This window comes from Citrobacter sp. CF971 (assembly GCF_006385635.1).
Taxonomy (GTDB): domain Bacteria; phylum Pseudomonadota; class Gammaproteobacteria; order Enterobacterales; family Enterobacteriaceae; genus Citrobacter; species Citrobacter freundii.
In genome coordinates this window covers 3167122-3395415 of the sequence record NZ_CP041051.1, presented here as the reverse complement: position 1 = coordinate 3395415, position 228294 = coordinate 3167122, and the positions used below count along the sequence as shown (strand labels likewise).

General features: G+C 52.1%; 217 protein-coding genes, 2 tRNA genes and 9 pseudogenes (2 of these 228 cut by a window edge). 125 read left to right on the top strand and 103 right to left on the bottom strand.

What is annotated here, in order from left to right; all coding sequences use genetic code 11:
* From E6P06_RS20020 to E6P06_RS19945, 17 genes are all read right to left on the bottom strand, one after another.
* Positions 1–253, bottom strand: partial view of a DUF5420 family protein gene (locus E6P06_RS20020; protein ID WP_139935631.1) — the beginning only. Its footprint begins 365 nt before the window's first position; the window shows 253 of its 618 coding nt (coding positions 1–253); its start codon is at positions 251–253; its stop codon lies beyond the left edge, outside the window.
* A 9-nt stretch (positions 254–262) separates the two neighbouring features.
* Positions 263–502: a DUF4222 domain-containing protein gene (locus E6P06_RS20015; protein WP_139935630.1), complete on the bottom strand. Its 240-nt coding sequence runs from the start codon at positions 500–502 to the stop codon at positions 263–265.
* The gene (locus tag E6P06_RS20010) at positions 465–827 is read right to left on the bottom strand and encodes a hypothetical protein (RefSeq protein WP_139935629.1); all 363 of its coding nucleotides are present in this window, start codon (positions 825–827) and stop codon (positions 465–467) included. Before E6P06_RS20010 ends, E6P06_RS20015 begins: the two co-directional genes overlap by 38 nt.
* A complete protein-coding gene (locus tag E6P06_RS20005) occupies positions 827–1048 on the bottom strand; it encodes a TraR/DksA family transcriptional regulator (RefSeq protein ID WP_139935628.1) in 222 nt (73 codons plus the stop codon). Before E6P06_RS20005 ends, E6P06_RS20010 begins: the two co-directional genes overlap by 1 nt.
* Complete coding sequence (locus E6P06_RS20000) at positions 1045–1317, bottom strand: DUF5405 family protein (RefSeq protein WP_071701032.1); 273 nt, start codon at positions 1315–1317, stop codon at positions 1045–1047. Before E6P06_RS20000 ends, E6P06_RS20005 begins: the two co-directional genes overlap by 4 nt.
* Before the next feature lie 97 nt (positions 1318–1414).
* Positions 1415–1867 (bottom strand): hypothetical protein, encoded by a 453-nt coding sequence (locus E6P06_RS28065; protein WP_246862912.1) that lies wholly within the window; start codon positions 1865–1867, stop codon positions 1415–1417.
* A gap of 2 nt (positions 1868–1869) precedes the next feature.
* Positions 1870–2550, bottom strand: a complete 681-nt coding sequence (locus tag E6P06_RS19990) for a lambda exonuclease family protein (RefSeq protein WP_139935627.1) — start codon at positions 2548–2550, stop codon at positions 1870–1872.
* Positions 2547–3392: a phage recombination protein Bet gene (bet, locus tag E6P06_RS19985; protein ID WP_139935626.1), complete on the bottom strand. Its 846-nt coding sequence runs from the start codon at positions 3390–3392 to the stop codon at positions 2547–2549. Before bet ends, E6P06_RS19990 begins: the two co-directional genes overlap by 4 nt.
* 18 nt (positions 3393–3410) lie before the next feature.
* Positions 3411–3695, bottom strand: a complete 285-nt coding sequence (gene gamL, locus E6P06_RS19980) for a host nuclease inhibitor GamL (protein WP_139935625.1) — start codon at positions 3693–3695, stop codon at positions 3411–3413.
* 7 nt (positions 3696–3702) lie between these two features.
* Entirely contained in the window at positions 3703–4671 is a 969-nt protein-coding gene (locus E6P06_RS19975; protein ID WP_139935624.1) for a hypothetical protein, read from the bottom strand.
* A 94-nt stretch (positions 4672–4765) separates the two neighbouring features.
* On the bottom strand, positions 4766–5602 hold the full coding sequence (locus E6P06_RS19970) for a hypothetical protein (RefSeq protein ID WP_139935623.1): 837 nt from the start codon (positions 5600–5602) through the stop codon (positions 4766–4768).
* A gap of 9 nt (positions 5603–5611) precedes the next feature.
* Positions 5612–5818: a hypothetical protein gene (locus tag E6P06_RS19965; protein ID WP_003833696.1), complete on the bottom strand. Its 207-nt coding sequence runs from the start codon at positions 5816–5818 to the stop codon at positions 5612–5614.
* A complete protein-coding gene (locus E6P06_RS27675) occupies positions 5815–5973 on the bottom strand; it encodes a hypothetical protein (protein WP_003833690.1) in 159 nt (52 codons plus the stop codon). The genes E6P06_RS19965 and E6P06_RS27675 overlap by 4 nt, the downstream gene beginning before the upstream one ends.
* A 141-nt stretch (positions 5974–6114) precedes the next feature.
* Positions 6115–6345 (bottom strand): hypothetical protein, encoded by a 231-nt coding sequence (locus E6P06_RS19960; RefSeq protein WP_139815595.1) that lies wholly within the window; start codon positions 6343–6345, stop codon positions 6115–6117.
* Between the two features lie 43 nt (positions 6346–6388).
* Positions 6389–6652, bottom strand: coding sequence for a hypothetical protein (locus E6P06_RS19955; protein ID WP_139935622.1), 264 nt, complete (start codon positions 6650–6652; stop codon positions 6389–6391).
* Positions 6653–6692: 40 nt separating this feature from the next.
* Entirely contained in the window at positions 6693–7430 is a 738-nt protein-coding gene (locus tag E6P06_RS19950) for a keratin (protein ID WP_139935621.1), read from the bottom strand.
* Between the two features lie 2 nt (positions 7431–7432).
* Positions 7433–7798: an antitermination protein gene (locus E6P06_RS19945; RefSeq protein WP_139935620.1), complete on the bottom strand. Its 366-nt coding sequence runs from the start codon at positions 7796–7798 to the stop codon at positions 7433–7435.
* 353 nt (positions 7799–8151) lie between these two features.
* On the opposite strand from E6P06_RS19945, the gene E6P06_RS19940 reads away from it, so the two are divergent.
* Positions 8152–8358: a hypothetical protein gene (locus E6P06_RS19940; protein ID WP_210420671.1), complete on the top strand. Its 207-nt coding sequence runs from the start codon at positions 8152–8154 to the stop codon at positions 8356–8358.
* Between the two features lie 153 nt (positions 8359–8511).
* Here E6P06_RS19940 and E6P06_RS19935 read toward each other — a convergent pair whose 3' ends face one another.
* The 3 genes from E6P06_RS19935 to E6P06_RS19925 are packed head-to-tail and all read right to left on the bottom strand — an operon-like array spanning position 8512 to position 10044.
* On the bottom strand, positions 8512–9024 hold the full coding sequence (locus tag E6P06_RS19935) for a hypothetical protein (RefSeq protein WP_106931050.1): 513 nt from the start codon (positions 9022–9024) through the stop codon (positions 8512–8514).
* Complete coding sequence (locus tag E6P06_RS19930) at positions 9021–9275, bottom strand: hypothetical protein (RefSeq protein WP_106931048.1); 255 nt, start codon at positions 9273–9275, stop codon at positions 9021–9023. The genes E6P06_RS19935 and E6P06_RS19930 overlap by 4 nt, the downstream gene beginning before the upstream one ends.
* Before the next feature lie 55 nt (positions 9276–9330).
* Positions 9331–10044 (bottom strand): LexA family transcriptional regulator, encoded by a 714-nt coding sequence (locus E6P06_RS19925; protein ID WP_139935618.1) that lies wholly within the window; start codon positions 10042–10044, stop codon positions 9331–9333.
* 100 nt (positions 10045–10144) lie between these two features.
* On the opposite strand from E6P06_RS19925, the pseudogene E6P06_RS28060 reads away from it, so the two are divergent.
* The 15 genes and pseudogenes from E6P06_RS28060 to E6P06_RS19855 form a co-directional block, all read left to right on the top strand.
* Positions 10145–10204: pseudogene (locus E6P06_RS28060) on the top strand (hypothetical protein); the annotation flags it as partial.
* A 14-nt stretch (positions 10205–10218) separates the two neighbouring features.
* Positions 10219–10794 (top strand): annotated as a pseudogene (locus tag E6P06_RS19920) (replication protein P); the annotation flags it as partial.
* Position 10795: 1 nt separating this feature from the next.
* Complete coding sequence (locus E6P06_RS19915) at positions 10796–11200, top strand: hypothetical protein (protein WP_139935616.1); 405 nt, start codon at positions 10796–10798, stop codon at positions 11198–11200.
* A gap of 565 nt (positions 11201–11765) precedes the next feature.
* A pseudogene (locus tag E6P06_RS28055) lies at positions 11766–11880 on the top strand (hypothetical protein); the annotation flags it as partial.
* A 228-nt stretch (positions 11881–12108) separates the two neighbouring features.
* A complete protein-coding gene (locus E6P06_RS19900; RefSeq protein ID WP_139935613.1) occupies positions 12109–12327 on the top strand; it encodes a DUF4014 family protein in 219 nt (72 codons plus the stop codon).
* A 171-nt stretch (positions 12328–12498) separates the two neighbouring features.
* Positions 12499–12870, top strand: a pseudogene (locus E6P06_RS28050) (DUF550 domain-containing protein); the annotation flags it as partial.
* Positions 12871–13720: 850 nt separating this feature from the next.
* The gene (locus tag E6P06_RS19890) at positions 13721–14158 is read left to right on the top strand and encodes a recombination protein NinB (protein WP_032180568.1); all 438 of its coding nucleotides are present in this window, start codon (positions 13721–13723) and stop codon (positions 14156–14158) included.
* Entirely contained in the window at positions 14158–14328 is a 171-nt protein-coding gene (locus E6P06_RS19885) for a NinE family protein (protein ID WP_054626103.1), read from the top strand. The genes E6P06_RS19890 and E6P06_RS19885 overlap by 1 nt, the downstream gene beginning before the upstream one ends.
* On the top strand, positions 14321–14611 hold the full coding sequence (locus tag E6P06_RS19880; RefSeq protein WP_139935612.1) for a DUF1364 domain-containing protein: 291 nt from the start codon (positions 14321–14323) through the stop codon (positions 14609–14611). The genes E6P06_RS19885 and E6P06_RS19880 overlap by 8 nt, the downstream gene beginning before the upstream one ends.
* Positions 14608–14967 carry a RusA family crossover junction endodeoxyribonuclease gene (locus E6P06_RS19875; protein WP_139935611.1) on the top strand — a complete coding sequence of 120 codons (360 nt, stop codon included), beginning with the start codon at positions 14608–14610 and terminating at the stop codon, positions 14965–14967. The genes E6P06_RS19880 and E6P06_RS19875 overlap by 4 nt, the downstream gene beginning before the upstream one ends.
* The gene (locus tag E6P06_RS19870; protein ID WP_116291301.1) at positions 14964–15080 is read left to right on the top strand and encodes a hypothetical protein; all 117 of its coding nucleotides are present in this window, start codon (positions 14964–14966) and stop codon (positions 15078–15080) included. Before E6P06_RS19875 ends, E6P06_RS19870 begins: the two co-directional genes overlap by 4 nt.
* Positions 15077–15427 (top strand): annotated as a pseudogene (locus E6P06_RS28290) (bacteriophage antitermination protein Q); the annotation flags it as partial. The gene E6P06_RS19870 and the pseudogene E6P06_RS28290, both read left to right, overlap by 4 nt.
* Positions 15425–15811 (top strand): annotated as a pseudogene (locus E6P06_RS28285) (DUF2612 domain-containing protein); the annotation flags it as partial. The pseudogenes E6P06_RS28290 and E6P06_RS28285, both read left to right, overlap by 3 nt.
* Complete coding sequence (locus E6P06_RS28040) at positions 15811–16638, top strand: phage tail protein (protein ID WP_246862888.1); 828 nt, start codon at positions 15811–15813, stop codon at positions 16636–16638. The pseudogene E6P06_RS28285 and the gene E6P06_RS28040, both read left to right, overlap by 1 nt.
* 2 nt (positions 16639–16640) lie before the next feature.
* Complete coding sequence (locus tag E6P06_RS19855) at positions 16641–17054, top strand: tail fiber assembly protein (RefSeq protein ID WP_139935609.1); 414 nt, start codon at positions 16641–16643, stop codon at positions 17052–17054.
* Positions 17055–17856: 802 nt separating this feature from the next.
* Here the strand turns inward: E6P06_RS19855 and E6P06_RS19845 are convergent.
* From E6P06_RS19845 to E6P06_RS19835, 3 genes are all read right to left on the bottom strand, one after another.
* On the bottom strand, positions 17857–19014 hold the full coding sequence (locus E6P06_RS19845; protein ID WP_139935608.1) for a tyrosine-type recombinase/integrase: 1158 nt from the start codon (positions 19012–19014) through the stop codon (positions 17857–17859).
* Between the two features lie 160 nt (positions 19015–19174).
* Positions 19175–19249 (bottom strand) — tRNA-Arg (locus tag E6P06_RS19840).
* A 75-nt stretch (positions 19250–19324) separates the two neighbouring features.
* On the bottom strand, positions 19325–20266 hold the full coding sequence (locus E6P06_RS19835; protein ID WP_003839292.1) for a formate/nitrite transporter family protein: 942 nt from the start codon (positions 20264–20266) through the stop codon (positions 19325–19327).
* Positions 20267–20554: 288 nt separating this feature from the next.
* Here E6P06_RS19835 and mlaA point away from each other — a divergent pair, with 288 nt between their 5' ends.
* Positions 20555–21310 (top strand): phospholipid-binding lipoprotein MlaA, encoded by a 756-nt coding sequence (mlaA, locus tag E6P06_RS19830; RefSeq protein WP_003028190.1) that lies wholly within the window; start codon positions 20555–20557, stop codon positions 21308–21310.
* 59 nt (positions 21311–21369) lie between these two features.
* Here the strand turns inward: mlaA and fadL are convergent, their stop codons facing one another.
* Positions 21370–22650, bottom strand: coding sequence for a long-chain fatty acid transporter FadL (fadL, locus tag E6P06_RS19825; protein ID WP_139935607.1), 1281 nt, complete (start codon positions 22648–22650; stop codon positions 21370–21372).
* 371 nt (positions 22651–23021) lie between these two features.
* Here fadL and E6P06_RS19820 point away from each other — a divergent pair, with 371 nt between their 5' ends.
* From E6P06_RS19820 to sixA, 4 genes are all read left to right on the top strand, one after another.
* On the top strand, positions 23022–23306 hold the full coding sequence (locus E6P06_RS19820) for a YfcZ/YiiS family protein (protein WP_003834838.1): 285 nt from the start codon (positions 23022–23024) through the stop codon (positions 23304–23306).
* A gap of 177 nt (positions 23307–23483) precedes the next feature.
* Positions 23484–24794: an acetyl-CoA C-acyltransferase FadI gene (fadI, locus tag E6P06_RS19815; protein WP_016150715.1), complete on the top strand. Its 1311-nt coding sequence runs from the start codon at positions 23484–23486 to the stop codon at positions 24792–24794.
* Positions 24794–26941: a fatty acid oxidation complex subunit alpha FadJ gene (gene fadJ / locus E6P06_RS19810; RefSeq protein WP_139935606.1), complete on the top strand. Its 2148-nt coding sequence runs from the start codon at positions 24794–24796 to the stop codon at positions 26939–26941. The genes fadI and fadJ overlap by 1 nt, the downstream gene beginning before the upstream one ends.
* A gap of 208 nt (positions 26942–27149) precedes the next feature.
* The gene (gene sixA, locus E6P06_RS19805; RefSeq protein WP_003028179.1) at positions 27150–27635 is read left to right on the top strand and encodes a phosphohistidine phosphatase SixA; all 486 of its coding nucleotides are present in this window, start codon (positions 27150–27152) and stop codon (positions 27633–27635) included.
* A gap of 80 nt (positions 27636–27715) precedes the next feature.
* Here the strand turns inward: sixA and smrB are convergent, their stop codons facing one another.
* The gene (smrB, locus tag E6P06_RS19800) at positions 27716–28267 is read right to left on the bottom strand and encodes an endonuclease SmrB (protein ID WP_003839296.1); all 552 of its coding nucleotides are present in this window, start codon (positions 28265–28267) and stop codon (positions 27716–27718) included.
* A gap of 166 nt (positions 28268–28433) precedes the next feature.
* On the opposite strand from smrB, the gene prmB reads away from it, so the two are divergent.
* Genes prmB through E6P06_RS19770 form a run of 6 tightly spaced genes read left to right on the top strand, consistent with a single transcriptional unit; the run spans position 28434 to position 32984 of the window.
* Positions 28434–29366 carry a 50S ribosomal protein L3 N(5)-glutamine methyltransferase gene (gene prmB, locus E6P06_RS19795; RefSeq protein ID WP_003028173.1) on the top strand — a complete coding sequence of 311 codons (933 nt, stop codon included), beginning with the start codon at positions 28434–28436 and terminating at the stop codon, positions 29364–29366.
* Between the two features lie 39 nt (positions 29367–29405).
* The gene (gene aroC / locus E6P06_RS19790) at positions 29406–30491 is read left to right on the top strand and encodes a chorismate synthase (RefSeq protein ID WP_060854751.1); all 1086 of its coding nucleotides are present in this window, start codon (positions 29406–29408) and stop codon (positions 30489–30491) included.
* Positions 30492–30494: 3 nt separating this feature from the next.
* Positions 30495–31319: a penicillin-insensitive murein endopeptidase gene (gene mepA / locus E6P06_RS19785; protein ID WP_139935605.1), complete on the top strand. Its 825-nt coding sequence runs from the start codon at positions 30495–30497 to the stop codon at positions 31317–31319.
* Entirely contained in the window at positions 31319–32128 is an 810-nt protein-coding gene (locus E6P06_RS19780; protein WP_003028167.1) for a sulfite exporter TauE/SafE family protein, read from the top strand. The genes mepA and E6P06_RS19780 overlap by 1 nt, the downstream gene beginning before the upstream one ends.
* Positions 32128–32676, top strand: a complete 549-nt coding sequence (locus E6P06_RS19775) for an elongation factor P hydroxylase (RefSeq protein WP_003834819.1) — start codon at positions 32128–32130, stop codon at positions 32674–32676. Before E6P06_RS19780 ends, E6P06_RS19775 begins: the two co-directional genes overlap by 1 nt.
* A gap of 32 nt (positions 32677–32708) precedes the next feature.
* Positions 32709–32984 (top strand): YfcL family protein, encoded by a 276-nt coding sequence (locus E6P06_RS19770; RefSeq protein ID WP_003028163.1) that lies wholly within the window; start codon positions 32709–32711, stop codon positions 32982–32984.
* Positions 32985–33098: 114 nt separating this feature from the next.
* On the opposite strand, the gene mnmC is transcribed toward E6P06_RS19770, so the two are convergent.
* The gene (mnmC, locus tag E6P06_RS19765; protein WP_168199051.1) at positions 33099–35099 is read right to left on the bottom strand and encodes a bifunctional tRNA (5-methylaminomethyl-2-thiouridine)(34)-methyltransferase MnmD/FAD-dependent 5-carboxymethylaminomethyl-2-thiouridine(34) oxidoreductase MnmC; all 2001 of its coding nucleotides are present in this window, start codon (positions 35097–35099) and stop codon (positions 33099–33101) included.
* Between the two features lie 159 nt (positions 35100–35258).
* On the opposite strand from mnmC, the gene fabB reads away from it, so the two are divergent.
* Together fabB and E6P06_RS19755 are read left to right on the top strand one after the other, a co-directional pair.
* Positions 35259–36473, top strand: a complete 1215-nt coding sequence (fabB, locus tag E6P06_RS19760) for a beta-ketoacyl-ACP synthase I (RefSeq protein WP_003834815.1) — start codon at positions 35259–35261, stop codon at positions 36471–36473.
* A gap of 213 nt (positions 36474–36686) precedes the next feature.
* The gene (locus tag E6P06_RS19755; protein ID WP_003028149.1) at positions 36687–37865 is read left to right on the top strand and encodes an MFS transporter; all 1179 of its coding nucleotides are present in this window, start codon (positions 36687–36689) and stop codon (positions 37863–37865) included.
* Here the strand turns inward: E6P06_RS19755 and flk are convergent.
* Positions 37862–38863: a flagella biosynthesis regulator Flk gene (gene flk, locus E6P06_RS19750; RefSeq protein ID WP_003845068.1), complete on the bottom strand. Its 1002-nt coding sequence runs from the start codon at positions 38861–38863 to the stop codon at positions 37862–37864. The genes E6P06_RS19755 and flk overlap by 4 nt on opposite strands.
* 108 nt (positions 38864–38971) lie before the next feature.
* On the opposite strand from flk, the gene pdxB reads away from it, so the two are divergent.
* From pdxB to hisP, 15 genes are all read left to right on the top strand, one after another.
* The gene (gene pdxB / locus E6P06_RS19745) at positions 38972–40108 is read left to right on the top strand and encodes a 4-phosphoerythronate dehydrogenase PdxB (RefSeq protein ID WP_048217302.1); all 1137 of its coding nucleotides are present in this window, start codon (positions 38972–38974) and stop codon (positions 40106–40108) included.
* Between the two features lie 68 nt (positions 40109–40176).
* On the top strand, positions 40177–41190 hold the full coding sequence (locus tag E6P06_RS19740; protein WP_003028144.1) for an aspartate-semialdehyde dehydrogenase: 1014 nt from the start codon (positions 40177–40179) through the stop codon (positions 41188–41190).
* Positions 41190–42002, top strand: coding sequence for a tRNA pseudouridine(38-40) synthase TruA (gene truA, locus E6P06_RS19735; protein WP_003028142.1), 813 nt, complete (start codon positions 41190–41192; stop codon positions 42000–42002). Before E6P06_RS19740 ends, truA begins: the two co-directional genes overlap by 1 nt.
* A gap of 24 nt (positions 42003–42026) precedes the next feature.
* Positions 42027–42686, top strand: coding sequence for a DedA family protein (locus E6P06_RS19730; protein WP_003028140.1), 660 nt, complete (start codon positions 42027–42029; stop codon positions 42684–42686).
* A gap of 149 nt (positions 42687–42835) precedes the next feature.
* On the top strand, positions 42836–43750 hold the full coding sequence (gene accD / locus E6P06_RS19725; RefSeq protein ID WP_003839317.1) for an acetyl-CoA carboxylase, carboxyltransferase subunit beta: 915 nt from the start codon (positions 42836–42838) through the stop codon (positions 43748–43750).
* Positions 43751–43942: 192 nt separating this feature from the next.
* A complete protein-coding gene (gene folC, locus E6P06_RS19720) occupies positions 43943–45211 on the top strand; it encodes a bifunctional tetrahydrofolate synthase/dihydrofolate synthase (protein ID WP_139935603.1) in 1269 nt (422 codons plus the stop codon).
* Positions 45201–45863: a cell division protein DedD gene (dedD, locus tag E6P06_RS19715; RefSeq protein ID WP_139935602.1), complete on the top strand. Its 663-nt coding sequence runs from the start codon at positions 45201–45203 to the stop codon at positions 45861–45863. Before folC ends, dedD begins: the two co-directional genes overlap by 11 nt.
* Positions 45864–46083: 220 nt before the next feature.
* A complete protein-coding gene (gene cvpA, locus E6P06_RS19710; protein WP_003028129.1) occupies positions 46084–46572 on the top strand; it encodes a colicin V production protein in 489 nt (162 codons plus the stop codon).
* A gap of 33 nt (positions 46573–46605) precedes the next feature.
* Complete coding sequence (purF, locus tag E6P06_RS19705) at positions 46606–48123, top strand: amidophosphoribosyltransferase (protein WP_003028127.1); 1518 nt, start codon at positions 46606–46608, stop codon at positions 48121–48123.
* Between the two features lie 96 nt (positions 48124–48219).
* Complete coding sequence (locus E6P06_RS19700; RefSeq protein ID WP_003028125.1) at positions 48220–48789, top strand: UbiX family flavin prenyltransferase; 570 nt, start codon at positions 48220–48222, stop codon at positions 48787–48789.
* 287 nt (positions 48790–49076) lie between these two features.
* Positions 49077–49859, top strand: coding sequence for a lysine/arginine/ornithine ABC transporter substrate-binding protein ArgT (gene argT / locus E6P06_RS19695; RefSeq protein WP_139935601.1), 783 nt, complete (start codon positions 49077–49079; stop codon positions 49857–49859).
* A gap of 247 nt (positions 49860–50106) precedes the next feature.
* Complete coding sequence (hisJ, locus tag E6P06_RS19690) at positions 50107–50889, top strand: histidine ABC transporter substrate-binding protein HisJ (protein WP_003028120.1); 783 nt, start codon at positions 50107–50109, stop codon at positions 50887–50889.
* A gap of 186 nt (positions 50890–51075) precedes the next feature.
* Positions 51076–51762 carry a histidine ABC transporter permease HisQ gene (locus E6P06_RS19680; RefSeq protein WP_003028118.1) on the top strand — a complete coding sequence of 229 codons (687 nt, stop codon included), beginning with the start codon at positions 51076–51078 and terminating at the stop codon, positions 51760–51762.
* The gene (hisM, locus tag E6P06_RS19675) at positions 51759–52466 is read left to right on the top strand and encodes a histidine ABC transporter permease HisM (protein ID WP_003839329.1); all 708 of its coding nucleotides are present in this window, start codon (positions 51759–51761) and stop codon (positions 52464–52466) included. The genes E6P06_RS19680 and hisM overlap by 4 nt, the downstream gene beginning before the upstream one ends.
* A gap of 13 nt (positions 52467–52479) precedes the next feature.
* Positions 52480–53253 (top strand): histidine ABC transporter ATP-binding protein HisP, encoded by a 774-nt coding sequence (gene hisP / locus E6P06_RS19670; RefSeq protein ID WP_003839331.1) that lies wholly within the window; start codon positions 52480–52482, stop codon positions 53251–53253.
* Positions 53254–53286: 33 nt separating this feature from the next.
* On the opposite strand, the gene E6P06_RS19665 is transcribed toward hisP, so the two are convergent.
* The 4 genes from E6P06_RS19665 to yfcG form a co-directional block, all read right to left on the bottom strand.
* Positions 53287–53802, bottom strand: coding sequence for a GNAT family N-acetyltransferase (locus tag E6P06_RS19665; protein ID WP_071524476.1), 516 nt, complete (start codon positions 53800–53802; stop codon positions 53287–53289).
* A gap of 71 nt (positions 53803–53873) precedes the next feature.
* Positions 53874–54767 carry a TIGR01777 family oxidoreductase gene (locus E6P06_RS19660; RefSeq protein ID WP_003028110.1) on the bottom strand — a complete coding sequence of 298 codons (894 nt, stop codon included), beginning with the start codon at positions 54765–54767 and terminating at the stop codon, positions 53874–53876.
* Between the two features lie 20 nt (positions 54768–54787).
* Positions 54788–55150 carry a dihydroneopterin triphosphate 2'-epimerase gene (gene folX / locus E6P06_RS19655; protein WP_003028107.1) on the bottom strand — a complete coding sequence of 121 codons (363 nt, stop codon included), beginning with the start codon at positions 55148–55150 and terminating at the stop codon, positions 54788–54790.
* Between the two features lie 54 nt (positions 55151–55204).
* Positions 55205–55840, bottom strand: a complete 636-nt coding sequence (gene yfcG / locus E6P06_RS19650) for a GSH-dependent disulfide bond oxidoreductase (RefSeq protein WP_003845076.1) — start codon at positions 55838–55840, stop codon at positions 55205–55207.
* Between the two features lie 134 nt (positions 55841–55974).
* Here yfcG and yfcF point away from each other — a divergent pair, with 134 nt between their 5' ends.
* Genes yfcF through yfcD form a run of 3 tightly spaced genes read left to right on the top strand, consistent with a single transcriptional unit; the run spans position 55975 to position 57837 of the window.
* A complete protein-coding gene (yfcF, locus tag E6P06_RS19645) occupies positions 55975–56619 on the top strand; it encodes a glutathione transferase (RefSeq protein WP_003839339.1) in 645 nt (214 codons plus the stop codon).
* Between the two features lie 55 nt (positions 56620–56674).
* Entirely contained in the window at positions 56675–57226 is a 552-nt protein-coding gene (gene yfcE / locus E6P06_RS19640) for a phosphodiesterase (RefSeq protein ID WP_139935600.1), read from the top strand.
* A gap of 56 nt (positions 57227–57282) precedes the next feature.
* Positions 57283–57837 (top strand): NUDIX hydrolase YfcD, encoded by a 555-nt coding sequence (gene yfcD, locus E6P06_RS19635; RefSeq protein ID WP_003839343.1) that lies wholly within the window; start codon positions 57283–57285, stop codon positions 57835–57837.
* A gap of 56 nt (positions 57838–57893) precedes the next feature.
* Here the strand turns inward: yfcD and yfcC are convergent, their stop codons facing one another.
* The 3 genes from yfcC to ackA all read right to left on the bottom strand — a co-directional run bounded on the left by yfcC (position 57894) and on the right by ackA (position 63037).
* On the bottom strand, positions 57894–59414 hold the full coding sequence (gene yfcC / locus E6P06_RS19630; RefSeq protein ID WP_016150704.1) for a putative basic amino acid antiporter YfcC: 1521 nt from the start codon (positions 59412–59414) through the stop codon (positions 57894–57896).
* 199 nt (positions 59415–59613) lie between these two features.
* Positions 59614–61758 (bottom strand): phosphate acetyltransferase, encoded by a 2145-nt coding sequence (pta, locus tag E6P06_RS19625; protein WP_139935599.1) that lies wholly within the window; start codon positions 61756–61758, stop codon positions 59614–59616.
* A gap of 76 nt (positions 61759–61834) precedes the next feature.
* The gene (gene ackA / locus E6P06_RS19620) at positions 61835–63037 is read right to left on the bottom strand and encodes an acetate kinase (protein ID WP_003028092.1); all 1203 of its coding nucleotides are present in this window, start codon (positions 63035–63037) and stop codon (positions 61835–61837) included.
* Between the two features lie 339 nt (positions 63038–63376).
* Here ackA and yfbV point away from each other — a divergent pair, with 339 nt between their 5' ends.
* From yfbV to E6P06_RS19600, 4 genes are all read left to right on the top strand, one after another.
* On the top strand, positions 63377–63832 hold the full coding sequence (yfbV, locus tag E6P06_RS19615; protein WP_003028087.1) for a terminus macrodomain insulation protein YfbV: 456 nt from the start codon (positions 63377–63379) through the stop codon (positions 63830–63832).
* 83 nt (positions 63833–63915) lie between these two features.
* Entirely contained in the window at positions 63916–64410 is a 495-nt protein-coding gene (locus tag E6P06_RS19610; RefSeq protein WP_003028086.1) for a YfbU family protein, read from the top strand.
* A complete protein-coding gene (locus tag E6P06_RS19605; protein WP_085951580.1) occupies positions 64403–65080 on the top strand; it encodes a sugar phosphatase in 678 nt (225 codons plus the stop codon). The genes E6P06_RS19610 and E6P06_RS19605 overlap by 8 nt, the downstream gene beginning before the upstream one ends.
* 77 nt (positions 65081–65157) lie before the next feature.
* Positions 65158–66990, top strand: coding sequence for an SLC13 family permease (locus tag E6P06_RS19600; RefSeq protein WP_003845084.1), 1833 nt, complete (start codon positions 65158–65160; stop codon positions 66988–66990).
* A 101-nt stretch (positions 66991–67091) separates the two neighbouring features.
* Here the strand turns inward: E6P06_RS19600 and yfbR are convergent, their stop codons facing one another.
* From yfbR to E6P06_RS19585, 4 genes are all read right to left on the bottom strand, one after another.
* Positions 67092–67691, bottom strand: a complete 600-nt coding sequence (gene yfbR, locus E6P06_RS19595) for a 5'-deoxynucleotidase (protein WP_003028083.1) — start codon at positions 67689–67691, stop codon at positions 67092–67094.
* A gap of 83 nt (positions 67692–67774) precedes the next feature.
* Entirely contained in the window at positions 67775–68992 is a 1218-nt protein-coding gene (alaA, locus tag E6P06_RS19590) for an alanine transaminase AlaA (RefSeq protein ID WP_003028082.1), read from the bottom strand.
* Between the two features lie 819 nt (positions 68993–69811).
* Positions 69812–69994, bottom strand: a complete 183-nt coding sequence (locus tag E6P06_RS28280) for a hypothetical protein (RefSeq protein ID WP_353622354.1) — start codon at positions 69992–69994, stop codon at positions 69812–69814.
* A complete protein-coding gene (locus tag E6P06_RS19585) occupies positions 69976–70956 on the bottom strand; it encodes an IS5-like element ISKpn26 family transposase (protein ID WP_000019445.1) in 981 nt (326 codons plus the stop codon). Before E6P06_RS19585 ends, E6P06_RS28280 begins: the two co-directional genes overlap by 19 nt.
* A 580-nt stretch (positions 70957–71536) precedes the next feature.
* On the opposite strand from E6P06_RS19585, the gene nuoA reads away from it, so the two are divergent.
* The 13 genes from nuoA (at position 71537) to nuoN (ending at position 86601) form a co-directional block, all read left to right on the top strand.
* Positions 71537–71980, top strand: coding sequence for an NADH-quinone oxidoreductase subunit NuoA (gene nuoA, locus E6P06_RS19580; RefSeq protein ID WP_003028077.1), 444 nt, complete (start codon positions 71537–71539; stop codon positions 71978–71980).
* Between the two features lie 15 nt (positions 71981–71995).
* Entirely contained in the window at positions 71996–72658 is a 663-nt protein-coding gene (gene nuoB, locus E6P06_RS19575) for an NADH-quinone oxidoreductase subunit NuoB (RefSeq protein ID WP_003028075.1), read from the top strand.
* Between the two features lie 85 nt (positions 72659–72743).
* Entirely contained in the window at positions 72744–74546 is a 1803-nt protein-coding gene (gene nuoC / locus E6P06_RS19570) for an NADH-quinone oxidoreductase subunit C/D (protein WP_003028072.1), read from the top strand.
* Positions 74547–74548: 2 nt separating this feature from the next.
* The gene (gene nuoE, locus E6P06_RS19565) at positions 74549–75049 is read left to right on the top strand and encodes an NADH-quinone oxidoreductase subunit NuoE (protein WP_003028069.1); all 501 of its coding nucleotides are present in this window, start codon (positions 74549–74551) and stop codon (positions 75047–75049) included.
* Positions 75046–76383 carry an NADH-quinone oxidoreductase subunit NuoF gene (gene nuoF, locus E6P06_RS19560; protein WP_003839356.1) on the top strand — a complete coding sequence of 446 codons (1338 nt, stop codon included), beginning with the start codon at positions 75046–75048 and terminating at the stop codon, positions 76381–76383. The genes nuoE and nuoF overlap by 4 nt, the downstream gene beginning before the upstream one ends.
* 80 nt (positions 76384–76463) lie before the next feature.
* Positions 76464–79190 carry an NADH-quinone oxidoreductase subunit NuoG gene (nuoG, locus tag E6P06_RS19555; protein ID WP_139935598.1) on the top strand — a complete coding sequence of 909 codons (2727 nt, stop codon included), beginning with the start codon at positions 76464–76466 and terminating at the stop codon, positions 79188–79190.
* Complete coding sequence (nuoH, locus tag E6P06_RS19550) at positions 79187–80164, top strand: NADH-quinone oxidoreductase subunit NuoH (protein WP_003028063.1); 978 nt, start codon at positions 79187–79189, stop codon at positions 80162–80164. Before nuoG ends, nuoH begins: the two co-directional genes overlap by 4 nt.
* 14 nt (positions 80165–80178) lie before the next feature.
* Positions 80179–80721 (top strand): NADH-quinone oxidoreductase subunit NuoI, encoded by a 543-nt coding sequence (gene nuoI, locus E6P06_RS19545; RefSeq protein WP_003028062.1) that lies wholly within the window; start codon positions 80179–80181, stop codon positions 80719–80721.
* Positions 80722–80732: 11 nt separating this feature from the next.
* Complete coding sequence (gene nuoJ / locus E6P06_RS19540) at positions 80733–81287, top strand: NADH-quinone oxidoreductase subunit J (protein ID WP_003028059.1); 555 nt, start codon at positions 80733–80735, stop codon at positions 81285–81287.
* Positions 81284–81586 (top strand): NADH-quinone oxidoreductase subunit NuoK, encoded by a 303-nt coding sequence (gene nuoK, locus E6P06_RS19535; protein WP_000612644.1) that lies wholly within the window; start codon positions 81284–81286, stop codon positions 81584–81586. The genes nuoJ and nuoK overlap by 4 nt, the downstream gene beginning before the upstream one ends.
* The gene (gene nuoL, locus E6P06_RS19530) at positions 81583–83424 is read left to right on the top strand and encodes an NADH-quinone oxidoreductase subunit L (protein WP_003027695.1); all 1842 of its coding nucleotides are present in this window, start codon (positions 81583–81585) and stop codon (positions 83422–83424) included. The genes nuoK and nuoL overlap by 4 nt, the downstream gene beginning before the upstream one ends.
* Positions 83425–83607: 183 nt before the next feature.
* Positions 83608–85137 carry an NADH-quinone oxidoreductase subunit M gene (nuoM, locus tag E6P06_RS19525; protein WP_003027692.1) on the top strand — a complete coding sequence of 510 codons (1530 nt, stop codon included), beginning with the start codon at positions 83608–83610 and terminating at the stop codon, positions 85135–85137.
* 6 nt (positions 85138–85143) lie between these two features.
* Positions 85144–86601, top strand: coding sequence for an NADH-quinone oxidoreductase subunit NuoN (gene nuoN / locus E6P06_RS19520; protein WP_139935597.1), 1458 nt, complete (start codon positions 85144–85146; stop codon positions 86599–86601).
* Between the two features lie 59 nt (positions 86602–86660).
* On the opposite strand, the gene E6P06_RS19515 is transcribed toward nuoN, so the two are convergent.
* Together E6P06_RS19515 and rbn are read right to left on the bottom strand one after the other, a co-directional pair.
* On the bottom strand, positions 86661–87665 hold the full coding sequence (locus tag E6P06_RS19515; RefSeq protein ID WP_003839364.1) for a chemotaxis protein: 1005 nt from the start codon (positions 87663–87665) through the stop codon (positions 86661–86663).
* A 64-nt stretch (positions 87666–87729) separates the two neighbouring features.
* Entirely contained in the window at positions 87730–88647 is a 918-nt protein-coding gene (gene rbn, locus E6P06_RS19510) for a ribonuclease BN (RefSeq protein ID WP_032949697.1), read from the bottom strand.
* 67 nt (positions 88648–88714) lie between these two features.
* Here rbn and E6P06_RS19505 point away from each other — a divergent pair, with 67 nt between their 5' ends.
* The 9 genes from E6P06_RS19505 to pmrD all read left to right on the top strand — a co-directional run bounded on the left by E6P06_RS19505 (position 88715) and on the right by pmrD (position 97072).
* Entirely contained in the window at positions 88715–89176 is a 462-nt protein-coding gene (locus E6P06_RS19505) for a GNAT family N-acetyltransferase (RefSeq protein WP_003845092.1), read from the top strand.
* A gap of 63 nt (positions 89177–89239) precedes the next feature.
* On the top strand, positions 89240–89545 hold the full coding sequence (elaB, locus tag E6P06_RS19500; RefSeq protein ID WP_003027683.1) for a stress response protein ElaB: 306 nt from the start codon (positions 89240–89242) through the stop codon (positions 89543–89545).
* A 104-nt stretch (positions 89546–89649) separates the two neighbouring features.
* Positions 89650–90948: an isochorismate synthase MenF gene (menF, locus tag E6P06_RS19495; protein WP_139935596.1), complete on the top strand. Its 1299-nt coding sequence runs from the start codon at positions 89650–89652 to the stop codon at positions 90946–90948.
* 84 nt (positions 90949–91032) lie between these two features.
* The gene (gene menD, locus E6P06_RS19490; protein WP_139935595.1) at positions 91033–92703 is read left to right on the top strand and encodes a 2-succinyl-5-enolpyruvyl-6-hydroxy-3-cyclohexene-1-carboxylic-acid synthase; all 1671 of its coding nucleotides are present in this window, start codon (positions 91033–91035) and stop codon (positions 92701–92703) included.
* On the top strand, positions 92700–93458 hold the full coding sequence (gene menH / locus E6P06_RS19485; protein WP_016150696.1) for a 2-succinyl-6-hydroxy-2,4-cyclohexadiene-1-carboxylate synthase: 759 nt from the start codon (positions 92700–92702) through the stop codon (positions 93456–93458). Before menD ends, menH begins: the two co-directional genes overlap by 4 nt.
* A gap of 14 nt (positions 93459–93472) precedes the next feature.
* Positions 93473–94330 carry a 1,4-dihydroxy-2-naphthoyl-CoA synthase gene (gene menB, locus E6P06_RS19480; protein ID WP_003027671.1) on the top strand — a complete coding sequence of 286 codons (858 nt, stop codon included), beginning with the start codon at positions 93473–93475 and terminating at the stop codon, positions 94328–94330.
* On the top strand, positions 94330–95292 hold the full coding sequence (menC, locus tag E6P06_RS19475) for an o-succinylbenzoate synthase (protein ID WP_139935594.1): 963 nt from the start codon (positions 94330–94332) through the stop codon (positions 95290–95292). The genes menB and menC overlap by 1 nt, the downstream gene beginning before the upstream one ends.
* Complete coding sequence (gene menE, locus E6P06_RS19470; protein WP_139935593.1) at positions 95289–96713, top strand: o-succinylbenzoate--CoA ligase; 1425 nt, start codon at positions 95289–95291, stop codon at positions 96711–96713. Before menC ends, menE begins: the two co-directional genes overlap by 4 nt.
* 95 nt (positions 96714–96808) lie before the next feature.
* Positions 96809–97072, top strand: a complete 264-nt coding sequence (gene pmrD / locus E6P06_RS19465) for a signal transduction protein PmrD (protein ID WP_048218323.1) — start codon at positions 96809–96811, stop codon at positions 97070–97072.
* 2 nt (positions 97073–97074) lie between these two features.
* Here the strand turns inward: pmrD and arnF are convergent, their stop codons facing one another.
* The 8 genes from arnF to nudI all read right to left on the bottom strand — a co-directional run bounded on the left by arnF (position 97075) and on the right by nudI (position 105160).
* Positions 97075–97461: a 4-amino-4-deoxy-L-arabinose-phosphoundecaprenol flippase subunit ArnF gene (gene arnF / locus E6P06_RS19460; protein WP_003027663.1), complete on the bottom strand. Its 387-nt coding sequence runs from the start codon at positions 97459–97461 to the stop codon at positions 97075–97077.
* Positions 97461–97796, bottom strand: a complete 336-nt coding sequence (gene arnE / locus E6P06_RS19455) for a 4-amino-4-deoxy-L-arabinose-phosphoundecaprenol flippase subunit ArnE (protein WP_003027661.1) — start codon at positions 97794–97796, stop codon at positions 97461–97463. The genes arnF and arnE overlap by 1 nt, the downstream gene beginning before the upstream one ends.
* Positions 97793–99451 carry a lipid IV(A) 4-amino-4-deoxy-L-arabinosyltransferase gene (arnT, locus tag E6P06_RS19450; RefSeq protein WP_139935592.1) on the bottom strand — a complete coding sequence of 553 codons (1659 nt, stop codon included), beginning with the start codon at positions 99449–99451 and terminating at the stop codon, positions 97793–97795. The genes arnE and arnT overlap by 4 nt, the downstream gene beginning before the upstream one ends.
* Positions 99448–100350 carry a 4-deoxy-4-formamido-L-arabinose-phosphoundecaprenol deformylase gene (gene arnD / locus E6P06_RS19445; RefSeq protein ID WP_003027653.1) on the bottom strand — a complete coding sequence of 301 codons (903 nt, stop codon included), beginning with the start codon at positions 100348–100350 and terminating at the stop codon, positions 99448–99450. Before arnD ends, arnT begins: the two co-directional genes overlap by 4 nt.
* On the bottom strand, positions 100347–102329 hold the full coding sequence (gene arnA, locus E6P06_RS19440) for a bifunctional UDP-4-amino-4-deoxy-L-arabinose formyltransferase/UDP-glucuronic acid oxidase ArnA (RefSeq protein WP_139935591.1): 1983 nt from the start codon (positions 102327–102329) through the stop codon (positions 100347–100349). Before arnA ends, arnD begins: the two co-directional genes overlap by 4 nt.
* On the bottom strand, positions 102326–103309 hold the full coding sequence (gene arnC / locus E6P06_RS19435; RefSeq protein WP_003027648.1) for an undecaprenyl-phosphate 4-deoxy-4-formamido-L-arabinose transferase: 984 nt from the start codon (positions 103307–103309) through the stop codon (positions 102326–102328). The genes arnA and arnC overlap by 4 nt, the downstream gene beginning before the upstream one ends.
* 2 nt (positions 103310–103311) lie before the next feature.
* Positions 103312–104451, bottom strand: a complete 1140-nt coding sequence (gene arnB / locus E6P06_RS19430) for a UDP-4-amino-4-deoxy-L-arabinose aminotransferase (RefSeq protein ID WP_057101397.1) — start codon at positions 104449–104451, stop codon at positions 103312–103314.
* 283 nt (positions 104452–104734) lie between these two features.
* On the bottom strand, positions 104735–105160 hold the full coding sequence (nudI, locus tag E6P06_RS19425; protein ID WP_003027643.1) for a nucleoside triphosphatase NudI: 426 nt from the start codon (positions 105158–105160) through the stop codon (positions 104735–104737).
* A gap of 317 nt (positions 105161–105477) precedes the next feature.
* Here nudI and E6P06_RS19420 point away from each other — a divergent pair, with 317 nt between their 5' ends.
* Both E6P06_RS19420 and E6P06_RS19415 read left to right on the top strand, forming a co-directional pair.
* Complete coding sequence (locus E6P06_RS19420; RefSeq protein WP_003027640.1) at positions 105478–106020, top strand: YfaZ family protein; 543 nt, start codon at positions 105478–105480, stop codon at positions 106018–106020.
* A 79-nt stretch (positions 106021–106099) separates the two neighbouring features.
* Positions 106100–107296 carry a nicotinamide mononucleotide deamidase-related protein YfaY gene (locus E6P06_RS19415; protein WP_044714030.1) on the top strand — a complete coding sequence of 399 codons (1197 nt, stop codon included), beginning with the start codon at positions 106100–106102 and terminating at the stop codon, positions 107294–107296.
* A 38-nt stretch (positions 107297–107334) separates the two neighbouring features.
* Here the strand turns inward: E6P06_RS19415 and E6P06_RS19410 are convergent, their stop codons facing one another.
* The 4 genes from E6P06_RS19410 to glpA all read right to left on the bottom strand — a co-directional run bounded on the left by E6P06_RS19410 (position 107335) and on the right by glpA (position 111919).
* Complete coding sequence (locus tag E6P06_RS19410; RefSeq protein ID WP_072211985.1) at positions 107335–107535, bottom strand: hypothetical protein; 201 nt, start codon at positions 107533–107535, stop codon at positions 107335–107337.
* Positions 107536–107854: 319 nt separating this feature from the next.
* A complete protein-coding gene (gene glpC, locus E6P06_RS19405; protein ID WP_003027620.1) occupies positions 107855–109045 on the bottom strand; it encodes an anaerobic glycerol-3-phosphate dehydrogenase subunit GlpC in 1191 nt (396 codons plus the stop codon).
* A complete protein-coding gene (glpB, locus tag E6P06_RS19400; RefSeq protein ID WP_003839405.1) occupies positions 109042–110301 on the bottom strand; it encodes a glycerol-3-phosphate dehydrogenase subunit GlpB in 1260 nt (419 codons plus the stop codon). The genes glpC and glpB overlap by 4 nt, the downstream gene beginning before the upstream one ends.
* Entirely contained in the window at positions 110291–111919 is a 1629-nt protein-coding gene (glpA, locus tag E6P06_RS19395; protein WP_139935590.1) for an anaerobic glycerol-3-phosphate dehydrogenase subunit A, read from the bottom strand. Before glpA ends, glpB begins: the two co-directional genes overlap by 11 nt.
* A gap of 270 nt (positions 111920–112189) precedes the next feature.
* Here glpA and glpT point away from each other — a divergent pair, with 270 nt between their 5' ends.
* Together glpT and glpQ are read left to right on the top strand one after the other, a co-directional pair.
* A complete protein-coding gene (gene glpT / locus E6P06_RS19390; protein ID WP_044701171.1) occupies positions 112190–113548 on the top strand; it encodes a glycerol-3-phosphate transporter in 1359 nt (452 codons plus the stop codon).
* 3 nt (positions 113549–113551) lie between these two features.
* Positions 113552–114619 carry a glycerophosphodiester phosphodiesterase gene (glpQ, locus tag E6P06_RS19385; protein WP_003839410.1) on the top strand — a complete coding sequence of 356 codons (1068 nt, stop codon included), beginning with the start codon at positions 113552–113554 and terminating at the stop codon, positions 114617–114619.
* Between the two features lie 62 nt (positions 114620–114681).
* Here glpQ and E6P06_RS28275 read toward each other — a convergent pair.
* The 5 genes and pseudogenes from E6P06_RS28275 to ubiG form a co-directional block, all read right to left on the bottom strand.
* Positions 114682–114771 (bottom strand): annotated as a pseudogene (locus E6P06_RS28275) (hypothetical protein); the annotation flags it as partial.
* 21 nt (positions 114772–114792) lie between these two features.
* Positions 114793–115047, bottom strand: coding sequence for a ferredoxin-like diferric-tyrosyl radical cofactor maintenance protein YfaE (gene yfaE / locus E6P06_RS19380; protein ID WP_003027609.1), 255 nt, complete (start codon positions 115045–115047; stop codon positions 114793–114795).
* On the bottom strand, positions 115047–116177 hold the full coding sequence (nrdB, locus tag E6P06_RS19375) for a class Ia ribonucleoside-diphosphate reductase subunit beta (RefSeq protein ID WP_003027605.1): 1131 nt from the start codon (positions 116175–116177) through the stop codon (positions 115047–115049). The genes yfaE and nrdB overlap by 1 nt, the downstream gene beginning before the upstream one ends.
* A gap of 110 nt (positions 116178–116287) precedes the next feature.
* Complete coding sequence (gene nrdA / locus E6P06_RS19370) at positions 116288–118573, bottom strand: class 1a ribonucleoside-diphosphate reductase subunit alpha (RefSeq protein WP_003027604.1); 2286 nt, start codon at positions 118571–118573, stop codon at positions 116288–116290.
* 488 nt (positions 118574–119061) lie between these two features.
* Entirely contained in the window at positions 119062–119790 is a 729-nt protein-coding gene (gene ubiG / locus E6P06_RS19365) for a bifunctional 2-polyprenyl-6-hydroxyphenol methylase/3-demethylubiquinol 3-O-methyltransferase UbiG (protein WP_003027601.1), read from the bottom strand.
* Between the two features lie 158 nt (positions 119791–119948).
* On the opposite strand from ubiG, the gene gyrA reads away from it, so the two are divergent.
* Entirely contained in the window at positions 119949–122585 is a 2637-nt protein-coding gene (gene gyrA, locus E6P06_RS19360; protein ID WP_003027598.1) for a DNA topoisomerase (ATP-hydrolyzing) subunit A, read from the top strand.
* 42 nt (positions 122586–122627) lie between these two features.
* Here the strand turns inward: gyrA and E6P06_RS19355 are convergent, their stop codons facing one another.
* The 6 genes from E6P06_RS19355 to atoS all read right to left on the bottom strand — a co-directional run bounded on the left by E6P06_RS19355 (position 122628) and on the right by atoS (position 129893).
* On the bottom strand, positions 122628–123812 hold the full coding sequence (locus E6P06_RS19355; RefSeq protein ID WP_087878880.1) for an acetyl-CoA C-acetyltransferase: 1185 nt from the start codon (positions 123810–123812) through the stop codon (positions 122628–122630).
* 30 nt (positions 123813–123842) lie between these two features.
* A complete protein-coding gene (locus tag E6P06_RS19350; RefSeq protein WP_003845126.1) occupies positions 123843–125165 on the bottom strand; it encodes a TIGR00366 family protein in 1323 nt (440 codons plus the stop codon).
* On the bottom strand, positions 125162–125812 hold the full coding sequence (locus E6P06_RS19345; protein WP_003845127.1) for a 3-oxoacid CoA-transferase subunit B: 651 nt from the start codon (positions 125810–125812) through the stop codon (positions 125162–125164). Before E6P06_RS19345 ends, E6P06_RS19350 begins: the two co-directional genes overlap by 4 nt.
* A 2-nt stretch (positions 125813–125814) precedes the next feature.
* Positions 125815–126474, bottom strand: coding sequence for an acetate CoA-transferase subunit alpha (gene atoD / locus E6P06_RS19340; RefSeq protein WP_003845129.1), 660 nt, complete (start codon positions 126472–126474; stop codon positions 125815–125817).
* Positions 126475–126672: 198 nt separating this feature from the next.
* The gene (gene atoC, locus E6P06_RS19335; protein ID WP_003845131.1) at positions 126673–128058 is read right to left on the bottom strand and encodes an acetoacetate metabolism transcriptional regulator AtoC; all 1386 of its coding nucleotides are present in this window, start codon (positions 128056–128058) and stop codon (positions 126673–126675) included.
* Positions 128055–129893, bottom strand: a complete 1839-nt coding sequence (atoS, locus tag E6P06_RS19330) for a two-component system sensor histidine kinase AtoS (RefSeq protein ID WP_086529973.1) — start codon at positions 129891–129893, stop codon at positions 128055–128057. Before atoS ends, atoC begins: the two co-directional genes overlap by 4 nt.
* Positions 129894–130061: 168 nt before the next feature.
* Here atoS and rcsC point away from each other — a divergent pair, with 168 nt between their 5' ends.
* On the top strand, positions 130062–132908 hold the full coding sequence (rcsC, locus tag E6P06_RS19325) for a two-component system sensor histidine kinase RcsC (RefSeq protein ID WP_003027595.1): 2847 nt from the start codon (positions 130062–130064) through the stop codon (positions 132906–132908).
* Between the two features lie 112 nt (positions 132909–133020).
* Here rcsC and rcsB read toward each other — a convergent pair whose 3' ends face one another.
* Both rcsB and rcsD read right to left on the bottom strand, forming a co-directional pair.
* On the bottom strand, positions 133021–133671 hold the full coding sequence (gene rcsB, locus E6P06_RS19320) for a response regulator transcription factor RcsB (protein ID WP_003027592.1): 651 nt from the start codon (positions 133669–133671) through the stop codon (positions 133021–133023).
* Positions 133672–133687: 16 nt separating this feature from the next.
* A complete protein-coding gene (gene rcsD, locus E6P06_RS19315; RefSeq protein WP_003845134.1) occupies positions 133688–136357 on the bottom strand; it encodes a phosphotransferase RcsD in 2670 nt (889 codons plus the stop codon).
* Between the two features lie 738 nt (positions 136358–137095).
* Here rcsD and E6P06_RS19310 point away from each other — a divergent pair.
* From E6P06_RS19310 to mgtE, 6 genes are all read left to right on the top strand, one after another.
* The gene (locus E6P06_RS19310; protein ID WP_139935589.1) at positions 137096–138196 is read left to right on the top strand and encodes a porin OmpC; all 1101 of its coding nucleotides are present in this window, start codon (positions 137096–137098) and stop codon (positions 138194–138196) included.
* Positions 138197–138311: 115 nt separating this feature from the next.
* Positions 138312–139364 carry an FAD:protein FMN transferase ApbE gene (apbE, locus tag E6P06_RS19300; RefSeq protein ID WP_139935588.1) on the top strand — a complete coding sequence of 351 codons (1053 nt, stop codon included), beginning with the start codon at positions 138312–138314 and terminating at the stop codon, positions 139362–139364.
* Positions 139365–139443: 79 nt separating this feature from the next.
* Positions 139444–140508 (top strand): bifunctional DNA-binding transcriptional regulator/O6-methylguanine-DNA methyltransferase Ada, encoded by a 1065-nt coding sequence (gene ada, locus E6P06_RS19295; protein WP_139935587.1) that lies wholly within the window; start codon positions 139444–139446, stop codon positions 140506–140508.
* Positions 140508–141158 carry a DNA oxidative demethylase AlkB gene (gene alkB / locus E6P06_RS19290; RefSeq protein ID WP_003027582.1) on the top strand — a complete coding sequence of 217 codons (651 nt, stop codon included), beginning with the start codon at positions 140508–140510 and terminating at the stop codon, positions 141156–141158. Before ada ends, alkB begins: the two co-directional genes overlap by 1 nt.
* Positions 141159–141233: 75 nt before the next feature.
* On the top strand, positions 141234–142877 hold the full coding sequence (locus E6P06_RS19285) for a multidrug ABC transporter permease/ATP-binding protein (RefSeq protein WP_071685214.1): 1644 nt from the start codon (positions 141234–141236) through the stop codon (positions 142875–142877).
* A gap of 105 nt (positions 142878–142982) precedes the next feature.
* The gene (gene mgtE, locus E6P06_RS19280) at positions 142983–144419 is read left to right on the top strand and encodes a magnesium transporter (protein ID WP_003027576.1); all 1437 of its coding nucleotides are present in this window, start codon (positions 142983–142985) and stop codon (positions 144417–144419) included.
* Here mgtE and E6P06_RS19275 read toward each other — a convergent pair.
* A complete protein-coding gene (locus E6P06_RS19275) occupies positions 144382–145629 on the bottom strand; it encodes a SulP family inorganic anion transporter (protein ID WP_139935586.1) in 1248 nt (415 codons plus the stop codon). The genes mgtE and E6P06_RS19275 overlap by 38 nt on opposite strands.
* Positions 145630–145907: 278 nt before the next feature.
* Between E6P06_RS19275 and mqo the strand changes: the two genes are divergently transcribed.
* Positions 145908–147569: a malate dehydrogenase (quinone) gene (gene mqo, locus E6P06_RS19270; protein ID WP_016150680.1), complete on the top strand. Its 1662-nt coding sequence runs from the start codon at positions 145908–145910 to the stop codon at positions 147567–147569.
* Between the two features lie 92 nt (positions 147570–147661).
* Here the strand turns inward: mqo and eco are convergent, their stop codons facing one another.
* Entirely contained in the window at positions 147662–148159 is a 498-nt protein-coding gene (gene eco / locus E6P06_RS19265; protein WP_044711545.1) for a serine protease inhibitor ecotin, read from the bottom strand.
* On the opposite strand from eco, the pseudogene E6P06_RS28270 reads away from it, so the two are divergent.
* The 5 genes and pseudogenes from E6P06_RS28270 to E6P06_RS28025 form a co-directional block, all read left to right on the top strand.
* Positions 148138–148197, top strand: a pseudogene (locus E6P06_RS28270) (hypothetical protein); the annotation flags it as partial. The gene eco and the pseudogene E6P06_RS28270 sit on opposite strands and share 22 nt — an antisense overlap.
* A gap of 252 nt (positions 148198–148449) precedes the next feature.
* A pseudogene (locus E6P06_RS19260) lies at positions 148450–148566 on the top strand (heme ABC transporter permease); the annotation flags it as partial.
* Positions 148563–148793 carry a heme exporter protein CcmD gene (gene ccmD, locus E6P06_RS28030; RefSeq protein ID WP_246862887.1) on the top strand — a complete coding sequence of 77 codons (231 nt, stop codon included), beginning with the start codon at positions 148563–148565 and terminating at the stop codon, positions 148791–148793. The pseudogene E6P06_RS19260 and the gene ccmD, both read left to right, overlap by 4 nt.
* A complete protein-coding gene (locus E6P06_RS19250) occupies positions 148756–149535 on the top strand; it encodes a DUF6453 family protein (RefSeq protein WP_246862886.1) in 780 nt (259 codons plus the stop codon). Before ccmD ends, E6P06_RS19250 begins: the two co-directional genes overlap by 38 nt.
* A 168-nt stretch (positions 149536–149703) precedes the next feature.
* A complete protein-coding gene (locus E6P06_RS28025) occupies positions 149704–151044 on the top strand; it encodes a phage tail protein (protein ID WP_371419192.1) in 1341 nt (446 codons plus the stop codon).
* A 134-nt stretch (positions 151045–151178) separates the two neighbouring features.
* Here E6P06_RS28025 and E6P06_RS19240 read toward each other — a convergent pair whose 3' ends face one another.
* A complete protein-coding gene (locus tag E6P06_RS19240) occupies positions 151179–151421 on the bottom strand; it encodes a DinI family protein (protein WP_003840850.1) in 243 nt (80 codons plus the stop codon).
* Positions 151422–151442: 21 nt separating this feature from the next.
* On the opposite strand from E6P06_RS19240, the gene E6P06_RS19235 reads away from it, so the two are divergent.
* Positions 151443–151889, top strand: coding sequence for a S24 family peptidase (locus tag E6P06_RS19235; RefSeq protein ID WP_231504641.1), 447 nt, complete (start codon positions 151443–151445; stop codon positions 151887–151889).
* 130 nt (positions 151890–152019) lie between these two features.
* Here E6P06_RS19235 and E6P06_RS19230 read toward each other — a convergent pair.
* From E6P06_RS19230 to E6P06_RS19220, 3 genes are all read right to left on the bottom strand, one after another.
* A tRNA-Pro gene (locus E6P06_RS19230) sits at positions 152020–152096 on the bottom strand.
* A 74-nt stretch (positions 152097–152170) separates the two neighbouring features.
* Positions 152171–153931: an LPS biosynthesis-modulating metalloenzyme YejM gene (gene yejM, locus E6P06_RS19225; RefSeq protein WP_121540256.1), complete on the bottom strand. Its 1761-nt coding sequence runs from the start codon at positions 153929–153931 to the stop codon at positions 152171–152173.
* A 31-nt stretch (positions 153932–153962) separates the two neighbouring features.
* Positions 153963–154190 carry a YejL family protein gene (locus E6P06_RS19220; RefSeq protein ID WP_003027506.1) on the bottom strand — a complete coding sequence of 76 codons (228 nt, stop codon included), beginning with the start codon at positions 154188–154190 and terminating at the stop codon, positions 153963–153965.
* A 134-nt stretch (positions 154191–154324) separates the two neighbouring features.
* Between E6P06_RS19220 and yejK the strand changes: the two genes are divergently transcribed.
* Complete coding sequence (gene yejK / locus E6P06_RS19215; protein WP_003027504.1) at positions 154325–155332, top strand: nucleoid-associated protein YejK; 1008 nt, start codon at positions 154325–154327, stop codon at positions 155330–155332.
* 120 nt (positions 155333–155452) lie between these two features.
* Here the strand turns inward: yejK and rplY are convergent, their stop codons facing one another.
* Both rplY and E6P06_RS19205 read right to left on the bottom strand, forming a co-directional pair.
* Positions 155453–155737, bottom strand: a complete 285-nt coding sequence (gene rplY / locus E6P06_RS19210) for a 50S ribosomal protein L25 (RefSeq protein WP_003027502.1) — start codon at positions 155735–155737, stop codon at positions 155453–155455.
* A gap of 124 nt (positions 155738–155861) precedes the next feature.
* Complete coding sequence (locus E6P06_RS19205) at positions 155862–157622, bottom strand: DEAD/DEAH box helicase (protein WP_139935585.1); 1761 nt, start codon at positions 157620–157622, stop codon at positions 155862–155864.
* A gap of 150 nt (positions 157623–157772) precedes the next feature.
* Here E6P06_RS19205 and rsuA point away from each other — a divergent pair, with 150 nt between their 5' ends.
* From rsuA to E6P06_RS19185, 3 genes are all read left to right on the top strand, one after another.
* Positions 157773–158480 carry a 16S rRNA pseudouridine(516) synthase RsuA gene (rsuA, locus tag E6P06_RS19200; RefSeq protein ID WP_003027496.1) on the top strand — a complete coding sequence of 236 codons (708 nt, stop codon included), beginning with the start codon at positions 157773–157775 and terminating at the stop codon, positions 158478–158480.
* Between the two features lie 15 nt (positions 158481–158495).
* Positions 158496–159686 (top strand): Bcr/CflA family multidrug efflux MFS transporter, encoded by a 1191-nt coding sequence (locus E6P06_RS19195; protein WP_003027494.1) that lies wholly within the window; start codon positions 158496–158498, stop codon positions 159684–159686.
* Positions 159687–160019: 333 nt separating this feature from the next.
* A complete protein-coding gene (locus E6P06_RS19185) occupies positions 160020–160364 on the top strand; it encodes a YejG family protein (protein WP_085951589.1) in 345 nt (114 codons plus the stop codon).
* 3 nt (positions 160365–160367) lie between these two features.
* Here E6P06_RS19185 and yejF read toward each other — a convergent pair whose 3' ends face one another.
* From yejF to E6P06_RS19140, 9 genes are all read right to left on the bottom strand, one after another.
* Positions 160368–161957 (bottom strand): microcin C ABC transporter ATP-binding protein YejF, encoded by a 1590-nt coding sequence (yejF, locus tag E6P06_RS19180; RefSeq protein WP_115490068.1) that lies wholly within the window; start codon positions 161955–161957, stop codon positions 160368–160370.
* A gap of 1 nt (position 161958) precedes the next feature.
* On the bottom strand, positions 161959–162984 hold the full coding sequence (locus tag E6P06_RS19175; protein ID WP_071687867.1) for an ABC transporter permease: 1026 nt from the start codon (positions 162982–162984) through the stop codon (positions 161959–161961).
* On the bottom strand, positions 162984–164078 hold the full coding sequence (locus E6P06_RS19170) for a microcin C ABC transporter permease YejB (RefSeq protein ID WP_003834575.1): 1095 nt from the start codon (positions 164076–164078) through the stop codon (positions 162984–162986). The genes E6P06_RS19175 and E6P06_RS19170 overlap by 1 nt, the downstream gene beginning before the upstream one ends.
* On the bottom strand, positions 164079–165893 hold the full coding sequence (locus E6P06_RS19165) for an extracellular solute-binding protein (protein WP_139935584.1): 1815 nt from the start codon (positions 165891–165893) through the stop codon (positions 164079–164081).
* A gap of 99 nt (positions 165894–165992) precedes the next feature.
* Positions 165993–167552 (bottom strand): cyclic di-GMP phosphodiesterase, encoded by a 1560-nt coding sequence (locus E6P06_RS19160; RefSeq protein ID WP_139935583.1) that lies wholly within the window; start codon positions 167550–167552, stop codon positions 165993–165995.
* A gap of 172 nt (positions 167553–167724) precedes the next feature.
* On the bottom strand, positions 167725–168294 hold the full coding sequence (gene mepS / locus E6P06_RS19155; RefSeq protein WP_003027474.1) for a bifunctional murein DD-endopeptidase/murein LD-carboxypeptidase: 570 nt from the start codon (positions 168292–168294) through the stop codon (positions 167725–167727).
* 413 nt (positions 168295–168707) lie between these two features.
* Positions 168708–169421 carry a phosphatase PAP2 family protein gene (locus E6P06_RS19150; RefSeq protein WP_139935582.1) on the bottom strand — a complete coding sequence of 238 codons (714 nt, stop codon included), beginning with the start codon at positions 169419–169421 and terminating at the stop codon, positions 168708–168710.
* 34 nt (positions 169422–169455) lie between these two features.
* Entirely contained in the window at positions 169456–170442 is a 987-nt protein-coding gene (locus tag E6P06_RS19145) for a GTP-binding protein (protein ID WP_016150669.1), read from the bottom strand.
* Between the two features lie 119 nt (positions 170443–170561).
* Entirely contained in the window at positions 170562–172028 is a 1467-nt protein-coding gene (locus E6P06_RS19140; protein WP_139935581.1) for a mannitol dehydrogenase family protein, read from the bottom strand.
* Positions 172029–172230: 202 nt separating this feature from the next.
* On the opposite strand from E6P06_RS19140, the gene uxuA reads away from it, so the two are divergent.
* Complete coding sequence (gene uxuA, locus E6P06_RS19135) at positions 172231–173421, top strand: mannonate dehydratase (protein WP_071685223.1); 1191 nt, start codon at positions 172231–172233, stop codon at positions 173419–173421.
* 45 nt (positions 173422–173466) lie between these two features.
* On the opposite strand, the gene E6P06_RS19130 is transcribed toward uxuA, so the two are convergent.
* On the bottom strand, positions 173467–174939 hold the full coding sequence (locus tag E6P06_RS19130; protein ID WP_003845160.1) for a PLP-dependent aminotransferase family protein: 1473 nt from the start codon (positions 174937–174939) through the stop codon (positions 173467–173469).
* 164 nt (positions 174940–175103) lie between these two features.
* On the opposite strand from E6P06_RS19130, the gene torC reads away from it, so the two are divergent.
* From torC to torD, 3 genes are read left to right on the top strand one after another with little or no spacing between them, the layout of a single operon-like run.
* A complete protein-coding gene (torC, locus tag E6P06_RS19125) occupies positions 175104–176237 on the top strand; it encodes a pentaheme c-type cytochrome TorC (RefSeq protein WP_071685224.1) in 1134 nt (377 codons plus the stop codon).
* 9 nt (positions 176238–176246) lie between these two features.
* On the top strand, positions 176247–178745 hold the full coding sequence (torA, locus tag E6P06_RS19120) for a trimethylamine-N-oxide reductase TorA (RefSeq protein WP_139935580.1): 2499 nt from the start codon (positions 176247–176249) through the stop codon (positions 178743–178745).
* The gene (torD, locus tag E6P06_RS19115) at positions 178735–179367 is read left to right on the top strand and encodes a molecular chaperone TorD (protein ID WP_139935579.1); all 633 of its coding nucleotides are present in this window, start codon (positions 178735–178737) and stop codon (positions 179365–179367) included. Before torA ends, torD begins: the two co-directional genes overlap by 11 nt.
* 732 nt (positions 179368–180099) lie before the next feature.
* Here the strand turns inward: torD and yeiP are convergent.
* Entirely contained in the window at positions 180100–180672 is a 573-nt protein-coding gene (gene yeiP, locus E6P06_RS19095; protein WP_003027452.1) for an elongation factor P-like protein YeiP, read from the bottom strand.
* A gap of 157 nt (positions 180673–180829) precedes the next feature.
* On the opposite strand from yeiP, the gene E6P06_RS19090 reads away from it, so the two are divergent.
* Positions 180830–181084, top strand: coding sequence for a YkgJ family cysteine cluster protein (locus E6P06_RS19090; RefSeq protein WP_003027451.1), 255 nt, complete (start codon positions 180830–180832; stop codon positions 181082–181084).
* Here the strand turns inward: E6P06_RS19090 and setB are convergent.
* Positions 181081–182262 (bottom strand): sugar efflux transporter SetB, encoded by a 1182-nt coding sequence (gene setB / locus E6P06_RS19085; protein ID WP_139935578.1) that lies wholly within the window; start codon positions 182260–182262, stop codon positions 181081–181083. The genes E6P06_RS19090 and setB overlap by 4 nt on opposite strands.
* Before the next feature lie 368 nt (positions 182263–182630).
* Here setB and fruB point away from each other — a divergent pair, with 368 nt between their 5' ends.
* Genes fruB through fruA form a run of 3 tightly spaced genes read left to right on the top strand, consistent with a single transcriptional unit; the run spans position 182631 to position 186404 of the window.
* Positions 182631–183761, top strand: coding sequence for a fused PTS fructose transporter subunit IIA/HPr protein (gene fruB, locus E6P06_RS19075; protein WP_044711441.1), 1131 nt, complete (start codon positions 182631–182633; stop codon positions 183759–183761).
* The gene (gene fruK, locus E6P06_RS19070) at positions 183761–184699 is read left to right on the top strand and encodes a 1-phosphofructokinase (protein ID WP_003027446.1); all 939 of its coding nucleotides are present in this window, start codon (positions 183761–183763) and stop codon (positions 184697–184699) included. The genes fruB and fruK overlap by 1 nt, the downstream gene beginning before the upstream one ends.
* A 16-nt stretch (positions 184700–184715) precedes the next feature.
* Positions 184716–186404, top strand: a complete 1689-nt coding sequence (fruA, locus tag E6P06_RS19065) for a PTS fructose transporter subunit IIBC (RefSeq protein ID WP_003840084.1) — start codon at positions 184716–184718, stop codon at positions 186402–186404.
* Positions 186405–186489: 85 nt separating this feature from the next.
* Here fruA and E6P06_RS19060 read toward each other — a convergent pair whose 3' ends face one another.
* Both E6P06_RS19060 and E6P06_RS19055 read right to left on the bottom strand, forming a co-directional pair.
* On the bottom strand, positions 186490–187788 hold the full coding sequence (locus tag E6P06_RS19060; RefSeq protein WP_003845167.1) for an anaerobic C4-dicarboxylate transporter: 1299 nt from the start codon (positions 187786–187788) through the stop codon (positions 186490–186492).
* A 75-nt stretch (positions 187789–187863) separates the two neighbouring features.
* Entirely contained in the window at positions 187864–188583 is a 720-nt protein-coding gene (locus tag E6P06_RS19055) for an aspartate/glutamate racemase family protein (RefSeq protein ID WP_003027440.1), read from the bottom strand.
* A gap of 349 nt (positions 188584–188932) precedes the next feature.
* On the opposite strand from E6P06_RS19055, the gene hypT reads away from it, so the two are divergent.
* The 4 genes from hypT to E6P06_RS19035 all read left to right on the top strand — a co-directional run bounded on the left by hypT (position 188933) and on the right by E6P06_RS19035 (position 193358).
* Positions 188933–189844, top strand: coding sequence for a hypochlorite stress DNA-binding transcriptional regulator HypT (hypT, locus tag E6P06_RS19050; RefSeq protein WP_003027438.1), 912 nt, complete (start codon positions 188933–188935; stop codon positions 189842–189844).
* 302 nt (positions 189845–190146) lie between these two features.
* Entirely contained in the window at positions 190147–191088 is a 942-nt protein-coding gene (locus tag E6P06_RS19045; protein ID WP_044711433.1) for a pseudouridine kinase, read from the top strand.
* A complete protein-coding gene (locus E6P06_RS19040; protein WP_003840093.1) occupies positions 191076–192011 on the top strand; it encodes a pseudouridine-5'-phosphate glycosidase in 936 nt (311 codons plus the stop codon). Before E6P06_RS19045 ends, E6P06_RS19040 begins: the two co-directional genes overlap by 13 nt.
* A 96-nt stretch (positions 192012–192107) precedes the next feature.
* Positions 192108–193358 carry a NupC/NupG family nucleoside CNT transporter gene (locus E6P06_RS19035; protein ID WP_139935577.1) on the top strand — a complete coding sequence of 417 codons (1251 nt, stop codon included), beginning with the start codon at positions 192108–192110 and terminating at the stop codon, positions 193356–193358.
* 46 nt (positions 193359–193404) lie between these two features.
* On the opposite strand, the gene E6P06_RS19030 is transcribed toward E6P06_RS19035, so the two are convergent.
* The 3 genes from E6P06_RS19030 to E6P06_RS19020 form a co-directional block, all read right to left on the bottom strand.
* Positions 193405–194493 (bottom strand): sugar kinase, encoded by a 1089-nt coding sequence (locus E6P06_RS19030; RefSeq protein ID WP_003027430.1) that lies wholly within the window; start codon positions 194491–194493, stop codon positions 193405–193407.
* 2 nt (positions 194494–194495) lie between these two features.
* On the bottom strand, positions 194496–195353 hold the full coding sequence (nfo, locus tag E6P06_RS19025) for a deoxyribonuclease IV (RefSeq protein WP_003027428.1): 858 nt from the start codon (positions 195351–195353) through the stop codon (positions 194496–194498).
* 71 nt (positions 195354–195424) lie between these two features.
* Complete coding sequence (locus E6P06_RS19020) at positions 195425–196474, bottom strand: YeiH family protein (protein WP_139935576.1); 1050 nt, start codon at positions 196472–196474, stop codon at positions 195425–195427.
* A gap of 178 nt (positions 196475–196652) precedes the next feature.
* Here E6P06_RS19020 and yieE point away from each other — a divergent pair, with 178 nt between their 5' ends.
* Both yieE and lysP read left to right on the top strand, forming a co-directional pair.
* Positions 196653–197534: a DNA-binding transcriptional regulator YeiE gene (gene yieE / locus E6P06_RS19015; RefSeq protein ID WP_003027421.1), complete on the top strand. Its 882-nt coding sequence runs from the start codon at positions 196653–196655 to the stop codon at positions 197532–197534.
* A gap of 195 nt (positions 197535–197729) precedes the next feature.
* A complete protein-coding gene (gene lysP / locus E6P06_RS19010) occupies positions 197730–199199 on the top strand; it encodes a lysine-specific permease (protein ID WP_003027419.1) in 1470 nt (489 codons plus the stop codon).
* A gap of 64 nt (positions 199200–199263) precedes the next feature.
* On the opposite strand, the gene E6P06_RS19005 is transcribed toward lysP, so the two are convergent.
* The 3 genes from E6P06_RS19005 to serB all read right to left on the bottom strand — a co-directional run bounded on the left by E6P06_RS19005 (position 199264) and on the right by serB (position 203824).
* Complete coding sequence (locus E6P06_RS19005) at positions 199264–201249, bottom strand: ligand-gated channel protein (RefSeq protein WP_003027416.1); 1986 nt, start codon at positions 201247–201249, stop codon at positions 199264–199266.
* 333 nt (positions 201250–201582) lie between these two features.
* Positions 201583–202905: an MFS transporter gene (locus E6P06_RS19000; protein ID WP_003840104.1), complete on the bottom strand. Its 1323-nt coding sequence runs from the start codon at positions 202903–202905 to the stop codon at positions 201583–201585.
* Between the two features lie 31 nt (positions 202906–202936).
* Positions 202937–203824 (bottom strand): phosphoserine phosphatase SerB, encoded by an 888-nt coding sequence (gene serB, locus E6P06_RS18995; RefSeq protein WP_139935575.1) that lies wholly within the window; start codon positions 203822–203824, stop codon positions 202937–202939.
* Between the two features lie 216 nt (positions 203825–204040).
* Between serB and E6P06_RS18990 the strand changes: the two genes are divergently transcribed.
* Complete coding sequence (locus tag E6P06_RS18990; RefSeq protein ID WP_071681415.1) at positions 204041–205411, top strand: L-serine ammonia-lyase; 1371 nt, start codon at positions 204041–204043, stop codon at positions 205409–205411.
* Positions 205401–205790, top strand: coding sequence for a helix-turn-helix domain-containing protein (locus tag E6P06_RS18985; RefSeq protein ID WP_003840109.1), 390 nt, complete (start codon positions 205401–205403; stop codon positions 205788–205790). Before E6P06_RS18990 ends, E6P06_RS18985 begins: the two co-directional genes overlap by 11 nt.
* Here E6P06_RS18985 and fghA read toward each other — a convergent pair whose 3' ends face one another.
* The gene (gene fghA / locus E6P06_RS18980; protein ID WP_139935574.1) at positions 205791–206627 is read right to left on the bottom strand and encodes an S-formylglutathione hydrolase; all 837 of its coding nucleotides are present in this window, start codon (positions 206625–206627) and stop codon (positions 205791–205793) included. It abuts the gene before it with no gap.
* A 322-nt stretch (positions 206628–206949) separates the two neighbouring features.
* Here fghA and folE point away from each other — a divergent pair, with 322 nt between their 5' ends.
* The 6 genes from folE (at position 206950) to mglC (ending at position 213869) form a co-directional block, all read left to right on the top strand.
* Entirely contained in the window at positions 206950–207618 is a 669-nt protein-coding gene (folE, locus tag E6P06_RS18975; protein WP_003027410.1) for a GTP cyclohydrolase I FolE, read from the top strand.
* Between the two features lie 14 nt (positions 207619–207632).
* Positions 207633–208790, top strand: coding sequence for a DUF418 domain-containing protein YeiB (gene yeiB, locus E6P06_RS18970; protein ID WP_032936667.1), 1158 nt, complete (start codon positions 207633–207635; stop codon positions 208788–208790).
* A 144-nt stretch (positions 208791–208934) separates the two neighbouring features.
* Entirely contained in the window at positions 208935–209960 is a 1026-nt protein-coding gene (gene galS / locus E6P06_RS18965) for an HTH-type transcriptional regulator GalS (RefSeq protein ID WP_003027402.1), read from the top strand.
* A 292-nt stretch (positions 209961–210252) separates the two neighbouring features.
* A complete protein-coding gene (gene mglB / locus E6P06_RS18960) occupies positions 210253–211251 on the top strand; it encodes a galactose/glucose ABC transporter substrate-binding protein MglB (protein ID WP_003027399.1) in 999 nt (332 codons plus the stop codon).
* A gap of 71 nt (positions 211252–211322) precedes the next feature.
* Positions 211323–212843 (top strand): galactose/methyl galactoside ABC transporter ATP-binding protein MglA, encoded by a 1521-nt coding sequence (gene mglA, locus E6P06_RS18955; protein WP_003027396.1) that lies wholly within the window; start codon positions 211323–211325, stop codon positions 212841–212843.
* A gap of 15 nt (positions 212844–212858) precedes the next feature.
* Positions 212859–213869, top strand: a complete 1011-nt coding sequence (mglC, locus tag E6P06_RS18950) for a galactose/methyl galactoside ABC transporter permease MglC (RefSeq protein WP_003027393.1) — start codon at positions 212859–212861, stop codon at positions 213867–213869.
* A gap of 57 nt (positions 213870–213926) precedes the next feature.
* Here mglC and preA read toward each other — a convergent pair whose 3' ends face one another.
* The 8 genes from preA to E6P06_RS18910 form a co-directional block, all read right to left on the bottom strand.
* Positions 213927–215162, bottom strand: coding sequence for an NAD-dependent dihydropyrimidine dehydrogenase subunit PreA (gene preA, locus E6P06_RS18945; RefSeq protein ID WP_057063021.1), 1236 nt, complete (start codon positions 215160–215162; stop codon positions 213927–213929).
* The gene (locus tag E6P06_RS18940) at positions 215156–216397 is read right to left on the bottom strand and encodes an NAD(P)-dependent oxidoreductase (RefSeq protein ID WP_139935573.1); all 1242 of its coding nucleotides are present in this window, start codon (positions 216395–216397) and stop codon (positions 215156–215158) included. Before E6P06_RS18940 ends, preA begins: the two co-directional genes overlap by 7 nt.
* Before the next feature lie 233 nt (positions 216398–216630).
* The gene (locus tag E6P06_RS18935; protein WP_003027385.1) at positions 216631–216870 is read right to left on the bottom strand and encodes a DUF2542 family protein; all 240 of its coding nucleotides are present in this window, start codon (positions 216868–216870) and stop codon (positions 216631–216633) included.
* 2 nt (positions 216871–216872) lie between these two features.
* Positions 216873–217592, bottom strand: a complete 720-nt coding sequence (sanA, locus tag E6P06_RS18930; RefSeq protein WP_003027383.1) for an outer membrane permeability protein SanA — start codon at positions 217590–217592, stop codon at positions 216873–216875.
* A gap of 134 nt (positions 217593–217726) precedes the next feature.
* A complete protein-coding gene (gene cdd / locus E6P06_RS18925) occupies positions 217727–218611 on the bottom strand; it encodes a cytidine deaminase (protein WP_003027381.1) in 885 nt (294 codons plus the stop codon).
* 148 nt (positions 218612–218759) lie between these two features.
* The gene (locus E6P06_RS18920) at positions 218760–219455 is read right to left on the bottom strand and encodes a CidB/LrgB family autolysis modulator (RefSeq protein WP_003027380.1); all 696 of its coding nucleotides are present in this window, start codon (positions 219453–219455) and stop codon (positions 218760–218762) included.
* Positions 219452–219850 (bottom strand): CidA/LrgA family protein, encoded by a 399-nt coding sequence (locus E6P06_RS18915; protein WP_003027379.1) that lies wholly within the window; start codon positions 219848–219850, stop codon positions 219452–219454. Before E6P06_RS18915 ends, E6P06_RS18920 begins: the two co-directional genes overlap by 4 nt.
* 131 nt (positions 219851–219981) lie before the next feature.
* The gene (locus E6P06_RS18910; RefSeq protein ID WP_003840122.1) at positions 219982–220890 is read right to left on the bottom strand and encodes a LysR substrate-binding domain-containing protein; all 909 of its coding nucleotides are present in this window, start codon (positions 220888–220890) and stop codon (positions 219982–219984) included.
* Between the two features lie 126 nt (positions 220891–221016).
* Here E6P06_RS18910 and E6P06_RS18905 point away from each other — a divergent pair, with 126 nt between their 5' ends.
* The 6 genes from E6P06_RS18905 (at position 221017) to dusC (ending at position 227002) form a co-directional block, all read left to right on the top strand.
* Positions 221017–222375, top strand: a complete 1359-nt coding sequence (locus tag E6P06_RS18905; RefSeq protein WP_003845195.1) for an aromatic acid/H+ symport family MFS transporter — start codon at positions 221017–221019, stop codon at positions 222373–222375.
* An 11-nt stretch (positions 222376–222386) separates the two neighbouring features.
* Positions 222387–223424, top strand: a complete 1038-nt coding sequence (gtdA, locus tag E6P06_RS18900; protein ID WP_139935572.1) for a gentisate 1,2-dioxygenase — start codon at positions 222387–222389, stop codon at positions 223422–223424.
* Positions 223425–223439: 15 nt separating this feature from the next.
* Complete coding sequence (locus E6P06_RS18895) at positions 223440–224141, top strand: fumarylacetoacetate hydrolase family protein (RefSeq protein WP_003845199.1); 702 nt, start codon at positions 223440–223442, stop codon at positions 224139–224141.
* Positions 224142–224149: 8 nt separating this feature from the next.
* Positions 224150–224794: a maleylacetoacetate isomerase gene (gene maiA / locus E6P06_RS18890; RefSeq protein WP_003840131.1), complete on the top strand. Its 645-nt coding sequence runs from the start codon at positions 224150–224152 to the stop codon at positions 224792–224794.
* A gap of 14 nt (positions 224795–224808) precedes the next feature.
* On the top strand, positions 224809–226002 hold the full coding sequence (locus tag E6P06_RS18885; RefSeq protein ID WP_139935571.1) for a 3-hydroxybenzoate 6-monooxygenase: 1194 nt from the start codon (positions 224809–224811) through the stop codon (positions 226000–226002).
* A 61-nt stretch (positions 226003–226063) separates the two neighbouring features.
* The gene (gene dusC, locus E6P06_RS18880) at positions 226064–227002 is read left to right on the top strand and encodes a tRNA dihydrouridine(16) synthase DusC (protein ID WP_139935570.1); all 939 of its coding nucleotides are present in this window, start codon (positions 226064–226066) and stop codon (positions 227000–227002) included.
* Between the two features lie 222 nt (positions 227003–227224).
* Here dusC and E6P06_RS18870 read toward each other — a convergent pair whose 3' ends face one another.
* Positions 227225–227959: a bifunctional 2-polyprenyl-6-hydroxyphenol methylase/3-demethylubiquinol 3-O-methyltransferase UbiG gene (locus tag E6P06_RS18870; RefSeq protein WP_139935569.1), complete on the bottom strand. Its 735-nt coding sequence runs from the start codon at positions 227957–227959 to the stop codon at positions 227225–227227.
* 169 nt (positions 227960–228128) lie between these two features.
* Here E6P06_RS18870 and mdtQ point away from each other — a divergent pair, with 169 nt between their 5' ends.
* A protein-coding gene (gene mdtQ, locus E6P06_RS18865; RefSeq protein ID WP_139935568.1) for a multidrug resistance outer membrane protein MdtQ crosses the window boundary here: on the top strand, positions 228129–228294 show its beginning. 1274 nt of this gene lie beyond the right edge of the window; the window shows 166 of its 1440 coding nt (coding positions 1–166); its start codon is at positions 228129–228131; its stop codon lies beyond the right edge, outside the window.

Below are 228294 nucleotides of genomic sequence, written 5' to 3'. Positions count from 1 at the left end.
CAAACATCTCTTCACGCTTAATGGTCATAGGGCAGGGGAATTGATAACCCTTCTCCCACACAAAACCACTCAGCAAACCGCCTCCTCCACCCCATCCGGTGGAGGTTGTCCACGCAATAGCGCCAACCTTGCCAGCCGCTTCAGGCAAAATAGCGTTACGCTGCTCTCTGATTTCGTCATACCCTGCAATGAGCGACTTCACTTCATCGCCCTCAACCACGTAGTAATCATAAAATTTGCTTTGGTCTGACATAATCTCTCCTCATGCCGACCGCATAGCGCGGAGGCGTTTTAAGTGTTCTGCTGTTTCAAGTTCGGCGCGTATCTGTGCCGCCTCGTGTGGGTCGAGGTGTTCGAAATCGTTATTAAAGCGGTCGATTGAAGCAGTGTTGATCCGGCCCTGTCGCCAGTAGCGGACCACTTCTGATGTGGTGGAATGAATAATTACGGGCCAGTTATGTTGGTCAGCGTAAATTTGACCCCGTTGAATTAGCTGGAACATTGAGTGACTCCTGCAAAAGGAGGTAGACGATTGCCACAGCGCGAAGTGGGTTGCGATGGATAACACTAATTCCAGATTCGTGGGATGCCTGCCATACCGTCTTGCCTGATGGCGTAAGCCCGATCCGGTGTTTCTTCATTACCGGGAAAAGCTCTTCAGCACGACGCAGCGGGAAATAACCGGTATTCTGTACTGTGTTGAACCAGTTCCATGACAGATTAGCGCCGGTAGTTTCATGCGGGTGAATAGTGGCGCTGTATTTTGGCTTGAGGAAATATGCCAGCCTGACGCTAACCTCCCCATCACTCAGCTTGCTGTAATCCATTACATCCTCCCAATCTTCTTACGCAATTCCATATTGCTCTGGCACTCAACGCACATCGTGCATCCCGGATACGCTTTCCGGCGCGCATCAAGTAACTTGTCGCCGCACTCAACACAGTGCGTTGCTGATACTGCTGAGTGATTGAGTCTGTGAGCCTGAATAGCATGGTCGCGCATCATCTCTTCGAGAGCGCTGGCCTGATCGATTAGTTCGGCTGTCATAGTCCAACAGCCTTACCCAGCCTCTCGCTGAGTTGATAGATGTGGTCGCGTAATTCAGTGAGTGTCTGCGCTTCGGATTCCAGAATCTCTTTGTGCATCAGTTCACGTACCAGATGCTCAAACTTGCTGTAGTAACCAAGGCGAGAAAGCACTTCCTGACCGGCATTTTTACCTTCCTTGGAAATCTTTTTCTCGTTAAGAATCAGGTCATGCGCAGACCCGGTGACGACGTACTTATCGCCAAGTTCAATTCGTAATTTTTCGCTCATAATCAGTGCTCCATGAACTGTCGGTTAATTCGGTTGAAGGTGAACGCGAGAAAATAAAAAGGCCGCATTAGCGACCTTGTGATTCGTTTGGTTAGCGTCATTCATCCTCCGTGTTATGCTTATCCCATCCATTCCGCTCAATATTCACAGACAGCCTCTTATCTCCGACCTCTTCGATACTCCGACCGGTAATCTCTGCTACTTCTGCGTTGGTGTAGCGCATGAGAATCGCTAACTCTTCCGTTGACCATTCACGCATAGTTAATCCTCTGGAGCGGGACAGTGCGTTACGCTTGCTTCTGACTGAGTAAATGGAGCGACCGGTTGCCGTGGCTATCTCTTCCTCTGAGAACCGACCAAAGAGATGAAGCTCTGCGGCAGTCCATGGTCTGCCGGTCATCTTGCTGATGAGTGGTGCGCCGATACGTGATGCCTGGCGAGTGACTGCCGATTCGGAACGCTCGAGTTTTTCTGCGATAACATGAACCGGCATTGTTCTGCCAACTTCATGCAGGAACAGATTTTCCCACGGTTGCCAAAGTTCGCTCATCGCTACCTCCATTGCTCACCGAAAGTGAAGCCGATCTCCGCCAGCGCCTCGTCCATCTTCTCGATGAACTCCGGGACCATTTCGTTGAAATCTGTCATGTACTGCGGATCCCGATCAACGATGACGTGGTGAATGCCCTCTCGCTTCATGCGCGGGTCATAGTTTGCGAAATACCAGGCATCTTTACCTGTCACCCACATGCTGTACTGCACCTGGGCCATATACGCAGACTTGATGGCTTCGAAACCGCCAAGGCGGAATTTCATGAAGTCGCGGGAGGTGAAAGGGCATTTAAGCTCAAGGCCGAACCCGTTACTGCACAGGCCGTCAGGGGAGCACGCGGTGCGCATGCTCTCGTCACGGAACAGGATCGGAGACTCCGTGACTTTCACGTCGGTGGTGAACTCGAAGAGAGTGCGGGCGTCTTCCTCATACTGCTTCCCCCAGGCCAGCGCCTTGGCGTTAACCTCTGGCGCTACGCCGGTGCATACCTCGGCGAGCAGCGTGTGGAAGTAGGACATTTTCATGTCTGTCCATTTGCTGCCAGATCGAGGCTTGGAAATGACGTTGTGAGCGTCAGAGGCAGTAATAACTCCGAGCCTTAATTTGGCCCATGCTTCATCACCTTGCTCTACGGTGGACACATCTATGCCGGTCCGGGCCAGGATAATTTCTGGTGTCATGCTGCCGCCTTAGCCCTTTTCTGAAGGAAGCCAAACCCTTTCTGCGCCTCTTCTTCAGTGAGTTCTGACGCCTCAAGAATTTGCCGTTTGAAGATGTCGCTGCACAGTGGGAGGAAGTCTTTCTCCCAGTCTTTATCCAGGGCTGTTAAGAGATCAGTGATCGCCTGAAGCGTTTCTTCGCTTGCTCCTGGTGGAAGTGCTTCTGTGGTGTTGCGCGGCGTGACGTCACGGATATCAACGTCCAGTGATTTGCCTTCCATTTCTTCGGCGGTAGGCTGCTGTCCAATCTCAGGCCATGCCTTACGTAATGCCTGGGCTTCTGCGCATTTCGCCAACTGTCCGTATGGGCGCTTTTTCCACATCGCGTTCGGCGCCGTGGTGTCGCGGCCGCCGGTGGCGTAGTTTTCAATCCAGTATTCTTTGGCGCTGAACTCGACTATCTCGCCGCTGGGCATGCGCTTGTAGACGGTGTATTTGCACCACTGAGGGAAAGTAACCTCGACACCAGAAAGCGTCTGCGTCGTGTCTGGCCCGAACTCAGGTTCGCGGGCTCCGGCATAATCGCCAGAACGGTCTGCCTGAATGCGGTAAAGCCCGATGCCCGGCATGACGACGTCGCGCCATTCACTTTTACCTGTTCTCGAGTCTTTGACGCTCATCGGCACGAGGTGGACAGGCTTCAGCAACGGATCCAGTTGGCGGGCTCGGCAGTAATCGAGCGCCATCATTACCGATTCGTCTTTGGCGCCAGGATAGATACTGTTCTTCAGCGCGCTCCAGGTAGCGACGTCGATGCCTTTTTCCTGCAGCGCGCTCGCCGTGATTGTTAATTCGTTTGCCATCGTTAATCCCCTCAAAAATTAAAACGGGCAGCCGGTACGGTGTTCCCAGTCGTATTCCGCCTGGGCGTAAGCAACTGCCGAAATGAAATCGTTGTAGGCCTTGCCAGCGTCATCGCTGCGCAGTCCTTCATATGGGCTGGAGTCAATCGGGACCGTGAAGTGGAAGAGGCCGGACGGCTCTTTCGGCATCATGTCGATAATTTGCTGCGCCCGGTCGTCGATCCACTTATCTTTCTCGTCGGTGAGTTGCTGCTCAGCCCAGCGCCGATCTTCGATGCGGTCGTAAGTGAGGTATGCGTTCATGTTTGCCTCAATATTTGATGTGCGCGTCCTGCACTTTGCCGCCAGCGATCGCCAGCACTGCTTTCTGTGCGTATTCTTCTGGGATGCCCTGAGCAATTAGATCTGCGTAGACACGACGATTGACGGTGCGGCGGTGCTCTTTGTCTGCGGCTCGGCGCGCTTCTTCTTCAGCTTTGCGCTGCTCTTCGACCAAACGGGCGGCTTCTGCCTCTTCCTGGCGGCGGCGCTCGGCGGCAACGGCTTCTTCTTTTTCGCGGCGCGCACGCTCTTCGGTTTCCTTCTTCTCGCGTTCCGCACGCTGTTCCGCTTCAATGCGCTGGCGTTCCGCCAGTTCAGCACGGGCTTTCTCTTCGGCTTCACGGCGCGCTGCGGCTTCAATCTCCGCTTTGTGCTTCGCTTCGGCATCTCGCCGGGCCTGTTCTGCCGCTTCACGTTTAATCCGCTCATCTCGTTCACGTTGAGCCTGTTCCGCCTGGCGGCGCTGCTCTTCGCGGTCACGGTCAAACTTGTCATTCATCAGCAGACCCATTTCGTGGTCTGCTTCGATCTGCGCGGCACGCTGGCGGTCTAACTCTTCGTTCATCACCAGCGCTTCGGCGTGCAGCGCGTTCATGGCTTCTTCTGCCTTAATGCGTTCCTGCTCGGCTTCCCATTCGGTGAGTGGGCGGCGCACCTCATCTTTCAGTGCATCGAGGCGCTCACGCACAATGCGGCGGCTTTCGTCGATCTGCTTCGGCAGGGCTTTAAGCTCAGCAACCAGATCCTTTCCCGCGTTGTCGATGTAGGTTTTTGACCGTGCCACCTTATGCGCCATGGATGCGATAGCGTCGCGGCCTTTACGGGTCGATACATCCGGTACCAGGCTGCGAGCTTCTTTCTCGATTTTTTCAATGATGGGATCGAGCTGCTCGTTATTGGTGAATACAGCCATTGCGCTCGATTTTTCGATAACGACTAAATCCGTTACTTCACTCATGGTCTCTCCTGAAATTTGGTTGTGCGCTTCCCGTCTGCGATAGCCTGACGAGTAGGGGGAATGGGGTGGGGTTACTTTCCTATGGCGGATTTGGCTAGCTAATTGCTTCGTTAAGCATTTTCTCTATGGCCTGCTTGCCATCATTTATTTGAGCAACCTGCTTATCGAAATTCTCTTGGTAATGGGCGAGATTCTTTTCAGATGCAGAGAAGAGTCGGTCTTTGATTTTCTGTAATTCATCCCTGTTAAAAACAATACCCATCTTGCAGCACTTTTTGACATCATCAATGCTCAAGCCGTTTCCATTAAGCCTGTCCAGAGCAATGCGTTTAACACACTGCCTGGCTTCTTCAATGGTCTTATAGAACTCAACCGTATCGCTACCACCACTGCCATCTGGATAACGATTCACTCGTAAAGCGATATCTCCGTTAGTGCTTCCTAAAAGAGATAAGCACTTGATGCCTTCAAAGTTTTTACGTCCGTAATAGTTGTCAATTGAGGACATGAAATCTTCAAATCTTTCTATAGAAGGGACGCTGTAATCTCGACGAATGGCAAATTTAACCTGCCCGGTCATTACATCTGCAAAATGTTCCAAGTCAGTCTCATTGATATGATCAGAGAACGCCTTGACCTGCTTAACCATCTCTTTCCAGAAACTTAAAGTATTCTGGAGGTTGCTAATTTCATTGTTTATTCTTTCAATTTTCAACTTAGCATCAGCCAGGGCTTTCTCTTGCTTTACTTTTTCACGAGAGGACCATGTTTCAACTGGCTGGTCATGCAGGCTCTTCACTACAAAACGCTCGCCACCAGGGATTTCGTCTCCCTGTTGCGTGACAAACACTTCCTGAACAATCGTTTCCTGATTGTTCAATGCACCAACAACAACGACCTTGCGCCCATCTGATAAAAATTTAGTTTCCATGATTTTTCCTTAATGACTTAATCCGCCACCAACACCATTGAGATAAACCTCAACCAGAAGGTCACGAGTAAATGTGCGTTCGATACCGCGATGGAGGTACAGCTTCCCGCGCTTATGTGCTGATGCTGTCCATGTCGCATCTTTGTGCTTAACCAGCATTCCTGGCTGAACAGCACCGCGGTTAACTTCCTGCGTTCCGTAATGATGTAGGCTCATGATTTACCCTCCACCTGCTGCAATAACCAGGCTAAATTCATCTGCCAGCGGTTCATTGTGATTTTCTCGCGAGGTTTATCGACTGATGAGAGTTGCCACTCGTTGTCGTTGAGTTTTGATGCGTGGTACTGCTTGCCGTTGTGGGTGACTTGCATAATCATCTCCGCGCTTAAGCCGCGCCGCTGAACGTTAAAAGACCTCTGCGCTAACAGGCGGTGGATAGCCGCCGGTTGTCATAAATGGGCTGACTCGAAAATCTGCCTATGTATGGCCGATAAAAAACCCGCCGGAGCGGGTTAGTCGTTTGTCACTATGTAGCCAGATTTTTCAAGCCAATCAATAACATCTGACTCTCCAATTGCCTCCAATAAATCAGACGCTGAGTATTCAGTAACGATTTCTTCAGCCTTAATTGCGTCGGCAATTTCAATATAATCGACATCAATTTCCATGTGTCGATTCCAGCCATCGCCATTTGGCTGTATTGAATTGATTTGCTTAACTCTAAACGTTGCACTAACTGCCATCGCCTTACCCTCTGTTTGTATCGTGAGCTAATAAAAAGGCCGCCTAAGCGACCAGTCCATCAATTACCTTTTCAACAACTCCAACCGCATCAATCAACTTCACAAGCCTCTCGTGCATCTCGTTTCTTTTCGATTTGAGTGCTTCAATTAGAAACTCCTGATCGGCGGCGCCTCTCAATTGGGTATGGTTAGCTGCAACAACAATCAAGTTAAATCCATGCAGCCCATGCGCTCCCAATAAGTTGTCTATGTCTCTTATGTTTGATTCCAAGTTTTCAATTTCTTGGAGTAATTTTTTAATATCCATTGCCTCACCTCATAAGTTAATTAACGCGCCGTAACCTGAATTATTGAGCGCTCAATTCTTTAAGTTTCTGTATTGCTTTATTCATTTCATCCATGCAGTCGATAAATTCATCTAGTTTGCGTTGCATTTTTCCGGCTGCTTGGCATATTTCCAATTTCACCGGCTGAAGTTTTTTGTTAAAGAAATCAGTTTCATTGCGCTTTTTCTCAGCTTCTTCAGCGGCCCTTAATAATTCTTCTGCTTGTTTGCGAAGTGATTCTGGAGAAATGCTAATAGCTTCACTGGTCATTACTGACTCCTTTAATTCCTGATTGGCGTTAAAAATTGGCTCAGCGTGATTGCTGTGATTTTCTTCTGGCCGGGAAAGCGTTGATTTTTTAGTGCAATCCTTGCAATAAGACTGCAACCCATCAAACTTACTGTTATTAACGTAAAACTCACTTAATGCCTTGATTCTATGACATTTTGAGCACGTTTTGTGGTTGGCCTTTTTTATTATTTCTATACCCTCGAAGCTTTTTGGGTAACCATATTTTTTATGCTTTAAGAGAGTGGTTGCATAAGCATTGCTTTCTCTTTTTATCTTTATTACAAAGACACTTTCTCTGGCTTCCAGAAAGTCAATTAGCTTTTTCCTCTCCGCCTTGGATAGCTCTCTAAAACAGTCAATCTTTCTGGTGATATCGGCTACGATTATTCCTTCAGGCATTTTTTCTACCAGGCTCTTAACTTCTGATAGTGGACTCCATAATTTATTGGGCAGTGCTGATGGCGTCATATTTACCTCGCGGTGACAGTTCCTTTAGTTTTGCGATAACCAGCTGCATAAATCGCCACATGCGGCAGGCACATCCCGCTATCCAGTAGCTTATTTCCGAACTCGTTGCTGTAGACGATCGCTGCACGCTCAAGCTGGCGCTTGTATTCCTGGCGCTGCCACACTGCATCCTGTGCAACAAACTTAATCGGGGTCGCATCTTCAATGCTTGCTGGCGTGTGGTGCTGGCCTTTAGCCTGAACCTGAGCGCGACTAAGGGTAGGGCGATGCATGTTCTCGGCGCTTACGGCAACTGCGCTCTGCACTGCTGCGCGACGCTCACGGCGACGACCTGCTGCTGACCCATTGAATGCTGTTCTGCGTGTCATGGTGACCTCCTGATGAACTTTGGTGATGTGGTCGGTAACCAGCCGCACAAGTCAGGGCTTCTTCACGTTTACCCGTTCTCGCTTGCCACATCCCAAAGTTCACTTTGGTTATCAGGCTTTTCAGCCTCGTAGATTCATCACTGAATCGTTGTAGGTTCACCGTCCTGGTGATGTTGCGTCCTGTTGATGGGTATAATAATCACCGCAAGTGGTATTTAAGTCAACACCGCAAGAGATAAAATATCACCGCTAATGGTTAAGTTCTTGTTGTTTGAGTATATTTATTTTTTCACTGGCGGTGTTATGCTCACAAAAACACCAAAGAGGGCATGGTTATGGGCTTGGGAATGGATATGGAACGTGATGAGTTACTAGAAGACCGCGCAGCTTTCATCGCTGGCGAGATTGGTGGTGCGGTTGTTGAGTTGATTATCGGCGGGGTGGTAATTAGTCATGATTCGATTGTGGATAGCCTGGAGGCCAAGAGGAGGGCGGTGGGTAATGTGATTCACAAGGGATTGCTGAGGGATGCTGCGGAGTTCGTGAGGAAAGGACAGTAATTTATGGGGATTCAAATTATGGGTAAATAGACCACGACAATATCGCGTTACTATATAAATCAATAAGTTATATAATATTATAGGAGGTTATCTGTGGAGATCGGCATCCAATAAAAACCCGGCTAGGTGGCGCCGGGTTTTATGACATTTAGATTAATGTGCGTGCCTGAACTTATGTTTCAAAGCAAGGATTTTCATAGCAATTCCAGTTACGAGCAAAGTATGGTTTGGAATCTTTGATGCCTTATTGAGCATGGTTCCTATAACCAAAGATATCGCAAGTGTGATCCCAACCGACGAGAGAACAAAGACTGAAATAATTGGGTTTCTCGCCATGTACATTTGCATCAATACACTGAAGAAATCATCAAACTCTTTACTATTCTCTGTCTTTAGTTGCTCTGGATTAAACTTATTGGATGCCAAGGCAAAGATAATGAAAAACGGGGTTACCATGGCAAACAAAGGCAACGCGAACCAACTTCTAAACAGTCGATAGTTGAGATACATTTTTGTTTTCTCTTTTTCTGGTATGTTCTCGTCATCAAGAAAACCTTCCAACATTTCAACTGCCCGCTGCTGATGCTTTAAAGCACTTTTTCGACATAGGATCCAGTAGGCTAAAACTCCAATACAGATAGCTACTGCATATAGCCAGTTTGTCATTTTTTGCCCTCCTTTTTTCTTTTCCGTTTGTCGTTCGAATCTTTCGCTCTTCGATCTAACTCATTTTCACTTGATCTGAGTTTACCCCAAGTATAGATGAAGTAAATAGCGATAGTAGGTAAAGACAATATCATCACACACCCTAAAATCGGGTGTCTGTCATCAATTCTCTCCCAAAAATTACCGAAGGAATCAATGGATTTAGAGATAATATCATCACCAATTTCGAACTTAAAAATAGAAAATCCCATTGAAAACCTTCAAAAACAGTTTGTTATTGTTTTTTCCATTAGATGTCTTGAGGACTCACCCAAACGTCTCATCAGGCCACTGTGACGCAACAACCTTACCAACAACCCGGCAGTGCTCATTGCATGGCATCATAGGGAACTGAGGGTTCAATGGCTGGAGAAATATCTGCCCGCTGTCCTTGATCAGTTTCTTGAACGTGAATTCATCACCACCTAATCTGGCGATACAGAAATCACCAGGGTCAACCGGTTCCTCTGGATCAACAAGAATCAGCATTCCTTCAGGGAAGCTAGGCTTTGAACCAGCTGGAGCCGTCATTGAGTGACCATCAACCTCAAGCCAGAATGCACTGTCGCTGGCTTTCTTCGTTGTGCTTACCCATCTCTCGGCGTCACGTTCAGTGAAAGTACGAAACTCAGGTGAGAACATACCTGCCTGGACGTGCGAGAACACTGGGTAGTCATAATCATTACTTACAACCAATTCAGTGGATACGGACTTGTACATCTCTTCTATTTCTCTTGCGAGAGAAGGGCTGAACTCACCTACATTCACCTGTAAAACTCTAGCAAGCGCTGCTGCGTTACTGGCATTCAGCGCATTGACACCATTAAGAAGTGCGGCAATAGCCGACTGCCCGACACTCAATGCATCGGCAATGGATTCCTGTGAGAGCTTCAGTGCAGACTTTTTACTCTCATAAATCGCCTTCAGACGTTTAGCATCTTCAAGCTGATCTGTTGTTAATGGTTTCTTTTTTATGCTCATAGTAGAAATTTAACACCGTAGGGGATAATTTACTAACACCGCATGTGTTGACATAATTACCTCCTGCGGTGATAATCAATTCATGCACTAAGGAGGTCGTATGGATCAGCGCATAAAACTTAATGAATACGCACAACGATTCGGTCAAACCAAAGCTGCTCAAGACCTTGGGGTTTATTCAACAAGCTATTCAGCGAGCTTAGAGCAGCGTTCCCGGCAAGCATGGCTAACTTTCGCAGCCAGGAGGATGTGAACGAGTTCCGCCGCCAGTGGTTGCTGGCATTTCAGGAGAACGGAATCCACTCACTGGAGCAGGTTGATGCCGGTATGCGCGTAGCACGTCGTCAGGAGCGACCCTTCCTGCCATCGCCAGGTCAGTTCGTTGCATGGTGCAAACAGAGCGGTGGGGTACTGAATATCACGGTGGAAAATGTGATCGCCGAATACTGGGACTGGCGCAACCGATCTTTCGAGTTCACATCCAGTGAGCAATTCCCATGGTCTCAGCCGGTCATGTATCACGTCTGCGTAGAGCTTCGCCACCGCAGCACCGAACGCCAGTTAACGCATAGCGAGCTTGGACGTGAAGCCAGTGACTTGCTGGACATGTGGGAAAGGCGAGTTATCGATGGCAAGCCGATCCCCCCTGTTCGTAGAGCTATTGCGGCGCCATCTGCAGATCTCGGCCCAACTCCAGCTCAGCTTCTGCTGGCTAAATACAAGCGCAACAAAGCTAACGGGGCGGTGTGAGATGGATAGCGTAAAGCAACGCATTCTTGATTACGTATCAGCTAACCAGCCAGCCAAGGTTGATCTGATTTACAAAGAGCTTGGCATCTGCCGTAACCGGTACTACGAAGAGGCCAAGCAACTCCGGTTCATGGGCAAGCTGCGCAGCGTACCGGGGATCGGTGTATTCCCCGGCGAAGATGCTTATCAGCACTGGCTGAAAAGTGGTGGCTACGAAGAAATCAGACGACGTGCTGTCGATGCAAATCTGAGTAGCCAGGAAGCGAAGGGGATGAAAATGCCGCGTAACAGCGACGACCCAAAGATGTTCGCACCATACGACCCGGCAAAGAATGGAGTCGTGGCTGAATTCATGCAGAGTGATGCGAGAAAGCGGCTGATGATGGTTTATGGGAGGCGAGTATGACCTGCATTCGAATACCTAACGGAATTATCTTCACGTATCCAACCTACCGTTTGCGACTTGAGGACGGAACCTGCGTTTTCATGTCATGGCATGACTACTGCGGACCAGAGTTTTATCGAGACAAAAATGAACGTCGCTGGATTGATGAATGGTGGGAAAACCCACTCATTGTAAAGGCGCTAGATTGGTTTACCGGCAGAGGAAATCGCGCATGAATGAAGCCTACATAGCAGAGCTATCTGCAAGCGTGGCCGTGATAGTCGGCCTTTTTTATGCAATACGCAAAAACATCGATTAACAGGCTCGCATCGCGGGCCTTTTTTATGAGGGTAGAATTATGACCGTATACGAAATGGAAGGTTTTCTCCGTGGCAAATGTCTGCCCGGAGACATGAAAGTCAACGAGAGTAATGCGCAGTATCTGGTGCGTAAATTTAGTGAATTCGAATCAAATCTATCCGAGTCCAAACGCGAGTTCCGGGCAGCAGACGCGACTATTCACAATCTGGAACTGAAGCTCACAGACATTGCAGTACAGCTCGCTAACGCCGAGAGCAAGTGCAGGGAGCTGGCGGCGGCAGAGAACAACCTCATTGATAGCGAATGTCATGTTGCTGAACTGGAGGACGCGCTACGTGATAAACAGGCATTAATTGAAGCTGCAGAGAAGCGCATAGCAGAGCATAACTTTGAAAATCGGTTACTGGCTAATGCTGATCGCGATATCAAAGCATTGCGACAGCGCATAGCAGAACTGGAGGCGGGGACGGTGGCAGTAAAGCAATTCGGTGACTTCCAGATTGTCCACTATGGCGGTTCTGAGGATTACGCGAAAGGTTATATCGACTGCCAGAACAACTACAACAAGGCGCTTGCCGCCGCTGGCATTGGCGTGAAGGGGTAGTGAGATGACAAAAATATTCAGGAAGAATTACCCACGTCAAAGTCGGGTTAAAGAGGCTCTATTTTTCCTTCTATTTCTTATTTTAATGATTCCGATATCACCGATAGTCCTCATCTGGTTAGCAGGAGAACAGGCAGAAAAAATAGCTGAGTGGTATAGCTCCATCGTATGGGGGCCATTTAACAAACTGCACAACAAATTAAATCCGTACAGTGAGGACTAACCCATGACAACTAACAACCACCCGGCGCACGGTCCTGTATCACTCGATCGCTTGCACCAGATACGCGAAATACTCAGCAAAGCAGCAGCACAAAGCGACGGCGGTAATCTCGGCTACGCAATGGCTGATGCTGTGAAGGCTATCGATTGGGTTCTGGAGTCGATAGCCAGTGAACAGGTCCGCTGTGAACATGCAGCATGGTCACAGGCTACTTTCGGCGGTGTCGGTCCAGTTGGTCCGCTGAAGCACCTTTCCAAAGAAGCTCTCGAGGCTGCTGCTGAACCCGGCGACCTTAGCGAATGGGCTGACATGCAGTTCCTGTTATGGGATGCACAGCGTCGTGCCGGTATCAGTGACGAGCAGATTACCCAGGCGATGGTAGAAAAACTGGCGGTGAACAAACAGCGCGAATGGCCTGAGCCGAAAGATGGTGAGCCGCGTCTGCACATCAAAGAGCAACCAGCGCCGGTAGTACCGGAATATCCCGAAACATTGCCATGCCCCGTATTACTGGAGCCGGGAATGCGCTTCGGGAAAGGTGTTAAAACCAGACTAGTACTGGAGGCTATTCAACGCAGGGCTGAGCATTACGCTGAACTGGAAGCTATGACGCCGGAACAGCGAGCCGAACATGATGCAGGTATCGAAGCAATTAAAGCGATGTTGCCGAAGCCAGCCCAGCCGGATATTGAAATGCTGGCCTCTGCACTGACTAACGCTCCGTTAGCACCGTCAGATAGCCAGGGCAGGCAGAGAGCGCCGGTAGTGCCGAACTCAGAAAATTGGCTTATGCCATGCCCGTTTTGTGGAGGCAAAGCGCATCAACTCACCATTGAGCAAGATGACGATCCGCACTTTGGTGGTGATGTTATTACCTGTACTGAGTGCTGGGCTTCATCACATGTTGAATTTGGGTTCAAAGAAAATTTGAAATCAGCATGGAATAGCCGCACCGCCATGCTTCAGGCTGGCAACTCTCCGGTGATTCAGGATGGTTGGCAGTTGGTTCCAAAAGAGCCAACGGAGGCTATGAATAAAGCAGGATGGGCAGCAATGAACGAACATGATGCAATTAACCCTACGTATAGAGCCATGCTCGCAGCAGCACCGCAGCAGGAGGTGAAATCAGCGCTTGAACATGGGATGCGGCGTTACGCTGGAGCTATGCAAAAACTGTCAGAAGGTGATGACTAACGCAACGTCAAGCAACATTACCCACTCTCAAAATTAATGTTATAATTATGTCGCAGTCGGATTGAGCACCCGGCTGTGACCTCTGCATCTGATTGGGAAATTAGATGCGAAACACAAAGAGTACCTCATACCACCTGTCACAGATGCAGCAATGCACCTGCGATTTTCTGCATTCTGCGTTACCTCTCGGAGGTGGCGTATGAAACAGCCTGTTTTCTACCTCCGCGACGAACGCGTTCGCGATAACCTCATCGACTACATCAGGAAGCTGCCCGTTAACGACGCTCTGCCGCTCGTGGTGAAGTTTTCTGAGGCTGACCGCACTCTCGCCCAAAACGACCTCTTCCACGCTCTCTGTGGCGATACAGCGAAGCAATTGCAATGGGCTGGCAAGTCGCGCGACCTCGCTTCATGGAAAGTCCTGTATGTCTCAGGCCATGCCATTGCCACCGGTAAGCCTGGTGAAGTGGTGCCGGGTCTGGAAGGGGAGTTCTGCGCCATCCGGGAAAGCACTGCGAAGATGGGCATCCGTCGCATGACCAGTCTCATCGAATACAGCCAGGCATTTGCTGTGCAAAACGGCGTGCAACTCCGTGAAGTTCGCTACTCAGGTGATTACTTCGGGAGGGTTGCGTAATGGCTAGCCCTCTCGCTCGCATCATCACCAACGAAATCTACCGGGTCCGGACACGCACTAAGCGCAAGCCTGAACTCAAGCCATCCGAAATCCCATCACTGCTCGGCTACACCGCACGACTGACCCAGGTGAAATGGGATCGCCTGAAAGCGCGGAGGTCACATGGCTAATTTATGCAAAGCGGCACGCGGCCGCGAATGTCAGGTGCGGATCCCCGGCGTATGCAACGGCAATCCTGAAACCTCAGTACTGGCTCACATACGTCTTGCTGGTCTATGCGGGACCGGAATCAAGCCGCCTGACCTGATCGCCACCATCGCATGCAGCAGTTGCCACGACGAGATTGATCGCCGCACCCGTCTGGTCGATGCGGAATTTGCAAAGGAGTGCGCGCTGGAAGGCATGGCTCGCACGCAGGTCATCTGGCTTAAAGAGGGGCTCGTGAAGATATGAATATTTACGATATCACGCCTGTAAGCAAACCCCGCATGACTCAACGTGACCGGTGGGTAAAACGTCCGGCAACAGCGGCATATTGGGCTTTCAAAGCCGAAGTACGCCTGCTCGGGATCTGTCTGCCTGAATCCGGCTATCACGTCACCTTCATCATCCCCATGCCAAAAAGCTGGAGCCAGAAGAAGCGCGCGCAACTGAACGGCCAGGCTCATCAGCAGAAACCGGATAAGGACAACCTGGAAAAGGCGCTGCTTGATGCCATTTTCGACGACGACAGCCGCGTCTGGGATGGACGGGTGACAAAACTTTGGGGAGAGAAGGGGCAGATCATCATCGGGGAGTGCGCGCCGTGACCAGAGATGAGATAACCCGATATCAGGCCGAAAGCGTGAAGCGCGCCAACCTGCCGCCAGTAGCAAAGCACAGCCAGACCAAAACCAATCAGCCACAGAAGGAAGCCGCATGAACAGTCAGCAACTGGAATACGTACGTCAGCAGCTCATTGTGGCGACCGCAGATCTGAGCGGGGCGACGAAAGGGCAGCTGGTAGCTTTCGCCGAGAACGCGCAATTCACCGCTACGGCGCGCAGCCGGGGCCGGAAGAAAGTCACTGACCCGGTCACTGGTCGGAAAGTTAACCCTGACGGCCCGGCGATGAGCGGAAGTCAGTCCCGCGCCAAAGGCTCATCCATCGCGCTGGTTGGGCCGGTGGAGTTCGTGACCGCATCCTGGCGCCGCGCCGTGCTGTCGCTTGAAGACCACCAGAAAGCGTGGCTGCTGTGGAACTACAGCGAGAATATCCGCTTCGAGTATACGACGCTGAGTGATGAGACGTACCGCATCATTCTGAAAGCGAAAATCGCTATCAACAACTGGGACGGCCGGAACGATTCTCTGCCTCCCATCCTTGACGCTGCTACCGCAGGCTCAGGCCTGAGGATGCAGATCGTCGACAACCAGGACATGACGATTTCGGTCTGGGTTTTCCCTGAAACTGATATTTCTGATGTGTCTCTCGAACTGATCGCCGCTATCAAACAGGGCTATCTCACCGTTAAATCAGCTGGCGTATGGGCCGGTGATGTTGAAACGCCTTCGGTAGAAACACCGTCAGAAGGCTCTAAATTCTTTGGGTTTGATATGGATAACGAATACATCGGCGGGTTCGATGTTGGAGCATGGGGGACAATACTCTAATGGCAATAAACAACTTTAAACCTTTCGCGCTTGATCCGAACGCTAACGTCACCTCACAAGCTGACTGGGAAGCACTTCCGGCTCTGCTTTCAGGGTTTACGGCAGGTAAAGCATCCAGCGCACAGGTCAACAAAGCTATTCGGCAAGCCAGCTTTATCGCGGCAGCGTTGGCGCAGTACACCGCCAACAAAAGCGGGCTGGATGTGCTTGATGATGGAGACCTGAACGGGTTTATATCCAAAATGGGGACCGCTTTCGGGAAAGATTTCCAGGCGCTTGATGCCACGCTGTCGGCATTAGCTGGGCTCGCAACAGGTGCAAATAAACTCCCATATTTCACTGGAAATGATACAGCAGCGCAGACTGATTTAACTTCTGTTGGCCGTGACATTATTGGGAAAAATACTATTGCTGACATTCTCACATACCTTGGTTTGGGAGAGGCGGCTAAACAAGGGGTGGCAACGGCATCCCAGATGCAGGCGGGAACGGCAACAGATTTGCTGCCATCGGTTTCAGCTGTAATGAGTTTGTTTAGCAAGCGTTCGTTCGCTATTAACGATTACATTCGAATTCCTGATGTTCCTGGAGGTTGGATCGTACAGTGGGGTTTTTACACTCCTACTGGCGGTACGCAGACAATTAATCTACCCGTCGCATTTCCTAATATGAATTTAGGTACCATCGCAGAGGTTGTAGGCAGTTCAACAACTTACGGCTTTACGACAACTGAACCTAATGGTCTGGGCGCTTTCAATCTTCACACTCGAAACTCGACAGGTAGCGTTGTCGCAGCTCCGTGCTTCTGTATTTCTATAGGTAATTAAAAATGTATTTCAGCAAAACCAGAAACGGGTTTATCCCGCAAGAATGGATCGATGACGGCACCTACGAAAAAATCCCCGCCGACGCGATCGAATTAACCGATGTGGAAATTGCAACTTTCTACAAAATCACCCCGCCTGCGGGAAAAGAGCTGAGTATTTTGGCTGGTAGGCTTGCATGGGTTGAGCTGGCAAAGGAAGAACTGACAGCAATGATGGAGTCACAAAGACAACTGCTAATCAACAATGCCAATGCATTGATGAATGGCAAGCAGTGGCCTGGCAAGGCGGCTATCGGGCGGCTTAAGGGGGACGAACTGACGCAGTACAATGAGTGGCTGGATTATCTTGATGCGCTGGAGGCGGTTGATACCTCCAGCAATGGTGATGTTAACTGGCCTGCTTCTCCTGAGCTGTAGGCCAACCTGGTGTTATTCGAGAGCGCTTTCTGGCTCTTCGACTAAAGGCGCGTCAATCCACGAAGGCATACCATCAGGCCCTACAGCGCGAATTTTTCTCTCTGGCTACGGGCCTGTAAACTCCCTGAATAAAGCCTCTCCGACTTTTACCCCGTCCTTCGGCCACGATCCAGATGCAACGTATGAAGCCCTCAGGGCTAGCGGGTAAAACATATTTTCGGTAGGGCTAAAAATGTATTCGTTCATCTATTAATACCCCTTAGCTTCCCAGTACATGGTTCTTCCACCCGAAAGCGAACTATATGTGTCAACAACCAGGTCAAACCCTGTGGTTGTCGGGTTTAAAAAATATGCTGACAGCAGGTCTGGGGATATAACTGCTGATGTTATGACTGGTGTAACCCCAATGCACGCAACAGGGAATGGGATTGGCAGATTTACATGGACTGTTGTGCCTGTACCCGCCGGAGTGGTTGCGTAACCATATTGCACAATCACCCCGCTCGGCTGTTTGTACCATCCTGATATGGGCGTAAGGGAGGATGCGAAAGCGGACATGTCAGGCAGATGTCCCACACCCGTTCCGACAGCTCGTTTAGCCGCCTCTCCCAAACCAACCTTTGATGGAATGGGCGCGTGCAGTCATATTGGTTGTATTAGCTCTGCCCCATGTTTTTTCACATTCCCGACGGCATGCGTCACGGTGTGCCATATAAATTTATCAGCCGATAGAATTTGCTTGAGAGACAAAAACGGGACACACAAAGCTTTGCATCGGTTTGCAAGGCTTTGCGCTGCTCTACTACAACACCTTCTCATCAATCCAGTCTGCCCACCACTTCATCATCTCCCGGCGCTTATCCATGTACTGAGCGTGATTGTATATCCCACGTATAGAACCGCTGTTAGCATGCGCCAGTTGCTTCTCAATGGCGTCAGCTGGCCACTCATGCTCGTTCATTATTGTGCTGAACTGGTGCCGGAATCCATGACCGCTTGCCAGTCCTTCATACCCTATCTGGCGAATAACCAGCAGTACGGCATTTTCACTGATCGGCTTTGTTTTATCATTGCGTCCGGCGAACACAAATCTTGATATGGGGTGCGTTACGGGCTTCAATGTTTCAAGCAGAGAGGCAACCTGATCTGACATTGGGACAAGGTGAGGGCGTCGCCCCTTCATCACCTCTTCGGCGATCGTAATCGTCCTGGTTTCGAAATCGACGTTCGACCATTGCATAGACCTGAGTTCTTTAGTCCTGAGCACGGTGTACTGCAATACCTGCGTCGCAATCTTCGATACGATGCTGCCAGAGAATCCAGCCAGCGCCTTATTGAATTCCGGTATCTGGTCTGCAGGAAGGAAGGGGTAGTTCTTTTTCCGGTATCCCTTCATGGCATCAGCAAGGTCAGGAGCCGGGTTATATTTCGCTCTCCCGGTAACTATCGCGTACCTGAATACTTCCCCGCACCTCCTCCGCGCCTTATTGGCCCGCTCCATTGCTCCACGGTCTTCGAACCTGCGGATTACTTCCAGTATCTGCATTGGTTCTATCTCGTTAATCTCCATCCCGCCAATCAACGGCAGAATGTCATCCTGGAACATGCGTGACAGTTCGGTGCTGTATACCTCTGACCATACCTGTTTTTTGTGCTCATACCATTCCTGGTATATAGAGCCGAACGAGTTGTCTTTGACTGATAGCTTTTTAGCCTTTACCGGATCTACACCGACAGACACATCCTTTTTGGCAAGCCACGCTTTGTCTCTGGCTTCCTGCAATGACATGAGTGGATATTTGCCTACCGTCATCACCTTCTCTTTACCATCTAGCTTGTAACGCAATTGCCAGACTTTCTTTCCGGTAACCGGCACATAAAGGTACAGCCCGTTGCTGTCGAGCAGCCGGTACGGTTTATCTTTCGGCTTTGCCGCGTCGATCTGCTTGATGGTGAGCATGGGTAAAATTCCGGTGGGTAAAATTATTTACTCGTTTTTTACCCGCCGAAGCATGCGGCTGTCAACGTTCTATTGCGAACTATGACGAACTGGTATTTTATTGAGAGCTTGCTGTGTAAGGGATTTTGCGAACTACTGCGGAGGGTGGCGAACTGTGAAATGGTGTCCCCTGCAGGAATCGAACCTGCAACTAGCCCTTAGGAGGGGCTCGTTATATCCATTTAACTAAGGGGACGAAGCGGCACGAGTATAGCGTTTTTTACTCACAACGGTAAGTCTCAGGCCGCCCGACTGCTCAAACAGTCACCATTCAGGCCTGTTTTTTCTGGTTTTTCTGCGTTTGCTCATCACGCTTTGCTTGTAACCGGGCTTCTTCCTTGCGTTTGTTGCTCATATCATTGCGGATCTGCGCATGGCTCATCAGCGCGAAAATAAACGTTCCGCCACAGATATTCCCGGCGAGCGTTGGTAGCGCAAAGGGCCAGAAAAAATCACTCCAGTGCAGCGTGCCATTAAAGACCAGATAGAGAATTTCCACCGAGCCAACGACGATATGCGTGGTATCGCCTAACGCAATCAGCCAGGTCATCAGAATAATGACCACAATTTTTGCCGCTCCGGCGGCGGGGAACATCCACACCATCGTGGCAATTAACCAGCCAGAAATGATGGCGTTGGAAAACATCTCCACAGGAGAGTTTTTCATCACATCCATGCCAATTTTGACGAAAGCATCGCGGGTCTCTTCATCAAAAATCGGCATATGTTCAAACGCCCATGCTGCAACCCCGGTGCCAATAATATTACCCAGCAGTACCACGCTCCACAGGCGCATCAACAGGCCAAAATTGCCGAGGGTAGGGTTTTGCATCACCGGCAGTACGGCGGTGACGGTATTTTCGGTAAAGAGTTGTTGGCGGGCCATAATGACAATAATAAAGCCGAAGGTATAACCGAGGTTCTCGAGTAAAAATCCCCCTGGCACACCTTCCAGCTGTACGTGAAAAATCCCTTTAGCCAGTAGCGAGGCACCCATCGACAGTCCTGCTGCGATGGCTGACCACAGCAGGGCCATTGCGTCGCGCTCCATCTCTTTCTCCCCATCCTGGCGAATATGCTCATGGATCGCCATGGCGCGGGAGGGGAGTCTGTCCTCATCAAGCTCTATCTTTTTCCCTGTTAGTTTTTCATCGCTTTCCACTTCGAGTTCGTCGCTGTGTCGATCAATCTTATCTTTCTTGATGTCATTCATGGCCGAATCCTGAATAAGCACGTATTGCTAAAGCGTAGCGGCTTTTTTCTGAAAATCAGCGGGAGAAAGTCTGAGATAGCAAAAATGGTAACGTTTGTTTTTATCGGGTTAGTTAGAATAGAACCGCCGCGGAGTGCGTATTACCAGGCTATGATCAAATCAGTAAGACAGGGTATATAGACATCATTTGACGTGCTGTTACAATCGCTCACATCTAAACAGGCGGATACGTCATCGTTCCGTCATGGATGGCAATCAGCGATAGCCATAAAACACAGGGAGATACTTATGAAGCTTCGCCTGTCGGCGCTTGCGCTGGGAACCACACTTTTGGTGGGGTGTGCGAGCTCCGGTACTGAACAGCAGGGGCGTTCGGACCCATTTGAAGGGTTCAACCGTACCATGTACAACTTCAACTTTAACGTGTTGGATCCCTATGTTGTTCGACCGGTAGCAGTGGCCTGGCGTGATTATGTTCCGCAGCCGGCGCGTAATGGTTTAAGCAACTTTACGGGGAACCTTGAAGAACCGGCCGTCATGGTCAACTATTTCCTGCAAGGCGATCCTTATCAGGGGATGGTGCACTTTACCCGTTTCTTCCTGAATACCCTGTTAGGTATGGGCGGCTTCATCGATGTGGCAGGTATGGCTAATCCGAAGTTGCAACGCGTTGAACCACACCGCTTTGGCAGTACGTTAGGCCACTATGACGTGGGTTACGGGCCGTATATGCAGCTTCCGTTCTACGGTAGTTTCACACTGCGTGATGACGGCGGCGATATGGTCGATACCCTGTATCCGGTACTGTCCTGGTTGACCTGGCCGTTGTCGATAGGCAAATGGACGGTTGAAGGGATTGAAACTCGCGCGCAATTGCTCGACTCTGACGGTCTGCTGCGTCAGTCTTCCGATCCTTACATTATGGTGCGTGAAGCTTACTTCCAGCGTCATGACTTTATTGCGAACGGTGGGAAACTGAAACCAGAAGAAAACCCGAACGCGAAAGACATTCAGGACGATTTAAAAGAGATCGATTCTGAGTAAGGAATTGGGCAAATAAAAAGGTGAGCTAAAAAGCTCACCTTTTTTACGTCTGAAGAAAATCAGAATGCGTAGTTGAAGTTTGTACCAAACAGCCAGGCTTTACCTTCAGAATCGAAAGTATACGGGCCTTCTTTAACGGTCACTTTCTGGCCGTGCATATAAGAAACGCCGACGTCAATGGATGCGTCATCATTGAATGCGTAAGTCGTACCCGCACTCAGCCACAGACGATCCTGGTCCGGAATGGAGATGGAACGCTTGCTTGCTGGAACCGGGCTATCGTCATAAGCAATACCGGTACGGAACGTCCAGCTTTTATCCATATAGTAAGTTGTACCCAATGCAATGCGGTAAGAATCTTTGAAGCCTTCTTCTTTATAGAACAGTGTCTGTCCATTGAAACCTGTGGCTTTCAGCTCCTGGAACTGACTCCAGCTGGTATAGGCCATGCTGTAGTGGATAGCCCACTGTGGTGCAATACGGTTATAACCTGACAATTCCCACATTTCAGGCAGGTTAAGTGTCAGAGAACCCGGGACGGTGGCATTGGTCGTTCCCCATGGGAATGTAGTGCCAGCGCCAGGTATGGCGTTCGCCTGGGTACGGATGCCACTCTTATAATCGCCATCAAAATCAATTTTAACTTCAGAACGGTACGTTAAACCATAACGGTTATTTTTATCCAGTTCGTACAAAATCCCGGCGTTCCAGCCGTAGCCCCATTCGTCCCCTTTCAGGCTGGCAATTTTGTTGCTGACCTTCGGTAATGCAGCCGTTTGCTCACCAGAATAACGTTCAATTTTTGCATCAGCATAAACGGCGTTAAAACCGAGACCGAAGCTCCAGCTATCATTCAGACGGTAGGCACCGCTCAGGTTAAGGTTGACCGTTTTAAGGTCGGTCTTACCGCCGTATTCACCAACGATGTAGCTGTCGTTAAATTCGGTAGCCAGACCATAGTTTGAGGTAACGGAAGCACCCCAACCAAACTGTTCGTTGATAGGCATCACGAAGTGAGCATTGGGAACCCACGCCGTAGGCGCGATGTTGTCCGCATCAGTGCTGCGTCCGGTGTATGGCGATTTACCGGAAATATTAACGTCTGGATCGATATACACCGCACCTGCTGAGAAAGTAGGGCGATCGAACATCATAATCAGTGCCGGGTTACGACTGGCGTTTCCTGCATCATCCGCAATTGCGCCTTCACCCGAATATGCCCGGCCAAGGCCAGAGGAAGAAAATTCGTTTAACTGAAAGCCTGCAGACCAGGCCTGTGTGGAGATAATTGCCACTGCGACTGCGAGAGCAGACTTTGTAAACAGGGTTTTCTGGCTCATGACCATAACCTCATAGATTTATTTTTATACAAACAATGTTACATACCGTAACAGGAGCGCGAAGTGTAGGGTCTGAGGTACGACTTAGAAATCAGACCAGTGGCGTGAGTATAGGTCGGACCAGCTGGAATGTTGCAAGTATGTTTATAAATATTTTCAAATTTGATCAGAGAAACGCGATCCAGCTGGCAAAATTGCGGAGGTGCGCACTCACCTGTTTGGGCGATTTTTGTTTTAGATCATTTTTAAGTGTGATTTCGGTCACTTATCGCATTTCGTACAATTAACGACTGGAGAGGCGAATAATGGGAGCGTAAAATATCCCCATCGTTTATCTGGCACCTCAGGTGCGAATACAGAGGAAATCTACAATGAGTAAATGCAGTGCTGATGAAACCCCGGTTTGCTGCTGTATGGATGTTGGCACCATCATGGACAACTCCGATTGCACCGCGTCCTACAGCCGTGTGTTCGCGAATCGCGCAGAGGCAGAAGAAACACTGGCCGCTCTGACTGAAAAGGCACGTGGCGTGGAATCTGAGCCTTGCCAAATCACTTCGACCTTTACTGAAGAGTCAGAAGGTGTGCGTCTGGATATCGACTTTGTTTTTGCCTGTGAAGCTGAAACGCTGATTTTCCAGCTGGGCCTGCGTTAATCCCCCTCTGCAAAAGCCCTTGCTATCTGATAGCAAGGGCTTTTTCGTAACTGTCAGTGATTATTCACTGTGTCTTAGCTCCCACTTTCTTTTCTCCCCGCTTGGCTAAATGTAAAAAATTGGTTAAGACTATGATCAGGTCAGACCACTTATTTTATTTTTTTACAGGGGAGTGTTATGAGTCAGGCTTTACCGCTGGTTACCCGCCAGGGCGACCGTATTGCCATTGTAAGTGGATTACGTACGCCATTTGCTCGTCAGGCTACCGCGTTTCATGGCATTCCCGCCGTTGATTTAGGAAAGATGGTCGTCGGTGAGCTGCTGGCGCGCAGCGAAATTCCTGCCGATGTGATCGAGCAACTGGTTTTTGGCCAGGTGGTGCAAATGCCTGAAGCACCAAATATTGCTCGTGAAATTGTGCTGGGAACCGGTATGAATGTACATACCGATGCATACAGCGTGAGCAGGGCCTGCGCGACCAGTTTCCAGGCGGTGGCGAATGTCGCGGAAAGCCTGATGGCGGGGTCTATTCGTGCTGGAATTGCGGGTGGTGCGGACTCCTCGTCAGTCTTGCCTATTGGCGTTAGTAAAAAGCTGGCGCGGGTGCTGGTGGATGTCAATAAGGCCCGGACAACCGGTCAACGCCTTAAACTCTTTTCCCGATTGCGCTTACGTGACCTGATGCCTGTGCCGCCGGCCGTCGCCGAGTATTCCACCGGTTTGCGTATGGGGGATACGGCTGAGCAAATGGCCAAAACCTATGGTATTACCCGAGAGCAGCAGGATGCTCTGGCGCACCGCTCTCATCAGCGTGCCGCTCAGGCATGGGCTGAAGGAAAGCTGGCAGATGAGGTAATGACTACCTACGCGCCACCGTTTAAAGATCCTTTTTCAGAAGATAACAACATTCGCGGTAACTCTACGCTGGCCGATTACGCCAAACTACGTCCGGCGTTTGACCGCAAGCACGGCACCGTCACCGCGGCAAACAGTACCCCGCTAACGGACGGCGCTGCCGCCGTGATCATGATGACGGAGTCGCGTGCGAAAGAGTTGGGGCTGGTGCCGCTGGGGTACTTGCGTAGTTTTGCTTTTACCGCCATCGATGTCTGGCAGGACATGCTGCTGGGACCGGCGTGGTCAACACCGCTTGCCCTGGAGAGAGCCGGTCTGACGATGGCAGATTTAACCCTGATCGATATGCATGAAGCCTTTGCCGCGCAAACGCTGGCGAATCTTCAGCTGTTGGGTAGCGAACGTTTTGCCCGCGACGTGCTGGGCAGGAGGCATGCCACTGGCGAGGTTGATGACAGTAAATTTAACGTGCTGGGCGGATCGATTGCCTATGGACACCCCTTTGCTGCCACCGGTGCGCGCATGATCACTCAAACCCTCCATGAGCTGCGTCGTCGTGGCGGCGGTTTTGGTTTAGTGACAGCCTGTGCAGCTGGTGGTCTGGGTGCGGCAATGGTTCTGGAGGCGGAATAATGGAAATGACATCGGCTTTTACACTAAACGTACGTCTGGATAACGTTGCTGTTGTCACCATTGATGTGCCCGGAGAGAAAATGAACACCCTGAAAGCAGAGTTTGCTTCTCAGGTGCGGGCCATTCTGAAACAAATCCGCGATAACAAAGCATTGCGTGGTGTGGTGTTTATTTCGGCTAAACCCGATAACTTCATTGCCGGGGCGGATATCAACATGATTGGTAGCTGTCGCAGCGCGCAGGAAGCCGAAACTCTGGCCCGTCAGGGGCAGCAGATGATGGCGGAAATTAATGCTTTACCGATCCCGGTTATCGCTGCGATTCATGGTGCATGCCTCGGCGGTGGCCTGGAGATGGCGCTGGCGTGCCACAACCGTATTTGTACCGATGATGCTAAAACCGTACTGGGTTTACCGGAAGTACAACTTGGCTTGTTGCCCGGCTCCGGTGGTACGCAGCGGCTACCGCGCCTGATTGGCGTCAGTACCGCACTGGATATGATCCTCACCGGAAAACAATTACGCGCAAAACAGGCGCTGAAAGTTGGTTTAGTGGATGAAGTTGTACCGCATTCCATTTTGCTGGAAGCGGCCGTTGAACTGGCTAAAAAGGACAGTTCTGCGCAACGAACACTGCCCGTAAGAGAGCGAGTGTTGGCGGGGCCGCTGGGGCGGGCGCTGTTGTTCCGCATGGCCAGTAAAAAGACGGCGCAAAAAACGCAAGGTAACTACCCTGCAACAGAACGTATCCTTGAGGTCATCGAAACCGGGCTAGCGCAAGGCAGCAGTAGTGGTTACGACGCAGAGGCCCGTGCGTTTGGTGAGCTGGCGATGACATCCCAGTCTCAGGCGCTACGGCACATCTTTTTTGCCAACACCGACGTGAAAAAGGATCCGGGAAGCGATGCGAAGCCCGGTCCGCTGGACAGCGTTGGCATTTTGGGCGGCGGTCTGATGGGGGGCGGTATTGCTTATGTGACGGCCTGTAAAGGCGGCTTGCCTGTGCGCATCAAAGATATAAACGCTAAGGGAATCAACCATGCGCTGAAGTATAGCTGGGATCAGCTTGAAACGAAGGTTCGCCGCCGTCATATCAAAGCCTGCGAACGCGATAAACAACTGGCGCTGATTTCGGGATCGATCGACTACCGTGGCTTTGCGCATCGCGATTTGATTATTGAAGCCGTGTTTGAAGATCTGTCGCTAAAACAACGGATGGTGGCAGAAGTTGAGCAAAATTGCGCACCTCATACCGTTTTTGCTTCTAACACCTCATCTTTGCCCATTGGCGATATTGCTGCGAATGCTACCAGGCCTGAACAAGTGATTGGTTTACACTTTTTTAGTCCGGTGGAAAAAATGCCGTTGGTCGAAGTGATCCCACATGCCACGACCTCGGAGCAGACGATTGCAACTACCGTTAAGTTAGCGAAAAAACAGGGCAAAACGCCGATAGTGGTCAGAGATAAGGCCGGCTTTTACGTTAACCGCATTTTAGCGCCTTACATTAACGAAGCGATTCGTATGTTGACCGAGGGCGAGCGGGTCGAAACCATAGACGCCGCGCTGGTTAAGTTTGGTTTTCCAGTTGGGCCAATCCAACTTTTGGATGAGGTCGGAATTGATACGGGCACTAAAATTATACCAGTGCTTGAGGCTGCATATGGAGAACGTTTTAGCGCGCCTGCAAATGTTGTTGCTTCAATTTTGAATGACGATCGCAAAGGTAGAAAAAATGGTCGGGGTTTCTATCTTTATGGTGTGAAAGGGCGTAAAAGCAAAAAACAGGTCGACCCTGCAATTTATACGCTTATTGGCGTTCAGGGTCAGGGCCGACTTACCGCTGCACAGGTAGCAGAGCGGTGCGTCATGTTAATGCTCAATGAAGCTGCTCGTTGTTTCGACGAGAAGATAGTCCGTAGCGCACGTGATGGCGACATCGGCGCTGTATTTGGTATTGGTTTTCCGCCATTCCTCGGCGGCCCGTTCCGGTATATGGATTCACTCGGCGCGGGAGAAGTGGTTGCGACTCTGCAACGCCTGACCACGCAATACGGCTCGCGGTTTGCGCCGTGTGAACAGTTATTGCAGATGGCGGCACACAGTGAAAGATTCTGGAATATTGGGGAAACTGACCTGAATTCATGAGGTCAAAGGTAGGATGAATCCGCACTGAATGTATGGCTCGCGCTCAAAATGTAAACAGAGATTGACTATACTTACGCCGTTGAGGTAAAAAACAGCGTTTCATTCGGTGAATGGATAAGGCACAATGCCGGCCACCATATCGTTATCATAGCCAATAGGGGCTGTGAATAAAGGTATTGGTGATTCTGGTTAACAAAAGCGGTGCAATATGCAAGTTTTTATCATGCGTCACGGCGACGCGGCCCTCGATGCCGCCAGTGATTCGGTTCGTCCCTTAACCTCCTGTGGTTGTGACGAATCTCGCCTGATGGCGAACTGGCTGAAAGGTCAAAAAGTGGATATCGAACGTGTTCTGGTGAGCCCGTTCCTACGAGCCGAACAAACGCTGGATGTGGTGGGGGAATGTATGAATCTGCCAACCGGTGTGGATGTTTTGCCGGAGTTGACTCCCTGCGGCGATGTCGGTCTGGTCAGTGCCTATTTACAGGCTCTGGCCAATGAAGGTATCGCCACGGCACTGGTTATCTCTCACTTGCCTTTAGTGGGGTATCTGGTGTCTGAGCTTTGCCCAGGTGAAACACCGCCGATGTTTACCACATCAGCGATTGCCAGCGTAACGCTTGATGAGAGCGGGAAGGGGACTTTTAACTGGCAGATGAGCCCGTGTAACCTGAAAATGGCAAAAGCGATTTAAAAAGGTTGGTATCGGATAAGGTGCAGCCGTCATCCGAAAATGCAAAGAGCCGCAAACGCGGCTCTTTCTGTTTTTCTGCATCACGGAAGTTCGGGCGGTAGCCACTCTTCTACTTCAATTAGCACCAGCAGCGCGGCGTCGCCACCGTACTCTTTCGGTGCCTGATGAAAAGCCATCACGTGCGGATGCTGGGCCAGCCAAAGCGGCGTTTGCTGTTTCAAAATATGTTTTCCGTGGCCATGCATCACGCAGGCGCAAAATACATGCTCACGACGACAGGCGGCAATCAGCGCGCCTAACTCTTGTTTGGCCTGCTGCTGGGTCAGCCCATGCAGATCGAGAAACAGCTCCGGAGAGTAATCGCCACGGCGCATTTTCTTCAGTTCAAAATGGCTGACGTCGGCACGCAAGTATCTTACCGGGCCGTCCGTATTCAGCAGCGGCTGAAACTCATCCGAGAAATAGTGGCTGGCATCAGCCTGCTCCTGTAGCAGTCTTTTAACCGGAACCTCGGCAATTTTTTTACGTGGAGGTCGGTGAACAATGGTGTCCTGTTTAATTTTACGCGTGCCGGTCATCAGCTGGCGAAACAGCGTCTGATCCTCCTCGCTGAGCGATGTTTTCTTTTTCATTCGAGAGTCTCAACTTTTATTTTCCATTAGTTTAACCCGACTCGGCGGGCATCCGATCGCTTAAAACGCAATTTTCGCGCTCAGGCCCTGTGTGAATGCTGATTTATCGCCGTCTTCGTGGCAAACTAGCCGCCGAAATTAATACGAGCATGCCCTGGAGGAATACGTGGATAAAATTTTCGTCGATGAAGCAGTGAGTGAACTGCATACCATTCAGGACATGTTGCGTTGGGCGGTCAGCCGTTTTAGCGCGGCGAACATCTGGTATGGCCATGGCACGGATAACCCATGGGACGAGGCCGTACAACTGGTGCTGCCGTCACTTTATTTGCCGTTGGATATTCCGGAAGACATGCGTACCGCGCGTCTGACCTCGAGTGAGCGTCATCGTATTGTTGAACGCGTGATTCGCCGCGTCAACGAGCGCATTCCGGTTGCTTATCTGACCAACAAAGCCTGGTTTTGCGGGCATGAGTTTTATGTTGATGAACGCGTGCTGGTTCCGCGTTCACCGATTGGCGAGCTTATCAATAACCGCTTTGCGGGTCTTATTAATGAGCAGCCGCAGCATATCCTCGATATGTGTACCGGCAGCGGTTGTATTGCCATTGCCTGCGCGTATGCCTTCCCGGAAGCCGAAGTTGATGCGGTGGATATCTCCACTGACGCACTGGCGGTGACCGAACACAATATTGAAGAACACGGCCTGATCCATCACGTCACGCCGATCCGTTCCGATCTGTTCCGCGATCTGCTGAAAGTCCAGTATGACCTGATTGTGACCAACCCGCCGTATGTCGATGCGGAAGATATGTCCGATCTGCCAAACGAATATCGTCACGAACCTGAGCTGGGTCTGGCGTCCGGCAGTGATGGGCTGAAACTTACCCGCCGCATTCTGGGGAACGCCCCAGACTACCTGTCAGATAACGGTATTCTGATTTGTGAAGTCGGAAACAGCATGGTACATCTGATAGAGCAATATCCGGATGTACCGTTCACCTGGCTGGAGTTCGACAACGGCGGTGACGGCGTATTCATGCTGACCAAAGAGCAGTTAGTTGCTGCTCGTGAGCACTTCAGCATTTATAAAGACTAATTACACGCGCACATACACAACACTCATAACGGAGCCGTGATGGCAGGAAACACAATTGGGCAACTCTTTCGCGTAACCACTTTCGGCGAATCACACGGGCTGGCGCTCGGTTGTATTGTCGATGGTGTTCCGCCGGGCATTTCTCTGACAGAAGCTGACCTGCAGCACGATCTCGACAGACGGCGTCCAGGCACATCGCGCTACACTACGCAGCGTCGTGAGCCGGATCAGGTGAAAATCCTCTCCGGGGTGTTCGAGGGCGTTACCACTGGCACCAGCATTGGCCTGCTGATCGAAAATACCGATCAGCGTTCACAGGATTACGGCGCGATTAAGGACGTTTTTCGTCCAGGACACGCCGACTATACCTATGAGCAGAAATATGGCCTGCGCGACTACCGTGGTGGCGGACGTTCATCCGCACGTGAAACAGCGATGCGCGTGGCGGCCGGAGCGATTGCCAAAAAATATCTGGCGGAAAAGTTCGGCGTTGAGATTCGCGGTTGCCTGACGCAGATGGGTGATATTCCGCTGGAGATAAAAGACTGGTCCCAGGTGGAACTTAACCCGTTCTTTTGTCCGGACCCGGATAAACTCGAAGCGCTGGACGAACTGATGCGCGGGCTGAAGAAAGAGGGCGACTCCATCGGGGCGAAGGTGACCGTTGTTGCAAGCGGTGTGCCTGCGGGTCTTGGCGAACCTGTATTCGACCGCCTGGATGCCGACATCGCCCATGCGCTGATGAGCATTAACGCCGTTAAGGGCGTTGAGATTGGCGACGGATTTGACGTTGTTGCGCTGCGTGGCAGCCAGAACCGAGATGAAATCACCAAAGAAGGTTTCCAGAGTAACCATGCGGGCGGCATTCTGGGTGGGATCAGCAGCGGGCAACATATCATTGCTCATATGGCGCTGAAACCGACGTCCAGTATTACCGTTCCAGGGCGCACCATTAACCGCTTTGGTGAAGAAGTCGAAATGATCACTAAAGGTCGTCACGATCCGTGCGTTGGGATCCGCGCCGTACCGATCGCCGAGGCGATGCTGGCGATCGTATTGATGGATCACCTGCTGCGTCAGCGGGCGCAAAATGCGGACGTGAAGACCGATATTCCACGCTGGTAAGAGATGAAAAAAACGGCACTTGCGGCGCTGGCTCTGTTTGCCAGTACCGCCTGTCTGGCGGCGACGCCCTGGCAGAAAATTACCCATCCGGTTGCGGGCAGCGCGCAGTCTATCGGCGCGTTTTCCAATGGCTGTATTGTTGGCGCAGATACGCTGCCTGTACAGTCAGAACATTATCAGGTGATGCGCACCGATCAGCGTCGTTACTTTGGCCATCCGGATCTGGTGAGGTTTATCCAGCGTCTGAGTAATCAAGCTAATAGTCAGGGGCTGGGCACGGTGTTAATCGGTGATATGGGTATGCCGGCCGGTGGGCGATTCAATGGCGGTCACGCCAGCCACCAGACGGGACTGGATGTGGATATTTTCCTGCAACTGCCGAAAACGCGCTGGACCCAGTCGCAACTGCTGCGGCCGCAGGCGTTAGATCTGGTCTCACAGGACGGCAAACGTGTTGTGCCATCACTGTGGAAACCGGAGATTTTTAGCCTGGTAAGGCTGGCTGCAAAAGATAATGAAGTAACGCGTATTTTCGTGAATCCGGCGATTAAGCAACAACTTTGTCTGGATGCAGGGACCGACAGGGACTGGTTGCGTAAAGTGCGGCCATGGTTCCAGCATCGTGCGCATATGCACGTGCGGTTACGTTGCCCTGCCGACAGCCTTGAGTGTGAAGATCAACCGTTACCGCCACCGGGTGACGGCTGTGGCGCAGAGCTGCAAAGCTGGTTCGAACCTCCAAAACCTGGAACCACCAAGCCTGAGAAGAAGACACCGCCGCCGTTGCCGCCTTCCTGCCAGGTGCTACTGGACGAGCATGTACTCTAATGGATCATTTTGCCTCTCTGTTTATGGTGTCGCCACTGCTGCTAGGTGTGCTGTTTTTTGTGGCGATGCTGGCAGGTTTTATTGATTCTCTGGCCGGAGGCGGTGGTCTACTCACCATCCCGGCATTGATGGCGGCCGGGATGCCACCTGCGCAAGCGCTGGCGACCAATAAGTTGCAGGCCTGTGGGGGATCTATCTCTTCCTCCCTCTATTTTATTCGTCGTGGCGTGGTTAATCTGGCGGATCAGAAGCTCAATATCTTCATGACGTTTGTCGGATCAATGAGCGGGGCGCTATTGGTTCAGCACGTGCAGTCAGATGTTCTGCGCCAGATCCTGCCGGTTCTGGTTATATGTATTGGCCTTTACTTTCTGTTGATGCCGAAAGTGGGGGAAGAGGACCGACAGCGTCGATTGCACGGTTTACCTTTCGCGCTGGTGGCGGGAGGCTGCGTCGGTTTTTACGATGGCTTTTTTGGTCCGGCGGCAGGGTCGTTCTACGCGCTGGCCTTTGTCATGCTGTGCGGATACAACCTGGCGAAATCGACGGCCCACGCCAAAGTATTAAATGCCACATCGAATATCGGTGGGTTGTTGTTGTTTGCCCTCGGCGGCAAAGTGATTTGGGCGACAGGTTTTGTGATGCTCATTGGCCAGTTTATTGGCGCACGGATGGGCTCTCGACTGGTGCTCAGCAAAGGACAAAAACTCATTCGGCCAATGATCGTTATTGTCTCCGCCGTGATGAGCGCCAAGCTACTTTATGATAATCATGGACAGGAGATTCTCCACTGGCTGGGGATGAACTAATGAATAATACGCATCACTACGAACAGTTAATTGAGATTTTTAACGGCTGCTTTGCCGATGAATTTAATACCCGTCTGATTAAAGGCGACGACGAACCGATCTATCTTCCTGCGGATGCGGAATTACCGTATCACCGTATCGTTTTTGCGCATGGTTATTACGCCAGTGCGTTACACGAAATTTCACACTGGTGCATCGCCGGTAAAGCCCGTCGTGAGCTGGTCGATTTTGGTTACTGGTACTGCCCGGACGGACGCGACGCGAAGACACAATGCCAGTTTGAAGATGTGGAAGTGAAGCCGCAGGCGTTTGACTGGTTGTTTTGCATGGCGGCGGGGTACCCGTTTAACGTCAGTTGCGACAACCTCGAAGGGGACTTTGAACCAGACCGCGTGGTATTCCAGCGCCGTGTTCATGCTCAGGTAATGGAGTACCTGGAAAAGGGGATCCCTGAACGTCCGGCGCGTTTTATTAACGCGTTACAGAATTATTATCACACGCCTGAACTTACGGCGGAACAATTCCCGTGGCCCGAAGCGCTCAACTGAAGCTGCTGCCACGTTTACAATGAGGAAAGAAGATGATCGCGGAGTTTGAATCACGCATTCTGGCATTAATCGACGATATGGTAGAGCACGCCAGCGATGATGAGTTGTTTGCCAGTGGCTATTTGCGTGGACACCTGACGCTGGCTGTGGCTGAGTTGGATGCTGGCGAGGACCATTCCGCTGAGGCATTGTACGCCAATGTGACCAGCAGCCTGGAAAAAGCCATCAGCGCAGGCGAACTCTCGCCGCGTGACCAGGCGTTAGTGAAAGAGATGTGGGACACTTTATTTCAAAAGGCAACGCAATAATAATTGCAGTGGATTGTGCCGGATGGCGACGCGAAGGCGTCTTATCCGGCCTACGTGGACGGGGATTGTTGGCCTGATAAGCGTAGCGCCATCAGGCAATGATGAGATGGTATCTTATTTCACCGCTTTACCCTTCAATAACTTCCTTACCCACAGACGATTCGGATTCAGCGCAGCCAGCGTGCTGGCATCCATAGGGATAGGTTCATCGCTCATTTGCGATGCCAGAATTTCTGCACACAGCGGGGCAGTACACAGCCCGCGCGAGCCCAGCGCACCCAACATAAATAAATCGGAATAAACCGGGGCGTTTATGGCTTGCTCTCTGTCTTCGGCAAGAGTGGCATACTGGCTGAGCGTGGCGTCATAATCCGCGACGTTGCCGACCATCGGCATGTGATCGCGCGTGGCGCAGCGCACTCCACAACGTGCGGCATTGCCACTAACGTCTACTTCTTTTGCCCACGCGGCATTCGGGAAACAATCTATTAAGCGCTGACGGTTTTGCTGCTGATCGTCAGCACGATACACCGTTTCTTCACTTCCGCGATGATAGCTGGCACCAATGCAGTGCTGCTGGTTTTGCGGGTTGTGCGGCGTGAGGTAGCCGTCATAGCACAGCACCTGACGCAGCGCTGAAAGCGAAGGCGTAGTAGGAATGTGACTCACCTGACCGCCTACAGAGTACACCGGTAGCGACTGCGTCTGTTCAACGCTGTTAATGCGATGCCCGTTAGCCAGAACTACCGCAGCGTGAGTGGCGGTTGCTCCACTGGCAAACGCCAATTTCCAGTTTTCTGTCTGTCGAGACAGTGAGGCCAGCGTATGTTGATACCGGGTGCGTAATCCCAGCGTTGCGGCATAGTCGAATACGGCGGCGGTTAACTGTGCCGGACACAGCCATCCTCCGGCGGGGTACTGAATCCCGCCGCATCCGGTTTTTACGCCGGTCGTTTGTAAAACCTGCTCTGCGTCAACCCCGACGGCGAGCGCATCGGGCAATTCAAGGGACAACATTTGGTCGATTTTTTGCTGGCTTTTCTCATCCCACGCCAGTTGCGTCACGCCGCACCAGTCATGCGCGAACTCAACGGGGAGGGCGTCATACAGCCGGCGGGCGAAGGTAAACGCGGTGGGGAAAAAGAGATTAATGGCCGCGTCATGTTTGCTCAGTAGCGGATAAAGAGCGCCCTGGCGATTGCCGGATGCATCCCCGGCTGGGTTATCGTCGGCGCAATAGAGCGTGACCTGCCAGCCGCGGCGCAGTAACGCCAACGACAGCAATGCGCTGGCAATCCCCCCGCCAATAATGGCGGCTTCGCGTTTATCTGTTCCGGTACGTGCAAACCAGGGTGCCGAGGAGGGGAGCGCCAGCGTCTTATCCATGACGCCACAAAGCATTTCGCGTTTGCGACCAAAGCCTTTGCACTTTTGCATCGTAAATCCGGCTTCCTGCAACCCCCGTCGCACAAAGCCTGCTGAGGTGAAGGTCGCCAGCGTGCCGCCGGGGCGAGCCAGACGGGCCATTGCGTTAAACAGCGTTGGCGTCCACATATCCGGATTTTTTGCCGGCGCGAAACCGTCCAGAAACCAGGCATCCACTTTTTGATTCAGGGAGTCATCCAGCTTGCTGGTCAGTTCGTTAATATCGCCAAACCACAGATCCAGCGTGACGCGTCCTTCATCAAGGAGCAGGCGATGGCATCCCGCCAGCGGCAGCGGCCATTGCTCTTGCAGCGCCGTGGCCCACGGGGCAAGTTCTGGCCAGTGCTGATGGGCTAAGGTCAGATCTTCACGCGTCAGCGGAAATTTTTCAAAACTGATGAAATGTAATCTTTCCAGGGTAGCGTCAGGGTGGGTATCGCGGAATTCGGCAAACGCCTGCCAGAGTGTCAGGAAGTTAAGTCCGGTGCCAAACCCACTTTCTGCTACTACGAAGAGGGGACGTGAATGTGCAGGGAATCGCTGGGCGAGATGATTCCCGCCGAGAAAGACGTAACGTGTCTCTTCCAGCCCGTTATCATTAGAAAAATAGACATCGTCAAAATCTCGGGAAACAGGTGTACCCTCAGCGTTGAATTCAAGGTTGGCAGGTTGTATAGCGTATTGTTTCACGTAAGTTACTCGTCTGGCAGGCTGTGCCCCGATCTTAGCGATGAGTGCCTGGCTGCGCAAATTTCCACATTAAATGGCTGATCGGACTTGTTCGGCGTACAAGTGTACGCTATTGTGCCACTCGAAACTTTAAAATAGTGCGACTTACAGAGGTATTGAATGAAACGTGCAGTGATTACTGGCTTGGGCATCGTTTCCAGCATCGGTAATAACCAGCAGGAAGTCCTGGCATCTCTGCGTGAAGGACGTTCAGGGATCACTTTCTCTCAGGAGCTGAAGGACTCCGGCATGCGTAGCCACGTTTGGGGCAACGTAAAACTGGATACCACTGGCCTCATTGACCGCAAAGTAGTGCGCTTCATGAGCGACGCATCCATCTATGCATTCCTTTCTATGGAACAGGCAGTGGCTGATGCCGGCCTTGCAGCAGAAGATTACCAGAACAACCCGCGCGTTGGCCTGATTGCAGGTTCCGGCGGCGGCTCCCCGCGTTTTCAGGTGTTCGGTGCTGACGCAATGCGTAGCCCGCGTGGCCTGAAAGCGGTTGGCCCGTATGTGGTCACCAAAGCGATGGCGTCCGGCGTTTCTGCCTGCCTCGCAACGCCGTTCAAAATCCACGGCGTAAACTACTCTATCAGCTCTGCCTGTGCGACATCTGCGCACTGTATCGGCAACGCAGTAGAACAAATTCAGCTGGGCAAACAAGACATCGTTTTCGCTGGCGGCGGCGAAGAGCTGTGCTGGGAAATGGCGTGTGAATTCGACGCCATGGGCGCGCTGTCTACCAAATATAACGACGATCCATCCAAAGCTTCCCGTACCTATGACGCACACCGTGACGGTTTCGTTATTGCTGGCGGCGGCGGTATGGTCGTGGTCGAAGAGCTGGAACACGCTCTGGCACGTGGCGCGCACATCTATGCGGAAATCGTCGGTTACGGCGCAACGTCCGATGGCGCAGACATGGTTGCTCCGTCTGGCGAAGGCGCAGTACGTTGCATGCAGATGGCGATGCACGGCGTAGACACGCCGATCGACTACCTGAACTCCCACGGTACCTCTACTCCGGTAGGCGACGTGAAAGAGCTGGGTGCGATTCGTGAAGTGTTTGGCGACAACAGCCCGGCAATCTCCGCAACCAAAGCGATGACCGGTCACTCACTGGGCGCGGCTGGCGTTCAGGAAGCTATCTACTCTCTGCTGATGCTGGAACACGGTTTTATCGCGCCAAGTATCAACATTGAAGAGCTGGACGAGCAGGCGGCAGGTCTGAACATCGTGACCAAACCGACCGAGCAGGCGCTGACCACCGTAATGTCCAACAGCTTCGGTTTTGGCGGCACCAACGCCACGCTGGTTATGCGTAAGCTGTAAGCGTAAGACTGAAAGATTATGCAAGAGGGGAGCCTGATGGCTCCCTTTTTTATATCGTTGACAACCGCTCTGGTTTACAGGCAGACTCCAGCTTCAACATTATCCTCTTGATAATGCGTAAGCGTTTAACGTTATCCAACGCACCTTAATCCTGATAGTCAGGTAGAGGGGGCGTGGGCATTCCTCGCCTTACTCTGCATTTTGGAGTAACGCATGACAGCTGTAACCCAACAAGAAAAAACACCTTCGGCGAACTTTTCGCTGTTTCGCATCGCTTTTGCGGTTTTCCTGACCTATATGACGGTCGGTTTACCTTTGCCCGTCATTCCTCTGTTTGTGCACCAGGAACTGGGCTATGGCAATACCATGGTCGGCATCGCCGTCGGCGTACAGTTTCTGGCGACGGTATTAACACGCGGCTACGCCGGGCGGTTAGCCGATCAATATGGTGCCAAACGCTCGGCGCTGCAGGGGATGTTTGCCTGTGGGCTGGCGGGTGCGGCGTGGCTGTTAGCCGCGCTATTGCCCGTTTCTGTTCCCGTAAAATTTGCGTTGCTAATCGTCGGTCGTTTGATCCTCGGTTTTGGCGAAAGCCAACTGCTCACCGGAACGCTGACCTGGGGGCTGGGGCTGGTCGGCCCAACACGCTCCGGTAAGGTGATGTCATGGAACGGAATGGCGATTTACGGCGCGCTGGCCGCCGGTGCACCGTTGGGACTTCTGATCCACAGCCACTTTGGCTTCGCGGCGCTGGCGGGAACCACGATGGTATTACCGCTGCTGGCATGGGTATTCAACGGCACCGTGCGTAAAGTGCCTGCACATGCAGGAGAACGCCCTTCGTTATGGAGCGTGGTAGGGCTTATCTGGAAACCGGGCCTGGGCCTGGCGCTGCAGGGCGTTGGCTTTGCGGTGATCGGTACATTTATTTCACTCTATTTTGTCAGCAACGGCTGGACGATGGCGGGGTTCACCCTGACCGCGTTTGGCGGGGCGTTTGTGCTGATGCGCATTCTGTTTGGCTGGATGCCGGACCGGTTCGGCGGCGTGAAGGTTGCCGTTGTCTCTTTGCTGGTGGAAACCGCAGGACTGATTCTGCTGTGGCAGGCCCCAACAGCCTGGGTTGCACTGCTTGGAGCGGCATTAACCGGGGCCGGGTGTTCGCTTATCTTCCCGGCCTTGGGCGTCGAGGTGGTGAAGCGAGTACCCGCGCAGGTTCGCGGTACGGCGCTTGGCGGTTACGCCGCATTTCAGGATATCTCCTACGGCATAAGCGGGCCGGTCGCCGGGGTGCTGGCCACCGCGTACGGTTATCCCTCAGTGTTCCTTGCCGGGGCGATATCCGCCGTGGTGGGGATTATTGTAACGTTGCTTACGCTGCGTAAAGGTTAAGCGACCAGCCAGAAAATGGCTAACGCAATCATCAATGCAACAAACAACAGTCCCGGTCGTGCCGACAGAGATTTAACCGTTTCAATCATCGGCGCGAACGGGCTGTAAATGGGCTGCAGATGACGCGGATCGCTGAGCTCGCGTTCTCGTTCCACGCGACGCAGGAAAATTTGATTGAGCAAGTCCTGCACCTGCACCGTGGTCAGAATCGATTGTGGTTGGATCTGATACGTCTGCTGCGCGTACTCTTTTATTGCTGTCAGCTCATTCGGCTCTAATGGCAACTTCAGCGCAGCCTGGAGCGTTTGTAGCGTCGGGGCGCTTTGCAGGCTGAGCGTCTGGCGCGCCTGCAGCCAGGTGACCAGGTGCGTAAACTGTTTGGCAGGGATCAGCTCACCGCTTTTTACGCCAGACAACTCCAGCATCGACTGCCAGATCATCTTCCCGGATTCTCCCGTGGCCGCCGCCAGTTTAGTAACTAACTGGTTCAGCGTATTGTGCTCTGCGGGGAGCAACGGGCGATCGGTTGCCGGGCGCTGCTGCGGCTGTGGTATCGACAGCTGCCCTTGTTGCAGCAGCGTGAGCACGTTTTTCAACTGCTCAGGCGTGAGCTGGCTGAGCGCCGTTTGCCCATACTGCTGACGGATAAAATCACTCACCGCCTGGCGATTATTTCCCTGGCTCAGTAATTCAGTGAGCTGCGAAAGCACCTGACGATTAACATGATTTTGCTGAGCAACTCCCAGCCGTTGGTTAAGGTTTTGCTCAGCGGCTGGAAAGTGACGTGACTGCAGCGGAGTATCACTTTTGACGCCCAGATCGTGCTTCATTCCGGCCCACACCTCAGCACTTTGCTGCTGGGTGAGTGAAATCAAACGGGTAATTAGTCGTTCCAACACAGTACGTTGTTGCGTGGATAACGGTTGTTCACCCGCAGCGGAAGGGGCATTTTGGCCTTCGCCGGGAGGGCGTGCGGGCGTACCTGAAATGGGCTGCATCATCTCTGTTCCTTAAATCTGTGCTGACCAGGTCTCGCAGTATGCCTGGCGGCGAGATTATGGCACACTTGCCCGGTTAACTCTCGTTCTCAAACAGGTGCGAAAGACGTGAAAATCCTCGTTGATGAAAATATGCCCTATGCCCGCGAACTGTTCAGTCGTTTGGGGGAGGTCAAAGCGGTTCCCGGTCGTCCGATTCCCGTTGCTGAACTGGATGATGCGGATGCTTTAATGGTGCGCTCGGTGACGAAAGTAAATGAATCACTGCTTGGAGGAAAACCGGTTAAATTTGTCGGTACGGCAACCGCTGGTACAGACCATGTGGATGACGCCTGGCTTGCGCAGGCTGGGATCGGTTTTTCCGCCGCGCCCGGTTGTAACGCGATAGCGGTCGTAGAATATGTTTTTTCAGCGTTGCTGATGCTGGCGGAGCGTGACGGGTTTTCGTTACGCGATCGTACCGTAGGCATTGTGGGTGTGGGCAACGTGGGTGGGCGTTTGCAGGCGCGTCTGGAAGCGCTGGGGATCCGCACGCTGCTGTGCGATCCACCGCGAGCCGATCGCGGTGACGAGGGCGATTTCCGCTCGCTGGACGAACTGGTAGAGCAAGCCGATGTGCTGACTTTCCATACGCCACTGTTTAAAGACGGACCCTACAAAACGCTGCACATGGCGGATGATGCGCTGATTAGCCGACTGAAGCCGGGCACTATTCTGATCAATGCCTGCCGTGGGCCGGTCATCGACAATACAGCATTGCTGAACCGGTTGAATGCCGGTCAGTCGCTGAGCGTTGTGCTGGATGTCTGGGAAGGAGAGCCGGATCTCAATGTGGCGTTGCTGGAAAAAGCCGATATCGGCACGGCGCACATTGCCGGGTATACCCTCGAAGGAAAAGCGCGTGGCACCACGCAGGTCTTTGAGGCCTATAGTAAGTTTATTGGTCACGAGCAGCACGTTGCGCTCAGTACCCTGTTACCCGCGCCGGAATTTGGTCGTATCACCCTGCATGGCCCGTTAGATCAGCCAACGCTGAAAAGGCTGGTGCATTTAGTGTATGATGTGCGCCGCGATGATGCGCCGCTGCGTAAAGTCGCTGGAATTCCGGGTGAGTTTGATAAACTGCGTAAAAATTACCTTGAGCGTCGTGAGTGGTCGTCTTTATATGTGATGTGTGACGACGCAACGGCTGCTGCCTTATTGTGTAAGCTGGGTTTTAACGCTGTTCATCATCCGGCACATTAATGTCTTCTTAATGCTCCCTGTCGAATAATGCGACAGGGACGCTTACGTATTTCTTGGAGTAAATCACCATGTCTGAAGGCTGGAATATTGCCATTCTGGGCGCAACGGGCGCCGTAGGCGAAGCCCTGCTCGATACGCTGGCTGAACGCCAGTTCCCGGTCGGTGAAATTTATGCGCTGGCGCGTAATGAAAGCGCCGGTGAGCATCTGCGTTTTAACGGTAAATCGGTCATAGTGCAGGACGTTGCAGACTTTGACTGGACGCAGGCACAGTTGGCATTTTTTGTTGCGGGCACTGAAGCCACCGCCGCATGGGTAGAAGAAGCAACAAATGCGGGTTGCCTGGTGATTGACAGCAGCGGTCTGTTCGCGCTTGAGCCAGACGTTCCGCTGGTGGTTCCGGACGTTAACCCGTTCGTGCTGGCGGATTACCGTAACCGCAATGTGATTGCGGTACCAAACAGCCTGACAAGCCAGTTGCTGTCTGCGCTGAAACCATTGATTGATGACGGCGGGCTGTCACGGATTACGGTGACCAATATTATTTCAGCTTCCGCTCACGGCAAAAAAGCCGTTGACGCACTGGCCGGACAAAGCGCGAAATTGCTTAACGGCATCCCGATTGACGAAGATGATTTCTTTGGTCGTCAGCTGGCGTTCAATATGCTGCCGCTGCTGCCCGATCGCGAAGGCAGCGTGCGTGAAGAGCGTCGTATTGTTGATGAAGTGCGCAAAATTATGCAGGATGACGGCCTGCTGATCTCCGCCAGCATCGTGCAGTCCCCGGTGTTTTATGGCCATGCGCAGATGGTGAATTTTGAAGCCCTGCGCCCGTTGGCGGCGGAAGAAGCACGTGATGCGTTTTCACGCGGCGAAGATGTGGTGTTGTCGGAAGAGACCGACTTCCCTACCCAGGTTGGCGACGCGTCAGGTACTCCGCACCTTTCTATTGGCTGCGTGCATAACGATTACGGTATGCCGGAGCAAGTTCAGTTCTGGTCTGTGGCAGACAACGTACGCTTTGGCGGCGCGTTAATGGCGGTGAAAATTGCGGAAAAACTGGTGCAGGAGTACCTGTACTAATGTCTGACCAGCAACAGCCGTCAACCCATAAAATTGCGCTGGGCATTGAGTATGACGGCAGCAAATATTATGGCTGGCAGCGCCAGAACGAAGTGCGTAGCGTTCAGGAAAAACTGGAAAAAGCGCTTTCTCAGGTGGCGAACGAACGCATTAATGTTTTTTGTGCAGGTCGCACGGATGCGGGCGTTCATGGCACTGGGCAGGTCGTGCATTTTGAAACCACTGCCCAGCGTAAAGATGCGGCCTGGACACTGGGGGTAAATGCGAATTTACCTGGTGACATCGCCGTGCGCTGGGTGAAAGCTGTACCTGATGATTTTCATGCCAGATTTAGCGCTACGGCTCGCCGTTATCGCTACATCATCTACAATCATCGGTTGCGCCCTGCGGTTTTGGGTAAAGGGGTAACCCATTATTATGAACCGCTGGACGCTGAGCGTATGCATCGTGCAGCCCAGTGTCTGATTGGCGAAAATGATTTTACCTCGTTCCGTGCGGTACAGTGCCAGTCGCGCACACCGTGGCGTAACGTGATGCACATTAACGTTGAACGTTTCGGTGCATATGTGGTGGTGGATATTAAAGCGAATGCCTTTGTACATCATATGGTCAGGAATATTGTCGGCAGCCTGATGGAAGTTGGCGCCAACAACCAGCCGGAGAGCTGGATAGCAGAACTGTTAGCGGCAAAGGACAGAACGCTGGCAGCGGCAACGGCGAAAGCGGAAGGACTGTATCTGGTTGCAGTAGATTACCCGGATCGGTTCGACCTGCCAAAACCGCCTATGGGCCCGCTATTTCTGGCGGACTAATTTGAGTCGTATAAAGGCATAACTATGGACCTGATTTACTTTCTTATTGATTTTATCCTGCACATTGATGTGCACCTGGCGGAGCTGGTCGCGGAATACGGTATCTGGGTATACGCGATTCTGTTTCTGATCCTGTTCTGCGAAACCGGGCTGGTGGTGACGCCGTTCCTGCCGGGAGACTCGCTGCTGTTTGTTGCTGGTGCGCTTTCTGCGCTGCCGACCAATGATCTCAATGTTCATCTGATGGTGGCGCTGATGATTGTGGCGGCGATTGTGGGCGATGCAGTGAACTACACGATTGGCCGATTGTTCGGGGAAAAACTTTTCAGTAACCCGAACTCCAAAATTTTCCGTCGCAGCTACCTGGATAAAACCCATGCGTTCTACGAGCGTCATGGCGGTAAGACGATTATCCTGGCGCGTTTCGTGCCTATCGTGCGCACATTTGCGCCGTTTGTTGCCGGTATGGGACATATGTCCTACCGTCACTTTGCGATGTATAACGTCGTAGGTGCATTGCTGTGGGTATTGTTGTTCACCTACGCAGGCTACCTGTTCGGCGATCTGCCGATTGTCCAGGAAAACCTGAAATTACTGATTGTGGCGATTATCGTCCTTTCCGTATTGCCGGGGGTGATTGAAGTAATTCGCCATAAACGTGCTGCGTCACGGGCTGCAAAATAGAAAGTAACTCAGCGGTTCGACCACTTTTTTATCCAAAGTTTCGGGCTGTTATGTTTTAATGTGCAACATTCATGGTCTGTTAGGGGCAAAAATGGCATTATGCGCCCCTTATAACAAAGCTGACTAGGGTTCAGGCAGAAAGGTCACCAATGAGCTGGATTGAACGAATTAAAAGCAACATTACTCCCACCCGCAAGGCAAGCATTCCTGAAGGGGTGTGGACCAAGTGTGATAGCTGCGGTCAGGTTTTATACCGTGCTGAGCTGGAACGTAATCTTGAGGTCTGTCCGAAGTGTGACCATCATATGCGCATGTCGGCGCGCAATCGCCTGCATAGCCTGTTAGATGAAGGTTCTCTTGTGGAACTGGGTAGCGAGCTTGAGCCGAAAGACGTGCTGAAGTTTCGTGACTCCAAAAAATACAAAGACAGACTGGCTTCTGCGCAGAAAGAAACCGGCGAGAAAGATGCGCTGGTGGTGATGAAAGGCACGCTGCATGGTATGCCGGTCGTTGCTGCGGCATTCGAGTTCGCGTTTATGGGCGGCTCCATGGGCTCTGTGGTCGGTGCGCGTTTTGTCCGTGCCGTTGAGCAGGCACTGGAAGACAACTGTCCGCTGATCTGCTTCTCCGCTTCTGGCGGGGCGCGTATGCAGGAAGCGCTGATGTCTCTGATGCAGATGGCAAAAACCTCTGCTGCGCTGGCGAAAATGCAGGAACGCGGTTTACCGTATATTTCTGTACTGACCGACCCAACAATGGGTGGTGTTTCCGCAAGCTTCGCGATGCTGGGCGATCTCAACATTGCAGAACCGAAAGCACTGATCGGCTTCGCGGGTCCGCGTGTTATCGAGCAAACCGTACGTGAGAAACTGCCGCCGGGATTCCAGCGCAGCGAGTTCCTGATTGAAAAAGGCGCTATCGATATGATCGTCCGCCGTCCAGAAATGCGCCTGAAACTGGCAAGCATCCTGGCGAAGCTGATGAATCTTCCTGCGCCGAATCCGGATGAGCCGCGTGAAGGCGAGGTGGTATCTCCGGTACCCGATCAGGAATCAGAAGCCTGATAACTTACTCTATGGATTTCGAGTTGCAGGAAGACGGCAAGAGAGTGAACCCCGATGAGCTTGCACGGGCAAGTGATTCGGGTGAGCGAGAGCAGCCAACACACCTGCAGCTTGAAAGACGACGAGTAAAAAAGGGCAGGGCCAACTGGCGCTGCCTTTTGCTTTAATCTACGTAATAAAATTACAGGCATCATGGACAATAAACGTATTCCTCAAGCCGCGTCGCCCCTGGCGTCGTGGCTTTCTTATCTGGAAAACCTGCACAGTAAAACCATCGATCTTGGCCTTGAACGCGTAAGCCAGGTAGCGCGCAAACTGGGTGTATTGAAACCCGCGCCATTTGTGTTTACGGTGGCAGGAACCAACGGAAAAGGCACGACCTGTCGTACGCTGGAATCTGTGCTGGCTGCGGCAGGATATAAAGTTGGGGTATATAGTTCGCCTCATCTGGTGCGCTACACGGAACGCGTACGCGTGCAGGGGGGGGAACTGCCGGAATCAGCCCATACCGCCTCGTTTGCTGAGATTGAAGACGCTCGTGGTGATATTTCCCTGACTTACTTTGAATACGGTACGTTATCGGCACTCTGGCTGTTTAAACAGGCCCAACTGGATGTTGTTATTCTGGAAGTGGGATTAGGCGGCCGCCTTGACGCCACCAATATCGTCGATGCCGATGTCGCTGTAGTCACCAGTATTGCGCTTGATCATACTGACTGGCTGGGCCCGGATCGCGAAAGTATTGGTCGTGAGAAGGCGGGCATTTTCCGTGCAGAGAAACCGGCTATCGTCGGCGAGCCTGAAATGCCTTACACCATCGCGGATGTCGCGCAAGAGTGCGGGGCGATTTTGCAACGCTGCGGAGTGGACTGGCGCTATGCGGTCACTGAGAACGACTGGTCGTTTACGGATGCTTATGGAACGTTGGCGCATTTGCCGTTGCCGCAGGTGCCACAACCTAATGCTGCTACCGCGCTGGCCGCGCTGCGCGCAAGCGGGCTGAACGTTAGCGAGCAGGCGATTCGTGACGGCATCGAACGCGCGATTTTACCGGGGCGCTTCCAGATTGTGAGCGAGTCGCCGCGAGTGATTTTCGATGTTGCCCATAACCCGCATGCGGCAGAGTATCTGACCGGACGTCTGAAAAAGTTAGTGAAAAGCGGGCGTGTACTTGCGGTTATCGGTATGCTACATGATAAAGATATTGCCGGTACGTTAGCCTGGTTAAAAAGCGTGGTTGACATCTGGTACTGTGCGCCCCTGGAAGGGCCGCGTGGCGCAACGGCAGAACAACTGCTGGAGCACCTGGGCAAAGGCAACGCTTATGACAGCGTGGCGCAGGCATGGTCTGCAGCACTTGCTGAGGCGAAGCCAGAAGATACCGTGTTGGTGTGTGGATCCTTTCACACTGTCGCACATGTCATGGAAGTAATAGACGTGGGGAGAAGCGGTGGCGAGTAAGTTTCAGAATCGATTAGTCGGCACAATTGTGCTAGTCGCGCTCGGGGTAATTGTGCTTCCCGGGCTGCTTGACGGGCAGAAAAAGCATTATCAGGATGAATTTGCAGCGATCCCACTGGTGCCTAAACCCGGTGATCGCGATGAACCAGACATGATGCCTGCAGCAACGCAGGCGCTGCCGACTCAGCCGCCGGAAGGGGCGGCAGAAGAGGTGCGTGCGGGTGATGCTGCCGCGCCATCGTTGGATCCGTCACGTTTGACGACGGCAAACAGCGTGGAATTAGATCCTGTCCCTGCGCCTGTGGAACCACCGAAACCTAAACCGAAACCGCAGCCTGTTGCCGTTGCTCCGACGCCGGCACCGACGCCTGCGCCGAAACCGGTCGCTGAAGAAGCGCCAGCCCCAACCGGCAAAGCGTACGTTGTACAGCTCGGTGCACTGAAAAATGCGGATAAGGTCAATGAGATCGTGGGTAAACTTCGTGGCGCGGGCTTCCGGGTATATACTTCCCCGTCAACGCCGGTGCAGGGTAAAATAACCCGCATTCTCGTCGGGCCGGACGCCTCCAAAGATAAGCTAAAGAACTCGCTGGGCGAGCTGCAGAAGATCTCTGGTCTGAGTGGCGTCGTGATGGGGTACACCCCTAATTAAGGGATTGCGCTGTTTACGGCGCAGCTCTGATTCAGGCCAGATACGGTGTTTTCACCGCTATCCGGTAGTGCCCGAAGAGGCATAAAACGGTATGGCGTTGAAGATTTTTTCAGCGCCATTTTTATTTACGCGTGGAAAGGAAATCCCTACGCAAACGTTTTCTTTTTCTGTTAGAATGCGCCCCGAACAGGACGACAGGGCGTAAAATCGTGGGACACATATGGTCTGGATTGATTACGCCATTATCGCGGTGATTGGTTTTTCCTGTCTGGTTAGCCTGATCCGTGGCTTTGTTCGTGAAGCATTATCGTTGGTGACTTGGGGTTGTGCTTTCTTTGTCGCCAGCCATTACTACACTTACCTGTCTGTCTGGTTTACGGGCTTTGAAGACGAACTGGTTCGAAATGGGATTGCTATCGCGATACTGTTCATCGCGACACTTATCGTCGGCGCTATCGTTAACTTTGTGATAGGCCAACTGGTAGAGAAAACAGGACTGTCGGGTACCGACAGGGTGTTGGGGATCTGCTTCGGTGCTTTGCGTGGAGCGTTGATCGTTGCCGCCATACTGTTCTTTCTCGATACCTTTACCGGTCTGTCGAAAAGTGAAGACTGGGGTAAGTCGCAGCTGATTCCGCAGTTCAGTTTCATCATCAGATGGTTCTTTGACTATCTGCAAAGCTCGTCAAGTTTCTTGCCCAAAGTATAAACTTTGGGTCGTTGCTGAACGAGGAAAAGACGTATGTGCGGTATTGTCGGTATCGCCGGTGTTATGCCGGTAAACCAGTCGATTTATGACGCGTTAACGGTGCTCCAGCATCGTGGTCAGGATGCTGCGGGCATCATCACCATTGATGCCAACAACTGCTTCCGCTTGCGTAAAGCAAACGGAATGGTGAGCGATATTTTTGAAGCGCGCCATATGCAGCGTTTGCAGGGCAATATGGGCATCGGTCATGTGCGTTACCCAACGGCTGGCAGCTCCAGCGCCTCCGAAGCTCAACCTTTTTACGTCAACTCACCGTATGGCATCACTCTTGCCCACAATGGCAACCTGACCAACGCGCATGAGTTGCGTAAAAAGCTGTTTGAAGAAAAGCGCCGCCACATCAATACCACTTCAGATTCTGAAATTCTGCTGAATATTTTCGCCAGCGAGCTGGATAACTTCCGCCATTACCCGCTGGAGGCCGACAATATTTTTGCTGCCATTGCGGCTACCAACCGCCAGATTCGCGGCGCCTATGCCTGCGTGGCGATGATTATCGGTCACGGTATGGTTGCCTTCCGCGACCCTAACGGTATCCGTCCACTGGTAATGGGCAAACGCGATATTGGCGATGGCCGTACCGAGTACATGGTGGCGTCTGAGAGCGTAGCGCTGGACACGTTGGGCTTTGAATTCCTGCGCGACGTAGCTCCTGGCGAAGCGGTGTATATCACCGAAAAAGGCCAGCTGTTTACCCGTCAGTGTGCTGATAACCCGGTGAGCAATCCGTGTCTGTTTGAATACGTATACTTCGCTCGTCCTGACTCCTTTATCGACAAGATTTCCGTCTACAGCGCCCGTGTGAATATGGGGACTAAGCTTGGCGAAAAAATTGCCCGTGAGTGGGAAGATCTGGACATCGACGTAGTAATCCCAATCCCGGAAACCTCCTGCGATATCGCGCTGGAAATTGCCCGCATTCTCGGTAAGCCGTACCGTCAGGGGTTTGTGAAAAACCGCTATGTGGGACGCACCTTTATCATGCCGGGCCAGCAGCTGCGCCGTAAATCAGTGCGCCGTAAGCTGAACGCTAACCGTGCGGAATTCCGTGATAAAAACGTGCTGCTGGTGGATGACTCCATCGTGCGCGGCACCACTTCAGAACAGATTATCGAGATGGCGCGTGAAGCCGGAGCGAAGAAGGTGTATCTGGCCTCTGCCGCCCCGGAAATTCGCTTCCCGAACGTTTATGGCATCGATATGCCTACGGCGACGGAGCTGATTGCGCATGGTCGTGAAGTGGACGAGATTCGCCAGATAATCGGCGCAGATGGTCTGATCTTCCAGGACCTGAACGATCTGATTGAAGCTGTCCGTGCTGAGAATCCGGATATTCAGCAGTTTGAATGTTCAGTGTTTAACGGTGTGTACGTCACCAAAGACGTCGACCAGCAATATCTCGATTTCCTCGACTCCCTGCGTAATGATGATGCTAAAGCGGTATTGCGTCAGAACGAAGCGGAAAACCTTGAAATGCACAACGAAGGTTAATGTTTGCTCGCAAGCAAGGGCGCAACCTGCACCCTTGCTTGCAACTCACCGTAATTTCCTGCAAAGTCGGCCCTGAGCAAGTAAGGGCTATTACACATGAAACGACTCATCATTGGTATTTCTGGCGCAAGCGGGGCAATTTACGGCGTGCGCCTGCTGCAGGTTTTGCGTGACGTTACCGATGTGGAAACCCATCTGGTGATGAGTGCCGCTGCCCGGCAGACGCTGGCACTGGAAACGGACCTCTCTGTGCGCGACGTGCAGGCGCTGGCAAATGTGAATCATGATACGCGCGATATCGCCGCCAGTATCTCCTCCGGCTCTTTTCAGACCGCCGGCATGGTTATCCTGCCGTGTTCAATCAAAACCCTTTCCGGCATTGTCCACAGTTACACCGATGGGTTGCTTACCCGTGCGGCAGATGTGGTGTTGAAAGAACGTCGTCCGCTGGTGCTGTGTGTACGCGAAACGCCGCTGCATCTGGGGCATCTGCGCCTCATGACCCAGGCGGCAGAAATTGGCGCAGTGATTATGCCACCAGTCCCGGCGTTCTATCATCGTCCACAAACGCTCGATGATGTGATTAATCAAACGGTTAATCGCGTGCTTGACCAGTTTGATATTACCCTTCCGCAGGACCTGTTCACCCGCTGGCAAGGGGCGTAAGCCGTTCCATCAGCGTGCAAAGAAATATCCGTTGCCCTGTTTCAGGGCAATTTTGTAACCGCGATCATATCCTCAACATTTAATTCGTTAAAACTCAACGAAACGCTGCGGTTCGACCGTCAGACCTGCTATCTTCAAAATCAGGACATTATTGCAACGTTTTATTAACATATTTAACGTCGAATATCCTCATCGACGCGAAAATGGCATAAGACCTGCATGAAAAAGTCTGCAAACACACAACACAACGTAAAACATAATAAAATTACGCCACTTGAGGGTTATGTATGAAGAAGACGGTTCTTGCTTTGTCTTTGCTGGTAGGACTCTCCGCCACCGCGGCCAGCTACGCAGCACTTCCGCAGACGGTTCGTATTGGTACAGATACAACGTACGCACCTTTTTCCTCTAAAGATGCCAAAGGCGACTTTCTCGGCTTTGATATCGATCTGGGAAATGAGATGTGTAAGCGCATGCAGATCAAATGTACCTGGGTTGCCAGCGACTTTGATGCGCTGATCCCGTCGCTGAAAGCGAAAAAAATTGATGCCATTATCTCCTCGCTTTCTATCACCGAGAAGCGTCAGCAAGAGATTGCATTCTCAGACAAACTTTACGCAGCAGACTCACGGCTGATCGCCGCGAAAGGTTCCCCAATTAAACCGACTCTGGACTCCCTCAAGGGTAAACACGTTGGCGTGCTGCAAGGCTCTACTCAGGAAGCCTATGCCAATGACAACTGGCGTAGCAAAGGCGTGGATGTGGTGGCCTATGCGAACCAGGATCTTATCTATTCTGACCTGACGGCGGGTCGTCTCGACGCAGCACTGCAGGATGAAGTCGCGGCCAGCGAAGGCTTCCTGAAGCAACCTGCCGGTAAGGACTACGACTTTGCAGGTCCTTCGGTGAAAGATAAAAAATACTTTGGCGACGGAACCGGGATTGGTTTGCGCAAAGATGACACCGAGCTGAAAGCCGCTTTTGATAAAGCGCTGGGTGAACTGCGCAAAGACGGCACCTACGACAAAATGGCGAGCAAATATTTTAATTTTAATGTCTACGGCGATTAATACAGCGGCGTGGGGAATTGACTGCACCATTGCGGGTAACCATTACGGTGCATAATACATTCAGTGCACTGTTTTGGTGCTTTTATCGCTGACTTAATAAGCATGAGTGCATACTTAAGCGCTTTTCATGCAAATAAATACCGACGGCAGGGTAGAATACTTTGCCTTGTCGGCCTGATTAATGGCACGATAACTGCACCTGGTCCTGTAAAGATCCCCTATAAAAGACAGTCTGTTGAGGATAGTTATGAAAAAACTGGTGTTGTCTCTTTCTCTGGTTCTGGCTTTCTCCAGTGCTACCGCAGCATTTGCAGCCATTCCGCAAAAAATTCGTATCGGCACCGATCCTACTTATGCGCCGTTCGAATCGAAAAATGCACAGGGTGAATTAGTCGGTTTTGATATCGATCTGGCTAAAGAGCTGTGCAAACGTATTAATACGCAATGTACTTTCGTGGAAAACCCGCTGGACGCGCTGATCCCTTCGCTAAAAGCGAAGAAAATCGATGCCATCATGTCCTCGCTTTCCATTACTGAAAAACGTCAGCAGGAAATCGCTTTTACTGACAAGCTTTATGCAGCCGACTCGCGTCTGGTTGTCGCTAAAGATTCAGCTATTCAGCCGACCATTGAGTCGCTGAAAGGTAAACGTGTTGGTGTGCTGCAGGGCACCACCCAGGAAACGTTCGGCAACGAACACTGGGCGCCAAAAGGTATTGAGATTGTCTCTTATCAGGGGCAGGACAATATCTATTCTGACCTGACTGCCGGGCGTATTGACGCCGCGTTTCAGGATGAAGTCGCGGCCAGCGAAGGCTTCCTGAAACAGCCAGTCGGTAAAGATTACAAATTTGGCGGTCCGTCTGTGAAAGACGAGAAGTTGTTCGGCGTGGGTACCGGTATGGGGCTGCGCAAAGACGATAACGAGCTGCGCGAAGCGCTGAACAAAGCCTTTGCCGAAATGCGAGCTGACGGTACTTACGAGAAGCTGGCGAAAAAGTACTTCGATTTTGATGTTTACGGCGGTTAATTACCGCAGGTGCTGATAAAGCCCGTAGATTTTTGACGCGTTGAATTTATGCCTGATGGCGCTGCGCTTATCAGGCCTACGGTGATTTTGTAGGCCGGATAAGGCAAAGCCGCCATCCGGCATTTAACGGTTAGTCTGAAATCAAAAGAGGCTTACTACTCCACCACACACGACAGGACAGGCAGCATGTTGTATGGCTTTTCAGGTGTTATTTTACAGGGCGCAATTGTTACGCTGGAGCTGGCACTCAGCTCGGTGGTACTGGCGGTTCTGATAGGTCTTGTCGGCGCAGCAGCAAAGCTGTCGCAAAGCCGGGCAATGGGGCTTATTTTCGAAGGGTACACAACGCTAATCCGCGGTGTGCCCGATCTGGTCTTAATGCTGCTCATCTTCTACGGATTACAAATCGCGCTGAATACCATTACCGATGCCATCGGTATCGGCCAGATTGATATCGATCCGATGGTTGCGGGCATTATCACCCTTGGATTTATCTACGGCGCCTACTTTACCGAAACTTTTCGCGGTGCGTTTATGGCTGTACCAAAAGGCCATATTGAAGCCGCGACGGCGTTTGGCTTTACCAGCTCACAAATATTTCGTCGCATTATGTTCCCGGCGATGATGCGTTATGCCTTACCGGGAATCGGTAATAACTGGCAGGTTATTCTTAAGGCCACGGCACTGGTGTCGCTGCTCGGCCTGGAAGACGTGGTGAAAGCGACCCAGCTTGCCGGGAAGAGTACCTGGGAGCCGTTCTATTTTGCCGTCGTGTGCGGGGTCATCTATCTGGTGTTTACCACTGTTTCTAATGGTGTGCTGCTGTACCTTGAGCGCCGCTATTCCGTGGGTGTGAAGAGGGCTGACCTGTGATCGAGATTATTCAGGAATACTGGAAGTCCCTGCTGTGGACCGACGGATATCGCTACACTGGCGTCGCTATCACCCTGTGGCTTTTGATTTCTTCAGTAGTGATGGGCGGAATACTTGCGCTCTTTTTGGCTATTGGCCGCGTTTCCAGTAATAAATTTATTCAGTTCCCTATCTGGCTGTTCACCTATATTTTTCGTGGCACGCCGCTGTACGTTCAGCTACTGGTGTTTTATTCCGGGATGTATACGCTGGAGATAGTCAAAGGCACGGACTTCCTCAACGCGTTTTTCCGCAGCGGGCTGAATTGCACCGTGCTGGCGCTGACGCTGAATACCTGCGCCTATACCACTGAGATTTTCGCCGGGGCTATCCGTTCCGTGCCTCACGGTGAGATTGAGGCTGCTCGCGCATACGGTTTCTCGTCATTCAAACTGTATCGATGCATTATTTTACCTTCCGCGCTGCGTATTGCGCTGCCGGCTTACAGCAATGAAGTCATTTTAATGCTGCACTCCACGGCGCTGGCGTTTACCGCAACGGTACCTGACCTGTTGAAAATCGCCCGCGATATCAACTCGGCAACGTATCAGCCGTTTACCGCCTTCGGTATTGCCGCTGTACTGTATTTGATTATTTCGTATTTCCTGATCAGTCTGTTCCGTAAAGCGGAAAAACGCTGGTTGCAGCATGTATCCTCTAAATGATTCGAGTAACACGATGTCTGAAAATAAATTAAACGTTATCGATTTACATAAGCACTACGGCGAACATGAAGTGCTGAAAGGGGTGTCGCTGCAGGCCAACGCGGGTGATGTTATCAGTATTATTGGCTCGTCAGGTTCCGGTAAAAGTACCTTCCTGCGCTGCATTAACTTTCTTGAGAAACCAAGCGCCGGGTCGATTATAGTCAGTGGTCAGAACATTGGTCTGGTGCGCGACAAAGACGGTCAGCTCAAGGTTGCGGACAAAAATCAGCTGCGCCTGCTGCGCACGCGTCTAACAATGGTCTTTCAGCACTTTAATCTGTGGAGCCACATGACGGTGCTGGAAAACGTCATGGAAGCGCCGATCCAGGTGTTGGGGCTGAGCAAACAGGAAGCCCGCGACCGCGCGGTGAAGTATCTGGCTAAAGTGGGCATTGATGAGCGCGCGCAGGGCAAATATCCGGTGCATCTGTCCGGTGGTCAGCAGCAGCGTGTTTCCATTGCCCGTGCGCTGGCGATGGAGCCGGAAGTGTTGCTGTTTGATGAACCCACGTCGGCACTAGATCCTGAACTGGTGGGTGAAGTGCTGCGCATTATGCAACAGCTGGCCGAAGAGGGGAAAACCATGGTGGTGGTGACTCACGAAATGGGGTTTGCCCGTCATGTTTCCACGCACGTGATTTTCCTGCATCAGGGGAAAATTGAGGAAGAGGGCGACCCGGAGCAGGTATTCGGTAATCCGCAAAGTCCACGTTTGCAGCAGTTCCTCAAAGGTTCGTTGAAGTAAATCACCTGCCCGGAGGCGTTACGTTTTCCGGGCTTACAATTTTAGCGCGTCGCGCTCCAGCCGAAACACCCAGTCGTCGTAGGCGATGCCATCAATCTCATACGCCTTTTCCAGTACCTGCGTACGCACAAACCCTGTTTTTTCCAGAATACGAACAGAACCCTTATTCTCCGCGAGTGCGTAAGCGTTTATCGCCGTGACGGCCGTGCGCTCGAAAGCGTACTGGCACACTGCCGTCACGGCTTCGCTGGCAATCCCTTTCCCCTGAGCTTCTGGCAAAATGGCGTAGCCGAGGTCGGCCTCGTGTGGGTATAAGTGGCTGATTTGCAGGCCAATATCACCGAGAGGCGTTGATTTGTTATGCTCGCGGATGACAAAAGTATGCTGTGCAGCCAGACGTCTGGCGAATAACAGACGCGTGTCTTTCGCTGGGGCAATATCACCCATATAGCGCATGACTTCCGGGCATTCACGTAATCTCTGGAAAAATGACCAGTCAGAAAATTTAAATAAGGACAGGGTAAGTCGGGGAGTCGAAATTATCGCCATAACGTCGCCATTGCGGAAATCTGGCCTATAACCTTACCACCACAACAGCGACCGTGAATAGAGCTACGGGATTATCGGATCACATCCGCCAACGCTTCTTCTAAATCGTACCAGCGAAATGCAAAACCGGACGCTTCCAGGCGTTTGGGCAATGCTCGCTGCCCGCCGAGGACCAGCACCGAAGACTCGCCCATCAGCAGCCGCATAGCGGTGGCGGGAATGCGCAGAATGGCAGGGCGGTTTAGAGCGTGTCCCAGAGCGTGGGCAAACTGCTCATTGTGCACCGGGTATGGCGAAACCATATTGAAGGGACCGCGTAGATCATTATTCAGCAGCCAGATAATTCCGTTGACCATATCATCAACATGGATCCAGGCCATATACTGTCGTCCGTTACCGATTGGGCCGCCTAAGCCAAGACGAAACGGCGGGACCATTTTCGCCAGAATACCGCCAGCAGAGGCTAGTACCACGCCGGTACGCAGCATACACACGCGGGTTTTGTCGCTTTGCGCAGTGCTGGCAATTTGCTCCCAGCGGGCACATAGCTTATGGGTAAATTCGTTATGCGGTGGCTCTTCTTCCGTAACCACAACTTCGCCCAAATCGCCGTAGTAACCGGTAGCGGAACCGGAGATTAACACTGAGGGCGGCGTCTCGCTGGCATTGATTAAATCGACCAGTTTCTGCGTAATGCCCCAACGGCTCTGGCACAGGCGTTCCTTTTGCTGTGCGCTCCAGCGTTTATCGGCAATAGGTTCTCCGGCAAGGTTAATCACGGCATCAATGTCATTGAGATGTTGCCGCTCTTCCAGTCCTTTCCATAACGTGACCCGAGAGTCGAGAATCTGACGAGCCTTATCAGGGGTACGTGTCACTACAATTATCTGATGCCCCAGTTCCAGCAGGCAGGGGATCAGATGACGTCCAATCAGGCCAGTACCGCCGGTAATCAGAATCTGCATGTCGCCTCCCGGGTTACGTTTTAGCGCTGCCAGCTCAGTGTCATAGAAACTGAGTCGGCGTAACGCAATGCGTGAAGTTTATCTATCTCCACTTCAGCATAAGTGACCCAGTGATGTTCGCGTGCGATATCGAGCACATCTTGAGTTAATTTTTCTAACAATGAGAAGCGGTTACCCTCCACGTGGGCAATGATGCTCTTGGTGATTGTGCGATAATTCAGCGCGTCGTTGATATCTTCGCTGGTACGGGCTTTGTCTGCCGGATAGTGAATGGCAATGTTGATGACGATATCCTGGCGGTTAAGGATCTCCTCTTCTTTGATGCCGATAAAAGTGCGCAGACGAAGGTTTTTTATACGAATAATAGCGTCAGGTTGTGACATTGCAGGTTTCCTCCATGTATGAACCTTTGCATGATACACGAGAACCGAATTGCGTCATCGCTTCTCGCTTTGTGCGTGCTGCATGGCGCGTTCAGTCGCGGGACGTGTACGAATGCGTTCATGCCAGTTATTGACCGCCGGGTAGTTGTCGAGGTCGATGCGCTGACGCTGATGGGCGTGGATCCACGGCCAGCTTGCAATGTCGGCAATGCTGTAGTGATCGCCTCCCAGCCAGGGTGACGATTCCAGACGTTTATTCATCACGTTGTACAGGCGCTGGGTTTCAACCTGGTATCTTTCAATGGCGTAAGGGATCGTTTGCGGAGCGTAATGACTGAAATGATGATTCTGCCCCAGCATAGGACCCAGACCGCTGACCTGCCAGAACAGCCATTGCAGCGTGGTGTGGCGTTCGCGTAATTCACCGCTGAGCAGCTTACCGCTCTTTTCCGCCAGATAGAGTAAAATTTCTCCGGACTCAAACAAGCTGATGGGCCTTCCGCCGTCCACCGGGGCATGATCGATAATGGCCGGGATTTTATTGTTCGGCGAGATCTGCAGAAAATCGGGGTGAAACTGGCTACCTTTGCTGATATCGACATGAATCAGACGGTATTGCAGCTGCGCCTCTTCAAGAAACAACGTGATTTTGTGACCGTTTGGCGATGGCGTGTAATAGAGATCGATCATTTTCAGCATCCGTTTTGTCATGAACCGGGTCATAACAAGTATAGAGCCTGTTGGCGTGCTTGAGTTTTCATCAAGTGACAGCGAGAGAAAGACTCTATATTTTGAAGGCAAGCTAATACACTTCAGAGGACATTATGAGCAAACCTGCAATTACGCTGTGGTCAGATGCCAATTTTTTCTCCCCTTACGTGCTGTCTGTTTATGTCGCTCTGCAAGAGAAAGGGCTGCCTTTTACGCTGAAAACTGTTGATCTCAACAGTGGCGAACATTTGCAACCTTCATGGCAAGGTTACGCCTTGACGCGCCGCGTGCCGGTTCTTGAGATCGATGGTTTTGAACTGAGCGAATCATCAGCGATTACGGAATTCCTGGAAGAGAGCTTCGCGCCGCCACAGTGGGAGCGTATCTATCCGCACGATGTGCAAAAACGCGCGCGGGCGCGCCAGGTTCAGGCGTGGATCCGCAGCGATTTAATGCCTATCCGTGAAGAACGCTCAACGGATGTCGTTTTTGCTGGCGTGAAGAAAGGACCGTTAAGCGAAGCGGGAAAAGCCAGTGCGGAAAAATTGTTCGCTACTGCCGGCAGTTTACTGAGCCACGGTAAGCAGAATTTATTTGGCGAATGGTGTATCGCTGACTGTGATTTAGCGCTAATGCTTAATCGCCTGGTCCTGAATGGCGATGAGGTTCCGGAAGCGCTTGCGGAATACGCCACCTTCCAGTGGCAGCGCGCTTCAGTACAGCGTTTTATCGCGCTTTCAGCGAAGCGTTCCTGCTGAAAAACGGGCCGTAATCCAGTATCATTACAAGGTACTTTTCAGCGAGGAGTGAGTGATGAAACTGATGTTCGCATCGGACATTCATGGTTCGTTGCCAGCCACGGAACGCGTACTCGAACGGTTTGCTGCAAGCGGTGCGCAATGGCTGGTGATATTGGGTGATGTTTTAAACCACGGGCCGCGTAATGCGCTTCCAGAAGGCTATGCACCTGCGCAGGTTGCAGAACGGCTGAATGAACAGGCATCGCGAATTATTGCGGTGCGTGGTAATTGCGACAGCGAAGTGGATCAGATGCTCCTGCATTTTCCGATGACTGCGCCGTGGCAGCAAATTCTGACAGAAAACCAGCGACTCTTTTTGACGCACGGACATCTTTTTGGCCCGCAAAATATGCCGGCGCTCAATGCGGGCGATATTCTGGTTTATGGGCATACTCATCTGCCGGTTGCTGAGCGGCGCGAGGATATCTATCATTTCAATCCCGGCTCGGTAAGCATCCCTAAAGGGGGCTTTGCGGCAAGTTACGGGATTCTGGATGATAATGTTCTCAGCGTAATGGCACTCAATGATCAAAGTGTTATTGCACAGGTCGAGATTAATCCGTAATTTACCCCACAAACATAAACGCGCCGTAAGAGCGCCAGAAAAAAGAAGGTTTCCTGATGGTGGAACAGCGTCGTTTGGCAAGTACTGAATGGGTGGATATTGTGAATGAAGACAACGAGGTCATTGCACAGTCCAGCCGGGAACAAATGCGGGCGCAACGCTTACGCCATCGTGCAACGTATATCGTTGTGCATGATGGTATGGGCAAAATTCTGGTTCAACGTCGCACTGAGACAAAAGATTTTTTGCCCGGTATGCTGGATGCCACCGCAGGCGGTGTTGTTCAGGCTGACGAGCAGATGCTGGAATCAGCGCGCCGTGAAGCAGAAGAGGAACTGGGGATTGCGGGCGTGCCGTTTGCCGAGCATGGTCAGTTTTACTTTGAAGACCAGAACTGTCGCGTATGGGGCGGGCTGTTTAGCTGTGTTTCCCACGGACCGTTCGCGCTGCAGGAAGAAGAAATTAGCGAAGTTTGCTGGCTGACGCCGGAAGAAATTACCGCGCGCTGCGACGAATTTACACCGGACTCCCTGAAAGCCCTGGCGCTGTGGATGACCCGCAACGCCAAGAATGAAGGGGCGAAAGCCGAAAAGCAGGAAGAAGCTGAGTAACCTCTGTTCATCCGGCCTACTGCGTCGAGAAATCGAGTAGGCCGGACGTGCGCTTTTTAATGGTAACCCATTATCTGCGCACCAATCACCACCACGCTGGACATAATAAACAGCAGCCCCAACAGCGTAGCACCTACCTTCAGCCAGTTACGAAAATCCACCCGACAAACACCTAACGTAGCCATCAGAGATGCCGACGTCGGATAGATAATATGGCTGAATCCGTCGCCAAACTGGAAGGCCAGCACGGTAACCTGACGGTTGACGCCAACCAGATCGCCCAGCGGCGCTAAAAGCGGCATGGTCAATGCTGCCTGACCGGAGCCGGAGGTGACGAAGAAATTAAACACCGCCTGGAACAACAGCATAAACCACGCCGCTATGGCGTTATCCAGCCCGCTAATGCCGTTGGCAATACTGTGCAGCAGAGTGTTTAACACGCTGGCTTCACCCGCCTCTCCATTACCGACCAGCAGTAAAATGCCCTTGGCAAAACCAACCAGCAGGGCAGGGGCAATCATCATTCGTGCTCCCTCAGTGAATGAGGAGGCCATGATGTTGACCGTCATGCCGTTGAGCCGAAACACGACGCCGATAATGCCAATCACCAGGCCCATCGTGAAGAACTGACTGGCGATCTCAGGAATAAACCATGCGTGGACGATAACGCCCCAAATGACCCACACGATCACGCCCGTCAGCACCATCAGTACCAGCCAGTCACCGAGCGTGAAGCGTCGTTCCACGACCTCGTCCTGCTGCTCGCGAAAGAAGCGATCGGATTCATGTACCCGGGACAAAAGCGGATTCTTTTTGATGCGTGCCGCATAGGCCAGCGTGAAGGTTAGTCCTATTAGCGTAGCGACCACCCAGACCACGATGCGCAGACCGGAACCAGAGAGCACTGGCACCCCCGCAATACCTTGCGCGACCACCACGCAAAATGGGTTCATCCATGAGCTGGCGAAACCAATCTGAGTCGCGATATAGGTAACCAGAACGGTGGTGATACTGTCGTAACCTAGCCGGACCATCAGCGGCGCGATGATAATGGCAAAGGCAACCGCCTCTTCCCCCATGCCAAACACCGCGCCGCCTAAGGAGAAGAGAATAAACAGCACTGGGATAAAGAGGACCTCGTTGCCCCGCGTATGGCGGATGAGCGCCAGGATGCCGTTATCAATGGTGCCGGTACGCATAACGATGCCAAATGCGCCGCCAATGACCAGCATAAACATAATGATGCCGACCGCAGTGCCGAATTTCGAGCCGGAGGTTAAGCCTTCGAACGGAAAATTCATCAGGCCTGGGCGCTCATCTCCGGTGGTAAAGAACTTAACCGGGTGATACTGCTCTTCACCAGCTTCATTGGTCAGAATACGAAAGGAATGGGGGTCAACCACCTTACGGGTTTTGGTTTGTCCATCAACCTGATATTGCACTTCCTGGCTGTCGAACATCCCGACGGGAACAACCCATGTCGCCAGACTGGTTAAAATGGCGACGAAAAAAATAATCACCAGCGTGTCGGGCATCGCCCATTTTTTGGCTGGCTGTGATTCTGTTACTGCTGACATGAAAGACTATCCCTGTTGCAATGCAAAAGAGGGTAAGTATGCGAACAGAAGAATAGTTATTCATTGATGCAGCGCATTCAGGCAAATATTTCAGATTATGCCAAAGGGGAAACAGACATAAAAAAACCGGAAATATCAGCTATTTCCGGTTTGATAAGTAGATATGTTGCCGGATAAGAGATCCGGCACACTCGGCAGATTACTGCTGCTGCTGGGAAGACTGGATCGCGGTCAGTGCGATGGTATAGACGATATCGTCTACCAGCGCGCCACGAGACAGGTCGTTCACCGGCTTGCGCATACCCTGCAGCATCGGCCCGATGGAGATCAGGTCGGCAGAACGCTGTACCGCTTTGTAGGTGGTGTTACCGGTGTTCAGATCCGGGAAGATGAACACGGTAGCGCGACCTGCAACCGGAGAGTTCGGCGCTTTGGATTTCGCAACGTCAGCCATAACGGCGGCGTCGTACTGCAGCGGGCCGTCGATCATCAGGTCAGGACGTTTTTCCTGCGCCAGACGAGTCGCTTCACGAACTTTCTCTACGTCGCTACCTGCACCAGAGGTACCGGTGGAGTAGGAGAGCATCGCAACGCGCGGTTCGATACCGAAGGCGATCGCGGATTCAGCGGACTGAATAGCGATTTCTGCCAGCTGTTCTGCGGTTGGATCCGGGTTGATCGCGCAGTCGCCGTAAACGTAAACCTGATCCGGCAGCAGCATGAAGAACACAGAAGACACCAGGGAACTACCCGGTGCAGTTTTGATCAGCTGCAGCGGTGGACGAATGGTGTTCGCAGTAGTGTGAACGGCACCGGAAACCAGACCGTCAACGTCGTCCTGTTCCAGCATCAGGGTACCGAGAACCACGTTGTCTTCCAGCTGTTCGCGGGCAACGGTTTCGGTCATGCCTTTGTTCTTACGCAGTTCGACCAGACGAGCAACGTAGCTTTCGCGAACCACATCTGGATCAACGATTTCTACGCCAGCGCCAAGTTCAACGCCCTGAGAGGCCGCAACGCGGGTGATCTCATCCGGGTTACCCAGCAGTACGCAGGTTGCGATACCACGTTCAGCACAGATGGCTGCCGCTTTAACGGTACGCGGTTCGTCGCCTTCCGGCAGAACAACGCGTTTGCCCGCTTTACGTGCCAGCTCGGTCAATTGATAACGGAACGCTGGTGGAGACAGACGACGGCTGCGCTCAGACGTTGCGGTCAGAGATTCAATCCAGTCAGCGTTGATGAAGTTAGCAACGTATTCCTGAACTTTTTCGATACGCTCGTGATCGTCAACCGGAACTTCCAGGTTGAAGCTCTGCAGGCTCAGAGAGGTCTGCCAGGTGTTGGTGTTTACCATGAATACCGGCAGGCCGGTTTCGAATGCACGTTCGCACAGTTTGGTAATGCGCGCGTCCATTTCGTAGCCACCGGTCAGCAGCAGGGCGCCAATTTCTACGCCGTTCATCGCTGCCAGGCATGCAGCAACCAGCACGTCCGGACGGTCAGCGGAAGTCACCAGCAGGGAACCTGCGCGGAAGTGTTCCAGCATGTGCGGAATGCTGCGTGCGCAGAAAGTCACAGACTTCACGCGACGGGTATTGATATCGCCTTCGTTTACGATGGTGGCGTTCAGGTGACGCGCCATATCGATTGCACGGGTAGCGATCAGATCGAAGCTCCATGGCACTGCGCCCAGAACCGGCATCGGGCTGGATTCTTGCAGTTTAGCCGGATCAACTTTGATCACTTTCGCTTTGGAAGAGTCATCGAAAATCTCGGACAGATCCGGGCGAGTACGGCCCTGCTCATCAACCGGTGCGTTCAGTTTGTTAACGATTACGCCGGTGATGTTGGTGTTTTTCGCGCCACCGAAGCTGCTGCGAGTCAGTTCAATACGCTCGTTCAGTTGTTCCGGGGTATCGGTGCCCTGAGACATAACGAAGACGATTTCTGCATTCAGCGTTTTCGCGATTTCGTAGTTCAGAGACTGCGCGAACTGATGTTTACGGGTTGGGACCAGGCCTTCAACCAGGACAACTTCAGCGTCTTTAGTGTTCGCGTGGTAGTTCGCGATGATCTCTTCCATCAGCACGTCTTTCTGATTGCTGGACAGCAGAGATTCAACGTGGCTCATCTTCAGCGGCTCAGCGGCTGGCAGAGAAGAGTTAGCACGGACGATGCTGGTAGTCTGGTCTGGCGCATCGCCACCGGCACGCGGTTGAGCGATCGGCTTGAAGACGCTCAGACGAACGCCTTTGCGTTCCATTGCGCGGATCACGCCAAGGCTGACGCTGGTCAGACCGACGCTGGTTCCGGTAGGGATCAGCATAATAATACGGGACACGGTTTATCCTCTTTCGTTACCGCCCGTTTCAGGCGGGTTACAAAACAGCACCGCCAGCTAGGCTGGCGGTGTGAAATCAGGCGGTCAGACGGCTCGCGTCTTGCGCGATAACCAGTTCTTCGTTGGTTGGGATAACCACCGCAGGACGGGTACCTTCTTTGTTGATGAAACCAGATTTGCCGAAACGTGCGGCCAGGTTACGTTCGTGGTCTACTTCAAAGCCCAGAACGCCCAGTTTGCCCAGAGACAGTTCACGAACCATCGCGGCGTTTTCACCGATACCACCGGTGAAGACAACGGCATCCAGACGACCATCCATCAGCGCAGTGTAAGAACCGATGTATTTCGCCAGACGGTGGCAGTAAACGTCCATTGCACGTTTAGCGTCTTCTTTAGTCGCGTAGTTATCTTCAACATAGCGGCAGTCGCTGGTGACTTCGGTCAGACCCAGCAGGCCGGACTCTTTGGTCAGCATTTTGTTGATCTGGTCAACGCTCATGCCCAGGGTGTCGTGCAGGTGGAAGATGATCGCCGGGTCGATGTCACCGGAACGCGTACCCATCACCAGACCTTCCAGTGGGGTCAGACCCATGGAGGTATCAACACATTTACCGTTACGGATAGCAGATACAGAACCGCCGTTGCCCAGGTGGCAAGTGATGATGTTCAGCTCATCAACCGGTTTGTTCAGCACTTTAGCCGCTTCCTGAGTAACGAAGAAGTGGCTGGTACCGTGCGCGCCGTAACGACGAACGCCATGTTCTTTGTACAGGCTGTACGGCAGGGCGTAGAGGTAAGATTCTTCCGGCATAGTCTGATGGAACGCGGTGTCGAATACGGCCACGTTTTTGTCTTTCAGATTCGGGAAGGATTTCAGCGCTTCAGCGATACCGATCAGGTGTGCAGGGTTGTGCAGCGGTGCAAAAGAGGCTGCATCTTTGATACCCTGAATAACGGAATCGTCGATAACTACAGAGCCGGTGTATTTTTCGCCGCCGTGAACAACACGGTGACCAATCGCAGTCAGCTGAGCAGACAGTTCTGGTTTTTGTGCCAGAATAGTATTAACGATAAAATTCAGCGCTTCACTGTGAGCGGCGCCTGCACCTAAAGCCGCTTCTTGTTTACCGCCATCCATTTTCCATTTGATACGTGCTTCTGGGAGATGGAAACATTCGGCTAAACCAGAAAGGTATTCTTCACCGTTTACTGCATCGATGATGGCAAATTTCAGTGAGGAGCTACCGCAGTTCAGAACCAGTACTAACTTACTCGACATGGAAGTACCTATTTATGATACGTGGCTAAAAAAACGTCAGGGAGTCATAGAGCGTAGCGCATGATGACACCGACGTTTATGATTAACATCATGCGCCATGGTCTTTTTGGGCACGATGGAATAAATACCTTTGAGTCTATGTCATTTTGCGTATTTTTCAGCCAATGGCATACTATGTGTCAATTTGACGACTCAATGATTTTGGACTAAAGGCCTTACAGGCCGGCACAGGATACCTGAATGTGGGTATCAAAGACAAAATGTTTTGAACGATGTCCCTTGTAGTTGTTGTTTTGCACAAATTTTTTAATTTTTATATGTGAAGTTGAGGTAACCGCCATGTCGACACCGGATAATCGTTCCGTCAATTTTTTTAGCTTGTTTCGCAGGGGGCAGCATTACGCGAAGACGTGGCCAATGGAAAAGCGCCTCGCGCCCGTGTTTGTAGAGAACCGCGTGATCCGTATGACACGTTACGCAATCCGTTTTATGCCGCCTATCGCCGTCTTCACCTTATGCTGGCAAATTGCGCTAGGGGGACAGTTGGGACCGGCCGTGGCGACCGCGCTGTTTGCGCTCAGCCTGCCGATGCAAGGCATGTGGTGGCTGGGTAAACGTTCCGTAACGCCGCTGCCGCCTTCAATACTCAACTGGTTCTACGAAGTTCGGGGTAAATTGCAAGAAGCCGGGCAGGCGCTCTCTCCGGTAGAAGGAAAGCCGGATTACCAGGCGCTGGCTGACACGCTTAAGCGCGCCTTCAAACAACTGGATAAAACTTTCCTTGATGATTTGTAATTGACCCCTGATTACGCATATAAAAGAAGGCACAAGATGCCTTCTTTTTTTTCATCGCAGTAGTAGTGATACAGGAGTCCCAAATGGAAATGACCAACGCTCAACGTCTGATTTTGTCGAATCAGTACAAAATGATGACTATGCTCGACCCAACTAACGCCGAGCGTTATCGTCGTTTGCAGACGATTATTGAACGCGGTTACGGCTTGCAGATGCGTGAGCTGGATCGTGAGTTTGGTGAACTGACGGAAGAAACCTGCCGTACGATTATCGATATTATGGAGATGTATCACGCATTACATGTGTCCTGGACTAATCTTAAGGATGCACAGGCTATTGATGAGCGCCGCGTGACTTTCCTCGGTTTTGACGCCGCAACGGAAGCCCGTTTCCTCGGATACGTTCGCTTTATGGTGAATGTGGAAGGTCGCTATACCCACTTTGATGCGGGTACGCATGGCTTCAACGCCCAGACCCCGATGTGGGAAAAATATCAGCGTATGTTGAACGTCTGGCACTCTTGCCCGCGCCAGTATCACCTGAGCGCGAATGAAATTAACCAAATCATTAATGCCTGAGGGGGCGAGCGTGCAGTGCAAAGGTTTTCTGTTTGATCTGGATGGAACGCTGGTCGATTCCTTACCCGCAGTAGAACGTGCGTGGTGCAACTGGGCCGATCGTTTTGGCCTCGATCACGCCGAGGTGCTCGGCTTTATTCATGGCAAGCAGGCCATTACCTCCCTGCGACACTTTATGGTGGGCAAATCTGAGGCAGAGATCGCCGCGGAGTTTACCCGTCTGGAGCAGATCGAAGCGACGGAAACCGCCGGGATCACTGCGCTGCCTGGGGCTGTTGATTTACTCAACCATCTCAATAAAGCGGGTATTCCATGGGCGATTGTGACCTCCGGCTCTATGCCGGTCGCACGGGCGCGCCATCGTGTTGCTGGGCTTCCTGCTCCTGAAGTGTTTGTCACCGCCGAGCGGGTAAAAAGAGGGAAACCAGAGCCAGACGCGTATCTGTTAGGCGCTCAGCTTCTGGGCCTGGCACCGCAGGAATGTGCCGTGGTGGAAGATGCCCCCGCCGGGGTGCTTTCAGGACTGGCAGCTGGGTGTCATGTCATCGCGGTCAACGCGCCAGCGGATACGCCGCGTCTGAACGAGGTTGATTTTTCGCTGACCAGTCTGGAACATATTTCTGTGACCAAACAACCCAACGGAAATGTGGTCGTTATAAGAAATACCTGATCATGATTTAGCCCCAGATTGTTGGGGCTTTTTTATGGCAGAATCAGTCCATCCCTCTCATTTAACAAGGATATGTTGTGAACGGTGAATTGATATGGGTTCTCTCATTGCTGGCGATTGCCGTCGTCTTGTTTGCAACTGGCAGAGTGCGTATGGACGCGATCGCTTTGCTGGTCATTATTGCCTTTGTTCTGAGTGGAACATTGAGCATCACAGAGGCTTTTTCCGGGTTCAGCGATCCTAACGTTATTTTGATAGCGGCTTTATTCATTATCGGTGACGGTCTCGTGCGTACCGGTGTGGCGACAGTAATGGGCGCCTGGCTGGTGAAGGTCGCCGGTAGCAGTGAAGTTAAAATGCTGGTGTTGCTGATGATAACCGTAGCTGGACTCGGTGCATTCATGAGTTCGACCGGTGTGGTCGCCATCTTTATTCCGGTTGTCTTAAGTGTTTCCATGCGCATGGAAATTTCTCCTTCACGCCTGATGATGCCGCTAAGTTTTGCCGGCTTGATAAGCGGCATGATGACGCTGGTGGCAACGCCGCCAAACCTGGTCGTCAACAGTGAACTGTTACGTGAAGGACTTAATGGTTTTAGCTTTTTTAGCGTAACCCCACTGGGATTGGTGGTGTTGGTACTTGGCATAATTTATATGCTGGTGATGCGTTTTATGCTGAAGGGTGAAGACTCCGGGCAGCCGGGCGACGGCTGGAAGCGCCGGACTTTTCGCGATCTGATTAAAGAATATCGCCTGACCGGGCGCGCGCGTCGCCTGGCGATTCGCCCGGGTTCTCCTATGATAGGCCAGCGTCTGGACGACCTGAAACTGCGTGAGCGCTACGGGGCAAACGTGATTGGCGTGGAGCGCTGGCGTCGCTTTCGTCGCGTGATCGTTGACGTAAACGGGGTTTCTGAGTTTCGTGCTCGTGACGTATTGTTGATTGATATGTCTGCGGCCGATGTCGACCTGCGTGAATTTTGCGCTGAGCAACTGTTGGAACCGATGGTGCTGCGTGGAGAATACTTCTCCGAGCAGGCGCTTGATGTGGGCATGGCCGAAATCTCTCTGATCCCTGAGTCGGAATTGATCGGCAAAACGGTACGGGAAATCGCTTTTCGTACGCGTTACGGGCTGAATGTCGTTGGGCTGAAGCGCGATGGTACGGCGCTGGCCGGGGCGGTGGTTGATGAGCCGCTGTTGATGGGCGATATCATTTTAGTGGTGGGCAACTGGAAGCTGATCACGCTGCTTGGACAAAAAGGGCGCGATTTTGTGGTGCTAAATATGCCTGTGGAAGTCAGTGAAGCTTCTCCGGCGCACAGCCAGGCGCCGCATGCGATTTTCTGTCTGGTACTGATGGTCGCGTTAATGCTCACCGATGAAATCCCTAATACGGTTGCCGCGATTATCGCATGTTTGCTGATGGGAAAATTCCGCTGCATCGATGCCGAAAGCGCCTACAAAGCCATTCACTGGCCAAGCATTATTTTGATTGTCGGGATGATGCCTTTTGCGCTGGCGTTACAGAAAACGGGCGGCGTCGATCTGGTGGTGAAAGGGCTAATGGACGTTGGTGGTGGGTATGGCCCGTATATGATGCTGGGCTGCCTGTTCGTGCTGTGCGCGACCATTGGGTTATTTATCTCTAACACCGCAACGGCGGTACTGATGGCGCCGATTGCGCTGGCGGCGGCAAAGTCGATGGGCGTTTCGCCGTATCCGTTTGCGATGGTGATTGCGATGGCGGCTTCCGCAGCCTTTATGACGCCAGTGTCTTCACCGGTAAACACACTGGTGCTCGGGCCGGGTAACTACACCTTTAGCGACTTCGTGAAGATTGGCGTACCGTTTACGGTGATTGTCATGGCAGTGTGCGTGGTGATGATCCCGATGCTGTTCCCGTTTTGACCGCCGCAGTAAACGCCTGATGGCGCTGCGCTTATCAGGCCTACGGATATCACGTTACCTGTAGGCCGGATAAGGCGTTAGCCGCCATCCGGCAAAATCGTTTAAAGCGGTGAATCCTGGCTGATTTCATCTAATGAAAGGTGAAAGCTTGGGACAAACACGTCCATAAAGTAGTCCATCTCTTCGCTGCGTCGTGACTCCAGCGTTTTTTCCAGACGTGTTTTCGCCAGCAGAAATTCGTTGTTACCGGCGGAGAGTTCTTCCAGGCACTTCAGATACGCGCACAGGGCATCGGCCTGTTTAACAATCGATCTTTCTTCTTCACTCAAGGCATGTTCATCAATGAGCGGTGCAAAAATATCGCGCAACTCATCGGGAACCATATCGACCAGTTTTTGCTGGGCAATTTTCTCTATCGCTTTATATTCCTGAGCAATCTGCGAGTTGAAATATTTCACTGGGGTAGGGAGATCGCCGGTTAACACCTCTGACGCATCGTGATACATCGCCAGCAGGGCAATACGCTCAGCATTTACCTGACCACCAAATTTACGGTTTTTGATCGCGGCCAGCGCATGAGCAACCATGGCAACCTGCAGACTGTGTTCGGACACGTTTTCGGTGCGCACGTTGCGCATCAGCGGCCAGCGGTTAATGAGTTTCAGACGGGAGAGGTGGGCAAAAAAGTGGCTCTGCTTCATAACGACCCTTACTCAGTGACTTCAGTAACGGTATTTTGCGCAGAGAGTGCTACCGGATGCAAACCCGGTAGCACTTTGCGTGGTTACAGCTGGCGATACCCTGACAGGAAACGCTCAAATTTACTCAACGACATTTCGATATCATCAATTCGCGGCAGCGTAACGATGCGGAAATGATCCGGCCACGGCCAGTTGAATGCTGTCCCCTGGACCAGCAGTACTTTTTCCTGCAACAGGAAGTCGAGCACCATCTTCTGGTCGTCATGAATATTGAAGCGCTTGGCGTCAATTTTCGGGAACATATACAGTGCACCGCGCGGTTTTACGCAAGAGACGCCAGGGATATCATTGAGCAGTTCCCAGGCGCGGTTACGTTGCTCATACAGACGTCCGCCAGGCATGATGAATTCGCTGATGCTCTGATATCCACCCAGCGCGGTCTGAATGGCATGTTGTGCCGGGACATTCGCACACAGGCGCATAGAAGCCAGCATCTCAAGGCCTTCGATATACCCTTTGGCATGTTTCTTCGGTCCGTTCAGTACCATCCAGCCCTGACGGAAACCGGCAACACGATAGGTTTTTGACAGGCCGTTAAAGGTAATAGTCAGCAGATCCGGGGCCATTGCCGCAATCGAGTGGTGCTCGGCGTCATCGTAGAGAATTTTGTCGTAAATCTCATCTGCAAAGATGATGAGGTTGTTCTGACGAGCAATCTCAACAATCTCCATCAGCAGCTCTTTAGAATAAACAGCGCCGGTTGGGTTGTTGGGGTTGATGATGACGATCCCACGCGTACGCGGCGTAATTTTGGCGCGGATATCATCCAGGTCCGGGAACCAGTCTGACGATTCATCACACAGGTAGTGCACGGCATTACCACCAGAGAGCGAAACCGCCGCCGTCCACAGTGGATAATCAGGTGCAGGAACCAGCATTTCGTCCCCACTGTTCAGCAATGCCTGCATGGCCTGCACAATCAATTCGGATACGCCGTTACCGATATAGATATCTTCTACGGTTACATCGCGCATCCCGCGGGCCTGGTAATGCTGCATGATTGCTTTGCGGGCTGAATAAAGGCCTTTGGAATCGCAATATCCTTGCGCAGTTGGCAAATTGCGGATCACATCCACTAAAATTTCATCTGGTGCTTCAAACCCGAAAGGCGCAGGGTTGCCGATGTTCAGTTTCAGAACTTTGTTGCCTTCTTCTTCCAGGCGCTTTGCTTCCTTCAGAACCGGGCCGCGAATGTCATAACAGACGTTTTCTAATTTGCTGGATTTTTCAATGGGGGACATGAACGTTGACCTTTTTAGCTGTGAATGCCACTCCCTGCCGTGGAAGTCAGCCCAGCACAATGTACTCCCACGACGGTGAGTTTTGAAGGGTCTTTAGTAGAAGATTTTGGAAAGCAGGAGGATGATAATTAACTTTTAATAACTAAATTATACAATTATTACAGTGTAATAATCTGGATTGTTGTGTTTTTTTATGATTTATGTTTTGCTTTGTTGGTATTGGTATGGTGATTTGTCTGGTCGAAAAAAGTTAGCCCTATAAAACAAAATGCAGCCGATATCTGTGCGATACGGCGCGATTCGAAAATACTGAGGTTTCATCCACGAATTCTGTTATCGGTCTGATCCCTACGTGATGCGGTGTGAATCCATTGTTAAGCATAATTAATGAATTGAGAGATTCTTAATTAATTATTATTTATTATTTAAACGACATCGAATTGATTGGGCTAATAATACGAAAACCGTTGTACTGACATAACACCAATTCGCCCGGAATTATTCGCAATAACACTTATAAATATAGTGGTTTTAGGTTAAGATAACTCCTATGAAATGGTGTGTAGTACGAGTTTTACGATAATTCAAATGTTTGTTGGTTGTTCATAACATACTGAAAAGTTAGTTTTTAATGTGTAAATTATTGTTCGTTAACTATTTTTTAAATTTACAAAATTTACATGTTTTCCATTAGTCAGAATCATCCGGCAGCTAAAAATACGGCTCTTTCTCGTTGCTATATTCCGATGAATATCACGGGTTTTAAAATAGCTCAGAAAGAGCATTGTTTCGTTTGTTAAACCAAATACATCCTTATTTTCACTTGGTTACACTAAGGAAGGTGCGAATAAGCAGGTCATTTCTTCCCAAGCTGACTCGCTGATTAAAATTTCGCGGATCTGGGCCGATTTTTTTCCCGCAAACACATCGAATCAGCCTATTTAGGCTATTTTTTCCACCATTTCTGGCGTTATTTCCGGTTTTTACTGAGATCTCTCCCACTGACGTATCATTTGGTCCACCCGAAACAGGTTGGCCAGGGTGAATAACATCGCCAGTTGGTTATCGTTTTTCAGCAGCCCCTTGTATCTGGCTTTCACGAAGCCGAACTGCCGCTTGATGATGCGAAACGGGTGCTCCACCCTGGCACGGATGCTGGCTTTCATGTATTCGATGTTGATGGCCGTTTTGTTCTTGCGCGGATGCTGCTTCAAGGTTTTTACCTTGCCGGGACGCTCGGCGATCAGCCAGTCCACATCCACCTCGGCCAGCTCCTCGCGCTGTGGCGCTCCTTGGTAGCCGGCATCGGCTGAGACAAATTGCTCCTCTCCATGAAGCAGATTACCCAGCTGATTGAGGTCATGCTCGTTGGCCGCGGTGGTGACCAGGCTGTGGGTCAGGCCACTCTTGGCATCGACACCAATGTGGGCCTTCATGCCAAAGTGCCACTGATTGCCTTTCTTGGTCTGATGCATCTCCGGATCGCGTTGCTGCTCTTTGTTCTTGGTAGAGCTGGGTGCCTCAATGATGGTGGCATCCACCAAAGTGCCTTGGGTCATCATGACGCCTGCTTCGGCCAGCCAGCGATTGATGGTCTTGAACAATTGACGGGCCAGTTGATGCTGCTCGAGCAGGTGGCGGAAATTCATGATGGTGGTGCGATCCGGCAGGGCGCTATCCAGGGATAATCGGGCAAACAGGCGCATGGAGGCGATTTCGTACAGGGCATCTTCCATGGCACCGTCGCTCAGGTTGTACCAATGCTGCATGCAGTGAATACGCAGCATGGTCTCCAGCGGATAGGGCCGTCGGCCATTGCCCGCCTTGGGATAAAACGGCTCGATGACAGCGGTCATATTCTGCCATGGCAGAATCTGCTCCATGCGGGAGAGGAAAATCTCTTTTCGGGTCTGACGGCGCTTAGTGCTGAATTCACTATCGGCGAAGGTGAGTTGATGGCTCATGATGTCCCTCTGGGATGCGCTCCGGATGAATATGATGATCTCATATCAGGAACTTGTTCGCACCTTCCCTAAAACTTAACAAAATCAGCAGGTAAAAAAACAGACTGACAATAGGGTGAAAAATAATCAGCCGCGTTGCTAAATGTTTCCATGTTAAAAAACTAGAGAAATTGTTGCTGTTTTTTATGGTGAATTAACAAAAGCGTGTCACAGATCAAGAAAATACTCCCATTTAGGGGGAGGCATCTGGGTGAATTCCTGTCAAAATAGACGTGTATTATCTTTTTTACTTCACTACGGACACGATTCAACAACATTAAAAATGACCGATGATGCAATCGAAATGGGTCTAAAGAGCACTTTATGTTAATGAAGTTGGAGTAGTGTAAAATAATGTGAGGAAACTTTTGTTAAAGTTGACAAAAGGTTATAGAAAGGAGTAAAAAACCCCATCAATTAGCTGTATAAAATGATTTTTCACAGTGATTGTAAGGTTTTTTTTATTCCTCCCCATGAATCGATGTGGCGTTCATCTGCCGAAAAGAGCAGAGAATTTGGCGCTACTTTTGATGAGTAAGCAATGAGTATGTCAACATCCACTGAAATCATCGCTCATCACTGGGCATTCGCTATCTTTCTTATCGTTGCCATTGGCCTGTGCTGCCTGATGCTCGTCGGCGGCTGGTTTTTAGGGGGTCGCGCACGCGCGAGATCTAAAAACGTGCCGTTTGAATCAGGTATCGACTCGGTCGGCACCGCCCGCCTGCGCCTGTCTGCCAAGTTTTATCTGGTAGCCATGTTCTTCGTTATCTTCGACGTTGAAGCGCTGTATCTGTTCGCATGGTCAACTTCTATCCGTGAAAGCGGTTGGATTGGCTTTGTGGAAGCTGCAATTTTTATTTTTGTGTTACTGGCAGGTCTGGTTTATCTGGTGCGTATTGGCGCGCTGGACTGGACGCCCGCGCGTTCACGCCGCGAGCGTATGAACCCGGAAACGAACAGTATCGCTAATCGTCAACGCTAACCGCGAGGCATTAAGATGGATTATACGCTCACCCGCATAGATCCTAACGGTGAGAACGACCGTTACCCCCTGCAAAAACAGGAGATCGTAACCGACCCCCTGGAACAAGAAGTTAACAAAAACGTGTTCATGGGCAAACTGCATGACATGGTTAACTGGGGCCGTAAAAACTCAATTTGGCCATATAACTTTGGCCTTTCCTGCTGCTACGTTGAGATGGTGACCTCGTTTACCGCCGTGCACGATGTGGCCCGTTTTGGTGCGGAAGTACTGCGTGCATCGCCGCGTCAGGCTGATCTGATGGTCGTAGCCGGAACCTGCTTTACCAAAATGGCGCCAGTTATTCAGCGCCTCTACGATCAGATGCTGGAACCGAAATGGGTTATTTCCATGGGCGCATGCGCCAACTCCGGCGGGATGTACGACATCTATTCTGTGGTGCAGGGCGTTGATAAATTTATTCCGGTCGATGTGTACATCCCGGGATGTCCGCCGCGCCCAGAAGCGTATATGCAGGCTCTGATGCTGCTGCAAGATTCCATTGGCAAAGAACGCCGTCCGCTCTCCTGGGTGGTTGGCGATCAGGGCGTTTATCGCGCCAATATGCAGTCAGAACGCGAGCGTAAACGCGGCGAACGTATTGCTGTAACGAATCTTCGTACACCAGACGAGATTTAATTTGCGCCTGTCGGCAGCAGCACTTCCTTCGCTTATCACTACATAAATAGCGCGAAGCACTGCCGACCACCACGGACCATTTGCAATGGTGAACAATATGACCGACTTAACCGCGCAAGACGCCGCATGGCAAACACGGGATCACCTTGATGACCCGGTCATTGGCGAACTGCGCAACCGTTTTGGGCCGGATGCCTTTACCGTTCAGGCGACTCGCACCGGGGTACCCGTTGTTTGGGTCAAGCGTGAACAATTACTGGAAGTTGGCGATTTCTTAAAGAGACTGCCGAAACCTTACGTCATGCTGTTTGACTTACACGGCATGGACGAACGTCTGCGTACGCACCGCGAAGGGTTACCCGCCGCGGATTTTTCCGTTTTCTATCACCTGATCTCCATTGAACGCAATCGCGATATCATGCTCAAGGTGGCTTTGTCTGAAAACGATCTGCGCGTACCGACTTTCACCAAACTGTTCCCGAACGCCAACTGGTATGAGCGTGAAACATGGGAAATGTTTGGCATCGATATCGAAGGTCACCCGCACCTGACGCGTCTGCTGATGCCGCATACCTGGGAAGGCCATCCGCTGCGTAAAGACTACCCGGCGCGTGCAACCGAATTCGATCCGTTTGAGCTTACTAAAGCCAAACAGGATCTGGAAATGGAAGCGCTGACCTTCAAACCTGAAGATTGGGGCATGAAGCGTAGCACCGAAAATGAGGACTTCATGTTCCTCAACCTCGGTCCTAACCACCCGTCTTCCCACGGTGCGTTCCGTATTGTGCTGCAGCTTGATGGCGAAGAAATCGTCGACTGCGTACCTGACATCGGCTACCACCACCGTGGCGCTGAAAAGATGGGCGAACGTCAGTCCTGGCACAGCTACATTCCGTACACCGACCGTATCGAGTACCTCGGCGGCTGCGTTAACGAAATGCCTTACGTACTGGCGGTTGAGAAACTGGCAGGCATCACCACGCCGGATCGCGTCAACGTGATTCGCGTCATGCTGTCTGAACTATTCCGTATCAACAGTCATCTGCTGTACATCTCCACGTTCATTCAGGACGTCGGCGCGATGACCCCGGTATTCTTCGCCTTTACCGACCGTCAGAAAATCTACGACGTCGTGGAAGCGATCACCGGTTTCCGTATGCACCCGGCCTGGTTCCGTATCGGCGGTGTGGCACACGATCTGCCGCGCGGTTGGGACAAACTGCTGCGTGATTTCCTCGACTGGATGCCAAAACGTCTGGATTCTTACGAGAAAGCCGCGCTGCGTAACACTATCCTGAAAGGCCGTTCGCAGGGTGTTGCCGCTTACGGTAAGAAAGAAGCGCTGGACTGGGGTTGTACCGGTGCTGCGCTGCGTGCGACCGGTATTGATTTCGACGTGCGTAAAGCGCGTCCGTACTCTGGCTATGAAAACTTTGACTTTGAGGTCCCGGTTGGCGGCGGTGTGTCCGACTGCTATACCCGCGTGATGCTGAAAGTTGAAGAGCTGCGCCAGAGTCTGCGCATCCTTGAGCAGTGCCTCAATAACATGCCGGAAGGCCCGTTCAAAGCGGATCACCCGCTGACGACGCCGCCACCGAAAGAGCGCACGCTGCAACATATCGAAACCCTTATCACCCACTTCCTGCAGGTTTCGTGGGGTCCGGTTATGCCGGCAAACGAGTCCTTCCAGATGGTGGAAGCGACCAAGGGTATCAACAGTTACTACCTGACCAGCGATGGCAGCACCATGAGTTACCGTACCCGTATCCGTACCCCGAGCTATGCGCACCTGCAGCAGATCCCGGTAGCGGTACGTGGCAGCCTGGTGTCCGACCTGATCGTCCATCTGGGTAGTATCGATTTTGTTATGTCAGATGTGGACCGCTAATTATGCACGAGAATCAACAACCACAAACCGAGGCTTTTGAGCTGAGTGCGGCTGAGCGTGAAGCGATTGAGCACGAGAAGCACCACTACGAAGACCCGCGTGCGGCGTCCATTGAAGCGCTGAAAATCGTTCAGAAACAGCGTGGCTGGGTGCCGGATGGGGCGATCTATGCGATCGCTGATGTGCTGGGTATTCCGGCAAGCGACGTAGAAGGTGTTGCTACGTTTTATAGCCAGATCTTCCGCCAGCCGGTAGGTCGCCACGTGATCCGCTATTGCGACAGCGTGGTGTGCCATATCAACGGCTACCAGGGGATCCAGGCCGCGCTTGAGAAAAAACTCAACATCAAGCCGGGGCAGACGACTTTTGATGGTCGCTTTACGCTGCTGCCGACCTGTTGCCTGGGGAACTGCGACAAAGGGCCAAACATGATGATCGATGAGGATACTCATGCTCATCTGACCCCGGAAGGCATTCCTGAACTGCTGGAGCGGTATAAATGAAAGACATTATCCGTACTCCCGAAACCCATCCGCTGACCTGGCGTCTGCGTGATGACAAACAGCCGGTCTGGCTGGATGAATACCGTAGCAAGAACGGCTACGAAGGTGCGCGTAAGGCCCTGACCGGGCTGTCACCGGATGAAATCGTTAATCAGGTAAAAGACGCTGGCCTGAAAGGGCGCGGCGGCGCGGGCTTTTCCACCGGTCTGAAGTGGAGTCTGATGCCGAAAGACGAATCCATGAACATCCGTTACCTGCTGTGTAACGCCGATGAAATGGAGCCGGGCACCTATAAAGACCGTCTGCTGATGGAACAGCTGCCGCACCTGCTGGTGGAAGGCATGCTGATTTCCGCGTTTGCGCTGAAAGCGTACCGTGGTTACATCTTCCTGCGCGGTGAATATATCGAAGCAGCCGTGCATCTGCGTCGCGCTATCGCCGAAGCGACCGAAGCCGGTCTGCTAGGCAAAAACATTATGGGCACCGGTTTCGACTTCGAACTGTTTGTCCACACTGGGGCAGGGCGTTACATCTGCGGTGAAGAAACCGCGCTGATCAACTCCCTCGAAGGTCGCCGTGCTAACCCACGCTCCAAGCCGCCGTTCCCGGCAAGCTCTGGCGCATGGGGTAAGCCGACCTGCGTAAACAACGTCGAAACCCTGTGTAACGTACCGGCTATCCTCGCGAACGGCGTGGAGTGGTACCAGAACATTTCGAAGAGCAAAGACGCGGGCACCAAGCTGATGGGCTTCTCCGGTCGTGTGAAGAACCCTGGCCTGTGGGAACTGCCTTTCGGTACTACCGCGCGTGAGATCCTCGAAGATTACGCGGGCGGCATGCGCGATGGCCTGAAGTTCAAAGCCTGGCAACCTGGTGGCGCGGGGACTGACTTCCTGACCGAAGCACACCTCGATCTGCCGATGGAATTCGAAAGCATTGGTAAAGCAGGTAGCCGTCTGGGCACCGCGCTGGCAATGGCTGTCGATCACGAGATTGGCATGGTTCCTCTGGTGCGTAACCTCGAAGAGTTCTTTGCCCGCGAGTCCTGTGGCTGGTGTACGCCGTGCCGTGATGGTCTGCCGTGGAGTGTGAAAATTCTGCGCGCGCTTGAGCGTGGCGAAGGCCAGCCTGGGGATATCGAAACACTTGAGCAACTGTGTCGTTTCCTCGGCCCGGGTAAAACCTTCTGTGCACACGCACCGGGTGCAGTGGAACCGCTGCAGAGCGCCATTAAATATTTCCGCGAAGAATTCGAAGCTGGCATCAAGCAGACCTTCAGCAATACCCACGCTATTGGTGGTATTCAGCCGAACCTGCTGAAAGAGCGCTGGTGATCACAGGGTTAGCCCTGTGTCGCGATAAGAAATTCGATTAACGCTCGGTTACGACCGAGCCAACTGGAAGCATGCTGACTATGGCTACGATTCATGTAGACGGCAAAGAATATGAGGTCAACGGAGCGGACAACCTGCTGGAAGCTTGTCTGTCTCTTGGCCTTGATATTCCGTACTTTTGCTGGCACCCGGCGCTGGGAAGCGTCGGTGCTTGCCGCCAGTGTGCGGTGAAGCAATATCAGAACGCGGAAGACACGCGTGGTCGCCTGGTGATGTCTTGTATGACACCGGCCACCGAAGGCACCTTTATTTCTATTGATGACGAAGAAGCGAAGCAGTTCCGCGAAAGCGTCGTGGAGTGGTTGATGACTAACCACCCGCACGACTGTCCGGTCTGTGAAGAGGGCGGCAACTGCCACCTGCAGGATATGACCGTCATGACCGGTCACAGCTTCCGTCGCTACCGCTTCACGAAGCGTACTCACCGTAACCAGGACCTGGGGCCGTTCATCTCTCACGAAATGAACCGCTGCATCGCCTGCTATCGCTGTGTACGTTACTACAAAGATTACGCCGATGGTGCGGATCTGGGCGTGTATGGCGCACATGACAACGTCTACTTCGGTCGTCCGGAAGACGGTACGCTCGAAAGCGAATTCTCTGGCAACCTGGTCGAAATTTGTCCAACCGGCGTCTTCACCGATAAAACGCACTCCGAGCGTTATAACCGTAAATGGGACATGCAGTTTGCGCCGAGCATCTGCCAGCAGTGTTCCATCGGCTGTAACACCAGCCCGGGCGAGCGCTACGGTGAACTGCGTCGTATCGAAAACCGTTATAACGGTACCGTTAACCACTACTTCCTCTGCGACCGTGGTCGTTTCGGCTATGGTTACGTGAACCTGAAAGACCGTCCGCGTCAGCCGGTACAGCGTCGTGGCGATGACCTGATCACGCTGAACGCCGAGCAGGCGATGCAGGGCGCGGCAGATATTCTGCGTCAGTCGAAGAAAGTGATTGGTATCGGCTCCCCGCGCGCCAGCGTTGAAAGTAACTTCGCGCTGCGTGAACTGGTCGGTGCGGATAACTTCTATACCGGTATCGCTCAGGGCGAACTGGATCGTCTGCAACTGGCGTTGAGCGTACTGCGTGACGGCGGGATTCATACTCCGGCACTGCGCGAAATCGAATCTTATGATGCGGTTCTGGTGCTGGGCGAAGATGTCACCCAGACCGGCGCACGCGTTGCGCTGGCGGTGCGTCAGGCGGTGAAAGGTAAAGCGCGTGAAATGGCGGCGGCACAGAAAGTGGCTGACTGGCAGATCGCAGCAATCCTTAATATCGGCCAGCGTGCTAAGCATCCGCTATTCGTTACCAACGTCGATAACACCCGTCTGGACGATATCGCCGCTTGGACCTATCGTGCACCGGTTGAAGATCAGGCGCGTTTAGGTTTCGCTATCGCCCACGCGCTGGATAACAACGCGCCGGCGGTTGACGGTATCGACCGTGACCTGCAGAACAAAATTGACGTTATCGTTCAGGCACTAGCCGGGGCGAAGAAACCACTGATTATTTCCGGCACCAACGCCGGTAGCGCCGAAGTGATTCAGGCGGCTGCCAACGTGGCGAAGGCGCTGAAAGGCCGTGGCGCAGACGTTGGCATCACCATGATTGCTCGCTCGGTTAACAGCATGGGCCTCGGCATGATTGGCGGTGGTTCCCTTGACGATGCGCTGACCGAGCTGGAAACAGGCCGCGCTGACGCCGTTGTGGTGCTGGAAAATGACCTGCATCGCCATGCTTCAGCCGCTCGCGTTGATGCCGCGCTGGCGAAAGCGCCGCTGGTACTGGTCGTTGACCATCAGCGTACGGCAATTATGGAAAACGCCCATCTGGTGCTTTCCGCTGCAAGCTTCGCCGAAAGCGATGGTACGGTGATTAACAACGAAGGCCGCGCCCAGCGTTTCTTCCAGGTCTATGATCCATCCTACTACGACAGCAACACCGTAATGCTGGAAAGCTGGCGCTGGCTGCACTCGCTGCACAGCACCGTGCAGAGCCGTGAAGTGGACTGGACGCAGCTCGACCACGTTATCGACGCGGTTGTTGAGAAGTTGCCGCAGCTGGCGGGCATTAAAGATGCCGCGCCGGACGCAAGCTTCCGTATCCGTGGACAGAAGCTGGCGCGTGAACCGCACCGCTACAGTGGGCGTACCGCAATGCGCGCCAACATCAGCGTACACGAACCGCGTCAACCGCAGGACAAAGACACCATGTTCGCTTTCTCTATGGAAGGGAACAACCAGCCGTCTGCACCGCGTTCACAAATTCCGTTTGCCTGGGCTCCGGGCTGGAACTCCCCACAGGCGTGGAACAAGTTCCAGGATGAAGTGGGCGGTAAACTGCGTCATGGCGATCCGGGCGTGCGCCTGATCGAAGCTTCTGCGGATGGTATGGATTACTTCACTACCGTTCCGGCGAGCTTCCATGCTCAGGATGGTCAGTGGCGTGTCGCGCCGTACTACCATCTGTTTGGCAGTGACGAAATGTCCCAGCGTGCGCCGGTCTTCCAGACCCGTATGCCGCAGCCGTACATCAAACTCAACCCGGCTGATGCCGCGAAGTTGGGTGTTAATGCCGGTACGCGCGTTTCTTTCAGCTACGATGGCAACACGGTTACGCTGCCGGTTGAAATCTCTGAAGGATTAACGGCAGGGCAGGTTGGTTTACCGATGGGCATGCCTGGCATCGCGCCGGTTCTGGCAGGTGCGCGTCTTGAGGATCTGCAGGAGGCACAACAATGAGTTGGATTACACCCGATCTGATTGAGATCCTGCTGAGCATTCTCAAAGCGGTGGTGATCCTGCTGGTGGTGGTCACCTGCGGGGCATTCATGAGCTTTGGCGAACGTCGTCTGCTGGGTCTGTTCCAGAACCGTTACGGACCGAACCGTGTTGGCTGGGGCGGTTCGCTCCAGCTGGTTGCGGACATGATCAAGATGTTCTTTAAAGAAGACTGGATCCCGAAATTCTCGGATCGCGTCATCTTTACCCTGGCACCGATGATCGCCTTCACCTCGCTGCTGCTGGCTTTCGCCATCGTGCCGGTGAGTCCGAACTGGGTGGTTGCTGACCTGAACATCGGGATCCTGTTCTTCCTGATGATGGCGGGCCTCGCGGTATACGCGGTGCTGTTCGCCGGCTGGTCCAGTAACAACAAATACTCCCTGCTCGGTGCGATGCGTGCGTCTGCGCAGACCCTAAGCTACGAAGTGTTCCTCGGACTTTCCCTGATGGGCGTGGTGGCGCAGGCCGGTTCATTTAACATGACTGACATCGTCAACAACCAGGCTGATATCTGGAACGTTATTCCGCAGTTCTTTGGTTTTGTCACCTTTGCCATCGCGGGCGTGGCGGTGTGTCACCGTCACCCGTTTGACCAGCCAGAAGCCGAGCAGGAACTGGCCGACGGTTACCACATTGAATATTCCGGTATGAAATTCGGTCTGTTCTTCGTGGGTGAATACATCGGTATCGTCACCATTTCTGCACTGATGGTTACCCTGTTCTTCGGTGGCTGGCATGGCCCGTTCTTACCGCCATTCGTCTGGTTCGCGCTGAAAACCGCGTTCTTCATGATGATGTTCATTTTGATTCGTGCGTCGTTACCGCGTCCTCGTTATGACCAGGTAATGTCCTTCGGCTGGAAAGTCTGTCTGCCGCTGACGCTCGTCAACTTGCTGGTAACGGCGGCTGTCATTCTCTGGCAGGCGCAATAAGGGACACAAAGACCATGACCTTAAAAGAATTGTTCGTAGGTTTCGGCACCCAGGTACGCAGTATCTGGATGATCGGCCTGCATGCGTTCGCGAAACGCGAAACGCAGATGTACCCGGAAGAGCCGGTCTATCTACCGCCCCGTTTTCGTGGTCGTATCGTTCTGACTCGTGATCCAGACGGTGAAGAGCGCTGCGTTGCCTGTAACCTGTGTGCGGTAGCGTGTCCGGTAGGCTGTATCTCTTTGCAAAAAGCAGAGACCAAAGATGGCCGCTGGTATCCGGAGTTTTTCCGCATTAACTTCTCACGCTGCATTTTCTGCGGCCTGTGCGAAGAAGCCTGTCCGACAACGGCTATTCAGCTGACTCCAGATTTCGAGCTGGGTGAGTACAAGCGCCAGGACCTGGTTTACGAGAAAGAGGATCTGCTGATCTCCGGTCCGGGCAAATACCCGGAATATAACTTCTACCGGATGGCAGGTATGGCAATCGACGGCAAAGATAAGGGCGAAGCAGAGAACGAAGCCAAGCCTATCGACGTCAAGAGCCTGTTACCGTAAGGAGAGGGGCAATGGAGTTCGCTTTTTATATCTGTGGCCTGATAGCCATTCTCGCAACCTTGCGGGTGATCACCCACACCAATCCGGTACACGCACTGCTGTATCTGATTATTTCGCTGCTGGCGATTTCCGGGGTGTTCTTCTCGTTAGGCGCTTACTTCGCTGGTGCGCTGGAAATTATCGTCTACGCGGGCGCTATCATGGTGCTGTTCGTATTCGTGGTAATGATGCTCAACCTCGGTGGTTCTGAAATTGAACAGGAACGCCAGTGGCTGAAACCTCAGGTGTGGATTGGTCCGGCGATTCTGTCGGCCATCATGCTGGTGGTCATTGTTTACGCCATTCTGGGCGTAAACGATCAGGGCATCGACGGGACGCCAATTAGCGCGAAAGCAGTCGGTATTTCCCTGTTCGGACCGTATGTACTGGCGGTCGAACTGGCTTCGATGCTGCTGCTGGCGGGCCTGGTTGTGGCCTTCCACGTGGGGCGCGAAGAGCGTTCAGGTGAAGTGCTGAGCAATCGCACTGATGACCGCGCGAAAAGAAAAACGGAGGAGCACGCATGATCCCCTTACAACATGGACTGATCCTCGCTGCGATTTTATTCGTCCTGGGTTTGACCGGTCTGGTTATCCGCCGCAATCTGCTGTTTATGCTGATCGGGCTGGAAATCATGATTAACGCCTCCGCGCTGGCCTTTGTGGTCGCCGGAAGCTACTGGGGCCAGACCGATGGTCAGGTGATGTACATTCTCGCCATCAGCCTTGCGGCTGCGGAAGCGAGCATTGGACTTGCGCTGTTGCTGCAACTTCATCGCCGTCGCCAGAACCTGAACATCGATTCAGTAAGTGAGATGCGTGGATGAACATGCTTGCCTTAACCATTATTCTGCCATTTATTGGCTTTGTATTACTGGCGTTTTCCCGTGGTCGTTGGTCAGAAAATCTGTCCGCTACCGTGGGTGTCGGGTCGATTGGTCTGGCCGCGCTGGTGACTGCGTTTGTTGGCGTTGATTTCTTTGCCAATGGCCAGCAGGCTTATAGCCAGCCGCTGTGGACCTGGATGTCAGTCGGCGACTTCAACATCGGTTTTAACCTGGTGCTGGATGGCCTGTCGCTGACTATGCTCTCCGTGGTGACCGGCGTTGGTTTCCTGATCCACATGTTCGCCTCCTGGTATATGCGCGGAGAAGAGGGCTATTCTCGTTTCTTCGCCTACACCAACCTGTTTATCGCCAGCATGGTGGTTCTGGTGCTGGCGGATAACCTGCTGCTGATGTACCTCGGCTGGGAAGGCGTGGGCCTGTGCTCCTATCTGCTGATTGGTTTCTACTATACCGATCCGAAGAATGGCGCTGCGGCAATGAAAGCCTTCGTGGTAACCCGTGTTGGTGACGTATTCCTGGCGTTCGCGCTGTTCATCCTCTACAACGAGCTGGGCACGCTGAACTTCCGCGAAATGGTGGAACTGGCGCCTGCGCACTTTGCAGATGGTAACAACATGCTGATGTGGGCAACCCTGATGCTGCTGGGCGGTGCGGTCGGTAAATCTGCGCAGTTGCCGTTGCAAACATGGCTTGCTGATGCGATGGCCGGCCCGACGCCTGTCTCTGCGCTTATCCACGCTGCGACGATGGTTACCGCCGGTGTCTACCTGATTGCACGTACGCACGGCCTGTTCCTGATGACCCCAGAAATCCTGCACCTGGTGGGGATTATCGGTGCCATCACTCTGGTGCTGGCGGGTTTTGCTGCGCTGGTACAGACCGACATCAAACGCGTTCTTGCGTACTCCACCATGAGCCAGATTGGTTATATGTTCCTGGCTCTCGGTGTACAGGCGTGGGATGCGGCGATTTTCCACCTGATGACGCACGCCTTCTTTAAAGCGCTGCTGTTCCTGGCATCCGGCTCGGTTATCCTGGCTTGCCACCACGAACAGAACATCTTCAAGATGGGCGGACTGCGTAAGTCAATTCCGCTGGTGTATCTCTGCTTCCTGATCGGTGGCGCGGCGCTGTCGGCTCTGCCGCTGATTACCGCTGGCTTCTTCAGTAAGGATGAGATTCTGGCCGGTGCAATGGCGAATGGTCATATTAATCTGATGGTTGCAGGTCTGGTCGGTGCGTTCATGACCTCTCTGTACACCTTCCGTATGATTTTCATCGTGTTCCACGGTAAAGAACAAATTCACGCTCATGCAGGGAAGGGGATTACCCATCATCTGCCGCTGATTGTGCTGATGATCCTGTCCACCTTCGTTGGCGCGCTGATTGTGCCGCCGCTGCAGGGTGTACTGCCTGCGACGACCGAGCTTGAGCATGGTCGCGTTATGACGCTGGAAATTACCTCCGGTATCGTAGCGATTGCGGGCATCCTGATCGCAGCATGGCTGTGGCTGGGTAAACGCCAGCTTGTGACATCGATTGCCAACAGTGCGCCGGGCCGCCTGCTGGGTACCTGGTGGTATAACGCCTGGGGCTTCGACTGGCTGTACGACAAAGTGTTCGTCAAGCCGTTCCTGGGTGTTGCCTGGTTGCTGAAACGCGATCCGCTCAACTCAATGATGAACATTCCGGCGATCCTTTCCCGCTTTGCAGGTAAAGGCCTGCTGTTGAGCGAGAACGGTTATCTGCGCTGGTATGTCGCATCAATGAGCATCGGCGCCGTCGTTGTGCTGGCACTGTTGATGGTACTGCGTTGAGTTTGAGGATTGTGGGGTTGATGTCGGATGGCGCTCGCGCTTATCCGACCTACGGGAATCTGTAGGCCCGGTAAGCGTTCGCGCCACCGGGCAAAAAAAGCCGCAATCCGAAGTGAATTTTCTGTTTGAGAATTCGTTGAAAATCAGGTCCTGATGGGACTTTAACAAGGAATAAAGATCGCCATGTTACTACCCTGGCTAATATTAATTCCCTTTATCGGTGGCTTCCTGTGCTGGCAGACCGAACGCTTTGGCGTGAAGGTGCCGCGCTGGATCGCGCTGATTACCATGGGATTGACGCTGGCGCTTGGCCTGCAACTGTGGTTGCAGGGCGGCTATTCACTGACGCAATCCGCTGGCATTCCGCAGTGGCAGTCTGAGTTTGTCCTGCCGTGGATCCCACGTTTTGGCATCTCTATTCATCTGGCTATCGACGGTCTGTCGCTGCTGATGGTAGTGCTGACCGGTCTGCTCGGTGTTCTGGCGGTACTTTGCTCCTGGAATGAAATCGAAAAATACCAGGGCTTCTTCCATCTGAACCTGATGTGGATCTTAGGCGGCGTGATCGGCGTGTTCCTTGCCATCGACATGTTCCTGTTCTTCTTCTTCTGGGAAATGATGCTGGTGCCGATGTACTTCCTGATCGCGTTGTGGGGGCATAAAGCCTCTGACGGTAAAACGCGTATCACGGCGGCGACCAAGTTCTTCATTTATACCCAGGCGAGTGGTCTGGTGATGTTGATTGCCATCCTGGCGCTGGTGTTTGTGCACTATAAAGCGACCGGTGTGTGGACCTTCAACTATGAAGAGTTGCTGAATACCCCGATGTCCCACGGTGTGGAATATCTGCTGATGCTGGGCTTCTTCATCGCCTTCGCGGTGAAAATGCCGGTGGTTCCGCTGCACGGCTGGTTGCCGGATGCACACTCCCAGGCGCCGACCGCAGGTTCCGTTGACCTGGCGGGGATTTTGCTGAAAACCGCAGCCTACGGTCTGCTGCGCTTCTCCCTGCCGCTGTTCCCGAACGCGTCGGCGGAGTTTGCACCTATCGCAATGTGGCTGGGCGTTATCGGTATCTTCTACGGCGCGTGGATGGCCTTTAATCAGTACGATATCAAACGCCTGATCGCTTACACCTCCGTATCGCACATGGGCTTCGTACTGATTGCTATCTACACCGGCAGCCAGCTGGCTTACCAGGGTGCGGTTATTCAGATGATCGCGCACGGTCTGTCCGCAGCCGGTCTGTTCATTCTGTGTGGTCAGCTGTACGAACGTCTGCACACGCGTGATATGCGTATGATGGGCGGCCTGTGGGGCAAAATGAAATGGTTGCCTGCGCTGTCAATGTTCTTCGCCGTGTGTACGCTGGGTATGCCGGGTACAGGTAACTTCGTTGGCGAATTTATGATTCTGTTCGGCAGCTACCAGGTGGTTCCGGTCATTACCGTGATCTCGACCTTTGGTCTGGTGTTTGCCTCTGTTTACTCGCTGGCGATGTTGCATCGCGCTTACTTCGGTAAAGCGAAGAGCCAGATTGCCAGTGTTGAACTGCCAGGGATGTCGCTGCGTGAGCTGTTTATCATCCTGTTGCTGGTCGTGCTTCTGGTACTGCTTGGCTTCTATCCGCAGCCGATTCTGGATACCTCGCATTCTGCGATGAGCAACATCCAGCAGTGGTTTGTTAATTCCGTTACTACTACAAGGCCGTAAATCGCCATGACAATAACTCCACAACACCTGATTGCGCTGCTACCGCTGCTGATCGTCGGCTTGACGGTGGTGGTTGTGATGCTCTCCATTGCGTGGCGACGCAATCACTTCCTCAATGCCACGTTATCGGTCATTGGGCTTAACGCCGCGCTGGTTTCGCTCTGGTTTGTTGGCCAGGCGGGCGCCATGGACGTCACCCCGCTGATGCGGGTTGACGGTTTCGCCATGCTCTACACCGGACTGGTGCTGCTGGCCAGTCTTGCCACCTGTACCTTTGCTTACCCGTGGCTGGAAGGCTACGACGACAACCGGGAAGAGTTCTACCTGTTGGTACTGATTGCCGCACTCGGCGGTATTCTGCTGGCTAACGCTAACCATCTGGCGGCGCTGTTCCTTGGTATTGAGCTGATCTCTCTGCCGCTGTTTGGTCTGGTTGGCTATGCGTTCCGTCAGAAACGTTCGCTGGAAGCCAGTATCAAATACACCATTCTGTCTGCCGCAGCGTCTTCCTTCCTGCTGTTCGGTATGGCGCTGGTGTACGCGCAGTCTGGCAATCTGTCGTTTGTTGCGCTCGGTAAGAGCCTCGGCGACGGCATGCTGCACGAACCGCTGCTGCTGGCGGGCTTCGGTCTGATGATTGTTGGCCTCGGCTTTAAACTTTCGCTGGTTCCGTTCCACCTGTGGACGCCAGACGTTTACCAGGGCGCTCCGGCTCCGGTTTCCACCTTCCTGGCGATGGCGAGCAAAATCGCTATCTTCGGCGTGGTGATGCGTCTGTTCCTGTACGCACCGGTAGGGGATAGTGAAGCGGTACGTATTGTACTGGGCGTGATTGCCTTTGCTTCCATCATCTTCGGTAACCTGATGGCGCTGAGCCAGACCAATATTAAACGTCTGCTCGGTTACTCTTCGATCTCTCATCTCGGCTACCTGCTGGTGGCGCTGATTGCTCTGCAGAGCGGCGAGATGTCGATGGAAGCGGTTGGCGTTTACCTGGCCGGTTACCTGTTCAGCAGCCTCGGCGCGTTCGGTGTGGTCAGCCTGATGTCCAGCCCGTACCGTGGCCCGGATGCGGACTCCCTGTTCTCCTACCGTGGTCTGTTCTGGCATCGTCCGATCCTCGCGGCAGTGATGACGGTAATGATGCTGTCTCTGGCCGGTATCCCGATGACGCTGGGCTTTATCGGTAAGTTCTACGTACTGGCAGTCGGTGTGCAGGCTAACCTGTGGTGGCTGGTTGCCGCTGTGGTGGTCGGTTCGGCGATTGGTTTGTACTACTACCTGCGTGTTGCCGTGAGCCTGTACCTGAGCGCACCGCAACAGCTGAACCGCGATGCGCCGTCTAACTGGCAGTACAGCGCGGGCGGTATCGTGGTGCTGATTTCTGCCCTGCTGGTACTGGTGCTGGGTATTTACCCGCAACCGCTGATCAGCATTGTGCAGTTAGCGACTCCGCTGATGTAAGGCTACATGCAGTAACGAAAAAACCCGCCTCGGCGGGTTTTTTTATGCGTGAAATACGGTCAGTTCAATAGCTGACGGCTCACCAGCGGACCGCTGATGCCTTTTGCTGTGCGATCCATCACTTCCTGGATCACTGAAGAAAGCTCATTGACTTCGAATTTGGCCACGTAGCCATCCGCTTTTACTCGGCGAACATGATCTTCGTTCGCACTACCGGAAAGCGAAGAGTGGATAACGACCGGGATCTTCTTCAGGCGTTCGTCGGTTTTTATTTTGCGGGTAAGCGTAAAACCGTCCATCTCCGGCATTTCGAGATCGGTGAGTACCAGGGCGATCTTCTCGCTAATAGGCTTGCCCTCCGCCAGTGCTTCTGCGGAAAGCTGCTGTATTTTTTCCCACGCATCCTGGCCCGTTACATGCATCAGATGCGGGATTTCCATGGCGTTAAGCCCTTTTTCCAGCATTGCGCGGGCCACTTTTGAATCATCTGCCACAATCGCCACCGCACCCGGCGTGATGTTGAATTTATTGGTTTTCAGATCGGTTGCGCGCAGGTCGTGGTTCGCCGGTACGATGTCATACAAGATCTGCTCAACGTCGAGCACCAGCGCCAGGTTGTTGGTTTCTTTGTTGTCGTCCAGGCAAGCGATACTGGTGATATAGCGACCATTGACGGCTTTCTCGGCGGTATGCACCTGTTGCCAGTCCAGGCGCATAATGTTTTCCACTGACTCCACCGCAAACGCCTGGACGCTGCGGGCATATTCTGTGATCAACAGGATGTTGAGTCCGGTCTCTGGTTTACAGCCCGCGACGGCGGGCAGGTCAATCACCGGGATCACCTGATCGCGAATATTAACCATACCCAGCAGCGGGGCTTTCATACCAGCCGGACGTGTAAAGGTCGGCATCGGCACGATTTCACGCAGCTTGAATACGTTGATGCCAAATAGCTCTGATTTCTGCTCCTCAACAGATTTGCCGAGGCGAAATAGCAGCAGTTCAAAACGGTTAGACAGGGTTAGGTTTGTCCTGTCATCAATATCTTTCTGGAAATTGTTCATCCTGTCCTCAGTGTGAAAGCCAGCCTTTCCACTGTTATCGGCACTGAGGCGGAAAAATAAAGCGTTAAACGCTGAAAATGGCGAAATCGTGAGCCAGTTCCGTGTCTGGAAAAATCGCTTTGCACTCTTCAAGCAAACGCTGACAGCCTTTTTCATCATAGCGTGAGCTAACGTGGGTCATGATCAGGCGTCCCACTCCGGCATCCAGCGCCAGCTGTGCGGCTTGTCGGGTTGAGCTGTGCCCGCGACTGTTCGCTTTCTCCTCCATTGAGGCATCCAGCGTGGTTTCGTGTACCATGACATCTACACCTCGAGCCAGTTCAATGGCGGACGCGCAGGGTCCTGTGTCACCGAAAATAGCGACTGATTTTCCCCTGGTGGCCGGGGCGAGGAAGTCGGCGCCGTGGATCGTACGTCCATCCTCCAGCACGATAGTTTTCCCGGCTTTCAAATCCTGAAACCACGGGCCCGCTTTAACACCTGCCGCCTTCAGGGCGTTAGCGTCAAGCGCACCGGGTTTGTCATGCTCTTGAATGCGAAAACCGTAGCACTCCAGCGGATGCGCCAGCGGGTACGCCGTGACTTTACGCAGGCCGTCATCGACAATCTCACCTGCGGTGATTTCCACAATTTCCATCGGATAATCGGTCCAGGAGCCGCTCAGACGTAATGCGGTTTCGGTAAACTCTCGCAACCCTTTTGGCCCGTAAAGCGTCAGAGGCTGGACATTGCCGGCCATTGAGCGACTGCACAGTAGTCCCGGTAAACCAAACAGGTGATCGCCGTGCAGATGGCTGATAAAAATACGATCGAGTTTTCCTGGATTGAAAGGGGTGGTCAGCATCTGATGCTGCGTCCCTTCACCGCAATCAAAAAGCCACAGCCCCGCCTGAGTCGGGTGTTGCAGATTCAGTAAAATTGCCGTTACATTGCGTGAGCGAGTGGGGACTCCCGCTGACGTGCCTAAAAATAGTAATTCCATCTTCGCGTTACACTTTTCGCCATCAATAAGGCAGGGTGTTCAGGTTATCACAACATAGGGGCAGACAATGATTCACTGGCAAGATCTCCACCATGCAAAGCTGAGTACCCAACAACTGTACGCACTACTTCAGTTGCGATGCGCGGTGTTTGTAGTTGAGCAACAGTGTCCGTACCTGGATGTGGATGGCGATGACCTGGTTGGAGAGAATCGCCATATTCTGGGCTGGCATAACGATGAGCTGGTGGCGTATGCGAGGATTCTGAAAAGCGATGACGAGCTGGAGCCGGTGGTGATTGGTCGGGTGATTGTAAGCGAAGCGCTGCGTGGTGAAAAACTGGGGCAACAGCTGATGGCCCAGACGCTGGCATCCTGCGCGCAACACTGGCCACACAAGGCGTTATATCTGGGCGCGCAGGCGCATCTGCAATCGTTCTATGCGCGCTTTGGCTTTGTTCCGGTAACGGATATCTATGACGAAGACGGTATTCCACACGTCGGAATGGCGCGGGAAGCACATCAGGCGTAAACAGGCACAAACAGTCCAGGTTGTCTATAGTTAGCGAGTACGTCAATTGAAAGGGAGAATATAATGTCTTTTCATTCTTATGAATCACGTATCGATGATGATCTGGAATTATTGAGTGAAACGCTGGAAGAGGTGCTGCGTTCTTCTGGCGACCCAGCAGATCAAAAATACCTTGAGTTAAAAGCGCGGGCAGAGCGGGCGTTAGAAGAGGTGAGAAATCGCGTCAGCCATGCTTCTGATAGCTACTATTACCGTGCGAAAAAAGCTGTTTGTCGGGCGGATGACTATGTGCACGAAAAACCCTGGCGCGGGATCGGTGTTGGCGCCACAGTCGGTTTAGTGATGGGATTATTGTTAGCACGGCGATAAATTCCGTTCTGTCATCGCATTTGTACGTACTCCCTAACTGGGGGTACTGCTTTTTCTGCTCAGTACCCCGTATAATGTGAGGTTTTTAACAGGGAGAGGTCCGCGTGCATTCAATCACTACTGCGCTGGAAAGTCTGATGCGTCATTTGTCGCAAGAGTTACCAGCCGCACCTGGAATTCGTATTTACGACATACCTTTCCCACTGAATGATGCGTTTGACGCTTTAGGATGGCTGGCTAGCCAACCCGTCTGGCCCCAGTTTTACTGGCAGCAGCGTAACGGCGACGAAGAGGCCGCCGTATTAGGGGCCGTCGCCGCATTTTCCTCGCTGGAATCGGCCCAGCAATTTTTACACCAGCATGATAATCATCCCGACCTGCGCATCTGGGGCCTGAATGCCTTTGAGCCACAGCGTGGCAATTTGCTGCTGCCGCGGCTGGAGTGGCGACGTTGCGCCGGAGTGGCGAGCTTACGCTTACATCTCTATAGCGACGTATCGTTACGTGACGACGCCGCGCAGGCGGTGGCGTTTATCTCATCGCTCGCCAATGTTAAGCCGCTACCCGCGTTGCGTCTCAGTTTGACGGGAGAACAGAACTGGCCAGATAAAGCGGGCTGGACAAATCTGATAAAACTCGCCACGCAAACGATCAATAGGGAAGAACTCGATAAGGTTGTGCTGGCACGGGCGACCGACTTACAGTTTTCTCAGTCGGTTAATGCCGCGGCCGTGATGGCTTCCAGCCGTCGCTTAAACCTGAACTGCTACCATTTCTTTATGGCATTCTCTGCCGACTCCGCTTTTCTTGGCTCTTCCCCTGAGCGTCTGTATCGGCGGCGAGACACGGCGCTGCGCACCGAGGCGCTGGCCGGAACCGTTGCTAACCACCCTGAGGATCATCGCGCCTGGCAGTTGGGTGAATGGCTAATGAAAGATGATAAAAACCAGCGTGAGAATATGCTGGTGGTTGAAGATATTTGCCAGCGCCTGCAAGGCTGTACGCAAACTCTTGATGTGCTGCCGCCACAGGTGCTGAGACTGCGTAAAGTGCAGCACCTGCGCCGTTGCATCTGGACGGAACTGAATCAGGCCGACGATACGCTTTGCCTGATGCAACTCCAGCCCACGGCGGCTGTCGCCGGTATTCCGCGAGAGCTGGCACGTGAATTCATCCAACAAAATGAACCCTTTGAACGTGAGTGGTATGCCGGTTCTGCGGGTTATCTTTCACGGCGCCAAAGTGAGTTTTGCGTGTCACTACGTTCGGCGAAAATTAGCGCAAACGTGGTGCGCCTGTATGCCGGAGCAGGGATCGTACGTGGTTCAGATCCTGAGCAGGAATGGCAAGAAATAGACAACAAAGCGGCGGGTTTACGTACTTTATTACAGATGGAAGCCTAATGAGTCACACATTACCGACTCATATCAAAAATCCATTTATTCGATTCTTTATACTGTGTCGCAATATTGATACCGGACAATCTCATGTCAGTAAGCGCATTTAACCGACGCTGGGCGGCGGTCATTCTGGAAGCACTCACTCGCCACGGCGTCAGGCATGTCTGCATTGCCCCTGGCTCTCGTTCTACACCGTTGACGCTGGCGGCAGCGGAAAACCCCGCATTCATCCACCACACCCATTTTGACGAGCGTGGTCTTGGGCATCTGGCCTTAGGTCTTGCAAAAGTTAGCCGTCAGCCTGTCGCCGTGATTGTGACGTCCGGTACCGCGGTGGCGAATTTATATCCCGCGTTGATTGAAGCGGGCCTGACCGGTGAAAAACTAATTTTACTTACGGCAGACCGACCGCCAGAGCTTATCGACTGTGGCGCGAACCAGGCGATTCGTCAGGCCGGAATGTTTGCCTCGCATCCATCGCAAACGCTCTCTTTACCGCGTCCGACTCAGGACATTCCGGCAAGCTGGCTGGTGTCCACTATTGATAATGCGTTAGCAACCCTGCATAGCGGGGCGGTTCATATCAATTGCCCGTTTGCGGAACCGCTGTATGGCGATATGGACGAAACGGGGATTGCCTGGCAGCAGCGCCTCGGCGACTGGTGGCAGGACGATAAACCCTGGCTGCGAGAAGCGCGTCGGCTGGAAAGCGACAAACAGCGCGACTGGTTTTTCTGGCGACAAAAACGCGGCGTAGTCATTGCGGGCCGCATGAGCGCTGAAGAAGGTAAGAAAGTTGCGCAGTGGGCGCAGACGTTAGGCTGGCCGCTGATTGGTGATGTTCTGTCGCAAACCGGACAACCGCTGCCGTGCGCCGACCTGTGGCTGGGAAATGCGAAAGCGGTAGCTGAGTTACAGCAGGCGCAGATTGTGGTGCAGCTTGGCAGCAGCCTGACCGGAAAACGACTCCTGCAATGGCAGGCTAACTGCGATCCGCAGGAATACTGGATTGTCGATAATATCGAAGGCCGCCTCGATCCGGCTCACCATCGTGGCCGCAGGCTGGTGGCGAAAGTTGGCGACTGGCTGGAGCTGCATCCGGCGGAGAAACGTCAGCCCTGGTACGTGGAAATCCCTCGTCTGGCGCAACTGGCCTGGCAGGCGGTAGAAGCCCGTCGTGAGGCGTTTGGTGAAGCGCAATTAGCCCACCGTATTCGCGAATACTTGCCGGAGCAGGGGCAGCTGTTCGTGGGTAACAGTCTGGTGGTACGCCTGATTGATGCGCTGTCGCAGCTTCCGGCTGGTTACCCGGTCTATAGCAACCGTGGCGCGAGCGGTATTGACGGCCTGCTGTCAACGGCTGCAGGTGTACAGCGTGCCAGCGCGAAATCGACGCTGGCGATTGTTGGCGATTTATCTGCATTGTATGACCTGAATGCGCTGGCGTTATTGCGCCAGGTTTCTGCACCGTTTGTCCTGATAGTGGTCAACAATAACGGCGGACAGATTTTTTCTCTGCTGCCGACGCCAGCCAGCGAACGCGAACGGTTCTATCTGATGCCGCAGAACGTACATTTCGAGCATGCTGCCGCCATGTTTAACCTTAAATACCAGCGCCCGGAAAACTGGGAGCAGCTGGAGAGCGCGTTGACTAACGCCTGGCGTACTCCTGCGGCCACGGTGATTGAGCTGGTGGTGAATGAAACTGACGGGGCGCAAACCTTGCAGCAACTGCTGGCGAAGGTAAGTCATCTATGATCCTGCATGCGCAGGCGAAAGAGGGCCAGACGGGATTTCCCTGGCTGGTTTTCCTGCACGGTTTCTCTGGCGATTGTCGGGAATGGCAGACGGTCGGCGAAGCGTTTCAGGATTATTCGCGGCTATACATCGATCTGCCGGGACACGGTGGCTCTGCTGACATCAGCGTGAGCGGATTCGATGACGTAAACGTTTTGCTGCGTAACACTCTGCTTAGTTACAACATACACAACTACTGGCTGGTGGGATACTCTCTTGGTGGCAGAGTCGCGATGATGGCGGCCTGTCAGGAGATGCCTGGGCTTTGTGGTCTGGTGGTTGAAGGTGGACATCCAGGCTTGCAAGGCGAAGAGGCGCGCGTTCAGCGTCGTCTCTCGGATGGCCGCTGGGCTGCGCGTTTTCGCGCAGAGCCGCTACGTGAGGTGTTTAATGACTGGTATCTACAGCCCGTTTTTTCCTCGCTGAACACGGCACAAAGAGAGGCGCTGGTCGCTCTGCGTAGCCAGAATAATGGGCAAACGCTGGCGGCAATGCTGGAGGCCACCTCGCTTGCCGTACAACCTGATTTACGTGCGCAACTCACGACGCGCACATTTCCGTTTTATTATTTATGTGGTGAACGTGACGATAAATTCCGCGCTCTGGCGGCGGAAATATCAGTACCAAACCATGTGATTCGTAATGCCGGACACAACGCGCATCGGGACAACCCCGCGGGTGTAGTGGACTGTCTGGCTCAGATTCTGCGTCGCTGACTATAGGACATTTTATGATCTATCCTGATGAAACAATGCTTTACGCACCGGTAGAATGGCACGATTGCTCTGAAGGCTATACCGACATTCTTTACGAGAAATCCACCGACGGTATCGCAAAAATCACCATTAATCGTCCGCAGGTACGCAATGCCTTCCGTCCGGTCACCGTGAAAGAGATGATCCAGGCGCTGGCGGATGCTCGCTATGATGACAACATCGGCGTGATTATTCTGACCGGTGCGGGCGATAAAGCGTTCTGTGCAGGCGGCGATCAGAAGGTACGTGGCGACTACGGCGGATACCAGGATGACTCCGGTGTGCATCACCTGAACGTACTGGACTTCCAGCGTCAGATTCGTACCTGTCCGAAACCGGTAGTAGCGATGGTTGCAGGTTTCTCCATTGGCGGCGGTCATGTGCTGCACATGATGTGTGACCTGACCATTGCGGCTGAAAACGCCATCTTCGGTCAGACCGGTCCAAAAGTCGGTTCCTTCGACGGCGGTTGGGGCGCTTCCTATATGGCGCGCATCGTCGGTCAGAAAAAAGCGCGTGAAATCTGGTTCCTGTGCCGTCAGTACGATGCGAAACAGGCGCTGGATATGGGGCTGGTCAACACCGTGGTTCCGCTGGCGGATCTGGAAAAAGAGACAGTACGCTGGTGTCGCGAAATGCTGCAAAACAGCCCAATGGCGCTGCGCTGCCTGAAAGCTGCACTGAACGCCGACTGTGATGGTCAGGCAGGTCTGCAGGAGCTGGCAGGTAACGCCACTATGCTGTTCTACATGACGGAAGAAGGTCAGGAAGGCCGTAACGCCTTTAACCAGAAACGTCAGCCTGATTTCAGCAAATTCAAACGGAATCCGTAATGCGTAGCGCGCAGGTATACCGCTGGCAGATCCCCATGGACGCGGGGGTGATTCTGCGCGACAGGCGGTTAAAAACGCGTGACGGGTTATACGTATGTCTTCGTGACGGTGAGCGTGAAGGGTGGGGAGAAATCTCCCCGCTGCCGGGCTTCAGTCAGGAAAGCTGGGAAGAAGCGCAAACCGAGTTGCTGGCTTGGGTGAAAGGCTGGCTGCAAGGGGATGCCTCCTTACCGCAACTGCCTTCAGTCGCCTTTGGCGTAAGCTGTGCGCTGGCCGAACTGGCTGGCGTATTGCCACAGGACGCAGACTATCGTGCTGCACCGCTGTGTACGGGCGATCCTGACGATCTGGTACTGCAACTGGCGGACATGCCGGGCGAAAAAGTGGCGAAGATTAAGGTCGGTCTGTATGAAGCGGTTCGCGACGGCATGGTAGCCAATCTGTTACTTGAGGCGATCCCGGAGCTGCATTTGCGACTTGACGCCAACCGGGCCTGGACGCCGTTGAAAGCTCAGCAGTTCGCGAAATACGTTAATCCGGAGCATCGCGGACGCATTGCCTTCCTCGAAGAACCGTGCAAAACCCGTGATGATTCTCGTGCCTTCGCGCGTGAAACCGGCATTGCCATCGCCTGGGATGAAAGTCTGCGTGAAGCGGATTTCACCTTCGAAGCCGAAGAGGGCGTCAAGGCTGTGGTTATCAAACCTACGCTGACCGGCAGTCTCGATAAAGTCCGTGAACAGGTGGCAGCGGCGCATGCGCTTGGTCTTACTGCCGTTATCAGTTCGTCAATCGAGTCGAGTCTGGGCTTAACCCAGCTGGCGCGAATTGCCGCCTGGTTGACGCCGCAAACCATCCCGGGTCTGGATACCCTGAGCCTGATGCAGTGCCAGCAGGTACGCACCTGGCCGGGTAGCGCGTTGCCGTGTATCGACGTTGATGCGCTGGAACGTCTGCTATGACCCAGCAGGAAATGCCCGATAGCGTGAGCTTATCGGGCCTGATACAACCCAGTGACTGGCCGTGGCGTCACTGGCGACAGGTTCGTGCGAAGGCGCCAGCCTTACGCCTCAACGATGAGGCATTAAGCTGGAGCGAGCTCTGCGCGCGCATCGACCATCTGGCCAGCGGTTTTGCCGCTCAGGGCGTGGAAGAAGGCGATGGCGTCCTGCTTCGCGCCTGGAATCATCCGCGCGCTTTGCTGGCCTGGCTCGCGCTGCTGCAGTGTGGGGCGCGGGTTTTACCTGTGAACCCACAGTTGCCTCATTCGCTGCTTGATGCGCTGGTCCCGGACTTAACGCTACGTTTTGCGCTGGATCTGGAGGCTGCTATCGCACTCCCGGAACTCAGTCCGTTACAGATGCAGTCGTTGCCAGGCGATCACGCCGCTGCATGGTTGCCCGAGCGTTTGAGCACGATGACGTTAACCTCAGGTTCTACCGGATTACCAAAGGCGGCGGTGCATACCTGTCAGGCGCATCTGGCAAGCGCGCAGGGCGTACTGTCATTAATGCCGTTTGGTGCTGAGGATGACTGGCTGCTCTCACTGCCGCTGTTTCATGTTTCCGGGCAAGGCATTTTGTGGCGATGGTTGTTCGCCGGGGCGCGAATGACCGTGCGCGACAAACAGCCGCTGGATCAAATGCTGGCTGGATGCACTCACGCTTCACTGGTGCCCACGCAACTGTGGCGCTTACTTGTTAATAACACACCAGTCACGCTAAAAGCGGTGCTGCTGGGCGGTGCGGCAATTCCTGTTGAGTTGACGGAACAGGCGCGTGAACAGGGGATTCGTTGCTGGTGCGGTTACGGATTGACGGAGTTTGCTTCTACGGTTTGTGCGAAAGAGGCAGATGGCCTGGCGGATGTGGGCTCTGCTTTACCGGGGCGGGAAGTCAGGATCGTTAATGACGAAGTTTGGCTACGAGCCGCCAGCATGGCGCAAGGTTACTGGCGTAACGGACAGCTTATGCCTTTAGTGAACGCGGAAGGCTGGTTTGCAACCCGCGATCGCGGCGTGTTGAAGGACGGCAAGTTAACCATTGTCGGTCGTATGGACAATCTGTTCTTTAGCGGCGGGGAAGGCATACAGCCGGAAGAGGTGGAACGCGTGATTGCCGCACATCCACATGTTCTGCAGGCCTTTATTGTGCCGATAGAAGACAAAGAATTTGGCCATCGCCCGGTGGCGGTCGTTGAGTATGACGCTAATGCTGGAGAAACTAATCTGGCAGAGTGGGTAAAAGATAAGCTGGCCCGCTTTCAGCAACCGGTATGTTGGTTGACATTGCCACCCGAGCTTAAAGCCGGAGGGATAAAAATCTCGCGTCGTGCGTTGTCGGATTGGGTAAGTGCTTCATCATTAACATTAAGAAAGCATTAATTACATTTCTCATTTTTGTCATTCCGCAGCTATTGTCCTTTTGTTTATCTGCTAAAGTGTAACCTATTGTGAAATTTATTAACAAAAGGTGCGCTATGGAATGGCATGTGAAGAAGTCTTGCTGTCACAAGAAAGCAGGGAGGCTCTATATCGTCCTTTGCGATAGTGGTGGTTCGCTTAAGATGCTCGCTGAGGCGCAATCTTTCGAGCGGGTTAAACCTGGCGATCTTCTTTCACCGCTGAAAGATGCGCAGTACTGTGTTAATCGCGATGCATCCCGCGTGATTAAAATAATCGATGCCAGACAGTACATATGTGACGAATGGGAGCGCCTGTTACGACTGTCGGCAGATAAATGAGCTCAGCGCCGGTGCTTGTCTGCAGGCAGAAAAATCGTCATTAAACCCGCCATGATGCACAGTACCCCAACCAGCGCCTTTACTGAAAATGTTCCCTGCCAGCCGGGCAGAATCATTGATGCAACCCAAACCAGCACATAGCTCAGGCTGAGCAGGGCATAAGCTTTGCTCAGCGCGAGCTGGTGCAGGGCTTTATGCCAGCATATAACCGACAGCAAATAGCCTGCCAGCCCGGCAGATAAAGCAAACGCTCCAATACTGAGAGAGAATACGGCGGAGATGAACGCCAGCGGCTGCATCATTGGCGGCAGATTATCCATTGCGAAGCCGAGGCTCAACTGGGCTGCGGAGGTGATAATAACGCTACATAATCCCCAAAAGATGCCCATTACACTGCGCTCCCAAGAATAAAGATGCCGGTAATGATCAGCCCAACTCCCAGCCAGTGGCGTGTAGTGACGGGTTCGCGCCAGATTTTCCACGCGGCCAGCGTCACCCATACAAAGTTAAGACTCAGCATGGGGTAGGCGATGCCGACAGGAATGTTCTGCAGTACCGCCAGCCATAGCAGCATGGCCAGACCGAGGCTTGCCAGAGCAAGCCCAATCCATTGCGTGACGTGGCGTTTTCGCGCACGAACGGACACCGGTCGGGTCGCCTGCTTCTGGCATAGCTGGCCGCAGACGCTGAGCAGGCTGGCGAGAACTAAGGCTATCCAGATCATTTTGGCCGATACTGAATCAGGACCAGTCGCCCCTGATTATCAATGTAATCAGCGGGAGGGATAGCGAGTTGATTAATATCTTCATCCTTATCAATCGTGAGCACGAGCGTAATATTTCCTTGCTGACGATGTTGCGCTAACCAGTCGGCAAAGTCTTCCCGACTAACAAAACGCCCCTGAGCATCCGGGTAGTTGAGGCCATATTTTAACTCGCCCGTTTGGCCGTACATCATGATGTCGTCACGTTTCAGGCTCCAGGCCAGCCCTGCGGCAACGCCAACGTTGTCGGCGAGAATGTAACGGCTCGACTCCAGCGACTCTTTAGTCATCTCGACAAAAAACTGCGGCTGTTTAGACTCCATCACCCGGTCAGGGACTGAGAAACCAAACAACAGCGCGAGTCCCAGCGGACACAGCGCGGCGAATTTCCAGTTCTTCTCGCGGTTATTTAGCGTATACCAGCCGAACAGTGCCCAGGTGATAAAAATGCCCCACGCGCAAAACACCTTATACGTTTCGATATGCGACCAGACCGGCGTCTTTAACGGACCCAATGTGGAAACAATAAATGTGGCGACAATGCCGGTCACGCCGAACAGCACGTTGATCCAGCCATTCACACGCAGTGCGGCGGAGCCTTTTTCCGCGGCCTGTAGGCCGAAACGCGCCGTTAATATCGCCAGCGGGGCGAAGCAAGAAAGAATATAGGTCGGCAGTTTTCCTTTGGCGATGCTGAAAAACAGGATTGGCATGACAATCCAGCTTAACAGGTACAGCGCGCTGCGCGGAACATCCCGCTCACGCCAGCCCGTACGCAGCGCGCCGGGGAGCAGCCCGAGCCATGGTAATGCGCCAGCCACGAATACCGGAATGTAGTACCAGATGGGAGCCTTGTGTTGGGCATCATCCTGTGCGAAGCGTTGAATATGTTCAACCCAGAAGAAGTAATGCCAGAAATCCGGCTCACGCCGGGCAATCGCTATTCCCCACGGCAGCACAATCACGACGCAGCCGATAACCGCCAGCAGACCGTAGAGCATGAGATCTTTCCAGCGCTTTTGCGCGAAAACCCACGGCAGTACGCTGAGCACAGGAACGGCAAGCGCCAGGAAGCCCTTGGTCATCACGCCCATGCCGCAGGTTAACCCTAACAGCAAAAAAGCGATGATTTTGCGCGTTCTGGTGGTGGCCTGCATGCCTTCCCAAAAACAGCACATGCCCGCCATCAGCCAAAGCGCAATTATGGGATCAAGTACCGCGTAGGTGCCGATGCTGTAAACCGAGAAAAACGTTAAAAAGATAGCAGAAGAGAGTACGGCGGTACGCTTATCCTGCCATAACCGCATGGCAAGCCAGGCTACCAGTAGCGCCGTCAGCAAGGTGGCAAATATAGCCCCCGCTCTGACGCCAAAATTATTAGCGCCAAATAGCCATTGCCCGATGCTGTTTAACCAGTATCCGGCAATCGGTTTTTCGAAGTAACGGAGTCCTAAAAAGTGCGGCACGATCCAGTCGCCGGACGTCAGCATTTCCCGACTGATTTCGGCATAGCGCGTTTCATCAGGCTGCCAGAGCAGGCGACTGTTGATAGGGAGAATAAAATACAGCGCAATAAACGCGATACAGGCCAGAGTGTAGCGGGCAGCAGGTTTCATTGTGTCGCACTCACCGGTTGTTGGCAGCCGAGCCATCCCTCTCTGCCCGGTATTTTTCCCCGCACGATCTGCCCTGTTGGCAGCGTGCTGATATCGTCTGGTAACAGCTCGCCAAGCGGGCAAAATGTCATCCCCATGTCCGCGGCGCGAGTAAGCAGCTCGTCAAAATTCTGATGAAAGGCGATGCCTTCAACTTCCGCATGAATGGTGTACACCGGTGTTCCTCTGCTCATCTGGATGTGGGAGAGAATATAAGCGTTGAAGTCCACCGCCTGGACCTCCTGACCAACCACTTCATCCCATGTTGGTAACGTGACGGGAATTTGCGGCGTACCTGTTTTCCCGGACGCCAGTACAGGACGAAATAAAGACGTTCCCCGACAGTCGCTGTTATAGCGTAAATGGAACGTTTCTTTTGCCTCGACGACGCGGTTGTCGGCACGCCATCCGGCAACCGCAGAACAGGTAACCGGTTGTCCGATGATGGCTTCAAGGGCGGTAATGCCTCGTGAAATATCATCAATCAGCTGTTTATCATTCCAGTTTCCGCTTCGCGCTTGCCAGGCATGGTGATCCCAGGCATGCAAACCGGTTTCATGAATCAGGGCGGTTTGCGCAATGATCGCCGCATTGGCCTGGCCAATCTCTTTTCCCGGCCACGCGGTTCCCGCGAGCAATATATCCCATCCGTAGAGCGATGCTGCGTTTGAGCGCAGCATTTTCCACAGAAATTGTGGCTTCACAAGACGCCAGAGATGGCGCCCCATGTTGTCAGGTCCAACGCTAAAGAAAAAACTTGCCCGAACGTTATGCCGGTTCAATGTCTCCAACAGTCGGGGCACACCTTCGCGCGTCCCCCGGAAAGTATCGACATCAATGCGCAAGCCTACTTTGGTCATGATGTGTGTTCCGTGATATCCACACTGCGTAAGAAGAAGTCCAGCGTCTCTTCTACCGTTTCCTGCATCTCAATGGTGGGCTTCCAGTTCAGGCAGCGTTTTGCATTACGAATGTTGGGCTTACGATGCTCAACGTCCTGATAACCTTTACCATAGTAGCTACTGCTTTCGACGTCACGGAAACCGGCAAACGGCGGGAAGTGGTTGCGTAATGGGTGTTTTTCAAAGCAGGTAAGCAGCATTTCTGCCAGTTCCTGAATACTGGCCTCATTCTCCGGATTACCGATGTTGATAATTTCGCCATCGCAGCGTCCGCCTTCGTTTTCAATGATGCGGTACAGGGCTTCGATACCATCGCGAATATCAGTAAAGCAGCGTTTTTGCTTACCGCCTTCAATCAGCTTAATCGGTGAACCTTCCACCAGATTGAGGATCAATTGAGTAATGGCGCGTGAGCTGCCGATACGCGCGGCGTTAAGGCTGTCCAGACGCGGTCCCATCCAGTTAAACGGACGGAACAGGGTGAAGCGCAATCCCTCTTTTTCGCCGTATGCCCAAATTACGCGGTCCAGCAACTGCTTGGAAACGGAGTAGATCCAGCGTGGTTTATTGACCGGACCGACGATCAGGTTCGAGCTGTCTTCATCAAAAACTTTGTCGGTACACATGCCGTAGACTTCGGAGGTTGACGGGAAAATGATGCGCTTACGGTATTTCACGCAGTAGCGAATGATTTTCAGGTTCTCTTCAAAATCGAGCTCAAACACGCGCAGCGGGTTGCGGGTATATTCGATTGGCGTGGCGATCGCTACCAGCGGCAGCACGACGTCGCATTTTTTCACATGATATTCAATCCATTCGGAGTGAATGCTGATATCGCCTTCGACGAAATGGAATCGTGGATGCTGCAGAAAACGACTAATGGCGTCGCTGCCAATGTCGAGTCCATACACTTCGTAATTGTCTTCTTGCAACAGGCGTTCGGTCAGATGGTTACCAATGAAGCCATTGACGCCAAGGATCAGCACGCGAGTACGACGTTTAGCGGTAGTAACTGACTGGCTGTTCAGGCGAGAACCTGGTACCAGGCCCAGAACCTGCGCGAGCTGTGACCCCTGCATGGCAATACCATCGCCAGCTTGCCCGGTAATAATCTCCAGTGCGCCATCAGCGCAGGCGATCAGCAAAGGAGAAACGGAGATGACGGTTCCTGGCTGGGCTGCGCGGTCATTTTTGCAAACACGTGACGACCAGACGGTGAATTTTTGCGTACCAACATAGCTAAATGCGCCCGGCCATGGATCGCTGACGGCGCGTACCTGGTTATGCAACTCTGCGGCTGGTTTGTTCCAGTCGAGGAAGCTATCTTCCGGCGTGCGGCGACCAAAACAGGTCGCCTCTGCTTCCTGTTGGAGGTGTTCTGCATAATCTCCCGTTTTAATCGCGGGCAGCGCCTCTTCCAGTAACTGACGCGCTGCCTGGCACAATTTATGGTGCAGCGTTAACGCCACATCATCGGGCGAAATAGCAACCCGCTGCTGGGCAACAATGGCACCGGCATCCGCGCGTTTGACCATCCGGTGAAGCGTGACGCCGGTTTCGGTTTCACCATTGACCAGTACCCAGTTCAGCGGCGCGCGGCCACGGTATTTCGGCAGCAGCGAGCCGTGCAGATTAAATGCACCCTTAGGGGCAAGGCTGAGGATCTCATCACTCAGTAAATGGCGATAGTAGAACGAGAAGATAACATCAGGTGCCAGTTGGCTAATGCGCTCAATCCACAGGGGATGATTAACCTCGTCCGGGGCGTAAACCGGAATACCGGCGCTGGCCGCGAGGCGGGAAACAGATCCAAAAAACGCTTTTTCACCCGGATTGTCGGTGTGCGTAAAAATGGCAGCGATTTCATAACCTGCATCCAACAAGGCCTGGACACCCTGACATCCCATATCGTGATAGGCAAATACGACGGCTTTCATGCGCGGTTTTCCTCGGTTGACTGCGTGGTTTGTGGGCGGATAACGTGTTGAACAAAATAGCGGGGGCGGGCGCGGACATCGTTATAGATGCGACCGATATATTCGCCGAGTAACCCCATGCCAATAAACTGTGCGCCGATAAAGGTAAACAGGACGGCAAACAGCATGAATACCCCTTCCGCGGCCCACTGTGGGCCGAGCGTCAGGCGCAGAACAACAAGCAAGACTGATAAGGTAAAGCCCGTGGCGGCGATCACGCTGCCCAACAGACTCAGCATGCGAAGCGGTGTTGTGGTAAGGCAAGTCACCAGGTCATACATCAGGTTGATCAGACGCATGAAGCTGTATTTGGAATCACCAAATTCGCGCTCTGCATGATGTACCGGGATCTCCGTCGCGCGACGGGCAAAAATGTTGGCCAGAATCGGGATAAAGGTGCTGCGCTCCTGGCAATGCAGCATGGCATCGACGATGTGACGGCGATAGGCGCGTAGCATGCAACCGTAGTCACCCATCGCTTTTCCGGTGGTGCGCTGAATCAGATGGTTGATCATGCGTGAGGCGGTCTTACGAAATACGCTGTCCTGCCGGTTCTGGCGCACCGTGCCCACCACATCAAACCCCTCATCTGCTGTGGCGACCAACCGAGGGATCTCCTCCGGCGGGTTCTGCAAATCGGCATCCAGTGTGATGATCAAGTCGCCAGTGACATGGCTGAAACCGGCCATAATCGCCGAGTGTTGTCCGTAATTGCGATTCAGCAAAATAGAAACAATATGGCTGTTTGGTGCCTGGGAGGCGTTCATCATCAACTGAGCGGAATTGTCACTGCTACCGTCGTCGATCAGCAGAATTTCATAGTCTTTACCCAATTTCTCGCAGGCGGCGCTGGTGCGTCTGATTAACTCTGGCAGGCTTTCCTGTTCATTAAAAACGGGAATGACCACCGAGACTTTTTTGATTGGTGCTGCTTCAAACATGATTATTGTCCTGCAATCTCGCGAAGTGCCGTAATGACCCGCTGGGTATCCGCTTCGGTCATGTCTGGGAATAACGGCAGCGAGCAGATGCGCGCGCTGTTCCATTCAGTATTTGGGAGCGAAAGGGTAGTGAAGCGTTCGCGATAATATTTTTGCGTATGGGCTGCACGAAAATGCAGACCGGTGCCGATATCTTTAGTCTTCAGCGCTTCCATCAGGGCATCTCTGCTCAGCCCGCAGCGGGTTTCGTCAACACGAATGATGAATAAGTGCCAGGCATGAACGTGCGGCCACCGGGGCAGGTCCAGCGGTTGAAATGGCGTATCAGCCAACGCCTGCTGATATTGCTGGGCAATTTGCGCCCGGCGTGAATTCAGTTGCTCCAGCTTATTCAGCTGTACCAACGCAATAGCGGCATTGATATCCGTCAGGTTGTATTTGTATCCTGGCGCAAGCACTTCGGCCTGCGGTGCCCGGCCATAGGTTTGTCGATCAAAAGCATCAACGCCCAGACCGTGAAACTTCAGGCTGCGAAGCCGCTGGGCAAGCTGGCTGTCGTCGGTAACAATCAGTCCACCTTCTGCGCAGGTGATATTTTTGATGGCGTGAAACGAGAAGATTGCCGTACCGCGCGCTCCGACATGACGGCCCTTATACAATGTCCCTACGGCATGGGCGGCATCTTCTATTACCGGGATGCCATAACGCTCGCCAATGGCATAAATCGCGTCAAGATCGACGGGGGCGCCTGCGTAATGTACTGGAACAATGGCTTTAGTTCGTGGGGTAATAGCGGCTTCAATTTGCTCAGGTGTGACCATAAGTGTATCGCGGTCGACGTCGACCATGACTGGCGTCGCACCCAGCAGGACAATCATGTTGAGGGTGGAAACCCACGTCATTGACGGCGTAATGACCTCATCGCCTGCACCTATGCCCAACGCCATCAGTGTGATGTGCATACCCGCCGTGGCAGAGCAGACGGCGACGGCGTGTTGATTTCCTGTGAGCTGGCAGAAGGCTTCTTCCAACTGTTGGTTCTTCGGGCCAGTGGTTATCCATCCAGAGTCCAGCACCGCTTTTACAGCGGCAAGCTCTTCAGCACCCATTGCCGGGCGAGAGAAAGGCAAAAAGTCAGACATCATTATTCCTTCAAGCCATTTAACGCTACCGAAGTTTTATTTTTGGGACTAAACAGGGGCGTCGTTAATTATTTCATCAGGCTACAAAGGTTAATGGCCGAAGGTTAATTTATCCTTAAGGTTTAAGGTTTGGGAGATAATAACAAAGACAGTGGGGAGTGATTTATTTGTTTGAATATAAAGAGTTTTTAGTCATTATGGCGGTATTGTTCTCTGTTGCTGAATGCTTAGAGCAATACCGCTAATGTGATCATTGTTTATATTACGTTTAAACTCGGGGGACTTACAGTAACCCTTTCAAGGTTAACGTTTTACGTGTGGCGATATTTAAGTCGTAGGTGCCGAGATCTTCCGCTTTAACCCAGGCGAACGCCTGGAACTCTTCGTTAATGTTCACTTCACGATTAGCTGCCACACAATCGAAGATGAGATAAATCATATAAATCTCTTCCTGGCTGCCATCCGCGTACGTTTTAGTACGAATATCGTCACTGAATGTCCATGGCGTAATTTCTGATAACACCAGCTGCTCGCCCAGCTCCTCTCTCACTTCCCGACGCAAAGCTTCTTCGATGCGCTCACCCGGCTCAACGCCACCGCCAGACAGCGCCCACTGACCGGGAAACACGCCGCGGTCGTCAGCCATTTTGCAGAGTAAATAGCAGCCATCGTTTTGAATTAATGGGCAAACAATTGTTCTTTGGCGCATAGGTCAAGTCCTTGCAGGGGCGGGTATTAAGAATTCCATCATCCACCTATCTTACCTTTTGCTGGCTGGAGAAAAAACGCTTCATCGACGATTAAGTCCGTACGGGCGAGGAAAAATTGATTGTTGTTGAAAATGGCGTTCAGGGATGCGAACGATAGATTACATACAAAAATTTAACCTTATCTAATCTCATTAAGTAGTATTTAGTTACAATATGGTCTTGCATCGCTTTTTTAGCTCATTGATTCCTCGTCATCTGACAGTACAATTCACCGGTTTTGGGGCTATGTTTTGATTCTTGCAGGAAAGGATAGAAAATGAAAAAAAGTTTACTGTTGGGTTTTGCCGGAATGCTGTTTGTTTCTGCTTCGGCAAACGCGATTAGCATCAACGGTCAGGCTGGCGAAGACTACACCAACCTTGGATTCGGTATGGGTACTGAGACCACCGGTCTGGCCGTCAGCGGCAACTGGATGCATAATGATGACGACGGCGATGTTGCTGGGCTGGGCCTGGGGCTGAATATCCCGCTGGGTCCACTGTTGGCGACCGTTGGTGGTAAAGGTGTATATACCAATCCAAACGATGGCGATGAAGGTTATGCTGCGGCTGTCGGTGGTGGTTTACAGTGGCCGATCGGCGACAGCATTCGTCTGTTTGGTGAGTACTATTACTCGCCTGATTCGCTTTCCAGCGGTATCGACAGCTATGAAGAAGCAAATGCTGGTGCACGTTTGACTATTATGCGTCCGCTGAGCATCGAAGCCGGTTATCGTTACCTGAACCTGGCAGGTAAAGACGGTAACCGTGATAACGCAATTGCTGATGGCCCGTACGTTGGGGTTAACGCCAGCTTCTAACATTTCTGGCGCGGCGTTCAGTCGCGCCTTCCCCCCTCCATGCGTTATAGTGTTTTCATCATAAAAGCAGGAGAACACGATGTTAAACGTGGAGATGCTATCCACCGGGGATGAAGTGTTGCACGGACAAATCGTCGACACCAATGCCGCCTGGCTGGCCGATTTTTTCTTTAATCAGGGTTTACCGCTAACACGCCGCAACACGGTAGGTGACAATCTTAACGATTTAGTCGCCGTTTTGCGTGAGCGTAGCGAACACGCCGATATACTGATCGTTAATGGCGGTTTGGGGCCAACCAGCGATGATTTGAGCGCGCTGGCAGCGGCAACGGCAAAAGGCGAAGGGCTGGTGCTGCATGAAGCATGGCTGACCGAGATGGAGCGATATTTCCGCGATCGTGGCCGCGTGATGGCGCCGAGCAACCGCAAACAGGCTGAACTTCCCGCCAGCGCGGAGTTTATCAATAATCCGGTGGGTACCGCGTGCGGGTTCGCCCTGAAGCTTAACCGCTGCCTGATGTTCTTTACACCGGGTGTACCGTCAGAATTCAAAGTCATGGTTGAGCATGAGATTCTGCCGCGTTTGCGTGAGCGTTTCTCTTTGGCTCAGCCCCCGTTATGCCTGCGATTAACCACCTTTGGCCGTTCTGAAAGCGAGCTGGCACAAAGCCTGGATCCGCTGACTTTGCCACCGGGTGTAACAATGGGATATCGCTCCTCAATGCCGATTATTGAGCTGAAGCTGACCGGGCCGGATTCACAACGGGAAGCGATGCTGGCGCTGTGGCCTGAGGTGAAAAAGGTTGCCGGGCAAAACATGATTTTTGAAGGTACGGAAGGTTTGCCTGCGCAAATCGCCCGCACGTTACAGGAACGACAATACAGCCTGACGCTGAGCGAACAATTTACCGGTGGTCTGGTCGCGTTGCAGCTTTCTCGCGCTAATGCTCCGTTGTTGGCGAGTGAAGTTGTTCCGCCTCAGGAAGAAACGCTGGCGCAAACGGCGCATTGGGTAACCGAGCGACGTAGCAAACATTATGCCGGGCTGGCTTTGGCGATATCAGCTTTCGAAAACGAACATATTAACTTTGCGCTGGCCACCCCCAATGGGACATATGGTTTGCGCGTTCGGCTGAACGCTAATCGCTACAGCTTGTCGATTCGTCAGGAAGTGTGCGCAATGATGGCGCTAAATATGCTGCGCCGTTGGCTTAACAATCAGGATCTTGCCAGCGAGCACGGCTGGATCGAAGTGGTTGAGTCGCTCACGATTTAATTATTAACAGGGAAGGTTACAAACCTTCCCAATCTGACTCATTCTGTGACATCGTCAGGTAATAGCCCAGTAATTAACCTAACCAAATCACGATCAATTCCATTTTCCAGCATCATGCGCGCGATACGTAAGGCTTCTTCTTGCGTTCCTTTTTGCACCCCTTGCTCTAACCCTTGTTGTAGCCCTTGTTGTAGCCCATTGTGGTGACCTTCTTGTTTTAGCCTCTCTGCGATTGTCATCAACCTCTCCTTATGATGGGGGGAACGTTCGGCAACTTCATGGATAAATTCGCTGACGTGAGAAACGTCACCGTACCGTAGCAGGTAATTAAATAGCGTTTGTAGCTGGCTGTCATTAGCGGTGCTTGTAACTAATGGTGCTTGTAACTGATAGAGTAGATGGCGTGACGGTATCCACTTTTAATATGCGCTGCATGCGGGAAATGGGGTCTTTGCGTGGATAAATCAGAGATAAATATGTCCGACTGCAACGTATTCAATTAAGCGGAACGGGCTACGCAAAAAAATGCCCGGTAGCAAATACCACCGGGCAACAGGTTTAACCCAACGCTTTGGCAAGCAGGGTGATGGGATGTTCGCAACGCTTACTGGTAGACATCTCAATCTGCCATTTACAGGTTTCGCAGTCGGTGACGACGATATCAGCGCCGCTTTCTTCAATTTGGCGGAATAACGGTGCGCCAATAGACTGTGAAGTCGGATAGTTTTCCTTTTTAAAGCCGTAAGTCCCGGCAATCCCACAACACTGAGAATCCAGCACTGTCAGCTCCAGCCCCGGAATTTGTCGCAGTAGTTCCAGCGTGTAAAGCGTCCAGCCCATTTTCTCCATATGACATGGCGTGTGATAGACCACCTTCAGTGGCAGCGTTTTCAGCGGCAGCGTTTTACCTTCATCCAGCTTGCGCCACAGCCAGCGGGTTGCCAGTTCAATGTGTTCTCGCAGGCCTGAGTTGTCGACATCCAGCACTTCCGGATATTCATCACGTAGCGCAAAGGTACAGGTTGATGAGGTGGCGATCACCGGAATGCCTTTGCCATCAATCGCTTCCCGGAGTGAGGCCACGTTGCTGACCGCCTGTTTACGCGCTTTATCTGTAAATCCGTTAGCAATCAGCGGTACGCCACAGCATTTCTCTTTACTCAGCAGTTGCACGCCGGTTCCCATCGCATTCAACACCTTGATCAGGTCTTTGCCAAGCTGGGGATGGTTGTAATTCACAAAACAGCCGTGGAAAAAGGCGACCTGATCCTGATACTGCGCCTGCTGTGCGGCAATGCTGCGATACCAGCGGCGGAAGGTGCCAAAGGAGTACTTCGGCAGCGTACGGCGATGATCGATTTTTAGCGCGTAATCCAGCAACTGACGTACCGGTTTTAGTGAGGTGGCGGTATTCACTATTGGGGCGAAGGGGGTGGAAACGCTCCCCATTAAATCGGTATGGCTTAAGACGAAGTTACGCAGCGATGGGCGCGTCGTGTCGTATTTGGCGCGCGCGCGCTGGATGATATCGCCGATTTTCACGTCTGACGGACAGGCCACTTCGCAGCGCTTACAGTTGATGCAGTATTTCAGCGCATCGTCATATAGTGCGCCATCTTTCAGGCGCAGACGTTCACCGTCCGGGCCGGCCTGCTTAGGGCCCGGGTAGCTCGGGTTGACGCGGCTTACCGGGCAGGCGGTGGTGCACACCGTACATTTGATACAACTTTCAAAACGTGTGTCGCTCATTGCTGTCCTCCTGCACGTTTCGCAATATGATGTGCGGCATGTAAGGCGCTGACTGCGCACACGCCGCCTCCGCAACCCTGGGCGATAGGGTCGAATCCGCCGAGGACGGAACCGATGGCGTACATGTTCTCTATCGTTTTTCCCGCCAGTGATGGGCGCAATGTGGCATCGGTTGTGACGCCAAACAGTTGCCACGGTTGTGGATCGAAAACGTCACGCTGATACCACTCGGCGCGGGTAGCTGTTTGCTGTACATCCAGTCCCAGGATTGGTTCGTGGATTGCCTCACGCGTGGCGACCAGCCCGCTGCTGAAAAAACTGCCGCTGGCGAGCACGGCGAAACGTGGCCGCAAGGGGATATCGGCATGATTTCGGGTCCAGATTTCGCTGACCACGCCGTCCTGACAGGTGATTTTCTTCACTTCATCACCCGGCATCCACACACCGCCCTGGCGCACAAACTGGCGCTGCAATTTGTTGTGTAAACGCATGCCCAGTACCGAAGGAGGTAGGGTCGGTAACAGTGTCAGCGAGCAGGGGAGGCGCTCGTTAAGCCACTGCCAGAGCCGCTCATCTGCCAGACCAAAGCAGGCCGGCATGATTATCATGTCGCAGGTTTTTGCCATTGGCAGCAATGCGTCATAGAGCAGCGACCATTTATCTTCGTTATCCAGCAGGCGCGCAATATTAACGGCGCGAAACTCGGTTGGGTTATCACGCAGGACATCCAGTTCCGGCAGTTCGATTTCTGCCGTCTCGACGCTGAGATTACGTTGGCGTAATGACGCCGCGGCGAGATGCGCCTGAAAATCCAGTAACCCGCTAATCCCTACAACGCATATACGCTGCGCGGACAGCGGCCAGACCGGCACTTCCGGGGAACTTAACCAGGTTGAGCGCAGGGTGCCCAGCGGGGTAACACGTTGATGTGCCTGATGCACGTTGCCTTGCAAATGCGTTCCGCATTCTTCCAGTAAATTTTGCGCCTGCTGGGCCAGTTCCAGAACGTTCTGCGTTCCGATGGTGCTATACGGATGTGCGGGTGCCTGAGTGTGCAGCGCATTCAAACCCGCTTCTATATCCGTCACCGGTTGACCATCGGGTAAGCTGCTGAGCAAATCCAGTGAGCCGGAGGAAAAATGCAGGGCGCTTTGGCCGCGGGTAACAATCGTGCAGCGCAGTCCGCTTTTTTGCAGTTGCAGGCCGCATAGCAGTCCAGCGAGGCCGCCGCCGATAATGACGGTATCAAATTTCATCCTGGTGCTCCTTTTCCAGACCACACAACCCTTGATAAACCCAGCGAGTGAATTCGCTTTCGCGCAGTGCATCTCCCCAGGCGATAGGCTGCACACCTTTCCAGCGTTCGTTGAGGAAGTCGGAAAGCTGAGTAATGGATTGTGCTGCGGTAGTGACATTAAAACGTTGCAGCAAACCTGCAGCGCGACAGGCACACAATTCGCCCTGGCAGGTCCCCATTCCGACGCGGGTACGGCGACGTAAATCGAGCAGACTGTTGACGGTTAGATTCTCGACGGCGTATTGCACTTCGCCTGCGGTGACCGCTTCGCATTCACAGACCAGGCTGCGATGTTGACGGCCTTCGCTCAGCCACGCTGGGGTACGATCCCCATGGCGATAGACTGCCGAACCGCGTAGCGGCGCAGGTAACGAAATAATGCGTTTAAGCGTATGCTCGGTAGATTCCTGTGAGCCAGGCAACGCGGTGTCTGCGGTTGTGCAAGGCTGGGTATTGCCCAGCTTACGGCAAACAGCATCGGTGGCCCATTCCGCCATCAGGCGGTAAGTCATCAGTTTGCCGCCGGTAATGGTGATAAACCCTTCCAGTCCGTCACGCTCTGCGTGATCGAACAGTACAATCCCACGGCTGACGTTACGACCGGTGGGATCGTCGTCGCTGGCCACCAGCGGACGCACGCCGGAGTAGGCGCGTAAAATGCGTGTTTTCGCCATAATCGGCGCCAGTTTCTCGCCTTCACGCAGCAGAATGTCGACTTCTTCTGCGGTGACGCGGTTGCTGTCGATATCATCGTAATCAATGTGCTGCGAGGTGGTACCGATCAATGAGATGGTATCGCCTGGCACCAGAATATCGGCGTCAGACGGTTTACGGCAGCGGTTGATGACATGTTGGTTAATGCGATGATCCATAATCAGCAACGAACCTTTGGCCGGGAACATACGGATGCTCAGATCGGCATATTCCGCAATGCGTTGACCCCAGATCCCGGCGGCGTTAACGACAACCGGTGCATGCAGGGACTGCATTTCGCCCGTCAGATGATTGCGCACATTAACGCCGCAAACCGTCGCGCCTTCGCGAATCAGCCCTGTCACTTCATGCGCCGTTAAGATAACCGCGCCATGCTCACGCGCATCCAGCATGTTGGCGGCGGTTAAGCGGAAAGGATCAACCGTGCCGTCCGGCACTTTTACCGCACCAATCAGCTGTGGATTCACGGAAGGTTCGATAATACGTGCCTGCTGAGGGTCAATCGCTTCTGCGCGAATCCCTGCTTCTTCACAGGCGCGAATAAAGGTCGCCTGAAAGGAGAGCTCATCCTCCGGCAGGGTAATAAACAGACCGTCCGTTGGCTCAACGCAATGGCGGGCGATACGTTTCAGAATTTGGTTTTCGCTGATGCACTCACGGGCAGATTCAGCATCGGTGACGGCGTAGCGTGCACCGCTGTGCAGCAGGCCGTGGTTGCGCCCGGTCGCACCTGTGGCGATATCGTGGCGTTCCACTAAGATGACGCGCAACCCGCGCAGCGCACAATCGCGTGCGATCCCTGCACCTGTTGCTCCTCCACCAATGATAATCACGTCACTTGTTTGCGAGTCGCGAGTTTTCATTGTTTTTCCTCACAGTTCGTTTTTTATCATTTAGCCACATAAAAAACATGGATTGTTTGATTTCGCGCATAATCGCTCATTATTCGAAAATGAAACGTGATTTCGTGCGCCTTTATGAACATTTGTCATAAATCTGTAACAATATGTGCTGCGTTTCACATTTTTGTTATGTATCTTTCCTTAACATCGCGGCCACACTGGGAGCGGTAGGGTAGTAATGACGAACTGCAGTGTTTACTTCGAATGAAAGACGGCCACGGAGGCTACACTATGTTGAGCATTTTTAAACCAGCGTCACACACGGCGCGTTTGCCTGCAGCGGAGATCGACCCGACATATCGTCGATTACGTTGGCAGATTTTTCTGGGGATTTTCTTTGGTTATGCCGCGTACTATCTGGTACGTAAGAACTTTGCCCTTGCGATGCCGTATCTGGTTGAGCAGGGGTTCTCGCGTGGCGATCTGGGTTTTGCGTTGTCCGGTATCTCCATTGCTTACGGATTTTCGAAATTCATCATGGGGTCCGTTTCGGATCGCTCGAATCCGCGCGTTTTCCTGCCAGCGGGTCTGATACTGGCTGCGGCAGTGATGTTGTTTATGGGCTTTGTGCCGTGGGCGACATCGAGCATCGCGGTAATGTTTGTGCTGCTGTTCCTCTGCGGATGGTTCCAGGGGATGGGCTGGCCGCCGTGTGGTCGTACCATGGTGCACTGGTGGTCGCAGAAAGAGCGTGGCGGCATCGTTTCCGTTTGGAACTGTGCGCATAACGTGGGTGGCGGTCTGCCTCCTCTGTTGTTCCTGCTGGGTATGGCCTGGTTCAATGACTGGAAAGCGGCGCTGTACATGCCTGCTTTCGGTGCGATCGTTGTCGCGCTGTTTGCTTTTGCTTTGATGCGTGATACGCCGCAGTCCTGTGGTCTGCCGCCAATCGAAGAGTACAAGAACGATTATCCGGACGATTACAACGAGAAAGCGGAAGAAGAGCTGACTGCGAAGCAGATCTTCATGCAGTACGTACTGCCGAACAAACTGTTGTGGTACATCGCTATCGCCAACGTGTTTGTTTATCTGCTGCGCTACGGCATCCTGGACTGGTCGCCGACTTACCTGAAAGAAGTGAAGCATTTTGCACTGGATAAATCATCCTGGGCCTACTTCCTGTATGAATATGCGGGTATTCCGGGCACGCTGCTGTGTGGCTGGATGTCGGATAAAGTCTTCCGTGGAAACCGTGGCGCGACCGGCGTGTTCTTTATGACGCTGGTGACGATTGCGACCATCGTTTACTGGATGAACCCGGCAGGCAACCCGAACGTAGATATGGCTTGTATGATTATCATCGGCTTCCTGATCTACGGCCCGGTCATGTTGATTGGTCTGCATGCGCTGGAACTGGCACCGAAAAAAGCGGCAGGTACGGCGGCTGGCTTTACTGGTCTGTTCGGTTATCTCGGCGGTTCTGTGGCTGCGAGCGCCATTGTCGGCTACACCGTTGACTTCTTCGGTTGGGACGGCGGCTTTATGGTGATGATTGGCGGTAGTGTGCTGGCGGTTATTCTGCTGGTAGTCGTCATGATTGGCGAAAAACGCCATCACGAAGAGATCCAGCTCAAGCGTAACGGGGGCTAATAGATGAAAACCACATTGAAAAGTCTCAGCGTGGCGCTGATGCTGGCAGGTATGGTTGTGAGCAGCGCGGCGGTTGCCGCAGATAAAGTCGTGATTGCGCACCGTGGCGCCAGCGGTTATCTACCGGAGCATACGTTACCTGCGAAAGCGATGGCCTATGCTCAGGGAGCGGATTACCTGGAACAGGATTTGGTGATGACTAAGGACGACCATCTGGTCGTCCTGCATGACCACTATCTTGACCGCGTCACCGATGTTGCCGAGCGTTTCCCAGATCGCGCGCGTAAAGATGGGCGTTACTACGCTATCGACTTTACGCTGGATGAGATCAAGTCGCTGAAGTTTACTGAAGGCTTTGATATCGAAAATGGCAAAAAGGTCCAGACCTACCCGGGGCGTTTCCCGATGGGTAAATCTGATTTCCGTGTGCACACTTTCGAAGAAGAAATTGAGTTCGTTCAGGGATTAAATCATTCAACCGGTAAAAACATCGGCATTTACCCGGAAATGAAAGCGCCGTGGTTCCATCATCAGGAAGGGAAGGACATTGCGGCTAAAACGCTGGAAGTACTGAAAAAGTACGGGTACACCGACAAGAACGATAAGGTCTATCTGCAGTGTTTTGATGTCGCAGAGTTAAAGCGCATTAAGAATGAACTGGAACCGAAGATGGGGATGGATCTCAATCTGGTACAGTTGATTGCGTACACTGACTGGAATGAAACTCAGGAGAAAAAGCCAGACGGCAGTTGGGTTAATTACAACTACGACTGGATGTTTAAACCGGGTGCCATGAAGCAGGTTGCGCAGTATGCGGACGGCATTGGGCCGGACTACCACATGCTGATTGATGAGAAGTCGAAGAAGGGCAATATCTCGTTAACTGGCATGGTGCAGGACGCACATCAGAATAAGATGGTGGTGCATCCGTATACCGTTCGCGCCGATCAACTGCCGGATTACACCACTGACGTAAACCAGCTGTATGACATTCTTTATAACAAAGCGGGTGTTGACGGGCTGTTCACCGATTTCCCCGACAAAGCAGTGAAATTCCTGAATAAAGAGTAATGGCATAAGGCCTGTGATGCACCTCCGGTCACAGGCCTTATTGGACGAAACGTGATTAACTGCTAGATAAGGCCGTCTGCTGTTAACGTTTTCCTACATGCCTGCAGGAGAAATAAAGGGCTGCCGTTCATCGGCGGCTCTTTTACCAGTAACAATTTTTATCCCGCCTTGCGTTACAGCTCTATTTCAATATCGCCTTTTGCCCGGCAACAGCAGGGCAATATTTCACCCGGTTGAATGAAGGCCAGAGGTTCGGCAATCCAGTCAACCTGTCCCGCCACCAGGCGGGTACGACAGGAGCCGCAGTAGCCTTCACGACACTGATATTCGACTTCAACATCGTGCGACTCGAGTGCGGCAAGTAGGGAAGGATGTTCATCCTGGCACAGCAGTTGTGTGCCAGAGATGCGCAAAGTCACGCGGCCCATCAGAGCTGGAAGTTACTCAGGTCGTCGGTATCAACTTCCGAATCGATCTGGCCGACCAGGTAAGAGCTGACTTCCACTTCCTGCGGTGCGACCTGGACGTTATCAGACACCAGCCAGGTATTGATCCAAGGGATCGGGTTAGAGCGTGTCTGGAATGGCAGATCGAGTCCGACAGCCTGCATACGGATGTTGGTGATGTACTCAACGTACTGGCACAGAATGTCTTTATTCAGGCCAATCATTGAGCCATCACGGAACAGATAATCCGCCCACTCTTTTTCCTGCAGCGCGGCCTGTACGAACAGGTCGTAGCATTCTTGTTTGCACTCTTCGGCAATTTCCGCCATCTCCGGATCGTCTACACCGCTGCGCAGAAGGTTCAGCATATGCTGAGTACCGGTCAGATGCAGGGCTTCGTCGCGGGCGATCAGACGAATAATTTTCGCGTTGCCTTCCATTAGTTCACGTTCGGCGAATGCGAAGGAGCAGGCGAAGCTGACATAAAAGCGGATCGCTTCCAGCGCGTTGACGCTCATCAGGCACAGATACAGCTTCTTCTTCAGCTCACGCAGGTTTACGACAACCGTTTTGCCATTAACGGTATGCGTACCTTCACCGAGCAAATGCCAGTAGCTGGTCATCTCGATCAGTTCGTCGTAGTAGCTGGAAATACCTTCTGCGCGTTTCTGGATTTGCTCATTAGTGACGATATCGTCAAACACCACCGCCGGATCGTTAACGATATTGCGAATAATATGGGTGTAGGAGCGGGAATGGATAGTTTCAGAAAACGCCCACGTTTCCACCCAGGTTTCCAGTTCAGGGATCGAGATTAACGGCAGCAGCGCGACGTTTGGACTACGTCCCTGAATGGAGTCCAGCAGCGTCTGATACTTCAGGTTGCTGATGAAGATATGTTTTTCATGTTCCGGCAATGCCTGGAAATCGATACGATCGCGAGAAACATCGACCTCTTCCGGACGCCAGAAGAAAGAGAGCTGCTTTTCGATCAGTTTTTCAAAGATGTCATATTTTTGCTGATCGTAGCGGGCGACGTTCACCGGCTGGCCGAAGAACATCGGTTCCAGAAGCTGATCATTTTTCGTCTGTGAAAAAGTGGTGTATGCCATTGATGTGAATCCTGTCTGGAATGTACTGCCGGATGCGCTTTGCTTATCCGGCCTACAATACCGCGAATTAATTTGTAGGCCGGGTAAGCGCTACGCCACCCGGCAAAAGATTAAATCTTACATGCGCCGCTTTCGCAGCCATCGTCCTGAATGGACGGTACCAGATCGTCCTGAGAGTCTTCCGCACCGTCACGGGTGTTCTGATAATACAGCGTTTTGACACCAAATTTGTAGGCGGTGAGCAGGTCTTTCAGCAACTGCTGCATCGGTACTTTTCCGGACGGGAAGCGCGACGGATCGTAGTTGGTGTTGGCAGAAATCGACTGATCGATAAATTTCTGCATGATACCTACCAGCTGCAGGTAGCCGTCGTTGTTCGGCATTTCCCACAGCAGTTCGTATGCGTCGTGCAGGTGTTCGTAGTCCGGCACGACCTGACGCAGAATTCCATCTTTCGATGCTTTGATGCTCACGTAACCGCGTGGTGGTTCAATACCGTTGGTGGCGTTGGAGATCTGCGAAGAGGTCTCGGACGGCATCAGAGCGGAGAGCGTGGAGTTACGCAGACCGTGAGTTTTAATTGATTCGCGCAGGCTTTCCCAGTTGTAATGCAGGGATTCGCTGACGATAGCATCCAGGTCTTTTTTATAGGTATCGATCGGCAGAATGCCTTTCGCATAGGTGGTTTCGTTAAACCACGGGCATGCGCCTTGCTCTTTCGCCAGCTCGTTAGACGCTTTCAGCAGGTAATACTGAATCGCTTCAAAGGTTTTGTGAGTCAGGTTATTGGCGCTGCCGTCAGAGTAACGTTTACCGTTTTTCGCTAGCCAGTAGGCATAGTTGATAACGCCAATACCCAGCGTACGACGACCCATCGCACCGCGTTTGGCGGCCGGAATCGGATAATCCTGGTAATCGAGCAGCGCATCCAACGCACGTACCGCCAGTACGGCCAGCTCTTCCAGTTCATCCAGACTTTCGATAGCGCCCAGGTTAAATGCGGACAGCGTACACAGCGCAATTTCGCCGTTTTCATCGTTAACGTCGGTCAGCGGTTTGGTCGGCAGGGCGATTTCCAGGCACAGGTTGGACTGGCGTACCGGCGCGACAACCGGATCAAACGGGCTATGGGTGTTGCAGTGGTCAACGTTCTGAATATAGATACGACCAGTAGAGGCACGTTCCTGCATCATCAGTGAGAACAGCTCAACCGCTTTCACGCGCTGTTTGCGGATGCTGTCGTCGTTTTCATATTGGGTGTACAGACGTTCGAACTCATCCTGATCGGCGAAGAACGCGTCATACAGACCCGGGACGTCGGACGGGCTAAACAGGGTGATGTCGCCGCCTTTCAGCAAACGGGTGTACATCAGTTTGTTGATCTGTACGCCGTAGTCCATGTGACGAACGCGGTTGCCTTCGACGCCACGGTTGTTTTTCAGGACCAGCAGGCTTTCAACTTCCAGGTGCCACATTGGGTAGAACAGCGTGGCTGCACCGCCGCGTACGCCACCCTGAGAGCAGGATTTCACCGCAGTCTGGAAATGCTTGTAGAACGGAATACAGCCGGTGTGGAACGCTTCACCGCCGCGAATCGGGCTACCCAGCGCACGGATGCGACCGGCGTTAATGCCTATACCGGCACGCTGAGAAACGTATTTCACAATCGCGCTGGAGGTTGCGTTGATGGAGTCAAGGCTGTCGCCGCACTCGATCAGAACGCAGGAGCTGAACTGACGCGTTGGGGTACGCACGCCGGACATAATCGGCGTCGGCAGCGAGATTTTGAACGTAGAAACAGCGTCGTAGAAACGTTTTACATATTGCAGACGTGTTTCACGCGGATAGTTAGAAAACAGGCAGGCTGCTACCAAAATGTAGAGGAACTGTGCGCTTTCATAGATTTCACCGGTAACACGGTTTTGCACCAGATATTTGCCTTCTAACTGCTTCACCGCAGCGTAGGAGAAGGTCATATCACGATCGTGTACGATGAACGAGTCCATCTGCTTGAACTCTTCTTCCGTGTAGTCTTCCAGCAGATGATTGTCGTATTTGCCCATTTCAACCATTTTCACGACATGGTCAAACAGTTTTGGCGGTTCAAACTCGCCATAGGCTTTTTTGCGCAGATGGAAAATCGCCAGACGGGCGGCCAGATACTGATAATCCGGCGCTTCGCGGGAGATCAGGTCGGCGGCAGCTTTGATGATTGTTTCATGGATATCGGAGGTCTTGATACCGTCATAAAACTGAATGTGGGAGCGCAGCTCGACCTGAGAGATCGATACGTTATTCAGTCCTTCTGCCGCCCAATCCAGAACTCGGTGGATTTTGTCGAGATTGATGCGCTCTGTACTACCATCACGCTTTGTCACCAGCAGACTCTGATTCATGTGGTTTTTTACCTGTCCGTGAAAGAAAAAATATCCCCCATATTATCCACAGAGTCATGTTGTGACTAAGTCTGTGGATAAATACTATATGTAGGGGTTGTTTGATAAAATAGACGCTATATGGTGAGTATTCTAGTAGGGATTCTTTTCAGCACAAGAGTTGATTTTGAGGTTAAATTGAGGTTGCAAAAGGGTGAGAATCGCTAAGTGCGCGTCTTATAAGGCCTGGCGGGGATGTCAATAATTGAGAAAAAAAATAGAAATTTTGATCGAGTGCTGATTTCTTCATCTAAGGTAAGGAAAGTTCTTATGATCTGGCGCAAAAATTGCTGTACCGGTACTACTCAGGATTGGTAGGCGATGCGTAATAACGTAGGCCTGATAAGCGAAGCGCCATCAGGCGTTAAAGCCCGGAGTCGTGCCGGATGGCGGCGCTGGCGCGCTTTATCCGGCCTACAATCCAGCGTCATAAGGCCATGAGCGCTGGTTTATTCGCTTTTGGCGGTGGTATGCACCATATAGTTCACATCAACGCCCGGACCGAGTTTGAAGGTGTTGGTGATGGGGTTGTAGTGCAGGCCGGTCATATGACGCTCTTTCAGCACGGTCTGGTCAACCCACTCTAACAGTTCAGCGGGCTTAATGAATTTTTTCACATCATGCGTTCCTTTCGGCACCATCCGCAGAATATATTCCGCTCCGACCACCGCCATCAGCCAGGATTTGCCGTTGCGGTTAAGCGTGGAAAAAAAGACTTCGCCGCCCGGTTTAACCAGTCTGGCGCAGGCCCTGACCACCGACTGCGGATCTGGTACGTGCTCCAGCATTTCCATGCAGGTCACAACGTCATACTGATGCGCATGCTTATCCGCATGTTCTTCGACAGTTTCTTGTACGTACTCCACCTGGATGCCGCTCTCCAGCGCATGCAGTTTTGCGACTTGTAACGGTTCAAAGCCCATGTCCAGCCCGGTGACGGTTGCGCCTTCGCGCGCCATGCTTTCCGCCAGAATGCCGCCGCCGCAGCCGACGTCGAGAACCTTTTTACCAAACAGGCCACCTGAGCGCTCAGTAATGTAGCCCAGACGCAGCGGGTTAATACGGTGCAGTGGCTTAAATTCACCCTCAAGATCCCACCAGCGTGACGCGACTGCTTCAAACTTGGCAATTTCTTCATGGTCAACGTTGTGAGTAACCGGGGGTTTTTCGGCATTCATTGGGGCTTCTACTCCTAAATTTGCGATGCAAATGAGTATATCAGCCTGACGGGATGAATAAAGCCTCTGTCAGGGGGAATCCATTTACCTGAATCTTCACGTATGTGTTATAATTTGCGACCTTTGAATCCGGGATACAGTAGAGGGATAGCGGTTAGATGAGCGACCTTGCGAGAGAAATTACACCGGTCAACATTGAGGAAGAGCTGAAGAGCTCCTATCTGGATTATGCGATGTCGGTCATTGTTGGCCGTGCGCTGCCAGACGTCCGAGATGGCCTGAAGCCGGTTCACCGTCGCGTACTTTACGCCATGAACGTATTGGGCAACGACTGGAATAAAGCCTATAAAAAATCTGCCCGTGTCGTTGGTGACGTAATCGGTAAATACCACCCTCATGGTGATACCGCCGTTTACGACACCATTGTTCGTATGGCGCAGCCATTCTCCTTGCGTTACATGCTGGTAGATGGTCAGGGTAACTTTGGTTCTGTCGATGGCGACTCCGCAGCGGCGATGCGTTATACGGAAATCCGTATGTCGAAAATCGCCCATGAGCTGATGGCTGACCTGGAAAAAGAAACGGTTGATTTCGTCGATAACTACGACGGCACCGAACAAATTCCTGACGTCATGCCGACCAAAATTCCTAACCTGCTGGTGAACGGTTCGTCCGGTATCGCGGTAGGTATGGCGACCAACATTCCGCCGCACAACCTGACTGAAGTGATCAACGGCTGTCTGGCATATATTGACGATGAAGACATCAGCATTGAAGGGCTGATGGAACATATTCCGGGTCCGGACTTCCCGACTGCAGCGATCATCAACGGTCGTCGTGGTATCGAAGAAGCCTACCGTACCGGCCGTGGCAAAGTGTACATTCGCGCACGCGCGGAAGTCGAAGCGGATGCCAAAACGGGTCGTGAAACCATCATCGTCCACGAAATTCCGTATCAGGTAAACAAAGCGCGCCTGATTGAGAAAATCGCCGAACTGGTAAAAGACAAACGCGTAGAAGGCATCAGCGCGCTGCGTGACGAGTCTGACAAAGACGGTATGCGCATCGTGATTGAAGTGAAACGCGATGCGGTCGGGGAAGTGGTTCTGAACAACCTTTACTCCCAGACCCAATTGCAGGTTTCCTTCGGTATCAACATGGTTGCATTGCACCATGGCCAGCCGAAGATCATGAACCTGAAAGATATTATTGCCGCGTTCGTACGTCACCGCCGTGAAGTCGTAACTCGTCGTACTATCTTTGAACTGCGTAAAGCCCGCGACCGTGCGCACATCCTTGAAGCGCTGGCGATTGCGCTGGCGAACATCGATCCGATCATCGAACTGATCCGCCGTGCGCCGACCCCGGCAGAAGCGAAAGCCGCGCTGGTTGCGCGTTCGTGGGAACTGGGCAACGTTTCCGCCATGCTGGAACGTGCCGGTGATGACGCCGCGCGTCCTGAATGGCTGGAGCCGGAATTTGGCGTGCGTGACGGTCAGTACTACCTGACTGAACAGCAGGCTCAGGCTATTCTGGATCTGCGTTTGCAGAAACTGACCGGCCTTGAGCACGAAAAACTGCTCGACGAATACAAAGAGCTGCTGGAACAGATCGCTGAACTGCTGCACATTCTGGGCAGCGCAGATCGTCTGATGGAAGTTATCCGTGAAGAGATGGAGCTGATTCGTGAACAGTTCGGCGACGCGCGTCGGACCGAAATTACCGCGAACAGCGCTGACATCAACATCGAAGATCTGATTAACCAGGAAGATGTTGTCGTGACCTTGTCTCATCAGGGCTACGTGAAATATCAGCCGTTAACCGATTACGAAGCGCAGCGTCGTGGCGGTAAAGGCAAATCTGCAGCACGCATTAAAGAAGAAGACTTTATCGACCGCCTGCTGGTGGCCAACACCCATGACACGATCCTCTGCTTCTCCAGCCGTGGTCGTCTGTACTGGATGAAGGTTTATCAACTGCCGGAAGCGAGCCGTGGTGCGCGTGGACGTCCAATCGTTAACCTGCTGCCGCTGGAAGCGAACGAACGTATCACCGCAATTCTGCCGGTACGCGAGTACGAAGAGGGCGTCAACGTCTTCATGGCAACCGCCAGCGGTACCGTGAAGAAAACGGCATTGACCGAATTCAGCCGTCCGCGTTCTGCCGGTATTATCGCCGTCAACCTGAACGAAGGCGACGAACTGATTGGCGTTGATCTGACGTCCGGTAATGACGAAGTTATGCTGTTCTCTGCTGCCGGTAAAGTGGTGCGTTTTAAAGAGAACGCAGTTCGCGCGATGGGTCGTACGGCGACCGGTGTTCGCGGGATCAAACTGGCAGGTGAAGACTCCGTTGTTTCCCTGATCGTTCCACGCGGTGAAGGGGCAATCCTGACCGTCACGCAGAACGGTTACGGTAAGCGTACAGCGGAAAGCGAATACCCAACCAAGTCTCGTGGTACGCAGGGTGTTATCTCCATCAAAGTCACCGAGCGTAATGGCTCCGTTGTTGGCGCAGTACAGGTTGAAGATACCGACCAGATTATGATGATCACCGATGCAGGTACGCTGGTACGTACTCGCGTGTCGGAAATCAGCGTGGTAGGGCGTAATACCCAGGGTGTTATCCTTATCCGTACTGCGGAAGACGAAAACGTTGTGGGTCTGCAACGCGTTGCTGAACCGGTTGATGATGAAGAGCTCGACTCCATCGACGGAAGTGCAGCTGAAGGTGACGAGGATATCGCGCCTGAAGCGGAAAGCGATGATGATGCAGCGGATGACGCTGAAGAGTAATTAAAACGTAATAAGAAGGGCCGGAGAACTCCGGCCCTTTTTTTAGTTCATGCGCTCCACGATCATCGCGATTCCTTGACCGCCGCCAATGCACAGCGTGGCAAGTCCAAGCGTTTGATCCCGTGTCTGTAGCGCATGTAGCAGCGTAACCAGAATTCGCGCACCGCTGGCACCAATAGGGTGTCCCAGCGCAATTGCCCCGCCGTTGACGTTAACCTTTTGCGGATCGAACCCCAGCGTTTTGCCGACGGCAAGGAACTGCGCGGCAAAGGCCTCGTTGGCTTCAATAAGATCGATGTCGGACAGCTGCAGTCCACTCAGCTGTAGCGCTTTTTGCGTGGCTGGAACTGGCCCCATCCCCATCATTGCCGGTGCCACGCCGCCGCTGGCCCAGGCTTTGATCCGCGCCAGCGGTTTTAGCCCAGCCGCCAGTGCTGCAGACTCTTCCATTACCACTAATGCCGCCGCGCCGTCGTTGATCCCCGAGGCGTTACCTGCGGTGACGGTTCCTGTTTTATCGAAGGCTGGCCGCAACGCGGCGAGACCTTCTGCCGTCGAGTCAGCTTTGGGGAATTCATCACGATCAAAAATGATGGTTTTCTTCCGTGACGATACGCTCACGGGCACGATTTCAGCCTGAAATGCGCCAGATTCGATTGCGGCAACGGCTTTACGCTGTGACTGCAGAGCCAGTTCATCCTGCATTTCGCGGCTAATGCCATACTCTTTGGCGACATTTTCTGCAGTGATCCCCATATGGTAACCATGCTCGGCGCAGATCAGTCCATCGCGCAGAATGACGTCAGACAATTGCCCGTCACCAAGGCGATACCCCCAACGGGCTTTCGCGTCTAACAGGTAGGGGGCCAGGCTCATGTTTTCCATCCCCCCCGAGACGATCGTCTGGGCTTGTCCCGCTTTGATTGCCAGGGCGGCAAGCGCCACGCTTTTCAGGCCGGAGCCGCACACTTTGTTGACGGTAAAGCCGCAAACGGTGTCGGATAAGCCGCTTTTTAATAATGCCTGGCGCGCCGGGTTTTGGCCGAGCCCTGACTGCAACACGTTGCCCATAATCACCTCGTCCACGCGCTGTGGGTCAAGGTGAGCGCGTTCAAGAGCGGCTCTAATGACGGTTGCTCCAAGCTCGACGGCCCCCGTAGTTGCCAGTGCGCCGTTAAAACTACCGATTGCGGTACGAGCCGCGCTGACGATGACACAGTTTTTCATTTTTCAGTTCCTTTAAATAAGAGGTTGCCGTCAGAACAAGGTCAATCCAATAACAAAAATGATGCCGGAGAAGAGCAGGGCGGTGATGCAGTACCCCATGATGTCGCGTACCCCCAATCCGGCGATGGCCAGAGCAGGGAGTGCCCAGAACGGCTGTGCCATATTCATCCATTGCTCTCCGTAGGCGATGGCCATGACAGATTTGCCAAGATCGGCACCCAGAGCTTGAGCGGCAGGCATGACGAACGGTCCCTGAATAACCCAATGGCCACCGCCGGATGGCACGGCAAAGTTAATCAGTGCTGAACTGAAGAAGGTCATCAGCGGGAAGGTATCTTTGTTAGCAACGTTGATGAAAAACTCAGTAATGAGCCCACCGAGACCGGAGTGCTCCATCATCAACTGAATGCCCGCGTAGAAGGGGAATTGCACCAGAATTCCGGCGGTGCTACGTGCGGCGGCGCTGACCGCACGCATATAGGCCATCGGCGTTTTGTGCAGCAGCAGACCGGCAATCATAAACATCAGGTTGACGGTATTGATGGTGATGTTGAAACCTTTCTCGGCAAAGTAGATGCCCAGATAGGCAATCCCTAAGGCACCGATGATCAGCGCCAGAATGCGGCTCTCTTCCAGTTTTTCCGATGGTGGCGCATCTGGCGGCAGTTTCTTCTGAAAATCTGCTTCTTCCAGTAACAGTTTCGGATCGATGCTCACCACATCCGAAGGTTTTGGCGTCATCATGCGTGTAATGAACGGCATCACAACAATCAGCGCCACGGTGATGAAGATATTGAAGCCGGTGAAGAGAGTATCCGCGACAGGAATCAGGCCCGCTATGTGCTCGACCGGGTTACCAGGCGTTGCCGCCAGCAAAGGCATTGAGCCAGAGAAACCGCCACCCCAGGTCAAAAACCCGATATAAGCGCAGGCAATCAATAACGGATAATCGGAACCCGGTACCCGACGGGCGACTTCGCGGGCGAACATCGCCCCGACCACCAGACCAAATCCCCAGTTAATAACGCAGGCCACCGAACCAAAAAAAGTGACCAACATTACCCCCTGAGCGGGGGTTTTGGCGGCGGATGCCGCCGTACGCAGCAGGCTTTTCACCGGCCCGGAACTGGCTAACGCATGGCCGGTTACGATGATCAGCGCCATCTGCATACCAAACGCCAGCAGGTTCCAGAAACCGTCACCCCAGAATTTCACCATGCTAATAGGCGTCTGTGGTGTTAACCACAGTGCGATGCCAAAAGTCAGCAACGTTAATAACATGGCGAAAATGAGCGGATCGGGCAGCCAGCGGCTGACCACCCGCGTCATAAAGCGAGCGATGCGGCCAATCATGCGTCACCTCGCTGGATGCGAAGATCGTCGGCAATATCAAAATGGGCGTCGGTTTTTTCACGCAGCGTGGCGATGTCGCAACCTTCGACGATTTCAGTCAGCCACATTTTGCCGTCAATAAAGCGAAATACGGCGAGCTCAGTGACCAGCATGTGCACAGCATGTTGTGCAGTAAGCGGCATGGTGCATTGACGCAGGATTTTCGCAGAGCCGTCTTTCGCGCAATGTTCCATGGCGATAATGACTTTACGTGCACCGGTCACCAGATCCATTGCGCCACCCATGCCGGGCACCATTTTTCCGGGAACAACCCAGTTGGCTAGGTTGGCCTGCTCATCGACCTGCAACCCGCCAAGCACACAGGCATCAACGTGACCGCCGCGAATCAACGCGAACGACATGGCGCTATCAAACATCGCCGCGCCCGGCAAAATACCGCACGGTTGGCCGCCCGCGTTCACCAGGTCAGGATGCGCGGTGGTGACAGGGCCCAGTCCCAGAAAACCGTTCTCAGATTGCAGCGTAATGTGAATATCCGCGGGCAAATAGTTGGCTACCATCGTCGGCAGGCCGATACCTAAGTTAACGATATCGCCATCGCGAAGCTCTTGCGCCACACGGCGCGCAATACGTTGTTTAGCATCCATGATTAGCTCTCCTGTGGAATGACGATATGGTCGATAACGGCGCCGGGGGTAACAATCTGGTCAGGCTGCAGCTCACCTGTTTCCACCATTTCATCCGGTTCAACCAGCGTGATGTCAGCGGCGAGAGCAATTAGAGGATTAAAGTTCCGGGCGCTGAGCTGATAAGTGAGGTTGCCAAGCATGTCAGCGCGATGGGCGCGAATTAGCGCTAAATCGGCGCGCAATGGGCGTTCAAGCAGCCAGGTTTTACCCTCGAGCGTCATGGTCTGTTTTCCATCTTCCACGATGGTGCCGACGCCGGTGGGTGTTAGAAAACCGCCAAGACCCGCGCCGCCGCATCGAATTTGCTCGATCAGGGTACCTTGTGGAACCAGTTGTACGTCCATTTCGCCTGCGATCATGCGGCGACCCGTTTCCGGGTTGGTGCCTATGTGCGAAGCGATCACTTTGCTTACCCGCCCATTGACGATCAGGGGGCCGATACCGGTATCGACAAAGGCGGTATCGTTAGCGATTAGCGTCAGATCTCTTACGCCGGATTCCAACAAGGCTTCAACCAGACGAGGCGGTGTGCCAACGCCCATGAAACCACCGACCATGATGGTCATGCCGTCACGAAAGAAGCCCGCAGCGTCTTGTAAGGTAATCAGTTTTGTTTTCATTATGTTTCCCTTTTTGCATACTCCATTTTGGGTACGTTCAGGGAATTGCAAGCAGGGTGCCAGAATGATAAAGGTGAAATGAGATTATTTAATGCATTGAAATTAAATGATAATTTTTCTTCTTTTGCTGATGGGAAGATGAGGGGACTATGCAGAGTTTTGCGCAGTGTGCAAAATTCTGCATAGCAAATTAGCGTATCAGGAACCCGATGGGTCGATGCCGTACTCTTGTAATTTATACATCAGAGCGCGACGGCTAATCCCCAGCATCAACGCCGTGCGGGTACGATTGCCGTCCTGATTATCGAGGACTTCGAGGATAATGCGTTTTTCCTCACGCTTAATCTCTTCTTTCAGATTGCGTTCCCCGGAGTAAGTTGGTTTTGTCTCTGTCATTGCGTTAACCGGGTTGCGGAACGGGTCGGGGAGATCGTCGGCAAAGATCACCGCGCCGGTATTCATCACGACTGCACGTTCGATGACGTTTGACAGTTCGCGAATATTACCCGGCCAGGGCCAGGCGGTGAGAATCGACATCGCCGTCGGGTCGATCTCGATAATATCTCGCTGATTTTCAGAGCTGAATTTTTGTAAAAAATGGTTCGCTAATAAAGCAATGTCTTCCCGACGCTCGCGTAAGGGAGGCAAAGTCAGATGGATAACGTTGAGCCGGTAAAACAGATCTTCCCGAAACGTTCCTTCCTTCACCATCGTTTGCAGGCAGCGGTTAGTGGCGGCGACGATGCGAATATCAACGCGAATGGTCTGGTGCCCGCCGATGCGTTCAAACTCTCTCTCCTGCAAAATACGCAGCAGTTTGGCCTGCAGCACCAGCGGCATCTCACCAATTTCATCAAGCAATAATGTTCCCTGATGAGCGCGTTCGAACAACCCCTGGCGCAACGTCTGTGCCCCGGTAAACGCACCTTTTTCGTGACCAAATAGCTCGCTTTCCAGTAGCGACTCCGGCAGAGCCGCGCAGTTAACTTTTATAAACGGGCCATTGGCACGTTTGCTGTTGTAATGAATGGCGCGGGCGATCAGCTCTTTTCCTGTGCCACTTTCACCGCTGATCAGGACATTTGCCTGTGAGAGGGCAATTTTCGCCGTGTCTTTACAGATATCCATCATTCGTGGGCTGTTGGTCAGAATATGTCCCCATTGCCAGCTGGTGCTCAACGCTTTATGCAGATTGCGGATTTCCTGTTTCATCTCCTGCAATTGCAACGCGCGTTGAATCACCATACTTAGCTCGTCGAGATCAAAGGGCTTAATCACGTAGTCGAATGCGCCGCTACGCAGAGCTTCTACTGCGGTTTCTACTTCGGCATAGGCGGTCATCAAAATGACGGGGATGCGTGGTTGCTGTGTACGCATGACTTTCAGCGCGTCGATGCCATCCATCTCCGGCATGCGAATGTCCATCAGCACCACGTCGGGCTGCATTTCGCTAAACAGGCTCAGCGCGGCTTTCCCGTCGCTGGCGCAATGCGTTTCATGTCCCTGCAGGGAAAATGCAGTGGCAAGCATACGGCGAACATTGTCTTCATCATCCACGATGAGAATACGGTAGGTCGTTTTCATTCTGACGGATTTCCCTGCGGGTTAAGAGGTAAAATGAGGGTGAATATCGCCCCGCAGCCTGGCTGGCTGGTGACGTGAATATCCCCCTGATGCGCGTTAATGATGCGCTGGCTCAGCGCCAGTCCAAGACCGGTGCCGGATGCTTTTGTCGTAAAAAAGGGATCGAATATTTTCTTCTGGATGGTGAGTTCGATACCGTTGCCATTATCTTCAATCATCACGGCCTGTTGCGAGGCAGAGTATTGCCAGGTGCGAATGCGAATTTCTCCTCGTGCAGCGATCGCCTGTACCGCATTGATTAAAATATTGAGGACTACCTGTTTGAGAAGCTCGCGATCGGCGACGATCGGCGGCAGGCTGGGATCTAATTCCGTTATAAAGGCGATCCGTGCCTGAAGGCCAGCGGTTTGCACCAGGATTAGCGTTTCTTCAATTAGCGCATTGAGCTGGATCTGTTGCCACTGGCTTTGTCGCGGTCGCGAGAAATCTAACAGTTGTTGAATAACTTTATTGATGGAATCAATTTCATTAAGCACAACAGATAAATATTCCTGATGCTCCGGCAGAGAGGTTTGCTGGCGGATGATCTGGACGTAGCCACGGATTGCGGTCAGCGGGTTTCTCACTTCATGTGCGACGCCGGCCATCAGCTCACCTAAGGTGGCAAGCCTTTCAGTTTGCGCCAGGCGACGCTGGGCCTCTTTACGAGCGGTTAAATCGGAGAAAATAACCAATGCGCCAATCAACTCGCCGTGGGCGTTATGGATCCTGCTCGTGGTGACGCTGATTTCAATGGTGCGTTCACGTCCTGGAAAGCTAATCTCCTGGGCCACATGTTCAGTACCGTGCTCAAGGGTGTCCAATACCGGGCTATAAAACTGCGTGTTGGCAAAGAGCGTCGCGTAAGACTGTCCAACCAGCTCATGCAGCGTGTAGCCTGTTATCTGCTCTGCTGCCGGGTTCATGGTGGTGACGTCACCCTGTCTGTCGATGGCGATCACGCCATCGGCAGCATTTTCAATAATCAGATCGTTAAGGGTTTTGGTTTCTCGTAGCGTTTGCGCCAACGCATTGACGCTACGGCTGATTTGTCCCAACTCGCCGGGGAGTTCAGGCAATCGGGCAGGCGTTTTTTGTGCCAGCGTTGAGAGTCCATCGGTGATAATGTCGATATTCGCACTGAGACGGCGTGAAAAATGCACGATGAGCAGCAGGCTACAGATGAGCCCGGCAACCAGGACAGCAATAATCCTGACGTCCATTTTCCAGGCCTGCTGGCGGATATCTTCCGTTAACTCATTGGCCCAGATATAGCCAATAACTTCACCCTGGCGCTCTATTGGGATCATGGAGTTGAGTATATCGCCGCGTACTTGTCGCCCTGAATAGACCACTGGCGAGTTGCTACTCATCACTTCACGTCCGGGGTGATCCTCGGTGATGGTAATACCTACGTTGCTTTGGTAGAGCGCAGAGGGGGCATAGGTGATAATGGCATCCAGCGCTTTGTGGTAATACCCTGCGCCAATGCCGGGAAACGCCTGCGTAATCCGTTCGGTGACGGGGCCCAACTCATGATTAAGCGCGCGAATACGCGCTTCACGCGGCAGGTCTGGGTAGTGACTAAAGCGGTCGCCCAGCGCATCGTTTAGCAGGGTTATCACCGATGAAAGTTTTTTCTCTTTTTCAGATAAGACTGCTGAACGGCCTTCAGTTTCTACGATATAGCCTATAGATATCGTCGGAATGATGACCATCAGAATGGCCATCATGATCATTTGGTTGCGTAATCGTCGTGGGTATAACCGACGAGCCAGCCATCTCAGGTCGCGCATTCTGACATCCGTGCAGTGTTTTTCAGGCAAACGATGATTATCACGGGTTAAGACAATGGTTTCAGAGCGGTGTATCATATTCCCGTAAAGAGAGGGCATTGCGACGCCGGACATTTACCGCTACCTTAACCACACTCTATTAATGCCCTGAGGCGGAGCTTCGCCCCTTTGAAATACCTTGCTTCCGTTCATTCAACCCTAAAAGTCTCACGCTACCTGTTCAGAGCGCTGGCGCTCGTTATCTGGTGTCTGATTGCGTTTGCCTCCGTGTTCTACATTGTGAATGCGCTGCACCAGCGAGAGTCTGAGATCCATCAGGAGCTTAATCTCAGCTCCGATCAGGCCCAACGTTACATTCAGCGCACCTCTGATGTGATTAAAGAGCTGAAATATATTGCCGAAAATCGCTTAACGGCGGAAAACGGCGTGATGTCGCTGCGGGCGCGAGATGATAAAACCGTCGTGCCTAATTTTGAGCCGCTGTTTGCCGACTCCGACTGTTCCGTAATGGGCAACGCCTGGCGAGGTTCTCTGGAATCACTGGCATGGTTTATGCGCTACTGGCGCGACAACTTTTCCGCCGCTTATGATTTAAATCGAGTGTTCCTGATCGGCAGCGACAACCTCTGTATGGCCAATTTCGGTTTGCGTGATATGCCCGTCGAACGAGACGAGGCCCTGAAGGCTCTGCATGAGCGCATTATTAAGTATCGCAATGCTACGCAAGAAGAAAACGGCAACAACTTGTTCTGGATTAGCCAGGGGCCGCGTCCGGGAGTAGGGTATTTCTATGCACTGACGCCGGTTTACCTCGCTAATCGTCTCCAGGCGCTGTTGGGCGTAGAGCAACCTATTCGCATGGAGAATTTCTTCACGCCGGGCAGTTTACCGATGGGCGTGACCATCCTCGACGAAAATGGCCATGCGCTAATTTCTCTCACCGGCCCTGAAGGGAATATTAAGGCTGAGCCCCACTGGATGCAGGAGCGCTCCTGGTTTGGTTACACGCCGGGTTTCCGCGAGCTGGTACTGAAGAAAAATCTGCCTCCGTCCTCCCTGAGCATCGTGTACTCCGTTCCTGTCGACCTGGTACTGGAGCGGATCCGCATGATGATTCTGAACGCTATCTTGCTGAACGTGCTGGTCGGGGCGGCATTGTTTATGCTCACGCGCATGTATGAACGGCGCATTTTTATTCCAGCGGAAAGTGATGCTCAGCGGCTGGAAGAACATGAGCAGTTTAACCGTAAAATCGTGGCTTCTGCGCCGGTGGGTATTTGTATTCTGCGCACGATGGATGGCATTAATATCCTGAGTAACGAACTGGCGCACACCTATCTGAACATGCTGACGCATGAAGACCGTCAGCGGTTAACGCAAATTATTTGCGGCCAACAGGTCAATTTTGTTGATGTGCTGACCAGCAACAATACCAATCTGCAAATCAGCTTTGTACACTCGCGCTATCGTAATGAAAACGTGGCAATTTGTGTCCTTGTTGATGTCAGTGCGCGCGTTAAAATGGAAGAGTCGTTGCAGGAGATGGCACAGGCGGCGGAACAGGCTAGCCAGTCAAAATCGATGTTCCTTGCGACGGTGAGCCATGAGCTACGTACCCCGCTGTATGGTATTATCGGTAACCTTGATTTGTTGCAAACCAAAGAGTTACCGAGTGGGGTGGATCGTCTGGTAACGGCGATGAATAACTCTTCCAGCCTGCTGCTGAAAATTATCAGCGATATTCTCGACTTCTCAAAGATTGAATCTGAACAGCTGAAGATTGAACCGCGAGAGTTTTCACCGCGTGAAGTCATGAACCATATTACGGCTAACTATTTGCCGCTGGTGGTCCGCAAGCAGTTGGGGTTGTACTGCTTTATCGATCCGGATGTGCCTGTGGCGCTGAATGGCGATCCGATGCGTTTACAACAGGTGATTTCTAATCTACTGAGTAACGCAATCAAGTTTACCGATACCGGTTGTATTGTGTTGCACGTGCAGTGCAGCGGCGACTACCTGAGCATTCGAGTACGTGATACCGGTGTAGGGATCCCAGCCAAAGAGGTGGTTCGGTTGTTCGATCCTTTCTTCCAGGTGGGGACTGGCGTACAGCGTAATTTCCAGGGAACGGGACTTGGTTTGGCGATCTGTGAAAAACTGATCAGCATGATGGATGGGGATATTTCCGTCGATTCCGAGCCGGGAATGGGGAGCCAGTTTACGCTGCGTATTCCGCTTTATGGCGCACAGTATCCGCTGAAAAAGGGTGTTGAAGGATTGGCTGGCACACGTTGCTGGCTGGCAGTACGTAATGCGTCACTGTACCACTTTCTCGAATCCAGCCTGACGCGTAATGGGATGACGGTGCTGCGATATGAGGGACAACAGCCCGATGCGGATGACCTGTTGGTGGCCGACGATGTGCTGGAACAGGCCTGGCAGGGGCGAGCAGCGGTGATTTTCTGCCGCCGACATATTGGCATTCCGCTGGAAAGAGAGCCTGGAGAATGGGTACACAGCGTGGCGTCACCGCACGAACTGCCTGCGCTGTTGGCACATATCTACAGTGTAGAGTTGGGGAGTGAAGAGCTCTCCACGGCGCTGCCAACCCCGGATAAAGCCGGTGCGACGAACGATGACATGATGATCCTGGTTGTTGACGATCATCCTATAAACCGGCGCTTACTGGCCGATCAATTGGGATCGTTGGGATATCAGTGTAAAACCGCGAATGACGGTGTGGATGCGCTCAATGTGCTCAGCAAAAATCATATCGACATTGTGCTGAGTGATGTCAACATGCCAAACATGGATGGTTATCGCCTGACCCAGCGTATCCGCCAGTTAGGGTTAACGCTGCCGGTTGTCGGCGTGACGGCCAACGCGCTGGCCGAAGAGAAGCAGCGTTGCCTGGAATCGGGTATGGATAGCTGTCTGTCTAAGCCAGTGACGTTGGATGTATTGAAGCAAACGCTGACGGTCTATGCGGAAAGGGTGAGGAAGGCGCGGGAATAACAGATGCCGGATGGCGGCGCTTGCCTTATCCGGCCTACGGAACACGCACCACGCAGTGTCATTCGTAGGCCTGATAAACGGCGTGCCATCAGGCACTTTGGTGTTAAAAGAATTACTCTTTGTCTGAGGGACTCAGCGTTACGGAAGAGAGGTAATTCAACAGGGCGATATCGTTTTCCACACCGAGTTTCATCATTGCCGACTTTTTCTGGCTGCTGATGGTTTTAATACTGCGGTTGAGTTTTTTCGCGATTTCAGTAACCAGGAAACCTTCGGCAAACAGACGCAGAACTTCACTCTCTTTCGGTGACAGACGTTTGTCGCCATAGCCGCTGGCGCTGATTTTTTCCAGCAGACGAGACACGCTTTCCGGGGTGAATTTCTTACCTTTCTGTAGTGCGGCAAGCGCTTTCGGCAGATCGGTTGGCGCACCTTGCTTCAGTACAATCCCTTCAATATCGAGATCCAGTACCGCGCTCAGAATAGCCGGATTGTTGTTCATGGTCAGGACGATAATCGACAGGCTCGGGAAATGACGCTTGATATATTTAATTAACGTGATCCCATCACCGTATTTATCTCCCGGCATGGAGAGGTCGGTAATCAACACATGCGCATCCAACTTAGGCAAATTGTTGATCAGTGCAGTGGAGTCTTCAAATTCGCCGACAACATTTACCCACTCGATTTGCTCAAGTGATTTACGAATACCGAACAGTACAATCGGGTGGTCATCGGCAATAATTACGTTCATAGTGTTCATGTATTGGGCTACCTTGCTACAGCAAGCTCTTGACGTAAACGTCAATGTCGCTGATGTATTTTTCTATACCTGGAGCATCTTTCTCTTGAATAAGATGTTCCAGCGCTTCACATAACTGCTTGCCGGGTACCAGATTAAGCATGGCAAACACGCCTTTCAGGCGATGGGCCGTTTGGGCTAACGCAGCGAAATCGCTGATAGCCGCCTCAGTATACAACCTCTTAACATCATCCGGTACTGTGTCTACAAAGAGAGCGTAGTAACCACTGGCATGAAGTTCGGCGTTTTCATCTCCGCCGAGGGGGAGTTCCTGGAACCCTTCTTGCGCCAGTTGCTCTTCAATCAGCTCAAGGACAGCTTCCTGCATAGCATTGCTCATATTAAAGTTAACGCGCAGTTGGCCAGGGCCAATTTTCCGCACGCCAGACTCATCATCGCTTAAAAGTAGGCCTGAAGCAGTAAGATTAGACGGATTATCCGTTAAAAAGAGATCATATTCTTGACTATTCAACCGTTCATCGGGCGTGATGCAGGTTGCCCCCCAGTTTTCCAGCTGACGTAATACAATGCTACGTACGTCATTTGAGGTGACATCAACCATTACGCAGACGTCATCCAACAGGCGCTCTTCACTATCAGCATGTTGATCGTGCAGCGGCATTTTAACATGGACGATATAACGTGTTCCAAGTTCTTCCCGCGCTTTGATATTCAGGTGTCCGCCAAGCTTACGGGCTAACTGATCGCACAACCAGAACGTCAGAGGGTTGGCTTTGCCATACCGATCGCCCTGCGTGTCATTGATGAACGGGAAATGGAGATTATCAACTTCATTCAATGTGACGCCTTGCCCGGTATCCAGAATGCGGAAGGTCAGGCGTTCAGCCTCTGACTCATCTTGGTCGACTTCCAGCGTGATTTTACCAATCTGCGTGGTGGTTACCGCATATTGGATCAACAGCAGCAAAATACGGCGCAAGGCATCGCGATCGCCACGGCGTTCATCATGGGCGCTAAGGTGATTTTTAATCAGTAGCTGCAGCCCCTTACGCTTAATGGCTGGCAGAACCTCCGGAACTACGTCGTCAATTAATGCCTGCACGGAAAACAGTGTGGATTCACCTTTCCAGGCATCGTTCTCCAGCAGGTTGGCTAGCTGGATTTCGTCCACCATTCGCACCAGAACGTCGGCCTGATTTGCCAGTTTCTGGCTGTCCGGTGTATTGAGCGCGGCGGCATTGGCAGCCAACGTTTTCGCGGGGTCTTTCAGCGCGCTGCCAATATTCTGCATAAAGGCCGCGCGGGCCTGCTGATTTTTCTCATACAGCCGCTGCGCTTGTTTCAGCTTCTTATTGACCAGCACTTCGCGGTCCTGGTCACGAATGATAAAGATCTGCGTTCTCGGGGAGATCTGGCTGCGAAACAGTCTGATTTCATACAGTTCATTATTGATGGTGGCTTGAATGATTCCCTGATGCTGCTCTGCCATGTTGGTAATGTTTTGCAGATTTAAATGCGGCAGCAGGTGATCGGCAATTTTGTTGCTGATAACCGTACGATTTGCTTCCTGATCGTGTACCAGTAATCCCAGTGGCAGAAGGGAAACAATCTCTTCATTGATTGCGCGAAGAACGCGCAGTTCATTATTTGCCGCAAGGTTTGGCGCCACTTGGGTGGAACGGACTGGGAGGTGGCGAAAAGTGGTATAGCCAAATAGCGCCAGGGCCAGCAACGCAATGTTCAGCAAAAGCGGTAGCAGAATGCTTTGCAATGTGTCGAGCAGCAATGAGCCAAACGGAACCTGCCATACCAGCCGCATATCCGTTGAGTTTAGCGCCGAAGAGATCTCAATTTTACTGTTGTTGAAATTAATGCTGACGCTGTCAGGCGACTCTTTTTCATTCAGGTGCTCGGTCGTTGAGGTGGCATCAGGTTCCAGATAGAAACTGTCCAGCGGCATACCGGGCGGGATCAAGTCATTAATCGGCAGGTCAAAGGCGACAACCGTTGCCAGATGTCCTGGCTGATTAAAGGTCGTGCGTAGCGTGAAGTAATGCCCGTTCTGCCAGGCCAGACGGCGCAGTGAAGAGAAGCTTTCACGTTCATCTAGCGCATTAGCCTGTTGCAGCATCTCAGCGCGCCGGGAATCGACAATATTCCCAATCGTCGATTCTTTAAAACCGGAGGTAAGATCTTTCAGCGGTAACGTCGAGATTAGGATCAGGCTGTTGTCCTGACCATTCAGGTAATACATTGACCATGGGACATTCTCTGCGCCCCACAACGTATCCAGATATGTTGAAATGCGCTGGGTCATTTCCAATGTAGAACTGTCATGCGAGCCGAAAATCAGCGCCTCGGTCTTTCTGCGCGGCTTCTCAAGATAATAGACATCTTGTTTCAGACGCGTTTCCTGCAGCCCTTCTGCACCCGGCGAACTGGTTGAGGCGGCAATGTTGTCATAGATTTGCCAGGTCACGTATCGCCAGGTATCGACCCTTTTATGAATGGCATGGGTAATATCGACGATCTGATAGCTCTTATCTTTTAACCAGGTGTTGACGGCACTCTGGACCATAACACCCATCATCACCAACAGCACAACGATCAGTAATAAGAAGAAACGGGTAATACTTCCTGGCAACAGGGAGAATCGGGTGGAAACCGTTGTGTCAGACTGACTCATTCGTGTTTATGACCTGTTAAACGACGCGAAAGATGAAGGGGCAGTATAAAGGGTAATGTATGAATTACCACACTTACACCGCGCGGCAGAGGTTGCATTTTTTACGCCTCATTTGGTTGCACCCGTGACGGTGCAAAGGTGTACAGTGGATAACGGCGGGTACAAATATTCGTACGGAAAGTATACATTTAGCATTAAATAACAATCAATTATTTGTCAGGCTTATATCTGAGCGCAGTGCTATGAGATAGTTAATAGTCGTTATAGTTTTGCATCGGTAGCACAGAAAGGTAAGTTTTGTGTAAAGAAGGGTAAAAAAAAACCGAATGCTGAGCATTCGGTTGAAATAGGGGTAAACAGACATTCATAAATGAATGACGGTAATAAATAAAGTTAATGATGATAGCGGGTCTATTTTAGTTGCGAGTGAAGATTTTTTTTTGTCATTCAGTGCTATAAGATTTTTTCGTGTAACTTGTTGATTTTAAATGGCATTAGTATAATTCTTGATTATTTGTGCTTATTTTGCCTATTTTTTGATTTTAAAAAAGTTCCCTTGTATTAATATTTTGAAACATCTATGCAGATAAATGAAACACCTTAAAAGTTTTAGTATCATATTCGTGTTGGATTATTCTGTGTTTTTGCGGAGAATGAAGTTGCCGACTGGTTAATGACCTTAATCAGTATGCAGTGGCATAAAAAAGCAATAAAGGCATATAACAGAGGGTTAATAACATGAAAGTTAAAGTACTGTCCCTCCTGGTACCAGCACTGCTGGTAGCAGGCGCAGCGAATGCGGCTGAAATTTATAACAAAGACGGCAACAAATTAGACCTGTACGGCAAAGTCGACGGTCTGCACTATTTCTCCGATGACAAAAGCGCTGATGGTGACCAAACCTATATGCGTATCGGCTTCAAAGGCGAAACTCAGGTTAATGACCAACTGACCGGTTACGGCCAGTGGGAATACCAGATTCAGGGTAACGCGCCTGAATCTCAGAACAACTCCTGGACGCGTGTGGCGTTTGCGGGTCTGAAATTCGCTGATGTTGGTTCTTTCGACTACGGTCGTAACTACGGCGTAGTTTACGATGTAACGTCCTGGACCGACGTTCTGCCGGAATTCGGCGGCGACACCTACGGTTCTGACAACTTCATGCAGCAGCGTGGTAACGGTTTCGCGACCTACCGTAACACCGACTTCTTCGGCCTGGTTGATGGCCTGAACTTTGCCCTGCAGTATCAGGGTAAAAACGGTAGCCCGGAAGGCGAAGGCATGACCGGCGTGACCAACAACGGTCGTGAAGCACTGCGTCAGAATGGCGACGGCGTTGGCGGATCTATCACTTATGATATCGGCGAAGGCTTCTCTCTGGGTACTGCAGTCACCAGTTCAAAACGTACCGACGAACAGAACCGTTTGAACTTCGGTACCGGCGACCGTGCTGAAACCTATACCGGTGGTATTAAATACGACGCGAACAACTTCTACTTTGCAACTCAGTACACTCAGACCTACAACGCAACGCGTGCAGGCTCCCTGGGTTGGGCTAACAAAGCACAGAACTTCGAAGCGGTTGCTCAGTACCAGTTCGACTTCGGTCTGCGTCCGTCCGTGGCTTACCTGCAGTCTAAAGGTAAAGACCTGGGCCGTGGCTATGGCGACGAAGACATCGTGAAATATGTTGATGTTGGCGCGACTTACTACTTCAACAAAAACATGTCCACCTATGTTGATTACAAAATCAACCTGCTGGATGACAATCAGTTCACCCGTGACGCACGTATCGGTACCGATGATATCGTAGCGCTGGGTCTGGTTTACCAGTTCTAATCTACATTTATTGTTATCAAAGGCCCTGCGGGGCCTTTTTTAATGCTGTTTTTCCGCCGTACAAACAACGATTTTTGGTGTACTCTTGCGCGCGTTCGCATGAGGATAATTACGTATGGAAATGAAATTTTATCGCGCAGCGCTGCTGGCGGTGACGATTTTTTTTGTCGGGTGCGATGAAGCCCCGAAACCTGCTCAGACCACAACGCCAGCCACCGTTCTGGAAGGTAAAACCATGGGCACTTTCTGGCGGGTCAGTGTCGTGGGCGTCGATGCAAAACGCGCCGCAGAACTACAGGTGAAGATCCAGACTCAGCTTGATGCCGATGATCAACTGCTCTCCACCTATAAAAATGACTCTGCATTGATGCGCTTTAACTTATCGAATAGTTTGTCACCATGGCCGGTTAGCGACGCCATGGCGGATATCGTGACCTCGGCGCTACGCATTGGCGCAAAAACCGATGGGGCTATGGATATCACCGTGGGGCCGTTAGTCAATCTGTGGGGCTTTGGCCCGGATCAGCAACCGTTGCATATTCCCACCCAAGAGCAAATTGACGCTGCAAAAGCGAAAACCGGACTTTCACATCTAAAGGTCGTGAATGAAGCGCATCGGAATTACCTGCAAAAAGACTTGCCGGATCTGTATGTGGATCTCTCTACCGTTGGCGAAGGGCACGCCGCCGATCATCTGGCACGATTAATGGAGCAGGAAGGGATCGCCCGTTATCTGGTTTCCGTTGGTGGTGCGCTAAACAGCCGCGGTATGAATGCTGAAGGGCATCCGTGGCGAGTCGCAATTCAGAAACCGACCGATCGTGAAAACGCGGTGCAGGCGATTGTAGACATTAACGGGCATGGCATTAGCACCTCCGGCAGCTACCGTAACTATTATGAGCTGGATGGCAAGCGTCTTTCCCATGTTATCGATCCGCAAACCGGTCGTCCGATTGAACACAACCTGGTGTCCGTAACGGTCATTGCGCCAACGGCGCTGGAAGCTGACGGCTGGGATACTGGATTGATGGTGCTCGGCCCGGAAAAGGCCAAAGAAGTTGTGCGTCGTGAAGGGCTGGCGGTCTATATGATTATGAAAGAGGGCGAGGGGTTTAACACCTGGATGTCGCCGCAGTTCAAAAGCTTTCTGGTCAGCGAAAAAAATTAAAAAGCAAGATTGCGGGTTTTTGTATCCGGCTATGGGGACACACTGAGGCTAAGCGCTATGCTTAACAAAGGAGTCCGAAATGAAAAATCGTTTACGCATCACTGACGATGACCGTTGGCAGTCCGTTTTGGCTCGTGACGCCGACGCCGACGGTCAGTTTGTTTTTGCCGTCCAGACCACCGGTATTTTCTGCCGTCCGTCCTGTCGGGCAAAACATGCGCTGCGCAAAAATGTCTGCTTTTTCTCTGATGCTCAGCAGGCGCAGGCTGCCGGGTTTCGCCCCTGTAAGCGCTGCCAGCCGGATAAAGACAGCGCGCAACAGCATCGACTGGACAAAATTGCCCGCGCCTGCCAGTTGTTGGAGCAAGAGTCACCTCTTACGCTGGACGAGTTGGCACAACAGGTGGCAATGAGCCCGTATCACTTACATCGCTTGTTCAAAGCTACGACAGGCATGACCCCGAAAGCGTGGCAGCAGTCCTGGCGTGCCCGCCGTCTGCGCGATGCTCTGGCGAAAGGTGTTCCGGTTACGCAGGCGATTCTCAACGCCGGATTCCCCGACAGCAGCAGCTATTACCGCAAAGCGGATCAGACATTAGGCATGACCGCAAAGCAATTTCGTAAAGGTGGCGACAACGTTTCTGTACGCTATACCCTCGCAGATTGCGCTCTGGGTCGTTGTCTGGTGGCAGAAAGCGAGCGGGGTATCTGTGCGATCTTACTTGGTGATGATGACGCCACGTTAGTTGCGGATCTGCATGAGCTGTTTCCCGCCGCGCAGGATGTTCCTGCAGATGCCGATTTTCAGCAGCGCGTGCGCGAAGTGATCGCCGCGATCAACTCGCGTGACGCGTCGCTATCACTACCCCTGGATATCCGGGGCACCGCATTTCAGCAGCAGGTGTGGCAGGCGCTGCGCGCAATTCCGTGCGGCGAAACAATGAGCTACCAACAGCTGGCCAGCGCCATCGGCAAACCGAAGTCGGTGCGCGCGGTGGCCAGTGCCTGTGGGGCCAACAAACTGGCGGTTGTTATTCCGTGTCACCGGGTGATCCGTGGTGATGGCGCACTTTCGGGCTACCGATGGGGTATTGCGCGCAAGGCGCAGTTACTGCAACGGGAAACTACTGGCGAGGAAACATAATGCTCGATCTTTTTGCGGATGCTAAACCCTGGCAGGAGCCGCTGGCTTCAGGTGCGGTTATTCTGCGACGTTTCGCTTTTGACTCTGCACCCACTTTACTGCAGGCGATAGCGGCTGTCGCCAGACAGTCGCCATTTCGTCAGATGGTAACGCCCGGCGGCTATACGATGTCGGTGGCAATGACCAACTGCGGCCATCTGGGCTGGACGACGGATCAGCATGGCTATCTTTATTCTCCGTTTGATCCACTCACCGGCGTGCACTGGCCGCCGCTGCCGGATGCATTTGCTGACCTGTGTCAACAGGCGGCGACGGCGGCGGGCTATGCTGATTTTCAACCCGATGCCTGCCTGATTAACCGCTACACGCCAGGGGCAAAACTGTCCTTACATCAGGATAAAGACGAGCCCGACCTGCGGGCGCCGATTGTCTCTGTATCGCTGGGGCTACCGGCCATCTTTCAATTTGGCGGATTGCGCCGTAATGACCCTCTAAAGCGTTTGCTGCTGGAGCATGGCGATGTCGTGGTGTGGGGCGGTAATTCGCGGCTGTTTTATCATGGGATCCAGCCGCTTAAAACGGGGTATCATCCGTTGACCGGAGACTGTCGTTACAATCTGACGTTTCGTCAGGCAGGTAAAAAAGAATAAAAATAAGAATTATTATTGCTGTCAGCGAAGAGATGTTTAAACTGCGGGCTGTTATTACTTGCCCGGGTTGTTCGCATGGAACTTTTACTTCTTGTCTGGCGGCAGTATCGCTGGCCATTTATCAGCGTGATGGCGCTCAGCCTCGCCAGCGCCGCGTTGGGGATTGGGCTGATTGCGTTTATCAACCAGCGTTTGATTGAAACGGTCGACACCACGCTGATGGTGCTACCGGAGTTTCTTGGCCTGCTGCTGTTATTGATGGCCGTCACCCTCGGTTCACAACTGGCGCTCACCACGCTGGGACACCACTTTGTCTACCGACTGCGTAGCGAATTTATCAAACGGATTCTGGACACCCACGTCGAGCGTATCGAACAGCTTGGCAGCGCCTCGTTGCTGGCGGGTTTAACCAGTGATATCCGCAACATCACCATCGCCTTTGTTCGTCTGCCTGAGCTGGTACAGGGGATTATCCTGACAGTCGGATCGGCGGCGTATCTGGCGATGCTGTCGACTAAAATGCTGCTGGTGACAGCAATCTGGATGGCAATCACCATCTGGGGCGGATTTGTGCTGGTGGCGCGGGTGTATAAACACATGGCCACCTTGCGCGAAACTGAAGATAAGTTGTACAACGATTATCAAACGGTGCTGGAAGGGCGCAAAGAGCTGACGCTCAACCGTGAGCGTGCCGAGCATATCTTTAATCAGATGTACGTCCCGGATGCCAAAGAGTACCGTCACCATATTATTCGCGCCGATACTTTCCACCTGAGCGCAGTCAACTGGTCGAACATTATGATGCTGGGCGCCATTGGTTTGGTGTTCTGGATGGCCAACAGCCTGGGCTGGGCGGATACCGCCGTGGCGGCGACCTATTCGCTGACGCTGCTATTTCTGCGCACGCCGCTGCTCTCTGCCGTTGGCGCGCTACCGACGCTGCTCACCGCGCAGGTGGCCTTCAACAAGCTGAACAGGTTTGCCCTGGCGCCCTTTAAGGCCGAATTCCCGCGTCCAAATGCGTTTCCCAACTGGCAGACGCTGGAGTTGCGTAACGTGGTTTTCCACTATCAGGATAACGCCTTCTCCGTTGGACCAGTGAATTTGACGATTCATCGCGGTGAACTGATCTTTCTGATTGGCGGTAACGGTAGCGGGAAATCTACGCTGGCGATGTTACTGACCGGTCTATACCAGCCGCAGTCAGGCGAAATATTGCTTGATGGTAAGGCCGTTGCCGTTGAAAAACCGGAAGACTACCGCAAGCTATTCTCCGCCGTGTTTACCGACGTCTGGCTGTTCGACAAACTGCTGGGGCCGGAAGGTAAAGAGGCTAATCCGCAGCTGGTCGCGAAGTGGCTGGAACATCTGAAGATGGGGCACAAGCTGGAGCTGAGCGATGGCCGTATCCTCAATCTGAAACTGTCGAAAGGGCAGAAGAAACGCGTGGCGCTGCTGCTGGCTCTGGCGGAGGAGCGCGACATCATTCTGCTGGATGAATGGGCTGCCGATCAGGATCCCCATTTCCGCCGGGAGTTCTATCAGGTGCTATTGCCTTTGATGCAGGAAATGGGCAAAACCATTTTCGCCATTAGCCACGACGATCACTATTTTATTCATGCCGACAGGCTGCTGGAAATGCGTAACGGACAGTTGAGTGAACTGCTGGGCGATGAACGTGAAGCCGCCTCGCGTGACGCGGTGGCTCGCACAACCTGATCCTACGTGCCGCCGGTTTTTTAGCCACCCGGCGGCACTGTTTATTGTTATTTACATAAATCAGCATCATGATTAATGATATTTCATATCATGGATTTATGATTAATGTCCGTAATAAACAAAAACAGCGCCAGGCTGCGTGATGAAGAGCGTGCGCGCCTTATCTGGCTGCTGACCACTGATAAAGCCATTATTTCAACACTGTTGGGCAAGCTTACCCTGGCTGAGCAATATGACGTCGGTACGTTAGCCGACGATATTGCTGAGGTAGGGGCGCTGGTCGCCCACCTGCCGCCTCCTGATTTAGCCGATACCCTCGAAGCATTACCTTCAGAAGAGCGTCACGCCCTGTGGCGACTGGTCGAAAGTGAAAAGCGTGGTAACGTCCTGCTTGAGGCGTCTGAAAACGTCTGGGACGACCTGATCGATGAGATGAGTGACCGCGAAATACTGGATGCGCTGCAATATCTCGATATCGATGAACAGATTTATCTGGTGCAGCATCTCCCGCGTAACCTCACTGGACGGTTGCTGGCGACGTTACCAGCCGAAGAGCGGGCGCGTGTCCGCCAGGTAATGCATTACGAGAAGAATCGCGTCGGCGCGATTATGGAGTTCGAAGTCATCACCGTGCGTCCGGACGTGACGCTGGAAGTGGTGCAACGCTACCTGCGACGGTTGGGCAAAATGCCGGAGAACACCGATAAACTCTTCGTGACCGATCGCAATAAAGTGCTGGTTGGCGAATTGACGCTAACCTGCATTCTGCTCAATGATGTGCAACGCAAAGTCAGCGAGGTGATGGAAGATGACCCGCTCACCTTTTCTCCGGACGATATCGCTGAAAACGCTGCACGTACCTTCGAACGTGACGACCTGGTCAGTGCTGCAGTCGTTGACCCTTCAGGCAAGCTGATGGGCCGCTTAACTATCGATGAGATCGTCGATGTGGTTTATGAAGAAACTGATACCGATTTGCGTCGAATGGGGGGCTTAAGCGCCGGAGAGGATGTGTTTGCGCCCGTTACCAAAGCGGTAAAAACCCGTTGGGCGTGGCTGGCCGTTAACCTCTGTACCGCCTTTATCGCCTCGCGGGTGATCGACGGTTTTGAACATACGATTTCGCAACTGGTGGCGCTGGCCTCGCTGATGCCAATTGTGGCGGGAATTGGCGGCAATACCGGGAATCAAACCATCACGATGATCGTTCGCGCGCTGGCGCTACAAAATATTCAGCCGGGGAACCTGACGTTTTTGATCCTGCGCGAAATGGGCGTGGCGGTGATTAATGGCCTCGTATGGGGCGGAATTATGGGCGGTATTACCTGGTGGTTGTACGATGACATGGCGCTCGGCGGAGTAATGACCCTGGCGATGATGCTTAATTTGTTGATGGCAGCATTAATGGGGGTCATCATTCCGATGACGATGGTGAAGCTCGGGCGCGACCCGGCGGTCGGCTCGAGCGTGATGATTACGGCTATCACCGATACCGGGGGATTCTTTATTTTTCTCGGTCTGGCAACGCTGTTTCTGATGTAGTCGCGCGTTTGCCTCTGACGATACGCGGCAGAATGAGCATTGCAATCACCCCGGCAACCACGCCAATCGCCAGGTTGCCGGTGGACACCGTGGCAGCGACGGTCACCAGCATCACCAGCGTTTCAGTGACGGGGAGTTTCCTCAGCGTGGCGGGCTGGATGCTGTGCCAACTGAAGGTTTTTACCGCCACAATCACCATAATTCCCGCCAGCACCGACATGGGTATTTCTGCCATCACTTCGCTTAACCCAGTGACTAACAGTAGTAATACCAGTCCGGCTGCAACCGTCGAGACGCGGCTGCGTCCTTTGCCCATCTCGACGTTAACGATGGTTTGACCAATCATCGCGCACCCGGCGATGCCGCCATAAAATCCGGCCAGAATATTGGCTATCCCCAGCCCGGCACTCTCGCGATTCTTATTCGACGGCGTCACCGTCAGGTCATCCACCAGACGGGCGGTCAACAGCGACTCCATCAAACCGACAAAAGCGATACTCAGCGCGCAGGGCCAGATAATCGCCAGCGTTTGCAGGTTGAGCGGAACCAACAACTGGGTGAAACCCGGCAGGCCGCCGCTCATCGAACCTTCGTCACCGACGGTCGGTAACAGTTGCCCGCTGGTGACAGTGAACACGGTCAGCAGCACGATGGCGATAAGCGGTGCGGGGATAGCTTTAATAAACCGCGGAACCCACAGCACAATCAGCAGCGTCAGGACAAACAGCCCCCAGATTAGCGGGCTTTTCCCCCAGAAATGAGGGACCTGGGCAAAGAAAATCAAAATACCTAGTGCGTTGACAAATCCGGTCATCACGGCCGTAGGGATGAATCGCATCAGACGTGCCATTCCCAATACACCAAACAGGATCTGAATCATCCCGGCCAGCACCACTGCAGGCAGGATGTATTGCACGCCGTGTTGATGCACCATCGGACCAATCACCAGCGCAACCGATCCTGCAGCGGCGGTAACCATTGCCGGACGACCACCTAAAAAGGACATCGCCAGGCACAGTACGACGGAGGCGATCAGACTGACTTTAGGATCAACACCTGCGATAACGGAAAACGAAATCACTTCCGGGATCAGCGCCAGGGCGGTTACCACACCGGCCAGTGTTTCGCGAACCAGCAGACGGGGTTGGCGCAGCACGGCACAGGTCGCGTTTTCCGCGACTGCGACAGAGGAATGTTGAGTTGCAGACATAGTTACACTCAGGTCAAAAATGGCCTGATACAGCAGACCGACAGGCATCCGTGCGGTGAATAGCAAAGCGCAGCATAGTACCCGTCTGACGGACTGGTTTCCAGAAATGATTGTCAATAACCATATAAACTATCAACGTATTAATAACATTTTTAAAAATTAAATATAATTTATAAACAATATTTAATTATTTTTACTTAAGTGTTACCGTTGATACCGCTCGATTTTCACCTGCATTAAAAGCAAAAAAGCGATACTAAAAGTAAGGCATTAACATTATGAAAAAAGTGACTGCCATGCTCTTCACCATGGCTGTAGGGCTGAATGTTGTCTCGATGGCGGCAAAAGCGAAAGCGGCGGAAGAGCAGGAAACGGATGTACTGTTGATTGGCGGCGGCATCATGAGCGCCACGCTGGGAACCTATTTACAGGAGCTGGAGCCGCAATGGTCAATGACCATGGTTGAGCGACTGGATGGTGTAGCGCAGGAAAGCTCAAATGGCTGGAATAACGCCGGAACGGGACACTCCGCACTGATGGAGCTGAACTACACGCCTAAAAAGGCAGACGGTAGCATCAGCATTGAAAAGGCAGTCGACATTAACGAAGCCTTCCAGATTTCCCGCCAGTTTTGGGCATATCAGGTTAATAATGGCGTGATGCATGAACCACGCTCGTTTATCACTACCGTTCCGCACATGAGTTTTGTCTGGGGTGACGAGAACGTCAACTTCCTGCGTGCCCGTTACGCCGCATTGCAACAGAGCACGTTATTCCGCGGTATGCGTTATTCTGAAGATCACGCGCAGATTAAAGAGTGGGCGCCGCTGGTCATGGAAGGTCGTGATCCAAAACAGAAAGTCGCAGCAACGCGTACCGAGATTGGTACTGACGTGAACTACGGCGAAATCACGCGCCAGTTGATTACCTCATTGCAGAAAAAGCCCAACTTTGCGCTGCAGTTGAGCACCGAAGTGCGCGGTTTTAAGCGTAATGCCGACAATAGCTGGACGGTCACGGTCGCCGATCTGAAAAATAACGAAGCGGAACATGATATCAAGGCGAAGTTTGTCTTTATCGGTGCCGGTGGCGCTGCGCTGAAGCTGTTGCAGGAAACCGACATTCCGGAAGCGAAAGGCTATGCCGGATTCCCGGTGGGCGGGCAGTTCCTGGTTGCGGACAATCCGGACGTAGTCAATCGCCACCTGGCGAAAGTGTATGGTCAGGCCTCCGTTGGCGCGCCGCCGATGTCCGTACCGCACATCGACACGCGTATCCTTGATGGCAAGCGCGTTGTGCTGTTTGGGCCATTCGCGACATTCTCCACCAAGTTCCTGAAAAACGGTTCATTGTGGGATCTGCTCAGCTCGACCACCACGTCGAACTTTATGCCGATGGTCAACGTGGGTCTGGATAACTTCGATCTGGTGAAATATCTGGTGAGCCAGGTGATGCTCAGCGACGACGACCGTTTTGCTGCGCTGCAAGAGTACTATCCGCAAGCGAAAAAAGAAGACTGGCGTTTATGGCAGGCGGGCCAGCGTGTGCAGATCATCAAAAGCGATGCGGAGAAGGGCGGCGTGTTGCGCCTGGGGACTGAAGTCGTCAGCGATAAAGAAGGCACGATTGCTGCGCTGCTGGGAGCTTCTCCGGGCGCATCAACCGCGGCACCGATCATGCTGCATCTGATGGAAAAAGTGTTTAAAGATAAAGTGGCCAGCCCCGAGTGGCAGGCGAAGCTGAAAACCATCATTCCGTCTTATGGTACTAAGCTGAACGGTAACGTTGAGGCTACGGAACAAGAGTTGCAGTACACCAGTGAGGTTCTGGGTCTGAAATATGACAAGCCGCAGGTTGCTGATGAAGCACCGAAACCACAGCTGAAACCTCAGGCACAACCGCAGCCTGAACAGAAAGCCGTCGCGGATATCGCACTGTAAATACAATGCCGGATGGCGCTGCGCTTATCCGGCCTGTTTTATGCGTCTGTAGGCCGGATAAGGCGGTACGCCGCCATCCGGCACATCCTGACTTAGCGCGCGACTGCGTCCTGAATTTTATCTTCTGCTTTCCAGATACGGTATTTAACGTCCACGTTTTCCGGGGTGTAGACCACAATCGGCAGCTTGCTGTTGTAACGGAGCATGCCGTCATCACCCAGATACGCAGTAATGAATTTCTTCTCTTTCTTACCGTCCGGGCAGGCCATCATGGTTGAAACCGGAGATGTGACTTTGTCGAAGACGTAGTAGTCATATCCCCAACCTTCCAGCGTTTTGCTGTCCAGCTCGCCACCCAGGCGGTGTTGGTTGCAGTCAACTTCCAGCGTTTGTCCGATCAGCAGTTCTACTTTCAGAGTAGATTCATCTTTCTCTGGGGTAAGCTGGATAACCTGGCGCTTCATACCCTTTTCCGCCTTAGGATAAGGGGCGACTTTTTCCAGCGGCTGAGCGGCGGTATCGTTACTGGCAGCCCATGCAGAGGTGCTGGCAAAGGCGGCGAAAAGTACGGCAGGGACAATTGTCTTCATCTTATTGTTCACAGTGTTTCCTTTCTTCTGTCTTTTGAACGAGTCAGGGGCAGGTTAACATATTCGCATCATCAATTAATCTGTATTTACTTATATTTTAAGTGTATCCAGCAATGGTTTACGTTCAATGTAGCGATATATTCTAAGAATCATCTTAAACATGAGATTATTATCTTAATATTGAATCGCTATATACGTGGCTATATAACTCATTGAAATGTGAGCAAAAGCGCATTTTTTCCCGCCAACTCAACACTCCTTTGATCCGGCAACAGCATTTACCCCAATTGGGGTACCTGTTACTGTTTGTCACGCTGGCGCTGATGCGCATGCGTAACCTGATTTTGATGATGGAAAAACGCCGCCCGTGGGTGAGCGAACTGATCTTAAAAAGAGGCCGCCAATGACCCCTGCATTTGCATCATGGAGTGATTTTTTCGCGATGGGCGGCTACGCCTTGTATGTCTGGCTTGCCGTAGCGATGAGCGTTATCCCGCTGGTGGTGCTGGTAGTGCATTCCACGTTACAGCATCGCGCAATTTTACGTGGTGTACCCGGTAAATACGCCACTCGTTCCTGGCTCACAGGTCATCGTGGTGCCAACCAATCCCATTTACATCTATTCCTTTGCTGAATTTGATGTAGCCATTATGACGGGGGTCACCCGAAACGGGGACTCAGGAGTCATCATTGGCGCTGAGACAATCGGGGGTAAAGCCCTCACTCCGGACTGGTCTGGTTATGTCATGGAGCTGCTGCCTGCGGCCACTTATAACGAGGGATTGCTGGTTTCAAACTCGACTGACTTCACCGCCATATCCAATCAGGCCGCGCTGATGACCTGTGCTTATTCCGGGCGCATTACGGTTAACGGCAGTGCGCCGCTTCCGGTGGGCGGTATTCCTTTCGGTAAATGGGATAACCCGAATGTGTCGGTGGGGTTTGACGGCGGCAGTATCATCGTGCGCGACATTTCCTACACAGGGCGGGATGACGTGGCCGGCACGGCGACGATTGACCTGGTGATATTCAATCAGACCGCACCTGTCGGTGGCGACGGTATCACGATGACCAACGCCGCAGGCCAGGTGACATTCTCCACGCTGAAACGCCCCTTTGTATATGACCGACAAATCCAGATCACCGATGCCTTCCAGGATATAGGCGGCGGGTTCTGCCAGATAGTCTATACCGGCGTGCAGGTGCGTATGAGCGGTGGATGGGGAAATATCAGAACCAAAGGCGTGGTCATGTCTGGCGGCAGCGTCAGGTCAGCCTACAACAAAGTGTTTGCAAACCGTAATTCCGGTTCATGGGATATGACCCGAAACAGAAATATCGCCATGCCCATTCTTATTATTCCGAACATGTACTGAGGAAAAACTATGTCAGCAGGAACCTTAACCCTGACGAATAACTCTGCTGCGGTCGCTGGCAGCGGGACCGCGTTTACAACCGAGGTGGCGGCAGGAGATTTTATTGTTGTTAAGGTCGGTGGTGTTCCCTATACGCTTCCGGTTAAGTCCGTGGAAAGTGGTACAGCGTTGACGCTGGTCAGCAATTACACCGGGCCAACCCAATCTGGCGCTGCCTGGTCAGCTGTTCCTCGTATGGCGCTGAATATGGTCACCGCGGCGCTGGTGGCACAGAGTGCAGAAGCCCTGCGCGGTCTGAACTACGACAAGCAAAACTGGCAGCAGGTATTCAGTGACACGGGGAATATCACGGTAAGACTGCCTGACCAGTCGGAGTTTTCGGGGCCATCATGGAAATATCTGGCTGAAAACGTAGTCATGAAAACGAATGGGGTCGTGCCTGTTACTTCAGGGGGGACAGGGGCTGCAGATAAGAAAAACGCGCGTATAAACCTGGAGTTAGAGCGCTTTAAGCAGCTTCAGGGTGAGACCTATATTCAGGCCAATAACCCTGATGTTAATCTGCTGATACAGGATTCGGGTACTTGGGGGATATATAGATCAGATACCAAAGCGTGGCATGCGTTAGGTATCGCGCAGGGGGGAACTGGTGCATTAACAGAAACTGGTGCGCGCTCAAATTTATACGTCGCAAGTGCACAATATAGTTTTGGCGTGGCACAAGGATGGCAGACATTCAGCAGAACACTTTCCAGTACAACTCTCCCGACAAAACCAGGCGTGTATTACGCATCCAGCAGCACCTGGGCGGCCACCGAATTTGGAACGGTATTGGTATTTTCAAATGGAGGAGATGATGCTTTGCCTTCCGCCACAGGATCCTGGATAAATATTCTTCAGTTAGGTAACGATGGAAATATCTATTATAAAATGGATATAAACGGGAGCCCCACTAACTGGGGAAAACTGTATGGTTCAAGCAATACCACTGTGGATGGAAACGGCAACCTGAAACCGGCATCTCCGATTGTGAAACTATATGGCGACGGCACTTCAGCCATTAGCTATGAGGCTGAAGGGGTCGTATCGGAGCGCATCGATACAGGTGTTTATAAAGTTTCCGGTGTTTTGGGATTTAACTCCAGCCCTGAATGGGGTGGTATGGACGGCGGATACGTTATTCCGCAAAACGGCAATTGCCTGCCATTGCTATGGGTGGATTTTAAAATACTCCCTGATGGGGATCTCATCATCCGTACGTATCATCGCGCGCATAGTAGTGCGCCGGAATATGCCAGAAACCTGATTGGTATTAAAAATGACGATGGTTCATTTACCGAAACGGTTAAAGATGGCGACCCGGTGGATATCCCGGCTGGTCGCTGGATAGATTTGCGTGTTGAGATGCCGCAAAACAGCATCTGGAATCAGAAACAGAAAGATATGCTGGAGGCGATGGAAAAAGCTGAATATGAGCGTCAGCAAAATCAGCAGGATGCTCAGGTGTAAAAATGATGGTTGCCGCAACCACACCGTATGCAAGAGCATGATTGCGGCCGACTGGCGAACGTTCGATAGTGCGAGTATTGAATGATTGCCAGTCACGGCGGATTGTACTTAAGCAATATGACGGTTCAAGGCATTTAATCTGAAACCAGCCACATATCAGCCTCTTCAAACATTTCCTGAACAGTACGGCTAATCTGTTCTTTCTCATGCTTGCTGGCGTCAGTGTTGATCGCCGGCAGTGTCATCATCGGTTTTACCCGAACATCAGCATCGGGGAAGATCCGGTGAACCCTCTTGGTTAACTCGCCCAGAATGATATCTTTTGCACCGGGCAGACCATCAAAATTCCTTTTGTCATAAACGAGTTCCACGAACATTGCTCATTGCTCCTTTACTGGATGGATATACAGTATTTATACTGTGTTTTTATCCGGTATTCAAGAGAGGGCGTAAACATGGGCTTTCCTTCACCTGCGGCAGATTATGTTGAAACACGAATCTCCCTCGATCAGCAGCTAATCAGCCAGCCAGCAGCGACTTATTTTATGCGGGCATCGCGTTCACATTTCAGGGAAGGGATAATCCAGGGGGCGCTACTGGTTGTTGATGCGTCACTTTCTCCCTGTGATGGCTCGCTGCTGATCTGCGCGATAGACGGAGAATTCAGGATCAAGCGATATCGGACACATCCTCAACCCCACCTCGTTAATCTGGAGAACGGGAGAAGGGAGGCGCTGCCAGTAGATGATGACGGTTACAGTTCTGCACCCGCTATATTCGGGGTGATCACATACATCATTAATGATGCCAGGAACGCGGAGTTTGATGATTGCCCGGTTATGTGAATAGCTGAAACTTTACGGTAAAGCCGATGTTTTGTGTCGGGGTTTTTCCCCGATTATTCCCCATAGCTTCCCCGTTCAGAAAACAGGCACAAAAAAACCAGCCGTAACAGGCTGGTTCTTAGAGGATTTTTGGTCGGCACGAGAGGATTTGAACCTCCGACCCCCGACACCCCATGACGGTGCGCTACCAGGCTGCGCTACGTGCCGACGCTATGGCTGCTAATACTACTGCTTTCCGCTACGAATGCAAGAGCATGTCTCGCTAACTGATTTATAATTAATCAGTTAGCAATAAATCGCTTCTCATCCGTCAGAACCTGTAACAGCAGACTTAGCTGCGGTTTCTGATCTTTTATTTTCTCGCCGCGCAAATTATAGGTCTGATAATTACCGTTGTTGTTCAGCACCAGCGTCATCTCGGGTGTGGTAACGGCCATCGTGCTGCCGTCAGCGGCAGTAACCCAGTAATGGCGGCGAGTTGCATTGAACAGATCCTGCCCCTGCGAGTATTCGTTAGCAGGTGTACTGACGTGCAGCAGGCGCTGCATCAGCGTTGTCATCAGGTCCGTATGATCGGTCAGACTATTGATGCGCTGTGCTGGCGTTCCCGGCCAGTGAATAACCAGAGGAACCTGCAGATGGCCTCGCGACCAGGCAAAGCTGTTCTCTTCCTGCGTCAGCGGCACGCCCCGACCTGCGGTAATAATCACCACCGTGTTGTTCAGTTTGCCGGAGTCGCGCAGGGCGCTAATAACGCGGTTGATGTTGGCATCCACATCCTGAGCGGCGCTTGCATAGCGTTTGGCAAAGTTCTTCTGGTTACTCTCATCAAGGTTGGTCCCGTTAAAGGAGACCCACGAGAACCAGCGGTTATCTTCCTGCGCGTAGCGTCCCAGCCAGTTAATCCACTGGCTTGCGGTTTGGTCGTCAGATTGCGTCTGCACGCTTGGCATGGAGAAATCTGACAGCAGCGCCTGGCGATAAAGCGGGCTGGTAAAGCCATCCGAGGAGAATAGCCCTAACTGATAGCCCTGCTGGTTCAGCGCGGAAATCAACGCCGCAGGCGTTCGGGTCGATAAAATCCCATCCATGTAGCTTGGTGAGACGCCGTAAAACAGGCCAAAAATCCCGTTATCCGTGGTGTTGCCAGTGCTCATGTGACGCGTGAAGGAGATATTCTGCCCGGCGAATTCAGCCAGCGCAGGCATCTGCTTTTCAAAGCGTGAATAGTTCAGGCCGTCGACGGTGATCAGCAGGACGTTCTGGCCGGTGCCCATATCGCGATAGCGCAGTTCGCTCAGCGGGTACTGCACGGAAACTGCTTCCGGATTCCCCTGCTCGATCAGGCGACGCTGATACTCTTGCGCATCCAGCAGACCATGTTTTTCCAGGAACTTACGCGCCGTCATCGGGTAGGAGAGCGGCAGATTCGCGCGCTGCATGGTAATCGGGCGATAGAAATTGGCATCCGCCCAGATATACACCACGTGCGAGGCGATAAAGCAAATGAAGAAGAATGCGGCTAACGGTTTGGCGAAGTGGCGACGACGCGTCAGGCTACGCAGCTTTTGCCAACTCCAGGTCGCAAACAGCATTTCAATTAACAGAATCACTGGCACGCTGATAAACATCAGTTGCCAGTCACGCGCCGCTTCATTCTGGTCAGGGTTGATGACCAGTTCCCAGACGATCGGGTTGAGGTGCAAATGGAAGCGGGTGAAAACTTCGCTGTCGATTAGCAACAGCGTCATGCCCACTGTCGCCAGAATAGCTGATAAGAATCGCATCAGCCTCTGGGACATGACGATAAACGTCAGGGGAAACAGGATTAGCAGATAGGTGGCAAACACCAGAAAACTAAAATGTCCGACCAGGCTTACATAGGAATAAATACGACCTGCAAGCGTTGTCGGCCAGTCGGCGACAAACAGGTAACGGCTACCGAGTACCACGGCCAACAGGATGTTGAACAAGGCAAACCAGTGCCCCCAGCTAACCATCTGGGAGACTTTCTCACGGTAGCGCTGACGATGAGTTACCATAAACTGTTGTTCGTTTCCCCGGAGCAGGCTCTTAATGCGCTTGGTCGTCGTTTACCGAAGACTGTAATGCGCGGGCAAAAGAGTTGGCAATCGCCTGGCGCTGGGCCGGTGCGATGCTTGTATTGATAAGGTTAGTCACCATATTTCCCAGTACCATCAGGGAAAGGTCGGTCGGCGCCTTATGTTTTTCCAGTACGTTGAGCATCTCATTCAGCAGTTGTTCAACGTGTTCGTCACTATAGCGGGAAATTTGTGGCATAAATCGAAATCAGTCTGTTCATGAAAGGGCAACATATTACCGTACAGACAGTTTTTTTTCTGCTTTTTTATCTTCTATTGCGTCACTGCCCGGCAGGTGGTTGAATACCGCCCGGTCTAAAAGGAGAGTTTATCATGAGTCTGGATATCAACCAGATTGCCCTGCACCAGCTTATCAAACGTGACGAGCAGAACCTTGAGCTGGTCTTGCGCGATTCATTACTGGAACCGACAGCGACGGTTGTCGATATGATGGCTGAGCTGCATCGGGTATATAGCGCCAAGAATAAAGCTTATGGCCTGTTTAGCGAAGAGAGTGAACTGGCACAAACGCTGCGTTTACAGCGTCAGGGCGAAGAGGATTTTCTGGCATTTAGTCGTGCCGCGACCGGACGCTTGCGGGACGAGCTGGCGAAATATCCTTTTGCCGACGGCGGCATTGTCCTGTTCTGCCATTACCGCTATCTGGCGGTAGAGTATCTGTTGGTCGCCGTGCTGAACAATTTAAGCAGCATGCGCGTCAATGAAAATCTGGATATCAATCCGACGCACTATCTGGACATCAATCATGCGGATATCGTGGCGCGTATTGATTTAACCGAGTGGGAAACCAATCCGGAGTCCACGCGCTATCTGACGTTCCTGAAAGGGCGGGTAGGGCGCAAAGTCGCCGATTTCTTTATGGATTTCCTCGGTGCCAGCGAAGGTTTGAATGCCAAAGCGCAAAACCGTGGCCTGCTGCAGGCGGTCGATGACTTTACTGCCGAGGCGCAGCTCGATAAAGCTGAACGCCAGAACGTGCGTCAGCAGGTGTACAGCTACTGCAACGAACAGCTACAAGCCGGTGAAGAGATCGAGCTGGAGTCGCTGTCCAAAGAGCTTTCCGGCGTCAGTGAAGTTAGCTTCAGCGAATTTACCGCTGATAAAGGCTACGAGCTGGAAGAGAGCTTCCCGGCAGATCGCAGTACGCTGCGTCAGTTAACCAAATTTGCCGGAAGCGGCGGTGGGTTAACCATCAACTTCGACGCCATGCTACTGGGTGAACGTATTTTCTGGGATCCGGCTACAGATACTTTGACCATCAAAGGTACGCCGCCGAACCTGCGCGACCAGCTGCAGCGTCGCACGTCGGGCGGGAAATAAAACCGTTTGCCGGGTGAGAGCGTAAACGCCTTATCCGGTCGACGAGAACCATCAATATCGATTACAAAATCCCATAAAAAAACCCCGCCTTGGCGGGGTTTTTCTTCAACTTGTTTGCGATTACGCGCGAACGAAGTCGATGTGAGACAGCTTCGGCTTGAACGGGTGACGCTGTACAGCCTGAGCTTTAACTTTAACTTCTTTACCGTCAACAACGATGGTCAGAACTTCGCTGTAGAATTCAGCTTTAGCTTGCATGTTCATAACTGCATCGTGATCCAGTTCGATAGCAATCGGGGCTTCTGCGCCACCGTAGATGATTGCCGGGAACTTGTTAGCGGCACGCAGGCGGCGGCTCGCACCCTTACCCTGCTCTTTACGTACTTCAGCGTTGATAGTAAACATTTAAATCTCTCTTTAATAATTCCTGCTACAGGCGACCCAGCAACAGGTAAGTGATCTGCTTTGCGTATGCAAAAGCGGGCGAGATTCTATACTCAAACAGCTGGTACATCAATCAAAAGTACGATTAACCGCGTAATTCATGTGCCCGACGAAAGCGTCCTTCATAATCGAAGACCTTTTCACGGACCTGCCAGTACTGACCTTTCATGCGCGCGACCACGAAATCAGGATGACGTAACAGCGCCTGCTGGGCGAGGATATCGGCAGCGGTTATCCAGCGTAAGGGAATGCCGGGCGTTCTGGTGTGCGGGCGAATAAACAGTTGCTCGAAGGCCGTTCGCTGCGCGGGAGTATGCAGGCGAAAGCGTTCGCTGACGTCGGCGCCATCTTCATCGTAATAGGTAATTTTCAGCCATTCGCCTTTTTCATCCTGCCCATTTTGTAGCGCCATCCCGCTGCAGCGCAGAACCAGCGCATCTTTAAGCCTGAGCGCGGCTTTCAGCATGTCATCCGGGTCAACCAGTACTGCGTCGCACTCCCTACAACGGCGGGCGGCGATGTCATTTTCCGCGTTGCACTGCGGGCAGTTTTTAAAACGGAAACGAAAATCGCACTGTTCGCGATGGCCGTCATCATCTTCAAACCACCCCTGACAGCGGCGGCCAAAGTGCTCAATCAGCGTGCCGTCGGACGTTGTTTTGCCCCAGAAGGTATTGGCAAACCCGCAGGCTGGGCAGAACACCTGTACCGGAACGTTGTCGCTTTTCCCTTTCGGTGCGCCGACTTCTGGCGCGTACAGGTCGTGCGGATTGCCAGCGTAATCGAGGATCAGACAGTCGGTTTTACCCGGCGCCAGGCGCAGCCCACGACCGACAATTTGTTGGTAAAGGCTAACTGACTCGGTCGGGCGCAGAATGGCGATAAGGTCGACGTGCGGGGCATCGAAGCCAGTGGTCAGGACCGACACATTCACCAGATAGCGAAAACGTTGTGCTTTGAACTCTTCAATCAGCACGTCGCGTTCGGCGCCAGGCGTGTCTCCGGTGATAAGTGCGGCGTCGTCAGCAGGCAGCAGACCCAGAATTTCTTTGGCGTGTTCAACTGTGGCGGCGAAAATCATCACCCCTTTACGCGTCTGGGCAAACTCGACAATCTGGCTGATGATATGCGGCGTTATTCGCTGCTGCTTTTTCAGCTCCTGATTCAGGTCCGCTTCGCTAAACAGGCCGTTACTTTGCGCCTGCAGGCGGCTGAAGTCATATTGCACTACCGGCATGTCGAGGCGTTCTGGCGGCGTCAGGTAGCCGTGTTTAATCATGTAGCGCAGCGGTAATTCATAAATGCAGTCGCGAAACAGTGCTTTTTCATCGCCGCGCACCATTCCGTGATAATGAAAATGATAAATCCAGCCTTTGCCCAAACGAAAAGGTGTGGCGGTAAGTCCGAGCAGGCGTAAGTGAGGATTTACTTTGGTCAGGTGAGTGAGGATTTGCTGATACTGACTCTCTTCATCATCGCCAATGCGATGGCATTCATCGACGATAAGCAGGGAGAATTCTCCCTGAAAGGCGTCCAGATTACGCGCTACCGACTGTACGCTGCCAAATACTACTTTTCCGTGGCTCTCTTTACGCTTCAGGCCTGCGGCAAAAATATCGGCTTCCAGCCCCAGCGCACAATATTTCGCATGGTTTTGTGCGACCAGTTCTTTGACGTGCGCCAGTACCAGTACGCGACCACGCGCCACGCGGGCCAGCTCGGCAATCACCAGACTTTTGCCCGCGCCGGTTGGCAGGACGATAACCGCCGGGGTGCGGTGGTGGCGAAAATGGTTGAGCGTGGCGTCCACGGCTTCTTTTTGGTACGGGCGAAGAGTAAAAATCATGGGCTCACTATGATAAACAATAACAAGGAGTAGTATGCCATGAATCATTTCTCTTGAGGGATGGTGTAACGCCGCTATACTGGGCGGATAACGGTCCCACTTTTCGGGCGTAAACCCGATTCTCGTATTTTTACAGGCAAAATCACACACATGCGACTTGATAAATTTATCGCTCAGCAACTCGGCGTCAGCCGCGCTATTGCCGGACGTGAGATCCGTGCTAACCGCGTTACCGTCGACGGTGAAATCGTCAGAAATAGCGCTTTTAAGCTGCTGCCAGAACACGACGTAGAATATGACGGTAATTCCCTGGTTCAACAAAATGGCCCGCGCTATTTTATGCTGAATAAGCCTCAGGGTTATGTTTGCTCAACGGATGATCCCGATCACCCGACGGTGCTCTATTTCCTTGATGAACCGGTTGCCTACAAACTGCATGCGGCAGGGCGTCTGGATATCGACACCACTGGACTGGTACTGATGACCGATGACGGACAGTGGTCGCATCGCATCACCTCTCCTCGTCACCATTGTGAGAAAACCTATCTGGTGACGCTGGAGTCGCCAGTGGCAGATGATACCGCCGAACAGTTTGCCCATGGCGTACAGTTGCACAATGAGAAAGACCTGACCAAACCGGCCGTGCTGGAAGTGATTACGCCAACTCAGGTGCGCTTGACCATCAGCGAAGGGCGCTATCATCAGGTTAAACGTATGTTTGCCGCAGTGGGTAACCACGTTGTGGAACTGCACCGTGAACGGATTGGTGACATCAGGCTTGATGAGGATCTGGCGCCAGGTGAATACCGTCCTTTGACTGAAGAAGAAATCGCCAGCGTTAACTTAACCCCGCGTTAATTTCAGGAGCTAAATGTGACCACCCGGCAGAACTCGTCAATTGCCATTGTCTTTATCCTTGGCTTGTTAGCCATGTTGATGCCGTTGTCGATTGATATGTATCTTCCGGCGCTGCCTGTTATCTCTGAACAGTTTGGTGTGCCAGCAGGTAGCGCGCAGATGACCCTCAGTACCTATATTCTGGGGTTCGCAGTGGGGCAACTGTTCTATGGGCCAATGGCAGACAGCCTTGGACGCAAGCCAGTGATCCTGGGCGGGACGCTGGTGTTTGCGGCGGCGGCTGTGGCCTGCGCACTGGCGCAAACCATCGATCAACTGATCGTGATGCGTTTCTTCCACGGCCTGGCTGCGGCGGCGGCGAGCGTGGTTATCAACGCCCTGATGCGTGATATCTATCCGAAAGAAGAGTTTTCGCGCATGATGTCATTCGTCATGCTGGTCACGACAATTGCGCCATTAATGGCACCGATTATCGGTGGCTGGGTGCTGGTATGGCTGAGCTGGCACTATATCTTTTGGATCCTCGCCATGGCAGCTATTCTGGCGTCGGTGATGATCCTTACACTGATCAAAGAGACTCTGCCGGTAGAGCGTCGCCAGCCGTTTCGCCTGCGTACTACTATTGGCAACTTTGCCTCGCTGTTTCGTCATAAACGTGTGCTGAGCTATATGCTGGCCAGCGGATTCAGTTTTGCCGGGATGTTCTCGTTTCTGAGCGCCGGACCCTTTGTCTACATTGAGATCAACCACGTTTCACCGCAACATTTCGGTTATTACTTCGCACTGAACATCGTATTCCTGTTCGTGATGACTATCATCAACAGCCGCTTTGTGCGTCGGGTTGGGGCATTGAATATGTTCCGTACCGGTCTGTGGATCCAGTTCGTGATGGCTGGCTGGATGGTCTTTAGCACACTGTTTGGGTTGGGGTTCTGGGCCCTGGTTGTGGGCGTTGCGGCGTTTGTTGGCTGTGTGTCGATGGTGTCATCTAACGCCATGGCGGTTATTCTGGATGAATTTCCACATATGGCAGGAACGGCGTCATCGCTGGCAGGGACATTCCGCTTCGGCATTGGCGCCATCGTTGGGGCGCTGTTGTCTCTGGCGACCTTTAACTCGGCCTGGCCAATGATATGGTCGATCGCATTTTGCGCTACCTGTTCAATTCTCTTCTGTCTTTACGCCAGTCGCGCCCAAAAACGGTGATCTATTACACATCCTGGGGGCCTTAAGGCCTCCAGAGTTGATATACATCAACCGCAAATCTATCATTTCCCCTGGTTATGTTTATTTTATGTAAAATCAATTTATGTAAAAAGTCACATCATTGTAGTTAAAAAGGTTGAGTTAGATCGCAGAAACGAGTACATATAGCCCGGAAATATGCCAGAACCATTGAATAATTTTAATTACCTGGTTCGGAAAGCGGCATAAAGACAGGGTGTAAACGTTTACCAACTGTCTGAAGACGTATTGTCAATGATGTGTTAATATTGATGTAAAATAATTGTGAAGTGATTGTGCTTCCAGGGAAAGAAAGTGATGACATTACAACTCTCAATCGTTCATCGTCTGCCGCAGAGCTATCGTTGGTCGGTGGGTTTCGCAGGTTCAAAGGTTGAACCGATTCCGCAAAACGGTCAGAGCAATGAGAACAGCCTGGTGGCGCTCAAATTGCTCAGCCCTGATGGTGACAGCGCATGGTCAGTCATGCATAAGCTCAGCCAGGCCCTCAGCGACATTGAGGTACCTTGTTCGGTACTGGAATGTGAAGGGGAGCCGTGCCTGTTTGTGAATCGCCAGGATGAATTTGCCGCGACCTGCAGACTGAAAAACTTCGGCGTGGCCATCGCAGAGCCGTTTTCAAATAACAATCCGTTTTGAGCGTCAGCTTAGCGCAAGCAGCTGACGCGTATAGGCTTGCTGTGGCGCGTTAAATACGTGCTCGCATTGCCCTTGCTCCACGACCTCTCCCTGACGTAGCACAATAACCTGATGGCATAACGCGCGTACTACGTGCAAATCATGGCTGATAAAAATATAAGCCAGCCGATGCTTTTCCTGTAAGGACTTTAACAACGTCAGGATTTGCGCCTGTACGGTTCTGTCAAGCGATGATGTTGGCTCATCCAGGATAATCAAGGAAGGTTTGAGAATCAATGCTCTGGCGATGGCAATACGTTGGCGCTGACCGCCGGAAAACTCAGCCGGGTAACGATGCCGCGTTTCGCTATCCAGTCCCACTTCCGTCATCACCGCTTTCACCTGCGCTTCGCGTTGTTCGGCTGACAGGGTTGGCTGATGAACGCGTAACCCCTCCTCGATAATCTGTAGCACGCTCAGGCGTGGGTTAAGCGAGGAGTTGGGATCCTGAAATACCACCTGAATACGGTGACGGACCGGCAACAGCTGGCGACGATTTAAGGTATGCAGTGCCTGACCATCGAATACAATACTGCCCTGTGAGGAGATTAACCTCAGGAGCGCCAGTCCGGTAGTGCTTTTCCCCGACCCAGACTCACCTACCAACCCCAGCGTTTCACCGGGCCGCAGAGAGAAACTGATATTGTTAACCACGACGTTGTGGTCTACCACACGCTTCAGGATACCTTTGCGGATGGGGAAGGCGACGTGCAGTTTTTCCACTTCCAGCAGCGGGGCTTGTCCGGCCGGTAAAGGCACCGGGTCGCCGGAAGGTTCACTGTTTAGCAACTTCTGCGTGTAGGGATGCGTGGGCGCAGTGAGCAACTGTGCTGCTTTATTTTGCTCAACGCACTGACCGTTTTGCATGACCGCCACGGTATCGGCCAGCTTTTTCATGATGCTGAGGTTGTGGGTGATGAACAGTAATCCCATGTTCAGCTCGCGCTGTAGTTCCCTCAGCAGTTGCAGGATCTGTGCCTGAACGGAAACGTCCAGCGCGGTAGTCGGTTCATCGGCAATCAGCAGCTCCGGTCGTGTCAGCAATGCCATGGCAATCATCACGCGCTGGCGTTCCCCGCCGGACAGTTGGTGCGGGTAGTCTGCGAGACGTTTGGCCGCCTGACGAATGCCGACGCGATCCAGACAGGTCAGGATTTCTGCTCGCGCGGCCTCCCGACGCATTCCCCTATGCAGCGACAGCACTTCATAAAGCTGTTTTTCCAGATTGTGGAGCGGGTTCAGTGACACCATTGGTTCCTGGAAAATCATGGCGATTTTATTCCCCCGCACGCCGCGAAGCGTTTGCTCATCGGCGTGAAGTAATGATTCACCATGAAAACGGATGTCGCCGGAAAGGTAGACGACCGGAGGGGAGGGCAATAACCGTAAAATAGATAGCGCGGTCACGCTTTTACCTGAGCCGGACTCCCCCACCAGCGCCAGCGTTTGTCCGGCATCAACGCGCAGTGACAGATTGTTGACCACGGTGCGCACGGTCTCTTGTTGACGAAAACCTACCGATAAATTGTCAATAGCTAACAGAGGTTGTGTCATCTTAAATCGCCTTGTTGGGATCGAACGCGTCGCGTACCGCTTCACCAATAAAGATCAGAAGCGATAAGAGCAGGGCAACGGAGATGAACGCGGTGATGCCAAGCCACGGCGCCTGCAGGTTGTTTTTACCCTGTAACAGAAGTTCTCCGAGCGATGGCGAGCCAAGCGGTAAGCCAAACCCAAGAAAATCCAGCGAGGTTAGAGTGGTTATCGAGGCGCACAAAATAAACGGTAAAAAGGTCAGAGCGGCAACCATCGCATTGGGTAGCATATGGCGCAGAATAATACTGCTATCGCTCACGCCTAGCGCCTGAGCGGCACGAATATAATCAAAGTTTCGGGTACGTAAAAACTCCGCGCGCACCACGCCAACCAGGCTCATCCAGCCAAACAACACCGTAATACCCAGCAGCCACCAGAAGTTAGGCTGGACAACGCTCGACAGTAGAATGATGAGAAACAGCGTTGGCATACCGGACCAAACTTCAATGAATCGTTGCCCCCACAGGTCCACCTTGCCGCCATAATAGCCCTGTATTGCGCCAGCCATAATGCCCATCACGCTCGAACACAGGGTGAGCATTAAGCCAAATAAGACCGAAATACGTGTGCCGTAGAGGATCCGTGCCAGTACATCACCGCCGTTGGCGTCTGTTCCCAGCCAGTTTTGTGCAGAAGGCGGGGAAGGGAAGGGCTTATCGGTGGCAAAGTTAATGCTGGTGGCCCCAAAGCGTATTGGTGCCCACAGGATCCAGCCCTGGTTTTCCAGGCGCTGCTGTAGCCACGGATCCTTATAATCAGCCCGGGTCGCCAGCGGTCCGCCGAAGTCGCTTTCACTGTAGTTTTTGAACAGGGGGAAATACCAGCTATTGTCGTAGCGCACCAGTAACGGCTTATCATTGGCAATCAGTTCTGAACACAGACTAAGACCGAACAGCACCAGAAAAATCCACAGCGACCAGTAGCCGCGACGGTTGTGGCGAAAGCGCGCCCAGCGGGCCTGATTGACGGGGCTTAATCGCGACATTAGCGTCCCTCAAAATCAATACGGGGATCGACCAGCGTATAGCTGATGTCGCTGAGGATATTCAGCAGCAGACCGATCAGGGTGAAGATATAGAGTGTGCCAAACATTACCGGATAGTCGCGCGATACGGTGGATTCATACCCCAGTAGTCCCAGACCGTTAAGCGAGAACATCACCTCAATCAGCAGCGAACCGGTAAAAAACATGCTGATAAACGTCGCCGGGAAGCCGGCGATCACCAGCAACATGGCATTGCGAAACACATGTTTCCACAGAATATTTTTCTCGCTGACCCCTTTAGCGCGTGCGGTGACGACATACTGTTTGCGCACCTCATCCAGAAATGAGTTCTTGGTCAGCATAGTCAGCGCGGCAAACCCACCAACTACCGTCGCCAGCACCGGCAGGGTAATATGCCAAAGGTAGTCGGTCACTTTCTGATACCAGGGCAGGGAGTCAAAATTGGCGGAAACCAGCCCGCGCAGCGGGAACAGGTCGTAGTAGCTGCCCCCGGCAAAAAAGACGATCAGCAAAATGGCAAACAGAAAGGCCGGAATGGCATAGCCAATAATAATAAATGCGCTACTCCAGACATCAAACCGGCTGCCGTTGTGAACCGCTTTGCGGATCCCAAGGGGTATCGACACCAGATAGATGATGAGCGTACTCCATAGGCCCAGCGTAACGGAAACCGGCAGGCTGTCTTTGATAAGCGTCAGCACAGAGGCGCTACGAAACAGGCTGTCGCCGAAATCGAAACGAATATAGTCCCAAAGCATTTTGAAATAACGCTCATGAATGGGCTTATCGAACCCGTAGCGCCGAGTGATTTCCGCGATGACTTCCGGGTCCAGACCCCGGCCGCCGCGATAATTACTGTCGCTGATGTTACCAACGCCGGTTTGCGCATGGCTGGCGCGAACGCCTTCGCTACCCGCGCCAGGTAATGCCCCGCTTTGCCCGAACTCAATGGCGGCGACGGCCTGTTCAACCGGACCGCCGGGGGCAATTTGCACGATAAAAAAGTTGATGGTGATGATGGCCCAAAGCGTTGGGATCACCAGCAGCAGACGTCGAATCAGATAAGCGCCCATCTATTCTCCCTGCCGTCTGGCTGCGGGCAGTTTCGCCGCTTTGTTGACGTCATACCACCAGTTGTCGAGGCCAATGGTATAAATTGGGCGAATAGCCGGATGCGAAAATTTGTCCCACCAGGCGATACGATCCTCGGCCATAAACCACATCGGCAACATGTAGTAATTCCAGGTTAAAACTCTGTCCAGTGCCCGGCCGAGTGGGATCAGCTTGGCTTTATCACCTTGCGCGGCAATGATTTGACCGATCAGCTTATCGATAACCGGGCTTTGCACACCGGGGGCGTTATAGCTGGAGTCAATATATTGAGAAGCCCACAGAATTTGCAGGTCTGAACTCGGCCACGGCATTGCGCGATACAACCTTGGCATCATGTCATAGTCGCGACTGCGTAAGCGGTTGGTGATTTGTGAGTTATCAACCTGGCGAATGTTCATGGTAATGCCTAAGCGTTGCAGGTTGTGCTGGAACGGCAACACCCACTGACTGTTGCTGCCCGCCGGGAGCAATAGTTCAAAGCTCAGAGGTTTACCGCTGACGCTGTTTACGCGCTGCTGTCCCTTGAGTACCCATCCGGCTTGTTCCAGTAAGGTATCGGCTTTCAGCAAGTTCTCACGATCGTATCCATCGCCTTTTGATTTTGGCGGCTGATAGATTTGGCTGAAGACCTCAGGAGGGAGATCTTTTTTCAAGGGCGCGAGTATCACCAGTTCATCTGCATCGGGGTATTTTGTCGCAGCATATTCGGTATTCTGAAAATAGCTGTTGGTCCGGCTCCAGGCGTTATAGAACAGGGCTTTATTCATCCATTCAAAATCAAAGGCCAGCGTGATGGCTTCCCGCACCCGTCGGTCACTGAACACCGGACGCTGAATATTAAAGGCCAGCCAGCGCGTATCCTGGGCGGATTCATTTTTTTGTTCATCTTTGATGATGTAATGATTCGCAAAATTTTTCCCGGTATAACGCGTCGCCCAGTTTTTGGCATCATTTTCAAGACGCAGATCAAACGCACCGGCCTTAAACGCTTCAAAAGCGACGTTATCATCCAGATAATAGTCGTAGCGGATGGTATCGAAGTTCCAGCGTCCACGATTGACGGGTAGATTAGCGGCCCAATAATCTTTGACGCGCGAATAGACAATATACTGGCCCATCTTCCATTTGGTAATGCGATAAGGGCCGCTGGCGAGCGGTGGCGAGGATAAGGGATCGCTGAGCTTATGATTTTTCCAGTACTTCTCTGGCATCACGGGTAATGAAAACAGGCTGAGCATGTCCTCTTTACCCGGTTTGGCTAATTCAATGCGTACGGTTAATGGCGCGATGGCTTTTACCGTTGTTCCCTTGTAGACCAGACGAAACTGCGGCACGCCTTCAGTCATAAATTTGTGGAAAGTGAATGCGACGTCGCGGGCGGTAATGGGTGATCCATCGTGAAAACGCGCTCGTGGATTAATGGCAATTTCTACCCAGGAATAGTCGTCAGCATAGCGTGAGCTGTCGGCAATGAGCGGGTAATAGCTACCAGGCTCATCGTCAGAGGTTGTAAACAGCGTATCGTAAAGCGTTTCGGTACGTGCGCCGGGATTACCTCGCATTGCATAGCGGTTAAAGTTGTCAAATGTGCCAATGGCGGAGAGGGTGATTTGACCACCTTTAGGGGCTGCGGGATTAACATAATCGAAGTGATTAAAGTTAAACGCGTACTTCGGTTCACCCAGCACGGCAAAAGCATAGCTTTCTTTGATGGATTGCGCCTGGGCGCTAAACCCGATGAGGGCGATAAACAGAAGCAATACGCGAGGGATCATTAAAAGCGATTTCCTTTTCCTGCCACAACCCGACGGGCATCATGCCTGAAAGATAAGAGATGTAGCGGCGAGTGAGAATATATGAATCGCATACTGCGATCACCACGTCGGCTTATTGGGCTGCGCCATCCAACGCACGAAATCAGCAAGCTTTAATGGGCGGCTAATCCAGTATCCCTGGAAAAAATGTACTCCACGTTCGCGCAGCCAACGGGCTTGCTCAGGTGTTTCTACCCCTTCAGCAACCGTCAGCATATTAAGACGTTTAGAGAGTGTCAACACGGCGTCCAGAACCGGAGAGGTCAGGGTTTCCGTCCCAATGGCGTTAATAAAGCCGCGATCGATTTTCAGGTAGTCAACGGTAAACCGTTCCAGATAAATAAGTGCGCTATGACCGGTGCCAAAATCATCAATGGCAATCTCAAAACCTGCTGAATGCAGCCATTCAAATAGCTTTGTCGCCTCGTGCTGATTGAGCATATCTCGTTCAGTGATTTCCAGTACTATCTGAAAATAGTTTGCGGGAAGCGAAGCGTGCAGGTGCCGAATGTCGTCCTTAAACGTCTCGCCGTGTAAGTGCGTTGGCGCGATATTGATCCCCAATTTTGCGCCAGCGGGTAACACTTTTTGCAGCGTCGGCGCGTCCTGGGCTATCAGCTTGAAGAGGTGCTGGGTTAGCGGCACAATCATTTTCTGTGATTCAGCGTAATGAATAAAGGCATCCGGTGGGATCTCACCCGTTGTTGGGTGATGCCAGCGTAATAGTACCTCAACGCCTTTCACCTCCAGCGTTTGCATCTCTACGACTGGCTGGTACACCACATAAAACTGGTTATGTTTGATGGCGTTGAGGATATCTTTGCCTGGGCGTAAACGGATGCTGTAGATGTAGTACCAGAGAAGGAGGGCGGTCATGATCCCGGCCATGCATCCGAGCATGATGGCGTATCCAACATCTTTATACGTCCACCGATCCGCGTAAAAACGCACCTCCAACGGGAATGTAGACAAGGCTGCATTATATGATGGGAGAGCAGGGAGTTCAGACACGGGGATTAATTGTTTGGAAAACGTGGTGATAGCCGTCTTCCCGACGATGAGTGCCACACCGTTGAAATCATCTTGCCGGGCGTTATAGAGAAGATAGGGTGCCAGGTTAACATTCAGGGTGGCAAAAACGCCGCTGTTCTGTAATGAATGATTGCGATACCAAATGAGTATTGCCGGTTTATTCGGCATCATTGGCGTACCGGGTTGGAGATCCATATCGATATCTTTCGTCATGTCCAGAACGGGAACCAATTGCTGAAGAGGCGTATTCATTGAACCGGTTGCTGAAGAGCAGAAAGCGATACCGTCTTTTACCAGCAAAAAGGCCCGCACATTCAGGCTAAACGCGGCGCTGGAAGTGAGTTGAGCTGAAGCTTGCGAGCAGGTGTCTTTTACCAGAGGTTGCAGTGTGTTGGTGGTGGTTTCAAGGTCAGCGAAGAAACTTTCAATATAGTTTTGTATGTTAGACGTTAGCGTGTCGTACTTTGCGTTTCGTTGATGCCATGACATAAAAAACTGCAGTGAGCTGACGAGTAACGCGACGACTATCCCCGTTATAACGCAGGTGAGCAGGAGTTTCCGATCGGAAGAAGAGGAGCGCCTTAACATAGTTCCTTATGTTTACCTGAAGTAACCACTTATCCTGTATGAATATAACCTGAAATGACTCATGTTGTGAGATTTTTCTTAGTCACAAGGGCAAAGCAAAAAAAAACACCGCCGCAGCAGTGCTTTTTTATATGTCTCATCAGGATAGCCAAGGGATAGCTGCCAAACGAAATTAACTGCGGCTTAGAACCCGGCGAGCTTCGTTGTAACGTTTTTTCCAGTAAGGCTCGTTCATGCTGGAAATGATAACGCCACTGCTGGTCGAGGCATGTACGAACTGGTTGTTGCCGATATAAATACCGACGTGTCGGCCAGTAGAGCCAGCACGGAACAGAACCAGATCGCCTGTACGCAGATTAGTGCGCGAAACGGATTTACCCGTTTCCTGTTGTTCATAGGTTGAGCGAGGAAGCTCTAAACCAAATTGCTCACGAAACGTACGCTGTACGAAGCTTGAACAATCAATGCCTTTTTTGGTGCTGCCGCCAAGGCGGTAACGCACGCCTTTCCAGTCAGCATATTGGTCCATAATACGTGATTTAACATCGATATTACGTACCATATTTTCAAATTCATCCTGAGAGGCTTGCAGTGAAGAGTTATCTCCATTGCCCACAGCATGCGTCTCAGAATGCATATTCCTGGCGGTGTTCGTTGTGCTACATGCAGAAAGCAGAACCGCAACTGCTATCGCGGGTATGCCCCGCAAGATATATCTCAAAATCGGTTGAGATTTGACCATTTTGTTTGTTTTCCCTTGAAGTCCTTAACGATAAATATCGTTATAAAAAATGCCAAACGTGACGAGACTAATTACCATCGCACGATGAGACAATTCCTTAAGGTCAAATCTGTGGCAGAACGCACAAATTTATTCTGAAAGGGAATAATTATCCCGCGAGGCAAAACGTGTTCGAGATTACCCTATCGTTCCGGTCAATGCGAGTGATTTTACGTGATTTCTTATAAGAAAAATTGATACAGAAAGTGAATAAACGGCATTGTTTAAATTAAGAACAATCAGGGTAAAAAACACGCAACTTACTCATTTTAAACATGAATAAGATGACAGGAGAATGACAATCAGAATGATGAAATATTGCCAGGCATCATCAGGGAATCAGAAGTATCCCTGATGATGTTAATTACTCTGCGTTATTTGTTTAAAAATTGTTTTTTTTTGCCGGGTAGATAATTCACGAACAGAGTGACTAATCGGTCGCTTAATGGCGTCATTAGCCACCAGGGAAGGCCAATCAAGACCACCGTCATGGAACCAACCACGATATCGGTGAGCCAGTGGGCGCCAATCATTACGCGTGGGAAGGCAAAAACCACAGCGATAATAAGGCCGATTATTCCTGCGACTTTTCCGAAATAACGCAGCATGAATGCGGAAAAAATAAGCAACATCATGCCGTGATCGCCAGGAAAACTGTCTTTCGACGCATCTTTGGTCGGAATATGCAGCAGTTCGCTGACGCGATAAATATTATCCAGCATCAGGGTTGGGCTGGCACGTTTAACGGGAATAAGCGCCTGGCCCAGCTGATTTAATATCACTGCGGTAAGCAGCATAACCAAACCGATAGCCACAATGCGTCGGCGACCTTCCGATGTCTCTTTGAGCCAAAAGTGCAGCATCAATGCGCCCATTGCCAGCAATGAGCAGCCATCAAATGCCCGGTTATTGGTTATAGCAACAACCCATAAGAACAGCGGACTTTCCACCAGTTTATGATTAAAGAAGCGGAAAACGCCCGTATCCAGTGAAGACCAGAACCCATGCCCGGCTGGAATATACCAGGACAGAAACAGTGCCAGGCCCACAATATTAAGCAGGAGGATTAGAGGGTATCGGGTTTTCATCGTCGTTTACCATTGCTAAAAAACGAAGGCAACCTTACGCGCTAGCGCCTAAACGAAGTCTCAACAATGCGCTCTGTAGCGCATTCCAGTCGGTCTCGGTATCGGCGATGAGTTCAATACGACTATCTGGTGGCGCGACGTTTTGCGTCTCTATATGCCAGTCGTCTCCCTGGCGGTTAATGCGTACCAGTCCTTCTTTAATACGCATTACCCCCTTCACTCGTCCAACAGGAGCAAGACGCGACCATTCCAGCAGACCGATAGTATCGAACACAGTATCGGCGTCAAAAATCCAACCGCAGGCCTGATGGCCCTGTCCGCTGTTCAGGCTACGACGCCAGCGCTGCTGTGCGGGTAGACTCAACGCTGCTAGCCCCTTTTTGTCGGCATGACTATGGGCGTGCTCCGCGCTTGCAGGAAGCTCTGCCAGGTTTAGTCGGGGCAAATCCAGTAGCTGTCCGTCAATTTGTCCATGGTCGGCATGAACTAACTGGCGATTACCTCCATAGTGTTGCCACCAGCTTTGCAGGGCGTCTTCGCTTTCCGTCGTGGCACGGTCGGTTTTGTTGGCAACAATGATATCTGCGGCGGCCAGCTGGTCGCGGAAATTGTCATTGGCGACGCTTTTTTCATCCAGTAACAGCCGCGGGTCAAGAATACAGAGGGTCGCACGCAGATCGATCCACGGTTCGTAAACCGGTGCGGTGAGTAAATCCAGAATCTGTTTAGGGTGGCCGAGGCCAGTGGGTTCAATGAGCAGACGGTCAGGTTTTCCCTGACGCAGCAGCGTATTGAGACCAACCTGCATCGGCAGACCGTTAACGCAGCACATACAGCCGCCGGGGATCTCTTTTAACAGCGCACCGCTGTTAGCCAGTAGCGCGCCATCAATGCCAACTTCGCCAAACTCATTAACCAGCACGGCCCACTTCTCAGCAGGATCTTTGTTTGCCAATAAATGAAGAATAGAGGTGGTTTTGCCACTGCCGAGAAAACCGGTGATGAGATTGGTTTTAGTCACATTTACTCCAGATTCATAAATTACCGTAATGGCATTTAACAATCCTGGCGAAAAACGGTGAAAAAGAGAAGGGGTGAGAGGACGAAGACGCGCTTCGTCCTGTTTAATGGCAGAAATCGTTAACTTTTTAACGTATCAATGACAGCCTGATGCGCACCGTATTGGGCAATGCGTTGCCAGGCCTGCTGAATGGCCGCGACAAACTGCGGATTCTGGACGAGATCGGTGGCGAAAATCTCGCGCAGCGAAAGCAGGGCGCTGACACGTTCTGACTCTGTGCTCTGTTTAACCAGAGCGGCAATTTTCTCACTTAGTGGGTCACGAATATCAATTGCGGCGCCTGAGTCATCCACGCCGCTCACATAACGCATCCAGCCTGCGACACCGAGCGCCAGCAGCGGCCATTCGCTTTGGCGGGCTAAATGTACGCGGATCCCTTCCAACATGCGCTGGGGTAATTTCTGGCTACCGTCCATCGCAATTTGCCAGGTTTTATGTTTCAACGCTGGGTTGGCAAAACGCTCCAACAGGCTTAGGGCATACTGGTCTAAATCAACGTCGGTAATTTGCAGCGTAGGCGCCTGTTCGTTGAGCATCAGACGGTGGGTGGCTTCACGAAATGCGCTGTCCTGCATACAGTCGCTGATGTGCTGGAACCCGGCCAGATAACCGAGATAAGCGAGAAACGAATGACTGCCGTTCAGCATCCTCAGTTTCATTTGTTCCCACGGCAAGACGTTTTCGACCATCTGGACGCCCGCCGTTTCCCATTCTGGGCGGCCACACACAAAATTATCTTCAATCACCCACTGGATAAACGGTTCGCAGCTGATTGCGCAAGGATCGGCAACGCCCAGCTCGCGTGCGATTTCAGCCAGTGACTCTTCGGTAGCGGCAGGAACAATGCGATCCACCATGGTACCCGGGAAGCTGACATGCTCCTGAATCCAGGTTGCCAGTTCTGGTGAACGTTTTTCCGCCATTCCCAGTACGGCGTTTTTTACCACATGACCATTGTCCGGGATATTATCGCAAGAGAGGACGGTAAACGGCTGTAGCCCGCGTTCACGCCGGCGGTGTAGCGCTTGAACAATAATTCCTGGGACAGAGTGCGGTTCAGTCGGTGTTTGCAGATCGTGAGCAATACGTGGATTACTGAGGTCTAACGAGCCTGTAGCCGGATCGATGCAGTAGCCTTTTTCCGTAATGGTTAACGAGACAATAGCCACCTGAGGCTCGCAGAATTTTTCAATAATAGCCGCCAGTGAATCCAGCCTGGCGTTGAGACATTCGTTGACGGAGCCGATAACAATCGGTTGGTTGCCGTTGGCCCCTTTCTCCAGCACGGTAAATAAATGATCCTGTTCGCGCAGTTGGCTCATCAGTCGATCGCCGCTGAACAGACTGATCTCACAAATACCCCAGTCTCCACCCTGCGCATTCAGCACCCTGTCGGTGAGTAACGCCTGATGGGCGCGGTGAAAAGCACCGAAACCAAAATGTACAATCCGCGTTTTTAATTGCTGGCGGTCGTACTGCGGCATCATGACATTTTCCGCCAGTGGCGCTGAGGCAATAGTTTTCATTAAATACACCTGATTAACCATTAATTAACAATGGCAGTATAAAGTTATATGACAGCAAATTGAATTGGTGTGCCTCATTTATCCGGGGAATGTGAGCTTGATCAACCAATCATCGGCAATGTGTTGATCATCTAACGGATGCCTGTATGGTAGTCGCCATTAAGGTGATTTAATTTGGTATAACAACTTGTGGGGTAAAACAATGGAACAAACCTGGCGTTGGTACGGACCTAACGATCCGGTATCGCTTGATGATGTGCGTCAGGCTGGCGCAACGGGTGTTGTAACCGCCTTGCACCATATTCCTAACGGTGAAGTGTGGCCGGTAGAAGAAATTCAACAGCGTCAGGCCATTCTGGCTGAAAAAGGGCTGACCTGGTCGGTGGTGGAAAGTATCCCTGTCCACGAAGATATCAAAACGCGTTCAGGTCAATATCAAACGTGGATTGCCAACTATCAGCAGAGTATCCGTAATCTTGCGACCTGCGGCATCGATACCGTGTGCTATAACTTCATGCCGATCCTCGACTGGACGCGTACCGACCTCGAATATCAGCTGCCGGATGGTTCCAAAGCGCTGCGTTTTGACCAGATTGCCTTTGCAGCTTTCGAGCTGCACATTCTGCAACGCCCGGGAGCTGAAGCGGATTATACCGACGAAGAACAACGCCAGGCGCTGGACTACTTCGATGCCATGAGCGATGCAGAAATTGAAAAGCTGACACGCAATATCATTGCTGGCCTGCCTGGTGCAGAAGAGGGCTATACGCTGGATCAGTTTCGTGCGCGCCTTGCTGAATATGACGGCATCAGTAAAGACGATCTGCGCGAAAATATGGCGGTATTCCTGCGGGCGATTGTGCCAGTGGCAGAAGAAGTCGGCGTGCGTCTGGCCGTGCATCCTGACGATCCGCCGCGCCCGATCCTCGGTCTGCCGCGTATCGTTTCGACTATCGAAGATATGCAGTGGCTGAAAGAAACCGTCGACAGTATTAATAATGGTTTCACCATGTGTACCGGTTCTTACGGCGTGCGCGCTGATAACGATCTGGTGAAAATGATCGAAACCTTTGGCGATCGTATCCACTTCACGCACCTGCGCTCGACCTGCCGTGAAGATAACCCGAAAACGTTCCACGAAGGTGCGCACCTGCAGGGTGATGTGGATATGGTATCGGTGGTGGCTGCCATTTTGAGCGAAGAGCAGCGGCGTAAAAAGGCGGGCGATCTGCGTCCTATCCCGATGCGTCCGGATCATGGACACCAGATGCTTGACGATCTACACAAGAAAACCAATCCGGGCTACTCGGCGATTGGTCGCCTGAAAGGACTGGCAGAAGTCCGCGGCGTTGAGCTGGCGCTGAAACAAACGCAGTTCCGCGACCTGCTGTAAGTCTAACAACAGGGATTGCGCTACAGGTGCAATCCCTGTTATTCATCAAGGCTGCGCGAGCGCCTGCTCCAGCACTGTCAGCACTTTATTGATCTGCTGTATCTGCAATCCACCAAATCCAAAAAACATAACAGCATCGCTGTTTTCTTTGCGCCATGCGGCTTCTGATCCATTTTCTATATCCGACAGAGTGTCGAAACGGATCCCAGCCAACAGGCAGCTTTGTTGCAACCTGGCGATGAATTCGGTATGTCTGGCAATGCGTAACGAGAGGTGCAGACCTGCCGTTGCGCCAGCGATTTTCCCTTCGGGAAACAGAGTGGACAGGCCATCGCGTAACAGAGTGAGACGCGTCGCATAGCTGCAGGCCAGCTTGCTGATATGCGTATAAAAAACCTGATTTTGCATCAGTTCGGCTAAAAATTGCTGCAACAACCACTGACTGCCGTTGTTATTGAGCGCTTTCATATTCTGTACCGCCGGAAGCAGTTCATCAGGGCAAATAAGATAGCCAAGCCGTGCGCCTGGCCCCAGCGTTTTAGAAAATGTCCCCATATAGATAACCCGGTTGTGATAATCCATGGCTTTCAGCGCGGGAAGGGGATTGTCCCCATAGGTAAAAACGGCATCGTAATCGTCTTCAATGATGTAAGCGCCGACGCGTTGCGCCCACGTTAATAATGACTGACGGCGCTCCAGCGAAAGCACACTTCCCATCGGATACTGATGAGCTGGAGTAACATAACAAAGCTGGGTTTCATACTCGGGTAAATTATCTGTTTGCAGCCCGTGGTTATCTACGGCAATTGACGTAATGTCTGCACCGTAATAATTAAAAAGATGCCATGCGCCAGAATAACAAGGGGATTCGGTCACAATATGGCACTTTTTTTGCTGACTGACAGCATGATGAATAATAAATATTTGGCTGAGCAGTGATAATCCTTCCTGAATCCCGTTGGTAATGATGATGTTCTCTGCTCGGGTATTAATTCCGCGGGATAAATTAAGGTATCTGACCAGTTGCTCACGTAGTGAAAATAATCCATTTGGTGAATGATATCGGGTAAATAATTGTTCTTTAAGTATGCTTGGAGCATTATTCCATTTCCGCCAGCTTGACCAGGGAAAAGCGTTGGGGTCGGGGACGCCCATCCGGCAGTAGCACTCTCGTCCAGGCTCGGCGTAAACATCGGTAGAGACCCCGGCAGCTTTAGGTTTTACCGGTGGGGAGCCTTGGGTTACGGGCACATGAGTTGGGGTTATACGTACAGGCGTGGTGAATATCACTTCATAGCCAATGCCGTGTCGGCTCTTGATTAACCCAGCCGCCATCAGCTTATCATAGGCCATCACTACCGTTATTTTAGCAACGTGCAATACCTGAGCCTGCTCACGAATAGAGGGGAGTTTGTCTCCACAAAGCAAATCACCCTGCTGAATTGCCTGGAAATAAAATTGAAATATCTGCAGTTGCAGCGGAGTACGGCTTTCTCTATTGAGCGTCAGTGTTAGCATAAGAAATTCCTTATTTACAGATGGTCACTATATTACGAATTTCTGATCTTTACTATTTGACTCACCTCATAGAGTGGATGCTGTTCCTATAATCTGCTTTCGCTGTCTCTATTTTTGATTTTTATTATCCCTTAGCGTGTCGCTATTAAAAAATGGAGGCAAGCATGTCGTGGATAAGAAAGAACGCATTGTGGTGCGCATTCGTCGGGGCGTTAGTAATGGCCTTGGCTATTTGGGGAACGTGGCAAGGCGTTCATTACACCAGTACCACCGAATTTTGTTTATCGTGTCACTCGATGCGCACGGCTGGAGAGGAATATAAAACCAGCGTGCATTTTCGCAACGCGTCTGGCGTGCGGGCTGAGTGTAAGGATTGTCATATTCCACCGGGCGTTGTTCCAACGCTTATTCGTAAAACTGAAGCCTTAAACGATCTCTATCACACCTTTATTTCTCCTTCTATCGACACTCCGGAAAAGTTTGCTGCCAAACGCTCGGAGCTCGCCCAACGGGAGTGGGCGCGCATGAGCGCGAATAATTCAGCGGCGTGTAAATCCTGCCATAGCTATGAGGCAATGGAACATGGCAAGCAATCGGCAAATGCGGCGGCGCAAATGAGCGCGGCGGCAGCAAAAGACAGTAACTGTATCGATTGCCACAAAGGAATAGCCCATCACAAACCCGATATGAGCAGCGGTTTTCGCGATCGCTTTAAGCAGCTACAGCGTCAGGGATATACGCCAACGGATGCGTCCACACTGTTCTCATTAAGCGAAAAATCATTGGCGGCAACGGCAGAAAGTCCGGCAGGGAAGGCGCTGTTATTTCCCGCCACCGAGGCCAAGGTGCTGAAAAAAGAAGGCAGTAACGTCCAGCTCGAAATTACGGGCTGGCGTGAAAGCAAAGGGCGTGGACGGGTGATCACCCAGTATATGGGGAAACGCGTTTTCTCCGCCGTGCTCGATGAGCCCCTGATGGCGAACGTAAAAGTGCTACAAACCCAGGTCGATCCTGATTCACATCAGGAATGGCAGCAGGTGAGCGTCACCGCCTGGACCACCGATCAGGACTTTATCAGCACACTTGCGCCAATCTGGGAGTACTCAGATCAAATGCTGCAATCCACCTGTAGCGCCTGTCATAGCACTCCTCCTACGACCCGATATACCGCTAATGGCTGGATCGCTGGATTGAAAGCCATGTCGACCTATTACCGGCTTAATCCGGTGGAGGAACGTACGTTGTTGAAATACCTCCAGACCCACGCCAGCGATGTGTCTGACACCAACAAAAAGTAAGGATAATGTATGGATATTCATGACTTTAATCCGTCCCGCCGCCGTTTTCTCAGCGGTATGTTGGCGGTGGGTGCTGCCAGCGTACTGGCGCCTAATCCGCTGATATCAAAAGTGTGGGCGGCGGGGGAAAATCCCGAACAGTGGATTCAATCAGGTTCGCACTATGGCGCTTTTGAAGCCAAAGTGGTCAACGGTGAGTGGACCGAAACGCGTCCGTTCAAACATGACAAATATCCCTGCGATATGCTGAACGCGGTGCGTGAAGTGGTCTACAACCCGTCGCGGGTGCGCTACCCGATGGTGCGTCTGGACTGGCTGCTTAAACGTGAGAAGTCGGATCGCAGCCAGCGCGGAGATAACCGTTTTGTACGGGTCAGTTGGGATCAGGCGCTGGATTTGTTGTACGAAGAGCTGGAGCGGGTGCAAAAAACCTATGGTTCATCAGGCGTATTTACCGGGCTTGCTGACTGGCAAATGGTAGGCAAATACCATAAAGCGGGCGGGGCGATGGACCGGGGACTTGGCCTGCATGGTAGCTATGTGACAACTGTCGGCGACTATTCTGCGGCAGCGGCCCAGGTCATTTTACCGCATGTGATTGGTTCACTGGAAGTTTATGAGCAGCAGACGTCACTCCCGCTGGTGATTCAAAACAGCAATACCATCGTGTTGTGGGGTTGCAATCCGATCAAGAACTTGCAGATCGAGTTTTTGGTTCCCGATCACGATGCGTTTGGCTACTGGCAGCAGATTAAAGAGGCGGTAGCGCAGAATAAGATGCGCGTTATCAGCGTTGATCCAGTGCGTAGCAAATCTCAAAACTATCTTGGCTGCGAGCAATTGGCGTTGCGGCCACAAACCGACGTCGCGTTAATGCTGGCACTGGCGCATACCCTGTACGAAGAAAAACTGTACGACACGGCGTTTATTACCGATTACACCGTCGGCTTTGAACAGTTTTTACCGTACCTGCTGGGCGAGAGTGATAAACAGCCGAAAAATGCCGAATGGGCGGCAGAAATCTGTGGGCTGACAGCAGAGCAGATCCGAGACTTCGCCCGCCTGTTGGTGAAAGGCCGGACACAGTTTATGGGCGGTTGGTGCGTACAACGCATGCACCACGGTGAGCAGTATCCGTGGATGCTGGTGGTACTGGCCAGCATGGTCGGTCAAATTGGTTTGCCCGGCGGCGGGGTCGGATTTGGCTGGCACTATAACGGCGGTGGGACGGTAACATCGACCGGGCCAGTGCTCTCTGGGCTGGGGAGTATTACTAATCCCCCGCAGGCGAAGTACAAAGCGGATTTTCGCGGCGCATCGGAGCATATCCCCACTTCGCGTATCGTTGACTGCCTGCTTGCGCCAGGCAACAAGATTGCCTTCAACGGTGAGACGTTAACGTATCCTGACATCAAAATGGCGATCTACAGTGCGGCCAATCCATTCCACGCCCAGCAGGACAGGAACCGCATGATCGACGCGTGGAAAAAGCTGGAAACCGTGGTGGTGTTAGATCACCAATGGACCGCGTCGTGCCGTTTTGCCGATATCGTTCTGCCTGTGACCACCCGTTTTGAACGTAACGATATTGAGCAGTTCGGCACGCATTCGAATAAAGGGCTGATGGCGCTGCATCAGATTGTTAAACCGCAATACGAAGCGCGGCATGATTTTGACATCTTTGCCGGGCTGTGTAAGCGATTTGATAAGGAAGCGGTGTACCGTGAAAACCGGAATGAAATGCAGTGGATACAGGCGCTTTATGACGAAGGTGTGAAGATGGGGGCGTCGCTCGGTGTTACCTTACCGGACTTCACAACGTTCTGGCAGGGTGACGGATATATTGAATATCCGCCGGGTCAGCCGTGGGTACGTCACGGCGAGTTTCGTGAGCAGCCAGACCTGAATCCGCTGGGTACGCCGTCAGGTCTTATTGAAATCTACAGCAAAACCATCGCGGGTTTTGCCTATGAGGATTGTCCGGGGCATCCGGTGTGGATGGAACCCTTTGAGCGTACCCATAGCGGCAAAAAAGATAAATACCCGCTGCATTTGCAATCCTGCCATCCGGATAAACGTCTACATTCCCAGTTGTGCTCAAGCGAGGCGTTTCGCAACACCTATGCAGTTGCCGGAAGAGAGCCGCTTTATATCAGCGAACAGGATGCCACCACTCGTGGCTTAAAAGCCGGTGATATCGCCCGCGTTTTTAACGCTCGTGGTCAGGTACTGGCTGGCGTGGTAATCAGTCCGGATTTTACCCCTGGCGTGGTCCGTATTCATGAAGGCGCGTGGTACTCCCCGCAGGAAGGGGGGAAAGCCGGGACATTATGCACCTATGGCGACCCGAACGTGTTGAGTGCGGATATCGGTACTTCACAGCTGGCCCAGGGGCCTTCAGCACATACCGTGCTGGTGGAGGTCGAGCGTTATCAGCAGAAAGCCCCGCAGGTGACGGCTTTCGGTGGTCCGCAGATTGTGAAAGAGGAGGGGACCAGTGCAGCATAATCAAATTCATCAGCAGCGGGCGGCTGTGTACCAGTGGTTTTCGCAACTGTTATTTCGTGAGCTGGATGAAAAACAGCTCGCCAGTCTGGAAAATGGCAATAGCCAGGCATGGATTGCCTCACTGGAGGCGATCCCCGGATTATCTGCCAATGTTAAACGTTTTGAGCGTAGCCTGGGCTGGGTTCTGCGGCGCGACTCCCGACAGCTGGAGCTGGCCGCAGATTTTGCCTCGTTGTTTCTGCTTGCCCCGCCGGCTAGTGTTTCTCCCTATGCGGGGCACTATCCACACACGACGGCGGCAGAAGAACGTCTGCAAATGAATGTGCTGCTGGTTGAGCAAGGGCTGGCGGCGCGGGAGAATGAACCCTCCGATCATATTGCCGTACAGTTGGCATTAATGGCGAGGATGGTTGCTAAAGAGGAGAAATTCTCCGCGCAGTATTACTTTTTGCATCATCATATTCTGTGCTGGGCACCGTTATTTCGCGACGCTTGTCTGGTGCGGGATAACGAGGGGTTTTATCCTCAGGCGGTTAATCTGATAGTGCGTTTTATGCAAGAGGATGAACAGTATCTGGAGTCGCTGCTGATGGATGATTTTTATTTCAGCAGTCAGCGCTGAAAATGACAAAGGGACAGCCTGCGCTGGCGGAGGTAAAGAACAGGCTATCTCGGAGAAAGAGTTCCGTTCACCTCATGTTCATCGTTTCTCTGAAATCCGGATTCCTGTGAACGTGTAAAGGGCGTTCTCCGCCACGCCCTTTACAATCCCGGCTCCCGGCGGGAAAATTGTTGCTACGCAATACCCTCCGCTTATTCCTCCAGGCTATCGGGCCGGGCGCGAGGAAGCGTCCTTGCAAAGCGCGCCCTGAGCCAGCATCCATGCTGGCTCTCCCGGCCTTACGGAAACACGTCGGCAATTTTCAGCCGGACCAGCCCACACCTAACCACCTGTATTTTTATTTGAATATATCTGAACAGCAAAACAAATTTAACTGGAAGTCAGAGCTGTGCAGCGGTGACCACGGTCCGGCTGAAAATCGATGAGGCGTTGACGGCTGACCGGGGCTGCCCGCAGGGATGCGGGCAGAGGGGACGGCCTGCAGGGATGCAGGCTCGGCACCGACCCGGCAGGCAGACGACATAAGACGAATAACTCGCGTAGCGACGATTTTCCCGCCGGGAGCCTGGGTTGCAAGGGAGGCGGCGGTGAGCCTCCCTTGCACGTTCACGGGTATCTGCGCTTCAGAGAAATGATGAGCATGAGGTGAACGTAACCCTGAGCCGGAATCACATGTTCACCATATATGCTTAAAAGACGAGCTGTCCCTTATCGTCAGCGAGCGGTAGAAAATTAATCTGCGCGGCCCATATAGCGACGTTCTTCGATATGAATACGGATTTTTTCACCCGCACTCAGATACTCAGGAACCTGGATCACCAGACCGGTGCTCAGGGTTGCTGGCTTGTTGCGCGCACTCGCTGAAGCACCTTTAATACCCGGTGAGGTTTCAACGATTTCCAGGTCTACGGTCTGCGGCAGTTCAAGCGCCAGCAGTTGGCCGTCCCAGGTTAGTACCTGCATATCCGGCATACCGCCTTCCGGCATGAACAGCAGCTCTTCCTCAATCTGGTCTTTGGTGAAGGTATACGGGGTATAGTCTTCTTTATCCATAAAGATGTATTCGTTGCCATCGACGTAGGAGAAATCAACCCCGCGGCGGCTCAGGGTGACGGTATCCACGATATCGTCGCCTTTGAAGCGCTCTTCAACTTTCAGACCGGTACGCACATCAGAAAAACGCATTTTGTACAGCGTAGCTGCACCACGTGCAGACGGTGATTGAATATCGATATCTTTTACAATCAGCAGCTTGCCGTTGTAGTTCAGTACCATACCTTTTTTAATTTCGTTCGCTCTTGGCATCGAAAAAATCCTGTAGTGAGGAGTGTCTAAAATATCGCGTAAAACTACTCGCGCCGGGGCATTCAGGCAAGCGGAATTCATGCTTTTGCTGGTGCCAAAAAGGTGGTACTGTGCGCTTCCCGCACAATCCGATGGTTTACGATAAAGAGAGTACTGTATGGAATGCCGTCCGGATTGTGGTGCATGCTGCACCGCGCCTTCAATCTCCAGTCCCATCCCTGGCATGCCTGATGGCAAACCTGCTAATACGCCATGCGTTCAGCTGGATGAATCCCTGCGTTGCAAAATTTTTGCTTCGCCGCTACGACCAAAAGTGTGCGGCGGTTTACAGCCCAGTGCGGAAATGTGCGGACAGACGACGCACCAGGCCATGGTTTATCTCATCGAGCTTGAAGCGCTGACCGCGCCTTAAACGTCCTTGATGCGCGCCAGGCACACGACGGTGGCGACGATCATCACCAGCGCAAACCAGAACACCGCGTGATAGTTCCAGATTTCAGCGGCAATCCCCGCCAGCGATCCGGCAATAATCCAGCCCACGCGAATGGTATTCGTATACAGGGTCGTTGCTGAGCCTGCCTGTCCTGGCATCAGATCCTGGAAATAGAGCATGCCAATTCCGCCGAGGATGCCGATGTAAATCGCATTCAGCAGCTGTAAGCCAAGTAATATCGCCGAAGAGTGAGCCAGCAGCATACCGGCATAAAAGAAGAATCCGGCGACGACGGCAATTCTCATCAACAGACGTTTGCCCAGACGCTTTGCAAAATAGCCAGCAATCAACATGGTCGGGATTTCCAGTCCGGCAGCGGTACCCATCATGATGCCAGCCAGTTTTTCCGGCAGATGCAGTTCGTTGATGATAAACAGCGGCATATTAATGATATAGAGACTATTAGTGCCCCACATTAATGTGCAGATAACAAACAGCAGCAGCGTGTCGCGTCGATTGCGGCGCGGGGCTTCAACTGCGCCTGTTGCGAGCGGCACGTTTTTACTCATCGAGGGTAAAAATAACCAGACCATTACGCCGCAGACAACAAACGCCACCGCTGCGCTGAGATACATCACCGTAAAGCTGAACCCCATGGCCAGCGCGTAGGCCAGCGGTGGGCCAATTACCCAGGCCAGCGAAACCTGCGCACGTAATATTGAGCTGAACATGACGGCTTCCCGACCTGTGCGGTCGGCGTGTTCACGGGCGAGAGCGAACATTTGCGGGTTGGCAGTCGATCCAAAGCTGCTGAGGAATACCCCGATAAACAGCAGAATAAAATAGTTACGGTTCCAGGCGAACAGCACGCAGGCCAGCATCCCCAGCACGCAGCAAAACACAATCAGGTTTTTGCGATCGCCTTTTTTATCCGAGCGCCCGGCCAGAAACTGACTCACCAAAATGCCGATCACGGCGCTGCCGGTAAAAAAGAACCCGACCATGCCGGGACGGGCATGGACTTCATCCGTCAGAAAAAGGCTAAGCGTTGGCGTCTGCAACGCACCGGCGATACCCGTCAGAAATGCGACAAGCAGGAACGCCGAAGACGTTAAATCAAACGCCTTGGGTGTGGCGGCTACGGGGGTGTTATGCATGTTTTGATATCAATGATGTGAAGAGACGCGGAGTTTACGCCGCTTGTCAGAAAATAAACAGGGAGCCAAATCAAAATCGGCATCAAAAATCAAAATAGCATTTCAGTCAAAGAATGCTGTTTGCTGACGTTGCTGAATCTGACAAGCTGACGCCGTTTTTCCGTCAGCAGCTTTTTCTCCCTCGCAGAGAAAATGTGCGTTATCTCTAAATTCAGCAAGTAATTTGTCAACTTTACTTGTGTGCTGAAGAAAAAAGAGCAAGACTTCTTGAAACGTTTCAGCGTCATCTCGCCATAACTGATGGAGTCAGGTGACGCCTTTTTTCTCATGTTAGCTGAATCGTTTCAAATCAGCGGGAGAGGAGAACCATGTTCCAGTTATCTGTTCAGGATATTCACCCGGGCGAACAGGCCGGGAATAAAGAAGAGGCTATTCGCCAGGTTGCCGCTGCCTTAGTGCAGGCGGGTAACGTCGCGGAAGGCTACGTCGATGGCATGCTGGCGCGCGAACAACAGACGTCCACGTTCCTCGGCAACGGTATTGCGATTCCTCACGGTACGACGGACACGCGCGATCAGGTGCTGAAAACCGGTGTGCAGGTTTTTCAGTTTCCGCAGGGCGTGACCTGGGGCGAAGGGCAGGTTGCTTATGTGGCAATCGGCATCGCCGCAAGCTCTGATGAACATCTCGGTTTACTGCGTCAGCTGACACACGTGCTGAGCGATGACTCCGTCGCTGAACAGCTGAAATCTGCGACCACGGCGGAAGAACTGCGTGCGCTGCTGATGGGCGAAAAGCAAAGCGAACAGCTGAAGCTTGATAACGAAACGCTGTCGCTGGATGTCGTGGCCAACTCGCTGGTGACGCTGCAGGCACTCAACGCGGCACGACTGAAAGAAGTCGGTGCGGTTGACGCCACCTTTGTGGCCAGAGCAATCAATGAGCAGCCGATGAATCTCGGTCAGGGGATCTGGCTGAATGACTGTGCTGAAGGCAACGTGCGTAGCGCTGTTGCGGTCAGCCGTGCAGCAACAACATTCGATGTAGAAGGTGAAGCGGCAGCCCTGCTGGTGACCGTCGCCATGAATGACGATCAACCGGTTGCCGTGCTGAAGCGCCTTGGCGATCTGCTGCTGAATAATAAAGCTGACCGTTTGTTGAAAGCCGATGCGGCAACGGTGCTGGCGCTGCTGACCAGCGATGACGCCTTAACTGATGATGTACTGAGCGCCGAATTTATTGTGCGCAATGAGCATGGTTTACATGCCCGCCCGGGCACCATGCTGGTGAATACGATTAAACAATTTAACAGTGAAATTACCGTGACAAATCTTGATGGAACCGGCAAACCGGCGAATGGACGCAGTCTGATGAAAGTTGTGGCATTAGGTGTGAAAAAAGGACATCACCTGCGCTTTACCGCACAGGGCGAAGATGCTGAACAGGCGCTGAAGGCGATTGGCGAAGCCATCGCGGCAGGTCTGGGGGAGGGCGCGTAATGAGCAGACGTGTTGCGACTATAACCCTTAACCCGGCTTACGACCTGGTGGGTTTTTGCCCGGAAATTGAACGTGGTGAAGTGAACCTGGTTAAAACCACCGGTCTGCACGCGGCAGGGAAAGGAATTAACGTCGCTAAGGTTTTGAAGGACTTAGGTATCGATGTCACTGTGGGCGGCTTCCTGGGTAAAGACAACCAGGATGGTTTTCAGCAGTTGTTCAGCGAGTTGGGTATTGCCAACCGTTTTCAGGTTGTACAAGGGCGTACCCGTATCAACGTCAAACTGACCGAAAAAGACGGTGAAGTATCTGACTTTAATTTCTCCGGCTTTGAAGTCACCCCGGCTGACTGGGAACGCTTTGTGAATGACTCGTTGAGCTGGCTGGGCCAGTTCGACATGGTGTGCGTCAGCGGCAGTTTGCCGACCGGCGTGAGCCCGGAAGCCTTCACCGACTGGATGACGCGCCTGCGCAGTCAGTGTCCTTGCATTATCTTTGATAGTAGTCGTGAAGCGTTGGTGGCGGGTCTGAAAGCGGCACCGTGGCTGGTGAAACCAAACCGTCGTGAGCTGGAAATCTGGGCCGGCCGCAAACTGCCGGAAATGAAAGATGTGATTGATGCGGCGCATGCGCTGCGCGAGCAGGGTATTGCTCACGTGGTGATTTCACTCGGCGCGGAAGGTGCGCTGTGGGTTAACGCTTCAGGTGAGTGGATTGCTAAACCGCCGTCAGTTGAGGTGGTCAGCACCGTCGGCGCGGGTGATTCAATGGTTGGCGGTCTGATTTACGGCCTGCTGATGCGTGAGTCCAGTGAACATACCCTGCGTCTTGCGACGGCTGTTGCCGCCCTGGCAGTAAGCCAAAGCAATGTAGGCATTACCGATCGTCCTCAGTTGGCCGCAATGATGGCGCGTGTCGACTTAAAACCGTTTAACTGACAGCAGGAGAGGCATAATGAAAACGCTGCTGATTATTGACGCTAATCTCGGCCAGGCTCGCGCTTACATGGCGAAAACCCTGCTTGGAGCGGCGGCACAGAAAGCACATCTGGAAATTATTGATAATCCGAATGATGCCGAACTGGCAATTGTTCTGGGCGATACGCTTCCTGCCGACAGTTCGCTGAACGGCAAAAAAGTCTGGCTGGGCGACATTGGTCGTGCGGTTGCGCACCCTGAACTGTTCCTCAGCGAAGCGAAGGGCCATGCAAAACCTTACAGTGCCCCGGTTGCAACAGCACCTGTGGCCAGCAGTGGTCCAAAACGTGTAGTGGCAGTGACGGCGTGTCCGACCGGTGTTGCTCATACGTTTATGGCTGCTGAAGCAATTGAAACAGAAGCGAAAAAACGTGGCTGGTGGGTGAAGGTTGAAACCCGAGGTTCTGTTGGCGCAGGCAATGCCATTACGCCGGAAGAAGTGGCTCAGGCGGATCTGGTGATTGTGGCAGCTGACATTGAAGTTGATCTGGCGAAGTTTGCCGGCAAACCGATGTACCGCACCTCTACGGGTCTTGCGTTGAAGAAAACCAAGCAGGAGCTGGACAAAGCGCTGGAAGAAGCAACCCCGTACCAGCCAACCGGTAAAGCGCAGACTTCAGCAACCGAAAGTAAGAAAGAGAGCGCGGGGGCATATCGTCACCTGCTGACGGGCGTCTCTTACATGCTGCCGATGGTGGTTGCTGGCGGTCTGTGTATTGCACTCTCGTTCGCTTTTGGTATCGAAGCGTTTAAAGAGCAGGGTACGCTGGCGGCGGCGCTGATGCAGATTGGCGGTGGTTCAGCTTTTGCGCTGATGGTGCCGGTTTTGGCAGGTTATATCGCGTTTTCCATTGCTGACCGTCCTGGTCTGACGCCGGGTCTTATCGGCGGTATGCTGGCGGTGAGCACCGGTTCCGGCTTTATTGGCGGGATTATTGCTGGTTTCCTTGCCGGTTATGTGGCGAAGCTTATCAGCACGAAGTTGAAACTCCCGCAGAGTATGGAAGCGCTGAAACCGATCCTGATCATTCCGCTGTTCTCAAGCCTGGTGGTTGGTCTGGCCATGATTTACCTGATCGGCAAACCGGTGGCTGGCATTCTGGAAGGTCTGACCCACTGGCTGCAAACCATGGGTACGGCGAATGCGGTGCTGCTTGGAGCGATTCTTGGCGGCATGATGTGTACCGATATGGGTGGTCCGGTTAACAAGGCGGCGTATGCTTTCGGTGTGGGTCTGCTGAGTACGCAAACTTATGCGCCGATGGCGGCCATCATGGCGGCAGGTATGGTTCCCCCGCTGGCTCTGGGTTTAGCAACGCTGGTTGCGCGCCGTAAGTTCGACAAAGCTCAGCAGGAAGGCGGCAAAGCTGCGCTGGTACTGGGCCTGTGCTTTATCACCGAAGGGGCTATTCCATTCGCAGCCCGTGACCCGATGCGCGTTCTGCCTTGCTGTATCGTTGGTGGTGCGATTACCGGTGCTATTTCGATGGCAGTGGGGGCGAAGCTGATGGCGCCACACGGCGGGCTTTTCGTCCTGTTAATTCCAGGTGCAATTACGCCGGTACTGGGATACCTGCTGGCCATTATTGCCGGTACGCTGGTAGCTGGTCTCTCCTACGCGGTGCTGAAGCGCCCGGAAGATGAGGTTGTGGCAAAAGCGGCATGATTTAATGCTGACATCAGGGGCAGAGATTTCTCTGCCCCTTTTTTTATCGATTAACTGCTACCTGAAGATAGATATGTAAAACGGTTCAGGCAATCATTGGCGCTATGATAAAACCAAAGGCAACGCCAGCAATGATCCCACCCAGTCCTGGCAGCATAAACGGATGGTTTAAGACATACTTGCCCACGCGTGTTGTCCCTGTGGTGTCGAACTCCATTGCCGCCAGCGAAGTCGGGTATGTTGGTAGAACAAACACCCCGGTTACCGCCACATAGGAGGCCAGAATCGCCCATGTAGGTACGCCGAGTGCAACGGCCAGAGGGATAATCAGCGGCGTTGTGGCGCCTTGCGAGTAGAGAAGCGCGCAGGTACCAAACAGCACCAGCGCCAACAGCATCGGATAAGCCCGTAGAATATCGCCTGCGATATCCTTAATCTCCGCTAAGTGGGCATCAATGAAGGTCGTTCCCAATGTAACAATCCCGAGAATGACGGCCAGTGAACTCATCCCTGCTCGAAATGTGGAGGTCAGGACAATAGCATCGGTTGATGTTTTGCATAACACCACCATCAGGCAAGCGGCAGATAACATACAAATAATGATGATATCCCGGGTATTCATTGGGTTGCCGGCATCAAATCCGGGGCGTAGCTGCGGGCAGGCGGCAAGAATAACGATGACGACCGTTGCCAACATGAACAGGGCGACTGAGAGTTTGGCACCCGGTACAGTGCTGTTTTGCCCTTCATATTTACGCACCAACCCTTTTTGCAGGCGTTCAAGATAGACTTCATCATCTTGTAGCTCGCATCCCTGACGTGAGGCGATAAAAGCGGCGGCCATCGCGGCAACAAACGAAGCTGGCAGACATACCGCCATAACCTGGATAAAGGTGACACCGTTGCCTTCCATAATGGTCAGCATCGCCGCCATTGCGGCACTGATCGGCGAACCGGATATCGCCACCTGAGAGGCGACCACGGAGCCGGCGAGCGTACGAGAAGGGCGGATACCGGACTCTTTGGCGACTTCGGCAATCACCGGTAGGGTAGAAAATACAATGAACCCTGTTCCGGCCATAATGGTCATCGACCAGGTGATAATCGGTGCAATAATATTGATATATTTAGGATTACGCCGCATGAAATTACCGGCTACGCGAACCAGATAATCCATACCTCCGGCGGCCTGTAGCGCCGATGCTGCCACGACAACTGTCATAATAATGAGAATAACGTCAACGGGGGGCGAACCAATTTGTAGATCAAATCCCAACGTTAAAATAGCCAGCCCCAGCCCGCCGCATAAACCGATACCTATTCCGCCGAGGCGGATACCAAAAAATATTGCACCCAACACGACGATAATTTCTAACCAAACCATAATGGCCTCCGCCAGAGAATAATTTGTTATTAAAATAAGTGTTTGTTTAATGCTTTATTAATCTGGTGACGGCTGTTATTGCGCCAGAAGATGATGTTTACCAACCCGTTTTTCGTACCATTTAATACCGGCACGTACTAATGACCCGGTTGAGTCAATATATTTATCTGGGGAGTTTTTGACTGCGTTGGCAAGAATGACGGGGACTTCAGTACATCCCAGTACAATGACTTCTGCACCGCGTGAAAAGAGCATTTCAGCCTGTTCATTCATCAGCGTTTGTGCCCGCTTAAGATCGCCGGCTTTTAAGCAATAAATACTATCCATGACTTTTTCCTGACCGGATGAATCAGGGCTGACACAGGTTAAGCCAAGAGATTCTATGCCTTTTTGGTAGAGTCCCATGTAAAGGGTGGCGTTGGTAGCAAGTAAACCGATACGCGATTTTCCGCAGTTTTTGACTTCATTCATGGTGGTTTCAACGATACTGAGTAACTCTGTATGACAGCACTCTTTTAATTCATTAAACCAAAAGTGGGCAGTATTACAGGGGATCACAATACACTCCGCACCAGCATCTTCCAGTTTATGCATATAATCACGCATTGCCGGAAGTGGGGAATGACCATGATGCATTAACGCATCAGTTCGATCTGGAATATCAGGGATGGATGAAATAATTAATGGGATATGTTCCTGATCGCGTTGCGCTGCGGTAAAGGTGACGAATTTATTAAAAAGATCGACGGTTGCAGCAGGTCCCATACCACCAAGTACGCCAATTAAACCTTTCACGATATATACCTCTATTACCGATATTTAATATCAGGGCTGGTGTGTGTCTGGTGTCTATGTTTAACAGCAGTGTGTCGTGAGGAGAAATGCAATAATGTATGGTTCAATGCAAAAACTGCATGGGTGCAGTTTCTTTTGCCACCTCAGCAGGCCAGTAATCAGGCAGGTGTCTGAAATTCCGCGGCGATAAGCGGTCGTGGTCGATGGGTAAAGAAACAGGTTAATGTCAAAAACGAAGGTGTTATGCAAAAAACGAATCACCAGATGCTGATGTTGAATATCATCTCCGGGCATATTCAGGCATGATGCTGAAGACTAATTGACATATTTAAACATCCGCGTGACAGGCATGAAAAATATCGAGACAAAATGGTTATATGACTTTTTGACGCTGGAAGCGTGTCGTCATTTTTCCCAGGCCGCGGAGGAGCGCAACCTATCCCAACCGGCATTTAGCCGGCGGATCAAGGCGCTCGAATCCGCCGTTGGGGTGTTGCTGTTTGACCGTACGACGAGTCCACTGCAGTTGACGGAGGAGGGTAAGTTATTCCATTCGCAGACCCGTAGCCTGCTGCAACAGCTGGAATGTAACTTAGATGAGCTTAGTGGTCACAACCTGCTTGGCGTTCCCAATATCAAAATAGCGGCAGCGCATTCTCTGTCGCTGACGATGTTGCCCAGATTAGTACATTCAATGTCGGCATGGGGCGAGGAGTTTGTGTACCACGTCGAAGCGATTGACGTAGTCCAGGCAGTGAATACGCTGCGCGAGGGGAAAAGTGATTTCATTATCTCCTTTCGCGATGAAGACTTAATGCAGTCACCTTTCTGCGGCTTGAAGGTGTTTGAGTCTGAGCTGTATCCCGTCTGTGCTGCGGATGCACAGGGGCAGGCATTGTTTGATATCTATCAGCCGCAGGTGCCGATACTGAACTATACCAGCACATCCTACATGGGAAGATTGGTTAACCGTCACCTGGCGGAGGTGGGGAGTATTTCGGCGCGTACGCTGTTTATGTCTTCGATGAGTGAGCTATTGAAGAATATGGCATTGGATGGGCATGGTATTGCCTGGCTGCCAGCGTGGACGATCGTGAACGAACTACGGGATAAACGCCTGGTTTGTCTGGACACGCCGGAGTTGATGGTGCCTATTCAGGCCTATATTTATAGAATGGATACCCGCCTGAATAAAACGGCTGAGCACTTCTGGCGGATTTTGTACAACCATATGCCAGAGGATCTGGTTTCGCTTAGTTGATACGCGCCAGTTCGCCTGGCGCGTCTGAAAAACCTTCGGTTATGACCAAAGATGCTTTTTAACCTGATCAATTTGTGTACTACCTCTCATTTTCTCTCTCCCTGACAAACTGTATCTATAAAAAATTGTGATTCTGTTCATATCTATCGACTTTATAGCTTGTGGATGGATTTACTTTGTCAAAAACACGCCTACTATGAACATGTGTTTGATAGTGAACATGTGCTCTAATAACCTGATGTGTGGCGTTGGTTATTTTTAACGAACTCATTTATGGCAAATTAATTGCCAGGGGACGTGCTATGCGTGAAAAGGAATACATCGTGACGATTGGCTCGGCCAATATGGATGTTGCTGGGTATTCGCATGCTTCTCTAAATTATGCGGATTCGAATCCAGGTAAGATAAAATTCACTCCCGGTGGCGTTGGACGCAATATTGCACATAATCTCGCGCTGCTGGGTAAAAATTCTTGGTTGCTAACAGCGGTTGGTAACGATTTTTATGGTCAATCATTATTGGCACAAACTAATCAATCAGGAGTACATGTCGACAAGTGTCTTATCGTTTCCGGAGAGAATACATCCAGTTATTTATCGCTGCTTGATAATACCGGTGAAATGCTGGTGGCTATTAATGATATGAGTATTACCGAGCATATTTCAGAAGAGTTTTTATCACAGCATTTTGATTTTATTCGGCAGGCAAAAGTCATTATCGCCGATTGCAATATCAGCGAATATGCTCTGGCATGGGTACTGGAAAATGCCGGAGATGTTCCGGTGTTTGTTGACCCGGTGTCGGCCTGGAAGTGCGTAAAGATTCGCGGCCGCCTTGCAAAAATTCACACCCTCAAACCAAACCGCCTTGAAGCCGAAACGCTCAGCGGTATTGCGCTTTCTGGGCGTGATGACGTTAGCAAAGTCGCCGCGTGGTTTCATGATCGCGGCTTAAACCGGCTGGTGCTCAGCATGGGTGGCGACGGCGTTTATTACAGTGATATTGCGGGGAGTTGTGGTTGGTCGCTCCCCATTAAAACTCGCGTCATTAATGTCACAGGGGCTGGTGATGCGATGATGGCTGGACTGGCCGCCTGCTGGGTAGACGGCATGCCCTTTATTGATTCGGTTCGATTTGCGCAGGGGTGTTCATCAATGGCATTAGCCTGTGAATATACCAATAATCCTGATTTGTCTGTTGCGAATGTTAGCTCAATAGTGGAGAACACAGAATGTCTGAATTAACTCTTTCCTCTGAATTATTACAAATATCACCAGAAGTCCAGGAAGCATTAAACAGTAAAAAACCGATTGTTGCGCTTGAATCAACCATTATTTCTCATGGAATGCCATTTCCGCAGAATGCTCAGACAGCGATTGAAGTAGAAGAAACTATTCGTAAGCACGGCGCTGTTCCTGCGACCATTGCCATTATCGGCGGAATAATGAAAGTAGGTTTAAGTAAAGATGAAATTGAATTGCTTGGACGAGAAGGACATAGCGTTACGAAAGTAAGTCGTCGTGATTTGCCATTTGTGGTCGCGGCAGGGAAAAATGGTGCCACCACCGTTGCCTCTACGATGATTATTGCCGCGCTGGCTGGAATTAAAGTATTTGCGACCGGGGGAATTGGTGGCGTTCATCGTGGTGCTGAACATACGTTTGATATTTCCGCGGATCTGCAGGAACTGGCACATACCAATGTCACGGTAATTTGTGCTGGTGCTAAATCTATTCTGGATCTTGGCTTAACGACTGAATATTTAGAAACCTTTGGCGTGCCGTTAATTGGATATCGAACCCAAGCGTTACCGGCATTTTTCTGTCGTACCAGTCCGTTTGAAGTCAGTATCCGTCTGGACAGCGCTAAAGAGATTGCCCGCGCGATGGCGGTGAAATGGCAAACGGGTCTTAATGGAGGCCTGGTTGTCGCTAATCCAATCCCGGAGCAGTTTGCCATGGCAGAAGAGAAAATTAATGCGGCAATAGATCAGGCGGTAAAAGAAGCGGAAGAGCAGGGCGTCGTGGGTAAAGAAAGTACGCCGTTCCTGCTGGCGCGAGTTGCGGAGCTGACCGGTGGCGACAGCCTGAAATCAAATATTCAACTGGTGTTCAACAACGCAGTGCTGGCCTGTGAAATTGCGAAGGAGTATCAACGCCTCGCCTGACAGAATTTCCCGGGCAGAATGCGGTCGCCCGCGAATATCAAACCTACCAAAACCTGGCGATAACGCCGGGTTTCCTGGCATGAAGGGAATTTCATTATGGATATAATGAGAAGTGTTGTGGGTATGGTGGTATTACTGGCCATCGCGTTTCTGCTGTCAGTAAATAAAAAACGTATTAGTCTGCGCACCGTTGGGGCTGCGCTGGTACTGCAAATTGCCATCGGCGGTATTATGCTCTATTTCCCGCCGGGAAAATGGCTGGTTGAACAGGCCGCGCTCGGCGTCCACAAGGTGATGTCATATAGTGACGCGGGTAGCGCATTTATCTTCGGCTCCCTGGTTGGGCCAAAAATGGATGTGCTGTTTGACGGGGCAGGGTTTATCTTCGCCTTCCGGGTGCTCCCGGCCATCATTTTTGTGACCGCACTCATCAGTCTGCTCTATTACATTGGCGTGATGGGGCTATTGATCCGCATCCTCGGCGGTATTTTCCAGAAGGCGTTGAACATCAGTAAGATCGAGTCATTTGTCGCAGTAACCACGATTTTCCTCGGGCAAAACGAGATCCCGGCAATCGTGAAACCGTTTATTGACCGCCTTAATCGTAATGAACTGTTTACCGCTATTTGTAGCGGGATGGCCTCGATTGCTGGCTCAATGATGATTGGTTACGCCGGAATGGGCGTCCCGATTGACTATTTGCTGGCGGCATCATTGATGGCAATCCCTGGCGGTATTTTGTTCGCGCGTATGCTGAGTCCGGCAACGGAAGAATCTCGCGTCACCTTTGAAAACCTGTCATTTACTGAAACACCACCGAAAAGCATCATCGAAGCGGCGGCCAGTGGGGCTATGACCGGGCTGAAGATCGCCTCAGGCGTTGCGACGGTGGTAATGGCATTTGTCGCCATTATCGCGCTGATTAACGGCATTATCGGCGGAATTGGCGGTTGGTTTGGTTTTGGCCACGCCACTCTGGAAGGGATCTTTGGCTATGCGTTAGCCCCGCTGGCGTGGATTATGGGCGTGGACTGGAGCGATGCGACGCTGGCAGGTAGTCTGATTGGACAGAAGCTGGCGATCAACGAATTTGTTGCTTATCTCAACTTCTCGCCGTATCTGCAAACGGGCGGAACGCTGGACGTGAAGACCATCGCGATTATCTCGTTTGCGTTGTGTGGTTTCGCGAACTTCGGTTCGATTGGCGTCGTGGTCGGGGCATTTTCGGCGATTGCGCCACAGCGTGCGCCGGAAATCGCGCAACTTGGAATGCGTGCGCTGGCAGCAGCAACGCTGTCAAACCTGATGAGCGCCACAATAGCCGGTTTCTTTATCGGACTGGCATAAAATAAAGTTTGTAGGCCGGATAAGCGTAGCGCTATCCGGCAGACATTCAAGCTGTTTGCAGCAAATACAGAGCGTTATCCGCAGAGAGCGTTGGGTTGTTGATACTGACGCTGGCCCGCGATAATGCTGCGCAGGCCATGGCAAAGCGCGCGCTTTCACGAAACTCACTGCCTTCCAGAAAGCTGTACAGTAATCCCGCCATAAAAGCGTCATCGGCACCAAAACTGTCTACCACCGTATGCTCAGGCGGCGTCAATAAAAACTGTTCGCCGTCCTTTTCGCTGCAAAAAACGGATTCATCTTCCAGGCAGACAAAAATGCGTTTTACCCCTTGCTGATGCAGGCTATTGACGGCCAGTACGCGATCCGCATCAGTATGAATAGGTTGGCCCCATAAAATCGCCAGCTCTTTCTGCGTGGGTTTTAGCGTATGAATACGCGTAAACCAGGTTTTCATTTTTTCCGCTTTGAACTCTGAAACGGTGTCAATGAATACCGGAATATCATCGGCAATAGTAAAGACCCACTCAATGGCTTCGGCGGTCAGATTGCAATCGGCCAGTACGACACCGGAATGGCGAATCAAATCTCGCGAACCGTTAAGCAACTGCGGCGTCAATTGTTGCAGGATATGGGTATCGTTAATGGCCAGTACGGTCTCTTCCTGTTGATTAGCGATCGACAGGTAGGTTGAGGTGTTGTGTCCATGCAGACGAATGCAGCTGGAAACGTTAACCCCAGCCTGACGCGTTTGTTCCAGCAATGTTTCGCCATAGAAGTCACTGCCAACAGCGGAAATTAAATGTACGTCGCGGCCCAACAGCGCCAGGTTGTGGGCGATGTTACGTCCTACACCGCCTGCTGAGCAATGAATGCTGCCAGGGTTAGAGGCTGCCTGCGGATAATGGATGTCTGCAACACCCCGGATATCCATGTTGATAGCACCGACAACCACGCAATAATCCTGTTCGGTAAGGATATAACCTTTACCTTTGATCATGCCTTTACGCATTAAATCCATAATATGCGCAGCGACGCGTGAACGGCTGATCTGCAAAATATCGGCGATTTCATTCTGCTGAATCAACGGATTGCGGCGCAAGATCTTAAGGATCTGCTTTTCCCTGTCGTTCATGATTAGGCCACCGCTTTTTCAGTTTGCTGGGCTTTCAGCCAGGCAATCTCTTCTGCCCAGATATCTGGATTAATGGTTTCCAACACCAGCGGAATGCCGTCAAAACGATTGTCCTGCATGATCCAACGGAAGGCATCGTGGCCAATATTGCCTTCACCTAAGCTGTGGTGACGGTCAACGCGGCTGCCAAACGTGCTCTTGGCGTCGTTCAGGTGCATACCGCGCAGATATTTGAAGCCGACAATTCGTTCAAATTCCGCAAACGTCTTTTCACATTCCTCAACGGAACGCAAATCGTAACCGGCCGCGAAGGCGTGGCAGGTATCAATACAGACGCCGACACGGGATTTATCTTCTACGCCGTCGATAATGGCGGCCAGGTGTTCAAACTTAAAGCCAAGGTTACTGCCCTGTCCGGCGGTATTTTCAATGACCGCCGTAACGCCCTGGGTCTGGGCGAGGGCGATGTTGATCGATTCCGCAATGCGCGCCAGACATTCATCTTCCGGAATCTGCATCAAATGGCTGCCCGGGTGAAAGTTAAGCAGGGATAAGCCAAGCTGTTCGCAGCGTTGCATTTCGTCAAGAAACGCGTCACGCGATTTTTCCAGCGCATCGCTGACCGGGTGACCGAGGTTAATCAGGTAGCTGTCGTGAGGCAGGATTTGCGCGGAAGTATAGTGATACTTCTCGCAGGCAGATTTGAAATCATCAATGATTTCGGTGGTCAGCGGCGCGGCACGCCACTGACGCTGATTCTTGGTGAACAGGGCGAATGCGGTCGCTTCGATTTCTGCGGCTCGAATAGCGGCGTTAGCCAGACCGCCAGCGGCGCTTACGTGCGCTCCGATGTATTTCATAAATTAAACCCGCCATACTCAAATGCAAAAGGAGGAAGTATAGCGGGTTAATGGAGGTGAGTCGTGCTCGTTTATGCCATCAGCGCGTGGATAGCGAGGTTAATCGCGCCACCGCCTACAATCAGCCAGACAAACAGCAGCAGGGCCATCAGTAACGGTTTAGCACCGGCTTTTTTCAGGGCGCTAACGTGAGTGGTCAGCCCCAGTGCGGCCATCGCCATTGCCAGCAAAATGGTATCCAGTGTTACCAGCATGCTCACTACCGACTGCGGCAGAAAGTGGAACGAGTTAAAAATCGCGACCACAATGAACAGGATGGCAAACCACGGAATGGTGATTTTGCTCTTCTCACCACCGGAGGCCGGAGACAGCTGTTTAACGCGAGCGGCCAACAGGATAAGGAACGGTGCCAGCATCATGACGCGCAGCATTTTGGCAATAACTGCGGCGTTTTCCGCATCCGGGTTAATGGCGTGCCCGGCAGCCACTACCTGTGCCACTTCATGCATGGTGGAACCAATGTAAATGCCGTAGGTTTCCGGGCTAAACCAGTGTGCCAGCAGCGGATACATTGCCGGATACAGGAAGATAGCGATGGTACCGAAGATCACTACGGTGGCGACAGCGACGGTTACCTTACTGGCTTCCGCTTTCACTACCGGCTCGGTTGCCAACACGGCGGCGGCACCACAAATGCTGCTCCCCGCGCCAATCAGCCAACTGGTGTGGCGGTCCAGACCAAACACTTTTTGCCCCAGGAAACAGGCAATCATAAAGGTACTGCTTAGCGTTAACACATCAATCACGATACCGCTGACGCCGACGTCAGCAATTTGCGCGAAGGTGAGGCGGAAGCCGTAGAGGATGATCCCCAGACGTAATAAATGTTGTTTAGCAAACAGCACACCGCCGTCACAGCTTTTCCAGATGTGCGGATAGACGGTGTTGCCGAGAACCATCCCCAGTAAGATTGCTAAGGTGAGGGCGCTGAACCCGGCACCTGCAACGGCGGGAATGGATCCACCCCATAAGGCGACCCCAGTGATAACTGCACTCAGGGCGAGCCCCGGAATAAAATGCCACGCTGTACGACGATGAGTCTGCAAGGTGAGTTCTGTCATATCCTTCTCCTTTATCTGGGTAAAAGAGTACGGCGAAGTGGTTTAAAAATAAAATTGATTATATATTTATAATTAATCTATATAAGTGGTATACCCGTCATACTTCAGGTTGCATGTGCGTTGGCTGCAACTCGAATTATTTAGGGTATAAGTAACGGTTATCCGGTGGAAAACGACTATGCATATCACCCTGCGACAACTTGAAGTGTTTGCTGAGGTATTAAAAAGCGGCTCAACGACCCAGGCGTCTGTCATGCTGGCATTGTCGCAGTCGGCGGTGAGTGCGGCACTTACCGATCTGGAAGGGCAACTCGGCGTGCAACTGTTTGACCGTGTTGGTAAACGACTGGTGGTCAACGAACACGGGCGCTTGCTCTACCCACGGGCGCTGGCGCTACTTGAGCAAACGACCGAAATCGAACAGCTTTTCCGCGAAGATAATGGCGCTATCCGGGTTTATGCCAGTAGCACCATTGGCAACTATATTCTCCCTGCCATGATCGCCCGCTATCGGCATGATTTCCCCGATTTGCCGCTGGAGCTTAGCGTGGGCAACAGCCAGGACGTGATCAATGCGGTGCTGGATTTCCGGGTAGACATCGGGCTGATTGAAGGGCCGTGTCACAGTACGGAAATTATCTCTGAACCGTGGCTGGAAGACGAGCTGGTGGTGTTCGCCGCACCGTCGTCACCGCTTACAAAGGGACCCGTTACGCTGGAACAACTGGCTGCTTCGCCGTGGATACTGCGTGAACGAGGATCGGGTACGCGTGAACTGGTGGATTACCTGCTGTTGTCTCATTTGCCGAGATTTCAGATGGCAATGGAGTTGGGTAACTCCGAGGCCATTAAGCATGCGGTGCGCCATGGCCTCGGGATCAGCTGTTTGTCACGGCGGGTCATTGCCGAGCAGTTACAGGCGGGAACGCTGAGCGAAGTTCCTGTGCCGCTTCCGCGTTTGGTCCGCACGCTGTGGCGTGTTCATCATCGACAAAAACATATCTCCAATGCCATTACGCGCTTTTTGCGCTACAGCGACCAGGTAGAGCAGGGGGAATAGGACGTTCACTGTCGTAATGACTCCTTTTTGCATAATGGCGGTTACGTTTTAACCGCCTTGCACCCTCTATTTTCTGCTTTACTTATAATCCGCGGCCAGTCATGAAGGTCTCTTATAACAGCGCATTTGTGCCGGAAGAATGCCGTTTCGTCTGCTACAATCGCGCCTCATTTTTTGGATGGATAGCATTTTCACATGGTTTCCGAAACTAAAACCACAGAAGCGCCCACGCTACGTCGTGAACTGAAGGCGCGTCACCTGACGATGATTGCCATTGGAGGCTCCATCGGTACAGGTCTTTTCGTTGCATCTGGTGCAACTATTTCTGCAGCGGGTCCTGGCGGCGCGTTGTTCTCTTATATTCTGATCGGTCTGATGGTGTATTTCCTGATGACCAGCCTCGGTGAACTGGCGGCCTATATGCCGGTTTCTGGCTCGTTTTCCACCTACGGTCAGAACTACGTAGAAGAAGGCTTTGGCTTCGCGCTGGGCTGGAACTACTGGTACAACTGGGCGGTAACGATTGCCGTTGACCTGGTGGCCGCACAGCTGGTGATGAGCTGGTGGTTCCCGGACACGCCGGGTTGGATCTGGAGTGCGCTGTTCCTCGGCGTGATCTTCCTGCTGAACTACATTTCTGTTCGCGGATTTGGTGAAGCGGAATATTGGTTCTCACTAATCAAAGTTACCACCGTCATTATCTTCATCGTAGTTGGCGTAATGATGATTTTCGGTATCTTCAAAGGCGCTCAGCCGGTGGGCTGGAGCAACTGGACGACCGGTGATGCACCGTTTGCCGGTGGTTTTGCTGCGATGATTGGCGTGGCGATGATCGTCGGCTTCTCCTTCCAGGGGACGGAACTGATCGGTATCGCGGCAGGTGAATCTGAAGATCCTGAAAAGAACATTCCACGTGCGGTACGTCAGGTATTCTGGCGAATCCTGCTGTTCTATGTGTTCGCGATTTTGATTATCAGCCTGATTATTCCGTACACCGATCCGAGCCTGCTGCGCAACGATGTGAAAGACATCAGCGTTAGCCCGTTCACGTTGGTATTCCAGCATGCGGGTCTGCTGTCTGCGGCAGCGGTGATGAACGCAGTTATCCTGACGGCGGTGCTGTCTGCAGGTAACTCCGGGATGTACGCTTCCACGCGTATGCTTTACACCCTGGCATGTGACGGTAAAGCGCCACGTATTTTCGGTAAACTTTCTCGTGGCGGCGTACCGCGTAACGCGCTGTATGCGACCACCGTGGTGGCGGGGCTGTGCTTCCTGACCTCGATGTTTGGCAACCAGACCGTATACCTGTGGCTGCTGAATACTTCCGGGATGACGGGCTTTATCGCCTGGCTGGGGATCGCCATTAGCCACTATCGCTTCCGTCGCGGTTATGTACTGCAGGGCCACGATGTGAAGGATCTGCCGTACCGTTCTGGCTTCTTCCCGCTGGGTCCGATCTTCGCCTTTGTGCTGTGCCTGATTATCACTCTCGGCCAGAACTACGAAGCGTTCCTGAAAGACAGCATTGACTGGGGCGGCGTGATGGCTACCTATATTGGTATCCCGCTGTTCCTGATTATCTGGTTTGGCTATAAGCTGACCAAAGGAACCCATTTTGTCCGCTACAGCGAAATGAAATTCCCGGGTCGCGTGAAGAAATAACAGTATAAAAAGCATAACAAAAACCCCGGCATGATGAGTGCCGGGGTTTTTTATTGCGTCAAACTTAGAAGCTGTAAGTCATGCCAACCGTGTAACGACGACCATCGAGAACGGTGTCGTAGGTATCGTAATCGATTTGCTTATCCAGCACGTTATACACGCCAGCGGTCATCAACAAATCCTTGGTGGCATAGTAACGTAAACCCACATCGACCTGCGTATAGGACGGCGTACCCTGCGCCATGGAAGTACGGCTCAGGTATTCAGACGTTTTTCCACGCAGATTCAGGCGGCTCCAGAAACCGAGATCCTGCGTGGCCTGCCAGTCCAGCGTCGTGTTAAACATATGCTTCGGCATTTTGTTCAATGGCTGGCCGGAGAACTGACCGCTTTTCTGTTCAGATTCCGTGTAAGTGTAGTTCGCCGTCCAGTTGACGTCAGAGGTTATTTTCCAGCCGAAGGTGGATTCTACGCCACGCATATTGGCTTTATCGACGTTAACGCGATCGCTGACGAAGTCATAATGGGTATTGCCGATGGTGCAGGCCGGATCGGAACTGCTGTTACAACGGCGTACTTCAGTGATTTTGTTCTTGAAGTCGGTATTGAACAGGGTGACGCCTGCGTTGAGGTTATCGCCGTTATCCCACAGTAAGCCGATTTCTTCGCTGAGGCTTTTCTCCGGCTTCAGGTCCGGGTTGCCGACAATGATTCCGTTCAGACGACCGCCGCCGGTGACCTGTCCCCAGTTTGCTGATGACTGGCGCAGATCCGGGGCGCGATAGCCCGCCGAAACGCCGCCTTTTAAGGTCCATTGATCGCTCAGATGCCATACGCCATAGCCGCGTGGCGTCCAGTTGTCACCGTAGTTTTCATCCTTATCCATACGCAGACCGCCGGTCAGCGTAAAGGTATCGGTAACGGCCCATTCATCTTCAGCAAACAACGCCCAGCTCCAGCGGGTCAGTTTGTTCAGCCCATCAGCCGCTTGCAGCTGGTTGCCGTTATCGCGCAGTTTTTCATAACGGTATTGCCCACCTAGCGTCAGGGTATGCGCTCCAAGGAATACCTGGTTCTGGTTATTGAAAATCGTGTTGTAGGACTTCATCTGGCGACCCGGGTTTTCGCTCTCTTCCTGCTGGACATAGCTGGTGGAGTTGAAGTCATCGTAATAACCGCTATGGGTTAAAGAATACGTCGTGTGCACATACTTGCTTTCGCTTTTGCTGTTCGGCTTACAGCTTCCGTTACGACAGTTTTCCTCAGCCATAGATTTGCCTGGGGTACTGTCGCGATCCTGCAATTCACGTGCGTAATCGAAATCGATATCGTTTTTATCGTCTGGCGTAAAGTTCAGGGTTAAGCCCCCGTTACGCATACGCTGTTCATTGTAGCCATTGAGGATTTTATCTTCCGCCCGATGGGAGAATAACCCGGTCACCTTCGCGCCAAGTAATCCGTCAATCAGTGGCCCAGACGCATAGGCGTTGGTCTGGTAAATATCGCCGGAGTCTCTGTCTTCCTGGAAAGTGGCATCGCCGTGCAGAGAACCGGTCCAGGCTTTGGTATTCGACACTTTCTTGGTGATGACGTTAATGACACCGCCCATCGCGTCGGAGCCGTACAGGGATGACATCGGGCCACGGATGACTTCGATACGCTCGATGGATTCAAGCGGCGGCAGCCAACCTTGTTCAATACCTGAGTTGTCGCTATTAGGACGTGTGCCGCGGGTGCTGATGCGTTTACCGTTGACCAGGAAGAGCGTGTATTGCGAAGCCATACCGCGAATACTGATATCGCTGCTGCTCCCCCCGCCGGTGACGACGACGCCAGGGACATCTTTTAGCGCATCGGTGACATCGCGATAGGCTTTGTCCTCAATCTGCTGCTTGGTAATAACAGATATCGAAGCCGGGGCATCCTGAATTTTCTGCTCAAAGCCGGTAGCGGTAACGACCACGGTATCTTGTTCAGCGGCATGGCCGAGTGATGGGAGACTGGCGACGCATACTGCGGCAGCTACAGCCTTAACGTGAGGTATAGTCATTTGTATCATTCCATTTAAATGAATCAAACTGCGCGTCATGTGAAAGGCCATGACAATTGTATGTATTTGTCTTTTAAGGACTCTTTTCAGTAAAGAAGCGGGAGGATTGTACAAAAGTATGAATATTTGTAAACACAAATGATAATAGAAATCATTTGTGTTTGATGTGATGTGGGGTGAAATGCTTTTTTAATCAATAAGATAGTGAAGAAAGAAAAAAGGAGAAAAAGTGAAGGAATGATGGAGGGATGAAGAAGATGGACACCTTTTTGACGCTGAAAGAACCCAACCGAAAGACAGCGGCGATGGCGCCACTGTCCTGTTATGGCTGGCTTATAGTCGATGGAATTTGGCGAGTAAGGCCAGTGACAAGGTGGTTAACAGGATTGCGATCACGGCATAGAGATAGACTCCAGACCACTCCCAGTTGTTCTTCACTAATATCACCGGTACGCCTGCTAACGCCGCGCCGACATAGCTAAACAATCCGCGGAAGCCAGTTATCGATCCCGCCGCATCTTTGTGAGTGACGTCCAGACAACCTACGGCAAAAAGCATATGCGGCCCGTACAGGGCGAAACCCATAATGGTGAAGAGAATGGCCGTAATGGTATATGAGGTATCCTGAACCAGTGGGATTAAGGTAATACATACGCACAGCATTAATGCGAATATTAAGCCTGTCATCCAGCGGTTACTTTTAAACATAAAGTCAGATAAGTAACCCGCCAGTAACCCTCCGGCAAGTCCACCGGCTTCAAACCACGAGATAATAGAGTTGGCTTTAATCAGGCTCCAGCCATGTACCTGAGAATAGTAAATTTGCGGCCAGTCATTGAGGATGGTGCGGGCAATATAAACGGACATATCGCCAATGATAATAATCCACACTAATGGGTTAATCAGGATATATTTGACGAAAATCTGCCAAAAGGAGAGATTTACCGGACTGGCTTTCACTTGGGCAAGCTCTGTTGGATCCTTACGCCATTCGCCAACGTTAGGCAAACCTAAGGTCCCGGGACGGTCTTTAATCGTAAAGAGCGCTACGATCCCCATCAGCAAGGAGATTGCGCCCGGTACATAAAAACCCATTTTCCAGCTACCGCTCCAGACAATCGCGAAACTTGTCAGCAGTGGGGCGAGACTACCGCCAATATTATGCGCCGCTTCAACGACCGCCCACCAACGTCCGCGTTCATTCTTGGAAAACCAGGATGCCATGATCTTTGCCATTGGTGGAAAACTGGTGCCCTGGAGGATAGCATTGAGGCTGTACAACACATAAAACGCGGCAACGCTGTCGGAAAAACCAAACAGAATATTAACGATCCCCACGCCAATGAGCACCGGGCCGGTCATGGCTTTCGGATTGATTTTATCAACCAGCATGCCGCCAACAAACTTCATTGAGCCATACAGGATGTAAAACAGTGAAGACATGATGGCAAAATCTTCTGCGGTCAGAGTGGTATCTGACAGCATGGCCGGCATGGCGGCTGAGAAGTTTTTACGTGTTAAATAAAAGACCGCGTAAGAGATAAAAACCGAGGTAATAATCTCTATCCTGAATTTTTTGTAAGTATGGTCAATCTCTTTTTTTTCTTTTACAACCGGCTTATCAGCCTGGCTGAATATAAATGATTTCAAGCTCATATGATCTTCCCTTCAGACAGTGCTTGTGGGGTTATAATCCATTTTCGATAAAGAACAAAAGCGACTCGAATCCGTGAAAATTAATCTGATTGTTAATTAAATTTCTGACCGCGGGTTTTGCTCGCCAGGCAATACCAGTGCCAGCATACGTGAGCATGGGAATATCGTTGGCGCCATCACCGCAGGCGATAATATTATGCTGAGGCATCTGCAGAGAGTCGGCAAGCATGGCCAATGTTTTTTGCTTATTTTCTGCATTCATGATTGGCGCGGAAATATTATCTGTCAGCATGCCATTCCTGACTTCAACGGTATTTGAAAATATATAGTCCAGCTGATATTTCTGTTGTAAGCGGTGGGTGAAAATATCCAGTCCGCCGGAAATGATCGCTGTTTTAAATCCTTTCTGCTTGAGGAATGGCAAAATGGTGGTGATGCCGGGAGAGGCCGTCATCCGATCGCATACGGCATTAATGACATGGATGTGTGTCCCTTTTAACATTCCGATGCGCCGGGTGAAACTGTTATTGAAATCCAGTTTTCCTTCCATCGCTTGCTGCGTCAGTTCTGTTATCCGATCGGTGATGCCTAGCGCGCGGGCGATCTCATCCACACCTTCTTCCTCGATAAACGTCGAGTCCATGTCAAAGGCGATGATCCCGTTCGTCGGGATGATTTGCGGTTTTAGGAAAAAATCAAATTGCTGAGTGAACGATGTAGCCCTTAGTTTCTTGTATATGTCATCGGTGAATATTTCATCGGGTATTGATAATTTTAAATACGGTTTATTGAATGCGGCTATAGATAATTGTTCCAGTGCGCACGGATATTGTTTGGTCTCGGTATTTAGAAATGTATTGTGCAGCCATGCCTGAAGTTTTTCAGGATCTTTTGCACTAATAAAATAAATAATTGCCATTATGTCACTCCTGTAAATTAAGGTTATTGTAATAGTAGAGGGTGACGATTGAATCCTGCTTTATCACAGATGTGAATGTTAAAAAAAAGATAAAATAGTATTGTTTTTTATACCAATAAATAAACAAAGTCTGAAAGGTATCATTTTTGATATACACGTCACGGTCTGTTGCTACTGGCGGTATATTCTATTTTGACTAACAGGGATGGGTCTAAAATGGAAAGTTGTATTGATATTTTTAAAGTCGTCATTGGGCCTTCCAGTTCAAGAACAGTAGGGCCAATGCGTGCCGCGTTTAACTTCATTTCACAATTAAAGCTACAGGAGATCTTACCGCTAACGCGAGAAATCGAGGTTGAGCTATACGGCGCGCTCTCATTAAGCCGCAAGTGTCATAACGTTGATATCGCTCTTTATCTGGGGCTGTTGGGCAATCAGCCGGATGATGTTGATTTACGCCAGCAGATGGATCTCATTAAACGTGCTGAACAGGACGGCACCCTGACGCTTTCTCCTTCAGTTACCGTGACGGTCGCGATTAAGCCGAATCAACAACCGCATTCTGGCCATCCCTATGCGATGACGTTTCGCGCCAGGGATGATTATTTTACGTTGTATGAAGAAACATGGTTTTCAACCGGCGCCGGACAGGTTCGCAAACCCGGCGAGCCGGCGCCCGAGAGAGCCGCGCAAAAAAACGCATTTCCTTTTGCGTTTCAAAATGCCGCGCAGCTGCAGGAACTGTGTCAGCGTAATGGACTATCCGTTGCGGCATTAATGATGAAAAATGAATTACAGGTGCATTCCCAGGCGGCGTTGCATGACTATTTCGCGTACGTTTGGGCGATAATGCAGCAGGCCGTCCATCGTGGTCTGCATACTGAAGGCCTACTGCCAGGCTCGTATCAGGTGCCGCGCAGGGCCTGCTCGCTCTATAAATTACTGGCAATGAAACCCTCTGCTAACGACTTTCTCACCAACCTCAACTGGGTGAATGCGTTTGCGATTGCCGTCAGCGAGGAAAACGCCGCTGGAGGGCGAGTGGTGACCGCGCCGACCAATGGTGCGAGCGGTATCATCCCTGCGGTCCTCAGTTGGTACGATAAGTTTGTCTGTAAGTTGGATAGCGCATCGGTTATCCGCTTTTTCCTCACCGCTGGCGCCATCGCGCTACTGTTCAAACAAAACGCGTCTATTTTAGGTTCTGAGGTTGGGTGTCAGGGAGAGATCGGCGTGGCCAGTTCGATGGCCGCAGCCGGATTAGCGGAACTGATGGGGGCGTCAGTTGCTCAGGTGCTGAATGCCGCAGAAATCACCATGGAGCACCATCTCGGACTGACCTGCGATCCGGTTGGCGGGCAGGTACAAATTCCCTGCGTCGAACGAAACGCGATTTCGTCCGTAAAAGCGATTAACGCCGCAACGATGGCGATGAGCCGTGTCAGCGAGCCATGCGTTTCGCTCGATGAGGTGATTGCCGCCATGTATGAAACGGGTAAAGACATGAGCGCGAAGTACCGTGAGACGTATCACGGCTGCCTTGGGAAAATTCAGCCCAAAAATCGGGGAGGGCGGCATGAAATATAACACCATGAATAATGATGAAATCATCTTGTCATTATGCGCTCGCATCAGAGAAACGCGGATTTCTCTGGCGCTAACGCAGCAGCAACTTGCTGACCGCGCACAGGTCGGCATTGCGACCATTAAACGCATTGAGAAAGGCGGCGGCCTCAATCTGGACACGCTTATCTCCCTGTTGCGTGCACTGAATAAGTTGCATCACCTGGATGCAATCTTATTCGAGTCTGAAGTGCGTAATTTTAACGAAGGTTATGAAGGCGGTGAGAGCGTGGGGCGATTACAGGTACGCCAACAGGCGGCCGATCTAAATCGTAAAGCGTCCGCGCCGCAGTCAGAAGAGATGAGCTACAGCGCGGCAATAGAAAATACGCTTTACTGGTGATCACTTCAGCAAATACTGGGCATGAAAGCGCAGGTGATCCTCAATAAACGACGCAATAAAGTAATAGCTGTGGTCGTAACCTGGCTGGATACGCAGTGTCATTGGCCATGCGGTTTGACGGGCTGTTTCCGCCAGCACTGCGGGCTGCAACTGATCGGCAAGAAACTGATCGCTGTCTCCTTGATCAATTAGCGTCGGAATCGCGTCTGCGGGCTTGCTGGCCAGCATTAATTCGCAGCTGTCCCACTCAGCCCATTGTGTTTTATCTTCACCCAGATAAGCGCTAAAAGCCTTTTCGCCCCACGGAACGCGACAAGGGTTTACGATCGGCGCAAAGGCTGAAACGCTGGTGTATCTCCCGGGATTTTTCAGCGCCATAATCAATGCGCCGTGACCCCCCATAGAGTGCCCGCTGATCGCGCAGCGATCGCTGACGTTAAACTGAGACTGAATCAGTGCCGGAAGCTCATCACGCAGATAGTCATACATACAAAAATGCGTTGCCCATGGCTGCTGAGTGGCATTGAGGTAAAATCCCGCGCCCTGGCCTAAATCGTAACCATCATCGTTGGCAACCTGCTCGCCGCGCGGGCTGGTGTCTGGCATCACCAGAACAATACCGAGCTCAGCCGCGATGCGCTGTGCGCCGGCTTTGGTGGTGAAGTTTTCATCATTGCAGGTCAGGCCCGACAGCCAGTACAGCACCGGAGGCGGGGCGTTATCGCGGGGTGGTGGAAGAAAAATACTGAAGGTCATGGCGCAATTTAACGTGGTGGAGTCGTGACGCCAGCGTTGCTGCCAGCCTTCAAAACAGCGGTGCTCTTCAAGCATTTCCATGCGTGGCTCCTTGTTGTGTTGAACCTGTATGTGTTTGCGAACTCACCATAATACAGATTATTCATTGCACTGTGAGTAACTTTCACTTCCGCATTGAGCAAACATACTTCATCATCTATATAACTTTACATTAACACTCAACGTCGCCGGGCTGAACAGAAAGTGAAGTTGCTACAGCTGAAAGGCTGTGCCAATTTCAATAATTATCGCGGTGAATACTGGATTATGTGCGCCGCCTCACGCACAATGTTCTGGCTGTGATACAGCCTAAAAACTTTGCCCCATGCAGGGCAGAGGCGCCCCACCTGCAGGAGAAGAAGAAATGTCATCACTCAGTAAAGAAGCGGCACTGGTTCATGAAGCGCTGGTTGCGCGTGGTCTCGAAACCCCGCTGCGCCCGCCCGTGCAAGAGATGGATAACGAAACACGCAAACGTCTTATCTCTGGCCATATGACCGAGATTATGCAATTGCTCAATCTCGATTTGAGCGATGACAGTCTGATGGAAACTCCTCATCGCATTGCGAAAATGTATGTCGATGAGATTTTCTCCGGCCTCGATTACGCCAACTTCCCGAAAATCACCGTCATTGAAAATAAAATGAAGGTGGACGAGATGGTCACGGTCCGCGATATTACGCTGACCAGCACCTGCGAACACCACTTTGTCACTATCGATGGCAAAGCGACGGTGGCGTATATTCCGAAAGATTCGGTCATTGGTCTGTCGAAGATTAACCGCATTGTGCAGTTCTTCGCCCAGCGTCCACAGGTACAGGAACGCCTGACCCAGCAAATTCTCACCGCGCTGCAAACGCTGCTCGGGACGAATAATGTGGCGGTGTCGATTGATGCGGTGCATTACTGTGTGAAAGCGCGCGGCATTCGTGATGCGACCAGTGCGACCACCACCACTTCTCTTGGTGGATTGTTTAAGTCCAGCCAGAACACGCGTCAGGAATTCCTGCGCGCAGTACGTCATCACAACTGATTAGGGCAGGAACCATGGAGCGTAATGTCACGCTGGATTTTATTCGTGGCGTCGCCATTCTTGGTATCCTGCTTCTCAATATTAGCGCCTTTGGCTTGCCAAAGGCGGCATATCTCAATCCTGCGTGGTATGGCGACATCACCTTATCCGATGCCTGGACCTGGGCGCTGCTCGATCTCTTTGCGCAGGTAAAATTCCTCACGCTGTTTGCGCTGCTGTTCGGTGCCGGTCTGCAAATGCTGCTCCCACGCGGTAAACGCTGGATCCAGTCACGGCTTACGCTGCTGGTGTTATTGGGTTTTATTCACGGTTTACTCTTCTGGGATGGCGATATCCTGCTGGCATATGGCTTGATCGGCCTGATTTGCTGGCGGCTGATCCGGGATGCGCCGTCGGTAAAAAGCTTATTTAACACTGGTGTGCTGCTGTATCTGGTGGGCGTTGGCGTACTGCTGCTGTTGGGTGTGATCTCCGGGAGCGAAACCAGCCGCGCCTGGACGCCGGATGCTTCAGCGTTGCTGTATGAAAAATACTGGAAAGTGAACGGCGGAATGGAAGCAATCAGCAATCGCGTGGATATGATGTCCAATAGCTTGCTGGCGTTGGGTGCTCAGTACGGCTGGCAACTGGCGGGGATGATGCTGCTCGGCGCGGCATTAATGCGCAGCGGTTGGCTAAAAGGGCAGTACAGTTTGCAGCACTATCGACGTACCGGCGTGCTGCTGGTCATTATTGGGATGGCGATAAACCTGCCTGCTATCATCGCTCAGTGGAATCTGGACTGGGCCTACCGCTGGTGTGCTTTCCTGTTACAAGCCCCGCGAGAGCTGGGAGCGCCGATGCAGACCATTGGTTACACCGCGCTGATGTACGGTTTCTGGCCGCAGCTTAGCCGTTTAAAATGGGTCATTGCCGTCGCCTGTGTGGGGCGCATGGCATTAACCAACTATCTGTTACAAACCTTAATCTGTACCACGCTGTTCTATCAATTCGGCTTATTTATGAAATTCGACCGGCTGGAGCTGCTGTATTTCGTCATCCCGGTCTGGGTCATTAACTTACTTTTCTCCGTGATATGGCTACGTTATTACCGCCAGGGCCCGGTGGAATGGCTGTGGCGTCAATTAACCCTGCGTGCTGCAGGGACATCATTACCGCGAACATCCAGATAACGATCTGGATCACATTCATTAACAAAATGGATGTAAGCGCTTTCATTCCTGTGACATCACTCACGCAGTCCGTTTCATTGTGCTGACAAAATACCCAGCCTGGGGTGTCTGCGGGCAGCCGCAATCTAAAACAGGGCAGTGAATATGGTAACCATTCGTGATGTGGCACGGCAGTCTGGCGTTTCTGTAGCGACCGTTTCCCGCGTACTGAACAACAGTGCGCTAGTGAGTCCCGATACGCGTGAAGCGGTAATGAAAGCAGTCACTCAGCTTGGCTATCGACCTAATGCCAACGCACAAGCGCTGGCGACGCAGGTAAGCGACACGATTGGTGTTGTCGTCATGGATGTATCAGATGCGTTTTTTGGCGCGCTGGTAAAAGCCGTGGATATGGTTGCCCAGCAGCATCAGAAGTATGTCCTGATTGGCAACAGCTACCATGAGGCGGAAAAAGAACGTCATGCCATTGAAGTGTTGATTCGCCAACGCTGTAACGCATTGATTGTACACTCTAAAGCACTGAGCGATCGGGAACTGGCCGAGTTTATGGATCAAATCCCCGGCATGGTGCTGATCAATCGCCTGGTACCGGGTTACGCCCACCGTTGCGTCTGCCTGGATAACATCAGCGGCGCTAAAATGGCGACCCGTATGTTGCTGAATAATGGTCATCAACGCATCGGTTATCTGGCATCAAGCCATCGCATTGAAGATGACACCATGCGCAAAGAAGGGTGGTTAACTGCTCTGAAAGAGCAGGGGATTGTTGCGGCAGAAAGTTGGGTCGGCACCGGTTCGCCCGATATGCAGGGCGGCGAGTCTGCGATGGTGGAACTGCTGGGGCGCAATTTACAACTGACGGCAGTCTTCGCTTATAACGACAATATGGCCGCTGGCGCGCTGACAGCGCTAAAAGATAACGGTATCGCTATTCCATTACACCTTTCAATCATTGGCTTCGATGATATTCCCATCGCGCGTTACACCGATCCGCAGCTAACCACCGTGCGCTATCCAATTGCCTCTATGGCAAAAATGGCGACGGAGCTTGCACTACAGGGGGCGGCTGGCACGCTGGATCCGCAGGCGACGCATTGCTTTATGCCGACGCTGGTACGTCGCCATTCAGTGGCGCTGCGGCAGAATGCGGCACCGATCACTAACTTATAACGCAGCGCGATGTAACCGCTTTCAATATGTGAGTAAATTCACAGTATATTAACAATGCGATAGCTATGATGACACTGTTTGTTGCGCTGTAACTACTATGTAACGGTGAATAATCACTTTCATCGAGGTATAGCTGCCTTAAACGATAATTAAAGCCTGTTTTGGGAGCGTTGCCAGACACGGAAGAAATATTTTTAAAAGTGAGCTTCGGCGTTCAGTAACACTTCAGTAACGTTCTGCCTGCCGAGCATTTATCTCAAGTACTACCCTGCATAATAAAACCGGAGATACCATGAATAAGAAGGTGTTGACCCTGTCTGCTGTAATGGCAAGCATGTTATTCGGCGCGGCTGCGCACGCTGCTGATACCCGTATTGGTGTGACTATCTATAAGTATGACGATAACTTTATGTCAGTGGTACGTAAGGCTATTGAAAAAGATGCCAAAGCGGCGCCAGATGTACAACTGCTGATGAACGACTCGCAGAACGACCAGTCCAAACAAAACGATCAGATCGACGTGCTGCTGGCAAAAGGCGTTAAAGCACTGGCGATTAACCTGGTTGACCCGGCAGCTGCAGGCACGGTCATTGAAAAAGCACGCGGACAGAACGTACCGATCGTGTTCTTCAACAAAGAACCTTCTCGTAAGGCGCTGGACAGCTATGACAAAGCGTATTACGTCGGTACTGACTCTAAAGAGTCCGGTATTATTCAGGGTGATTTGATTGCCAAACACTGGGCAGCTAACCCGAACTGGGACCTGAACAAAGACGGCAAAATTCAGTTTGTTCTGCTGAAAGGCGAACCGGGACACCCGGATGCTGAAGCACGTACCACTTACGTGATTAAAGAGCTGAACGACAAAGGCATTAAAACTGAGCAACTGCAGTTAGATACTGCAATGTGGGATACCGCTCAGGCGAAAGATAAGATGGATGCGTGGATGTCCGGTCCGAACGCGAACAAAATCGAAGTCGTTATCGCCAACAACGATGCGATGGCAATGGGCGCAGTTGAAGCGCTGAAGGCACACAATAAAACCAGCGTACCGGTATTTGGCGTGGATGCCCTGCCTGAAGCACTGGCGCTGGTGAAATCTGGCGCTATGGCCGGTACCGTGCTGAACGATGCTAATAACCAGGCGAAAGCCACCTTTGATCTGGCGAAAAACCTGGCTGATGGCAAAGGTGCGGCAGATGGTACTAACTGGAAAATTGAGAACAAGATTGTTCGCGTTCCGTACGTAGGTGTCGATAAAGATAATCTGGCCGAGTTCACCAATAAGTAAATACTCCGTCTGTGGGCGCAATTTCATTGCGCCCTTAATAACGCACTCTGCAAGGCCAACAAGGTATAATTATGGTCAGCACACATACTCAGTCGTCAGGCGAATACTTGTTGGAAATGACCGGCATCAACAAGTCCTTCCCCGGCGTTAAGGCGCTTGATAATGTCAATTTAAAAGTCCGCCCGCATTCTATTCACGCCTTAATGGGGGAGAATGGCGCGGGGAAATCAACATTATTGAAATGTCTTTTCGGCATCTATCAAAAAGATTCCGGCAGTATTTTATTTCAGGGTAAAGAAATCGACTTTCATTCTGCTAAGGAAGCGCTTGAGAATGGTATTTCGATGGTACACCAGGAATTAAACCTGGTATTACAACGCTCTGTGATGGACAACATGTGGCTGGGACGCTATCCCACCAAAGGCATGTTTGTCGATCAGGAAAAAATGTACCGCGATACCAAAGCGATATTTGATGAACTGGATATTGATATCGATCCGCGTGCGCGCGTCGGCACATTATCCGTTTCACAAATGCAGATGATTGAAATTGCGAAGGCGTTCTCCTATGACGCCAAAATCGTCATCATGGATGAACCAACTTCATCGTTAACCGAGAAAGAAGTTAATCATCTGTTCACCATCATCCGTAAGCTGAAAGAGCGTGGATGCGGTATTGTTTATATTTCTCACAAAATGGAAGAAATCTTCCAGCTGTGTGATGAAATTACCGTTCTACGCGACGGCCAGTGGATTGCGACCCAGCCGCTGGAAGGGCTGGATATGGATAAGATCATCGCCATGATGGTAGGGCGTTCACTGAACCAACGTTTTCCGGATAAAGAAAACAAACCTGGTGAAGTCATTCTGCAAGTGCGTAACCTGACCTCGCTGCGTCAGCCGTCGATTCGTGATATCTCGTTTGATTTACACAAAGGGGAAATTCTCGGGATTGCCGGTCTGGTGGGTGCAAAACGCACGGATATTGTTGAAACGCTTTTTGGTATTCGTGAGAAATCATCGGGTACGATTACGCTACACGGCAAAAAGATTAATAACCACAGTGCAAATGAAGCCATCAACCATGGTTTTGCGCTGGTCACGGAAGAGCGCCGCTCAACCGGTATTTATGCGTATCTGGACATTGGTTTTAACTCGTTAATTTCTAATATCCAAAATTACAAAAACAAAGTCGGTCTGTTGGATAATTCCCGCATGAAGAGTGACACCCAGTGGGTAATTGACTCCATGAGGGTGAAAACACCGGGCCATCGTACGCAAATCGGTTCACTTTCTGGCGGTAATCAGCAAAAGGTGGTTATTGGCCGTTGGTTATTAACGCAGCCAGAAATTCTGATGCTGGATGAACCGACGCGTGGAATCGATGTTGGCGCGAAATTTGAAATTTACCAGTTAATTGCCGAACTCGCGAAAAAGGATAAGGGGATTATTATTATTTCCTCTGAAATGCCGGAGCTGCTGGGTATTACCGATCGTATTCTGGTGATGAGCAATGGTCTCGTTGCCGGAATTGTTGACACTAAAACAACAACGCAAAACGAAATCCTCCGTCTTGCGTCTTTGCACCTTTAAGATTAGGGGCTCCTCATGAGTGCGTTAAATAAGAAAAGTTTTCTTACTTACCTGAAAGAAGGCGGAATTTACGTTGTTCTTTTGGTTTTGCTGGCGATTATTATTTTCCAGGATCCCACTTTCTTAAGCTTACTGAACCTGAGTAATATTCTCACACAATCCTCGGTGCGTATTATTATCGCATTGGGTGTGGCTGGACTGATTGTTACCCAAGGGACCGACCTGTCGGCGGGGCGTCAGGTTGGCCTGGCGGCAGTGGTGGCAGCGACTTTGTTGCAGTCGATGGAGAATGCCAACAAGGTGTTCCCGGAAATGGCGACGATGCCGATCATTGTAGTGGTGCTGATTGTCTGCGTAATTGGTGCCATTATCGGTCTGGTGAACGGTATTATCATTGCTTACCTGAACGTGACGCCGTTTATCACCACCCTGGGTACGATGATTATCGTTTACGGGATCAACTCCCTGTACTACGACTTCGTCGGCGCATCGCCAATCTCTGGCTTTGACAGCGGATTTTCAACCTTTGCACAGGGCTTTATTGCACTGGGCAGTTTCCGACTCTCCTACATCACCTTCTACGCGCTGATTGCCGTGGCCTTTGTGTGGGTGCTGTGGAACAAGACCCGCTTCGGTAAAAACATTTTCGCCATCGGCGGAAACCCGGAAGCTGCGAAAGTGTCTGGGGTAAACGTTGCGCTGAACCTGTTGATTATCTATGCGTTGTCTGGCGTGTTCTATGCCTTCGGTGGTTTGCTGGAAGCCGGGCGTATCGGCTCGGCGACCAACAACCTCGGCTTTATGTATGAGCTGGATGCGATTGCGGCGTGCGTGGTTGGTGGCGTGTCGTTCAGCGGCGGGGTAGGTACCGTGTTTGGCGTGGTGACCGGTGTGATTATCTTCACCGTCATCAACTACGGTCTGACCTACATCGGCGTAAACCCTTACTGGCAGTATATTATCAAGGGCGGCATTATCATCTTCGCGGTCGCGCTGGACTCACTGAAGTACGCGCGTAAGAAGTAATCGTACAATGTAAAAAGCCCGGTGCAGCGCAACCTGCACCGGGCTTTTTTATCTGCGTTACAACGTTAACGCATGTTCTTTCTCTCCGGGTTTAAATTTCACCTCGCCCAGATCAATACAGGCTACCGGGCAAACGTGACCGCACAATAAACATCCCACACATTTTTCCGTATTGCAGTGCGGTGTACGGGTTTCCTCATTCCATTCCATCGCCTGATGCCCGCCGTCATAGCAGGAGATGTAGCAGCGACCACAGCCGACGCATTTATCAAGATGGATGTTCGGATAGACAATGTAGCTACGGTCAAGCTCCTCGGCGGGGATGATATTGGCATTGGCCAGACCCACCATCTCCTCCAGTGAGTCAAACCCTTGATCGGCGAGGTAATGTGACAGCCCGCTGATCATGTCCTCCACAATCCGATATCCATACTGCATGATCCCGGTGGTCACCTGCAGCGTGGCCGCGCCTAACAGTAAAAACTCGGCGGCATCTTCCCAGGTCTCAATTCCTCCAATGCCGCTAATCGGAAAATCCCGCAGTTCAGGGTGCATGCGTAGTTGTTGGATAAATCTCAAAGCAATAGGTTTAACGGCCTTGCCGGAGTAGCCGGAAATACTGGATTTACCGTTGACGACCGGCATCCCGATTTTCCTGTTCAGGTCGATATTAGTGATGGATTTAACCGTATTGATGGTCGCGATGCCGTCGGCTCCTCCGCGTTTTGCCGCCAGCGCCACCTCACACATATCACCAATATTTGGTGTCATTTTAGCCAGCATTGGCAGGGGCGAACCGCGTTTAACCGCCCGACAGTATTTTTCAACCAACTCAGGGCTTTGTCCTACATCGCTGCCCATAGCATGCGAGGTCATTTGCGGGCAGGAGAAGTTACACTCGATCATATCTGCACCCGCTTCTTCAACCAGGCGGGCCAGTTCCTGCCATTGCTGCTCATTTTCCCCCATGATCGACGCAATCAGGACCTTATCCGGGTAGTCTTGTTTCAGTCGCCGAATAGCAGCCAGATTCTCCTCCAGCGGATGCTCGGCAATTTGCTCCATGTTTTTGAAGCCAATAAAGCCGGTATCTTCTTTGCTGAGATGGTCAAAGCGCGGGGAGACTTCATTCGCAATAAAGAACCCGATCGTTTTAAAAACAATGCCGCCCCAACCGCTATCATAGGCTTTGGCGCACATTTCATAGCAGTTGCCCACCGGAGAGGAAGAGAGGCAGAACGGGTTGGGAAATTTGACGCCGCAAAAGGTAATAGAAAGATCTTTCGTTAACATGAGCAAGCTCCCTCTAAATAGTGATGAATGGCCTGAGCGGCTTCTTTTCCGGTTTTCACGGCGTAAACGACCGTTTTATCGCCTTCAACAATATCGCCCGCAGCAAACAGAGCCGGATCGGCGGTTTGGTAGTTTTGCGTATTGATAAGATTGCGCTGCGGCTTTAACGTGGCGAAATTATCAAGCTGAGCGTGTTGACCGACGGCAAGAATAATGTGCTCGGCTTCTAGCGTGAGTTCGCCTGGCAGGCGTACGTGCTTAAAGGTAACTTGATTTCCGCTTACCGCCACGGGCGTGAAACCGTCAATAATCGACACGCCTAATGCCTGGGTGCTGCTGAATTCTTTATCGCTGGCCGGAAAATCAGCCAGTTCTTCACGCGCGACACAAGTGACTGACGGGCAGCCCAGCAGTTTCAACGTACTGGCGACATCCATCGCCACATCGCCACCGCCGATGATCAATACACTTTTGGCGACGGTAATATCGCCGCTGGCTTGTCGGGCGCGTTGCAGAAAATCGACGGCAATTTCAACGTGATTCGCTTGCTCAAAAAGAGGCAATGTTGAGCCGTAAGACATACCTGGGGTAACCAGTACGGCGCGATATTCTGCTTTGAGTTGCTCAACGGAAAGGGCATTGCCGACTTCACAATTGCACTTGATGGTCACGCCCATTTCAACGATACGGGCAATTTCATGATCCAAAACCGAATGCGGCAAACGAAACTCTGGGATGCCATAGCGCAACCAGCCGCCTGGCTGAGCCTGTTTTTCGAAGATGGTTACGTCATAACCAAGATTGCTCAGCGTTACGCTGGCCTGTAATCCTGCCGGACCTGCACCGATAATGGCGACCTTGCCCAGCGTTTTTGTTGCCGGTCGATAGATTTTCATCGCGGTCTGCTGTTCAAAATCGGTAATAAAGCGCTGCAGACGCGCAATATCGATAGGTTTATCAATTCCTGAACGCGTACACCCGCGCTGGCATAATTTTTCGGTTGGGCAAACTCGAGCGCACACCGCACCGAGCGCATTATTTTCGCGGATAGTTTCGGCTGCGCCTTTAAAATTACGGAAATAAATGGAGCGAATAAATTTCCCCGGGTCGGTTTGCGCCGGGCAATCCTGACTACAGGGGGCATCGTGACATAATAAACAGCGGGAAGCCTCTTTTATTGCTAATAATGGGGTAAAAGCAGGCGTGAGCTCATCCAGATAATTTTGTTGTGGCATATTTTCTTCCTTAATGCTTGAGTAAATTAAGGCAAACCGTTAATAACAAAATATAAAAAGTAAAAGGCTATTCTTAAGGCTAAGCACTGCAGGAAGAGTATTCTGTGAAAGGATTCACAAATAGAAGATAGTTTGAGGGAAATGCTGACGGGCAGCATTAATCCCTTATCTTGAAATGGTAACTATTATCAAAATATTAGCTATTCTCAAACGCTAATATAAAGGCAAATGCGTTATCGATAAAAAACTAAGTAAATAACCATACCGAAGGATAAGCACCCGCATCCAGCATAAACCAGTACGTAAGACCAAAATTGCAGCGGCTCTTGATTGCGATAAGCGAAAACCGGTTCGCGCGCATTCTTTTTAATTTTATCTACGGCTCCCGAGCGCCAGCCTTTCCAGGCTTCACGAAAACAAAACACGGGAATGAGCAGAAAGGCCAACACGACGAAAAGGGTTTGTACATCCATGCTTATTTTCCTTGTTTCTTTTGTAATTCGAGCAGTTGTTCAGGCGTGACTGCCGGATATCCCTGTGCATCGTCCGGTACCTGATGCATGGTAGGGATTGGGACCAGTGGGCCTAAAAAGCGGGGTTCACGTTTAAAAATGTAGAGATCGGCAAGTGCGCCAAAACGGGCGCCAAATTCACGTACCCGCACGGTGAGCATATCTTTTGGCGAAGGTACGGCGTAGCACTGGGCCTGGATACCCATATGGAGCGCAATAAACAAGGCACGCTCACAGTGGAATCGCTGGGTAATAATGATGAAATCGTTGGTATCGAACACCTTACGGGTACGCACGATGGAGTCGAGCGTTCGGAACCCGGCGTAATCAAGCACGATGTCAGCGGGATCGACGCCTGCGGCAATCAGATCTTTACGCATCGTCATGGGTTCGTTGTAGCTTTGCTGCGCGTTGTCGCCGCTTAACAGCAGATAGTTTACCTTCCCGCTGTTATAGGCGTTCAATGCGCCCTGAATGCGGTAGCGGTAATACTGATTGATGACGCCGGTGCGGTAATACTTCGCCGTGCCCAGAACCACACCTACCTGGCGGTAGGGTAAATCCTGCAGTTCGTCGTAAATGTAGGGAGCAGTCTTCCAGCTCATCCACCGATCGAGTCCAAGCACAGTCAAAAGCAGCAAGCCCAGCAGGACTAACAGGCTGTAAAACACGCGCTTTAACATGCAGAAAACTCGTTATTTGGATGGAATTTCAATCAGGCTACTTTACCCGAAGACGTAGCGCAAGAAACAGCAATCTGATTGAGGGGATTTTAGTCACTGTTGCCCGATGACGTTACGCCATCGGGCAACACGACTTAGTCGAGTAGCACGCGCTCTATATTGTCGCAGCCCAGTGCTTTCAGCGTGGCAGACGTCGCATCCCACTGAATTAACGGCGCATCGGCTTTTTCAGCCAGCACGGCGCGTTGGATATCTGGATAATCATAACCGTTCAGATTCAACAGGTTCAACGCGCCTTGCAGTGGTGGCAGGGTTGGGTTAAAAGCAGCATTTTCAGCATAGCTGCCGCTAAAAATACGACCATCTTTACACTCCAGCGCCACGCCGCTTGGGGATTTGCTGTACGGCATATGACATCTGTTGGCAGCGGTGATTGCTGCCTGGGTCAACGCATCGCCCTGCAGTGCGAAGCCGTGATCCTGATCGTCCATCAGCAGCGTTTTAATCTCCAGATCTTTCGGGCCGAAGGCATCTGGCAGGTAATCGCGCAGCACATGTGGCGCACGTCCCGGCAGATGAATACGTAAATCCAGTCCGCTGTTTAGTTCGTTCATAAACTGGCGACAGTGGCCGCACGGCGTGTAGTTGACGGTGATGGCGGCGAGCCCTTTTTCACCGCGCAGCCAGGCGTGGCTGATAGCGCTTTGCTCGGCATGAACAGTTTGCTGCATGGTCGCGCCCAGGAACTCCATGTTCCCACCGAAGTACCAGTTGCCGCTGATGCCGCGAGAAATAGCCCCAACGTTGAAATTGGACAGTGGAGTACGCGCGCAGGCCGCAGCCAGCGGCAGCAGAGCGAATGCCAGCGCGTCTTCGTCCAGTCCCGATTCGCGTTTCAGCAAAGAGACCTGCTCAGCAGTCAGCATGGCGGGGAAATGCGCATCCGCCAGAACAGGGGCCAGGGCTGATTGCAAGTTATCCGCGAGTTGGGCAAAAGCAGTTTGAAAACGTGGATGCATGGCGATGCCTCATAACAATGTAATGGAATCGTAGTTTACGGACCTGTTATGGCTTTATATGTGATCCAAATCCCATTACGTATGCAACTTATGAAACTTAAATGAAAAATGTGCAACGCATCGCAAATAAATAGCTAAAAAATGAAGGTTAACCCACCACCGCCAGAATAATCGGGAACAGGAATGGGGCAACCAACGAGGTGATAATGCCGCAAATAACCAGCGCCAGAGAACTAAACGCGCCTTCCTGGTAGTCCAGTTCTGCACAGCGTGCGGTACCCAGGGCGTGCGACGCGGTGCCCATTGCCAGCCCCCGAGCGGCCTTGGTGCGAATGCGCATCGCATTAAGCAACGTATGACCAAATACTGCCCCGAGGATACCGACAAAAATAACGCATACGGCGCTGATAGCCGGAATGCCGCCAATACTGCCTCCCACGGCCATAGCGATAGGCGTGGTGACCGATTTTGGCATGATAGACGCGGCAATTTGCGGTGATGCGCCCATCAACAAAGCGATTGTTGTACCTGTTACCATCGCCACAACGCTCCCGGCAAAACAGATAGCAATGATTGATTTCCAGCGGGCGCGAATTTGGTGCAACTGTTCGTATAACGGATAGGCCAGCGCGACCACGGCAGGTTGCAGTAAATCGTTCAGTACTTCGCTGCCTTTGAAATAGTGATCGTAGGGAATGCCGGTCAGCAGCAGAATGGGAATAATCACCACCATGGCAACCAGCAGCGGGTTCAATAGCGGCATTTTAAATCGTGCAGCCAGCTTACGTGCGCCAAAAAATACCGCCAGCGTAAGAGGTAACGACCACCAGATATACGACATCATTCTTTAGACCCTTTTTGCCCAACGATTTTGCGTTCACCGTGCACAATGTGCGAGCTCCAGCTCACCACCAGGAAAACGACCAGCGTACTGATGGTACAGGACACCACTACCGGACCAAATTGTGCGCGGAGCAGGTCAAAGTACTGCATGATCCCCACGCCAATCGGGACAAACAGCAGGGCCATATAACGAATCAGCACGTAGCAGCCAGGGTTAACCCATTTTGCCGGTAACACCTGCAAAGCCAGTAAGACAAACAGAATCAGCATGCCGATAATGCTGCCCGGAATGGTGATAGGAAGTAGCGACGCAAGAAAAATACCTGCGTAGAGGCAGGCATAAATCAGGACGAATGCGCGCAAATATTGCCAGATAACGTTCAGTGCTTTGCTCATAGTTGAAACCCTTGACGAGACTGATTCATCATACAATTAAACTTAAAAACGTGCTACCGATCACATCATGAATTCTAAGCATAGAGGAAATAGATATCTGGAACATCGGGCGATGGCCCTAACTCTCCGCGCTAAGCCTGTGCCAGATAATACAAAAAACGATTCAGGGCGGTAGTAGGTGTTTCGTTGTTGCGCCAGAATACGCCGACGCTGCCTTTTTGTTCAATCTTCGGCAGATTCAGAATAGCCAGCTGTCCCTGGGCGGCATACCGTTGTGCCAGACGCAAAGAAAGAATAGAGATCATATCGCTACTTTGCAGCAGGTTGGTACTGACGTTGATCGACGCCGATTCAATGATGTTTTCCGGCAACATGACGCCGTTATCAACCAGCGCGTTATCAATGCTTATCCGGATAGGGGTTCCTGTCGGCCAGACAATCCAGCGCCAGTTCGCCAGATCGTGCCAGGTGAGCAAGGGATATTTTGCCAAGGGATGATCGGGACGGGCGACGAAACAGACCGGCTCGGTATACAGCACCTGGTAATTGAGCGGCAACTGAAGCGCCCGGCCACCGACGCGACCGACGACGACATCCACCGAACCCGCGAGCAGATCGTGCAGCAGCGGGGTCATCACTTTCTCTTCGATATTAAGGTTCAGGGTTGGCAACTCTTTGAGCAAACCCAGTATTGCCAGTGAAACGCAGTCGGTCGCTACGGGTGAGCAGCCAATCTTCAGACTTCCCACCAGGCCGCCTTGCTTAAAACGGGCGATTTCATATTGCGAACGTTCCATATCATTGAGCAGGCGTTGGGCATGCTGCAGTAACAGCTTGCCGCCTTCGGAAGGACGCAAGCCTTTGCTGTGACGTTCAAAGAGGGTGATGCCAATCTCATCTTCGAGCTGTGATAACCATTTTGACAACGCTGGCTGGGTGATATTCATCATCCGTGCGACGTGAGTCAGATTTCCCTGTTCGCCCAGCGCGATAAGCGTTTGCAGGTGTTGCAACTTAAGTTTCTGCGCCCAATTTGCCATTTGCTATAACCTCCAGGTTATGCCTCTGCATGAAAAGCCATTGTACATTTCATCTCCAAACATACAAAGTCGCAACATACCTAAAACAAAACAGACATCTACTCTACCTGCACTGAGGCATTCACTATGACTCATCAACGTGATCTACAAGCACTGATCGATTCCGCTCCCGTCGGTAAGACCCAGTGGCGCGTTATCATTTGCTGTTTTCTGGTCGTCATGCTCGACGGATTTGATACCGCAGCTATTGGCTTTATCGCTCCCGACATTCGTACTCACTGGCAGCTGACTGCCGGCGATCTGGCGCCGTTGTTTGGCGCAGGCCTGTTGGGGCTAACCGCTGGCGCATTGCTCTGCGGCCCATTGTCTGACCGTTTTGGCCGTAAACGGGTGATTGAACTCTGCGTGGCGCTGTTCGGCGCCCTGAGCCTGATTTCGGCTTTTTCTCCCGATCTACAAACGCTGGTTATTTTGCGCTTTCTTACCGGGCTAGGTCTGGGCGGCGCGATGCCAAATACCATCACCATGACGTCAGAGTACCTGCCAGCGCGGCGGCGTGGCGCGCTGGTGACCATGATGTTTTGTGGATTTACCCTGGGGTCGGCGATGGGTGGGATTGTGAGCGCGCAACTGGTGCCGGTTATTGGCTGGCACGGCATTCTGGTGCTGGGAGGCGTTCTACCACTCATGCTGTTTGTGGCTCTGCTGTTTGCGCTACCGGAATCCCCGCGCTGGCAGGTTCGTCGCCAACTGCCGCAAAACGTGATTGCCAGAACCGTTAGCGCCATCACCCGGGAACGTTATGACACTACCCATTTTTATCTCAACGAGGACACCGCGATTGCTAAAGGAAGCATTCGCCAGCTGTTCGTCGGGCGACAGCTGCCCATTACCCTGATGCTATGGGTAGTGTTCTTTATGAGCTTACTGATTATTTATCTGCTCTCCAGTTGGATGCCAACGCTGTTAAACCATCGTGGAATTGATCTGCAGCATGCCTCATGGGTAACTGCCGCCTTCCAGATTGGAGGAACGCTGGGGGCGCTGGCGCTGGGCATGCTGATGGATAAATACAATCCTTTCCGCGTGCTGGCCGTGAGTTATGCACTGGGCGCAGTGTGCATCGTCATGATTGGCCTGAGCGAGAACGGTCTGTGGTTGATGGCTCTGGCTATTTTTGGCACCGGCATTGGTATCAGCGGTTCTCAGGTTGGTCTAAATGCGTTAACCGCCACGCTATATCCGACACAAAGCCGGGCGACGGGCGTCAGCTGGTCTAATGCGGTGGGGCGCTGCGGCGCGATTGTCGGCTCGCTTTCTGGCGGCGTGATGATGGCGATGAATTTCTCATTCGATAACCTGTTTTTCATTATTGCCGTCCCGGCGGCCATCAGCGCGGTGATGCTTACGCTGCTGACGGTTGTTATCCGCCAGTCGGCCTCTGCCTCAAATACTCTGCCTCGCGCAGGTGTTGTGAATGAATAAGGAGAATCCCTATGTCTGAACTGAATCAGGATGTTAAGAACAGCCGTCAGCAGTTTTACCAGCATATTTCCGGGCAGAATCTGACCCCTCTGTGGGAGTCGCTGCACCGCCTGGTGCCGCCAACCCCGAACGCACATTGCGCGCCTGCGTACTGGAACTATCAGGAGATCCGCCCTCTGCTGTTAGAAAGTGGCGATCTGATTGGCGCGAAAGAGGCGATTCGCCGCGTGCTGGTGCTGGAAAACCCAATGTTGCGCGGACAGTCTTCAATCACCCCAACGCTGTACACAGGATTGCAGTTAATTATGCCGGGCGAGGTTGCGCCGAGTCACCGCCACAACCAGTCTGCACTGCGCTTTATTGTCGAAGGGAAAGGGGCATTTACCGCCGTGGATGGCGAGCGCACCCAGATGCATGAAGGCGATTTTATTCTGACGCCGCAGTGGCGCTGGCACGATCACGGCAACCCGGGCAGTGAACCGGTGGTGTGGCTGGACGGTCTGGATTTGCCGCTGGTGAACCTGCTGGGCTGCGGCTTTGCGGAAGACTACCCGGAAGATCAGCAGCCGGTCACGCGCCAGGAAGGGGATTACTTACCGCGCTACGCGGCCAATATGTTGCCGCTGCGTCATCAGAAGGGTAACTCATCGCCGATTTTTAACTATCGCTACGATCGCAGCCGTGAAGCGCTACATGACCTGACCCGTATGGGCGACGCCGATGAGTGGGACGGTTACAAGATGCGTTACGTCAACCCGGTAACCGGCGGTTATCCCATGCCTTCGATGGGAACCTTCCTGCAACTGTTGCCGCAGGGCTTTTCCTCACGAATGGCGCGTACCACTGACAGCACTATCTATCACGTGGTGGAAGGAAGTGGGCAGGTCACCATCGGTAACGAGACCTTCAACTTTTCGCCAAAAGATATTTTTGTGGTGCCGACCTGGCACGGCGTGTCGTTCCAGACCCACGAAGATACCGTCTTATTCAGTTTTTCGGACAGACCGGTTCAGGAAGCGCTGGGGCTGTTCCGTGAAGCACGCTATTAATTTGGGAGAGAGAAAATGACGCAATATGTATTCGAACCACAAGCGCCTGTTACCGTTCCGGTGGTTGGCTGCGATGAACAATTTCCCGTGCGCCGCGTTTACTGTGTGGGCCGTAACTATGCCGCTCATGCGCGTGAAATGGGCTTTGATCCGGATCGCGAACCCCCATTCTTCTTCTGTAAACCTGCTGATGCAGTAGTCCCGGTGGCAGCTGGTCAGATCCTTGAACTGCCGTACCCATCGCAGACCGATAACTATCACTATGAGATAGAGCTGGTGGTGGCGATTGGTAAAAAGGGCAGCGATATTCCGCTGGAAAAAGCGCATGAATATATCTGGGGCTATGCCACCGGTCTGGATATGACCCGCCGTGACCGGCAGATGGAGATGCGTCAGATGGGGCGTCCGTGGGAAATCGGCAAAGCGTTTGATCTCTCCGCGCCCATCGCGCCGTTGCATAAAGCCAGCGAAAGTGTGGATGTTAACCATGCGCCAATCTGGTTGCAGGTCAACGGCGACGATCACCAGCGTAGCGATATTCGCCACCTCATCTGGTCTGTGAATGAAACCATCAGCTATCTGTCAGGCTTTTTCGAACTGCAGCCAGGCGATCTGATCTACACCGGTACACCCGAAGGCGTAGGGGCGGTAGTGAAAGGGGATGTGATCACCGGAAACGTAGACGGTTTAACCCCCATCGCCGTGAAGATTGTCTGAGGTGGATAATGAAGCTGTACAGTTTCTTTAATAGCTCCGCGTCATATCGTGTACGCATTGCGCTGGCGCTGAAGGGGCTCGATTACCAGACGGTGGGCGTCAATATTCGCATTGGTCAGCAGAACGAACTGGCCTACCGGCGGATGAACCCGTTGGGGCTGGTGCCGACGCTGGTGACCGATGACGGAGAATCACTCGGGCAGTCTCTGGCGATAACCGACTGGCTGGATCATCACTTTCCGCAGTCGCCGCTGCTGCCTGCTGACTTCCCGACGCGCAGTAAGGTGCTGGAAATTGTTTATGCCATCGCCTGTGATATCCATCCCGTAAATAACATGCGGGTACTGCGCTACCTGAGCGAAGAGTTAAAAGTCAGTGAAGAAGATAAAAAACGCTGGTATGCGCACTGGATCCAGCAAGGGTTAAGCGCGGTGGAACAAATGCTGCGCCAGAGTCACTCGGGGACGTTTTGCGTGGGGGACGCACCGACGCTGGCGGATTGCTGTCTGATCCCGCAGTGGGCAAACGCGTTGCGGATGGGTTGCGATCTGAGCGGATATCCGCGCTGTCAGGCGGTATATGATGCCTGTACCCAACTTCCGGCGTTTATCGCCGCCGCGCCCGAGAATCAACAAGACAAAATTCCAGCCTGATAGGGAGAACGACAATGGCTAAAGTGACACGCGCAATTATCGTGGGTGGCGGGATTGGCGGCGCGGCGACCGCGCTATCGCTGGCCCGTCAGGGCATTAAAGTGATGTTGCTGGAGAAAGCGCACGAGATTGGTGAAATTGGCGCAGGTATTCAGCTCGGGCCGAATGCATTCTCTGCTCTGGACAGCCTTGGCGTGGGGGAAGTTGCCCGTCAACGCGCCGTTTTTACCGACCACATCACGATGATGGATGCGGTAAATGCGAAAGAGGTAGTACGGATTGAAACCGGGCAGGCGTTCCGCGATCACTTTGGCGGTCCTTATGCGGTTATCCATCGAGTTGATATTCACGCCAGCGTTTGGGAAGCGGCGCTGGTGAATCCTAACGTTGAGTATCGCACTTCAACTAATGTGGTTGATATTCGCCAGACAGAGAATGACGTGACGGTATTTGACGAGCACGGCAACAACTGGACGGCGGATATTCTGGTGGGCTGTGACGGTGTAAAATCGGTTGTTCGTCAGTCTCTGATTGGCGATGCTCCACGGGTTACCGGGCACGTGGTCTATCGCGCCGTGATTGATTGCGATGATATGCCGGAAGATTTGCGCATTAACGCGCCGGTATTGTGGGCCGGACCGCATTGTCATCTGGTGCACTATCCACTGCGCGGCGGCAAACAGTACAACCTGGTGGTGACCTTCCACAGTCGTCAGCAGGAGGAGTGGGGGGTGAAGGATGGTAGCAAAGAGGAAGTGCTCTCCTATTTTGCGGGTATTCATCCACGCCCCCGTCAGATGCTGGATAAACCGACGTCATGGCGGCGCTGGTCAACCGCCGATCGTGAGCCGGTAGAGAAATGGGGAACCGACCGCATCACGCTGGTGGGAGATGCCGCGCACCCGGTGGCGCAATATATGGCGCAAGGAGCCTGTATGGCGCTGGAAGATGCTGTCACGCTAGGTAAAGCGTTACAGCAGTGTGACGGCGATGCGGCTGATGCCTTTGCGCTGTATGAGTCGGTGCGTATTCCGCGTACCGCACGCATCGTCTGGTCAACGCGCGAAATGGGACGCGTCTACCATGCCGCAGGCGTCGAGCGTCAGGTGCGTAATCTGTTGTGGAAAGACAAATCGCAGGCGGAATTTTATCGCGGTATGGAATGGTTATACGGCTGGAAAGAAGATAACTGCCTGCTGCCACGCTGAGCCTCTTTAATCTCCCGAACGGAGGCGCTACCATAGCGCCTCTTTTTTTGCGGGTGACGATATGCGTGTTTTACTGGCGCCGATGGAAGGCGTGCTCGATTCACTGGTGCGCGAGCTGCTGACTGAAGTGAATGATTACGATCTGTGCATCACCGAGTTTGTGCGCGTGGTGGATCAGCTCCTGCCGGCAAAAGTATTTCATCGACTCTGCCCGGAACTGCATAACAACAGCCGGACGCCATCCGGCACGTTGGTTCGCATTCAGCTGTTAGGACAGTATCCGCAGTGGCTGGCGGAGAATGCTTCGCGCGCGGTAGAACTGGGATCGTACGGTGTCGATCTGAACTGTGGTTGTCCGTCGAAGCTGGTGAACGGCAGCGGCGGTGGCGCAACGTTGCTGAAAGATCCTGAGCTTATCTACCGCGGAGCAAAAGCCATGCGCGAGGCGGTACCGGATCACCTGCCCGTGACGGTGAAAGTGCGTCTGGGCTGGGACAACAGCGATCGGCAGTTTGAAATTGCTGATGCCGTCCAGCAGGCTGGCGCCAGCGAGCTGGCGGTGCATGGCCGAACCAAGGAACAGGGCTATAAGGCAGAACATATTAACTGGCAGGCGATTGGCGAGATCCGCCAGCGACTGACTATTCCGGTTATCGCGAATGGCGAAATCTGGGACTGGCAGAGCGCCCAGGATTGCATGGCTATCACCGGCTGTGATGCGGTGATGATCGGACGTGGCGCATTAAATATTCCAAACCTGAGCCGCGTGGTGAAATACAACGAGCCGCGTATGCCGTGGCCTGATGTCGTGACGCTGTTGCAAAAATATACCCGTCTTGAAAAGCAGGGGGACACCGGGCTGTATCATGTAGCGCGGATTAAGCAGTGGTTAGGATATCTGCGAAAAGAATATTCAGAGGCAACCGCGCTGTTTCAGGAAATTCGTGCGTTAAACAATTCGCCGGATATCGCGCGTGCGATTCAGGCTATTACCCTTTGAACACAGCTGATGCGCCAGACCGGATTAAATGCTAATGCCTTATCCGGACTGGCTGATAGGCAGCAATATCAAAAAATCATCTTAAACACGCCTGTTACCACCAACAGTCCAATCAGAAAAATAATCAGAATAACCCACAGCAGAATTTTCATTAACTTTCCTTTTTTTGGTAAGTTCAGATTGAGTATAGGAAAGTATTAATCATTCTGCCTGGAGGCGCTGTTATGCTGGTTTACGTGCGCTGAGCAGAAACACCATCGGCCGCTCTTTTTCTTCATCTAACGCTGGGTTTTCAGCAATCTGTTGCGCGGAAGGTCCCCATTCATCGACACAAACGATGTCGAATCCGGCCCCAATCAGCGCATTAATCCAGGTCGCCAGCTTACGATGCTGTTTTTTGACGCCCTCAGCAAACCAGTTACTGATGCGCTCACCTTCCTGCTGATAATGATTAATCGGCCAGGAGAGTTGCCCGGTTTTATCTTTGATCCAGCCCTGGTTAAGCGGTGCGGTATAAATTGGATGCTCAGCAGAGAAAACCAACATACCTCCCGGTGTTAATGACTGGTAAATGGTTACGAATAATCGTTCTATATCGTGCAAATAGTGCAGGGCAAGCGAGCTATAAACCAGATCAAAGGAATTTCGGGACAAGGTAAGCGTTTCGAGATCTTCACGCTGATAAACGATGCCATTACCCTGCGTCATACTGTGCGCCTGAGTTAACATTTTTTGTGAAATATCCAGTCCCACTACACTGGCAGCCTGATTATCGCGTGCGTAGCGGCAAAACCAGCCATATCCACAGCCCAAATCAAGAATGTTTTTGCCTTGAAGAGAGGGGAGCATCGCTTGTATTGTCGGCCATTCTGGCGCGCCGTCGAGCCCCTTTACTGAACGATCCAGCGTGGCATATCCGGCAAAGAACTCAGGGTCGTCATAGATATTCTGTGACATAAAATCTCCATCCATTAATTATTAAAACTATTTAACCTATATTATTCGCGAGGTGTATATTTTTCTGATTTTATATTTTTATTGCCAAAGATGTATTGCCACGCGTAACTAAAAAAGCAAAAGCGACAAGTCGTAATCTCTGCACATCTTTTCTTACCTGTATATCTCCATGAATCGTAATTCTGTGTTTATCACCACGGCATTGTTGCCGCTTATTGTTCTGATGGCAGGCTGTGCGCCTATGCATGATGACCGCCAGTCTCTGTCACAGCAGACCCCTGCTGCGAATGTCGATACCACATTGCCTGCCGCGTTAAAAAATGGCTGGCCGGACA

What these genes read in the sequence shown, in the direction of transcription:
- E6P06_RS20015 (WP_139935630.1), bottom strand. Translation starts at nt 502, where the DNA reads ATGTTCCAGCTAATTCAACGGGGTCAAATTTACGCTGACCAACATAAC.
- E6P06_RS20010 (WP_139935629.1), bottom strand. Translation starts at nt 827, where the DNA reads ATGGATTACAGCAAGCTGAGTGATGGGGAGGTTAGCGTCAGGCTGGCA.
- E6P06_RS20005 (WP_139935628.1), bottom strand. Translation starts at nt 1,048, where the DNA reads ATGACAGCCGAACTAATCGATCAGGCCAGCGCTCTCGAAGAGATGATG.
- E6P06_RS20000 (WP_071701032.1), bottom strand. Translation starts at nt 1,317, where the DNA reads ATGAGCGAAAAATTACGAATTGAACTTGGCGATAAGTACGTCGTCACC.
- E6P06_RS28065 (WP_246862912.1), bottom strand. Translation starts at nt 1,867, where the DNA reads ATGAGCGAACTTTGGCAACCGTGGGAAAATCTGTTCCTGCATGAAGTT.
- E6P06_RS19990 (WP_139935627.1), bottom strand. Translation starts at nt 2,550, where the DNA reads ATGACACCAGAAATTATCCTGGCCCGGACCGGCATAGATGTGTCCACC.
- bet (WP_139935626.1), bottom strand. Translation starts at nt 3,392, where the DNA reads ATGGCAAACGAATTAACAATCACGGCGAGCGCGCTGCAGGAAAAAGGC.
- gamL (WP_139935625.1), bottom strand. Translation starts at nt 3,695, where the DNA reads ATGAACGCATACCTCACTTACGACCGCATCGAAGATCGGCGCTGGGCT.
- E6P06_RS19975 (WP_139935624.1), bottom strand. Translation starts at nt 4,671, where the DNA reads ATGAGTGAAGTAACGGATTTAGTCGTTATCGAAAAATCGAGCGCAATG.
- E6P06_RS19970 (WP_139935623.1), bottom strand. Translation starts at nt 5,602, where the DNA reads ATGGAAACTAAATTTTTATCAGATGGGCGCAAGGTCGTTGTTGTTGGT.
- E6P06_RS19965 (WP_003833696.1), bottom strand. Translation starts at nt 5,818, where the DNA reads ATGAGCCTACATCATTACGGAACGCAGGAAGTTAACCGCGGTGCTGTT.
- E6P06_RS27675 (WP_003833690.1), bottom strand. Translation starts at nt 5,973, where the DNA reads ATGCAAGTCACCCACAACGGCAAGCAGTACCACGCATCAAAACTCAAC.
- E6P06_RS19960 (WP_139815595.1), bottom strand. Translation starts at nt 6,345, where the DNA reads ATGGCAGTTAGTGCAACGTTTAGAGTTAAGCAAATCAATTCAATACAG.
- E6P06_RS19955 (WP_139935622.1), bottom strand. Translation starts at nt 6,652, where the DNA reads ATGGATATTAAAAAATTACTCCAAGAAATTGAAAACTTGGAATCAAAC.
- E6P06_RS19950 (WP_139935621.1), bottom strand. Translation starts at nt 7,430, where the DNA reads ATGACGCCATCAGCACTGCCCAATAAATTATGGAGTCCACTATCAGAA.
- E6P06_RS19945 (WP_139935620.1), bottom strand. Translation starts at nt 7,798, where the DNA reads ATGACACGCAGAACAGCATTCAATGGGTCAGCAGCAGGTCGTCGCCGT.
- E6P06_RS19940 (WP_210420671.1), top strand. Translation starts at nt 8,152, where the DNA reads ATGGAACGTGATGAGTTACTAGAAGACCGCGCAGCTTTCATCGCTGGC.
- E6P06_RS19935 (WP_106931050.1), bottom strand. Translation starts at nt 9,024, where the DNA reads ATGACAAACTGGCTATATGCAGTAGCTATCTGTATTGGAGTTTTAGCC.
- E6P06_RS19930 (WP_106931048.1), bottom strand. Translation starts at nt 9,275, where the DNA reads ATGGGATTTTCTATTTTTAAGTTCGAAATTGGTGATGATATTATCTCT.
- E6P06_RS19925 (WP_139935618.1), bottom strand. Translation starts at nt 10,044, where the DNA reads ATGAGCATAAAAAAGAAACCATTAACAACAGATCAGCTTGAAGATGCT.
- E6P06_RS19915 (WP_139935616.1), top strand. Translation starts at nt 10,796, where the DNA reads ATGGATAGCGTAAAGCAACGCATTCTTGATTACGTATCAGCTAACCAG.
- E6P06_RS19900 (WP_139935613.1), top strand. Translation starts at nt 12,109, where the DNA reads ATGACAAAAATATTCAGGAAGAATTACCCACGTCAAAGTCGGGTTAAA.
- E6P06_RS19890 (WP_032180568.1), top strand. Translation starts at nt 13,721, where the DNA reads ATGAAACAGCCTGTTTTCTACCTCCGCGACGAACGCGTTCGCGATAAC.
- E6P06_RS19885 (WP_054626103.1), top strand. Translation starts at nt 14,158, where the DNA reads ATGGCTAGCCCTCTCGCTCGCATCATCACCAACGAAATCTACCGGGTC.
- E6P06_RS19880 (WP_139935612.1), top strand. Translation starts at nt 14,321, where the DNA reads ATGGCTAATTTATGCAAAGCGGCACGCGGCCGCGAATGTCAGGTGCGG.
- E6P06_RS19875 (WP_139935611.1), top strand. Translation starts at nt 14,608, where the DNA reads ATGAATATTTACGATATCACGCCTGTAAGCAAACCCCGCATGACTCAA.
- E6P06_RS28040 (WP_246862888.1), top strand. Translation starts at nt 15,811, where the DNA reads ATGGCAATAAACAACTTTAAACCTTTCGCGCTTGATCCGAACGCTAAC.
- E6P06_RS19855 (WP_139935609.1), top strand. Translation starts at nt 16,641, where the DNA reads ATGTATTTCAGCAAAACCAGAAACGGGTTTATCCCGCAAGAATGGATC.
- E6P06_RS19845 (WP_139935608.1), bottom strand. Translation starts at nt 19,014, where the DNA reads ATGCTCACCATCAAGCAGATCGACGCGGCAAAGCCGAAAGATAAACCG.
- E6P06_RS19835 (WP_003839292.1), bottom strand. Translation starts at nt 20,266, where the DNA reads ATGAATGACATCAAGAAAGATAAGATTGATCGACACAGCGACGAACTC.
- mlaA (WP_003028190.1), top strand. Translation starts at nt 20,555, where the DNA reads ATGAAGCTTCGCCTGTCGGCGCTTGCGCTGGGAACCACACTTTTGGTG.
- fadL (WP_139935607.1), bottom strand. Translation starts at nt 22,650, where the DNA reads ATGAGCCAGAAAACCCTGTTTACAAAGTCTGCTCTCGCAGTCGCAGTG.
- E6P06_RS19820 (WP_003834838.1), top strand. Translation starts at nt 23,022, where the DNA reads ATGAGTAAATGCAGTGCTGATGAAACCCCGGTTTGCTGCTGTATGGAT.
- fadI (WP_016150715.1), top strand. Translation starts at nt 23,484, where the DNA reads ATGAGTCAGGCTTTACCGCTGGTTACCCGCCAGGGCGACCGTATTGCC.
- fadJ (WP_139935606.1), top strand. Translation starts at nt 24,794, where the DNA reads ATGGAAATGACATCGGCTTTTACACTAAACGTACGTCTGGATAACGTT.
- sixA (WP_003028179.1), top strand. Translation starts at nt 27,150, where the DNA reads ATGCAAGTTTTTATCATGCGTCACGGCGACGCGGCCCTCGATGCCGCC.
- smrB (WP_003839296.1), bottom strand. Translation starts at nt 28,267, where the DNA reads ATGAAAAAGAAAACATCGCTCAGCGAGGAGGATCAGACGCTGTTTCGC.
- aroC (WP_060854751.1), top strand. Translation starts at nt 29,406, where the DNA reads ATGGCAGGAAACACAATTGGGCAACTCTTTCGCGTAACCACTTTCGGC.
- mepA (WP_139935605.1), top strand. Translation starts at nt 30,495, where the DNA reads ATGAAAAAAACGGCACTTGCGGCGCTGGCTCTGTTTGCCAGTACCGCC.
- E6P06_RS19780 (WP_003028167.1), top strand. Translation starts at nt 31,319, where the DNA reads ATGGATCATTTTGCCTCTCTGTTTATGGTGTCGCCACTGCTGCTAGGT.
- E6P06_RS19775 (WP_003834819.1), top strand. Translation starts at nt 32,128, where the DNA reads ATGAATAATACGCATCACTACGAACAGTTAATTGAGATTTTTAACGGC.
- E6P06_RS19770 (WP_003028163.1), top strand. Translation starts at nt 32,709, where the DNA reads ATGATCGCGGAGTTTGAATCACGCATTCTGGCATTAATCGACGATATG.
- fabB (WP_003834815.1), top strand. Translation starts at nt 35,259, where the DNA reads ATGAAACGTGCAGTGATTACTGGCTTGGGCATCGTTTCCAGCATCGGT.
- E6P06_RS19755 (WP_003028149.1), top strand. Translation starts at nt 36,687, where the DNA reads ATGACAGCTGTAACCCAACAAGAAAAAACACCTTCGGCGAACTTTTCG.
- flk (WP_003845068.1), bottom strand. Translation starts at nt 38,863, where the DNA reads ATGCAGCCCATTTCAGGTACGCCCGCACGCCCTCCCGGCGAAGGCCAA.
- E6P06_RS19740 (WP_003028144.1), top strand. Translation starts at nt 40,177, where the DNA reads ATGTCTGAAGGCTGGAATATTGCCATTCTGGGCGCAACGGGCGCCGTA.
- truA (WP_003028142.1), top strand. Translation starts at nt 41,190, where the DNA reads ATGTCTGACCAGCAACAGCCGTCAACCCATAAAATTGCGCTGGGCATT.
- E6P06_RS19730 (WP_003028140.1), top strand. Translation starts at nt 42,027, where the DNA reads ATGGACCTGATTTACTTTCTTATTGATTTTATCCTGCACATTGATGTG.
- accD (WP_003839317.1), top strand. Translation starts at nt 42,836, where the DNA reads ATGAGCTGGATTGAACGAATTAAAAGCAACATTACTCCCACCCGCAAG.
- folC (WP_139935603.1), top strand. Translation starts at nt 43,943, where the DNA reads ATGGACAATAAACGTATTCCTCAAGCCGCGTCGCCCCTGGCGTCGTGG.
- cvpA (WP_003028129.1), top strand. Translation starts at nt 46,084, where the DNA reads ATGGTCTGGATTGATTACGCCATTATCGCGGTGATTGGTTTTTCCTGT.
- purF (WP_003028127.1), top strand. Translation starts at nt 46,606, where the DNA reads ATGTGCGGTATTGTCGGTATCGCCGGTGTTATGCCGGTAAACCAGTCG.
- E6P06_RS19700 (WP_003028125.1), top strand. Translation starts at nt 48,220, where the DNA reads ATGAAACGACTCATCATTGGTATTTCTGGCGCAAGCGGGGCAATTTAC.
- argT (WP_139935601.1), top strand. Translation starts at nt 49,077, where the DNA reads ATGAAGAAGACGGTTCTTGCTTTGTCTTTGCTGGTAGGACTCTCCGCC.
- hisJ (WP_003028120.1), top strand. Translation starts at nt 50,107, where the DNA reads ATGAAAAAACTGGTGTTGTCTCTTTCTCTGGTTCTGGCTTTCTCCAGT.
- E6P06_RS19680 (WP_003028118.1), top strand. Translation starts at nt 51,076, where the DNA reads ATGTTGTATGGCTTTTCAGGTGTTATTTTACAGGGCGCAATTGTTACG.
- hisP (WP_003839331.1), top strand. Translation starts at nt 52,480, where the DNA reads ATGTCTGAAAATAAATTAAACGTTATCGATTTACATAAGCACTACGGC.
- E6P06_RS19665 (WP_071524476.1), bottom strand. Translation starts at nt 53,802, where the DNA reads ATGGCGATAATTTCGACTCCCCGACTTACCCTGTCCTTATTTAAATTT.
- E6P06_RS19660 (WP_003028110.1), bottom strand. Translation starts at nt 54,767, where the DNA reads ATGCAGATTCTGATTACCGGCGGTACTGGCCTGATTGGACGTCATCTG.
- folX (WP_003028107.1), bottom strand. Translation starts at nt 55,150, where the DNA reads ATGTCACAACCTGACGCTATTATTCGTATAAAAAACCTTCGTCTGCGC.
- yfcG (WP_003845076.1), bottom strand. Translation starts at nt 55,840, where the DNA reads ATGATCGATCTCTATTACACGCCATCGCCAAACGGTCACAAAATCACG.
- yfcF (WP_003839339.1), top strand. Translation starts at nt 55,975, where the DNA reads ATGAGCAAACCTGCAATTACGCTGTGGTCAGATGCCAATTTTTTCTCC.
- yfcE (WP_139935600.1), top strand. Translation starts at nt 56,675, where the DNA reads ATGAAACTGATGTTCGCATCGGACATTCATGGTTCGTTGCCAGCCACG.
- yfcD (WP_003839343.1), top strand. Translation starts at nt 57,283, where the DNA reads ATGGTGGAACAGCGTCGTTTGGCAAGTACTGAATGGGTGGATATTGTG.
- yfcC (WP_016150704.1), bottom strand. Translation starts at nt 59,414, where the DNA reads ATGTCAGCAGTAACAGAATCACAGCCAGCCAAAAAATGGGCGATGCCC.
- ackA (WP_003028092.1), bottom strand. Translation starts at nt 63,037, where the DNA reads ATGTCGAGTAAGTTAGTACTGGTTCTGAACTGCGGTAGCTCCTCACTG.
- yfbV (WP_003028087.1), top strand. Translation starts at nt 63,377, where the DNA reads ATGTCGACACCGGATAATCGTTCCGTCAATTTTTTTAGCTTGTTTCGC.
- E6P06_RS19610 (WP_003028086.1), top strand. Translation starts at nt 63,916, where the DNA reads ATGGAAATGACCAACGCTCAACGTCTGATTTTGTCGAATCAGTACAAA.
- E6P06_RS19605 (WP_085951580.1), top strand. Translation starts at nt 64,403, where the DNA reads ATGCCTGAGGGGGCGAGCGTGCAGTGCAAAGGTTTTCTGTTTGATCTG.
- yfbR (WP_003028083.1), bottom strand. Translation starts at nt 67,691, where the DNA reads ATGAAGCAGAGCCACTTTTTTGCCCACCTCTCCCGTCTGAAACTCATT.
- alaA (WP_003028082.1), bottom strand. Translation starts at nt 68,992, where the DNA reads ATGTCCCCCATTGAAAAATCCAGCAAATTAGAAAACGTCTGTTATGAC.
- E6P06_RS19585 (WP_000019445.1), bottom strand. Translation starts at nt 70,956, where the DNA reads ATGAGCCATCAACTCACCTTCGCCGATAGTGAATTCAGCACTAAGCGC.
- nuoA (WP_003028077.1), top strand. Translation starts at nt 71,537, where the DNA reads ATGAGTATGTCAACATCCACTGAAATCATCGCTCATCACTGGGCATTC.
- nuoB (WP_003028075.1), top strand. Translation starts at nt 71,996, where the DNA reads ATGGATTATACGCTCACCCGCATAGATCCTAACGGTGAGAACGACCGT.
- nuoC (WP_003028072.1), top strand. Translation starts at nt 72,744, where the DNA reads ATGGTGAACAATATGACCGACTTAACCGCGCAAGACGCCGCATGGCAA.
- nuoE (WP_003028069.1), top strand. Translation starts at nt 74,549, where the DNA reads ATGCACGAGAATCAACAACCACAAACCGAGGCTTTTGAGCTGAGTGCG.
- nuoF (WP_003839356.1), top strand. Translation starts at nt 75,046, where the DNA reads ATGAAAGACATTATCCGTACTCCCGAAACCCATCCGCTGACCTGGCGT.
- nuoG (WP_139935598.1), top strand. Translation starts at nt 76,464, where the DNA reads ATGGCTACGATTCATGTAGACGGCAAAGAATATGAGGTCAACGGAGCG.
- nuoH (WP_003028063.1), top strand. Translation starts at nt 79,187, where the DNA reads ATGAGTTGGATTACACCCGATCTGATTGAGATCCTGCTGAGCATTCTC.
- nuoI (WP_003028062.1), top strand. Translation starts at nt 80,179, where the DNA reads ATGACCTTAAAAGAATTGTTCGTAGGTTTCGGCACCCAGGTACGCAGT.
- nuoJ (WP_003028059.1), top strand. Translation starts at nt 80,733, where the DNA reads ATGGAGTTCGCTTTTTATATCTGTGGCCTGATAGCCATTCTCGCAACC.
- nuoK (WP_000612644.1), top strand. Translation starts at nt 81,284, where the DNA reads ATGATCCCCTTACAACATGGACTGATCCTCGCTGCGATTTTATTCGTC.
- nuoL (WP_003027695.1), top strand. Translation starts at nt 81,583, where the DNA reads ATGAACATGCTTGCCTTAACCATTATTCTGCCATTTATTGGCTTTGTA.
- nuoM (WP_003027692.1), top strand. Translation starts at nt 83,608, where the DNA reads ATGTTACTACCCTGGCTAATATTAATTCCCTTTATCGGTGGCTTCCTG.
- nuoN (WP_139935597.1), top strand. Translation starts at nt 85,144, where the DNA reads ATGACAATAACTCCACAACACCTGATTGCGCTGCTACCGCTGCTGATC.
- E6P06_RS19515 (WP_003839364.1), bottom strand. Translation starts at nt 87,665, where the DNA reads ATGAACAATTTCCAGAAAGATATTGATGACAGGACAAACCTAACCCTG.
- rbn (WP_032949697.1), bottom strand. Translation starts at nt 88,647, where the DNA reads ATGGAATTACTATTTTTAGGCACGTCAGCGGGAGTCCCCACTCGCTCA.
- E6P06_RS19505 (WP_003845092.1), top strand. Translation starts at nt 88,715, where the DNA reads ATGATTCACTGGCAAGATCTCCACCATGCAAAGCTGAGTACCCAACAA.
- elaB (WP_003027683.1), top strand. Translation starts at nt 89,240, where the DNA reads ATGTCTTTTCATTCTTATGAATCACGTATCGATGATGATCTGGAATTA.
- menD (WP_139935595.1), top strand. Translation starts at nt 91,033, where the DNA reads ATGTCAGTAAGCGCATTTAACCGACGCTGGGCGGCGGTCATTCTGGAA.
- menH (WP_016150696.1), top strand. Translation starts at nt 92,700, where the DNA reads ATGATCCTGCATGCGCAGGCGAAAGAGGGCCAGACGGGATTTCCCTGG.
- menB (WP_003027671.1), top strand. Translation starts at nt 93,473, where the DNA reads ATGATCTATCCTGATGAAACAATGCTTTACGCACCGGTAGAATGGCAC.
- menC (WP_139935594.1), top strand. Translation starts at nt 94,330, where the DNA reads ATGCGTAGCGCGCAGGTATACCGCTGGCAGATCCCCATGGACGCGGGG.
- menE (WP_139935593.1), top strand. Translation starts at nt 95,289, where the DNA reads ATGACCCAGCAGGAAATGCCCGATAGCGTGAGCTTATCGGGCCTGATA.
- pmrD (WP_048218323.1), top strand. Translation starts at nt 96,809, where the DNA reads ATGGAATGGCATGTGAAGAAGTCTTGCTGTCACAAGAAAGCAGGGAGG.
- arnF (WP_003027663.1), bottom strand. Translation starts at nt 97,461, where the DNA reads ATGGGCATCTTTTGGGGATTATGTAGCGTTATTATCACCTCCGCAGCC.
- arnE (WP_003027661.1), bottom strand. Translation starts at nt 97,796, where the DNA reads ATGATCTGGATAGCCTTAGTTCTCGCCAGCCTGCTCAGCGTCTGCGGC.
- arnT (WP_139935592.1), bottom strand. Translation starts at nt 99,451, where the DNA reads ATGAAACCTGCTGCCCGCTACACTCTGGCCTGTATCGCGTTTATTGCG.
- arnD (WP_003027653.1), bottom strand. Translation starts at nt 100,350, where the DNA reads ATGACCAAAGTAGGCTTGCGCATTGATGTCGATACTTTCCGGGGGACG.
- arnA (WP_139935591.1), bottom strand. Translation starts at nt 102,329, where the DNA reads ATGAAAGCCGTCGTATTTGCCTATCACGATATGGGATGTCAGGGTGTC.
- arnC (WP_003027648.1), bottom strand. Translation starts at nt 103,309, where the DNA reads ATGTTTGAAGCAGCACCAATCAAAAAAGTCTCGGTGGTCATTCCCGTT.
- arnB (WP_057101397.1), bottom strand. Translation starts at nt 104,451, where the DNA reads ATGTCTGACTTTTTGCCTTTCTCTCGCCCGGCAATGGGTGCTGAAGAG.
- nudI (WP_003027643.1), bottom strand. Translation starts at nt 105,160, where the DNA reads ATGCGCCAAAGAACAATTGTTTGCCCATTAATTCAAAACGATGGCTGC.
- E6P06_RS19420 (WP_003027640.1), top strand. Translation starts at nt 105,478, where the DNA reads ATGAAAAAAAGTTTACTGTTGGGTTTTGCCGGAATGCTGTTTGTTTCT.
- E6P06_RS19415 (WP_044714030.1), top strand. Translation starts at nt 106,100, where the DNA reads ATGTTAAACGTGGAGATGCTATCCACCGGGGATGAAGTGTTGCACGGA.
- E6P06_RS19410 (WP_072211985.1), bottom strand. Translation starts at nt 107,535, where the DNA reads ATGACAATCGCAGAGAGGCTAAAACAAGAAGGTCACCACAATGGGCTA.
- glpC (WP_003027620.1), bottom strand. Translation starts at nt 109,045, where the DNA reads ATGAGCGACACACGTTTTGAAAGTTGTATCAAATGTACGGTGTGCACC.
- glpB (WP_003839405.1), bottom strand. Translation starts at nt 110,301, where the DNA reads ATGAAATTTGATACCGTCATTATCGGCGGCGGCCTCGCTGGACTGCTA.
- glpA (WP_139935590.1), bottom strand. Translation starts at nt 111,919, where the DNA reads ATGAAAACTCGCGACTCGCAAACAAGTGACGTGATTATCATTGGTGGA.
- glpT (WP_044701171.1), top strand. Translation starts at nt 112,190, where the DNA reads ATGTTGAGCATTTTTAAACCAGCGTCACACACGGCGCGTTTGCCTGCA.
- glpQ (WP_003839410.1), top strand. Translation starts at nt 113,552, where the DNA reads ATGAAAACCACATTGAAAAGTCTCAGCGTGGCGCTGATGCTGGCAGGT.
- yfaE (WP_003027609.1), bottom strand. Translation starts at nt 115,047, where the DNA reads ATGGGCCGCGTGACTTTGCGCATCTCTGGCACACAACTGCTGTGCCAG.
- nrdB (WP_003027605.1), bottom strand. Translation starts at nt 116,177, where the DNA reads ATGGCATACACCACTTTTTCACAGACGAAAAATGATCAGCTTCTGGAA.
- nrdA (WP_003027604.1), bottom strand. Translation starts at nt 118,573, where the DNA reads ATGAATCAGAGTCTGCTGGTGACAAAGCGTGATGGTAGTACAGAGCGC.
- ubiG (WP_003027601.1), bottom strand. Translation starts at nt 119,790, where the DNA reads ATGAATGCCGAAAAACCCCCGGTTACTCACAACGTTGACCATGAAGAA.
- gyrA (WP_003027598.1), top strand. Translation starts at nt 119,949, where the DNA reads ATGAGCGACCTTGCGAGAGAAATTACACCGGTCAACATTGAGGAAGAG.
- E6P06_RS19355 (WP_087878880.1), bottom strand. Translation starts at nt 123,812, where the DNA reads ATGAAAAACTGTGTCATCGTCAGCGCGGCTCGTACCGCAATCGGTAGT.
- E6P06_RS19350 (WP_003845126.1), bottom strand. Translation starts at nt 125,165, where the DNA reads ATGATTGGCCGCATCGCTCGCTTTATGACGCGGGTGGTCAGCCGCTGG.
- E6P06_RS19345 (WP_003845127.1), bottom strand. Translation starts at nt 125,812, where the DNA reads ATGGATGCTAAACAACGTATTGCGCGCCGTGTGGCGCAAGAGCTTCGC.
- atoD (WP_003845129.1), bottom strand. Translation starts at nt 126,474, where the DNA reads ATGAAAACAAAACTGATTACCTTACAAGACGCTGCGGGCTTCTTTCGT.
- atoC (WP_003845131.1), bottom strand. Translation starts at nt 128,058, where the DNA reads ATGAAAACGACCTACCGTATTCTCATCGTGGATGATGAAGACAATGTT.
- atoS (WP_086529973.1), bottom strand. Translation starts at nt 129,893, where the DNA reads ATGCGCGACCTGAGATGGCTGGCTCGTCGGTTATACCCACGACGATTA.
- rcsB (WP_003027592.1), bottom strand. Translation starts at nt 133,671, where the DNA reads ATGAACACTATGAACGTAATTATTGCCGATGACCACCCGATTGTACTG.
- rcsD (WP_003845134.1), bottom strand. Translation starts at nt 136,357, where the DNA reads ATGAGTCAGTCTGACACAACGGTTTCCACCCGATTCTCCCTGTTGCCA.
- E6P06_RS19310 (WP_139935589.1), top strand. Translation starts at nt 137,096, where the DNA reads ATGAAAGTTAAAGTACTGTCCCTCCTGGTACCAGCACTGCTGGTAGCA.
- apbE (WP_139935588.1), top strand. Translation starts at nt 138,312, where the DNA reads ATGGAAATGAAATTTTATCGCGCAGCGCTGCTGGCGGTGACGATTTTT.
- ada (WP_139935587.1), top strand. Translation starts at nt 139,444, where the DNA reads ATGAAAAATCGTTTACGCATCACTGACGATGACCGTTGGCAGTCCGTT.
- alkB (WP_003027582.1), top strand. Translation starts at nt 140,508, where the DNA reads ATGCTCGATCTTTTTGCGGATGCTAAACCCTGGCAGGAGCCGCTGGCT.
- E6P06_RS19285 (WP_071685214.1), top strand. Translation starts at nt 141,234, where the DNA reads ATGGAACTTTTACTTCTTGTCTGGCGGCAGTATCGCTGGCCATTTATC.
- mgtE (WP_003027576.1), top strand. Translation starts at nt 142,983, where the DNA reads ATGTCCGTAATAAACAAAAACAGCGCCAGGCTGCGTGATGAAGAGCGT.
- E6P06_RS19275 (WP_139935586.1), bottom strand. Translation starts at nt 145,629, where the DNA reads ATGTCTGCAACTCAACATTCCTCTGTCGCAGTCGCGGAAAACGCGACC.
- mqo (WP_016150680.1), top strand. Translation starts at nt 145,908, where the DNA reads ATGAAAAAAGTGACTGCCATGCTCTTCACCATGGCTGTAGGGCTGAAT.
- eco (WP_044711545.1), bottom strand. Translation starts at nt 148,159, where the DNA reads ATGAAGACAATTGTCCCTGCCGTACTTTTCGCCGCCTTTGCCAGCACC.
- ccmD (WP_246862887.1), top strand. Translation starts at nt 148,563, where the DNA reads ATGACCCCTGCATTTGCATCATGGAGTGATTTTTTCGCGATGGGCGGC.
- E6P06_RS19240 (WP_003840850.1), bottom strand. Translation starts at nt 151,421, where the DNA reads ATGTTCGTGGAACTCGTTTATGACAAAAGGAATTTTGATGGTCTGCCC.
- E6P06_RS19235 (WP_231504641.1), top strand. Translation starts at nt 151,443, where the DNA reads ATGGATATACAGTATTTATACTGTGTTTTTATCCGGTATTCAAGAGAG.
- yejM (WP_121540256.1), bottom strand. Translation starts at nt 153,931, where the DNA reads ATGGTAACTCATCGTCAGCGCTACCGTGAGAAAGTCTCCCAGATGGTT.
- E6P06_RS19220 (WP_003027506.1), bottom strand. Translation starts at nt 154,190, where the DNA reads ATGCCACAAATTTCCCGCTATAGTGACGAACACGTTGAACAACTGCTG.
- yejK (WP_003027504.1), top strand. Translation starts at nt 154,325, where the DNA reads ATGAGTCTGGATATCAACCAGATTGCCCTGCACCAGCTTATCAAACGT.
- rplY (WP_003027502.1), bottom strand. Translation starts at nt 155,737, where the DNA reads ATGTTTACTATCAACGCTGAAGTACGTAAAGAGCAGGGTAAGGGTGCG.
- E6P06_RS19205 (WP_139935585.1), bottom strand. Translation starts at nt 157,622, where the DNA reads ATGATTTTTACTCTTCGCCCGTACCAAAAAGAAGCCGTGGACGCCACG.
- rsuA (WP_003027496.1), top strand. Translation starts at nt 157,773, where the DNA reads ATGCGACTTGATAAATTTATCGCTCAGCAACTCGGCGTCAGCCGCGCT.
- yejF (WP_115490068.1), bottom strand. Translation starts at nt 161,957, where the DNA reads ATGACACAACCTCTGTTAGCTATTGACAATTTATCGGTAGGTTTTCGT.
- E6P06_RS19175 (WP_071687867.1), bottom strand. Translation starts at nt 162,984, where the DNA reads ATGTCGCGATTAAGCCCCGTCAATCAGGCCCGCTGGGCGCGCTTTCGC.
- E6P06_RS19170 (WP_003834575.1), bottom strand. Translation starts at nt 164,078, where the DNA reads ATGGGCGCTTATCTGATTCGACGTCTGCTGCTGGTGATCCCAACGCTT.
- E6P06_RS19165 (WP_139935584.1), bottom strand. Translation starts at nt 165,893, where the DNA reads ATGATCCCTCGCGTATTGCTTCTGTTTATCGCCCTCATCGGGTTTAGC.
- E6P06_RS19160 (WP_139935583.1), bottom strand. Translation starts at nt 167,552, where the DNA reads ATGTTAAGGCGCTCCTCTTCTTCCGATCGGAAACTCCTGCTCACCTGC.
- mepS (WP_003027474.1), bottom strand. Translation starts at nt 168,294, where the DNA reads ATGGTCAAATCTCAACCGATTTTGAGATATATCTTGCGGGGCATACCC.
- E6P06_RS19150 (WP_139935582.1), bottom strand. Translation starts at nt 169,421, where the DNA reads ATGAAAACCCGATACCCTCTAATCCTCCTGCTTAATATTGTGGGCCTG.
- E6P06_RS19140 (WP_139935581.1), bottom strand. Translation starts at nt 172,028, where the DNA reads ATGAAAACTATTGCCTCAGCGCCACTGGCGGAAAATGTCATGATGCCG.
- uxuA (WP_071685223.1), top strand. Translation starts at nt 172,231, where the DNA reads ATGGAACAAACCTGGCGTTGGTACGGACCTAACGATCCGGTATCGCTT.
- E6P06_RS19130 (WP_003845160.1), bottom strand. Translation starts at nt 174,939, where the DNA reads ATGCTAACACTGACGCTCAATAGAGAAAGCCGTACTCCGCTGCAACTG.
- torC (WP_071685224.1), top strand. Translation starts at nt 175,104, where the DNA reads ATGTCGTGGATAAGAAAGAACGCATTGTGGTGCGCATTCGTCGGGGCG.
- torA (WP_139935580.1), top strand. Translation starts at nt 176,247, where the DNA reads ATGGATATTCATGACTTTAATCCGTCCCGCCGCCGTTTTCTCAGCGGT.
- yeiP (WP_003027452.1), bottom strand. Translation starts at nt 180,672, where the DNA reads ATGCCAAGAGCGAACGAAATTAAAAAAGGTATGGTACTGAACTACAAC.
- E6P06_RS19090 (WP_003027451.1), top strand. Translation starts at nt 180,830, where the DNA reads ATGGAATGCCGTCCGGATTGTGGTGCATGCTGCACCGCGCCTTCAATC.
- setB (WP_139935578.1), bottom strand. Translation starts at nt 182,262, where the DNA reads ATGCATAACACCCCCGTAGCCGCCACACCCAAGGCGTTTGATTTAACG.
- fruB (WP_044711441.1), top strand. Translation starts at nt 182,631, where the DNA reads ATGTTCCAGTTATCTGTTCAGGATATTCACCCGGGCGAACAGGCCGGG.
- fruK (WP_003027446.1), top strand. Translation starts at nt 183,761, where the DNA reads ATGAGCAGACGTGTTGCGACTATAACCCTTAACCCGGCTTACGACCTG.
- fruA (WP_003840084.1), top strand. Translation starts at nt 184,716, where the DNA reads ATGAAAACGCTGCTGATTATTGACGCTAATCTCGGCCAGGCTCGCGCT.
- E6P06_RS19060 (WP_003845167.1), bottom strand. Translation starts at nt 187,788, where the DNA reads ATGGTTTGGTTAGAAATTATCGTCGTGTTGGGTGCAATATTTTTTGGT.
- hypT (WP_003027438.1), top strand. Translation starts at nt 188,933, where the DNA reads ATGAAAAATATCGAGACAAAATGGTTATATGACTTTTTGACGCTGGAA.
- E6P06_RS19045 (WP_044711433.1), top strand. Translation starts at nt 190,147, where the DNA reads ATGCGTGAAAAGGAATACATCGTGACGATTGGCTCGGCCAATATGGAT.
- E6P06_RS19040 (WP_003840093.1), top strand. Translation starts at nt 191,076, where the DNA reads ATGTCTGAATTAACTCTTTCCTCTGAATTATTACAAATATCACCAGAA.
- E6P06_RS19035 (WP_139935577.1), top strand. Translation starts at nt 192,108, where the DNA reads ATGGATATAATGAGAAGTGTTGTGGGTATGGTGGTATTACTGGCCATC.
- E6P06_RS19030 (WP_003027430.1), bottom strand. Translation starts at nt 194,493, where the DNA reads ATGAACGACAGGGAAAAGCAGATCCTTAAGATCTTGCGCCGCAATCCG.
- nfo (WP_003027428.1), bottom strand. Translation starts at nt 195,353, where the DNA reads ATGAAATACATCGGAGCGCACGTAAGCGCCGCTGGCGGTCTGGCTAAC.
- E6P06_RS19020 (WP_139935576.1), bottom strand. Translation starts at nt 196,474, where the DNA reads ATGACAGAACTCACCTTGCAGACTCATCGTCGTACAGCGTGGCATTTT.
- yieE (WP_003027421.1), top strand. Translation starts at nt 196,653, where the DNA reads ATGCATATCACCCTGCGACAACTTGAAGTGTTTGCTGAGGTATTAAAA.
- lysP (WP_003027419.1), top strand. Translation starts at nt 197,730, where the DNA reads ATGGTTTCCGAAACTAAAACCACAGAAGCGCCCACGCTACGTCGTGAA.
- E6P06_RS19005 (WP_003027416.1), bottom strand. Translation starts at nt 201,249, where the DNA reads ATGACTATACCTCACGTTAAGGCTGTAGCTGCCGCAGTATGCGTCGCC.
- E6P06_RS19000 (WP_003840104.1), bottom strand. Translation starts at nt 202,905, where the DNA reads ATGAGCTTGAAATCATTTATATTCAGCCAGGCTGATAAGCCGGTTGTA.
- serB (WP_139935575.1), bottom strand. Translation starts at nt 203,824, where the DNA reads ATGGCAATTATTTATTTTATTAGTGCAAAAGATCCTGAAAAACTTCAG.
- E6P06_RS18990 (WP_071681415.1), top strand. Translation starts at nt 204,041, where the DNA reads ATGGAAAGTTGTATTGATATTTTTAAAGTCGTCATTGGGCCTTCCAGT.
- E6P06_RS18985 (WP_003840109.1), top strand. Translation starts at nt 205,401, where the DNA reads ATGAAATATAACACCATGAATAATGATGAAATCATCTTGTCATTATGC.
- fghA (WP_139935574.1), bottom strand. Translation starts at nt 206,627, where the DNA reads ATGGAAATGCTTGAAGAGCACCGCTGTTTTGAAGGCTGGCAGCAACGC.
- folE (WP_003027410.1), top strand. Translation starts at nt 206,950, where the DNA reads ATGTCATCACTCAGTAAAGAAGCGGCACTGGTTCATGAAGCGCTGGTT.
- yeiB (WP_032936667.1), top strand. Translation starts at nt 207,633, where the DNA reads ATGGAGCGTAATGTCACGCTGGATTTTATTCGTGGCGTCGCCATTCTT.
- galS (WP_003027402.1), top strand. Translation starts at nt 208,935, where the DNA reads ATGGTAACCATTCGTGATGTGGCACGGCAGTCTGGCGTTTCTGTAGCG.
- mglB (WP_003027399.1), top strand. Translation starts at nt 210,253, where the DNA reads ATGAATAAGAAGGTGTTGACCCTGTCTGCTGTAATGGCAAGCATGTTA.
- mglA (WP_003027396.1), top strand. Translation starts at nt 211,323, where the DNA reads ATGGTCAGCACACATACTCAGTCGTCAGGCGAATACTTGTTGGAAATG.
- mglC (WP_003027393.1), top strand. Translation starts at nt 212,859, where the DNA reads ATGAGTGCGTTAAATAAGAAAAGTTTTCTTACTTACCTGAAAGAAGGC.
- preA (WP_057063021.1), bottom strand. Translation starts at nt 215,162, where the DNA reads ATGTTAACGAAAGATCTTTCTATTACCTTTTGCGGCGTCAAATTTCCC.
- E6P06_RS18940 (WP_139935573.1), bottom strand. Translation starts at nt 216,397, where the DNA reads ATGCCACAACAAAATTATCTGGATGAGCTCACGCCTGCTTTTACCCCA.
- E6P06_RS18935 (WP_003027385.1), bottom strand. Translation starts at nt 216,870, where the DNA reads ATGGATGTACAAACCCTTTTCGTCGTGTTGGCCTTTCTGCTCATTCCC.
- sanA (WP_003027383.1), bottom strand. Translation starts at nt 217,592, where the DNA reads ATGTTAAAGCGCGTGTTTTACAGCCTGTTAGTCCTGCTGGGCTTGCTG.
- cdd (WP_003027381.1), bottom strand. Translation starts at nt 218,611, where the DNA reads ATGCATCCACGTTTTCAAACTGCTTTTGCCCAACTCGCGGATAACTTG.
- E6P06_RS18920 (WP_003027380.1), bottom strand. Translation starts at nt 219,455, where the DNA reads ATGATGTCGTATATCTGGTGGTCGTTACCTCTTACGCTGGCGGTATTT.
- E6P06_RS18915 (WP_003027379.1), bottom strand. Translation starts at nt 219,850, where the DNA reads ATGAGCAAAGCACTGAACGTTATCTGGCAATATTTGCGCGCATTCGTC.
- E6P06_RS18910 (WP_003840122.1), bottom strand. Translation starts at nt 220,890, where the DNA reads ATGGCAAATTGGGCGCAGAAACTTAAGTTGCAACACCTGCAAACGCTT.
- E6P06_RS18905 (WP_003845195.1), top strand. Translation starts at nt 221,017, where the DNA reads ATGACTCATCAACGTGATCTACAAGCACTGATCGATTCCGCTCCCGTC.
- gtdA (WP_139935572.1), top strand. Translation starts at nt 222,387, where the DNA reads ATGTCTGAACTGAATCAGGATGTTAAGAACAGCCGTCAGCAGTTTTAC.
- E6P06_RS18895 (WP_003845199.1), top strand. Translation starts at nt 223,440, where the DNA reads ATGACGCAATATGTATTCGAACCACAAGCGCCTGTTACCGTTCCGGTG.
- maiA (WP_003840131.1), top strand. Translation starts at nt 224,150, where the DNA reads ATGAAGCTGTACAGTTTCTTTAATAGCTCCGCGTCATATCGTGTACGC.
- E6P06_RS18885 (WP_139935571.1), top strand. Translation starts at nt 224,809, where the DNA reads ATGGCTAAAGTGACACGCGCAATTATCGTGGGTGGCGGGATTGGCGGC.
- dusC (WP_139935570.1), top strand. Translation starts at nt 226,064, where the DNA reads ATGCGTGTTTTACTGGCGCCGATGGAAGGCGTGCTCGATTCACTGGTG.
- E6P06_RS18870 (WP_139935569.1), bottom strand. Translation starts at nt 227,959, where the DNA reads ATGTCACAGAATATCTATGACGACCCTGAGTTCTTTGCCGGATATGCC.